This is a genomic window from Legionella cherrii, assembly GCF_900635815.1.
Taxonomy (GTDB): domain Bacteria; phylum Pseudomonadota; class Gammaproteobacteria; order Legionellales; family Legionellaceae; genus Legionella; species Legionella cherrii.
The window spans coordinates 1-230686 of record NZ_LR134173.1; the positions used below are offsets into that span (position 1 = coordinate 1).

A 230686-nucleotide genomic window follows, 5' to 3' on the forward strand; every position below is an offset into this window, starting at 1 on the left:
GCCAATTAACAACAGGACATTAAGAATTAAGCTCCAATTTGCCTGCATCATTTACTCCATAGCCAAAGCTTGTGTTACATCAACCGCAACCAAGCGAGACACTCCAGGTTCACGCATAGTTACCCCCAATCAAATGATCTGCTAATTCCATTGTAACTTTATTATGTGTAATAAAGAGAAACTGTACGAATTGTGACATTTCTTTCACCAAAGCGCAAAAAACGCCCCACATTTACATCATCTAAAGGTGCATCCACTTCATCTAGCATACAAAATGGAGAAGGGTTTAACTGAAAAATAGCAAAAAACTAATGCTACTGCAGTCATTGCCTTCTCTCCTCCGGATAACAAATGGATGGTACTATTTCGTTTTCCCGGGGTTGTGCCATTACTACAATACCAGCTTCCAACAGATTATCACAAGTCAATTCGAGCTGCGCTCTTCCACCACCGAACAAACGTGGGAAAAGTGCCTTAAATGAAGAATTGACTTCGTTAAAAGTATTTTCCAGACGTGAACGAGTTTCTTTATCCATTTTTTCAATGGCCGTTTCTAGAGTGGCCAATGCTTGAGTTAAATCATCATACTGCTCATCCAAATATACTTTACGTTGCTGTTCCGTAGTAAATTCTTCAATTGCAGCAAGGTTAATAGCTCCCAAACGTTTAATTTTGTCAGAAAGAGCAATTAATTCATCTTCACGCATCGCCTGAGTCACACCTGTAGGTATTTGCTCAAGTAATGCTTGTGCCTGCAAGCCCGACTCATCAAGGGACTCTTGTACTGAACTGGCGCGTACCGCCAAAGCCTGTTCTTCCATGCGGGTATTGCTTATTTGCTCTTGGATACGTTTTACCTCAAAATCACAGTTTAAAATATTTTTCTCGCACTCTTCAAGCGCTATCCTCAGCTGTGATAATTGTTCTCTACTCAAAGTGAGCTGCAATTCTATTTCACCCTGTTTTTGCAATTGTTGGGCCAGTTGCTCTTTGAGTTCCTCCCCGGGACCTTCTGTTTGCAAGCAAAGCATTGCGATATGTTCCAAACGCTCTTGCAAAACATTTAAACGTTCTTGTTCTCGCTGAATACGATCATTGAGTTGCTGTATTTTATTTTTTTCTCTATCGTATTCCAGTTCCGCATGATGCAGTACAACTCGAGACTCTTCCAACTGCTTATTTTTTGATGCCAATGTTTGCACCCTGTTTTGCTTTTCTTGCAGGCAGTGTTCCTGTTGCTGCTCATATACTTGGCATTGCTCTTCTAAATAATGTAATTTTTTTTTATAGTACATTGTTCTGCTGCTGTTTCTTCCAAAGTAAGTTTCAATTCATCACATTCGAACGCTAAAGATGTTGCTTGTTTTTCAGCCTGCAGAATCGTTTGCTCGTTGGCACTCAATGCCACACTATTAGTTCTTAATGCGTCATTACTGGCATTGACGTTCAACTGATGTAATTCAATGTCTTTTAAACTTTTTTGTAACTGCTGATGGGTATCATCACGTTCAGTCCTTATGACCTCAATTTTCTCTTGTAACTCCTGAACAACTGCAGCGAGTTCAGTAATTTTTTGTTGACGTGCCAACAAACCCAACTCATCCTGAGTCTCTGGAGTAACGAATTTCACCCATCCTTGGCCTAACCAAAAGCCATCGGGCGTTATAATCGATTCATGCACCGCCAACGCAGGCAACCAACTTAATGCTTCATCAAAATGTTCCGCAGCATAGATATGTTCCAATGGATAAGCATTTGCTGGAATGGTTCCTTTAATTTTATCAATAAGACGAGGGTAAGAACTGGCTTTAAGATTGATGTTTCGGAGGGTAACAATATTTTCGCCTTGTCGTTCACAAATGGCGCGTTGCGGCCATAACTCTTCAAAAGATTCCAGAACATACGCATGTAATGCTTCATTGAGTACCCGTTCACAAGCAGATTGCCATTTCGTTTCCACTTGTAAAATATCCATCAATCGAGGTTTTTCTGACCATTCTTTAATTACATTTTTGCTGCGTTGCATTCCTTGGCGCGCTGCCCGTTGCGCCGCCATTAATGCGGCATATTCGCTGTTTGCATGATGGAAATCATCCTGCAACACATGCAGCTGCTGCTCGATGTTCTGCAATTTGCCACGTAATTGTTCTGTGTTTTCCTGGCTTTGTTTGAGTTGCAAAGCATCAAACTCGTGATCGGCAATTAATTTAATGCGCTGTTCTTCTAAGTGATTTCGAGTCTGTTGTAAATCCGTTACTGAAATAGTTTCTTGCTCTAATTGAAGCTTTTCTAATCTTAAAAGTGTTTGTTGATATTTTTCTTCCAAATGGCGCGCGTTAACCTCAGTCACCTGGAACTCTCTTTTCAAATTGCTTGTTTGAGTTTGGACTTCCTGCCAATGCAGATCCCATTCTGCCTGTTGCGTTTGGGTATCTTGCCAATCCACTTCCAGTTCTTTAAATTGATCCCTTAATTGTTCAAGTCGCTTTTCGAGATCGTACGAATTCTGCTGACAATGAAGCAACGCCTCTTTATCGCTTTTGAGTTGTTGTTCAGCAATCTGCCAATCATCTTGCATTTGCTGTTGATCCTGCTCCAAACGTTTCTTTTCACGCGTTTGCTGCTGTATGGTTTCTTCCAAACGAGCGATTTCAGTGCCTAATTGATAGAAACTGGCCTGAATTTGCTGCGTTTGTTCCTCAACATCATGAAGGGTTTCATTCAATTCAACTCGTTCTTTATTGGCCTTGACAAGCGCGCTTTGTTGCTGTTCGTAACTCACTGCTAATTCTTGTATTTGACGTTGCTTTACTTCTTGCTGAACAATAAAATCATGCCATTTAAGTGCTAAAATTTCTGCTCGGCACAATTGTTCTTCGTCTTTGAGAATGAGATAACGTTCAGCCGCTTTGGCTTGCCGTTCCAAACGTTGCAATTGTTTGTCCAATTCCTCTCGAATGTCAGCAACCCGAGTCAAATTTTCGCGTGTGTGATCAATGCGTTGCAAGGTCTCACGCCGACGTTCTTTGTATTTGGAAACACCTGCTGCTTCCTCAAGATATACCCTTAAATCTTCGGGCCTGGCCTCAATGAGCTGCGAAATAGTGCCCTGACCAATAATTGAATAACCACGGGCTCCAGCACCAGTACCTAGAAAAATATCAGTGATGTCTTTACGTCGACAACGGCTGCCATTCAAATAATAAGAAGAATCACCATCCCGAGTCACTACACGTTTTACAGCGATTTCACCATAGCTCGCAAAAGGACCCGTGAGACGCCCAAGGCTGTTATCAAATACGAGTTCAACAGAAGCCTGACCTACTGATTTACGATTAGAAGAGCCATTAAAAATGACATCGGTCATGGATTCACCACGCAAATTTCTTGCAGAGCTTTCCCCCATGACCCAACGTACCGCATCGATAATGTTTGATTTGCCACAACCATTAGGTCCAACAACTGCAACCAACTGGCTGGGAAAATGAACGACCGTCGGATCAACAAAAGACTTAAAACCGGCTAATTTTAATTGCTTCAAATGCATAGTATGGCAGTTTTAAACAAAAATAAGCTGGCATTATAACTGAGGATGGACAGGCTATCCACAGCACCGCTGATTACAGAGTGCTTGCATAGAAATAAGATGGAGTTGAGGATTAATTTGACAAACAAATGAACAACGATATAATTCCCCATTTAATAGAAAATGGATGGATAATGAAGCACTTATTCAATAAATCGCTTAGCATAGTCACACTAGTATCGCGTTTCTTTTCCAAATCCTATTTTTTCAACGCCACCGAACCTGACTTTAGTAAAAAACGAACTTAAAAATTATCATGACTCAGGACTTTATCAAAAGAGTTAACCCAAGTTATTCAAAAAGCACAAAAGTATATTGATCAGCAAGCTGAAATTAATCAAAAACAAAACCACATAAAAAACTGGCGCTTGTTTTAGACATCGATGAAACCAGCCTCTCTAATTATAACTCCATGATTGAACGTGATTTTGGTGGAAATCGTAAACTATTTCACCAAGACATAATGGCTGCCAATGCTCCAGTAATTAAGCCCATGCTTCACTTATATCGTGATGCACGCAATCATGGCATCAAAGTGTTTTTTGTGACGGGAAGAAATGAATCGGACGTAAAGCGACAGAGCTTAATTTGCATAAAGCAGGGTATGATGGATGGTCTGGTCTCTACTTGCGTCCTATGAATTACTCCTCTAAATCGATTATTCCATTTAAATCTCATACACGAAAAATAATCACCGAAAAAGGCTATACCATGTCGCATCGATAGGCGATCAATACAGTGACCTTAAAGGTGGATATGCCCAAAAAGTATTTAAATGCCCAATCCTTTTTATTACCTACCCTAGGCTTTTTTAGGATCATCAGGAACCTTTTAAATAACCGTTCAGGGGGATGAAGTCTTACCCATTTGATGGGTATCCTGATGGACTAGATCGTTCAAAACAATGGACATCAACATTCAATTTGTTGTTCATACATTTTGCGATCATATCCTCCTTCTAATCCCCAATAAACTTTTTCGATATGGTCTTTTTTTCTCGATATAGCTTAAAATACTCTCATAAAAATAGGTTAAGTCGGTTGTATTAAGGCGAGTTTTCCGTGCCTCAGTAGCGCCATTAAATACCCATCAACATATTTCCCGCAATAAGCGGTTTCTTCTTCATGGGAATCCCAACCCGTGGGTAAAAATAGAGCCACTTTCTGATGATTTATTTTGGCTTGTTCGATTTGCTCTTCCATTTTCTCGATTGCAAACACCAAAGCAGGATGTACTAAACCTGGTTTACGCGTTGTACGACTTAAATTAACGACAAAATAGTCTAAGCCTCCTCGTTGCCATGATTGAATGTTCTGTCCTTCATCTTTTCCACACTTGTTAAATAGTTCGGTTATATAATCTTCATCTTGGTAGGGATAAACTCTTGAATCAAAAACATCAATATGACATATATCCATATCTGCAGCAGAATTCATTAAAATATCACATAAACCATTGTCTCGATTTACATCAGTCCCAACAATATATGTTTGAGCGGTTTCGTGTTTCGCTGCATGTGCTTCAGTAATACTGCTGATTTATTTAAAATACAAAAACCACTACCTTCATCAGCGAACGCATGGTGAGTAGGTAATCCAAACGAAAAATGCACTTTTTTAGAATGGAATAAAGTCATCGAAATATCTTTGATCAGCACTTCAAACGTACCTGGAGTAATAAGAATATCCGAGTTTAATTGCTTCCATCCTTTGGCCTGTGCTTGAATGCAATCACGAATAATTTGCTGCAGATATTCTGATGTATGCACCGCCAATAACGCTTGGAGAATCTGGTCTTCTTCAGGAAATTCAGCAAAAAGTGTTAAAGCAACGTTCTCATCTCCTTTTTCATAGCAGCAAATAATTGATTCCAGTGCTCGGGTAACTCCACACGATCGGTAGTAACAACAGGTAAGGAAGGATCTTTAGATTGTGTTGTCGCGATCACCTGGGTCATGTGCTTTAGACGCTCGAATTGGTCTTCATCAGCGCCAGCCGGCATCCCATGCATTTGCTGTATATCTTTGGCTGAGGGAATTTGAATCAAACATTCTTGATTTTTTTCCTTATTGCGACTCGGGAGATACCTTCTCTTTAAAGAAATATTTGTGCCTCATCTTCATTTCATCCTTGAAAGTAAAAGAGGAAAGGAGTTCTTTTCAAATCAAAAACTCCTGCCATTATCTATTAGAGTATAAGGTATGACACGTGATGCAATGAAGAAAATGGATGTTAATTGAATACAGCACCACAATTTGATGATGGCTCATCGCCCTGCTCAATCCCTTGGTTAATCTTAATAAGTTCCTGAGAAAAATCTGTTCCTGATTTAATTGCGTCAGGACCTGCAAAAATGTAAGTCCAATGCCAGTAATGGCCGTTAAAGAAGAAGCTAGTCCTAAAACAAACTCTGTTTCCAATAAACTCAGTCCTAACGAAAAACCCCAGGCACTTAAGATGGAGCTTGAACCAAAAGTTGTGATGAAACCAGCAATACTGGCACCAATAAGCAATGCCCCGAAGACTACTAGAAGACTTCCTAATACGTGTTTACCAACAGAATTATTTCTTGAGGCATATTCAGCAATTGCTCCTAATCGATTTACAGTTTTGTGATCTGCACGTCCATCGAAAACATCATTCAAAATCAAAATAACCCGCGCATAAAAATGATAATCAATTTCCTCTTTTTTTTTGTTTTTTTATTTTAACTTCTGCTTCAATTAAATTGACCGCCCTAATGATATGCTTTTGGATTGATGTAGGCCGAGCAGGTGGATTCTTCCTAATAAAAAAAAGTCCATTATTAAAAATTTCTTCTTCTACATGGGGTAAATCCTTTCTTGAATCGCAAAATACTCAGGCTTCTCATGTTTATTGACTGCAAACCAGGACTCCGCGCTTGAACAAGTTGAAATTGGGTAAGGTAAATCGTCATGCAGAGTAACATGCGTACTTTCCAATAAGAGATGCTAAGATTTTTTCAAACGCAGATCTTTGTCTTCTTGTTTTATCTTGAAATACCATATCCCATAGGAAACCACACAAGCGAAGATAGTTATTGCGTTGGATTACTTTTGTATAATGATCATCAAATCCCTCGATTTCGGAGACTAATATATTCAGCCCATACCGAGCCGCAATTAAGCTAATTCGAACTTGTGGTGAAAGACCTGTCATATGAGTGTCTTCGTAATCAATGAATGCCTGCCAAATTTTATCGACTAAGGCCTGTACCGACGCCTGAGGATTTTCTTGTAACATTTTTAAAATAATTGGGCAGCAGGAATATGTTCTTTTAGCCATGCTTGTCGAGAAGATAAATCTCGCAGGGCAAGTTGAGCCTTACTCATTTCCTCCTCATAGGGTTTCATTTGTCCTTCGAGCACATCACTTTCACTTTGCAAAAGTTCTAACTCTGAACGAAAACGAAGTGTTTCAGGACTATCATGATCTGTCTGATACATAAAGTTAAGGATAGGCCCCTTACTCTGCATAATCTGGTACTTTTCCAAGAAATACGTGCATTTAGCGCCCTTAATTCTTCTTGGTATGGTTTAAGTAGATGTCTTTGCTTCTCAATGAGTTGTACAGTTTCTGATATTTGCAGCTCAATGGAAGGTAATTCTTTTTGCCAAGCTTGGAGGTTAATTTGACTGTAAACAACTGGATTAACTGAAGTCATCACGGTCCTGCAAAGTCTGTTACAGAATGCGGCATATTATACATATTGCAATCTTTTTATTCAATTATTATATTTTATTTTCAACACATTCCCAATCCAGCACGCCAACTAGACTAAGAGATACAATAACCACAGCTCCTAAAAATTTTTAAGGGACACGGGGCAATGAGTCTTAGTCTTTAAAGATAATATTTAAGCTTCATTCCCCTAAGAAAATAAAGAGAAAAAAGGGGGAGCAGTTTAACGCTCCCCCTGTTACATTCTACTAGATCATAGGTTAAGGACTCATGATGCAATAAAGGCTGGATCCAATTAATTAATATACCACAGCACTATAGGACGGCGGGGCATTGTAGTGTTCCAACTCTTCTTTAATATCCTTTAGTTCCTGAGTGAAGCCCTTACGTGCTCCCGATTCAATTGCTTTCGGTCCGGCAAAAAAGGTTAAGCCAATACCCGTAACAGCCGCTAAAGAAGATGCAACCCCGAAAACAAGCTCTGTTTCAAGCAAACCAAGTCCCAATGCAATACCCCACGCACTTAGTAGGGAACTCGAGCCAAAAGTAGTAAAAAAACCAGCAACACTGGCACAAATCAGCAAGCAACCAGCCGCAATCAGAAGGCCGCCTAAAACTTTTTTTCCAACCGAGTTGCTTCCTGATGCATATTCAGCAATTTCTCCTAAACATTTCGCAGCGTGCTGATCCGCAGGATTTACGAAAGCCGAGTTTAAAAGAGACACCACTCGTCCATAAAAGTGATAGTCAATTTTTTCTTTTCTTTGCTTTTTCATTTTAACTTCGGCGTCGATTAAATTGACTGTACTGAGGATGTGCTTTTGCAGTGGTGTCAGCTGAGTGATTCTATTTTGTGTAATAAAAATCAATTCATTTTTAAAAATTTGCTCTTCTAGATTGGGTAAATCCTGTTCTTTGATTGCAAATAAACCTGGCATATTTTGTTTATTGCTTTCAAACCAAGCTTGCGCGCTATACCCCGTTTGCATATGGTCGGGTAAATCACCCTGCTGAACCATATGGGTACTTTCAACAAGATGTCCTAAAAGCTTTTCAAACTCAGGATCTTTCTTTTCTTGTTTTACCTTGGAGTACATATCCCATAAGAAACCACACAAGCGCAGATAATTAGTCCGATGGAGTGAGTTTGTGTAAGCAGGGTCATATCCCTCAACATAGGAGGTCAATGTATTTAGACCATATCGAGCAGCAAACAAGCTAATCCGTACTTGTGGAGCAAGATTGATTAGATGAGTATTTTCGTAATGAGTGAATGTTTTCCAAATTTCATTTATCAAAGACTGCACAGACTCTAAAGGTCTTTCGTGCAACGTCTGTAAAAATAGCTGGGCAGCGGGAATATGCTCTTGTAACCACTGTTGGCGAGAAAGCAATTGAGCCATACTCGCCTGAGTTTTATTAATTGCTTCTTCATAAGGTTTCATGCGTTTTTTGAGCGCTTCCCGTTGCTCTTGCAAACGATTTGACCTCCGTTCCGACGGAAAAGTTTCTACGGTATAGTTTCGATAATGACGAGGTCTTGAATCCATCATATCTTGGAAAGAAGCCATATTCACATCAAGCTGATAGCCTAGTGAATTTTGAGAAACCAACTCATTTTGTAGTGACCCGAGGCGTAGCCTCTGGTCCTCAATGAATTGCAAATACTCTGTTATTTGCAGCTCAATAGCAGCTAATTCTGCTTGCCAAGATAGGAGATTCTTTTGATTATAAACAACAGGATTAACTGAGGGCATAATGATCCTTATCAGTGGATTACCTTAGAAATGATCTCGATTATACATGGTGGAAACTATTGGTTCAATTATTGTATTTTATACCCAGAAATAAATATAAGTATCTGAATTAAAATATAAATTAGAGTCCCCTCATTTTGCCCAAGTCTAGCGAATTATCAAGGCACAGCAATACATAGATATAGCGCATCACCTAATCAAAGAGATACAATAGGCCACAGTTTCTAAAATTTTTTAAGGACAAGAGCCAATGACTACCAAGAAAGCCTTTTGGATCCTATTTTTTTTCCAATTACTTTAATTGCAGCCATTCTGCTAGGTGGTCTGACGGGCTCCTTTTGGGGATCAATAACCCCATACTTAAGCCCTTTGGTGAGATTTTTCTCAACCTGATTTTTACCGCAATTGTGCCTTTGATTTTTTTTAGTATCACCTCGGCAATTGCTCGGGTTGGTTCTATGGGTAAACTGGGGTAAAATCGCTTTTTATATGACCCTTGTTTTTTCTATTTACTGGTATACGTCGCAGCAGTGTACTCACTCTTCGTAGTCAGCCTTTTCCCTCCAGCCCAGGGTGTTATTTTACCGCTTAATGCTCCAGAAAAAACTTCAGCTATGAATATTTTTAATCAAATTGCGGAAATCTTTACGGTCCCTGAATTTAGCAAGCTGCTGTCGCCATCAAACATATTCTGGCACTCATTCTCTTTTCAATTCTAGTTGGAGTATCCGCATCAAAAGCCAATGAAAAAGGAAAAATTTTTCATTGATTTTTTACAGGCCGGAGAAGAAATTTTCATGCGTGTTTTTTCTTTGATTATGTATTATGCCCCCATTGGTTTTTTTGCCTACTTCGCTGTTTTAGTTCATGATCTAGGCCCTCAATTAATGGCTAACTATCTGCGAGTCGGGGTTCTTTATTATACTTTTGGCGTCATTTATTTTATTATGGTCTTACACGGCTATTTGCCTATTTGGCTGGGAAAACCGAAGGTATAAAACGATTTTGGAGCAGTATTTTTCTCCCTGTAGTTACCTCGCTGGCCACATGCCAGCAGTGCTGCCAGTATTCCCGCCAATTTAATGGCAGCAAAAAAAATGCAAGTCGCTCCTGAAATTTATGAAACAGTAATTCCTTTAGGTACCATCATTCATAAAGATGGTTCTGTAATAGGTGGCATGTTCAAGATTGCTTTTTTATTTGGAATCTTTCACTTAAATTTTTCCAGCCCCGGTGTACTGCTTACTGCTTTAGGAATTTCTTTACTCGTTGGTACCGTAATGGGGGCAATCCCAAGTGGAGGAATGCTGGGTGAATTACTCATACTCAGCGCCTATGGATTTCCTCCTTCAGTCCTAATAATCATAGCCGCAATTAGTATTATCATTGATCCATTGGCGACTATGCTTAATGTGACATGCAACAGTGTAAGCAGTATGATGGTTGCCCGTCTTGTGGAAGGGAAAAAATGGTTAACACGCGCGTAATCTGTTGCTTAGAAGCAGCAATACGCTTTAAATTAAACAGGTAAATTATGAATAAACCTTATAAAAAATTATGGCGTTCCCGTAAAGATCGAAAAATCGCAGGAATATGTGGTGGTTTAGGCGTTTATTTTGGCGTAGATCCGGTATGGGTCAGAATCATTTTTGTTGTCTTTTTCCTCCTTGGAGGCGCAGCATTTATAGCCTACATCTTGTTATGGCTGCTTATCCCTTTGGAGCCTGAAGGCTGGCAAGATGCTTAAATGCATGGCATGCTCCGCTTAAAGCAGAAAGAAGTTGCGAGGAGTATATGTTTTCTGATTTGAAAATTGTAAATGAGCGAACATAGCCTAAAACGCCACCTACGAGTGATTTTGAAATGAAGCATTGAATAGCCTGCCGGGGCAAGTCGTGCCCCAGACTATCTACTGCTTTTACGGTTCATTCTGTGATAGAACAAAAGACAATGCATTTAAAATTGCTGCTATTCTAAGCACTGATTGCACCGCGACTTTATTGACTTCATGTTCCAGCAATTGCCTTACATGGGAATGGATGCACATACCACAACCATTAATTGCAGACACCGCCAACGCGAATAACTCAAAGTCGACCTTAGGTACTCCAGGATTTAACATACCATTCATGCGTAAATTTGCCGGCATTGACGCAAGTTCTTTATTTTCTGACAAATGAATTGCCCGATAATACACATTATTCATTGCCATCAAAGCAGCCGCTGTTTTTACAGCATCATCCAATTCAGCAGAAAGGTAGAGCCCGCCTTCTGTTTTAATCGCATCAATAATGAGCTTATTTTTCAAGGTGTACGCTACAGCCAAAGCAGCCCCGTAAAATTGTGTTTCTGTTAACCCTGATTGTGGAATATTACCAAATAAGCTACTGACATTAAGGCGAATATCCTTAGCAAAATCAGGTATCGCTTGTTTCAATTGTTCTATAGACATAGGATTCTCCTTTTCAGAAGCCCCATAAATACAGGAGCTTCTGTATTTTGCTCTAACTATAACGTTTCGCCACCAATAGGACGATTACATGGACATAATTCGTCAGTTTGCAAGGCATCCAAAATACGTAATATTTCTTGAGGATTACGACCCACATTTAAAGAATTGACACTGACATGTTGAATTACATTGTTTGGGTCAATAACAAAAGTTGCCCTTAGCGCACAACCACTTTCCTCTTCTCTAATGCCAAATCCATCAGTTAACTTCCCGCGAACATCTGCAAAACTGTATTGATTTAACTTATCTAAGTCTTTGTGTTCTCTTCGCCATGCTAGTTTGACAAATTCATTATCAGTACTTCCACCCAATACCACTGCGTCCCTATCGTTAAATTCACCATTTAATTTTGCAAATTCAACAATTTCTGTTGGGCATACAAACGTAAAATCTTTAGGATAGAAAAAAAGTACTTTCCATTTTCCAGGAAAACTTTTTTCAGTAACTACTTCAAAAGCGCTCTCACCATGCTCTTCATGATGATTAAAACCTGGTTTTACTGCAACAACAGAAAATTCCGGAATTTTTTGACCAACAGTTAACATAAAATTCTCCTCAGTTCGTTTTTTTCAATTAAATTATAGTTATGGTGTATAATTATTTAAAATGAATAAAACAGATAACTTTAATCGGAAAAAACGATGAGCAGATTAGTAAGCATGAAGCAGCTGCATTATTTGATTACACTCTACGATCATCAACATTTCGGGCGTGCTGCTGCGGCATGTTTTATTAGTCAATCAACCTTAAGTGCAGCTATTACAAACCTTGAAGAAACACTAGGGGCTCAACTCCTTGAACGAGATCATAAAACATTTTTATTTACTCCCTTAGGAGAAGAAATTGTTCGACGTAGCCGATTAATTATTGAACAGAGCAACGACTTAGTGGATTACGCAAGAAATCAAGGAAAAGTAATGCAAGGGAAGTTTTATCTGGGCGTGATCCCTACTATTGCACCTTTTATAATCAGTGAATTACAAACTCTCTGTCAGAAGACTTATCCGAATCTTGCTTTATTTATTCGAGAGGACACCACAGACAATGTATTGCGTTATTTGGGAGAAGGTAAACTTGATTTGGTTATTTTGGCGCTTCCTTATCCAACCCAAGATTTTCACACACAAATATTATGCAAAGATTATTTTAAACTGGTCCTACCTAAGACGTGGTTACATCAAGGTTATGACAAAGAAATCAGTCAATTGCCTGAAAGCAGTATTTTTCTGCTTGAAAAAGAACACTGCTTGACGGGGCATGCATTACAGGCCTGTCAATTAAAAGAAAGCAAAAAAATCAATCACTTTTTTGCAACCAGTTTACATACTTTGATTCAAATGGTCAGTCATCAGCCTGGTATTACCTTCTTACCTAATCTTGCAATTAACAGCGGTATTCTTACAGGTACTGATTTAGTCTCAGTTCCTTTAAAAACAGATCATGCTTATCGAGAAATTGGTGTGGCCTGGCGGACTACGTCTCATAAAACTCAGAACTATGTTTTATTCACTGAATTGATTCAGCAGATTGTTGTTGCGAAATGTGCCTAACTTTTTTTGAACAATAGAGGTGCTAAAAAGAAAGAGCAAATTTTTTATTTTACTTTGCCTGTATTCATCTTCTCCGATGTATTATAGTTCTCCCAAAAATTTACGGAGAAAACTATGAGGAAAAGCATTACTTCAATCTTAGGTACTATTCTATTTTTATCATCAATCAATTCTTATGCAGATGCCCAAAAAACCGTTCGTATTCCCCAACTATCAAATGAAAGAGTATCGGTCTGGACAACAGTAATTTATCCTAATAAAGAACACAGTTTAACAATGCATCGACATGAACAAGACAGAGTTGTTGTTGCTCTGGACAGTGGCTTACTCAAAGTGGTCAACAATAACGGAAAAGAACATTTTTTAAAATTAGAAAAAGATAAAGCATATTATCTTAAAAAAGATGTTCCCGGTGAACTCCACACCGATGAAAACATGGGCCAACATCCAATCCGGGTTGTCGTTATTGAATTGAAAAAATAAACGGTTTCGCAAAAAGTGCGAAACCGTTCATAAGGCATTATTTTATGATTTTTTTGCAAGATTTTTATTTTGAACACGACAATGGTGACTGTGGTGCACAGGCAATAAAACACCCAATTTTTGATAAGTTTGGAACTGGGTTTGGGTCCACAAAGTATTAATCTTCGCGTTCACCGCATTTCTTTTTTCCACCAAACGGGATACATCACTCCATTTTACATTAGGAGTGGCTAACTTACCTCTTATTTGCAGACTGAGCGCACGCTTTTCTTTAATTAAAGGAGCCATTTGCGCACGGAGGTTTTTCCTGATTTTTGCCAGTTCAGAACGCTGTTCTGGAGTGAGTAACTTGCCCACATGCTGTCGATACTGTCCTGGTTGATTGATAGAGGCTACTGTAGCGGTTGCTGTAGCTTGGGCTGTTGCAATAGAAGTACCTAAAACACCCAAAGCCAAGCTATTAATTAATAAAAATCGTTTGATATTCATTTTATTTCTCCTATGAAGTTACATTGGTAAGTGTAATGAGGCAATGTAATAGGAATATGACAAACGAACTGTTTATTGTAACAACACTGTTACAATGCTCAACATAGGACAGTTTATTGATATAATGCAGGAAGCATATCCACTGACGTCCCACCGAGCACAGCGAGGGATGACACGGTTGGACGCCAGCCACATTACTCTTATCAGGTGATTCATGAATACAAGAAAAAGTCACATATTGATTATTGATGATGACCAAGAAATTACGCACTTGATTAATGACTATTTAATCAAAAACGGTTTTCGAACCACTTGGACCTTGAATGGCTTGAACATCAAACAATTATTAAGAGAAAATAATTTTGATTTAATTATTTTAGATATCATGCTCCCAGGGATAGATGGTCTCAATTTATGTCAAACAATTCGTCAATCCCACAGCATGCCTATTATTATGTTGAGCGCAGCGAACAGTATTGCTGATCGCGTGGCAGGATTAGAGCTGGGGGCAGATGATTATATTTCCAAACCTTTTAGTTCTCGTGAATTGCTCGCACGCATCAAGGCACAACTAAGACGCACTCAAGGCGAGTTAGAGCATGATCGTAAAAATCTCGCTCCTTTACAGCAAATTCATTTTGATGGTTGGATTCTCGATCGCAACACCCATTCTTTAATTGATAAAGAATCGGTTGCTATCCCTCTAAGTCAACGAGAATATGAATTGTTAGTTGTTTTTTTAGAGCACCCTGGACGCATTTTGAGCCGTGACCAATTAATGGATTTATTATATGACAAAGATTGCGACTCACAAGACAGAACCATTGACGTCCTTATTGGTCGTTTACGTAAAAAAATAGAGCTGGACCCACGTAATCCACGATTATTGTTGACGATTCGCGGCGGTGGCTATCAGTTCAAAACCAAGGTTGACTTAGTATGAGTCAATTAACCAAAACCGCCAAAAAGACCTTAGTTGGATTAGTACTTGGTAATTTATTAATCATTTTTTCACTCATGCAATTAGGGAAATATTATTATGAGAACATTCGCTCACCACTTCCACCTAAAGCCGCACGCTCATTGACCCATCTAGTGACCTTGTTACAAAAAAACCCTCAATCCATATGGCCTCTAATCCTGAGGAATCAAAGTATTTCCTGGGCGGAAATAACCCTATCACCCCAGCCTGTATACGATAAAAACGCACTGCTTACTTTAAAAGCTCCCGTGCTCTTTAATCTAATAAAACAGAATAAAAAATTGGAATTTTCAGTTTTTATAAAAGAAAATAATTGGTTGAATATCAAAGTCATTTCCTTCTTTCCAAGACAAGCAAACTCCATTGTTAGCCTGTTTCTTATCTTAATTGGCGCGTTGCTTTTTATTAATTATTGGGCAGTCAGAATGCTGAATCAACCCATACACACCTTAATTCAGAGCCTTCATTACAGTGAACATCAAGAAAATTGGTTACCCATCCCGCTCACTGGGAATCAGGATCAAAAAGCTATTTTTAAAAAAAATTAATGATCTGCAAGAAAAAGTAAATAAGCTTTTAGCCAATCGAACCCGAGTGGTCACAGCAATTTCACACGACTTACGCACCCCTTTAACTCGTTTAAAATTACGTGCCGAATATTTAGTAGATGATCCCAATTACAATAAAATAATGGCCGACATCAACGAAATGGAACTGATGATCCGTGAGACCTTGGATTACTTCCGGGATGTGAATGTTGAAGAAAAACCGCAGCTCTTCGATTTAGTCGCTTTGCTTTCATCATTGAAGGATGATGCAGTCGAAATGAACTATGATGTTCGTTTTATCAGTGAATGCTCAAAACTGGTTTATTATGGTACAGTCAATTTACTCAAACGGGCCTTTAATAATTTGATTAATAATGCAGTCCATTATGGCTATAAAGCAGTCATTCACCTTAATTGTTTGCAAAATAAGCTAGAAATTACAATTACCGATCAAGGCCCGGGATTACCGGAGGCCGATCTGGAACATGTTTTTTTACCTTTTTACCGAGGAGAAAATTCTCGTTCACGCAGTACAGGTGGCACGGGGCTTGGATTAACCATCGCTAGAGAAATTATTCAAATGCATCAAGGTGATATCACATTGACTAATAATTTGCAGGGGGGATTAAAAGTAATCATTACTTTACCCCTGAGACCGGCTTGATTTAAGCAACAATGCTATAAGGCCAAAATTATAAAAGTGGCCTGCAAAAAGTTGAAGCTGGATTCTATTTATAAAATTTGATGCAGCAACTGTCTTCAAAATAAAAATTCAAGACAGTTGCTAAAATAGCTCTCTTAGTCATACAACAAATCGCGACTTTTAAAAACAGGAACATTTTTTATGCCCTGTAGGTTCAGCCCACCTAAGTTTTTGCTGCAGCTCTGTAAGTTCTTCTGTTCTTACTTTATCAAGATACTCTAAGGCTTCCAAATCAAGGTCTATGCAATCTGCTACGCGTGAAGGATAAATCCAATTAGGAGCGAAGCATTCGTTCTCGCTCATTCTTATCAAAAAAAACCTATTTGAGTTTTCATCAATCAATGGAAACCAATAATTTGATGTACCTCTTCTAAAAGTACGAACATCTAATATTCGTGGCAATGTCTCATCTTTAAATGTAGGAGTAGGTTAAAATGAACGATCTTTACGGCAATATTCATTCGCCACATGGACTGGTACATCACATTGTGCACGAATGACTTGAAGTTCATTTGTTGTTAACGTATTAAAATCAAACTCCTTTTTAAGATAATCCCTGAAATTTTTTAATGCATTTAGAAGTGGCGTCATGTCATAATGCTTTGAGCCTTTAACCTCGACTCCATGTTGTTCATAGGCCAATCCATTTTCTTCTATTGCTTCACAACGTTTGAGCATTGCCAATTTGGTCTCTCTATCCATATGTCGTTCCAGCATTCGACACATATGGGTGTCCTTTGCCCAATAGGCGTACTCATACGCCGTAATGTTTTTAAAGGTTCTACCCGAATAGTCTGTTATTGTTCCGGGCTTAAGCTGCAACTCAGGATGCATTTCGACTAGCTTTTCTGCTTTATCTTGTTGCCCAGTTACCGTATTCCACAGCAACTGCGTGGTTAAATCGCCAAGTCGTGTGGGTTGAAATAAGGTATGCATCCTTTTATGCGTCGCGACCAAGGCGCTTATCGCTTTTTCGTCTTTAGCTCCATCCTTCTTGAGACGAGTGATAATTTCCGTCACAAGCTCCTCGGGAAGCTTATTAAAATAAGGAGTGCGACACATCATATCAGTAATTAAATTATAGAAATCCCAAAGCTGTCTTTTAATTGTATTGGATAGGGGGAAAGTGGCATTATTGTTATTAATCTGTGCAGCAGCAGTTTTAGAATGGGTATTAAGTGGTGCGCTTTCTATTTTTGATTCTGCCATGTCTCATAGATTACAGTGATTTAATTGATGCGGATTATACTATTTTTGCCTCAAATGAACAACAATCAATCACTCAACCAATGAGTTAAGCCGTGCTATTCTTGGTCCTAGGACAGGTACATAAGCCTGTTTAATACAAAATCAGGGTTATCTATTTCTTTATACCTTATTAACTCAGATTGGTCCCTGGCCATAGCAGTCAAGCGAGAATTGTCTTATCCAGTCTGAATTCGCTTTTTATCTGTACCCTACGCCCTGCCGCTGGTGCGCAAGATGCCGTCTGATACTTCGGGGTGCCGCGAAAACATCGCGGCACTTCGTTATTCTAAGCTTTAAATTAAATTAATCGAGCTTTCCAAACGAGTCTTAAGCAAGAAAAGAATCGCTTTTTTCTTCTCAGAGGCAAGAGTATTTTCCTGAACCAGATTCAAACAATATTCAACAAATGCATTAAGCCTTTCTTGATTAGTTTGTGCCGTTTCATCATGAGCATGCAATTGTTGATAATTATTTTCCAATTCCTTAGCAACCCCATCCATCATTTTAGGATCGGGATTTTTGATATTCTCTAACCCCTCTTGTTTGCTCATCGCAGTAATTTTTTCTAAAAGCTCATTCACTTGTTGTGCTGTCACGTCATTCGATGGAGCGGATTTTTTCGCAATCGCTTTAAAGTTATTTTGATTATTATTTTCCCAATACTCCCTATCTCCTTGGAAGGCAATAACCGTCATCAGCACGCGAGAATCAATGTCTTTTTGCTTGAATAACGCTTTATTTGTAATATTAAAAGTCCAATCGTTTTTTAGTCTAAAAAAGGGCCGATATAAAGTTGCCATTTCTTTATCAGTGACTGGATCATAAATGGTAAAAGTTGTTCCCCAGAAATTCATACTTGCCTTTGCCAATTTCGTGTAGCCATCTTGACCATAGATATCGAAGGTTGGGAAAAAGGCGAATAGTTTTTCATCTGCCGCCCCTATGAAATTTTCAAAATTATCATAAACATCAAAATGAGCAGTTAGAGAAAAGAATTTTGAACGAGCATATGCCAATTTATTATCAAAGGGATCAAAAAATTCATAGGTCAGCAACAGGCTGAAAAATTTTCTATATAAAGTTCCTAATTTTCGAGTTTTGGTTTCTATATCATAACTGGTGGTTAAACTGATCCAGTGTTCTTTGATGTACATCTCATCAGGGATTTCCGTATTTGAAAGGGCGAAACTGGAATTGATGCTTATAAATAATGAACATAAAATGGCAATTGCATTTCTCATAAAGACCTCATTCTTATTAAAAATATTTCCTTAAATTAGGGGTCTGCTTACGCTGATATTTGCCGTGGGATTAGCAAATAAAACAGGCCCTTGTCTTTTCAGCATGAATTGGAATGCACCGAAACTCATTCATGATCAAGAACAATGGCGATTATATTGATGTACTCTTAAGGGAGTATTAAGATAAGCTCGAAATAAGAAAATAGGATTATTTTCTTATTTCGAGTTAGGTAATTAGAATGGAGCCCGTATGAAATGCTTTACTCTGTTACGGATAACATCCATTTAATGACTTTACGTTAATTTAGCGGGTAAGCTTTTAACATCAGGGTTTTTTGAATAAGCATCGAGAATTTCGTTAATTAGTTGTTCCACAATACTTTCTTTCAATTCATCCTCAATCAAACCCACTTTTTCTTTCATATTATTCAATCGAGTTTCTAATTCTTTGGCCACTGAACCATTGGGAAATAATGCTGCCAAAAGACGTCTTGCTTCTGCTGGGCCTAGATGGCGATACAAGTGGTTTCTCACTGTAGCATCCTCAGCTGTAGTACTAAAAGCCCATAATTCAACTGGACCTAAAGTCAAGGTAAGCAACTGTACGTTCACCCCACTCTTAGTAGCATACTGCGCCAGAAAAGTTCCTCCACCTTGCCGTGGACCATGTACTCGGGTACGCAAAGCTGCTTTCGCGGTATCAGATAGCCCAAATATGGCAGTGGTTTTTTCTATTGCCTGCGAGGGCCCTGCATCCATAATGTAAATCGCGGTAGCAAAATCGATCATTACCGGATCAAAGTCATCAACTGACTGTGACAACAAGGCAATTTGTACTTTCCATTTACGCCCTTCGCGCATATCAATAATCACTTGCTCACGGACCGCTGTAGATTTTGAGGTGCGGTGAAACTCATCATATACGATACGTTTATGATCTTCTCTAATTTCTTGCACTCTTTCTTTATGATATTCCTTGTATTGCTCTGGAATATTATTGAGGCTTTCTTCAGTTAGATAATAGTGTCTTGCCAATACATAACGTGCCAACATATACATGACTGCAGTCTGTCTGTCTGCGGCATCCCCTCCGCTTTTGGCTACCTCATCAAGGTCGAGTGATACAACTCGCGCATCACCAATATCAAAACTGGTCACGCGTGATAAAATCGGGTATTCGCGAACTGCTGCAGAAATCATGCGTGAAAAAGCGTTAATTAATGATTCTCCAGTTGGTGCTGTAATTCGTTCATAGAGATCTTCAATAGACGGAGTACGACAAATCGATGCAGCATCAGCCAATAAAGGCATTGCATAACGTTGAGCCAACATCGCTTCATGCACAAAGCCTGCGGAATAAAGTGAATCGGTCACTTCCCACCAGGTTGATTTTGAATCACGAACAAACCCAATTTCTTCCAAAATGCTGTCAATGAATTCCTCTACTCCAGGGGAATAGGGCGCAGGATTAAATTCATCAGCCAAACTTTTATACAGTTCATCAACCACCATACCTGCAAGATCTGGCATTCCATCGTAGGGTTTTTCTGCTCCAAGAGGAGTCGTTAACAAAGTAATAAAGTTAACTAAAAAGGCGCGCTCTAATGCAGTCGGATAACGACATCCCAATTGGGTATCAAAGGGATTAATTGAGTACTCGGGAGTCATTCTTAAACGATGATAAGCAACGAGATGACGTTTTGATGCCGGAAGTGCTTCTTTCAGCAAAGAGATCAATCCGCTACTTGAAGGTCCGATATCAATAATTGCAATACGGGGTAAACGTAACAAACCACCAGAGAGACATAAAGCAAGGTTAATCGCATTCGATAAAACGGATTTACCCGAACCTGGTCGCGCATAAACGAGATCAATCCACGTAGTTTGCTCTGTAGAGCCTGGCTGGAAGGGCCAAGGCTTACCATCGGGCGTTCTAAACAGTAATGCGCCTTTTAGCCAAGGTGATGCCGGACGGGTAATAGGCAGTATAGAAACCACCGAACTTAGTGGGGCAACTGTCGGCACTGCGGTACTGTTCAGCGTAGCAGCTAACATACCGGAAACAAAACCACCAAATGGATCACCACAAATCTCTGAAACGTCGGTTGAGCCCCAGCCCTCAATTGCTTTGACTAACTCAGAACTACGTTGCCGCAATAATGCCAATCGGTCTTCAGGTGCCCAAGTCGTTGCTACAACCCGCAAACGGACAATCGACTCATCGGTATTGAGTTGTATGTATTTCAATAAATTGACCGAATCACTGATCAAACGATTTTGTGCTGAACTAAATGTTAAAATCGCAGCCAATAGACCTTTAAGTTTAATCGTGGCGAGCCCCTCACTTTCGATCAAAAAGGAAATTCTCCAAGGAATATGTGCTGGCAATATCCGTGTAAATAACTGAATAAAGGGTCTAATGTCTTTAGGGAATAAATCAATGTAGGTTGAAGAGTAAATCTTGTCCCCGACCCTAACTGTACGCAAATCTAATACTTCCGCATCACGAGGAAATACTTGTTTTGCTAATGAAGGCCATAATAAATCGGAAGGATCGCCTTCGAAAGAATTCACTTCCCGGACTGTGACCTTATCTCCAGGTAAACTTGCCCGCCAATCATCAGCAGTATAATCTGGATCAGAAGTCATACGAATCGCATGTATTGCATCATGAACTTCGAGTAATTTAGCGAAAATATGAAGCGAATCGAAATCATTCATTACGGCACGAACATACGCATCATGAGTATCACGTAATTCAGGAATGGCAGCATAGATAGTCTGGCTGTTTTTAAAAGGAGGAGCCTTCGTATCCTTGATCATCTTAAATTTAGCTTTGGATGCTGCCTTTAATTGCTCCGAGGGTAAATTGAATGGTCGGGTTATCAGTACAAAATAGACACGCTCTTCTGCACAATACTGAGCCATATAGTTGACTCGTTCTTCAAACAAGTCGGTTAAATTCAGTTCCAGTCGTTTTGCCGTAGCTGTGGCCGGTTCATAGGTGTCCTGAATCAATTTCCTTATATTTTGTTTATCATGACTAAAATAAACCTGTAAGGCATGTCCTGGACGCCCCATTGCCCCTTGAAACGAGTTAGTGATACCGGCAATCAAATTTTCAAATTCTGCCGCACCTACAAGGGCAGATACCCCTTCAACTTTCAAAATTGATATTAAAGAACCATCATGATTGACCAACACAGTTGGACTATCTGCAGTTTCCAATTCGATATAAGATTCTGTTGTTTGCTTGAGCGATGTACTTAGCCAGGCAAAGAAGGTATCTATTCCTTCAAAAAAAGATTCTGACCAATGCGCCATTCCCTAACCTCACATTTAACTTGAAATTTCTTCTAGTGCACTCGCCGCCCATTTTTCAATTTGTTTACGGAATTTAGCTCTTGAAGGCAATAGAAGTATATTTTTAAATAATTGAGCTCTTCTCTCTTCGTCACTTACACCTGCATCAATCATTAACTGACCAAATATTGCAGGATCACTCGTTCCTTCGCCAAATTTTTCCTCTACAATTTGTGAGCGAAATTTGAATGCTCGATAAATATTCTGTGCACTCGATTTATAACCCGTATCATTTGTAATCGCACAAAACAACACATGGCATATGCTATTTAATTCAGCTTGAGTCAGTTCGGGAAGATAAATTAACGTACCCCCACCGTAACCACCAACACCGACTGATTCAACAAAAAAACACTGCGCGCAGAAACAACAAGAAGTCACCAAATTTTCTAACTTGTTGTTCGCATAATTATTATCAAGATTAACCACCTCTTGAAATAAACGTGCCTGGAATCCACAAAATCTACAAGTATATCTATCTCTTTGAAATACTTTTTGCTCAAACGCCTTAAATCGTTCGTCAACCTTTCTGGCAGAATACAAACGCCATGATCCCGGCGTAGCCATCAATTTTAATTTGTTTTGTTCTTGATTAACTGCCATATCCTCGGCTCACATTGAATAGAATAAACTTTATTGGCAATTATCCGTTTTAATACCCATTAAAAGATCCTCTTCCCCTAACGGGGAGAGGATCAAAAATGAATCTTATCCTTATTATAAAAGCTACTGCTAAGTTATTAGCCGGCACTTAATTAGTATACTGTTCCAGTAGGTCCAGCAGTTGTACCACCGCTACCTCCGAACATTGTTGCTCCAGTTACCCCTAATATTGAAGGTAGGAACAATAAGGCCGCAGCGATAAAAACTAATGCAATTGGAGTACCTATTGGAATTTGGGTTGGGTTATCTTTGTGCTGTTTAAATTTCATAATAGCACCGATTGAAAATCCCAATCCAGCCAGATAAGAACCTGCAGTGATCAATTTGGTCAAGTTTGTAAATGACCCAGTAATGTTTGATGCCATCTGCCCTACGGATATACCCGTCCCGGCTGCAGCTGCTGCATCTTGACTCACTAAAGCCAGTAAACTTAAGCAAATGAAACTGCTTAACCAATATTTGTAATTAGATTTGCTAATGAGTTTGCTCTTCACCTTTTTCTCCTCAAATTTAAAATTACTAAAACTAATTAAATCAAAAAAAATCGTACCTTCGGTCTGTTACGATGCCCCATATAAAGTGTTGTTGATCATTTCTAGTGTACCTACGATGTTGATTGCTAATATTCCTCCAAACACATGAATTAAACCTTTTCCTGTCCCGCCTGGTGGTTGCCCTTGCGAAGCGGAGCGTGCAATCAATACCCATCCTCTCACGAAAGCGACTAGACCAATAACCTGGATAATAATCGTTAAAGGTCTTCCAACGACACTTCCAGTACCGAACAAAGTATCAAGTGTCGGATTATTACTACTCACCGGTGCATAAGAAAGAACATTTTGATAACCAAAAGTCGTTACCATCATTGATGAAAAAGCCGTTGGAAAATAAATAAATATCGCACCAACTAATAAATACATCACTGGTTCTTTGATGCTTGTATTATTCGACATCATCGTACGAGCCTCGCCATACACCTTTAAACTATAGATGGCTTTAAACAAAAAGGCACATCCAATCAGATATGCACCTCCTGTAATCAAGCGCTCTACAGGAATCAACGAATTTGCGATGTTAGTTAATATATTTACCTGACCCGATATCCAGCACGCTACCGATCCGCCTGTACATGTATCAGCCATACAAACCTCAACTATCTTCTTGACTAAACCTAATTACTCGCCCGGAACTTGTTAAAACCCGACCTTGCATCGAATCGATTAGTTTTACAGTTCCATATCCTGCGATTTTTGTTCCTTCTCTTACTGTAAGTGTAGAACCATTTGTGCCAATTAGCCAAGCCCGACCAGGAATTACTGCATTAATATAGTAAATTATTTGTGGGGTTAAGGTACGAACACGAGTAACGCGCTTAACAGGCTTAGGTTTTGTTCGCTCTATTAACACATTAATTACTTCGGATTGTTTCACTACTTGATTATTTAAATCTGTAATCATTTGATTCAGTTTTGTAATTTGAGCATTTAACGCATTGACATTATTATTGACATTCCCAACCTGCTGACTCATTGAGCTGACTTCAGATTGAACCGTTTGCTGACTTGCTTCAATAGAGGCAACCTTTTGTTGTAACGCTGAATTATTTTCTTGCGTAGCCTGAGGTTGTGGTTGAACCGCTGGTTTTGGCTCAACAGGTTGTGGTGGAATTTCAGTTTGGGTAACCTGAGGTTGCGGTTGTGGTTGTGGTGAGGGAGTAATTTCCGCCATAGGAGCAGGATTTAAATTCTCCTTAGGGGTAGTCGGAGTAGTTTTAGAGAACATCCCTCCGATAAATTTATACATCAACATAATAAAAACAATAATACCCACTGTAATTAGAGCATTACGCTTAATATTCTTTCCAGGCTCCACTCCTCCTGGTCTTGCAGGAGTAGAACTTTTGGTATCAAACTCTGAGGTCTCCAGAGGTTCATTCTCAAGAGAGTCTAACTCAGCGAACTTATACTCATCATTTTGATCATTTTCTGCCATTTTTACCTGCCATCAAATTAAAAAGATTTCACATCCTGAGTAAATAAAACTCCTACTGGGGTTCCTGAATAGACCTCAACAGTTGTAGGTGTATTAAATAATACTTGTGCTTGCTGCCCCCAAGTCTTACCAACAGTTGCTAAACCAATTACAGCATTTTCCAGAGTAGAACGGCCGACACCATTAGATACGGTTACGTTATTGCCGCCCCCTGTTCCACCAATGGTGACTGTTGTATTGGCAGACTGGAATGCATTACCAAAACCCTCTAAAAAGGAAGAAGCAAATAATGAACCGTATCTCAACAAGTAATGATGATTGGTTTTACTGGAAAGAGCGGTTCTTGCCGTATTGGGATCAATTGCGTATGCAGAAATTGGAATTGTTTTGGGTGCACCTGGAATTGACATGGTATTAAATGTAATAACCATTTTGTTTGCGTTCGAAGGTAAATTAAAGCTGCCAATTAATTTGGCTCCTTTAAGTCTTCCTGAAACAATGCTTGCAAGAATAGGGCCTGGCTCATCACTATTCACTGATGTATCGATCACAGCGAAAAGCACATCTCCTGTTTTAATCATATTGACTTGAGTCACCGATGTTGAGGTGGTTTCAGTCACTGTGGCTCCGCCAGGACCAACCCCAGACGCTGCTGCTACAGCTGCTGCAGCGGGTTCTTTTTCGGCATCGCCAGCGGTATAGTTCTGTGTTGGCACATTTTTCCATTCAGCAATTAATTGGTTTGCAGCCGCCAACATATCAGAACTTTTTTGTTGAATTTTTTGCTGATATTTTTGTTCTGCTTGCTGCTGATTTTGCCTATTTATAATCGCCTGCAACTGTTGGTTACTGGCAGCAGAGCCTGGCATAACGGCAGCTCCTGCTGGCCCTTGGCCTAGAGTCGGCACTCCTCCAATATTAAATGCACCGGGTTGCAAATTGGGAGCCCCCAAACCTGCTACCTGGGCCCCTTCGGGAGCAACGGCTAAGTTTTGTAATTCAGCAGGACTAAATCCAGCATTCTTTAAATCAGCCGCATTATACCCGGCATCAGCCAAATCTTTGGCACTAAAACCTGCTGCTTTCATTTCTGCTGCCGTAAATCCCGCATCCTTCAAATCTTTAGCACTAAAACCCGCATCTTTTAATTCTTTAGCATTAAAACCTGCATCTTTTAGGTCTTTAGCACTAAAGCCCGCATCTTTTAATTCCTTAGCACTAAAGCCCGCATTTTTTAGGTCTTTAGCACTAAAGCCGGCATCTTTTAGATCTTTAGCACTAAAGCCCGCATCTTTTAATTCCTTAGCACTAAAGCCCGCGTCTTTTAGATCTTTAGCGCTAAAGCCTGCATCTTTTAAATCTTTAGCACTAAAGCCTGCATCTTTTAAATCTTTAGCACTAAAGCCTGCATCTTTTAATTCTTTAGCAGTAAACCCCGCGTCTTTTAAATCCTTAGCGCTAAAGCCCGCTGCTTTTAATTCGGCAGCTGTAAACCCCGCGTCTTTAAGCTCTTTTGCTGTATAACCAGCATCTTTTAATGCCTTTGCAGAACACCCTAGTGTTCTCTTGATAGTCAAAGCACTAACCCCTGCAGCTCTCGCTTTCTTCAATGATTCAACACTACAATCAGCGACCCGTCCGCTTGCAATAACATCTGCTGGAGTCAATCCTGCATTTTGCAAATCCTTGGGGGTAAATCCTGCAGCAAGAAGCTGTGCGGGGGTATATCCTGCATCAAGTAATGATTTAGCATCATAACCCGCATTTTTTAATGCTTCAGCGCTACATCCATTTAATTCTTTAATTCGTTTGGCAGAAACACCTGCTGCAAAAAGTTTTTTCAGATTATCGGGATTACAGCCCGCAGCTTTGATTTGTTCATCTGTCAAAGGGGTTGCCGCGCTAATTTGCGCTGGAGTGAAACCGGCATTAGCGAGTTCTGCATCAGTAAAGCCAGCAGCTTTTAATGCTTGTGCACTACATCCAGCATATTTTTTAATCAGAGTTGCGCTAACTCCCGCTGCTCGTTCCCTTTTTAACGCGTCAACATCACAGCCGGCCTTTTTTACATCATCCGGAGTAATACCTGGCGGAAGTTCAGCCTCTGCTGCTTTTATATCGGCCGCAGAATAGCCTGCTTTGGCAAGATCCTCGGGTGTAAACCCAGCATTTAGTAGTTCCCTTGCACTAAATCCTGCCGCTTTTAATTCCTCTGGAGTAAAACCGGCTCGTTTTAAATCAGCGGCGCTAAATCCTGCATCACGTAATTCTTTAGCAGTAAATCCGGCCGCTTTTAGTTGCTCTGCAGAGCATCCGCTAATTCTTCGAATTGCTGAAGCTGTAACTCCAGCTTTACGTAACTTAGTCAATGCTTCGACATTACATCCCGCTTTTAATACATCTGCGGCTGTTATTCCTGCCGGTAAACCGCTGGCTCTCGCTATCTCCTCTGGGGTATATCCTGCGCCCTTCAATTCGTCATCAGAAAAACCGGCGTCTTTAAGTTCTTGAGCAGTAAAACCCGCATTACGTAATTCACATGCATTAAAACCACAATCCCTTAACCTTGAAGCAGTATATCCCGCATCTTTAAGTTGTCGCGCATTATATCCAGCCGCTCTTAATTCTTTACAGGGACATACTGGGCTTAACTCTTTTAAAGAATAACCGTTATCTCTTAACTGAGCACAGCTGCATGCTTCCTTTAGATCAGCTAACTGAGCTCCTTGACCTACAACTTGTTGGACAACAGTTTTTGAACAACCACCGTTTTGTAATGTTTGCAACCAAAGAGTTTTTTGAGCTCCTTCTTCATTTTCACGTGCAAGTGTCGCAAATCCTACACCACTTTGCCCACCTTGAGATCCGATCACTCCCACCCCCTCTCCTAGGGCTTGAGTTCGGATAATTGTGGGAATAGCACTCCCCCCAGTTTGCTCTGCTTTTTGTGCTTGGTTAATATTTTGCTCTTCCTGCAATTTGGCATATTGAGCTGTTGGGTTAAGAACACCAGGAATAGACTGTATGGCTCCGGGAGCATGTCCAAGTGTCGCTTCCGCCGCAGGTCCGGTACCTATTGATCTTAATTTTATATACCCTATCACTACAGCTATCACTAATAATGCTAGTGTAAAAATGATAATAACTCGGGTACGAGTGTTTGAAAAAAGTGATTTAATATTTTCTTTTCTACCAGCCATTTATAACCCTTCTACCTTGAGCTGCATGACCTTCCCATGCCAGGAAACCAATAACACCGGAGATTTGTGCATTTCATAAGCATGCGTCCCATCTGCGCTGGTCATACTTGCCAACCAGCCCGGTGACAATATCGTAAGATTTGTTCTAACGTACATTCTGTCATTAACTAACCAAGCACGCGCATCTCCTCCAGTAATACCCAGTCGCTTACTTCCAGGAGGGGGCACACCATCTAAAACATGAAGAAGTAATTCACTGGCTGAAGGCGGAATCCCAGTTTCTAGTGGCATAGCTTTAGCATTAGGCCCCAATCCTTGCACACGCAAATCAACCCGATAATCAACAGCTTTTTGCCCTGGTATCAGTGTGAGCATTACGGGGGTATTTAGACCTCTCAGACGCACAGCCAAATTACCATAATTGTATAACTTCAATGCTTGAATCATTATCGTGTTGCTTGTTTTATCCCATTGAATATTAAATGAATTAGGGTCTCCCAAATCATAAGCGGCAATAGGCCATGGAGCTCCAGATGAATCAAGAAAAACCAATGAAGAAACAAACCCTTGTGCCAAACGAATAACAGGTGGAGTTGATCCCGGAGACAAATTCACAAATTGAGAAGTCGCCGTAGGTTTTGGAGGTGTGCCTACAGGCGAAGCCTTAGCATACTCCATGGTTTCACTTAGTTGTTTTAAATGAACAACTTGCTCTGTATTCATTGGATAGAGGCTTTTTGTCATATCTTTAAAGGCCTTATTCTCAATGACTTCTTCATCACTTTGGCTTACGATCTGCGGCGCATTAGGATTAGCTGCATTTGCAGCAGGATTTTCAGGTCTTTGGGGTGCACTATAAATATTCCCGGCAAGAGGAATAGGAATATTTGGCCCTTGTTGTGCTGCGGGCGGATTTTGTGCCGGAGTTGGATTGTTTCCTGCTTGAGCTGGCGCCGCAGGGGGAATTTGTCCTGGTGGTTGATTTTGTGCTGCTGGCTGATTTTGTGATAAGCGCTGTTGCAATATACGTAACTGCTGTAAGGCTTGCTGAGCACTATCTGTTGACTGATCCTGCGCGTACGCAGGATCAGGCACTGAATAGACAATGCCATACAACAAACAAAACTTTAAAAACCAGTTCAGCTTTTTCATTAAGACACTCCACCTGTGGCAGGTCCTACAACAAATTGCGATATACCTATTCCTCTAGGCGAATTTAAAGTAGAAACACGAGTAATTAACATAGTAACCACATTATTTTGTTGAGTAAACTCACTGGCACTCTGATAGGTTACTAATATAGGCATTTGTACTCGCCATGAAAAGTATCCATTCAAAACGCCCTTTTGCAAAATAATGGGGGCTCGTGTTGCCACTGCTGAAACAATCAATTTTTTGGCCTTTACTGCATCCAGGTTGTTTGATTGTTGTAAAGCGCTTAAAAATTGGTCCCAACCTTCAGGAGTAAAGAATCCAGACGAAGCCTGTAATTCGTCCCGATAGTTAACAAAATTGTAAGTAAATGCCGCAATAGCAGCCTGATTCGCCCATTGCAATACAGCAGAATCCGATTGGTTCGGTTCATTTAAGGGGAACAGCGGTGTAATGCGACCATTAATGCTGGTTGCAAAATATTTAGGGGCTGGCGGATGTGTAATCATGTACACTAAGAGCGCAGCTAAAACAATATTGATAATGAGAGCAATTAACAACGCAAGCATTACCTTACGTTGGCTGTCTTTATAAAATTTGTTTCTTAGTGCGACTACTGTCAAGGAATCTTCAGCCATAATGTCCTCTATTTATTGCTTATTGTGGTATCAGTTTATCCTCATTCTCCGCAGGCGGATCAGGAGGAAGTAACGCGTTCGATGAATAATTTGGAGCCAAAAGAGGCTGCAATTGAATGGGAGGCGCTACACCACTCGTTGCATAATAATCCCGTTCAGGCTCTGTTAAATGAATATAAGCGATTAAAACGCAAAAAATGCAATTCAACATCAGAGAAATAATCAACGCAATTAACCCGCGTCTGTAAGAGTTAACGTAGAAATTCTTACTTTTTTTTATCAAATACCATGTTTCACGACTCATTATTTCCCCTACGCCACAGCTCGCCTGAAAGTAATTTCTACCCTAGCGTTAACTGAATTATCACCGCCTTGAGTGAATGAAATAATAGGCTTATCACTACCTAGTCCCTGTGTAAAGATAAAACGACTATCTACTCCCTGGGACCAAAGGTAATCACTAATAACTCTCGATCTGGCTAGAGTTAATGCATGCTCTCTTTGTGGCGATACATATTTGTTGCTGTAACTGGCTATATTAATAGCAATTTTGCGAAATTGTTTTAGGAACACAACTATTTCATTTAACAAAGGATAGGACTTCCATTTCAGACGTGGTGTTTCTGGTTCAAATAAATAACTGGCTGGAATACTAATCATATAATCCTGGCCTATTGTTATTACTTTTACTCCCTTCTTATTTAATTTTTTAGCCAGCTTCATAATGGTGGCATCACAGGCACCAAGAACTTTACATGGGTATTTGGGTTCCTCTTTTTCCAAGGCCCAATAGTCACCCTTGCAGGCATTTAACATTAACAAGGCAATTAAACCCACAGCCCGAATTAGATTAATACGCACCGATCTCACTCACTATCCTCATAGTTTAAAATATTTATTTTAAAATGATTCTGACTGTAGTCCTTTTGTGTGTTCCATCTTCAAAGAAAAACATACAAATCATTACGTTACAATGAATTCGATAAAATAGCTATTTTTTTAAAAATTTATTTATTTTTTTACACTTGCTTGAGTAAAAACATGGCGCTCAGAGTTATTTTTTTGCAACAATGGAAAAGAAAATTGACTTCATTCGAAACCTTTCTGTAGTGTGAAAAATGGAGATGGCGTGCAGAACCAGTAGGGATACGCAAGCACATGGGGATCTGAACCGATAACAGTTCAACGAGGTCTAATAAATAAAGGCTTAGGTATAAAACATAGGGTAGTGTCCAATACTTTACAGTGAACAACATAAGGCAAGACCCCACGGGATTAATTTTGAGTCATGAATCACCATGTGCCCTAGCTTAGCTACATTAACTCACTATTCTTCAGCTTTTTTATTTGCATTTTCACGTTCGGTAGCAATTTTCGCTGATAAAGTTCTTACTATGTCAGTTAACTCATCTGGAGCAATAAAATCTCGTTCTTCCGGAGGATAGCTCGTTGCCAATTGGAAATCTTTAATCAGTTCATTCGCAACCGTACCCGCATACTTATCTTTCGCACCAGACAAGCGTTCAATATTCATCATTTGATTGCGTGTTTCATTAATGGGCAGTAAAGGCTCAGAGAATGTAGCCTTATCACTCACTAAGATTGGAGGAGCACCTGGATTTTCTCGTAAAGCACTGAATATTGTTAATGCACCCTCGACCTCTTCCTCAATCAAATCCTCAACGGGTTCTGGTTCATTGTGACCATGAAACGCAATTAAAGCCGAGACGCCTCTCTCAATGGGCTCTTCGATAGGCGATTCCCGTAACAACTTGGAAATCAGGGTAATTTCCTCATTTTCCACGGTCTTATTAATTGACAAATCGCCGCTGTCTAAGATGGCTTGGAAGGAGACTAATTGCTTTTGTAATCTCATTAAATAATCGTCTGGAGGAGCTTCTACCTTTAAAAATTGATTTAATTTTAACTGCTTAACAGGTTTAGGATTCGCATAAAACATTCGAGCACGGACAATTTTTGACTTGAAGAATATATGTGCCTCACCTTCTGTTTGCTCTTTTAAATCCAACAGATCAACACGAGCTCGCTTTTCAAACGAAGAACTTTTACTGTCCATATAAGTATTTGCAATGCTGGAGTCTTTGGCTTGAAATGAATCCACTTTAGTTACATAAGCTTCGCCAGCTGTTTTAGTGAAGAAATCCCAGGTTTCAGTTGGGTCTTCCAATTTCATACATATTTTAATGTTTGTGTTTGCACCGATAGATGCAGCCTCTTCTTTAGATGCCTTTTGGAATGCTGGTAAATCTTGTCCTGCAAAAATTGCAGAGAATCCCAAAGAACGCGCTTGTGCAGGCACCACTGCAAACCCTTGAACAGCATAATATCCATACTCATCAAGGATACACATATAAGGAGTCGGCGCATTAGTTGGTTTTCTCAAGATTACGTCTCGATAATCCCCTTCAACGTCTTCTCCCAAACCTGCAGCCATCATCGCTTTTAAAGAAGAAACAATAATCTTCCCTAAGTTGGATAACTCGTCCGGAGATTTTTCCAAAGCGGGCAAGAGTACAACGAGAATTCTTCGGTTCAATACCACGTCCTTGAAATCTACCTCTGCAAGATTGGTACGAACAATATGTCCATAAGTATCGGCCAAAGAAGAAAACGCTCTTACCAACTGCATGGTAATAAAACCATGTTGCTCCAAGACCTGTGATACTTGCTTGCCTTTTTTCTCTTTATTATAACCTGGCAAAGTACCTAAGTAGTTACGTAATGGGTCGGTAACTAATTTTGGAATTTGTTCGATATTAACACTTTCCTGATTATCTCTGGGGAAGATTTTATCAACGACTATAGTTTCTAATCGGGTTAAATCAAAGTAGTTACGGATGGTATCAGCATCCAAAAGTATCGCACCCTCATCACGCATATATACCAAAAGTCGCATTAAGGCTTCGACGAAGGCAATCGCACGGCCTTTCCACATATCACCATCTCCGCCTCCTTTTGAGTCACCCATCAAACTGACAACAAGTTGGGTTAACATACTGGAAGACCCTTGAGAGAAAGGGTTAAACGTATTCGACAGTCTTTTTTCTTGTGGACCAATAATATCTCGTGCACCTGTCATGAAGTTAATCAGCAGTAAATCATCCTCGCGCCCCATGCTTCGGACCATGGAAAAAACTTTAGCATAGAGTGAGTTATCCCCTTTTCCGTCCACATAAATGAAACCACTGCCTTGTACTAAAGCATTAAAAGCCAGTGAGACCAAACATTCTGTTTTACCGCTACCGGTGGAGCCGAAAATTAACGCGTGAGTACGCATGTCATCATTAGCAAACCATAATTCATGTCCCGTCTTACGATCGTTACCAAAAAATGCAATCCCTCGGGCTATATTGGGTTTATTCACACCCGGCTTCATATCATTATAATCTTTGACTCGAGAAATTTGAGGGAGACGGAAAGGCAGTTTTTGTTTTCGTGTATAGCTGTAAAGAAAGCAGGCAGCGCCTACTAGCATGAGTAAGGTTGCTGCTTCCGAGAAATAATACGCCATGGCTGACAAAGTAAACAGAACAATCGAAATGTTCGTAGGATCTGAAAAGAAATCCCCCACCCGTTGGCCAAAAGTACGGGTATCCCTAAGTAGGAGGGTGGGATCTAACTCATGACGTGATTCAATACCGCGCATCATGGCTCTAACTCCTGCATTTGTCGGGGGGTTAACTTAACTTCTTTTATGGCAATTTCCAAGGCTTTAATTGCTTCATCAACCATGGGCACTAAAGAACGACGACCCATTTCCTTCTCCGCTTTCCAATGAGAGAAAGGACCCGCAACCTCGGTAAAGGGAGTTTGTCTACCAACACAATTGAGCATATACCATAAACGCCTATCAACAGGTCTTAACCATAAAAACTCAGAACTCGGAACAACCCCATCATCCCGAGACTTCTCAAGTAATGATGCCATTACAGTTAAAGTATAGGCATGTTTTGAAACAACTTCCTGGATAATTTCTGTATTTTTATATTTTTCTATTGTGGGTCTAGCAACTGAATAATCGGGCTTACCTGCAACATAAGTTCTATCTAACACCGCTAAGATATTGTTTGCAGCATCTCTATCGCGATTTATACGGGCAATAAAAACAGCAGCTAATGCATAAGCTTGTGGCGAGCAATGCTCAAATCCATCCCAATAAGGGCCTAATTGCAAAGTAAAAACTCGTTTTGCATCGCCTCTTCGTATTCCTGCCGTCATCTCCTGACCTGGTACAGGATTGTCTAACAAAACATCTTCTTTTTTTAATAGATTGTATTTACGTGCAAACTCCATTGGAGTCAAAGCCATAGCCCAAGGACCTTTATTTATATCTTGAGCGACTAAATCTTCTTTGACTATAGGCATGATTGCGGGCCAGTTAAATTGCTCTTGCTCCCGTAATTTTTTCATATCGTAAATTTTGCGGAATTTTAATGTGATGTTTGATTGATACAGAAACACAGCTAAAACAAGGAGGACAAGAACTACAGGATAGCGCATGAAATCGCCAACAGCTCGCGTCGTTTCTACCAGTTGATCCCAGTTTACGGCATTCGGATCTATTGTTTGCATGATCTGAATTAAGCTTGCTAACTGATCATTATGAACAAAAAGGTTAACGAGTTTTGCTTGCCAAATATTAATTTGAAAAACAACCATCACGATATACTGATGCCCCATTTTCCAAATAAGAAACACTGTAATAAACACGAGTACCATGACCCATATTGGACCCATGCCACTATCTTGACCTTGTTGTTGCGGTTGTTGTGCCATTAGTGATTACTTCATAGTTTATTTCTTTATAAGTATATACCGCTCCAGGATAATTTTGCGAGCGATTCATAAGCATATCGGTTCTTTAGATAACCCCCAAGGAAACATATTAAATCTCACGATTCTTTAGTCAAGCGACCCCGTGCATATTTATAAATACCGCTGATATGAACAAACTGCGTAATATTCTCTAAGTCTAAAGATCTATCTTTTAATGTTAATATAGGGCTTCCTAACCTATCGTATAAAATTTTATCTGGAGCAAGAGGAATGATATCCGTTTTATTGATATAGATACCTACATAAGCCTCATTCTGTTTGTTCTCTTTTGATTTGATTAGTGCTTTAACCTGGTCTTCCTTTTCATAGATGGGACGAGAAATCATTTGACGTGGTAAATTAAAAATTATTCTTTCCCAAGATTGTAGATTAGAACCATCCGAAGTATATAAAGAAATAAAAACTTCTTGCTGATTACCTCTCAGAGCAAGTCGATTGGCTAGATTAGTATCCGATTGAATTTGAGCTTGACTGCGCGCATTAATTTTTTTGGAAAAATTATCGCGAATTCCGACTAAACGATTACCAATTGACCGTAGAAAATTCGATTTATCCCAGGGCCCATTCTGAATTGCATAATCCAATGCTTTAAGAATCGCATCATTATGCTCTTTAGTGAACTTTTCTTTTGTCATAAAACCAGATGTATGTTTAAAAGAGAAATCAATGCAGTATTATGGAGTATAACAGTAATTTCGATTATATAAACAAGATAAAATCCACAAAGGGGAATGAAATCCTTTGTGGACAAGCAAAAAATTATTAAATTTTACTGAATATTTCTAAACTCAACTTCATGAACCCAAACCAAGGCTACGCTCTTGAATAACCTTCTCCTCTTGAGTACTCTCTTCAGACTTCTGCTTAAGTGCTTGAAGTTGTTCCTTAGCGCCTGGGGTTTGTTGTTGCGCTTCTTGATTGTTCAAAGCCTCTTTTGGCAATGCATCAGGTCCATTGGTTATTACTTGAGTTATAATATCCAATATCTTAGTTCCCTCTTGAAGAGGGCCTATGTCGCGACCGCTTCCAGCCATTACTGCAGCCATTTTGTTTATAGGCTCTTTTAAATTGTCAATCTGGGTCTTCAGCTCACCATCACCACTCTCATGCTTAAAAAATCCCATAACATTACCCCTAATACATAAAAATCTTTAATAACCTAGTCTATCAAAATCAATTATAAATGCATCCAAAATTAGCAAATCTTACGATTTATTTACAATATATTTTAATAAAACACACCTAGTCGTACATTAACTCGTCTAAAGGGGTATAGTCACGACTTGGTCCGCCTTGAATCAACTCATTTAGCACATCAGTCATACACAATAAACGTAACACATTAGGTGTTACCTCATCAAAAACAACCCTAAGTCCAAGCAAAGCACCTTCTGCCTCATCAAATGTAGCCCCTAATCCATATCCAAGGCATAGGGAACACAATTGATCTGCTCGTTTAGCAATTGCAGGTAACAAACCTGTATCGGCAAAAACCTCCTCGTAACTTACAAATCTATCATTAAGATAGAATTTTGCGTTTAAACTTGCAGCAATAACTGACATGCTTTTGCTAATATCTCTCTCCATATATCATCGCCACCATGGTTTTGAAGACTTAAGTGATCCCGCTAAAGTACTTCTTATCCACCTTAAAAAAACCGGCACAGTAAAACCATAATGCTCAATGATCCCAAAAAAAACTGCTGAGATTAAAACCAGTATGCCTGTCCATATTCTAATGTGCATTAGAAATAAAAATATAGGAAATGCAGCTCGAGCATCAACTATAAAAAACCGAGCGCTACGAGCAGAATCTCTCCAATGTGCTGTTTCAGCAAACCCTGCCATATTTTTACCTCAGATAAAAAATAAACCTGTTAAAAAAAGTATATACCTAAATAAAAGCTTTGGCACCTTTGTCGCAGAATATTAGTAATATTTTTACAACAACTCGTGCTTTAAATGAATATTCTCGGGTGAAAATTTATGATTTTAATGGCCAAAAAAAACCTCTCTGGTTAGGAGAGGGTTTTGTAGTTACGGATGATTGCTTTTTTTATACGGATAACTGTTACAAAACAAATTATTTTTTATCCATCGGGGAATAACCTTTTGAAAATGAGGGCCCCAGGATATTATTTAGGACCTTTTTCATTTCTAATTCCTCAGATGGTTTTGCAGAGGGCGTTAATTGAGGTGTAGCAAATTCTTCTCCAATTTTTTCATCCTGCAGACCTTTTTCAAACCGGGGTTTGTTTTGTCCAGCAGCCAGTTTCCCTAACATTTTAGAAGTACTGAATTGACTCATCTAAACTCCTGCTATTACACCCATACTAATAACTTAGCATAAACAACTTAAGGAATTATTAAGAATAAATTATTTTTTTATAAAAAATACTATTGAGTAGTGAGTCTGTTTTACGTTATGTTAAAACAACCTATTAGAAAAATAGGTTCAATTGTCATTTATGGATGAATGCAATTGCTCAATTGACAGAAAGAGTCAGGGCAATTGGGAACCAATAGAGTCTCAGAAAAAGACTCTAGAAAAGGAGGAAATATGGCTAAGGGTGAAGTGAAATGGTTTAATAATGCCAAAGGTTGGGGTTTTATTATTCCAGAAAATGGTGGGGATGATATTTTTGTTCATTTCTCGTCAATTCATGGCACAGGGTATAAAACATTAGTTCCAGGACAAGTAGTCAACTACGATGTAGAAACCGGTGAAAAAGGTCTACACGCAGCTAATGTGATTGTGCTCAATGAGAATGCTGATGCTGAAATGGCTTGATTAAGTTAGCGCAGTATCATACTGGTGCTGCGTCCATAAGCCAAAAAGATTAAATTTGAGCAAAATACTGAATTACAAACCGTCTTCCTGTATCATGACCTTATTCTATTCAAGGTCAATGAATTGCACATGAAGCGTGGTTTGTTACTTATCAATCTTGGCACCCCTAACAGTCCAGAAATCTCGTCTGTCAGGAGTTATTTACGCGAATTTCTTACCGACAAACGGGTTATTGATCTGCCTGCTTTGCTTCGCTATATATTGGTATATGCGTTCATTTTACCGTTCCGAACAAAACGTTCTGCTCATGCCTATCAATCCATATGGACTGAGCAAGGTTCTCCATTACTATTCCATAGCCAGAATTTAGTGGACCAAATACAAAAAGAAGTGGGACCAGAAAATAAAGCGGTTCTTGGCATGCGCTACGGAAAACCATCCATTGAAACCGCTTTAGATCAGTTAAAATCTTGTGAGTCGATTACTATTTTGCCCTTATACCCACAATACTCATCAGCAGCTAATGGATCATCTATAGAAGAAGCCCTACGCATCATCGGCACCTGGGATCTCATCCCATCAATCAGCATTATAAGTGATTTTTTTCAACATCCAGCGTATCTGAAAGCACAAGCTCAAATCATTAACCCTTTCCTTCAGGAACAAACCCATGTTCTCTTTAGCTATCATGGGATCCCCGAACGACAAATCACTAAAAGCAGTTGTAAATCAATTTGTACCCAATCTTGCCCTGCCTTAACAGACGATATCCACAGATGTTACAGAGCCCAATGTTATGAAACGAGCCGTTTATTGGCTAATGAACTGGGTTTATCTGCAGATAACTACAGTACTGCTTTTCAATCAAGACTGGGAAAAACACCCTGGGTAAAACCTTATACCGATGAGGTTCTTGCTGAATTGATTGCGAAGGGAATTAAAAAATTAATTATTTGTTGTCCCTCATTTGTTGCTGACTGTTTAGAAACTCTTGAAGAAATAGGAATTCGTCTCCAAGAACAATGGACAGCACTAGGAGGTCAAGAATTAATTGTCATTCCGAGTATGAATACGGACCCTTCCTGGATCAAAGCCATAATCACAATGACAAATATACAATCAGATTCTCAATTTAGTAACATCTTGTGATCTCGAAATGAATAAAAATACCGGCGAAAAAACAATCCAAATTTATTTGACACTCTAAAAGCCCTGGCCTTAGTTTAGCTCAGGATAAAACATTTTGGTCATACGCGCACAATAACCTAGAAAGCGTGGATGTGATTGAGCATACTCTTGTAATGGAGAAGGGATAGGCGGCTGGATGATACTTTGCAGAAATGCGTATACACAAGCATCGATACTCGTAGGCTCATTCCCCATAAAAAACTCACCTTCTTCCAATAGAATGCTGACAGCATCCAGATCAGCGATACCTAATTGATAAACTTCTGTAGTTGTATGTCGACCTAAGCCCTGTCGATAAAGATCCTGGCGAATTTTTCTTTGAATTAATTTAGGGACAATGTAAGAAAGTGGTTGTTTAAGATGACCAAAAAAAGCCTCTTTAGTGGTTGGCCAATATCGATCATCAATCCAGCGTGAATAAACAATCACCCAATATAAATGTTCTTCAAGCATACGCCTTACTGCCACTGCTTCTGCTTTTTGAGCCGAAGTTAAATGACGGTCCAAAGGATCACCATATTTTTGTTGCAAATAATCGATAATAAAACCACTATCGGCGATTTTTCTTCCATCATCACTAATGACTGGTAATTTCTTCTTTGGCGCTCTTCGCGGATCAATAACGGATACCGTTTCAAAAGGAAGTTTCGCCATTCGCAAATAAGTTTCTAATTTCATGCAAAATGGGCTGGGATTAGGAAGCGACCACGCAGAGGGAAATTGATAGAGTTTTATCATGTGTTATTCCTATCGATTTTAGGGGGATCATTGATTATGACGCCCATTTGGGAAGTAAGCAAAATGAGACCAACAAAAAACCGACGATAAACCAGAAAATTGTTTGCAAGAACTCTTTTTTTCTTTATTAAATCACGCCATTATTGTTCTTAAAATAACACCTAAAAAAGACATAAGGATATAAAAAATGCCAAATATTCTGGTTATTGGTGGTGGAACAGGGCTAACAACAGCTTATATGTTAGAAAATGTAATGGGGTTTAACGTCACTTTAGCAGAAAAAAGTGAACGTTATGGCGGTCATATTAACAGTCTGGATTTTGGTGACCACGGCATAGCAGAAGGTGGCGCTGAGTTCATAGGTGCGCCAGAAAGCTATCCTAATGTTCATAAATTATTTTCTATGTTAGGTGTTAAGCTAAAACGCTTTGAGCTTAATGCGGACCTGCATAAAGTCAGTATTGAGCATGGCAAAGAGGATCACCTCGTTTTACCTCCTGTGTACCATTCTGCAGAAAAAAATAAGCATTCCTTTTCTGAGTTTTTTAGTTGTTTTTCCCCTGATGATGAATCACAAAAAGAAATACGCATTGATTTTGGCACTTTATTAAATAAATTTTCTGACCTGTTGAAATTGGAATGGGAAATTCTGCGTGCAGAACATGAAAGAGAGCCTGATGATATTCATGAGGTTCAAACACTTGAAGAGTTTATGGAAGGATTTAAGAAAAAAAACATGGGCTTTAAAGAAGAGGAGATTGATGATTTTAGCAATCGAATACTGTATCCCATAGTAGGAGCAGCTTGGGGTATTCCTATCTCCGAAGCCAAGAAATTTTGCGCATTTTATGCAATGAATTATTTAGCCTTAAGTAAAGACTGGTATGACGCACCAAGGGGTCTAAGTAGTTATATGGAGGCCATGAAAACCCAATGTAACAATCTAGATATGCGTCTCAACACAGAGGTTACCAAGCTAATCGCCATTACTGACTCAAAAAGTATTAAATATCAAGCCATGCTTCGTGATGGCACGCTAATGAAGACCAAGAAAGGCGAGCCGATGTTATTTGATGATGTGGTCATTTCTACTCCTGCGTACGCAACAGCAGCGATATTACCTGATGATATAGATGCTCAAGACATGCAAGACCTTAAAAAGGCTCTTAAAAACGTTCGCTATTACGATACAACGCTGGCTTTTCATCTAGATTCTCTTTACGCCCCTCCGCGCGGTACTGTGGTTCATACACGCGTTGAAGGAGACTTGGCAGCCAATACAGCGCAAAAAGACTGGAAAGCAAAAAATGGAGCGACTCCAGTGAAAAAAACATGGGTATTACCTGGACAACCAATGCCCAATAATATTCTTAAAACAGAACACTATAAACATCCTTTTATGGATAAAAATTATTTTATAGCACAGCAAAAACTCCATACGATGCAAAAAAAATATGGACTCTACTTTGGAGGAATTTTAGGCTGGAAAGGTGATTCCCATGAAGATGCAACCATTGCAGCACTTCAAGCAGCACGCTCCATACACCTAAAACATGATCGAGCCCCAGCTGCGAATTGGCGTTTACAAAATTTCCTTGATGAAAACAGTTATGTTATTGAGCGAAATAACCAACTCAGTGTCGATGAAGTCAATAAGAGAACGTGTACGCTGTTCTAACAACAAATTAGTAATCCAAAAGCATTGAGTGATTAAAAAATGATGCTCTTCCACCCTATGATGAAATAATGTTCTGCAACAAAGCGGAAGCCGAAAAATAAAATTCCTCGGATTCCGCTGTGTTATCCCACTGCCATTTATCTTGTTGAATCACCCTATACTCTGCACAGTTATTTTAATGTACTATGAAATCGTTCATTTTTTATAGGAGATTATGTTGAAAAGGATCTTTTTTTTATTAATTTGTTTTGTTTCTCAAGCAATGAGTTCTGTATTTAGTACAGAGGATATCCAAAAGCTGAGACAGAATTTTTTTGCAAATATTCAATCTAATGGAGCAATAATCGCCGCCCCCTCAAAACAAAATCCAAACTACTATTATGATTGGGTTCGTGATTCGGCAATTGCTATGAATTTAATTGAAACATGGTATGAATCCTCACATGCCTTCGGTTATAAAGAGCGCTTATATAACTATGTTTCCTGGACCCAAAGACTTCAACATCAGGATGATCCATTACCAGGACAAGATATATTGGGAGAACCTAAGTTTTATATTGATGGCTATCCCTTTGATGGCCCCTGGGGCAGACCACAAAATGACGGACCGGCTTTAAGAGCTTCGGTTTTAATTCATTTTGCCGAGGAGCTGTTAGATGATAATGAAATAGAATATGTAAAAACCAATCTTTATAATAATAACTTGGACCCCTATTCTATGGGCGTCATTAAAATGGATTTGGAATACACCGCTCATCACTGGGCTGACAAAAATTTTGATCTTTGGGAAGAAGTGCTAGGAGATCATTTTTTTACGGCTATGGTACAACAAAAAGCACTCCGTGAAGGAGCGGTTCTTGCTCGCCGTCTCAATGATGATAACGCGGCCGTTTACTATGAACAGCAAGCGGAGATGATAAATGCCCGTCTGATGCAGCATTTAGATCGGGATCATAAAACCATTCAAGCAACGCTCTTACCCCATCCAGGACCACAAAAAACTTTAGAACTTGATTCATCTGTAATTTTGGGCATTTTATTTAACTCACATGAAGGAGATGCTTTATCTCCCAGTAGCATTTATGTACAAAACACCGTTCATGCTTTATATGAGCAGTTTGATTCAATGTTTCCTATTAATAAGAATCATTCAGGTGAAATTTTATTCGGTCGTTATCCTGGTGATACCTACGATGGATATCAAACTAATGGTATAGGAAATCCATGGTTTATATTAACAGCGACTATGGCTGAATATTATTATACGCTTGCCGATAGCTTGCCCTTAAATAAAAAAAATGAATCACAAATAGCGAAACACATTCAGGTTGGCGATAATTATCTGAAACTTATAAAAAAATATGCCCCCAAGATGAAGTTAAGTGAACAAATTAATTTAAATACTGGGATCCAACAAGGAGCTCCTTCACTTACCTGGAGCTATGTGGCCGTTTTACGTGCTATTGAGTTAAGAGATAAACTCACAAGCAAAATTAAAATAACTTCTTAACAGACCTACTTTGCTAGCCAGGATGTCTTATAAATCTTCTGGCTAGCTGTTTGATTTGTTCCCTGGGTAAAATCCACCTTAATCTTATTCACGACCATTCTTTTCTCAGCCAATCCCTCCCTATTCATAAAGCGATTACCCTCATTCTGGGCGTTTACGTCCAAGGAGCTCTGATTTTAGCATCATGCTCATACGTCCTCCTAGCGATCGCTCAGCACGTTCAGGATGACGTATCACAGAGAATGATTATAATTTACCGCACCCCCTTTAAGCAGATGCTGCATAAGAGGGTTCTTTTTTACCGACATCTTCAGTAGAAACTGACTCTTTACGACCTAATAAACGTAATGGCTTACCTGAAATAATGTAATTCTCAATTTGTTCCAAGCTCATATTTTTTGTCTCAGGCATATAAAAGTATGTATAGATAAGCCCCAAAAGACAAATCACCGCATACAAAGCAAAGGTATATTCAATACCCATCATTTTTTCCAAAATAGGGAAACTAAAAATGACAACTGTATTAAAAGTCCAGTTGCTCATCGCTGAGAAACCCATTCCAGCACCTCGTACGTGCAAGGGAAAGATTTCAGCCATCGCAATATGTGGTATTGGCCCTACACTCACTGCAAAAGAAAAAATATAGAGAATGAGACACGCAACGGACAAATAAGAAAGCCAAGCGACTTGATTTAAAGAAAATACACATAAAGCCAGCAGACTGATGAACATGCCGGAAAAACCAAACAACAGAAGTTTACGACGACCGATTTTATCGACACTAAGCATCGCAATGATTGTCACCAATAAATTAACCAAACCAATCCCTATGGTCGCCAATATTTGTCCGGTAGTACTGTTCATACCTAAATTTTTAAAAATCTCAGGTGCAAAATAAATCACCACATTGATCCCACTTAATTGTTGCAAACAAAACAACATGGTACCCAGCATCAAAACAGGTAATAGAGGATTTTGAAATAGCAGCAACCAATTTCCTTTTTTCGGTTCATTAGCTAAGGTCATTTCAATATCGGTTAACTCCTGCTCGATAGAATGACTGTTACGTAATTTTTTTAAGGCCTTAGATGCTGCATCACGTCGCCCAACACTACACAGCCATCTTGGAGATTCGGGCATAAGTAAAATGCCAATACTTAAAACCAGAGCGGGGAAAGCACTTGAAGCAAACATAGCGCGCCAATCATGATTTTCCAACAGCAGGTAATTGACTGAATAAGAGCAAACAATTCCCACGGTCATTGCTAATTGATAAATAGCAACTACTGCACCTCTTGTTTCATAGGTTGCAGTTTCAGCCAGATACAAGGGTGCCATTACCGAGGCCATCCCAATTGCCAAACCCAGCACCAGTCGAGAGATAATGAGCACTGTAATGGAGTCAGCGAATCCAGCACCTAATGCTCCTAAAAAGAACAACATGCCTGCAAAAGATAACAACGTGCGGCGCCCAAAACGTTTTACTCCTTTTGATGCAGTAATTGCACCAATCAGCATAGAGCCAAATAAAGCACCAAAGGGTAAAGCCGAGGCCATTATGCCAATATGCGTTGCATTTAATTCAAAATGATTTTTGACTAACTCTAAAGAGCCCGCAATGATTCCTTCATCGTAACCGAACAAAAAACCTGCGACCGAACCAATAATTGCAACAACCCATGTCATGTTTCACTCCTTGAATTGATAATTCGAAAATTCGGCTAGGGTCTGTTTACAATTCAATCATCCCAAGCGCAGCGAAGGATCTCCTATCATAATGTGGGACTACAGGATCGAGCTTCCTCACTGTCCTTGGGATAAACGGTTTACAAACAAACTCTAAAAAGGACGTTCTTCAAAATAGCTAATCCCATCCTCTAACACTTTGACGGGCAGCTAAGGCTAACTCAGTAATTGATGACCAGTTGCCTTTTTTAATTGCTTCTTCAGGTACTAACCAAGAGCCTCCAACACAAGAAACATTGGATAGAGCTAAGAAGTCGACAAAATTAACTTCATTAATGCCGCCAGTTGGGCAAAATTTTGCTTGTGGAAATGGACCTTGCATCGCACGCAACATATTGACTCCTCCAGCAGCTGTCGCAGGGAAAAATTTAAAATGCGTATATCCCATAACAAGGCCTTCCATCAATTCGGAAACACTGGATATACCTGGAATGAAAGGAATAGTAGAATGACATCCAGCAGCTAATAGTTCTTGGGTTTTTCCAGGACTTAGTGCAAATTTTGCACCTAAATTCGCTACTTGTTCTAATTGTTCTGGAGTAGTTACAGTACCGGCACCAATTAAAGCATCTGGGAAAGTTTCGGTGAGTACCTTAATCGCATCCAAGGCGATCGGTGTTCTTAGTGTCACCTCAAGAACCTGAATACCGCCAGAAAATAACGCTGTGGCCAAAGGCACCGCATGTTCTATTTCTTTAATTACAACAACTGGGATTACAGGTGATGCACAGAATACAATTTCCGGTTGCACCATCCAATTTGGAAACGACATGAACCCTCTCCTTGCAGTCAGAAAGCCTAGATAAAATAACAGGGTAACTCGGGATCATTCCGGTTACTCTCATTGTCACTCACCATTAAGGTAATAGACCCCCCCCCTCTCCACCTGTGTTAGCGGCTGGGGTGAGGGTACCCCAATCACCCCCCTCATCGTCCTTATGGACACCTCCCCCTTATTGAGAGAAGGGAAAATCATTAGTTTAAAGACCGTTTCATTCTATCGAGCCAACGATTGTTTTAAATAAACTGCTGCGCCTAAAATTCCTGGCTGCTCGGCAGTAATTACATAGGTCGGAATTTTCGCATTAAACTCACTAAAACGCCCTTTTTCTTCAAAACGCGCTCTGAAATCACTGCCAGACAACAGGGAAATTAAACGTGGCACAATACCACCAGCAATATAAATACCACCAAAAGCGGCAACAATTAGCGCTAAGTCCCCCGCATAAGCACCGAGAATTGCGAAAAACTGTGCGACAGCTGCTTCTGCAATAGTACATTGTTGTGTTAAAGCCAAAGTAATAATCTCAGATGCAGGAATAGGAGGTTTCTCTTTTTGGTGCAATGCCGTCAATGCTTGATATAAATTTTCCAAACCTTGACCTGACAATAAGCGCTCATAAGAGACATGATCGTACTTTTTTTTCAGATGACAATAAATAAACCACTCCTGTTCCGTTTTGGCTCCCCAGCTGATGTGTCCACCTTCTCCCGCATGAGCTAAATATCCCTCTCGACCAGGAACAAGGAAAGCGACTCCGAGTCCTGTTCCAGGGCCTAATACCGCCCTTGCTCCATTGGGGTTTGCACTGCCTCTTCCTATCTGTATGATTTGCTGATCCGATAAAACAGGCAAGCTCATTGCAATCGCATTAAAATCATTCAAAACGTTCAGTTCTTTCAGATTTAACTTGTGTTTTAATTCGCTGATTGAAAAAGTCCAATGTGTATTGGTCATACAGAGCACATCATCAAGTACCGGACAAGCAATAGCAAGAACAACTTGATTAATTTCTTCCAATTGATGCTGTTCTTTATAGGCCAATAATACCGATTCAAGACTGGTGAACGCAGCGCATGAATAAATTTCAATTTTATCCATGACCAAGTTTTCTAAATTGACACGGCTAAAACGTGCAAAAGTTCCTCCAATATCGGCAACAATCGCATAAGACTTTAAATCATCAACTCTCATAACAAGACTCTTTTCCCTGAAACAAACTGCAAGCGCCCTGCTCAGCTCCGGTAAATTGTGACCTTAAACTGGTGAATAATTCTCGACCTGTGCCAAAGTGGAATGCTGGTTCATGCAAAACAGCTTTGGTTCTTTGTCCTAAGACCTGCTCAGAAACTAATAATTGTAATATACCTTGGTCTGCATCAATTAAAATCATATCCCCTGTTTCAACTCGAGAAAGCACCTCATTATCTAGCGCTTCTGGCGTAACATGAATTGCAGCGGGAACTTTACCTGAAGCACCTGACATACGCCCGTCAGTGACTAAAGCAACTTGATATCCTTTATCCATAAGCACACCGAGCTTGGGTGTTAATTGATGCAATTCTGGCATCCCACAGGCTTTAGGTCCTTGAAAGCGAACTACAACCACACAATCCTGATTTAACATCCCTTTTTGAAACATCTCCGCAAACTCTTCCTGACTGGAACAAACTACGGCGGGTGCTTCAATCTTACTTTTTCCTGGGGCGAGTCCGGAGGTTTTGATTACAGCACGTCCTATATTGCCACTTAAAACTTGTACCCCCCCTTGGGGCTTAAAAGGAGTTTTAGCTGAAATTAATACACGCTCATCACTCGAACTAGAAGGGCCAGAAACCCAGAGTAATTGTTCATTGTCCAATATGGGCTGTGCCGTATATCTTTGCAAACCATGTCCCATCACCGTATCAACATCTTCATGTAATAGCTCCGCTTCCAAAAGGGTATGGATAAAATAGGCCATACCACCAGCTCTTTGAAAATGATTAATGTCTGCATATCCATTAGGATAAATTTTGGCAATTAGGGGAGTAACCGCAGATAATTGAGCAAAATCATCCCAATTGATCGAGTAACCTGCCATACTCGCTATAGCAATCAAATGCATCGTATGATTGGTTGAACCACCAGATGCCAACAAAGCGACTATCCCATTAACAATGTTTTTGACATCGAAGATCTTGCCTATGGGCAGATAGTGCTCATCCAAATCGGTTAAAGAAAGAATCCGTTGCGCTGCATGCCGAGTTAACGCATCGCGCAATGGAGTATTCGGATTGATAAATGATGAACCCGGAAGTTGCAACCCCATCGTTTCTATAATCAGTTGGTTGGAATTTGCCGTGCCATAAAAAGTACATGTACCTGCAGAATGATACGAGGCGGCTTCTGCCTCAAGCAGTGCTTTTTTATCTGTTTTTCCTTCCGCATATAATTGACGGATACGTGCTTTTTCCTCATTTGATATTCCTGAAGGCATAGGACCTGCTGGAATAAAAATAAACGGTAAATGGCCAAAACTCAATGCGGCCATTAATAAACCAGGCACAATTTTATCGCAAATACCCAGCATGAGTCCGCCATCAAACATATTATGTGACAGCCCTACAGCTGCTGACATGGCAATCACATCCCGGCTTAATAAGCTTAACTCCATTCCTGACTGGCCTTGGGTTATCCCATCACACATTGCAGGAACACCCCCTGCAAATTGTGCGACACCTCCTGCTTCAGAAATAGCCTCTTTAATTAAAGAGGGGTAATTCAGGTAAGGTTGATGTGCAGAAAGCATGTCGTTATAAGCAGAAACAATAGCAATATTGGCTTTGGTCATACCGCTCAGGTTGGCTTTATCCTGCTTCACACAGGCAGCAAAACCATGCGCTAAATTGCCACAATGCAGTATGCTGCGTTGAGGCCCTTTTATACGCGATTTTTCAATATGCTTCAGATATAAATCTCTGGTATGAGTACTGCGTTTACGAATGCGATCAGTAACTTCAGCTACAACCGGGTGCATTTTTTTTCCTTAAGGTGCATACAACACCTGAACATTGGCATCTGCATTATTTAAAAAAGCACTAACTGGCATAACTCTGGGATCGTGCTCTGCCATTGCTTGATGCAACACAGCCAGTTTTTTGTGGCCTAATAAATGAAAAAAAATCACGCGACTATTTAACAATCTTTTTTTAGATAAGCTTATTCGTTGATGAGATGCTTTTTGGGGAGTAACACGAAGTACTGCTGCCGCATTATCATCTAACCCTTTATCAAGCTCATCCGAGCAAGGAAATAAAGATGCGGTATGTCCATCTTCCCCCATCCCTAAAACTACTGCATCAAAAGTCGGTAAAGAGGCAATGAGGTGCTCAATTTGTTCTAGCGAGTGCCCTTCGTTATATAAACTCAGGAAATGAGCTTTGGATGCGTGATTCTGAAGTAAAAACTGTCGAACCAAATGTTCATTTCGCTCGGAATCATGAGCAGGAACACAACGTTCGTCAGCCAGAGTTATTGTAACTTTATTCCAGGGAATATCTGTTTTTGCCAAGGCCTTAAATAAATCGATAGGAGTTTTTCCACCTGAAACTACTAGATAAGCATGACCTCGCAGATTGACCGCATCACCGAGAATCTGCTTTAGCCGGTTAGCTAAGTCTTCTGTTAATAAAGGCGCTTCACTAAAACTATGTAACTGCATTTTGTTCACCCCATACATGTGCTTTGCCATTGTATAAACGAATTACTTCCAAAGGCCCCCAAGTTCCTGATGGATAAGTATAGAGAGGGGTATCTTGTCTTTCCCATGCTTGCTTGATTTCATCAATCCATTGCCAGGCTTGCTCAACTTCTTCACGACTAACAAACAGATATTGATGGCCTAACATTACTTCCAACAACAACCGTTCATAAGCATCTGCAATTCTTTGTGAATTAAAAAGGTGATTGAAATTTAAATCCAACTTACTGTCCCTTAATTGCATGCTTTCACTAAGGCCAGGGACTTTATTCATCATTCGTAGCTCCACCCCCTCATCAGGTTGTAGACGAATAATGAGCTGATTCGGAGACAAGTCCTGTTTTAATTGTTTGAAAATGTTATATGGTTGTGGTTTAAAATAAATCACTACTTCACTTTGTTTTTTTGATAATCTTTTACCCGTCAATAAATAAAAAGGAACACCTGACCAGCGCCAATTATCAATATAGGCTTTAATCGCAACAAAAGTCTCCGTGGTTGACTTTTTGTAAGCCCCCTCTTCCTCCAAATATCCAAGTGTCTGTTGACCTCTAATTACGTTTCCCACATATTGAGCTCGCACGGTATGATCATGCACATGCGTATCTGAAATAGGCCGTAATGATTTTAATACTTTTAATTTTTCACTACGAATACAATCGGCATCAAGACTCATTGGCGGCTCCATGGCCAAAAGCGATAGGATTTGTAGTAAATGATTTTGCAACATGTCTCTTACTTGGCCTGATTTATCATAATAGGCCCATCGTCCTTCTACACCAACTTCTTCAGCCACGCTAATTTCGACTTTATCAATCGCTTGGTGGTCCCAATTTGAGGAAAAAATTGCATTTGCAAAGCGGAGTACTAAAAGGTTCAGTACCGTTTCTTTACCTAAATAATGATCAATTCGATAAATTTGACTTTCAGCAAAAAAATGGGCCACTTCGTTATTAATGGCAATCGATGAAGGCAAGTCATGGCCAATCGGTTTTTCTAAAACCACCCGCGATGGTTGATTGGTTAAGCCTATACTGGAGAGGCCTTGGCATGTTTGAGCATAGAGTGATGGAGGAATTGCAAAATAGGAAATGGGTATTCGCTCTTCAGGATTCACATAATCGATTATTTTTGCAAAATCTTCAGATTGGGTTAAGTCAATCTGGCAATAAGTTATGCGCTCCACAAGGCGTGACCAAACTCGTTCATCCAGTCCCTCACTTATAAAAGTCTGCATTTTAGATTTCATTAACTCGGTGAACTCAGTTAATGTTAACGAATCACGTGCACAACTAATTATACGTGTATGGGCATGAAGCAAATCAGCACATTCCAGCTGATACAAAGCAGGAAATAATTTACGACAAGACAGATCCCCCAAGGCACCGAATATAATTAAATCACAAGGATATTGTGCAGCGACTTCTTCGATCATGTTTATCCTAAATCAATCGTCTTTTAGAGGTTCAATACTAAATTGAAAGATAGTCCAGATCAACCCAAATCAAGATTATCTTCAAGGTCTGCACATGAAACCATTTTTGCTATCTAAGTTCTGCGTATAAACCGGGGAACCTAGACAAATGTAATTTTTTCATACGTCGCCGCTATGATCTTGAAAAAGAAGTTGCAATTTATACGAAACAGTTTAATGTGCTGCATTTTCAGGATCATTTCCAAGAAATTTGGGTATATTATTGCAAAACCTCATTTTTATGCTATATGAAGTAAATAAGGTAGCAGTTCGCTTCTGCCGGATATCCTATGGCTTAGCTTTGGAGCGATGACTTAGATGAGTAGTTGTTGCAGTACTGACCTTAACCTAAATCATTATTAGGAGAAGCAGATGCTTAATAAGAGATTTTCAGAAAGACTAAATAAAGAACTTGATAATATTGGAGCTCCCGAATCTAGTGCAGAACGTATTGAAGTATTATCAAAGCTCGTTAAGATTCCAAAATTTAAAGCAGAAGCATTACTGAATGGTGCTACAAATCCTGATGAAAAACTACTCAATGCGTTAGCACAAGAATTTGAAGTGAGTGCTGATTGGTTAGTTGGCAAAAGTGATTCATCTCATTAATATTATCTTCAGCTTGTACTCGTATAATACATATATTGGCTATAATTAAATCAAAACACTTATAATTGTGGGATATATGTATTATGCAAACACCTATAGATGCATCAATTGTGCGTTCCTTGCAACAACAACTTGATCAATACGACAATCGTGGTCCATTTTGCATAAGCCCTGATGGAGAAGCACAGTTATACGAAGGTATAGAAAAATATGAAGGAACTCGCTATGCATCAGCTAAATCTTATATAGAAAGATATCATCTAAATATAGACCCTAATGCTTCCTCTGATCCCCAGTTTTTTAGAAAAAAATTCATAGATTACATTCAGAATCATCCTTTCCCTCAATATAACGATGACCCTGCAATACGTAAGACCCGTCCTGAAGAAGCTACTACTACTATGGAACAATTTTTTGGTAAACAAGGTGCTGAATTATACCAACTCGCCTTAGAAGAAGAGATGCATAGCAAAGATTACAGGAATGCAGTAGTCATCAAGTCAACCTCTCATTTTGATGGCCCAAAATGGTTAGAACGTCCTGTGGTAGTCGTTGGTGGCCCCTCAGCCTCTGGAAAATCTTTTGCAGCACAAGCAGCAGTGGAAAAAGCAAAAGAGTTTTTAGCAGCTGATTATAGTGATATGAGTGGAAATCATGTGATAGCGGCTGATGGAGGAATTGTCCGTGAAGTATCGCAAATGCGTAAACTAGTCATCCAACTAGCCAATAATCAAGGATATACAGGTGTTGAAGATTTATATAAAAAATCTAAAAAATATATGGAAAGTGTAAAAGACTGTGTCCGTGAAGCAGCATTTTTAAGCCCTGAATTAGGTGTTGTGATTCCTGAAACATTTACAGACCCGTTAAAAGGAAAAAAACTGCTGAAACAAATTGAAAAGCTAGATAATACAAAACATATTTTTACACGTGTGGTAGGTCACAATGACACTGTATTTAAAAAAGTTGTTGCTTTTATGGGCTCAAGAAGAGCATGGAAAACCGATAATTTTAACCAAGAAGCATTAGATTTAAATAAATCCGGTTTAGCAGAATCCAAGGCATATGGCAAAGGCGGGTTTAAATGGGGTAAATTTTTCTCTAAAGAAGCTGAGGACTGGTTTAGACATAAGAGTAAAGATAAATTATATATGCACATCACGAATGATCTCATTCTTTTGAAACCCGATCCCAATCAACCAGGAAATTGGATTGATGCAAACCAAAACGATGACGGGGCACGCCTATTCTCTGAAAAGGCCTATAAAGAATGGAAAGCCTTGACTTCTGGACCTGATCCTGATGCTGCTCTTTCTCCTAAACCCAGCCTTATCGACTATTGCAAGGCACATTCAAAATCTCAAATTACAACATCGCCACAAATCGACTTTCTCGTCGCCCAAAAAAAAGTGGAACAAAAAATAGCTTTAGGCCATCAAAAAATTAATAAGTTAATGACTCAAACACCTGTTAACGAAGAAAAAATTAGGTGCCTAAAAACGAGAGAAGCCTTGTTAGAAGGCATTATGAACTTTTCATTAAAAAATTTGGATCGTTTGGAAGATATCGGACAAATGAAAGCTCAGGTTGAAGAGCAGCTGTTTACTCTAAGAATAGACCATAACGCGAAAAAAATTCTTAGCAAAAGAACAATGAATACAGTCAATGAATTTATAGAAACACTGGATAAGGCAACTAAAGAATTCGAAAATAATCCAAACTTCTATGAAAAGAGCAACAATACGGTCTTCTTTAAACGGAAATATAATGAAGTTTTAAAACAACTTGAAAATATCGATCAGCAAGAAGAGCAAACTACCCCGAACGGTCCGTTTTAATCATTCCGGATTGCTTACCAATCCTGAGCCTTTGGCCCAGGAACGGCCTTTTTCATTCAATCGTGTTGAAAATCGACCGTTCACAAGTTCGCTTCCTATCTGACCTATAACTCCTGAAGTGCATTCAATAAATTATCTATATCTTTTTCATTATTATAGTAATGCAAGGAAACTCTAATACCGCCATCGCGTTGAGTTACCCAGACATTATGGCTTTCCAGGAGTTTCATGATTTTATCTAACTCTTGGAAAGGCCCTAACTGTACGATACCTGAGCGACATTGCTTCTCAGTATTTGAAAGTACAGGAATATTGAATTGACGTAATCGTTCTATTAAATAATCAGTAAGAGATGTAATACGCGCTGCGATATTTGAAATACCAATTTCTTCAATCAGATCAAGTGCCGCATTAAAACCGGAAAAAATAGTCATATTATCCCAGCCCAATTCAAAAACTCGAGCAGATTGATAAAATTGACAGCTTCCATCAAAGTTCATCGCAGACTGTACACTTCTCCATCCGATTAAAGCGGGAGTCAATTTTTTAAAGAAGTCTGGATGAATATAGATAAATGCTATTCCTTCACCACAGCACATCCACTTATAACAAGAACAAACTAATGCATCAATTCCTTGCTTTTTAACATCGATAGGGAATGCACCAATTCCTTGAGTTCCATTCACAATAAAATGCGCGTCTTTTTTTAAGTGCTTAATTTGTTCCAAATTAAGTTTATAACCATTAGCATAATGGACGTAACTGGCAACAATTGAAGAAATTCTTTCATCTTCTTGTTGAGCAGAATCTAACCGTGCAGCAAGATCCGCAGCTGAATCAGTCCATTTTACTGAATGTCCAGCATTTTCCCAAGGTAAAATCGATGAAGAAAAATCATTTTTTACAAGCAAAACAGAATCTTCACGGGGGAGCGAATGAGCTAATGCGTTCATACCGAATGAAACACTAGGAATAAAAGCAATATGCTCTTTTTCTGCATTAATCAATTGAGCAATTTTTTCTCGACATGTTTCCATCAGCTGAATGTTGTCACCAAAAATTCTTCCCCCATTCAATGCCAGTGATTGGTATCGGTCAGTCACTGCCTGAAGTGCTTGCTTTGATAAAGCCCCCCCTCCAGCTGTCATAAAATAGGTTTGTTGATTTACAACAGGAAACAGTTCTCGGTATTTTTCCCAATTTATCATTATCTTATAACCCTTCTTCGCAACAATAATTTAACTCCAGCCGTTCTTTAGCCTCTTCTTCACTCATACCGTCTAAAACGTAAAGAGTTCCTGCCTTAGTTTTTGCAATCCCTAATTTATTGGCGAGTTGACCGGGCATAAAAACATGGATATGTTCAACAGCAATAGACAATTGATGCAAAATATCTGTTTTTAGTTGTTGAATTAATGCTGAAATTTGTGCTGAATCTAAATTGTTTAATAATTCAATTCTCAATTCAACGGCACCACCTCGTGTAATAATTTGGTAATCACAGGCAATTTGATCATATTGAAATAGAATATTTTCAATTTCTATAGGAAAAGCTGAATTTCCAGTGGTTTTACACTGAATTAAATCTGCAGCTCGCCCCATCGCATTGATCACTGGAGTAGAATACTCACAACCACAGTCATTTTGTAATTTACCAAAATCACCCGTTTTATAACGTAACAGTGGCATATGATTTTTATGGGTATTGGTTAAAACGATATTGCCTAATTCTCCCTCATTCTTTATTGGTGTATTAAAATCATCTTCTAATAATTCAATAATCAAATAAGGTTTTGAAGGTAAATGATACTGATGTTTACTGCATGATACTAAACCACCACTATCAAGTTCCGTTAATCCATAAACTCCATGAACAGTTGCTCCTCCATATAGCTTACTGATACGAGCAAATTTAGCTTGGGAGATAATTTCCCCTGTTAAAATAATTTTTTTAATTGAAGATGTTGCCGGATCAATACCTTGTGCACGCATTGCCTCCGCGTAACGCAGGGTTTCTAATGGGCGAGCAATAAGTAGCTCAGGCTTCATACGAGCAAAAATTTCCAACATTTTTCTAGGTGAGCACAGATGAGTCTTTACTCCAGTGGGAATAGCCATAATCCCTAATTGGTTTAACGCAGCAAAATATTTTAAGCCAATAGGATTCATTTCAAAAGGTAATGCAATCACAGCACTTTTAACTTCGGTTTTATCTAAAGCGAGCCATTCGTATATAAAATTTGCAAATTCTCGACTGCGTTCTGGACCTAAATCAGGAATAACAGGAAATGGATTGCCTGAAGTACCGCTTGTTTCAAAATAAGCAGGAGGTCTTTTGGCAAGTGCTTCATCAACAAGGACAGAAATTCCAGGATATTTTTTATCAAGGGTTGGGAAATGCCGAAGATCACTTAAATCATTAATTGAATCTGGAACGTTCTTGTAGGTGTTTTTATAAAATGCAAAATTCTCTTTTACATATTGAATCAAATCGTTAAAGCGATTACACAATACTTCTTGATCACTTTTGCTTAAAAATATACTCGACATAGTAACCCCAAAAAATTGAATAAATTACTTCCATGTTTCATTGAAGCGTTCAATATGTTGATGCTATGCATCCGCTAATGCTTCTTTGTCCTTGGCACCTATGCTGTAATTATTTTTGATCTGCATCATTAAGAAATCAGCATATTCCATTGGTTCAAATATTGGCTTTTTCTCAGTATTAACCGGTGCTATTACCGCATGAGGATCCGGTTCAAAAAATAGTGGAATAGAATATCTTTCTTTCCCAGAAACATTAATTACGCGATGTGGTGTTGAAATATATTCGCCGTTACTGAGGCGATGCATCATATCTCCAGTATTTAAAATAAAGGCTCCGTCTAGAGGAGGTACATCCAACCAGGTACCATCACATTGTTTCACTTGTAACCCACCCACTGAATCTTGAGCTAACAAAGTCAATGCCCCCCAATCAGTATGAGGTGCAATTCCATATTGATGCTCAGGAATTACTTCAGGTTGTGCTGGATAATATTGCAAGCGTAAGAAAGTGGTTGGCTTGATAAAAAATTTATCTAATTCATAATAATTCTGATTTAATGATAGGGAAAAAACACGAATTAAGTTACGCAATAGGAGTAAAACATTTTCACGATAATGTAGTAATACATTCTTAAAATCAGGCAATAAATGTTCTGAAGGCCACTGATTAGGTCCAGCAAGATTAATACCTAATTTATAATCTTCATCTGTATCGGGCACATCATGACCCAATATAAATGCGGCGCTTTGATTAGGTATCATCGTTTCACCTAAAGTTGATAACTTAAAACGAGATCCTTGAATGGCCATATACCCGCGGAAAAATTGGTTTTGCTTTATTTTTAACTTTTCTTCTTCAGGCAAATGGTGAAATAATCTTGATTGTTCAAAAATCGTATCAAACATATGTTGAGAAATCCCATGATTAATAACATATGCGAAACCAATATTGGTATATACTTCTTTAAACTGCTGGGCTAAAGCGTGTAAATCATGTATTGAACGAGCAGTAAAAAGGGCTGAAACATCAATTATTGGGATTTGGCTCACTTTTATCATAAAAATTCCTTAAAAACCGCCTATAACAAAACAATATTTGGTAAAAATGCCCTCCCTAACATTTTGGCATCCTAAAAAAGGATGCCTCCTGATGACTGATGTTCGTTATTTCTTTTTAAAACGCAGATAAATCCACTGACATTTATCACTGTATTCATCAGTAACAAATAGTTCTCGCGTTTTCGCCATGCCAGGTGTTAAAGGTTTAGGATAAATAATGTAGTCATAACCCATTTTTGCCCAAAGTGGCATTACAATAGGACATTCCTCTATGAGATAGTTCAATCCATGAGTAAATAGAGTACTTGTATCTGTAGAAGGATTAATCAGGGTTAAGCGCTCAATATAAGTCAAAACATTCGTATGAAGAGCAGCCTTATATTCTTCATTGTCACGATAGGCAGCATCTACACGCTCTTTGAGTGCTGCATAGTCTTCATGTAATAGAAAATCATCCCAACGAATAATGCTATGGGGTACATTCAATTTACTCAGTGCAAAAGCACTTCGTTCGAGCCAAAGATCACCTGCCTCTTTGGCAAAGATGTATGCCTTTTCTTCACCCAATCTACCGTAATGATTATGCTTTTGCAGCGTATCAGCGAGTACAATGTCACAGCGTCCAAATGGATATTTATTAACTAGTTCAATTGTTGCTAAAAACTTCCCTTTTTCATGATAAGCCTGTCCAACACTAATAAATAACAGAGCCTTCTTTCCTTCAAAATTCATTTTCTTATTTTCACTCTCGATATCCAGATCAGAATATCTGAATGAAGCCTTATGCGTATTTAATTCCTCCGTGTTTACTGGGCTCCATTGTTCCTCAATTTGATGTTCGACAGAAAACATTTATAGCTTCCTTTTGAAAATTGTTATTTTTTAGCACTCCAAATTGCTAACTATTTAATTTTAAAGTGAAAAATATTTACAATTTGAGAGTTGGGCGTGATTATATCAATTATCCGTACTATTTCACTATTTTTTTTTCATTAAACATTAAAAATATTCACTTTGCTATTTACTAATTCAATAAATTTGTTTTTAATGAGGTCAAAATTAACGACTAACTTAAGTAGTAGGCATATAGGATCCAAGATGGCTCAGCAGATGAAGAATCCGTTAAAATGGTATAGTAAGGAGATTAAGGACGGCCCTGCAAATTCGAGAGAACTCTCGTTACATGAAAAAAAAGTAGTCACTCAAGTTCTAGATCTTTTGGAAAACAAAGATTCTGCATGGGATAACAGTGCGGTCAAAAATACATTGCAGCACGAACTTCGCCCATTATTCGACGAAATCATGCATTCTTTAATCCAAGTTCGCGGATTTATAACCATAACTGGATTTCCCTCCGCCAATGATAAATACAGTGCTGAGATAATTAAAAAATTTCTTTTAGCGTTTTGCTCACACTTGGGTTCTCCTCTAATCCAAAACAAAAACAATGATCTGATATTTGATGTTAAAAGTATCGAGGGAATGACTCTTAATACCAAAGATTCGCGTGGTCCTTATGTGAAAGATGCTCTGCCAATGCATACCGATGCAGGAGCTATTCTGGGGATGTATTGTCTTGCATCCGCTGATGTTGGTGGTCATACGATACTTGCCAGTTCCCGGACTGTTCATGATGAAATACAAAAAATAAGACCTGATCTTCTTGAGGTATTATATCAACCTGTGTATGCGGATCGGCGTGGAAATGAACCAGCAGGCGAACTACCGTATGATTTAAGTCCGGTCTTTGCTATGTATGAGAATGAATTGCGTTGTCAATATCATCAACCATTTTATAACGATGCGCAAAAAAAATTCCCTGAGCTACCGCGTTTTTCATCGCAACAAATTGAAGCCATGGAATTATTCGATGAAATTTCACTACGAGAAGATATTGCATTTGAAACAAAAGTAAAGCCAGGTAGCATAATTTTTATCAATAATGAAGAAATCCTCCATGGAAGAACAACTTTTGATCACCCTGAAAATCAAACCGTGCGTCACCTATTAAGGATTTGGTTAAATACCCCGATAATTAAACATACCTTTCCTAGCTTTTTAGGGTACCCAGGATAAAATAAATACAACACGGATGTTGCCACGTTCCTCTATTGAAAATTTTATTTGTTTTAAAATAGATATTAATTTACAATTTTCCCGCATACCATGGCTAAAAATTATCTTTTGTAGCCCTTTTTTAAACATACTCTTAGGATGAAACGTGTCTACAACCACCAAAGTCGATAATTATCAACATAAATGGTATGCATTTATGGGAATTGCCCTACTGTCTTTTGGATGTTATCTCGATTATACCGTAGTAAATGTCGCATTACCCACCATCCAACATGAATTACAAGCCAACCTAGTATCCATGCAATGGGTCATGAATATTTACTTTCTGGCATTATGTGTTTTAGCTACGGTAATGGGTGGATTTGGTGATTTATATGGACGCCGACGTTGTTTATATCTAGGAGGAGCGATTTTTGTCATTGCATCGATCATCGCCGGTCTCTCTTCTCATATTCATTGGTTGATTTTTGGTCGTTTATTGCAGGGTGTCGGTGCTGCAATTATATTTCCTTTAGGGCTCTCACTACTCCCCCAATTTTTCCCTGAACAAGAGCGAGGTAAAGCCGTAGCTTGGTTTGGCAGCATAGGCGGCATTGCATTAGCCTTGGGCCCCCTTTTAGGCGGTCTTATCGTTACTTATCTGGGGTGGAGATGGATTTTCTTCATCAATATTCCTATCTGCTTATTAGGATATATTTTTTGTTTCAAATCTGTTTCAGAATCGCAAACTAATTCCCAACTGATTGCTTTAGATATAAAAGGGATGCTTTTACTTGCATTCACTATGGGCAGCATCGTATTAGGTTTAATTTATAGCCAAAGCTATGGTTGGAGCGCACCAATCACGTTAACCTGTTTTGCAGTGACTCTGATCATGGGCAGTTTATTAGTCAAAGCTGAAAATAATCATCCTAATCCTCTTATTGACTTTAAAGATTATTCCAATTTACTCTTTTCAGCCGGAGCTATTCTTGTCTTTTTAGCCGGTATATTAAGCGCCGTTACTTTATTTTTCGATCCCCTTTATTTACAAATTATCAAAGAGCAATCGGCACAATTATCTGGCTTTGTTTTATTTGCCATACCTGTCTCAGTGTTTTTAATTGCTTTTTTTGTAGGAAAACTAATTCATAATCTGGGATTGTTGCATACTATTTTACTTGGGTTGTTCTTAGGGTGTTTGGCAACCCTATTACAAGTGTTTTTTACCAGTAATGCCTCATTATTCTACATTATTTTTGCATTTATTGGTCTTGGAAGCATGTGGGCAATGGGTAATACTGTCTCAATCATTGCAGCCCAAACCGCAGTAGGCCCTGAACGTGCAAGTGTTGCAACAGGATCTATGGTTACTTTATTTAATATCGGTGGCTCTATAGGCTTATCTCTTGCAATTGTTATTTATAATTTTGTAACCAATCATTCTCTATCTTCGCTATCTAAAGACCACTTAAATGGGCTAAGTGAAACACAAATTTCCAGTTTACAAGAGTTCATAGCCAATCCAACTCATTCATTACAACTTTCAGAAAATGATTTAACCCATCAATTGTTTAATAAAATATTCATGAATGGTTTTACTGGCGTGATGGCGTTTCTATTTATCGCTTCTCTTATTGCCCTCTCAGTTATTTGGCGGGGCAAAAAAGTTGAAAGCAAAGTGAAGGTCAATAAAATTACCCGTGTTAAGAATAATGGTTCTGTAGCTTAATCAGTAGCCTGGTGCTTGCTACCAGGCTCAAATTAAAATTCCCTTCCTGTTTGCAACCAAACCTCTTAGAAAAAATAAAGACTCTGGGGACAATGTGGCGGCAATTAACCGTGAAATCGATCATTAGCAGTGATCGGTTTTGCATGTTTTTCAATATATTCAATAATTTTTCCAGCAATATTAATGCCTGTTGCTTTTTCTACACCTTCAAGACCAGGTGAAGAGTTAATCTCCAAAACCAGAGGTCCATGATTCGAGCGAATCAAATCAACACCAGCAACTTTTAAACCCATTGTTTTAGCAGCACTGGCTGCAATTGCACGCTCTTGCGGTGATAATTTTACCTTGACTGCTTTTCCGCCTTGATGCACATTCGCACGAAACTCGCCATCTTTTGCTTGCCGTTTCACAGCAGCAACTACCTTCTCTCCCACAACAAAGCAACGAATATCAACCCCACGTGATTCCTCAATGAATTCTTGCACCAAAATATTGGCATGCATTTCTTTAAACGCATTAATGATGCTTACGGCAGATTGATGACTATCCGCTAGGATTACTCCTTTACCTTGCGTTCCCTCTAATAATTTAATAACTAAAGGTGCACCGCCAACCATGCGTACTAAATCCTCAGTATCATCAGGTGATTGAGCAAAGCTCGTTAATGGCATAGGAATACCTTTTCGCGCTAATAACTGTAACGAGCGGAATTTATCTCGAGAGCGTGCAATAGCTATAGATTCGTTTAAGGTATACATGCCCATCGTTTCCATATGACGTAAGACTGCTGTTCCGTAATAAGTATTCGATGCGCCAATTCTGGGAATCACCGCATCAAAATGAGGCAAGGGAGAGCCACCTCTATAATGAACCTTAGGACAAGAAGCGGCGACATTCATGTAACAATAGAGTGGATTTATTATTTTAATTTCATGACCAGCAGCCTCACCCTCCTCCTTCAAACGCTTGTGAGAGTACAAATGTGGATTAGTGGCTAATATTGCAATTTTCATGAAAAACGCTTTCCTCAACTATTTATTTTTATTATTAAAGTTCCATGTTAAAAATTTATTTATGACAGACTCATCTAAATAAAGCCTAGTCTAAAAATGTAAAAATCACATTGGAAATAAAAAAAATATATTTATAAAAAATTCCCCAATTTAGGAAACCAATAACAGGTAATCTTTTGCTAATAAATCAGCATGATGTGGCGTAGTAAAAAATGCATTAAGTTCTCCTTGCGGATTAAATAGCATTAAAGCGCCGCTATGCTGAATATCATAATTTGTTGCATCATCAACTCCCTTTTCAACCACCTTCGCATAAGCGATACCCATTTCTCGAGTCATTGATTTAATAGACTCTTCATCGCCACGTGCTCCATAAAAATTTGGATGGAATGACGTCACATAACCACGTAGTTTCTCTGGGCTATCACGTTCTGGATCGATAGAGATCATCACGATACGAGGTAAATTCTTCACGCCCTTGTATTCAAGGATATGATACATTTTAGTCAATTCCGCCATTGTAGTTGGACAAACATAACCGCAGTTTGTAAAACCAAAAAACATTAAAGTCCATTTTCCTTTTAAGCTTTTATTATCGAATGATTTTTCATCAATTCCTGTCAATTGAAACCGATTCACAGGTCTTGGATTTTCAAGGTATGTACCATGGAATGTGGTCACATCGATTTTTTTCTTAAAATGGAAATGTTGGCCTACAAAAATTCCTGAGAATAATCCTGCAAGAGCCAGCAAAACAACTACGGTAAAGGTAACACTCTTAGCCTTTAAACTCATTTTACCCCCTTATAGGAACATACAGGAAATAAGTCTCACTACACGTCACTCAAATGACTATGCATTTGCATTGTGGCATGGGACTTATTTCATACACATTCCTTATAAATAATGATCGATCAATAAAAAAACAAACAACAACATCAAATAAACTATTGAAAATCTAAAGGTTTGCATCGCAACAACGGGCTTATCAGTACGATATAACTTGTGAGACCAAAACAAAAATCGTCCACCAAGCACTAAGGACCCTATTAAATAAAACAAACCACTCATCCCGACAACAAAAGGCAGCATACTTACAACCAATAATAAAATGGTATATAAATAAACACTTAGTTTTGTAAACTCGATACCATGTGTCACTGGTAACATCGGAATTTGCGCATGTTGGTACTCTTCATAGCGATAAATCGCTAAAGCCCAAAAATGGGGCGGCGTCCAAATAAAAATAATTAATACCAACAATAAAGCTTGAGGATCCAATTGATTGGTCACCGCTGTCCAACCGAGTAACGGTGGAGCAGCTCCGGCTAATCCGCCAATGACTATGTTTTGAGAGGTAGCTCTTTTTAAATAGCCAGTATAAACACCGGCATAGCCAATCAATGTAATAAAAGTGAGTAAGGCAGTTAATTGATTTACAAAAACAACCAAAACGGTCAAACCGAGAGTTCCCATAATTACAGCAAACCCTAAGGCTTGACGTACTGAGACTTGGCCACTGGCCACAGGTCTTTTTTTTAGTTCGAGCCATAATGGCATCGATTCGCTTATCCACTAAATGATTAATTGCAGCGGCACTGCCTGCACACAATCCAATACCAAGTAATGAAGAAATAATAAGGATAAACTAACCCAACCCGGTGCTGCCAAGTACATGCCTACAACTACAGTCAACAGCATAAGTAATACAACTCGAGGTTTACATAACTCAAGATAATCACGCCAAGCAGCTGACGAGGGTTGAACTACATGATCAACGTGCATCATTTTGCCCCTTACGCGTCAAATGAAGAGTACTAAATACCGTTGCCAATAAAAGCGCCGCAACGCCATTATGAGCTACCGCCACACTGATTGGGAGGAGATAGATTACATTCAAGATACCTAAAGTAAATTGAACGAATATGAGTAGGAGCATGAACACCGCTGCTGTTTTGAGATAATTGAAACTGCTTCGCCGCAGGATCAATAAAGAAAGCACTAGGATATAAGCAGCAGTGATTAGGGCCCCTAATCGATGAATCCATTGAATCGTTACCCGCACATCATGATCTAATAAACCTCCTTGATAATTAGCTCCTACTGGTGAAAATAAATTAAAACCTTGGGCAAAATGCAAATCAGGCACCCACACTCCATTACACTGTGGGAATCCAATACATGAGATCCCAGCATAGTTTGAACTCACCCAACCACCTAAAGCGATTTGAAGAAAAACGATGACCACCCCAAGACGTAACCAAGGACGCCATTGTGGTAAATCCTGCCCGCTTAATGAACTGATTTGCAATCGAAAGCGACTTAAGCAAGTAACAATCAAGATCCCGCCTAAAAGATGTCCCATGACCACCACGGGCAGTAACTTTAAAGTTACGGTCCACATTCCCAAAGCAGCTTGAAAAAAAACCAGTATGAGCAACGCAGTGGGCAAATGCCAAGGCATCAAATGATTACCTTGTAAGCGTTTGCGTAGTGCTGAAAAACCAATAAAAAAAATCAATAAAGCTAAAGACCCTGCGACATAACGATGCACCATTTCAGTCCATGCTTTTCTAGACTCGATAGGAATTTGCGGATATTGAGTCTGTGCTGCCTGTAATTTTTCCTTAGCACTCGGAAGAACCATCTGTCCATAGCAACCCGGCCAATCGGGGCAGCCTAAGCCAGCGTCCGTTAAGCGTGTATAAGCACCCAACATCACGACGAACAAAGATAAAAGCACAGCAAATGATACTACATATCGTAATAATTTATTCTGCATCAGATTAATCACTCTTGTTTTCTGTGGTATTCAACAACAACTTCAAATCTTTATATACATCCTCAGGATTCACCTGAGGGGCATAACGAAGAATCAAATAATTACCTGGATCAGCTACAAATACTTTTGCATTTGAAAATAAAGTGTCTTTTGCAATAAGCTCAGTCGCAGATAATGTCGCTACTTTAAAATCTATATCCTTTAAATAGGTTTGTTGTTCTTGCGATAAAGGAGGTGCTTTATCACTGAGAAGAAGCCATTGATCGACTTGATATAACTTACGTCCTAATGCCAGACGAATACGCGCCAGAACATCCAATTGCTTCATACATGCCTGCTCACAAGCCTGAGGACTCCAAAAAATGATCCGCCATTTAGACTTTCCTTCCAAAGTATCCAAAAGCACTGGTGGATTCAGTAAAATCCCCTTGTTGACCCGTGGAGCTCCCAACCAAGAAGGATGCTGGAAAAACAAATAAGCAGCTATTCCAGGAGCGGCAAATAGTACAACTAACAACAATAAAATATAATATTTACTGACTTGTTTTCTCATTTTTTATCTTCAGATTTAATGCTACAAATATAATTAGTACCACTAATGCCATAACAAACCACTGCAAAGCATAAGCTAAATGCCGCTGCGGAGGCATAGATACCGTCTCCCATTCACGCACAAATCCATTTGCATCTTGCTTGTCGAGGCGAATAATAAACGGAGAGACCGATTTTTGCAAAATTTGACTTATCAATTGATCATCTACACGTTCCAAAATGATTATTTTATTCCCTTTCTCTTCCAAAGCAGGACCTAAAACCCATTGTTTTTTACTTGGAAAATATGCCGAACCCTGTAATTCTATTACTCCTTTAGGAATTTGAATATTTGGAAGAACCCGGCGGGTTAACTCACCAGGAACCCATCCTCGATCAATTATTACGAGGGTGCCATCAGATAACTCCATGGGACTTAGTACATCGTAACCAAATTGATGGTTATGATGCTGATTATCCAATAAGAATATTTGTGACAAATATTTCCCTTTCAATACAATGCGCTCATATTGCAAAGGTAATTTTTTCTTTGCGGACCAGAGAACTGGTTTTTGCCTTTCTTGTGTCTTTTGTGCAAGAATCATTTTGGTTTTTTCATCGGCGCGATGAATTTGCCAAAAGCCAAGGCGAAGAAACAAAGAAAAAAATACGACAGCAAGAAGCAACATTGGCCAGCTTGGGGTGAAACGAAATTTAAAACAGGTTAAACTAGGCATCATTATTTAATTGTTCAAATGTTAGTCATAATCAGACGGCAATTCAGGAGTATAACAAATGATCACCAAAATTATCATCATCTTTGCCATGATTATCATCGCCGCCTCTCTAGCAAGTGGTCTTATTTTTCTTATTCGTGATTCAGGTAACTCCAAACGCACCATAAAAGCCTTAACCATAAGAATAACTATTTCGGTGAGCTTATTTATATTTTTATTAATTGCTTTTAAACTGGGTTTAATTAAGCCTCATGGCATTTAATTGGTTACTGCTCGGTGGGGCATGCTTAAATCATAATAGAAGTCGGATTGAACGCTCAGGTTGAACGAAAAAGAGGATATAATATGCGTATCTTATTAATCAGTTTTCTATTTCTTTGTCATTGCATACATGCTGACACGATAAAGAACTACATGAATATTGCTGATAATATCCCTCAGATGGAAATTAAAGCAGATCCTCAAGCACAAGCCTGGGCGCGGTCCGCCCGTCATGTTTTGACAATAACCTGCGAAAGCATTGCTGAAACCATGATTCAGGCAAATGAAATCGCAAAAAATCAGGGTAGTCCTATTTTTTGCTTGCCACCAAGCGTACAACTGAATGCACCTACCCTTTGTGAACTGATTCAACAAACCTACAAAGAAATCTCAAGTCAGCAAAGTGATAAAGACTCGATGACCGTTTCACAAGTAGCCTGGTTAGGTGCGAGTAAACACTACCCATGTCAACAAAATACTGCGGCCAAAAATGAAATGCTTCATGTTTCTGCCGCGTTAGGGCAACCCTCAGCAGCACAAACACCAACAGAACAGCATTAGATGGAGCTCGGGCCTTGGCCCGACAAAAAAACTCTTTGGCAATCATTTTAATCAAAATGAATTTTTTATGTCGGGTCAAGACCAGGCTTAAGTTTGATTAATTCTTTTAATGGCTATTTACTGAACTCTTCAAACGCTTCTAAAGCTTCTGCAGCATACATTAGAGATGGACCACCGCCCATGTATACAGCCATACCTAAAGTTTCTAAAAATTCTTCGCGTGTTGCTTGTAACTTAATTAAAGCTTGCGCATGAAATCCGATGCAACCATCACATTGCTTTGCAACAGCAAGGGCCATAGCAATTAATTCTTTAGTTTTTTTATCGAGTACACCGTCTTTAGTGGCTGCTTGCGCAAGAGCTGAAAATCCAGACATGACTTCCGGCATTTCCTTACGCATTTTAGCTAATTGAGTACTGATGTCTTTGGTGATGTGAGAAAATTTATCTGACATTTAGAAAGCTCCTATTGTAACTACTCACTCTTGCTTACCTTCTTGCTTTTGGTTGATGAAGCAGTAAGTAAAGATTTAATAGAGTAATTGTATTAATAATTATGCCAAGCAGGCACTCTAATTTATCATGGGTGTAGGATATAAACTGTCTTTTATATCAAACTCACGTTAATTTACCGCATTACTTTGTTTAGAAAAAGGTTTTTGTAGGATGCATGGTCAGGTGACTCAACCTGATTAAGGATAGCTTGCCTCTCTCGAGCACATTGTTGCGCCAAGACCGGACTTAGGCTTGCTCCACTTTGCTGTTAATTCTTTTAATCATTGGTTCCTTAATTCACCTATTAGTTTAAAGTTATAATGATTTTTTAAATTTACCGCTTCTTTTTTATAGCCATGCCTAGAAATGAGGTCTATAGGGAAAAATGGAGTAAAAGGAGGCTCCTTGGATTTTTTGTTATCGCCTGATTAAAATCCAATCCGTCAACCATGCCGGACGAGTAACTTTGGAAGCTTTATAAAAAAATAATCGCTGTTTTAGAAGATATCAAAAGGCCTACTGTATTAAGGCGGAGCTAAGCTATTCGCCTGGTAACGGAGCAACTCCCAAAGTTACTTTACTGGCTGAAAAGAATTTTACATATCAGCATCCGCTAAATTTCCTTTAATCAATCTGACTTGCCCATGTATTTTGAGCAATTGCTGTTCTTTAAATTGAAAATAAGCAATCACTTCCGCTTCAATGGCTAAATGATTCAGATTGACTCCTTTAGGATAATAGAGGGCAAATACTTCATTGCCTGCTTCCATAAGGTGTTTATATTCCATGTCATTAATTTTCAAATTCTGCTTTTGCTCGATGACATGAGCAATATATTCATTACGGTTCATTATTACCCCATTAATGCATTGCTCATATTCAGGATGAAAAAAATGTTTTACGGTTGAAGCGACATCCAAATTGGGATCGTAAACAGACTCCCAAATACGTTTTAATAGATCAGAATAAGACATATTGGACTACCTTATTAAATGACTTTAATTATGAATAATAATTTTGTTATGTTGACATCATAAACTGGAATCGATGTTAAGAAAAATTTATGAATGCCCATTCCCAACGCAGAATACCTAACGACCAGACCACTCAAAATGGCATCACGGGAAAGCCTCTCGACAGCACTTGTTTTATTTGGGTTAATCGTATTTTAAGGAAAATCCTATAAAATAGGATGACCAATTGCAGCAAATGGCACAGATGATTGTGGGTTAGTGCTAGACGCAGCGAAGGTTGCTCATTCAATTATAAGGTATGAAACAATGAGAAAACTGGCTTTTATTGTAATTTATTTTGTAGCCTTTAATGCAAAAGTTTTTGCGACCCCTGCTGTCTATGCTACCCAGACCTTCTATAAAATACTTGGGACTACCGAACATGATTTGCGCAATCAGCTGAATAAGTTAGGGCCTTTTTTCTCAGATAAACGCTATGATGCAAAAACAACTTGGCAAATTAATTGGAACTATAAATGGCATTATGATAATCCCACCAAAAATCCTTGCTACCTTACAGAAGTAAAGGTAACGGCTAATATTGTGACTATCTTACCTGAATGGGAAGATAAAGATCACGGTAGTGCTGAGGCCCAATTAAAATGGGAGAATTACCTTGCTCATTTGAGCCAACATGAAGAGGGACACGCAAATAATGGTAAGGAAGTGGCCGCTGAAATAGAAAACGCCTTATTAGCCATCCCTCCAATGCTTTCTTGCGAGCTGCTGCAATCCACTATTGAAAATACAGCTCAAGTTATCGTGAAGCGACATAATATCTGGGATATAAATTATGATGCGACAACCCAACATGGCAAAACACAGGGAGCTTCCTTTCCCTAGAGTTTTAGCAAAATTAAATTCATCACTCTCTTGAAAAAAACATTTCAATATAAAACATAGCAATTTATATCAAAATGCTATACTCTCCCTTTTTTTGTGGAGAGCAATATGGGTATAGTCAAAATTTCTGATGAATTACATGAAGCAACGAAACTGATGGCAAGAGCCATGAGCCGCTCAATTAACTCTCAAGCAGAATATTGGATTCGAATAGGAAAGCTGGCAGAAGAAAATCCATCCATTACTTACTCTGAAATTCTCAAAATTTTAATCAATCAAGCATCATCAGGTGAGATACGCGATGTTAGTGAAGACGCCTAAAGAAATAGAAAAAATGCGGGTTGCCAGTAATCTAGCAGCCTCTGTCCTCCAAATGATAGAAACTTATGTGGTTGCAGGGATCAGTACGAGTAAACTTGAGGAAATTTGCCGTCAATACATCATTAATGATTTAGGAGCAATTCCCTCAACATTAAACCACTATGGATTTCCTGCGTGCATTTGCACCTCCATAAATCATGTGGTGTGTCATGGCATCCCTTCTGATAAGATACTTAAAAATGGCGATATTATTAATATTGACGTTACAGTTCAAAAAGACGGTTATATCGGTGATACCAGCAAAATGTTTCTCGTGGGTACTGTAAAACCTTTTGCTAAAAAATTAGTAGCGGTTGCCCAGGAGTGTCTCTATAAAGCGATTTCAATAGTCCGTCCAGGAACTCAGCTGGGTGATATAGGCAATATAATCCAAACGCATGCAGAACAACATGGATATTCAGTGGTGCGTGAGTATGGTGGCCATGGAATTGGTCGTTCCATGTGGGAAGAACCAGATGTCATGCATTTTGGCAAACCTAATACCGGATTACGATTACACGCAGGAATGACGTTTACCATTGAACCAATGCTCAATTTAGGTCGTAAGGAAGTCAAAACGTTAGGCGATGGTTGGACTGTGGTCACCAAAGATCACAAATTATCCGCACAATGGGAACATACCATTTTAGTCACTGATCATGGATATGAGGTACTTACCTTAAGACCAGAAGAGCATTTGATTTAATAAATTTTAAATGTTTTAAATGAACGTAGGCCGTCGTTCAAGGCACTTAATCGTTCCCTCTCCACCTTTGGCGGAGAGGGCTAGGGTGAGGGGGAATGCAACCTAATATCTTCCTTAATCTTGACGGCTATGACCGATATCCGACAAATACTTACTAATCTGCAGCTTTTTTAACACATCGATTTCCGCAAGCAGTCGCGATACAGCTTTGACCGACACCACAATCATCGTCTTTAGTGCATTGTTCCCAGCATGATGTACAATTCTTAGGGCAATTAGCTGCCAATTTAGATGATTTAATAAGCATTGTATCTTCTGAAGACGAATAACCATTCATGTTAAGTCCAATAACCAGGAACAATAAAGCACTTAACGGTACACTTTTCATTTTAAGTCTCTTTTAGTTTACTGAGATAAGCAACTGTCTCGAGTATTACTACAGCCTTGGATGCAGGGTTGGTACTGCTCCTTGCAGTAGGACTCATCATTATTCTTAGTACACTGGTTATATTGGGTTTCACATGAGCTCATACAGTAATCGTATTTGGTATTGCACGATTGATCATCTGCATAGCTTACATTCAGCCAACCGAAAAACATGACGCTGATTAGTAAGACATGAAATTTTTTCATTTACTCATCTCCTTTCTATTGAGGATTGAAAAAATTGATCATGAATATTTACATGAATCAAAGTACAAAAAACAATCCACCTGTCCATTTAACTAAGTTTAGCAGGAAATAAAAGTAAGCAGTAAACAGGCACTCAGCGTGTTACAATTGATTTCTAATCATCGGCAACTGCAATGCTTTGGTGATTAACTGACTTCGACTGTAGCAGTTGAGTTTATTTTTAGCTGCATTAAGATGGTCCTCAACAGTTCTCGGGGATAGATTTAATTGTTGACCAATTTGTTTTATTGTCATTCCTTGGACCAAATAATACAAACATTTAATTTGCTTCGTTGTGAGCTGATTGTTGGAGTGTTGAGTCGACGAATGAGATGGATTATCGTGACCTATAATGCTTGGCTCCTGTATCGCCGTAAACAATGAGGTGTCAGAATCAATCAAAAATGAGATCCCCACAATGCCAATGACCTTTCCTTGTCGTGTATACAAGGGTGCCTTTCGACTGATGTAGTGTCGTAAAGGGCCATTATCGAACTGAACAGCTTCAATAAAGGTTTTCACTTGATTCTCTTGGATAATCGTTGCATCATTTTTCATGAGGATGGGAGCTTGTTCCTTCCATAACAAATCAACGTCCATTTTTCCCTTTATATCTTCTGCTTGCATCTTGTTAACGCATAACATGGTATGGTTGCAGTCTAAATAGCGCCCTTTTTTATCTTTCACATAGACGTTCGCCAAAGTAGTATCCAAAATATTGTCCGTACCGGCTGTTAGAGTAGATTCAGTACACATAAAGTGGGCTAGTTCACGCGTTATCATAATATATCGATAATAAAGTCTTCGATTTATTATACAATAATGTTCAACTTATGTACAGAAATTCCTTTTTCCCCAAACAGGTAAATCATTTCGTTAAACTAAACCATCAAGGCAACCGTCTCAAATAATGAATCCTGGAGCTCATAAACAATGAGCTTAGCCTTCTGAATCTGAACAATGAACAATGATGTACAGGGTGTGCCCCATACCCCACATACAAACAAGACAAGTAAATAGAAATAGCATATGCACTAATGACGTATTACTAAAATAAAAGACCTGGAAAAAAATAGAAAAACACATTAAGAGTAATCCAGACAATACACCATATAAAGATCTTAAACTCTCAACTGGCTTTCCGGCAAAAAAAGCGAGTAAAAAGACATATATTGAAATTGCAAATAAGATAGGATCCGATTTCTCTTTGACATCATACAAATATATATGCTCAAAAAGTAAAATAGCTATGCCTAATAACACTGCTAATGAGAGAAATCTCACTAGCGCTTTACTCTGTTTTTTTATAGAAAAAAATTGCATCAATACATTCATTTGGTCAGTGTTTAATTTTTTATTTTTATGTCTTATTATTTTGCTGGTAATTTAAGAATTTTAACACCGTATTGATCACGGTGTTTGCAGATTAATTCACACCAAAACCATAGCCAGCAAATGTAGAGGAGCTCTCCTCTCCCTCAAAATAACTGTTGAAAAAATTGGATGTCATTTCCGCAGGCAAAAGCTCTCCATCGCTTGGGCTTTATCCACCTTGTGAATCGATTCCTGCCTTTCTTAGGAAGGACATGAATTCAGAGCATAATATACCTTTAATTAATATCGATATTGATTATTAAAAATTCCTATACATCAAAAAGTTGACGCTCCTTTAGAAACAAACTCATGCTTGCAAGATAAATGCTCCTGTTGAACTAATAAAAGCTATGTTATATTGCTTTTCATTTAACAGTTGTATCGTGACTCATAAATCCCCTTCCGAACCCTCTTATTTCAAAAGAAGCGTCCGATTTTTATTTGATTATTTTAAAAATTCAAAAAATAAGCGCAGGGCTTATTGGTTACTTTCTGGCAGTGTACTTAGTGTTTTAACCTTATCTGCTCTTGGTTTTATCCTGGGATGGTGGTGCTTCCCCTATATTTTTGCGGCATTTATTGCCAAGGATTTAACTCTTTTCGCAATAGGGATAGGGGCCGGACTTTTGATTGCAGGGGGTATGGCCGGATTTAATTATTTGGCAAACCTACTTAAAAATATGTTGTATGTTGATTGGCGCTCTTGGCTAACAAAAAAGATAATCAATCAGTACTTAAAAAATAAAACGAATTATCTGGAAATTTCCAGAGTTTACAAAAATCTTGATAACCCGGAACAACGCATTCAAGAAGATATCGATAAAATTGTTGACTCATCCCTGGAACTAACCTTGGGATTTATCGATAATTTTTCTAATCTTGCAATTTACATCACACTCTTAGGCATAGCTGGAAGCTCCATATCGTTCATGTTCTTAGGTCCTGGCTACTTAATCTTAACGGCACTATTGATAGGAAGTATTTCCTCACTGATTGGTTACTATATAAGCAATCACTTGAATAAATTGACCAACGAGGAGACTAAAGCACAGTCCAATTTGCGAGGAACGCTACACGAAGTTAAGAATTCCTCTGAAGAAATTGCCATTGAACAGGCAGAGAAATACTACCAAAATCGTCTTGAACATGAAGTGGATTCCTTAAATACAACAACCACAAACCGATTATCTATCGAAAATAGAGTCAAAACATTTAATCTATTTAATGGTATTTTTCAAGCAATTGTTCCATTCATGATTGCAATTCCTTTATACATCACCGACCTGATTAGTTTGGATGTTTTTTATTCTGTTGGCTACTACTTTTCCATGGTGGCTCGCTCACTCAACTGGTTTATTCAATCCTTTGAAGTAATTAATAAATTTAGAACAAGCCTGAATCGTATTGATGAGTTACAAACCATTTTAAATACAGTGCATGAAGGCGAGTCAACACACAAAATTATTCATAAAATAGATAGGGATAATCAAAATCTCGAGGTAAAAAACTTGGAGCTTAAATTGCATGGCCGTCATGAATTACTTATAAAGGGGCTTAATTTAAAATTCACTCCAGGGATACATACTCTCATTCAAGCCCCTTCAGGAACAGGAAAAAGCAGTTTATTTAAAGCCATTGCTGGTACCTGGCTATCGGGGGAAGGTGAAATCTTTATTCCTAAAAGTCGGGAGTCTATTTATTTTTTACCTCAAAAACCGACTCTTCCTGATGATACTCTAAGGAACGTACTCGCTTATCCAGATGCGTATTGTCCTTATTCTGATGAAGAATTAATTAATGTCCTCAAAGCCGTGAACCTGGAAGCACTCACCAATAAATTAAATGAAAAAATCGGCTTTAAATCTTTGGGTGAACAACAACGAATCGCCTTTGCACGTGTCTTATTAAGAAAGCCAGAATGGCTGTTTTTGGATGAAGCGACCGCTTCTTTAGATGAAGACATAGAGGAACAAGTCTATCAACTCATTAAATCACATCTGCCAAAAACAACCATCATTAGTATTGCTCATCGCTCAACAGTAAAGCGTCATCATGATAATATTTTATTTTTTAGCACCAATGAACAAAAAGAGGTGCAGGTAAAAGAAAGTAGGATTTTAGATGGGTACGCAAAGAATGTAGGCGCCCAGTTCGGCAAGTAGCAACTGTCTTGAATTAACAAATCACTTCAAGACAGTCACTGTGCTAGTTTTTCATTAAGTTAGAGCGTGTTATTTAATTTCATTACAGCTGGCTCTTGTTGAGCTCGTTTCGGGGCTCTGAAAAACCCAAAATTTAAAAGATTTGTTTGCACATAGGCTGCAGGTCGACTACCTTCTGCTTTCTGTGCCTCTCCAGACACTAGTGGGTGATCAACGATTAGATTGTCGGGTTTATCAAGATCAGGTTCCTTTCCGGATGAGAGTAAGGAATCCAAGCTCATAAGCTTATCCAAAATAGGAAGCTCTTCATTTTCCGCTCCATACAATCGATTCGAGTCCAGATTATCCTGCTCCCCCTGTTTGAACTCCGCCCAAAATTCTTCACTAGAGAAAGAATCAGGATGCTCCCCACTTTGAGTCACCTCATAAAGCGCCAACTCATCTAAGCACTCTCCTGAACTTGCTTGTCCTTCTGTACTCAAAAGCGCACTGTCTTCATCATCTGAATCTTCAAATACAAGCGGCTCCACAATTTTATCTAAAGCCTCCCCTTTTGAAAAACCGACAATGGAAATACGGTGCCAACTGGAATTGGTTACTCCATTGGTAGGAACTAATTTCGTGTTGCAATGAACATACTTATCGAAGTCCCATAACAATAAATCGCCTTCGTTCAAATCAAAATAGATGCCTTCGAAATAGGATTGACGGTCGCTTGAGGAAAAACCGCATACACCTGGAAAGAATGTGTATGAGCCCTCATAAGTTCGCTGAGTATTATCCTGACTCTTAGATGGATAGATAACAAATAAAGGACTTAATCCATAGAGGGGAAACTTATTGTGGTCGACATGCGCCGTGGTTTGTTTATCATAATTTGCCTCAGCAGCCAAAAGATACTTTGAACCATTGATCGTAAAGCTGGATGCATACCCCATTACCAGGCAACGTCTTGCGTATTCAAGAGGTGCACAATCCGCATAGATTGTTTCAGCCGTAGCAATAAGTGGTGCAAGCCCTTCTTCGATTGCAAATTTTTTCTCTGAAAATTGGGTAGGTCTTATCCGATGCAGTTTTATTCCAAGTATCCCAAATGGAGCTGAACGGATATTTCGACTAGCTCCATTCTTTGGTTTTGCTTCCTCTGCAGATACAGCCCCCATTCTATTTAACTGGCTTGAGGTTACCGATGCTAACTCATGACGCAATCGATCAGAGATCATATCGGGTTTAATTGCACCAATACGGTATATACCAATCAGCTTGCCTTTGGCATCATAAAAGTTAGTATCCTGAACAATTTTTAGCGAGGTAGAAAAAGGTTCATCAAAAACATCACTCATTTTAATTTTTTTATTCAGGTTCTCAAACAGAGTTATTTTGGGAATCATATTCTCATCGGACATATTATCTTGAGGAGCCTCAACAGGCGTTTCAACCTGAGCCATAGGGGCTCGCATGACTATATTCTTAAACGGTTTTTTTCGTTTAATGAGATCGTAACTGACGTTAATCGCTGATTTTAATTTTTTTATTTCTTTTGTGCTTAAATCAAAATTGAGTTTAGCCAGGTGATCAATGAGTATTTGACCCAGTTGATCTCCAGACTTGCGTTGTAGGTAAATGCTATACATCAAATGATGTTGGAATAAATAAATTAGATTCTGAGCAGCTAAAGAAGGATTTATCTTTATATTGGGGATAATTTGATCGGCAACGTATTGACGTCTTTTTGTTTCATCCTGATATAACGCTGATCGTGGCAGACTATTATTACTTTTTTTTACCGTGAACGGGAATGTAATATGATGGGAATAGATAAATTTCGTTCTAAGTGGCTCTGGAAACCCTCCTTTGATTTCATCGCTAAGGACATCACGTTGTCCTATCGAGGATATGTGCTGCATAGAAAGCCGACGATTATACTCTTCATTTTTTCGTAGCATTTCCCACTGCATCTGTTGGTATGCTTGCGGATCACCTTTAGCCTGTTGCTCAATAAATTTATTTAAATCAGGTGAAATTAATTTTCTTGTAATTTTACCTTTTTTTGAGGGAGCTTTGGTTGGAGTACTTGCCTCCTTTTCTTTACCTTTTGCAAGAGGAGATGTCTCTAAAGAAGAATCCGATTTCAATTTCTTTGCTGGAGGAGGAGTCGCTTGTTGAGCAGAAGCGGTTTGCTGCGGAGAAGACACATAGGTTCTTTTTCTAGTCAGAGCAGTAATACTACTTTGGGCTTGATCGAATTTTTGTTCCATAGGAAAAACCTCATTTTATTTTTATTATTAAAAGAAAAGAATGAAATTCTAATCAGGCACAGTATCGCGAATATGATTAAAAATGTCGAACATATTTTGCGCTATCCGCCATAAAATATGCACAGATGGTTAACTATAACCAGTTGTTCACGCCTTCTTACTTACACTATTGTGACTCTGAATACCAAGGAGACTGGGATTGGAGCAAACCAACTACCCTGGGTGTAGTTGGTTTTTTGCTTGTTTGGGTGAATCGGTTTAGACTTTATTTAGATTGGTCTTGCTGCTTCACTTAACCTAAAGAATATTACAAGAGCTCCTACTGTGCTCCAGTTCTTGTAGTCTAATTTCCTCTTTAGCATTCTCAACTAATAAAAGACGAGCTGCCTTATTAATATGCATTTGTGCTTTTGTAAAAAAGTCATGCACGTTTCTTAAGGCCTCTATCGTATGATGATTTTTCAAGTAGGCAATCTTATCCGGTAACTCTTTGCAAATATCTTGTGTTTTTTTACGGTCACTTCGTTTAATGTATCTAAAGTCATTATATTAGTAATCATTTGATTTAAAAAAACTTTAATTCGCTTCCCTGCACAAAAATTATTTGAGCAAGTTATGGATTTTGGTCATAAATTAACAGTACATAAGGAGGCAATCGACAAGTTAACTGGAACTTTAAAAAAGCCTATGGATAATATCGTAGTTCGATTTTATTGTGTTCTGGATCCAAAATATAAAGTGAAATGCCTTGTCCATGTGCCCCCCAACGTGCCACGGGACCTTCCTCAATCGCGATACCATGAGATTTGATTCTTTGATACAGCTTGTCCCAGTCATGTTTATCAAAGGAAAGACAAAAATGATTTAAATGATTAGCACGCTCATCCTGCTCAGAGGTCGTCACTTCTCTGGGGAAAAGATCAATAATCGTATCTGCGTTAATACGGACTGATGGAAATGAAATTTTGCCTGCACGAAACTCCTCTACTCGCTCTGGATGTAATCCCAAAATCTCCTCGTAAAAGACGAGCATTGTGTCAATATTTCTTACATTAAGTACAAAATGATCCATTCCAACTTGAGACATAGTTCCCTCAATATTTAAAAATTATTTCCTTTTATTATAGAGTCTAGTTAATTTTTTATTAATGAGATTATTGAGGCTAAATATTGGCAAGGAATTCATGAGCTCGCCATACTTTAAAAAAGAGAACTACTTCGGTGTGTAGTTTTGTTGCGGTTGTAATGCGGACATCAGATTTTCCTGATAAGCACTAATAAGACTTGATAGACGTTGCTTCTCTTCCTGCGCACTCTTTGGCAATATAGAACCTTCTTTCAATTGGCGCTCTACCAACTCACTTTGCGCATTTAAATTTTGAATGACTTTCTGTAAATCTTGAGCGGGAATATCCGGATATTGTTGTTTAATAAACATCTTAGTCTCTTATTTTGGCACAATGCTCACATGCGTACCTTCTGCCCTTTCCAAGATCAATTGATATTTAACAAAGTGAGTTTCAAAATCCCTCATCCGTCCTAACCAGCACCCTCCCCCCTAAAAGACAAGGAAAACGGGTAGATGTGGCTTATTCCTTCCTCCGAAGTCGATGCATCAGCTGTATGAATTCGATAGATCCGAAGGAGTATAATTTTTAGAAAGTGCTTCTTGCAGTTGCTTTTTGTAATGATGTGTTGGAGTCTCTCCGGTTGATGTTGTGGCACTGATTTTAGGCCGGCAAATTGCGAGTTCTTCATGGAGCATTATTTTTTTATCCTGCATGTTTTTTCGATCGATAATCGCGGTTTTTGAATTAAGTACTCGTTTGGCTTCATCCTCATCTTCCGGCAAAATAACGGGAAATTGACTCACAGCATCCAGATAATTCTTAAGTGCTTTAGGTGGTTGTCCGTGATTCATGAACTCATCAGCGATTAAAGCATATGCCCAAAAATCTCTGAGACTAAAATTGAGTTGATGTTTATTTTCTTGGAGTAGTTCATCCACCTTTGCAAAATCACCGTGGCGTGCGTATGCAAGCATGCGTTCAGGAACTGATAATGCTTGGGATATTTTAAATAAATCGTCAGCATCAATCATGACATCATGCACAACAGGATCTAAACCAAGTTTCAGCGCACAGGCATTAACGGCCCTGATATTTGCCGGTGAAAAATACGCATGGGTAAAATTATAAAAATCATTTTTGACTTCCTTTCCAGCATGAAATGCATCAAACAATTCGTTCGTGTATTTTCCCGTATCATGCTTGATCGCGCTTCCTATTTTAAATTGCCAATCACCCGATTCGTCTTGATAAAATAGAATGTTTTCATAACCCATGGCATCCAGGATGATATTGGTTTTTTGATAAAAATCGCGATAGTGATTGATAAATTCTATCATTATCTCTCTGAGCTTGGGATCACTATCCAAGCGTTGCAAAATGGCACCGATTCGTGGATCCATGATCGTATATTCTTTAAGGTCTATAGGGGATTGAGAACCCTCTTTATGAATCAGTACTTTATTTAATTGATGAAACAATGCCTTATTATGCTCCATTAAGTAAGGGTCGAGCTCAGCAGGTTCTATTTTAAAATCAAACTTTACTTTTGATTTGAAGCATTTTTCGTAGGGAACAATCGATAAAGCTGCGTCTTGAGGCTCTTTACCAGGAAGTTTCACTTGCCGGGTAGTATGTTGCTCCCGAATGCATCGATGTTTCCCATCTTTATCAAAGGTATCGTATAAAACAGCATATTTTTTCTCTAATTCTTCAAGCTCCTCAGGATTGGGTTTTTGTTTCATTAACTTAATCACAAAAGGAGCGTCTGGAAAACGATAAAGCACATGAGTTCCCCCTTCAGCAATACGCGCGGCTTGACTTAAATCAATCGCACCCGATTGCGTTTTGGGTGTGGAATCAATAAATTTGACTACTTCGTTTTCTCGAGTTACAGGTATTTCAATCGATTCTTGCATCTTCATTCTTATTTAATTTTGGGTAAGCTCTATTATATTGATCAAAATATGAGCTTTGGGGGTTGTTCAATAAATTTACACATTATTTGCAGTTGATGTCTTTATTCCCCATCAACCAGAGCAGCGAGGAAGCTCCTTGCGGCAGTATCGGGTTAATGGGAGATCTCTCGCATTGCTAGGAATAACAGAACGCTTTAAAGCTTAATGCTTAATACGTCCGTTGGATTTTCCATATATTGCCCTTCACAAATAACCTTTGCTCCGAGTTTTATGTACATATTATTTAGTTTAGGATTTAAAGTATCCAGGTAAATTAAATCAGCACCGGATTCAATAGCCAAAGCTTTTGCCTGATTTAAAAGTTGTCGCGCAAAACCTAAACCTCTGAATTTCTCTTCGACAAAAATATAATCAAAATAAATGGCTTTTAAACCGGTATCCTGGGAAATTGGGTCATCCCCTACATCATCTTGAAATGGAAATAATCTTTTTTCAAATAAACCAAACATGGCAACAGGTAATCCATTAAACGTTGCAACATAAATCTGCTCCTGTTTTTTATGAATATCTCGTTGATAAAATTTCTTATCACTTTGATGCAAATATCCCCATGCTTTCTTGGCCCATGATGCCGTAAGCTTTATGTGAGCCTCTTTATCTTCCTTGAATTGGGATAGTTGTTTAAATTCAAGCGTGTGTGTTTTCCCTGCTGCGGTAAAAAATATCATTTTAACTCCTTTAAACTTATTAAATTTTTATTTTGTTAGGTGTAGTATGCAATTCGCTCGTCCAGACAAAATGGCGTAGTTTAAGCACCGAAACGCCACGTACAATCCACTCGTCATCTAGAACGTGACAAGGAGTGGCTTATGCGTATTGGCGTGCAAAATTACACTGCAAGATAGTACGATTTGTAAACAGACCCTATTTTTTCAAAGTATTTTCAGGGGGATTTGAGGACCAATGACTCAAATGTTGTTGAGTCCAATCAAAAAGTTTTTGCCCCACAGCCATTCCAACTGCAACTCGTGCTGTTCCCCAACCAATTCTGAATTTTTGTTGAAAAAAACTCAACTGACTTAAAAGCGGTTTCTCTAGTTTTTTTGATTCATTCCATAACTGAGTTAACACTTCATGTGCTGAGGGTGATTTGCGGGTCGGTGAGGTGGCATATTGCATATTTCGAACGTAATTAAATGGGCTAGATGCAATAGTAGCCAACCCGGCAGCACTCGCATTACCAAGAAATTCACGATAAGCTTGCCTTGCGCGAGGTTCTTGATTCTCTGTTTTTGTGGCATTACTTTTCATCAAACTTCGTAGCATTTCGTACGTACTGCCAAAAACCATATCGCGTGTCACTGTCGCCGTGGTTCCTTTTATAAAAGGTTTATAGCCCCCTTGTGCCCACATCTCTTGAATACTGGAGCGAAAAGAGGCGTCCTCTTTTCCCCATGTATGATATTTAATCGCAGAAATACTATTGGTTAACACCCCACCAATACTTCCTGCAGCCATACCGACATAAAACTGGGAGACTGCTTGACTAAATCCTAAATGATGATGAAGGTATGGGAACAGATAAGAATTAAGTTCGCCCTGAGCAATATAGTAAATACCGCCAAGAAATGTGCGTTGTACTAATGCTTGCGAGAATCCTTGATACGGAGATTTAAAGTGCTCAACGGAAAGAAAAGGACGATTGTGTTTCACAGATAAATATAAAGCGCGATCCCATGGATTAAAAACCCCGGAGGTGGATACCCCAACAATTAGTCCACTAGCGACATCAATATTAAACTTTTGTTTATAATTTAGCTTTGGATCACGCTCATCTGTTTGTTCTTTCAAACTTTTACCTACCATAGCGAATGCCCCATAATTGAATGATCCAAAACATTATTGCCCCTTATCATATGAATTGGTTTGAAATTTTAAGAGTACGACTTATTCAAAATAGAAGTGATTCTATGAGAACAACTGCACGAGTGCATTGAAATTTACAAGAATTTTTCCCTGAAGAAAAAAAAGCAACAGGTCATAGCTTCTATTGAGGTGGGTAGTGAATAATATCATGGATGCGGGATAGTTCATTGGTTGGATTCCGGTAGCCATGCGATTGATTGGCATTAAAACGAAGTCCTTCTCCTTTGGAGAGTGTTTTCCAGCATCCGTCTAACAAAATCTCAATAGTTCCATCCACAACAATGACATGTTCAATAACTCCATGTTTATGAGGAGGTGAAAGATGTTCACATCCGGGCAATAACTCAATAACAAACAATTCAAAATGTAGCTGCTCATCAAAAGGAAACAGGGGTAGTACTCGTATTTTTTGGTCATCTGGATGCAAGATTTCGGCATCCCCAGTTCTATAAACTGGATTGGTTGAATGATTGAGGCTATCTTCAATAAACGAGGAAAAGGAGGTTTGCAGCCCACTCGCAATTTTCCATAAGGTAGAAATCGTTGGGCTTGATTCTTCTCGCTCAATTTGCCCAAGCATCGCTTTAGAAACACCGGTTTCAATCGCAGTCTTATCTAAACTCCAACCTCGCTCGTGTCTTAATGATTTTAATGTTTTTGCAATACGTTTTGAAATTTCTTGCATTATGTCCCTTATTAAAAAAGCTTGTGCGTTTTAGCGCACGAGTATATACTGAATTATTATGCGTTATAACGCACGAATTGTGAAGTAGATTGAGGAGGACTCTATGGTTGTACAACCTTTTAAAAACAAACTGGTTGCAGTGCTTAATAAGCGTATTGAGCCAGGAAAAGTAATGAATGCACTTGCTCATATGTGTATTGGTTTAGGGGCTGTGATTGGTGAAAATGAACTGCGTTTAACTGATTATCGAGATGCAGATGGAGGCTCTCACCCGTATATTTCAGAAATACCTTTTATCATTCTATGTGAGAACTCCAATAAAATTAGAACATTACGCCAGAATGCTTTAGAAAAAAATGTTCTTTTTAATGATTTTACCGATACGATGACTGTTGGCACCTATCAGGAGCAAATTGAAAGGACCGCACAGGTTAAAGATAACGATCTGATTTACTACGGCATTGTTTTGTTTGGCGATTGGGACGTGGTGACAGAACTCACTAGAAAGTGTTCTTTGTGGCGATGACGGGTTGGTAATCATGATGAATCAAGATAAAAACTTAAGTAAAAGCGCGCAAATCATACACGATTTTTTATCTCTAAAGGGAATATCGTGTGAGGTTATGGAACTTGACTCGCGCACACGCACTGCAAAAGATGCCGCGGATACTTTAGGATGTGGTGTTGAAGCAGTTAACCAATGGGATAGTGGTTAAGGTTAGAGAATAAATCATGCAAAAAATATTTTGGGATAATCCCTATCAACGCAAATTAATGACTAAAGTGGTATCAGTAAATAAGAATCGACTACTTTTTGCAGAGACTATTGGCTTTTCGTTTTCTGGTGGTCAGGAAAGCGATAAGGTGAGCGTGAATGGTTTGCTCGTCACTCATTCTGAAATAGAAGATGACTTGATTTATTATACATTACCTTCGGGGCATGGGCTTTCTGAAGGGGATGTTGTCCTTATGGAAATTGACTTTGTTCGCCGCTACAAATTAATGCGCCTTCATTTTGCTGCTGAATTAATCTTGGAACTGGTCCAAAGAATGCTTCCCATTGAAAAAATAGGTGCTCATATTGCTGAACATAAGGCGAGAATCGATTTTAACTGTAAGCACAATATCTCGGATATCTTTGACACTCTTCTGCTTGAATACAATCAAATTATTGCAAAAGATATGCCTATACGCACTGGGTTTTCTGATGAGAAAAGTCAAAGACGCTATTGGGAAATCGAAGGATTTGCCAGGGTTTCTTGTGGTGGAACGCATGTAAAATCAACCGCTGAAGTGGGTTATATCAGGCTAAAAAGAGCAAATGTGGGTAAAGGCAAAGAGCGAATCGAAATTTATCTGGTGCAATAAGTCAGCCTATATATAACCTTTATGAAGGTTGGCTTTGACTCTTTAGATTTCTTTGCATGCTTCATTCGTGACACAGACTAAGCAATACCCATCCTAAGTTAGGCATTAATAATACATTAATATTATTCTGTTATAATACAATATGATTACTACAAAAGTGTTTTAAAGTAATTGGCTTGAGCGAAAACAAAGGAGTCGTCAGAAAATGAAGTTCTATAATAACCTAGAATCCTTTATTTTTGCCTATCAGACGGGTTCCTTCGCTAAAGCAGCGAAAAAACTGAATATCACGCAAGCAGCAGTTTCAATTCACATAAAAAACTTAGAACTTTATCTTGGTGAAACCCTCTTTGAACGAAATGCCAAATGCATTTTACCCACTCAAGCGGCTAAAAGGCTTTTTTCTTTAATTTCAGAACCTTTTGATAAAATTAGAGACGTGGCCGAAAATTTCTCAAAATATACCAATTTCATGAGTGGCGAAATCTATATAAGTTGTGTCAATGAGTTCGCCCAAAATTTAATAATGAAATCAATCGGGATATGCCTTGAACATGAAATTAAATTAAGAATTAATTACATACCTAAAGATTCGGAAATTATTAATGAATTACAAAATAATACAATCGATTTTGGAATTACATCGATTAAATACGACAATCCTAATTTTGAATTTGTTAAACTATTTGATGATGAGCTGGTACTTGTTGGCACCGAGCGATGGGAAAAATATATCGATATAACCACAGAATCTACGTTTCATGAAAGTCTTAAACACTTACGGTGGCTTAGTTATGGAAATGAGATACCTTTTATTCAAAGGTATTTTGAGCTTGCGCTAAATATAGCTCCTAATTTCATTGAACCCTCTCTTACATTTACGGATCTCAATGGATTAGTTCAGTCGGTAATCAATGGTTATGGAGTCGCGTGTCTGCCTAAATCTTATTTATTACCTCATTTGGAAAATAAATTAATCGTGCAGCTTTATTTTCCAAAGCCCCCTCCTCGATATGCGTTATATTTGGTTTATAGAGCTAAAAGTTTATTACATAAGCGCATGAAATTTTTTAAGGATCTTGCTGCTAAATCAGCTCTTGATTAACTCAGTTTATTCACTTCGTGATCTTTTTTTTCTACTTTCATCTGGCACTTTGTAAATTTAACTCGCCTTAAGCGATTTTGTTCTAAGCAATACCCAATTATTATGACTTTAATCCTGAACAGTGGGTTAGGACCAAAATACCAAGCTATCCGCTGCTATTTCGCTAATTCAGGATAGAGCAATGAATCCTGATAGTTCGTTTCATTCCATATTTCATCTTCAGATAAGGATGTTTCTATAAACTCAATTACCGCACCGTGTTCCTCAATCATCGCAACTCTAAAATTTTTTAAAGGAAAATAAGGCTCAAGAAGAACATGTTTTCCTTTGATCGCTTCATCAATACTCTCCACTTTATAGGCGATATGCGGTTGCGTTTGAATTAACGGATGTAGCGGGCAATTAGGACCAAATCGATGATATTGAATTCGGCCAGGTAATTCCCCACCGGAGGTATACATATCCATAAAGGAGCTATAACGCTCGCCCGGACGGGGTTCTGTTATCGGAATTCCAACATGATGATATTGATACTTCATAATCAACCACTCAATGCTTAAACTCAGTTATTGTACCGAATTATTGTTCTGATGTTAAGGACCAACACGGGTACACGTTTTTTCGAGAAATAAAATAAGAATAGGAATTATTTTATATCAAAAATTTACTTAAGACCGTTTCTGGATTTTGATTAAAGGATTTACCAGAAATGCTGACCGCCCTGCAATTTTGGTAATAATATGTTAATATTAACCAAAATATGATCATTATTCATAGGGTTCATCTTTTTTATGTTATCTAAACTATTTAACACCCACTATAAAAAAGAGCCTATTTCTATGAGGGGCTCAATTAAAAAAATCACGTCGTCTCCCATTGTAGTCCCGCCTGAGAAGATACTGGAATTATTGCAAGCCCCAGAATGTGCACAAGATAAAATCGGCGGGAAAACTTATAAAATTCTTCGCTTTTTAATAAGAACCAACGGGGAGCTTGTTTTTGCCCACGAGGGATATCCTGGTGGTCCTATCCCAGCCCATTGGCAGATGACTGGAGAAAGCTTGGCCTCAAAAGCATATTGTCTCACAGCAGGCAATGTTTTTTTTGATAAAAAAAATAATTTATTAGCACGCATCAACAATAAAAGTGGTGATTTTAGACCTCCCTTTGACTCACTACAATTGGTTTTCCCTAGGTTAATTCAGGCTCAAATTCCACTGGGTAATACACTGAAGATTCAAAAATTTGACAGCTCAGGCTGTCCAGAAGAAATTTTTCACGTGAGCAAAAAAGAAATACTGACCCATTTTAGTGCTGCTGAGCATATCCCAACCCCAGTTGTACGCAATAAACATCTCGATGAAGATCTAAAAAGATTAGAACAATTCTGCAAAGAAAAATTAGCACTGAATAAAAAGAATCAGTTTGGTATTGAGTACAGTAAGTCTATTAAACGTTTCTATAACAAGGCGGTCGACATTCGTAAATCCAATTTGCCGATTAAAGAGATATCGCAACAGTTGAAAAACCTGGCACATCAGGAATTTCATCATCGGCACAGCACGAGACGCTTTATTGCAGATATCATACTGATCATAAGTTGTTTCGGTGGTATAGGGCTACTCGTAGGGTTTGGTCGCATGCGATGGGGAACTTCATTTTTGTTTTGTGATGCAAAAACAGCCCGCGAAAAGGAGCTTATCCATCATTGGATGAATAACAAGGCTGAATCCAAATCAACAAAAAGCGCAAGTATTTAATAGTTACTCGCTTGGAGAATGGTGTTTTTAGAGCCACCTGAATATTATACCTATCCTCATCCTTGTTTCTCCTCAGAAGAGAAAGAGTAAAATGACCCGCCGCAGAACAACTCAATCAACTTGGGTGCTAAAAATATTTTTTACTCCTTGAATCTTTTTTTCCAAAGAACTCGAAATGGTTTGATGTTCTGAATGTAACGCAATTTGCCGTAAATCAAGTCGAGAAATAATTTTCATCATGGTCGTATTATTGATTTTTCTTGCTTTCCTCAACGTACGCAACTCCTGATGGGCGCCCTCTAAAGCCGCATAGCGTAATTGTCGTTCGAATGTTAGGGCTAATATACTTTCCAATTTTTCATTTTCAGTTCCATGGTTTGATACAATAAATTGATTGAACGAATCCATTAACTTGTTTGCAACCTCAATGCACAAAGCCCTCTCACGTTCATTGGCCTCTTCACATAAGCGCTCCATTTTTATCTTGATTGCTTCAACGGCTGCTTTAGATAAGGCAAGCACCGCTTCATTTTCTTCATCTTGGGTATGTTTATGGAGCAAGTTTTTCAACCCTGGAGTAATCAAAGGCAACAGCAAACTACTAATAATCAAAGAACACAGCACCACACCAATCACAAGAATAATTAAAAGCTTACGCTCAGGAAAGGGTCCTCCATCGACCATATGCGGTAACGATAAAATCGCAGCCAAAGCAATTGCTCCACGGACGCCACCGAGTGAAAAAGTACTGATTATTTTTAAATTAGGAAAACGCCAGGAACTCTTATTACGTCTGGATATTAATCCTTCAAAAGGTAATGTTAAATAAATCCATAGCGTACGCAGAAGAATTAAGGTCACGGTAATGAGAACAACAATCATTGCGTATTCGGACAAACTATATCCAGTTGCTTTGAGGAACTTGATTGAATGGGGCAAATATAAACCCAAAAGGATAAAGATAATTCCATTTAAAGTAATATCAAGAACCTCCCAAACAAAATGACCTTCCAGACGCATTTTGGCCATGGTTCTATCTAAAAATCCAGCCCGATCTACTGTAAAACCTGCGGCAACAGTAGCCAATATCCCTGAAAAACCTAATTTTTCAGCAACAAGATATACGGTAAAAGGCAACAACAGCAATAATAAATTTTCAGTAGTGGTTTCATGAACGTTATGTTTGGTTAACTTGCCCAATAGCGAAATAAAAATATAAGTAAGAATTACCCCAACCCCAATCCCGCCAAGACTAATGAATAAGAGGCTCCAGATTGCTCCCGTCAGCGAAAACACTCCCGTTAACATCGCAGCAACCGCCAATTTAAACGAAACTAAGCCCGAAGCATCATTTAACAATGCCTCGCCTTGTAAGATATGCATGATGCGATCGGGTATGCGCGCTCCAGCGGTCATTGACCTAAGCGATACCGCATCGGTCGGTGATAGTGCTGCCGCTAATGCAAATGCAGCAGGCAAAGGAATGAGCGGAATTAACCAATGGACCAAATAACCAATGCCCGCCACTGTAAAAAATACCAAACCAATCGATAACATAATGATAGGCCGGGTGTAGAGCAGAAACTCACGTTTTGGAAAATGCCAGCTGTCATTGAATAATAAAGGAGGAACAAACAACAACATAAAAAGTTCTGGATTAAATCCCACATCAAAGAAAGCGGGAAATAAATCGGCCAGAAGTGTCCCTATGGCAATTTGTATTAATGGTGTTGGCAGGAAGGAAACAAAGCGTGTAATTACACCAGAAATCACCATTAAAAAAAGAAGAATCAAACAAATGACCACGCCTTCCATTGTTTTTATTACTCCTAAGATTCATTGAGATTGATCAATTAATGCCTATTTCCCTGCTTGACCTTACCTTAAAACCCAAATCAAATTTATGCATCAGCATTAATCCTCATTGAGTACTCACTTCTGTTGATTGTAATTCACTTCCATGGACGCGAATAGAGCTAATTAAGTGCTGAAAAACGTTTTTCATGCTCATTAAGCTTCTTGTAAGAAATTTTAATTATAATAAATATACAAAGAGAGTGTTTTTTTATCTAAATGTATGCCTGATAATTATGGTTTAAGTGAAATTAGCACTATTGAGGATGCCACTGCTGCGTGGCAATCTTTCTTTGGCCGTTTTTTCTCGCCGGAAATTCCACCAGGTGTTGATGTCACTTTTGATCCAAAATTACGTGTGTTTGCTCCTAGAGAAAATAAAAATGCCAAATACAAACATCCTGGGTTCATAGACCCCAAAACAAAACAGTATCCTGTAGATCCACAAAGAACCCTGCATTCTGATGATTTTGATGACTTTTTAAATGGCAATAAAATTACTATTCCGGCACAAATCACTCTTAATGCAAAAGGTTTGGAACAGGTTGCACAAGCACTTGCGCGCGGGGATTTTGAAGATGAAGCCTTAAAAAAAGAAGATCATACTTTTTACGCCTTGTGGCTCTTTAAACAAAACAAAATCACCCGTCAACAAATGTCCACGATACTCGCTCGAGAGCAATTTACAGACCCTCTAAAAACGTTTCCTATCCTCGATGAGGCGGGTGAATTTACCAAAGAGGCACAGGAATTGTGGCTTCCAACGATGAGGAAAAAAGCCTATGGAGAGAATCTCACTGATTGGCACTTAGAGCGATTACGCTTATTGATTAAAGCATTACCCAAATCAGAACAAATTTTTTATCTTTCAGAATATAATCCATATATCATTGCACCAATATTCTACGTGTCTACATTGGGCAACGCTTTGCAGAGACTTGGTGCTTGGTACAGTATTCCCTACAATCAACAGCATTATGATCTACACATGTCTTTTGGTGTGATCGAAGCACTGCAAATTGCACAGCATGGAATAAACCATGCTGCCGCGAGTCGGGCAAAAATAGGAACGATAGGAATTGATGCAGTCAAAGAAGGAGTTGAATCCTACTATAGACCTACAGCGATTAGTATGCGCAATAGCGGAGTGGAGGCAACGACAAAAGGGATTCATGAATATCGTGAGACGCCAATGCCTACAGTCACCGCACACGATTCGTATCATGCCAAACTCCATAGTTCAATCAACCCTGAATTTCATATGATGCTCAATCATATGCATCAGATCATTTTCAAACACACCAAACAAAAATGGTCAAAAACAACGTGGGAGCTGGTGGATCGTGAATTCCATGCCTTTAGAACCCGCAAAGTAATCTTGGACTCCCCAAAAGATGGCGCAAAATTTTTTCAAGAATTACTTCACCGCGATAATAGTGATAAAGCACGTTTATTCAGGAACTACAATCCTCCAAGACTAAGTGATGATGGATTTGCCATCGTTTGGAATATGGTCACTCAAAGCGATGTTTGGAAAAATCTTTATAAAATTGATATCGATAGTTTAGAACATCCTTATCGTAAAGAAATTCAAAAAATAAGGACTTTTATCCAAATGGCGGGCAGTGATCATAAGTATCCTGAGATACTTACACTAAAGTATCGTCTTTTTAGTGCCACCTCTAATGCTGAATTTAAGAAAATTTGTAAATTACTCGATTCGCTTGAGGAACAATTAATCGTTAAGGAAGGTCAAAAAGTTACTGATCAAGAGCAAAAATTAGTATTTGGAAAACATACTCAAAATAACATTAAAAACTTAACTATCCTTAAATTCAAAAATTTTGGCCAAAGTATATCAATTGATGAAAGCTCAGCAAGGCAATTAATTCCTATGCTTGTCAATATGCAGCTTCTTTCTAAATTTGGTGAGAAGAATACAGAAAAAGTTCAAACAGAACTTGACAAAATCTCTGCGGGATTCAAGGAAAAAAAGCAGCACCATTTCTTTTCAAAAGCACAACTGAATGCGTCGCTTGCCACTTTTGCGTCAATGACCGAAAAATTAGATTTCCTTGAAGCATGTTATGAAAAAATCATTGAATCTACAAAACATACTCAACGACACGCAACAATAGGCAAGGCATTGAATTTTTTTAAAAACCCATTATCGACCACTCAACGAAAGCACATTATTTTATTAAAAGAAAAACTCGATGAACTCGTTACTGCGTATAAGCAAGGTTTAAACAACGAGGAAGAGCGCAAAGAACTGCAATGGTATATGAAAAACAGGGGCTCTAATCTGGCTCTTTGTCATACGGAACGATTTTATATGCATCTGGACGCAACCGTTCCTGCATTTAAAAAATAAAAACCCAAATTCTAGGCATCAAAAAAACTTAAAACAGAATCATGTGCTGCCATCGTATCGTCAAAACCGAGTTTTATTAATTCTCGGGCGAATTTTTTTTCAAACAATAGAAAACTGAGTAAATCACCGGAATGACGTTTTGCACCAAGAAAATTCAGCAAGATCCGTAATAGCATGGGTATATTGTTATAATGAGACTGAGCCACTGCTGCTATATCCACACTGGGGCGTAAATGTAAGGTTTGAATAGGCCGCCAGGGAGCATGCTCTTTTTTCTCAGGAGGTAACATATGCGCCATAGAGTTCATGTGGCTCACCATCTCCAGATCACGTTCGAGGTTATCTAAAAATAATCCGTTGACCATGCTGCCTAAAACACGTGTGAAATCAATATCGCTGCCCAGTAATTTTTCTGGCTTTTGTAACGCAGGTAGTTTCCGAGTGCCAATAATTAAAATTTTATCGACTTGGCAACGGATAGCGCCACGTAAGGGAGCTGCTAATCCCACATGGCCATCTCCGTAATGAAATCCATCTATTTTTGCAGGAGGGAAAAACAAGGGTAATGAGGTGGACGCCAGGAAATACTCCATTTGCAGATTCACTCTTTGACTACTGTGAAGCGGATCATTCCAATCCTCAAAATCCTCTGCGTGATGCTGATAAAACGAGATGGTTCTTTGCGTTTCATAACAGCTGCTGATGATCTCCATCATGTCCAAGTGCTTATTCTTAATGGCACGCTCTAAACTCTCAAAATGAATAATGTTCTTAATAAAATCCTGTAATGGCGATGTATCAAGGATATGGCCTAATAGACGTTGCTTCATCAGCATACTACTCATATTGCGCATAGCCGCTTTGCTTAGTGCATAATTACTGGACTTAAAAATATGCTCACAGGTAATATCACGCCATAATTCCTCTAACTTGTTCGCACCAGCAGAAAAATCAAGCACATTGCCACCTAATACCCCTGCATTAATACTGCCAACACTGGCTCCAGTGAGCATGTTGAAGGGAATTTTCTTTGAGCCAAGAATGGTGCTGATCGCCTTGATCACTCCAGCCTGATAAGCTCCGCGGGCTCCACCACCCGCCAAATAAAGCGCTATTTTGGTCATTGCTGATTTTTTTAGGAAGACAAGTAAAAAATATAGCTTTGTTATCCGCTAGTGGCAAGTGCTGCAGGTCCTATTGCGCTGACGCGAATATAGGGCTACTCACCTTAACGTGAATTGCTCATAAAATGTGTTATTTGGTTGACATTTATACCAAAAAAGGATACCATGAAATAGGCTTATTTTTTATACTCATCATGCAAGAACCTTTAGAAATCAAACATCCTTTTCTGAGGCGCGTTAAAGAAAGCGATTATCAACGAGTTTGGGAAATATGGATGCAAGATCATATAATCCAATGGATGTCTTTTACTAAAAAAGATTTAGAATCCTTTAAAGCAACCTTCGACCGTCTCAATAAACAAAGCGATGTCTACGTGATGGTCGATTTAATCGATGACAAAGAAACAATTGTTGGTGTTCGTCGTATAAAATATCTCTCTGGACCTTATGAACATGTTGCGGAATTTTGTTCCATGGGAGTTGATAGCCAGTACCTCAATAAAGGCTATGGCAAAGTTTTTTGGAAAGAATTTGAAGAAATTGTAAAACAAAATCCTAAAGTTAAATGCATTCGTTTCACTCAAAGCGGCGGAAACAACAAAGCGTTCCATCTCTCTGATTCTATAGGTTATAAAACAGAAGCCGTATTTCCAGATTGGTTACAGCGTTCTGGAGAGGATGAAAAAAGTCATTATTACCTTATTGAACGCTTTAGTTATAAGATCATTGATGAAGCATTACTTGAACAATCAAAATCTTTTGCATCAAAAAAATATGAACCCAAACTGCCGCCTCTCTTGGATGAAACATCAAGTCATTTAACCGTGCAACGTGTAAACAACAAAATTCAAGTCTTACACGATAAGACCCTAATCCTTGATTTTGATTATTATCCTGATGAAAGCGTGATTCAACATATTGCCTTTCTCGAAGATCTTAAGATGTATCAAAATGATAAAAAACTTTGTACTGCAGCATTAAGATTGGCTTTAAATGCTCTATTGACAGAGAACCGGGTAAAAAAACTAGAACTGTTCACTCACGACGACAAAGCAATAGGACTATGCGCAGAATTAGGTTTTTGGATTCGTGGTGAACGGCCTGCTTCTTACTGCCAGGAAGATAAGTATTTAAATGAATTAGGTGTTGAGTACAGTTTTTTTGATATCAAAGATGCGCACTCTTTATTTAACAGCTTTAAACACAATGAAGGCATAACGGCAAAATTGAATGAGTTGCAGCAGATCATTAATTCCCTTGAAGACAAAGGAGTTTGTGATTCATTCGGTAAAAATTATTTGGCAAATATAGTCTATCAGATTGTTCGTGATGAGCTTTTAGAACAAAAATTATATGTATCTTTAGAGGACAAACCCTGGGAAAAAGTGTTAACCCAATGTCCTGAAGTATTTGCACAAGCCGCAAAACAATTACAGTCTGCTTTAATTATTTTACGCCAACCCCAAAAGGAAGAGGCTAAACCCAGCCAAATAGGAATATTCAGCGGATTTAAGCCCCCCTCTTCCGAGCAGGCCACTGATACCAAAACATTAAGCACCAATCCAATGGATTACCTGTAAACAGATTATTTCGAACCAGTGAGGAATCTCCTGAATGTGGCATAGACGATTTTTTGGAAAAAGGTGCCACAATGAGGAGAGTCTTCCTCGTAAAACGCCTCAGGATGACGGAATTCCTAACTCCTCAAGATAATGAAGTGATAATTTAGTGAATAAAAAATTTTTTATTTATTAATAAGTTATACAGTCCAATGAATTCAATGTGACTTGGAAGTATTGACAGAATCATCAATAAAGCTGTATATTAATAATACAAATATTTTTTACAGAATTTTTATGTCCCTTTCTACTGTACACCACAAGTTAAATCAAGAAGCAGCTTTGGCACAAGCCTTTGCTTGCTTTTTTTATTTTAGCTTTTTTAGCCCGGAGCTGGGTGGTCGGTAGAATTAACTAACACTCCAACCCCCAGCTTAGTCTGGGGGTTTTGGTACCCGAATTCCCAGACAAGAAAGAGCATGGGAGTTGGATAGAACCCAAAGAGGAGTGTCCATCATGCACCATCAATCGCGAACACATCGTTCCCAGACGTTATCCAAAGTACTTACTGTCTGTAGGAGGGGATGATGAGCTATTCAGTCTTAAAGAAACTACCTCCTGTAGAAGAAATTATTCAAGAAATTCCATTGTCTCCTTTGGCCCACCAACAAATTGCTCGTGACCGGGAAGAGGTAAAAGCCATTTTAGAAGGTCGTGATCATCGTCTTTTAATGATAGTCGGGCCTTGTTCTGCTTGGCCGAAAAAAGCAGTACTGGAATATGCTCGCCGTTTAGTGCAATTAAACAAGAAAGTGAAACACGAATTAAAACTCATTATGCGAGTTTATATTCAAAAACCGCGAACAACTAAGGGATGGACCGGTCCGGTAAACCAACCTGATTTATTTTCTGCCCCAGATATTGCATCTGGCATAAAATACACCCGAGATATGATGGTTAAGGTCATTGAAATGGGATTGCCTATTGCTGATGAAGCGTTGTTTACCCATAATGCTAAAGGATTTCTGGAGCTTCTGTCTTGGGTTGCAATTGGGGCCCGCAGTTCTGAAGATCAGGAACATCGAATTTTTGCCTCCTCCTTAGACTGCGCAGTAGGATTAAAAAACCCCACTCACGGTTCCTTGGCTATCGGCGTAAATAGTATAGTTGCCTCCCAACATGATCATGTTGCGGTATTCGATGGCTACGAAGTACAAACCCATGGAAACCCGCACGCGCATATGGTTTTACGCGGCTCCAATCATGCCCCTAATTATTCCATCGCCCATCTTAAAGAAGTAAAACATCATATGGACATGCATCAGATCATCAACCCGTCCATTATTGTCGATGTCAGCCATGATAATTGCTTAGTAGACGGCAAAAAAAATCACCAATTACAACCTTCTATTGCTTTAAACGTTTTAGAAAGCATTCAAAGCCACCCGGATTTAAAAAAGTTGGTTAAAGGTTTCATGGTGGAAAGTTTTATCAAAGAAGGAAATCAAAAAGTTGATGCGATGAATCCGGACGACCTTGATTTAAGCGGGCTATCGATTACGGATCCATGCCTCAGTTGGGAACAGACCGAAACGTTTTTACTGGAACTCGCTAAGATGCGCTCTTTAGAAAACAAGGAGTTGGCAATGGAGGTGCAGGGATGAATACTTTATTTGGTATTTCAGGAGATGCAGGTTCGTTTTCTGAAGAAGCGGCCTTGGTGTATGCAAAACAAAAAGGGCTAACTCCAACTCTTGTTCACCTACTGGATATGGAAGGTGTTCTGCATGCAATCGAAAATGAACGTATCGATCTGGGTATAGTGCCTGTCGTCAATCTTATAGGTGGACTAGTCAAGCCAGCATTCCAAGCCATGGGAAGACATTTATTTACTCCTATTGATGAACTATGGCATGAAATCAATCAATGTCTCCTAGTACGACCGGGCATTCAATCCCATCAAATTACACACATCGTCTCACATCCTCAAGGATTTGCCCAATGCCGTCAGTTTCTCCAAAAACAATTCAAAAACACAGAACACATAGAGTGGATTGACACAGCAAAAGCAGCCAAGGACTTAGCGGAAGGAATATTGCCGCCTCATTCGGCAATCATTGCCTCAGCACGTTGTGCAGAACTGTATGGTTTAGAAATAAAAGCGGCAAAAATCCAAGACAGCCATCCCAATCGAACTGCTTTTATCTTGGTAAAAAACGCACGACTTCTCAAGTAAGGAGGATATCATGCCTACACTCGAAGAATTGAGAAAACAAATTGAACAGGCTGATGCTTGCATCATTGAAATATTGGCAAAGCGTCAAGAACTTTCGAAACAAATTGGTGCTTTAAAATCGCAAGAAGGAAAAAAAGTACTGGATCGCTCGCGTGAAAAACAATTGTTTGAGTATTATGATCATTTATCCAAGCAGTACCACTTGCAAGAGGAATTTATTAATCGCTTGTTCAAAATAATCATATCCAACTCTAGAAAGGTACAAAAATAATGAATCATTTTATAAAAAAGAGTTTACCTGAAGATTCTGCAACCGTTGCGATTAATTCATTAGCCCAGCAAAAAATAAAGGAAGGCATTAAAATTTATAACCTCAGCGCCGGTGAGCCCAAACTGCCCCCCCATCCCGCAATTGTTACTGCGACCACATACGCCCTGGAACAAGGACAAACCCTTTATCCTCCAGTAGCAGGTATTTCGGAACTACGGGATCTAGCCAGTGTATGGATGAATAAAACATATGGCTGTTCGTTTAAAAAAGAAAACTGTCTTGTCGTTAATGGCGGAAAATTTGGAATCTATTTGCTGATGCAATTACTAGTGCAACAAAACGATGAAGTCATTATCCCCGCCCCCTATTGGGTTTCTTATCCAGCGATGACTCAGTTATTTGGCGGAAATCCAGTCATCGTTGACACCAAAGAAACAGATGGATGGAAGTTGACAGCCCAGTCACTTAAAAAAGCATGTACGCCGCAAAGTAAACTTCTTATTCTGAATAACGCCACTAATCCAACCGGCGCATTATATACTGAAGACGAGCTTCTTGAACTGCTGCACGTTGCGCAGGAACACGATCTACTCGTTATCGCGGATGAAGTATACAGTGCCCTCACCTACGATGGGCATTCCTATATATCGTGTGGTTCTTTTCCCCAATATCAGGACCGGGTTATTGTAATTCAAAGTTGCTCAAAAAATTTTGCCATGACCGGCTGGCGAATTGGTTTTGTTTTCGCGCCCCAATCCATCATTCAACCCTTAACTGCATTGGTTAGTCAAAGCACCAGCGGCGTAACCACTTTAAGTCAATCGGCAGCTATGGCGGCTTTAACTGAAATAAATTATGTAAGTATTTGGGTACAACAATGCATGCAAAAAAGAAGAGATACGCTTATTAATGCTTTAAATGATGCTTTTGGCTTAACCCTAACTTCCCCAGCTTCATCGCTTTATATATTCCTTTCTTTAAAAAGCCTGGGTTTTAATAAGGAAAACTCGGAAGAATTTTGTAAACACGCTTTGGAAGAAGCTCATGTTGCCCTTGTTCCAGGTATTGCATTCGGCAAAGAAGGTTATGTGCGGATGTCGTTTGGAGGAAATGAAGAGAATTTAAATGCAGGAATCCACGCATTAGCTCAATGGCTACATTCACATAATAGTCGATATTAGCGCAGCGTAATACGGGAGCGCAATACGAGTTCCCAGGCGGCCGGAATCGCAAGATAACTTACTGCTTCACCATGCAGATTACGTGTTTTATGACCTTTTCCGGTTAAATCTTCAGCCAGCAGCATCCCTCCGGGATTAAAATTTTTAATGTCACCATTACTTGCTTCAATCTGCACCATTCCAGATAAAACAATAATAAATAGTTTTTGAGCTGGTTTATGCCAATTTTATTCCTTATGAGACCCTTCACCAAAAACCATGATAGACCGGTATCATCCGGCTCGTCAAACCGATTTTCTCTGGGTTTAATTCTTCTGCTGCTGCCTTAAAGTAAGAATTACCCTCTTTGTCTGTAAGTAATATAGTATAAGGGATCGCTTTAGCCGCTTGGATCTAAAAATATTTAAAAAATCATCCTGTAAAATGACTTCATCGTGCATTTAAGATGTGTTTAAATTGGCAGCGAGAATAGCAAAAATTTAATAGACGAAACAATTACAGGATGGACCACTTACTCACTTCCAGAGAGAAAAATGATACGGTTAATAATCTTTTTTATGCTTTTCCCTATTGTGGTTTTGGCAAATAACCAAACTGTTTACTATGAACCAAAAACTGTTGAATTAATTGGGGTTCTTAAAACACTTAAATTTCCTGGACCGCCCAATTATACCAACATAAAAAATGGTGACAAAGCCGAAACTGGGAGCTATCTCCTCTTAGATAAACCGGTTGATGTCGAAGTTTCCCCTGCAGCAAAAAACAGTACTGATAATCCACCAGAAAGAAATGTTTCATTGATACAACTTGTTGTCACAGAAAAAAATTTCTGGAGGCAAATTAAGGAAGGTAATAAAATTCGAATCACAGGAACATTATTTCATGCACTCACAGGGCATCATCATGCAAGGGTATTAATTAATGTTAAGAAGATCGATGTACTTTCGCATCAGTCAGGACAAGATAATAAGCAGCAATTAACTCCCGAAGATAGGCAATTTTTAAAACAACAACACGTAGAAAATGATTAGGATAGCTATTATTGGAGCTGGCGCATCAGGTCTTACCTCTGCTACCGCAGCGCTTGCAGAAGGAATGATTCCCTGCATTTTTGAAATGTCAAACCGAATTGGTGGCGTCTGGGGCCCCGATCTTCGCGCCCCTTCGGATCAAGGTTCTGCTTGGCCAGGAATGAAAGTAAATATCTCACGCCATACTGGAACTTTTTCTAACTTCAACTGGCCACAAAACACACCAGACTTTCCAACAACACAACAGGTATATGATTATTTACATGACTATGCGGAGTATTTTGAACTATTCCCGTATATCCGATTTGGGTGTCGCGTTATTGAAGTCTTGGAATGTGATGGAAAATGGCTCATTCGATGGCAAGAAGACAAAACAACACTTAAAGAGGAATTGTTTGATTCTATTATTATCGCAACGAGTAAATTCACAAATCCTTATACCCCTAATTTTAATGGATTGGAACAATTCAAGGGTAAGAAGCTTCATAGTGCACAATATAAATCTGCCGAAGAATTCATTAACAAAAGAGTCTTAATCGTAGGTGGCTCATTAAGTGGTACATCAATTGCCGAAGAGGTCGCCAAAAAGACGGATGTCATCCATTTATTTAGAAAAGAACGTTGGGTAATAAAAAGATATCGGTCTTCAGATCCCCAAAATCATGGCCCTTTTTTGCCAAGAGACTTATTAAAAACTTATGAAAGTGTGCAAGTCTCTCTTTCTAAAGAAGAGCAATATCAATTGATGCTGCAACACTGTTCTGAGCAAAACGAATTTCCTGAATGGTACATGTCCCCTTCTTCACCTGTAGGCTTTGTTGTTGCCGATGAGTACTTCCAAGAAGTTCGCAGTGGTAAATTAAAACTGATTCGCGGGGAAATTGATCATTTTCTCAACTCCAGCGTTGTTTTAGAAGATGGCCGTTCTATTAATGATTTTGATGTAGTGATATTTTGTACTGGTTATGAAAGAGATTTATCATTTCTTCCCGAACAATTACGTTTAAAGCCAACCACTACTCTTTATGAAGATACGTTTCCAATAGATGCCAAGAACTTAGCCTATATTGGTATGTATCCTGGAGCACGTGGCGCGGTATTTCCTCTTGTTGAATTGCAAGCACGATATGCTTGTGGGGTGTTCAGTGGCAGACTAAAGCTTCCTTCCATAGAAACAATGAAAGAGGAAATCGCAAATACACCAAAAGACCGCGATGAAATAAAATTCTCCACCTCTCTGGCCCAAAAATTAGAGGTGATACCCCAGTTAAATTCATATCATTGGAGCATACGCCGCATGCTATTAGGCGCATACACGCCAGCGCGATTCCGACTTGAAGGATTCCATAGTGATTCAAAAGCCGCATTAAAATCAATCGAAGAAACGGAATGCTATAGACGTAGGTTACTTAGGGCACATGACAAAATCCCTACTCTGGCTTCTATGTGTTTGTTTAAGGTTCATCAATATAAAAAGCAACAAGAGGAATCTCTTGAAAAGGGAGATACATGTTCATGTATCTGCCATAATCCAAATTAGATTAATTTTTTCATCACGGTAAGAAACAGTTCCGAGTTCAAAAAGAATTGTAACCATGCATGCAAATATTGATATCCACTTTGTTCGAACCATTGTGGATCAACCATATAAAACTGTCTGATAAAGGGAAATAAAGCAACATCAGCTATACTGATCCGCTGCGCTAAAAGAAAGCGTTGTTTCATTAACAAATAATTTAATTGATGAAGATAATCGCTCGCTTCCTCTCTGTAATATAGCGGATCTTTTTTCTCTGTGCGTTGGGGATATTTATAGTTATCCAGAATAGGTTTGAATTTTGTATCATTCAAGTGAATTAATTCATTACATTGATCTTTGAGTTTGTTACATAGCCACCCTTCGGGGTCAGATTGTGTTAATGCCCAAATCATAATATCAATGCTTTCATCAATGACGCGACCCTCTTCTAAAATTAACACTGGCACTGTGCCCTTGGGTGATGCCAAAAGCATTTCCTGAGGTTTGTTTTTAAGCTCAACCTCGCGTTGTTCCACTTTAATTTTGGAGTAGGCAAGTGCCATTCTTGCTCTAATCGCAAAAGGACAGCGCCTAAAAGTATAAAGTATCGGATAATCCACTGAATTTAGACCATTTGTTTGTTCGTAAGAAAGCATGTAATTCGTGACTGAATTCAATCAGATCATAAACGAAAGGGCTAGTAATAAACAACTCATGATGCTACTGCCTTGTTCGCAGACAAATTTGTTTAGCCTGATTATTAAGCGACCTAAAATTCAAATTTTGGCCAAAATGCACGTTATGTTTACATAAAATACAACCAATGTGTATAATTAAAAATCACAAACCAAAAAGGTAACATCATGGTCAAGATCGTTGTGAACAAAGATAACCATGAGCTAGTTCTGCTGGATACAGAAAACATCAGGTTAAGTGAAGCATCAGAATATTATAAAAAACTTTCATCCTTCGACAAAGTGGATGAGGCGTTGGAAGTCATGTCGAGTTTTGATATGGGCGACAAAGACAATTGGAGAGTCGCAATACTGTTCAAGAGTCTAAAGAAAAAACAAGAAGATTCTAAAGAATCAGAAATCAGCTCACTCTTACAACAGTGCAAGAATTTTTCATCAATGCATATACCTAATTCGGAACAGCTTGCAAGCATGAAGAAATTACGCTGTTATCGAGTAGGAGCAGATGCTGGAGCAGGATTTAAAGACGGTGATTTAGACATTCTAGGGACCGAAGGGTTTTTACACTGTACCGGTGTTTTGGTCGCCACAACAGATGCAAAAGGCACGCCTTGTTATTATGTCGCCCATATATTTGGTGATCGAACAACAACGAGTGCCGTTCAAGAAGAATTGGATCGAATTCTTTCTGACCTACAAAAGCTTACCGACAGAAAACTCAGTTGGTCAGACTTAGAAGATCAAGTGACCTTAGTAGGTCCTGGAAGCGAATATGAAGAACCTAGCCCATGTTATAAACAAACATTTAAATTATTAACGCAAGCAAAAGCAAATCCTACACCTATATTTGGTGACAGCGTTGCTTTCAACATCACGGGAGACGGCGAATTAATCATCTTAGATCCTATAGCTCAATTAAACGAGGGGATTCAATCCCAACTACCGAGAGTAGGACATGGCATATATTCTCCTGTTGATAATAAAGACGCTGATGAATCAATAACAACGATTGAACAACAAATTGCCGATGCAATTTCAGCGGATGAGTTTCCATATAAAGATCATTCTGTTGTGAGCAAATTATAAAATGGAGTTTTTTTCCGACTACTATGGTCTATGATGCACTTCTTAATAAACCAGGATGTATGTTGTCAATGGATCCCTGTCTGCGCAGGAATGATAACGGGATAAAGTACATACGACCGTAATGCTTCCTCTAATAAGAGCAATAATTCATTTCAACGGGATACCACTTCTTTTCCCAAGATGTTATAAAGTATGTTTTTTCAATCCAGGATTTGTTTCACATGGAATACCGGCCGGATATTGATGGCTTAAGAGCGATTGCTATTCTCTTTGTTTTATTTTTTCATGCAGGCTTCAAATTCGTTCCTTCCGGCTTTATTGGTGTTGATGTATTTTTTGTTATTTCTGGGTTTTTGATCACGAGCATCATTCATAATTCGTTACAAAAGAATCTTTTTTCTTTTATTGATTTTTATAATCGAAGGCTCTGGCGTTTGCAACCCGTACTTATTTGTTTAATCGTTACCACTCTTCTTTTAACTTTAATTTTTTATTTACCTGAAGATTTGATTCTATACTCCAAGAGTGCCCGTAAAACCTCTCTTTTTATTTCAAATGTCTTTTTTGAAACAGCAACAAAAGGTTATTTTTCACCAAACATTAACCAATTGCCTTTATTGCATACCTGGTCATTATCTATAGAGTGGCAATGCTATCTTATCTTGCCTATAGTAATTTACCTTCTTTATCGAGTGGTGAGCAAACAGCATATTGCCAAAGTCATCTACTTACTTACGCTACTATTTTTTGTTTTAGCTTTATTCTTTTCAGTTAAGGAACCAACAAAAACCTATTACCAATTATTAAGTCGTATTTTCGAATTTTTAATTGGTTCCTGTATCGTCTTTAGTTCTCATCGTTTTTCATTCAATAAATATTTTTTAGAATTGATCAATATTATTGCTTTCCTGTGTTTATTTTACATAGCAACTCATGAGCAAGTTAATGCAGGATTCCCTAACTGGTATGCCCTTATTTTATGTTTTGCAACAGGTATATTAATTGCCTCAGGAGGACTTCACCCTCAACCGCTGTTTAGTCGCTTGCTTTCTGTCAAACCTTTGGTCTTTATAGGGTTGCTTTCCTATTCATTGTTCGTTTGGCACTGGCCCGTATTTGTACTGATTCGTTATTTAGGATTCGAAGAAACCACCCCGGTTCTATTATTCGCCTTGGGGCTCGTTTTTGTCATAGCTTATTTTTCTTGGCGATTTATTGAAAAACCAGCACGTCAATTTCATAAACTTCACTTCGGTTACAGCCTTACTTGTTTATTTATAGTACCTGCCCTCTTCATGCACATAAGTGATCATGAAATTAAGAAGCATGAGGGATACCCCCGGCGTTTTGAGGAAATGGCTCGAATTAACACCCAATTAAAACACTATACTAATCCACAAAGAGCCTTGTGTCTGCAGGAAAAAAACATGGAAGTAAATACTCAATGCACCCTTGGAGCAACACATGCAGGCAGTAAAAAGGGATTCATGTTTGGGGATTCGCACGCGAATCATTTGTGGGGATTTATGGACACGCTTGCTCGAGAAGCGAATATATCGATTCTTGCTCATTCCACTGTTGCATGTCTTTCTTTACCTGGAATCGAGCAGTATGACTGGAATAAAGTAGTTTATACTGCATGTCATGAACAAATAACGCGTTATTATCAGATGATCAAAACAAATCATTATGATTTTGTGATCTTGGGACAAAACTGGGACGGTTATTTGGGGAATAAACTGATTGCCAAGGAACCGGTCGAACTGGTTAAAAGACGAATTGAAAAAGCATTAGATGAGGCATTACAAATCATTATTGCTTCGGGTTCCAAGCCTATATTGCTCAAAAGCATTGCCGTGCATGACTCCTACACTTGTTTTTTTAATCACATCAAACAAAGAAGCACATACGATCCCAAACAATGTGATTTTGATCTGTCTACACATTGGCAGTCATGGCAGGATGATTTATTTTCACGAATGAAAAACAAATACGCGCAATTAATCATTATTGACCCGAAAAAGGTCCAATGTCCCAAAGGTAGATGCCAAGCGGAGATTAATGGCATTCCTGTGTTTCGTGATTCTGGGCATATTACGGATTATGCTTCGTATCACTTGGCAACTCGTTATTTACACCGATATAAGAATCCTTTGATAGAAAAGAGGACAACCTAAGATCTTCATTTCATTCAGTTAGTTGACGACGACAGTCCGTATAACCCTCGTATATGAGATGCCATGTAAGATTATGTTGAACGCTTAATAAATTGTAAAAAAATCGCAATAAATTGGGGTTTAATCGGTGATTCAAATCATTATTGGGTTATATTATTACAAGTTGAATTTTTTTTGTTTTTATAAAAAGATTATTGTGGAGATACATTATGTCGACGTCTGAAGAAGAAATGAGAAACAGATTATTGGCCGAAAAAACTGAAGAAGAGCGAGAAAAAAAGAAACATCAGCTGCAAGAATTAGAACTTGAAGAGCAAAATAGAAAAAAAACCATAATCAAACCGGAACAAATGAATAAGGATTGGCCCAAAATAGTTGAAGAGTTCAAAAAACAATATGGCAAAGAGCCTGACAAAAATGGTGCGCTGGTTTTTGATTCACCCGAAGAAGTAACCAAATTTTTCCTAGCGCAAGCCACTGCAACACCCCCCCGAGAATTTCATGGAGTCCAATTAGGTCAAGATGGCAAGCCAATAGATAACCACGTATATTCCTGCGGCAGTGGTCATCTTTTTCAAGGCAGCTTAAAGGAAATTCAAACTCAGATAAAAAAAGCGTTAGAAAATGATCCTGAAAATCAAAAACTTAAAAATGGACAAGCGTATATTGAAAATTTAATAAACCCCCAAAAAACTATTGAGATGCGACGCAACATAAGTGACTTGAGAGATTCGAAAGAAGAAACCTTACACGAGTCACACAAAAATTCCATGAGCAGCACTCTTTAATCACCACATGTAGCCTGTTTAGGCTACTTTTCCTGTTTGGATGTCCGCTTATTCCTTTATTTTATAGTTTTTTTACATAGTCCTATACGTAATGCATTTTAGCTGGAGTCTAGACTTTTCCATAAAAAGGGCTTAACTCGAGCTCAGTGCATTGAAGTGATTTAAGACAACCCCTATAATTTGATTTAATTAAAAATCACAGGATAGAGCATGAAAATAGACGAAACCCCTCAATCAGTTGAAGCCTTAACCAATGAAGACTATTCCAAGGCAATGAACTTTATCGGGCAAAATTTATTGTCCTCTTTAGTACAATCCGTGGAAAAATTACCGCCACATTTTCGTAATAGTAATGTAATATCCCAGGCGCTCTCTGCATTTGTGGCGAATATTATTTACAAACAATCGCCAGAAAATGCTGAGTCCCGCCAAAAAATGCTTGAGGCAATGACCAACCTTGTGCGAATGCAACTGAACAACATCCCAAATCCATCAAAATAAAAATTGGAGTGATTCCGTATTAACTCATACGGAATCAAAGATAAGCTGCATTAAATTCAGCTTCACTCATAAACAATCTTTTTTCCTTGAAGTTGCCTTGATGAATGTTTTTTTCACGGTATTTGTTAAAAAATTCCGTTGGCTTGTAAATTATTTTGGGTGGTTGGTAGGTATTATTTGCCCGATATTCATTATAATTCGGGTTTATTTTACGAAGATTATCATCTAATAATTGAATCGAAGTGTCTAAATTGGCTATTGGCGTCGATAAAATAAAAAAGAGCCGATTACCCGATCTGCAATCAAGATAAACCGCAAAATCATGAATAGGTTGATTGAGTGCATGAGCAAGACATTCCACTACCTGTTTTATTTCAGAAACCAGGATTTTTTCAGAAATTAGGGAAATTTGTTCTTTTGCACGCGCAAAAAATTTGAAGGTAAGTGGTTTCACAGAGGTGATTTCAATAATATCTTCCATTTCATAATTGATTAAGCCGGCAAGGGTTGTAACATAAATAAGATAACGCCCCCCCTCTTTTAGCTCATGCAATTGCAAGAACTCGGAATCATCTCGATTGTGTTTAAATTGATAAAAGACATCAAAGGGATTAAAAACAAGGCCAGGCCAATCGCTATGTAAGGTATGCCCAAAAAAACCTTCTGCGGCGGAATAATGCTCTAAAAATAGGAGCTTTTTCTCTGTGCTTACATCACCTATCCAACTTTTTTTAAGGTAATCGATTTGCGAAAGAGATAAAAAATTTCCTCCATAGACACATACAGATAAATTTGTCCATAACTGCTGTAGATAGCTCACATTAAAATAGGATAATGCTTTTGCAGTAACTAATTGGATAATCGCAGGAAAACCTAAAATGATGCGAATATCTTGATCTTTAATTTCCTCAAAAATACGTGTCATTCTTACTTGTGCATCTGGGATAGACAATGTTTTTGTTGATGGGTATAGCAAGTCCTTATAAAGCCAATGCCGCTTTGAATTCATATAGCCCGATATGAAGCCTACAGGCAAAGCAGTAGGAGAATCATAGATATAGGGTTGCGCACTCAAATACAGCGCCTTGCCATCAAATAACTCCTCATGATTATTTAATTCATTGGAAAACCCTGCATATAAACTAAAACCAATGCGTACCAAGTTGTTGATTAAACTTGGGGTTATTGGAATGTATTTGGGACCACCAGTAGTTCCTGAGGTTAAAGAAATGGCTTTAATAGGCTCCCAACTGAAGAATCCCTGTTTCCCTTCTTGATAGATTTTTTCAAACTCAGGGCGTAACATTTCATAATTAAAAGCAGGTAGTGTTCGTGCATTATCCATAGTTTTTAATTGAGATAATCCACAGTGGATGCCAAGCTCTGTTTTTCTACATGTATTGATAATTTTTTTAAGTGCTGCATTCTGATAAGGATAGGGATCATAAGCGCTTTTTTCGATTTTTTTGGCGTAATGACGAATAATCGGTATGCCACAATTTTTTAGAATCGAATGGCGGAACATGCTTCTGGCCTATAGTTTATAAAAACAAAATGTCTCATTACATTAAGTTTAGATTATGGGCAATTAGTTTGTCTTACCCGGAGATTTTAATTCAATGATAAAACAACTCGCCTGAGTCTCATTCACCAAACAAGAAATCATGAATAGACGGAACACCTTGTAGCCCTTATTATTTCTAAACTGGTTGATTTATAAAATCCAATCCTTCCCCTATAATTTATGATAAGCCCCATGTATCTTTGAACTATAAAATTTTTTTAAATCAATTAAAATTAGGAACCAAGGTTTTAATTGCTCAACGGACTTGAACATGATTATTTCCTCTATTACTGACTATCGTGAAGCGGCTCGACGGAAACTTCCTCGATTTTTGTTTGATTATATCGATGGCGGTGCTTTTGCCGAACAAACACTCAAGGCCAATACTGAAGATCTTGCCAAGGTACTATTACGGCAAAGGATTTTAAAAAATGTAGGGCATCTCAATTTTGAAACTGAACTTTTAGGACAAAAGCTGGCAATGCCAGTCATCTTAAGCCCCGTAGGTCTTACCGGCATGTACGCCCGACGAGGGGAGGTCCAAGTAGCCAAAGCAGCTGCAGAAAAAGGAATACCTTTTGCCTTATCTACAGTTTCTGTATGCTCTTTGGAAGAAGTATCCGCTCATAGTTCCCAGCCTGTCTGGTTTCAACTGTACGTACTCAAAGATCGCGGCTTTAATGCAGAGTATGCTGGAACGGGCTCAAACTTGTGGTGTGACTCATCTGGTATTCACAGTAGATATGTCCACTCCAAGTGCTCGCTATCGAGATGCACGCTCAGGAATGTCTGGTCCATTTGCCCGTGAACGTCGATTCTTGCAAGCCCTGATGAAACCCTCCTGGGCTTATCAGGTGGGCATTATGGGGCGTCCACATGATCTAGGAAATATTTCGACCTATTTAAAAAAATCGATAGGACTAAAAAATTATATTGGGTGGTTAAATAACAATTTTGATCCCTCAATCAGTTGGCGCGATCTGGAGTGGATACGTCATTTTTGGAAAGGACCCTTACTCATCAAAGGAATACTTGATCCAGAAGATGCAAAAGATGCAGTAACTTTTGGTGCAGATGGAATTATCGTCTCTAATCATGGCGGACGGCAACTGGACGGCGTATTATCTACCGCAAAAGCGCTGCCTATGATTGCAGATAAGGTCAATTCAGACCTCACAATCCTTGTTGATTCAGGGGTACGCTCAGGACTCGATGTGGTACGAATGCTGGCTCTTGGGGCCCAAGCAGTGCTTCTGGGTAGACCGACAGCATATGCTTTAGCGGCAAGAGGACAAGCGGGAGTGGAACATATGCTTGAGTTGATACGAAACGAAATGGGTATTGCCATGACCTTGATGGGCGTAGGTAGGTCTACAGAAATTAACCGAACTCATCTTTGTACTGGTTCATGAACTCGAAATCATCCCCTGGAACATTTTGCTCTACTTCTGAGCATCCTTAACTCCTTTCAGACTTGGTCCATATCCTTAGGTAGGTGTTCTTAATATCTGTTGCTTTATCCAGGATGGATTCGTATTAATCTGGTAACATAAAAATAACATTTATTGCAAAATAAGCTATACCTATGTTTGGTCTATCATGAAATACATCATGCATGCACATGCTATGCGACGTGAAAACGCTTTAAGAATTGGTGCAGACCGTGAGATGAGTTGTAACACTATAAATAACTTAATAATTTTTTAGGACCCAATATATGGAAAATAAATTGGAACTTATTGAAAATGAATCGTCACCTCAGCAGCTACCCGTCAAAGAATGTGAAGCGAGCCCTAATCCACAAGGCACCTATTTGTTCTTTACGGTTCAGCACAAGAAAAATTTCGCTCCCCTGTATCCCAAAAGACTATCCATTTCTCATGTTGCCCAAGGAGCCATGAGTGGCGATTGTTATCTTCTCTCGGTTATCAATGCAATCCTTGCTTTACCGAATGGCGAACAATACATTCGTGAAGCCATGATTGATAAAAAAAATAAAATCTATGTCCGCTTTTTTAAGGATGATAAGCCGCAATGGCTGATTATTGAAAAATCATTACCTACCTCTTGGGGCATTTTAAGTTCGGGCAAAATCTGGGTCCGTTTTCTTGAAAAAGCCTATGTTACTTTTATGGGCGGCAATTATAATAAAACGCTAACCAGCGGCGATAGTCGAACCGCGTTAAAAGCATTTCTTGGGGGGTTTACTGAATCAATCGCTATCCCGCAACAAGCCCAATGCTCTCTTGCTCAATTATATAAAAAAGTGATTTATGGCTGTAATGGTAAAGACATTTATTCTTTAATTTTTCTTCTGCGCCCTCATGATAAATTAGCAAGTATCACCAATATGCTCCAATATATTTTTGCGGATCAGCAAACGCTATTGCATGAGTGGTGGAACTGGATCCATTTGAATCAAAAATACATTGAGCAATTGCTTGAAGAAAATCTCTTTTTAACCAAAGAGGCGTTCATTTGCTTTTTACAACAACGAATGCATCACAGCATGGCGCCCCCAGTTACAGCGATTGCAGCCGTGACACGCTGGTTGCATCAGTATGCCATTTTGCCTGGAGAAAACGAGTACAGTTATGATGAAATTGATTTGTTCCTTTCATTAAAAAAAGCTCATTCAGAACAAAAACCCATCGTCTGTAGTCCTAAAGAAGATCCTCCTGAAGGAATTACCATGCAGCATACCTATGCGTTGATTGACACTAAAGAAAGTAAGCTAACTCATCGGAAATTTGTCATTCTTCGCAATCCACATCATGAAAACCGTCATTGGTTCTCTCATTACCTCTTCTATGGCGGACGATATTCAATCGAACAAGAAGAAAATGGACAAATTGAATTGATTACTTTACCAGTAAGGCGCTCTACTTTTACTATGGAACTCAGAGATTTTGCTCATGCATTTGCGTATGTTGATTGCGGCCGCTCTTTGTTGGATAAACAACTTCAACAAGAACTTCAAAACAGCGCTAATTTAAAAACTATGGATAATTTAAACTATTGATAAAGATGCCAATAAGGTTACATCCATTTCATTTTTTTAAAAAGGAAATAAAGGAATAAGGCACAGAAAATAATTAAACCTAATGCGCCAAAATATCCGTATTTCCAGTGTAACTCGGGCATCCATTCAAAATTCATTCCGTAGATTCCAGTAATTAAATTGAGTGGCAAAAAAATGGAGGCAAAGGCAGTGAGTACGGCCATTGTCTTACTCATTTTTTGCATTAATTCATTATCAATTTGTCCTAATAAGCCATTTAATAACTCACGAATTGAATCCACTTCATGAATGATGAGATGGCTATGATTCGATAAATTATACAAGGAAGAACGGCATTTTTCTGAGACAACAGAAATATTGCGAGTCGTAATCCGCATTAAAATTTCTCTTATTGCCATCATGTAGCGTTTGATTTGTAAGGTCTGGTGCTTTACCTCCGCAACATCCTTATAGATATTCTCATTCGTGGTTTGTAATACAGAATCGAACTCCTCCGCTATTTCCTCATAATTAAAAAGTACCTTGGCATAGTCATTAATAATCCCTTCAAGAAATAAAAATAATATGAAACATGAGGTTTTTGCATAACGAAGAGAGTTTGAACAATTGTTAAGAAAATCAAATAATACAGGCAGCGGTTTTTCCGATGCAGTAAAGCAGTAATTCGCAGTAAGATGAAGCACTAAGTTATCGAGATTTATTTCATTATTCTCATTGAGCTCAAGCGAAGCCAAACATTTAATTTGCAATGTGAGCTCCTTATCATTATCAATAAGATTCGTTAAATTATTTTCTGCACATAATTTAATGACTTCCTCAGGTAATTTGAGTGTGTTGGCGAGTTGATTAAAAACATCGACTTGCTTGAGGCTACTATGGATCCAATACACTTTGCTTTTATCTTGGGTATTGATCTTCAATTCCTCAAGAGCAACCTGTTTCATGCTGTGATGGGTTAAATCAAATTCAATTGCTATGGTATCAAAAGTATTCATTTTAACGTACATCCCTGTGATGCCTTTAATTAATTATGACTTGTTTTTTCTGATAATCAATTTCAATACAACTGCTGTCAATTGGAGAGTATTCTCTAAGGAATCCCGTCATCCTGAATTGTGCGGAATGACATGCTCGGGCTAATGAACTACTTTACCTGAGGGTCAATCACATAATCCCAAAGATTATTAAATATTTGCACGATCTGAAATGGGCTAAGGACCACCGAAACATTCGCTAATGCAACTGATAAGTCACTGCTGTCACCCACCAAGATATTGGCTACAATGGGGGCGATTGCCCCACTATTTTTAATGTAATCAATAATTCGTTTATCCAGATCTTCAATACTATTTAGATAGGGAATTAAGATCAGTGGATGTACGTTTGGATTCATTAAAATTTTCAAAAACTGTTCCCAAGAAGCAATGATTGAATCAGGGGCTATCATTTTACTGGCAAATTCTTTCCATATTTCCAGCCTCAGCCTTTTAGCAAACGTATCTTTAAAAACACTTGATTTATCATCATCAAAAATGACAATCGATGTTTCGCTATCATGGGTAAAGGAGCGTTGGTTCACGTTCGCAGAACCTATAATAACGATTTCATCATCCGCAATGATTATTTTAGAATGCATGGCAGGATGATAATTTTCTTTTGCGGCATTGACCCGATCGATTAGAACAAGCGCTACTTTATCTTTAACCTGCTGATTCACTCCACTGAGTAAAGCATCCCAAAATTCCCCTCTTTTTCTGTCGGGAATAAGTATGTCCGTGGTTTCTTGTGAATCCTGAATGGCTAAAATTAAACAAACAAAATTGGACTCTTGAATTTTTTTATTGAGTTGCTTTGCAACATCAACATTAACTAAATATTGATCTTCAATGTAAATATACTTTTGCGCGTTAGCGATGATTGCAAAATAGGCGTCCTTCAAACTCCGATCTTTATCATTGCTGTTAGGATCATTATACGTACCGACAACTTTTCCGTAGTAGAAGTTACCCATGGTCATTTCACTTGGTTTTGTTTCATTTTCTCCTTTGAGTTGTATATTCTTGGTACTGGGATGGTTATGCCATCTTTTTTTAAATTTTTGCAGGATTTGATACGCAGCAGGTCCTTGTACTTTGCAATGGACGTCATGAACATTGGAATAATCTTTATGATAGGAATCAAACCGGTTCTTATTGATATCCATCCCCCCGCAAAAGGAAATGAGCCCTTCTTCTCCTTTAATAACAAGTACCTTTTCATGATGACTGCCTACATTCTTACTTAAGCAGTATCTAAGGATCGCATAAAAAGGATCTAACTCTTTGAAAATCGATTGGTATTGACTAAATTTCTGCATAATAAAGGGGACGAATTGAGCAACGAACTGTCTCGAGTCCGAGGTGGAATAAGTATTATCATCCAAGAGCGCAACTGTATTTGATAAACCATTTAACTTGGGAATGTTATTCAGGTTCATTTTTTGTAATTCAACACTCGGATTATTCCAAACTAATATCCGTATTTCGACTCCTTTTGTAGATGCCGTATTTAATAAATTAAATAAAGTCGATTTTTGATCCGTCTCTATGAGAGGGAAATCAATGTCCAGCATCCATCCAAGAATATAAATATAGTGATCTGGAGTCTTTGCTGTTTGAAGTGCTTTCACAATTTCAGCAAAAGCATTTGCTCCATCGACCATATATTCAATTTGATTCCGTGTTGCATCCGGAAATATTTTTAACCATTTACTGGCCATGGCTAGATCTGCCTACCCGTTTTGGGATCGTATTTTACCTCTACGGGAACGATCTGATCGGTTGGCAGAATTTCTATCCATTGATCAAAAATTTCATAGTTTTTACCCACGTTTGCTCGAAAACCACCCTGTAAGGGGAAAAATCCATGTTCGTAAACGCGATCAATGGGGGTTGCCGTTACCGTGTTGGTGTCATCAACCAATGCAGGATCAGATACTTCACTGGGTTTAGGATATTTTCCAGTTTGGATTCCTTCTTGATATTTCTGTTGTATTTTTTTAGCTAAATCCATGATGACATCAATCATTTTTTGGCCATCTAAAGGATGGCCATTAATGTCTTTTTCATCCGGATTATTGGTGTGATAAATGACGTCATCGGTAATCCCATTCAGGCCTTCAACACCTTTTAACCAGTTAATGGCAGCTTCTTCTTTCCCAGGCCGAATAGGAATGACCGCTTTTACCCAAGGGGCATTTAAAAACGCGTTGCGCATGTTGTCGCCATCCAATTGCAACAACCAGCCTAGACTGCTCCCTAACTTGGCGGGATCTGAATCTTCGGTAATATAATAATTATCTCGTTGTTGTTCATTGATGCCTCCCCAACCCACGGTACTCGAACTTAAGAGATTATTTTCAGAATTTAAATCGGCAATGCTTATTTTATTCATCAAGCCCTTCTGTAAGACTCTATTGACCCCACTCAATACCGGTCCTGATGGATTAAAAATGGGAGTTGGTGTTTCTTGCAACTGTTGTTTGCTACGATGTAATCTGGGCCTCCACCATTCAGGAGACACAAAATAAAGCATTTTATCAATATCAAAAATAGAGTTTATGAGCTCGGCGACCACATGTCGGGTGCGATCATCTGGCAGGGGAACATTGTTTAAAAGCATGCTCTGCACCAGCTGACGGTAGACGACAATCCGTTCTTCTTCTCTTAAGTCATCACTATCACGTGTTTTAATTTTACTTGCCAGTGTCACCCTATCTTTAACAGTCTCTACGTAAGCTTTTTCATATTCTGCTTTTTCTTTCGCTTTAAAATTCGCGAGATTTGCATTGTTTTGTTGAATGATCGCATCATTGGCACCTGCTTTGGGAGCCCAATGCAGAATAAGGGCTACATCCAGACTATTTTCTCCTTGAAAATCAGCATAATCCAAATGTAAGGTGAAGGTTGCCTTATCCGATAAATTTTGAATCGAATCTTTTCTTGATACTTTTACGGGTTTACCCTGAGGATCAAATTCCACATCAGTCAAATCATAATTCGCTTTGGAACATACAAATTCCTGCGCAAAATCTGCTTGAATTTTTTCCACGTCATCAAACACAACCCATTCCGTACCCGAATAAACCCCGTTTACATAGACCTTTTTATTGTCTGCGTCCGTACCATCTATGGAAACAAAAGGAATGGTAATGTTTTTTTCTTCTTGAAAAGGCTGGAAGGTAGGAATTTCCTCCGGATGCGGGATACTATCCAAATCAGCGGGGACGGCAATATGAACCAATTCTGCTATCCCTAATTCTTTGCCTGGATCATCCACATAGGTTTGCCAACACAAATAAGATCCTACATCCTGAACCTGCACCCCAACTTGCCGCATTTTTCGGCGTAATTCATAGTTTATGAGTTCTTCAGTAGTATTTGTTAAAGTATGTTTTATGCTCGAAATATCTGTTGTTTCGGTCACCGTTTTAAACGTCGATTTATAATTTTTCCTTATTTCAGAGGATAACTGTTCTGTTTGCTGGCGCATTTGTTTGTGTGTTGCCTCGCGTGCCGTTTGCTGTGATGTCTTATCATCAAAGCTGGAGGTTGCCTCGACTGATGCATAAGAAGCTTTAACACTCGCCCCGAAATTGACATCTTGTTGATTGTCCTGTTTAACTGCATCGGAAAGCTCATCTTGCGTTGTGGTCGTTGTGGAAGACTTTGTGATGAGATCCAGTGTGGTTTCCAATGTACGCTCAATCGTTGTGCTGCGCGTATGGACTTCGATGAGTTCCACAGTAGAGCCCGGGCTTAGCCAAACATGATCAACCGGGGTGCCAAGAAAAGTATCTAATTCAAAGAAATATTGTCGAAATAAATGAACAATACTGATTGGTGATAAAGCCACACAATCAAGATAGTCTTTATTGGTTGGATCCAGATCATTAATATTGAGAAAAGCATCACTACTGTTATCGGCAGAAAGCATCTTGGCAAGTCGCATCGCTTCCTCGGTATTATTCACCGTACTGTAAAAAATCTGGGTTAGAAGATCGTAGGCTCGTTGCTTCACGAGAAATAATAAGTTTCCCGCCACTGAGGACTCATATTCTAATTGGTGTTCCAATACCCCAACATCTATTCTTCGAGTGTTAATCGATGACCCAGTCACATTGCCCGCACGTGAAAGAATGCCTGTACTGGGATTTAAATTACTTCGGTTATTAATTTGCGAATAGGCATCCGTATATATTTTTACAATATTTTTGTTGAGGATTGCATTCACATTGTCATTGGTAATGATCGTATCCCATATACTCGGTTGATAATTTTGATAGGGCGGCAGCTGTAAGGAAATTTGTTGTAATACCACGCTATCAAAAGTGCGGATTTTTCCCGCCTCCAGTGCACCTGCTTTAATTTGGATATTAATTTGGCCATCCTGGGTATAATTAATATCAATCAAACCCGCAAATTGATTTTTCAATTTCTCTAAAATTGACGCTTTGTCATTTTGAAACCCCGTCTGAAAACGTTCTTGAATTCGCTTGGATTTCCATCCAAGCAAAGGTTGGTATATGCCAAACAATTCACTATCATAAGGAAGCACAGTAGTATAATTCGAAAGATCGGTTATCCGTTTCACTATCGTCATTTTCACAATCTCCTTGATTCATCCATGAATTCCTTGAGCTTGTTTTTGATAGTCAATTATTTTTATGAATAAGGAATCCAACAACCTTGTTAATCCCCAATTGTATAAATTTAGCACAAAAATTAATAAAGTTTCTTAATATTTCCTTAATAATTCATCTATAAAATGCCGTCATTGTTAAAAACTATTCATGCAGATATAGATTATCAATTCTGGATGAGCGGAGGACTGATACAACTTAGGCAATCTTAATCAATAAGCTCGATTTTGTTGAAATAGATTTTTTAAGTTATATCAGTGATGTTTAACAAATAAAACCCAATCCATAAGAAAAATAAGGGTTAGTACCATTCCATATTTTTGTTTGCACCCTACCTTAAAACATCTACTCACCCACTATCTAAAATAAATTGACATGATTTCCTAGGACTAAAAATTAATTCGCATAGATCTATTATTTTTCATTTTAAAAAACGAATTAACTTTATAAGGTTCAAAAATGACAATACGCTATTTATCTTTTGATTTTGATGGATGTTTATTCAACAGGGCTTATATTCAATTACCCCATAACAATTTTAGTAAGGATAAAACTAATGCCGTCCTGGTTAAAAATAGGAAGTTCCTGGACAAAATAAAAAGTGAAAATTCCAAGTTTTCAGCAGCTTACGGTTTCATTGGTTCCACGCGCCAAGATTACTTCATCGACATGATAAACGGCGGTATTTATACCCCAGGACAATTTAGGGGCTCTTGTTGCCCGGCAATGGCCACCATTTGTGAGGATCTGGGTATTACTTTTGATCCACTCCTGCTCGCAGACATTGACGGCGAATTGGCTATCGGCACTTCATACCAGCGTATAATGGATGAGATTAACAACGGTACATGGAGTGATAACAATAAAAATATTCATCAACATGCAAGCTGCGCCAGTATGGATGAATATAAAAGAACCATTCTTTTTGCGCAAATGCAAAAAGCAGCGGATGATCATCCAGAAGAAGAAATCATATTTGATTTTTTTGATGATCGACTCGACATCTTAGGGACTCTAAAACAATATTTTAGCGAACATAACCATATGATTCCTAAGAATGTACAATTACGTTTACACAGTTATGCTGGAGAAAAAGACAAGTTAATTGCGTCTATACAAGGTATAGGAAACCCGATATCCAACTATCAATTCTGCTTACGCAAGATGCATGAAAACGTTAAGTATTTACATGAAGTTGCAGAGGCGCTAAAAGAAGTAGCTTTACAACCCCATCCTGGAGAGAAAATATTTTCTATTATGAAGGAACTTGTTAAAAAGGGACTCTTCATCAACAGCGTTGCGGAAGTAGACGCTTTCTTTGCTAAAAACCCTGATGCAGACTTCGTTGTACATCCCAGCTCACAAAAATCGGGTGATCTCCTCCTGTTCAATGCTACTTATCGAACGTCTAAAAATATTGTTTCCACAAGATATGGTTTTGATTTAGATGGCAATTTATTCCTATTTGATAAGGATGAGCGATTTGCGATTAAAATGGAGCCTCAAGGATTAATTGCCACGCTGGCAATACATGTTGCAAAAGCTCGAATTTTTATAGAAAACAATGACAATTGGAACAATCCAGTCCCCCAACCTGCTCAAGAACAACCTCAGGCAATGTCAAAAGGTCAAAGCCTCTACCTGGAGCTTACAAATAGCCCTTATTTTGTTGCCGATGCATCTCAGGCGACACAAGTGTTAACCGATAATCCTGCATTTCCCTTTGTGCTCCGTAAAAGCAGCACTCCACATGAGGGAATGATCACTTTCACTGCCCTCTTTGATACAGCGAAAGGGATTAAGGCCTCACGTTTTGGACTCACTCCAGAGGGTGAACTGTTTTCTCTAGATAACGTTGCAGCATATAAGATAAAGGAGGGGGCATCTGAGGATTTATTGGGCTTTTTGAAAGAACGTATTCTTGTTGAAACAGAACGGGTCAATCAAGCCGAAGATCTTGAGAAGATCACCTTTAGGGGAATCAAACCCCAGCGGGAACAATGGGAGAAGCTGCGCAAACCAATAGAGCAGTGGCTTCACAAAAAGGATTATTTGCCCACAAAGCCGTCGCAAAACCTGCAGCAGAGGCTGTTCTTGGGCATGACATGCAACCTTAAATAATCTGTAGCAAGCATAAGCCGGGTTTATGCTTGTTTTTTTTCATAAGGTTATCAAAATGACAATACGCTATATATCTTTAGATTTTGATGGATGCTTATTCAATAAGAGGTTCATGGAATTATGGGGTAATCAATATAAAGGCAGGCAAGCAAATGCCCTTCTCCTTGCGAATCAAGATCTTCTATTCCAACTGAAAAGAGAAAATAATGAATTTTCAGAAACCTATGCATTCATTGGCTCGACCAGACAGGACCTGAGTATTGACGAAGTGAATGGGAAAGGATCATGTTGCCCAGCCATGCTCACTATTTGTAATGCTCTGGGTATGGTACATGACCCCTTACTGCTGGCCGATATAGAGGGCGATTTGGAAAACGGCACTTCCTTCAATTTAATCATGAGCGAAATCACTAAGAACACCTGGGGTATGTTCCATGAGAATACTCATCATCATGCTGATTGCAAACAAATTGATGAATATAAAAGGCCGCTGCTTTTTGCACAAATGCAAAAAGCAGCAGCGGATCATCCAGGAGAAGAAATCGTTTTTGATTTTTTTGATGATCGAATGGATATATTGAATATGCTGAATCGCTATTTTAGCCAATATCCCTACCTGATTCCTCAAAATGTGACCCTACGTTTACATCGTTACGCCGGAGAAAAAGAGCAATTAATAGAGTCTCTTCAAGGTCAAGGAAAAGCCATATCAAACTATCCATTCTGGGTACGTGCGATGCATCAAAATATTCATGATCTGGATAAAGTTGCAGAGACGCTGATGGATAGTGTCATGAGTCGCAAAGAGAAAATATTCTATATTATGGATGATGTGTTTCAATATGGCTTATTTATCAAAAGCCTTGATGACGTTAAAGAGCACTTCGCTAAAGATCCTAAGGCTACTTATGTTGTGCATCCCAGCAGGCAACCTGGTGCTCAAGGTGCACTGTTCTCTATTTCTTTTAAAACGGCTAAAGGTATCGTTTCATTTCCCTTTGACTTTGATTTTAATAGCAAAAAAATCTTTTTAGTTAATGAGGATGAGCGATTCGAGGTAGAAATGCATCCGCGAGGAATAACGACCACACTGTTTTTGCTTACTGAACAAGCAAAGTTCATTATAAACTACGATGACCAATGGAAACCTGGCACTCATAAGGCTCAATCAAACCTTAAGAAAATATCAAAAGGCGAAATTCTTTATCAGGAGCTTACAGAAAGTTCTTATTTTGTTGCCGATGCCCAACGAGGTAAAACCATTCTGGCAGAGAATCCCAACCTCCCTTTTGTAATACGCAAAAGCAGCTTCACAAGGAAAGGGATGATCACTTTTGCTACTGACTTTAATACCTCTAAGGGAATTTTTTCTAAACGTTATGGCCTGAATGCTGAAGGAGATCTTTTTGTTCTGGATAACAAAGGCGCATGTAAGCTCAAAAACGTTTCCAAAAACTTATTGGACATTTTGAACGAGCAAACTCTTGTTGCGGAAATACTTGTAAATGGAACCAAAAACCTTGGGGACATCACCTTTACTCAGGATCAAAATGAAGCGGGTTCTAAGGATCAAACAACTGGGGTTGTGGCCTCACAAAAAGGATTCTTTGCCCACAAAGCCCCAATGCCGGCTGGTGTGCATGTTCTTCCTCATAATATGCAACTGAAATAATACTAAGTAGCAAACATAGGTTGAGCTTGTGTTTGCTATTAACGAGTAATGGCATTAGAACATTATTTTTTTCAAATCCTCTTGAACCTTTGGTGTAGATAAGTTAACTATCAAGATGGGCCCTAAATATTCAAATAGATTATTGGAATGCAAAAGGATTGAGACATGAAGACAAAAATACCTACCTTCTCAAAATCGCAAAGCAAAAATCCTAAAGACAGCCGGGCCTTGCCCCTTCAATTGGTACAACAGGCCGAACCCGATCGCACATACTACCTAAAAAGTACCGCAGCAGAAATAAACAATTTTTTTTCCTTGCGCGTCAAAGAACTGTATCACACTCTGGCATGGACCTTTTCTTTAGATTCTGTGGATTGGAGTACATTTAAAAAATACATCTGGCCTACCATTTCTTCAGGTGCGGCCTTGGTTCTTGGTCATTATCTAACACCATACCTCAGTGAGTACTTCATGGGGAATCCAGAATATGATTTTGTTGTCAAATTTCTTTTTAGTGCGAGCCTATTAGGATATTGCGCCTTAAACCGGATTACTGATAAAAAACTGGAGTCCGGGGTAGCACTCTCAGCTGCGGTAGCCAGTGAAGTTTTGGCAATAACCTATATGTACAGCTCCGTTTTTAAGGCCACTACTTCTTTACTTCCTATTGCTGATGAGTATTCATTAATTGCCGGACTGGGCGCGAGTGCATTGGTTGTTCCCAGCGGCATTTCGTATCTCACGCAAAAAGCACAAGAATTACTCGTCCGCTTCCAATACAATCGAGGCGCACAACGCTCAGATACAGCAGTGATTTCCAGCGGGTTAACGCCAGTATCCAATATATGGCTCCAAATCAATCACTTTATCGCCAGTGAGCTCATGGTCAGTTCGCGTGCCTTTCAATTGGGACTTATTTCTCACAATATTCGCTATGCGGACCGAATCGTACAAAAATTTCGTAACTTACCGGCATTACTCGCTGATTTAGCACCATCGACTATAAAAAAAATGCGTGTGCAACAAGAAAAATTGAACCATGATTACGAATACAATCATAAGGTACATCGGGTTTTAAAATTTACCGCGAAAGGCCCAGAATTCGTTAACGTTCCCAGATACCAGCTCCGTACAGGAGATTTGGTTCTTTGTGATGAGAGCATCCATTTGGATTGTGTGCCCATATCGGGAGAGCTTGTTGCCCTACAACGTAATGTAGAAGGCAAATGGACCCCAACGCTGGAGCGAAAAAAATTTAGTGTGAATCTTAAAGCGCAAAATGGAGAAGATGTTTGGATAGAACATCACACCAAAGCTAATTTGACATCAGATTACAAAAAAGTGGACTTATATGCAGTTCGGGATGGCAAACAAGCAGGAGTACTGGTAGGCGATAAATTAAACCTATACGGGAATGACAATATTTTTATTCAAATTAAGCCTGAGAAGGAACTTATATTGAGTAGTAACTATGAGAAGAAAGCCGTTATTAATGAGATTATTGCCGAACGCAAGCAAAGAAGTGTTTTATATTCTATTTTAGGCTCCATCATTATGGCTGCTTTTCTGCAAAGAGACATTACCCTAATGCCTGCAGAAACGCTAAGACTCATGTTCACCCTCTTTCAAACGATGATTCCCTTTTCTGAGGCTTTTTTACGGGAAACTGTAAATAGCCGTTTAATGAAAAGCCTAAATAGCAATTTGGGGGATCAACCTTTTGAAACGATTGATGCGCTTCGTCTGGTCGATTTATGTAATGCTTTAGGTGGATATTATCGTGATAAATTTCCCCATGGGGTTGCGATTATTTCAGATAAAACGGGCACTCTGACTACCACTCAAATGGATGTATTAGGATTGTGGACTACCGATATGCAATCTGAAGTACAGCACCTAATCAAAGAAAACAAAGGAAATCTACTTCTACCCGAAGAATCACAATGGCGTAAATCCTTTGAGGTATTTTGTTATGCCTTTACTAACAATATAAAGGAATTAGAACCTGAGGAACATGCCATTTTGGGGTTATTCAAATCTTTATTGGATAATTCTCAGTGTTTGGAAGTAACCACCTTGGGAAACAATCACTTTAAAAAAGTAATTGCTTCTAAAAAAGAAGTTGAGACATTTCATCTGGGTTTATATCGTACCTTTGGCGGCCGTTTCACCCTCGTGCAGGATGGTGAAGAATCCTCTCTTGTCTTTTGTGGAGTGCCTAAAGCGGATGCATTTCAAGAAACGCCTTTGTTGCAGGCATATACTTCGATGCAAAGTCGTACCGCAGTTTTATCCCGCGATTGGTGTATCGCCCACACGCCACTTAATGAATTTGAGTTTACAACCTTAAAAGAATTATTTGATAAAGATGATAAAAAAGCGATTGAAGAATTTATTTTAAAAAATCCATCATTACTCAAAAAATTGGGCTATTACGGCACTTTTATTATTGATAACCCAGTAAAAAAAGGAGCTGAAAAATTTATCGCTCAATGCCGAGAAATATCCGTTCCGGTATTTGTAGCAACAGGGGATACCACTAAAGCAGCGGTAAATATTGCCAAAGTATTATGTCCGGAAAATGCGAAAAACATCATTACCATTCGCGCCAATCAGGCTGAAGACCAAGCTGTTGACAGTTTAAGTGAAAAAAATTGTCCACCCGATGCCACCGTCATATTTGCCGGCGTTAATGAAACCGTATTGGCACAGTTGCAAAAGTTGATGGATAGAGATAAAACAAAACGCCCAGTCATTATTTTTGCCGAAATGAGTACCGAGGGAAAAGGTATTCTTGCCCGTTATCTCAAAGATCATCATTATTTTATCGTCGCAAATGGTGATGGGACCAATGATGTCATGATGATGAAAAACTCCAATGTGGTTATCGCCCATCATTCCGATGATGGTACGTTTGCCCCTGGAGTAGGTGCTTTAGCAAATATCAGTGAAGAGCAACTAAGAAGATTATTTGGTTCTGATAAAACCTTTTACGAGCTTTTTGATATTAACCTTCCGAAAAGCTTGTTTGTCCAGCAATTCGCTCCTTTAGCGAACTCACAAGAAAAACCGACGATGGCCTTAGCACTTAAAAGCGGGAAAATGACCTTTGATATAGCAAAAGCGGTCGGCGCAAATGTCACGGAAATGAATCAGCAACATTGGTATAGCGTTGCATTTGACCTATTATGGTTGTGGATTGCATTTTATGAAATTAATCAAAGCGCTGATTTACCCATGGATAACCGCAATATCAATGCTTCAAGGTTGATTTCAAATACTATGGGCATTGCGCTACTCATTGCAGTTTTTCAATCTTTAGCGAATTATGCGCTGTTTAATGAATCAACCAACTTAGGCAGCATGCTGATGATGTTAACCCTGCTCCCTTTCGTTCTAAAAAGTGTTTTTTCAGGCTTTCAAATGGTTCAAGAGAGTTTGTACCCAGCACCTGAAATTATTGAAGTTGAAGAGGAAAAGGAGACGAATACCAATCGCTCCATCCTAAGTTATGTGGGTTCTTTTTTTTCACGTAAACCTGCAAAGCAATCGGAGAAAATATCTGCTCTTCCTAAACTGCAATAGGTATAAAAATCTTGAAGAAAAGTCAGATTGGACCACCCAATGTGACTTTTCTCAATTATTTTTTAGTAAGAGGAGTGCTGAAACGAGCAGTAACACGCCTCCGATAACAATCAAACCGGCACTGGAGATAAGGGATAATAAATTGGAGCCAAATCCCGTAACCATCCAGGCAAAGGCCATCACAGCACCGGATATGCCCATTACCCATCCTTGCGATTGGGCATCAACTGCATTGGAGAATAACGTTAATAAACAAGCAAATGCCATAATATCAAAAGTTGCGATAACCACCGCTAAGGGCCATTGCAACAAAGAATTGGGAATCACATAAACCAGTAATTGCCCCAAGCCGGTAAGTACAAGGCTATATAAAGCGATGTGCTGTACCTTATATCGTTTAACACACAAGGGCATACCAATAAGGATGCCAATAGCAAAACCTAAACCAATCATGCCTTGAACTGCACCCAATTGCCAATTGGTGTAATGGTAAGCCGTTTTCATGTGTACAATGATGAATTGAAAATAAAGGCTAAATCCCATTTGCATCAATAAAAAAACCAATGCCAGAATGCGAACGGATTGATGTTCAAATGCTTCTATGAAAATTTGTACTGGCCGAAAAAAGGATATTTTTTTATGAGACAAAGCTAAAACAGTATCTTGATAGCCAAGTTCGATCCAAACCCAAGCGATAAACGCAAGGAATGCTGCCATCAAAAAAGGGGTGGTAAAAGTAAACCAAGGCAGTAATTGTTGATCCGACATCACTCCACCAAGTAAGGGCCCCAGAACAGAGCCAAAACTAAAACTCATGGAAATTAGACTCATGTTTAAGGCTTTAGTTTCAGGTGTACTAAAATCAGCAATAGAAGCTTGTGCTATGGGTTGGCTACCCGCCATTAAACCCGAAAGAGCCCTGCCAATAAGTAATAAACTCAAACAAGAAAAAGCAACTCCAGCCCCCATGAGTAGAAAACTAATGGTTATTCCCAACATGCACAACAACAATACTTTTTTCCGTCCCCAAACATCGGATAAATCCCCCATAAAGGAAGTTCCAAAAAACATGCATAAGGGATAAAGCATATAACTTAATCCCAAATAAAAATGTTTTACTGCCATACTCGCATCGGCACTTAAAACAGGACTATGTTCCGCTGTAAATATAGCGGTCATTACCGGATAAACAAGTCCAAAACCTAACGCATCAATGACAACGGCAAAAAAGCAAGGAGCGGTTTTTCGAAACATAAAACACCTTTGGATTAAAAATATAATCTAATATACTGATATTTCTAAGAGATTGTCTAATAAAGAGAGTGAGTAATCCCACTCATTCCCCATTGCCAAGAGCTTTGATTGAATACATGTTTGGAAGGATATGATAATTACCAAACTACCTTCAGGCCATTTCTGCAAAGACGGGAATGACATATGATTTTTTCAATAAAGTCTTTGTGAGAAAAAAAACAATACTACTTTCCTTTTACTGCTCCAGTGGCAATTTATTTTGTTCGATAAGTTTTAAGGCGGCATCGACAACGTGTTCATCATATTGAATCCCTCTTCCACGTTTAATTTCTGCAACAGCTGCATTCACACCTAAAGCGGGCCTATAGGGTCTATGGGATGATATTGCTTCCAATACATCAGCTACGGCGATCACCAAGGCTTCAGGCAAGATCTCTTGTCCTTTCAGTCCTCGCGGATAGCCACTGCCATCAAGACGCTCGTGATGTTGCAAGATAACTTCAGCTACAGGTTCTTTAAGTGGAACATCTTTTAAAATATCATAGCCCGCTTGTGGATGCCCCCTGATGAGCTCCATTTCAACATCGGTTAATCGAGTTGGCTTGGAAAGAATTTCCGCGGGTATTGAGATTTTCCCTATATCATGGACTAACCCCATAAGTTCAAGTGATGCACAACGTTCAGTAGACCACCCGAGCTCTTTGCCAATTTCCTTTGCGATTAATCCCACCCGACGCTCATGGCCTGCGGTATAGGGATCACGAAGTTCAACCATCGACGAAACAGCGAGAAAAGTTCCCTTTATAGCCGCTTCTAATTGAGCGACATATTGATCTATTTGTTCCCTTGCATGCTGAATTTCAGTCACGTCATCGGCTATAGTCAAGAACTCAGAATTACCTTTCCAGGATATGACCGTCGTATCAATTCTTAAAATTAAGGAAGCACCGTCACTTTTTCTTGTTAAAGGTAAGTTATAAGCAACACTCGATTGAGCGTGATCTAATTGCTCCCACTGTTCAAGAACTAACTTTTTCGTTGATTCATCCTCGATCAAATCCAGCAAGCCAATGGATAACAAATCTTTTTCATTTCGACCAACTAGTTGACAAAAACGTGGGTTTACATAGAGAAATCGCTTTTTATTACGTATGTAGACACCAACATGTGCTTGTTCAATAAATGCCAGGAAACGTTTTTCACTTTCTTTAAATCGCTGTTCTGCCTCGGTTGCTTTTTGTTCCGAGTGAACTCGTGTAAGCGCAGTCTGTAATAGAATCGCTACTGAATCTACAAGGGCAACTTCCTCGGGTAAAAAAATGGTTTCTGATGGAGGGGGAACACAATAATATACGTTTATTTTTATTGCAGCCCCGCTATTAAGTCTAAATGCCTTTTCCAATTGATAAGGTAATTTTTCCGCATCAGGATTTGAACTAAACTCACCCCAACTACTTTCTATTTTTGCAACCATATGTTCAGGGTATTGAAAAGCGGAGGGTAACTCATTAACTGTTTTTGTAAAGAGTTCTTCAATATCTAAACTGCTGAGTGCAATTAAATTTGAAATGTTATAAAGACATTTAAGTTCTTTAATCCGTTCGCCCAAGTTGTAGGTCAATTTTTTTCGCTCGTCTTCAAGCGCTTTACGAAAGGTGATATTTCTTACTATTTGTACCCAAGAATTAGGGAATAAATCAGATTCGATAGGTGACAAGCTGCATTCCACCCATCCCCCTGTTCCAGTCTTAATTTCGACAATAAATTTATTTCTTGTGATCGGCAGTTGCGAACATACGGCACATTGCTCGATCGCTTCAGACTGATTATGAAACAGGTTATGGGAAGATAGGCCTACTAATTCCTCGGGTTTAATCTGGGTATATTTTCCTGCCTCAGCGTTCGCTTGGCTGATGGTGCCTTCAGCTTGAACAATAAAGGTAGGATCAGGAATATTATCGTAAGTTGTTGCAGCACGTGCCAATATATCAAAGGGTCGACGTAAGGTTTGTACCACTAAAGCGATGTAGATAAACCAAAATGAGTATATTTTCAAAATATGGCCGACTATGTTCTGTATGCCAAATAAATTTTTATAATCTGAAAATGCTAACTCGGAAAGGATCATCGAGATTAAACTGAGGCTCATATATAAAAGAAGCTCTTTTGATATCATGGCTTGCTCATACCAAAGTAATATGAGGGTCATAGTCAAAATAAGAATTACCCCCCATTCGCAATAAAGCTTGAACCAAGTGACCCCATAATTATCAATATAGGTGGTTGGAAAATGACCTGAAAAAATGGCAGCAAAAATAGCTAAGACTATTAAAAAAAAACTCAAATTAACCACCCAAATCTTCATGGAATGCTTAAAAAAATAAATCGCAAAAAGAAAAGATAAAGCCTGAAGAAGACGAGCAGAAACCCAAAGTTGAGTACTTAAATTACCTCCCCCTTGAGGTAATAAAACCATTCCCTTATACGAGAGAATATGGGCGATATCGAGGAGTGTAACCCAACCTAAAGCAAAAGAAATAAAAACCACAAACTGATTTCTGGTGAATTGTGTCGTTGTGGCGGCTACAGTCATTGCAGTTAATCCAATAAACACTGAAATTAACTCAGTCAGAGTGTGAAACACCAGAAAGTTGGTTTTATACTCGATTAAAATACAGATTAGGGATAAAGCTGTGGGTGGTATCAATACTCTCCACAACGGGGAGTGCACTGGGACATAAGGAGTATAGGCTTCCCTATCAATACTCATAAATGTTCTCCCGATGATATTCTTTGTTCATCCGTATGCATCCCGTAAATGGAGTTGACTCATATTTTGCTTTTCTAAGTATAGTTGAATTCAACGTTTAGGTCTGATTTTAATGGAGTAGTTGCATAATTAACGGCATATCTTTGATTCACTCAAATACTCACAAAAGACTCAGCTCATATTTCCTTAATTATTTATTGTTAAAATTGGTTTATTTTTAGTTAATAGTAATGAGGTTTTTCATGCAAAAAAAATACGAATCCACGACAATGGGAGCAACCAAAAAGGAGAAAAAAACTGTTTCCTGGAATGACAATAAGACAGAAGGAAAAATAGATGAGGAACATCTTCAGATTGGGGAAGCAGCGTCTCCAACCAAACAAATATTAGAAGACCATATTAAAGAATTACAACAAACTGGTTATACAGAACTTGAAGCAACTGCGATAGTAGGAAAAGCGCAAACACCCAGTGGAACAGTGATTATAACAGAACCGATATTTTATGATTCTAAAGAAAAAATCGCCGAGCGCAAATTTTTAGCGGCACAAACCAATTCTCATATAGGTAAAGAAGAATCTCCAGACAGTGAAGTGAATGTGTCTTCTTCGCGAGATAAAGAGCGATGGGTGGAAGCCGTAACTACTCCTAAAGAAAAATCGCCAAGTTCAGGAAGTGAAGCGCAGGGCGCAAAACTTGCGTTACCTACACAAGAGAATAAGCAAGAAAAAGAGAATGCAGTAAATCCTCATAGCTTTTTCTCTCCAACCACTATTGGAGTAGGAGTAATTTTAGGCGTCGCTGCAACACTAGGATTCGCTGCATTAAGGAAATAAAAAAAGAGTTATAAAATCTCAATTTGAGCCTGGGTGAAAGCAACGCTGTAGCCCGGGTTTTTGAATAAAATCACACGAATACCCTAAGCTCCCTGAACTGCACCCAAGACTACAGAACGCCTAACTGTCAGTGGTTAAAATAACCATTTTTTAAATCCGTTTCAAAATCAGCAGGCCAATTACTTCAGTATAGACCATATTGTTTTTTTTATGGAATTCTTTTCAATCGTTATCCACACTTGCGTACTGACTATTTGGTTGGGATCATAACTTGAACCGTTCTTTATTGTTATGTTGAATTCATGAGTAGAAAATCCATTCCTAAATAAAATGTTTTGAATATCTTCTTTAATTACATCCCTCTCCATTATGCATTGTTTATTCCTTAAACGGGTACTTGAGATAATTATAGTATCGGTATGCTATTTCTCTTTAAATTTCAGTGATCCAAAATTTTTGTGATGAATTGATATTTTTAGGTACAGGCGCTACGACTATGGTTTGAACCAGGGGTGGATTAAATAGCCCGTCAGCAGTTGCCCATTGATAAGTGATTTCAAATTTCCAAGAATTTTTACCTTGCGCCATTTTTTTAATCTTATAGGAAGTAATCCATGGGCTAGAAACTCCGGAAACCCAATAAGGCCATTGATCTTTAAATTTCTTTTTTAATTGATCCGAAAATAACATGTATTGGACGGCGCCGTTACGTTGTTTATTTGCTTTTGCAAATAAGTTCGCTACTCCATCCAGCTTCTGAGGTGCCAGTGCTTTCTCCAACATGGAGATTCGCGCTGTATCTGAATCAGATGGTGACACATTTTCAGTCATACTCTGTGCGCTAACGGAAAATAAAATCATCAACCCGCTGAGCATGAAATTCATTTTTGTAATGTTCATAAAGTTCTCTTTATGAAGGGTGGCTTTAATCTATTTTATAGGCCAATTTATACCTCATGTCACTAGGGTTAACTTCCAATTCAACTGTCTTGGCTAACATGCCATGATTTTAAAACAACCAACCTAGCTACAGCTTATTGTAGTTGGACGAGTATTTTTTAAAGAGCCCAATTAAATGTTTTGCTGATGGCCCCATTTCTTGGGGTTGGTGGTGCACTAAATAAACTGGATAGGTTCTGATGTTATTTTCCTCCATAACCAGAGGGAGGATCGGTAAATTCCTCTCTTCAACCATTTGCTGTGGGAGCCAGGCAAAACCTATTCCATGCGCCACACATTGAACTTTCATTTCCAAGGTACTTACCTTCCAATGAAATTCAGAACCTAACCAACCTTCATTTCGTTTATTATTGGCTCCAGAATCCTGAGCGATGAGATAACGTTCCTCATAGAGATCTTCGAGAGTAACCTGTTTTTGATGCAAGGGGCTGTCTTTGTGAGCGTATGGACGAAAATGCACGTCCATTAATTTATTCCCTGTATAACCTTCTGGAATTTTTGAAATAATAGCAAGCTCTACATCCCCCTGAACTAATTGATCACTAGGACCTGATAATAAACCTTGATGGATAATAAGCTTAGTCAATTGGTTTTCCTGAGCGAATTGGTGCAGTACGGCCATTAATACAGATGCTGGGAAAATCTCATCAATGGCGAGGCGTAATGATTTTTCATGGGTTGATTTTAAATTAAGCGCCGCAAGTTCAACATTTTTTGCCGCCCGGGTAATTTGTCGCGATAACTTGAGAATTTCCACTCCTTGTTCAGTCAACACAGCCCTACGTCCTTCAAGCTGCATTAATTGCAACCCTAACATGTCCTGAAGTTTTGCAATGGTATAGCTGATATTGGATTGGCTTTTATGCAATTTTATTGCTGCTTTAGCAAAGCTGCCCTCGTCGATCACGGTTTGTAATACCCGCCATTGTTCCAAAGTGACCTTAGTCATTATTCACCACTCCAATCTATCTAAAAATTAGATATATTTGACCAAAATTATGCGCTTTTTTAATTTAAATAGCTATTTATAATCAATTTGTTAGATTAAAAAGGAGCAATAATGAAAAAAATACTGTTGTCATTAATAACTGGCGGTTTATTGATTCACTCAATTTCTGGAGTCGCAGGATCTCTTCAGGAGACGAATAAACACATAGTAAGCCAATTTTATCAAAAAGCATTGAATGAAAAAGACTTTGATGCGGCACAAAATTACTTAGGCGCATGGTATATTCAACATAATCCTATGGCTCAAGATGGGATAGAAGGCTTAAAAAATTACATTAATTACCTCAAAAATACGTACCCTCAATCACACAGTGAGATCAAACGTATTCTTGCCGATGGAGATTATGTGATTGTCCATGTTCATTCTGTTCTAGAGCCGGGGACTAAAGGACGAGCTATAGTGGATATTTTTCGTCTGGAAAACAATAAAATTTATGAGCATTGGGATGTCATTCAACCCATACCGGCTGAGTCAGCAAATAGTAATGGGATGTTTTAGGAATCACTACCCGCCCTATGGGCACCTTCTCCCCTTAGGGGAGAAGGGATTCAATAAGTTCCCCTCTACCGCTGGAGAAAATAATATAATTTGACCGCTTACAAAATCATTATGTACACTTAATAGTGTAAACTTGTGGATTTCCCATTATGTCAAAACCATTCATTTCTCAAATAAATCCACCTACCTCATTTGTTGAACCAGCATTTTGGTTTATCTTTCATGGTGAAAATATTCTTTTACAAAACCATACCATTCCTCAATTTTTTGGGATCAATACACTCAATCTCTCTGTTGATCGCCAAATTTATTTAGGGACATATGGGAATACACCGTGTTTTGCAGTGCAGATTAGTAAACAACCACAAGCATTACCCGAATACATGGCTTTTCAGCACATTCGCCAAGCTCATGAACTTATAGGCGATGAGGATTTGTTTTTACTTGTTTCCAAAGCGAAGCAACTATTGTACTGGGACAGCAGCACTCAATTTTGTGGCTATTGTGGCCATAAAACCCAGTACAGTAATAAAGAACGTGCTAAAGTATGTTCCAACTGTAACTCATTAATTTTTCCGCAAATTGCCCCGGTTATGTTGGTACTCATCTGGCGAGATAATGAAATCTTACTAGCGCGTTCTCCTCATTTTCTACCTGGGATTTACAGTCTCTTGGCGGGTTTTGTGGAGCCAGGAGAAATGCTTGAACAAACGGTTGTACGTGAAGTAAAAGAAGAAGTAGGCTTAACAATAAAAAATTTGCATTATTTTTCCTCTCAACCCTGGCCATTTCAAAGTAATTTAATGTTAGGATTTATTGCTGAATATGAAAGCGGTGCGATTCAAATCGATGCAACCGAGATCGAAGACGCCCAATGGTTCTCAATAAAAAAACTACCCCAATTACCCAAACCCATTAGCCTTTCACGCCAAATGATTGATAAATATTTGGCCATGCGCTCTAAATAAATAATAAATATACATGCCCTAAGCTTGCACAAATCATTTCTACCCACTTCAAAAAATGAATACAAAATCATCAAAAAGGTATATAATTACACGCTTTATCAATTAAAAAAACTAATGCATCAGGAATTAAATGAAGTCACAAAATGAAATTCTAGATAATTTAGGCTTACTCTACGAGAAAAATCAATTACCTACCATTGAATCTTCCGTTGAACCGAATGGTGGGGTTTTGAATCTTGATAAAGCGCTAGCTGATAATCCAGAATGCTGGGATACCATCACGACAGGTTCCGTTCAACTCGAAAAAAAAGCCATCATTATCAAATGCAATTTAAATGAATCGTCACCACATCTTTATCTAAAACAACGAATTATAAAAAAATTAATTGATGATAATTTTTCCATATACGTTCCTACTCGGGAAGGTTTAAAAAAAATAGACGATGAGGAGCAAGTTGATCAAATCCATAAACAATATTATGAACTGGATCCAAGTCAAGAAACTGCTCAGTTAAAAAAATTAAATCTCATTCGCGATCGTGTTGATTTTTTAGATGTATCTGGATTTAATGATCTTTGTACCAAAATTTTAAACTCTCCAGATGCATTTTTTCATTTTATCAATTTCTTAATCATCGACTTGGTTCCCCTATACAAAGAACTGTATTATTCTGAAAGGTACGATAGAGGTTTGCTCAGCGTCATCGAATGGTCTTTTGACTCTCCTCTTAATCTGGAAAAAGATTGGCTTAAAAAATATTGCAATTTAAACAAAGAAATTTCAGATAACCGCACCCAAATACCATTTCCGCCATTTCTGCAATCATTAATAGATGAAAAGAATTTTAATGATCCTGGCATTCTTCTTCTTCCCTATTTGGAGCAAAATTATCCAGACTTACTCAAAAAACCAACTCATCTTACTTTGACCAACAGCAAGCTCTCTTTATTTTCTTTTCTCAATCAAAGAAAAAGCCTTTTTTCACTGGTCTTGGATAATTGTGAGTTTGAGGGAGAGTACCATGAGGAAGAACCAGTTAATGAACCCCTTTTGACTACCGCATTAAGGTTTTTTCAAGCAGAAGAAATAGGGTTTTCTTCAGAACAATTCTCAACCTTTCTGAATAACTCACCGAATTTGACCTCTCTTTACCTCAATAGCGGAACCATTAAAAATTCCAAGCCACAAAAATTTCAATTGAAAAAGATGGCAAATTTAAAAACCATTTCATTTTCAAATTTGCAAACCTCGTTAGCTCAAATAGGAGAGTTAATCAATGCGACACCTAATTTAACTGAACTCTCTCTAAGGAATCTTTTTGTCACTGTTTCGGATGGTTCACTAAAAATTAAGGCGCCACTTCCCCACTTAAAAGTACTGACTATCAGCTCCAGTCTCATTTTTGAAGACATCTACACACTCGTTAATTCTGCCCCCAATCTCGAATCATTAAATATTTCCTGGTTCGACTGGACAGAATTCGAAGAATCTCTAATCCAATTAGATAATCCGCTCAAAGCCCTAAAAAAAGTGACTCTCTATCAAGGGTATATGTCCTCAGGGCAACTCCATAGCCTCCTGATAGGAGCCCCCAATTTAACTCATCTTAATCTTGGTTGTCGCTTTATTGGTTCTGACTTCATTAATTTTGCACCCAATTCACTGCCCAATTTAAAAGAATTCATTGTTCCAAGAAATAAGCTACTCCCCGAACAATTACTGAACCTTTTAGCCGCTGCACCGAATTTAAATGAGATTAAAATTAATAATCCCAACAATCTTCTTGATCTGCTGAATCGTTTGGCACCTGGTGCACTTCCTTTATTAACTCACGTTACTTTTACTTCAGATGCCTTGTCCTTCGCAGAATTAAATCAATTAATTAAAATAGCACCTAATTTAAAATCAATATCCTATCCTAATCCCCAAAATAGTGTGGATGTACTTGGATCACAATGGCTTCAATACAGTTATCCGCACATTGAAATCACGTTTTTGGGAGGCAGCTCAGAGAGTACTCAAAAATTCGTTGCACCAAATGATGGTTCTCTGTCGCTTGATGGAAATATAGGCAAACCCGAGCACATACCTACTTTACCTGCACGAACAATTTTCAAAGCAAAAGAAGGCCCAAATCCTCCTGTTTCCAGTTACCATCTTGACACATTTTTTTGGTCTCCCCTCAATAAATGCTTTAAACCCTACATCCCTGGAGAAGAAAATTTAGAGCCTGTTTCTGAATCTTTAAAATGTTCTATACAACAATTAGAGGAACAATTTGACCATCCACATACATCCCCAAAATCGGTGTATGGTCAATTTATTTTTGAGGATCCCCAAGTCGGTAAATGGCTTCAATTACCCGCTTTAAGTACCAACGATAAACTCATTAATTATGCTGTAGAACAGCCGGATTTTGAAATAAAAAGGTGTCCCGCTTCTGGTTATTACTTCATCAAGTTTAAGACAAAAGTAGAGTCTTGCCTTGTGAATTATATCCTTGACCCAGGGAATAATGTTGATTTCACCCTTGATCAAAATGCCCCCAAAGAACATCTCGAATGGATATCCAAATTATCCTTTGACGCAAAAGGAAAATTAGTTAACTGCGAAGAATATCAAAGGTTGTTAAAACTCGATGCCATACAACGCATTCAAGCGTTAGCCGAATATTGTCGTTTTGAAAACGAATCAGCGGAATCTGATATCCATGGTAATGTCATTGACGTTTTGAATGCCTTAATCCAACAACGAGCGGGGGTTTGCAGGCATAGAGCGCAACTCTTTTCAGCTCTGGCGGATGCGTTGAACATCGATGCCAGCCTGGTTAGTAACGACACTCATCAATTCGCACTTGTAAAAGACAACAACAAACCTTTTACTCTGAATTTAGGTGGAGGGGCTGCGAATATTATTGATCTTCCAATGCCTCCCCTGATAAAAAAACACGATGCCAAGGCCAAAGAATCAGTAGAGGAAACAAAAAACACCGTTCCCCCCTTAAAAGCAAATAATCGATTTCAAACCTGGAATAGCTTCCCTATTCAAGCCCAAAATGCGGATGAGCTGGCACAGATACTTACTTCTAAAGATTCGCCCTCAAGGCAATGGCTTATTTTTAAAAACAATCAAGGTATAGAAGCGTTACATCAAGCATCCTTATTATGCAAAAACACGTTGTTTTCACGTGACCTCGATTCGCTGGTACTTCGTAACACGCGGGTCGAACACAATAAAGACCAACAGGTAGATAGTCCAGTAAGTCAATTTTTAAAGAATGCCACGTTAAATCCGAATGAATCCTTTACTTGGTTCATTAACTGGTCTGCTCCCAAAGCACGTCATGTCAGCTTAAATAGTGTTATTGATAATGAAGACCGTAAGCTCGGAGATCTCCCAATCCCACCCAATGTGCATATCGTCGTAGGAATGGACGAACGTTCTGCATTCAAAATGGGTGATGATTTTTATTCACGCTTTGATGCAATCAGCCAAGCACCTGAGATCCCCTCCGTAATCTTGCCAGAAATAAAACCGAACCAACCTATAAGCGACAATGATGTTCTTTTTCCTTCGCTGCTCAATTGGGAGTCCATTTTTCTAGGACGACATACTTTTGATGAGGGAACTTTAGACATTGCACCAGGTGCCCTCCTAAAAGCATCTAAAAATAAAACCACCAAATTAGTTTTGCATAATGCGCCGTTTGAAGATCCTAAGTTCCGTTTCTTGATCAAAGAATTGTTAGCAAAGAAGCGCTTTTTCTTTAATGGTGAATGGCATGAGCTACACAAGGATTTTCATCTGGAGTTTGCCCAACCTGATTTAAGTACCTACCCCGAGGTTTTGACGCCTAAAGAAACCCCTGCGAAAAAACGAATTGTCAACCAAACGACATTGCCATTATTTTCCGGTCAATACAAAATCACCAAAAATCATACACTTAAGCCGCTGCCTGGATTTTTTGCTGCCGATGCCGCTCTTGAATTAATCGTCACCGATAATTTAACTGAAATCCAGTGGTATAGCCTCTTACGGGAAGCCCAAAAAGCATCCTGCGCCCTAACGATTAAAGCAACGCCCAAGGTATTCATTCCTGAGCCATTAAAAAAATGGGTAATTCCTATAGAACCATTAGGACAAAAGAGTCGACTCATTATTTCCAATGATTTAGATGATGCGGAGGAAAAATACAAAGCAGAAGGCGCCATCACCATCAATGTTGACCCCAAAACCAATTTTAACAGTTTGTTCTTTCATGTATCATTAAAAGACAAACAATTTAAAGGTCAAGACACTGAATTACTAGAAGCCATTAAAGGGGGCCAACCGGTAATTCTCAAAGGACAATTCTCAACAACTTTTGCCCAACAAGTACAGACCCTCTTCGTTGATCCCCCCACACTTTGGGTCAATGGCGAACCCGTTTCAGCGCCAAACATCACCTTAATTACTGACCATGCAGCTCCTTTTAAAGCCGTCCATAAGACAACCCATGAGTACAAACCTGAAGAAGATTTCGCCCGCTTAACGCCTGGTTTAGCAGAACAGTTACAGAAAACCTACCAAAGGCTCCAACTGACAGCATGTCATAGCCATTTTATTGATTTGCCTAAGGACCCAACTCAGCATTCAAAATGGCTGAATCATTTAATCCAGCGACTAGAGCACCGAGCAGGAATTCTTCCTGACCATGCTGAGCCAACTACTCCTGAAATGGTGATGAACTATCTGGACGATCATTCATTTGTGTTTCTAACGAGTAAAACTGGGGCTGGAAAGAGCTATTTTGTCCAGAAAATCCTGCCTAAGTACGGTAAGCAACATCTCAAACCCATCAAAATCTATCATGGATTGGCTGGAGTAAAAAACTGGCTTGAGCATCAGGATGCAAGACAACCCATATTATTTCTTGATGAAGCCAATATCAGTCAGAATCATTATGCGTTGTTCGAAGCACTGGCACGAGGTGATAAAGAGTTTTGGTATGAAGGAACCTGTTACCCATTAAAAAAACATAAAATTATCTTTGCAGGAAATCCGACTCATTATGAGGGACGTTTTGAGCCTGATTTATTTAGACGCTTCCCCCATTATTTGTCCTTTGAAGGGCAACGCTTGGATAACATTTTAAGTCCTTTACTTAAGCACTACGATGATGCAAAAAGCTTGTTGAATCTCATTCAAACTTACTATATCAAAGCACAAGCTGCCGGACTGAATATTACCTCCCGCAATGCGCAAATGATGTGTTTGCGCTTTTCCATCTTAAAAGAGTTGTCGCAAACTAAATTGCTATCCCATGATTTTCTAATGCGATATGCCATTTTAAGCGAAATCAAAACTTTAAATCTCGATAAAAAACTGAGCCAATCCATTCGTCTTGAGATCAAGCAGGAAAAAAACTGGAAACAAGAAAAAAAGCCACTCAAAGAAGTCTTGCAACAATTACAGCCGCAAACGATTGATAAAAAATTCATCTGGACTGACTCACGCAAGAAAATAGCATTAAGCATCGAAATGTTGTTACTTATTCGAGAAAAAAAGATAAAAGGTCTTTGGGATCAGGAATTGGGTATCAATGGAATCATTCTCGAAGCAGAACCGGGTCTAGGTAAAAGTCAATTAGTCTATGCATTGCTGAAAGCAAAAGGGGTTGAATACCACACCATTGCCCCAACCAATCCTAAAGAAGTACAAGCGAAACTCTTAGATGCGTTTCATAAAGGACAAGTCGTTTTTATTGAAGAATTCAATACCCAAGTGCATGAAGAATTACTTAATGCATTACTTTCGGGCTATGACCTTGAAGGAAATCCGCCAAAAAAACCCGGGTTTTGCCTCATTGGGACCCAAAACCCAACCACCTTTCACGGCAGACAACCTTTATCCAAAGCATTAGATAATCGTCTTATGTTGGCCGAATTAAGCCATTATAACTTCAGCGAATTCATCCAAATACTGACAGAAAAATTCCAATTGCTTGTAGAGAAGGCAAAAACGATCACTGAAGAGTATTTTTCAGCACGCACCTATGCGCAAAGTCAAAGCTTATTCCCACCCCCAAACCCACGAAATGTCATGAAAGTGGCGGAGGAAGAACAAAGACATGAAGTATTGGTGTTTTAACACTCGATGGCCATTACAAAAGCTGCATTTGTAGTAGGGTGAGCCTTGGCCCACATCGTTAATTACCCGCAAAGTTTTTTTGTTCGGTCAAGGTTTAACCTACTTCAACACGGGTTTCGTTACCGCATCCAGGCTACAACACTCACAAAATTCCTATTGGGCTACACTTGAGTTATAAGAGGAATAACAGGAGTGCTCAAATGGACACATCGAAGTTTTTAAGTAAAGTCCTTGGGATTTATCTCATTGTGGTCAGCTTAGCCATTCTAATCAATCTGCATCAATTTACCCTCTATGTCCAAGAGTTGTTAAAGGATGGTCCATTAATGCTCGTCCTGGGGTTTTGGACCTTTACTGTGGGTTTACTGATGGTTGTAGCTCATAATATTTGGCAATGGAGCTGGCGACTTTTAATCACGATTATTGCCTGGATTATCTTATTAAAAGGTGCAAATATGATTTTTTATCCGCACTATATCGATAGAGCGACCCTTTTATTTGTGCAAAATAATAGTATTGCCTACAGCGCTGCCGGATTTGATCTGATCATTGGCATCATCCTCTGCTATTTGGGTTTTAAACGTTAAACGTGCAGCCAATCGAGCAGGCTCTCTGATCTCTCGTTACGCTCAGGAGACGTAGAGAACACAGAAAGTCAGTCATTTTGGCCAAGAGAATAGAAATATAAATAGGTCCTAGTCAATTTATAGAGGATTAGGTAAAGTATTAAGACCGATTATTTTTTCAATTAAGGGAATGGTAATGAAAATTTTGGCAAAATCGCTTTTTTGTACGGTCTTTTTAGCTAATATTGCTTTTGCTGATGACATATCACAATTTAATACTCAAATTCAAAGCCAGTTAAAACAATTGCAAACCGATCAACAACATCAAACCCAGCAGATGAACTCCCAGCTGCAGGAGCAAATTAAAAAAGTACAAGCTGATTTGCAACAACAAATTCAATCGGTAAATACTCAATTGCAAAATCAGATAAAAACAGTACAAAGTCAGCTACAGACGCAAATTCAAACTGTAAATACTCAAGTGCAACAATTAGCAAGCAAACAAGCATCTCAACCCATATCCGTTCCCGCTCCAGCTGCTCCGGGAAAAAAATAAAGTAATTAAATCACCTTTCCCGCGCGAGCGGGAACTCTTTATTCCACACCTTCTTAATACTTCCTCATTCTTGTTTTCATCTATTTTGGTCTTTTCACAAGCCTTAAGCGAAAGAAATCTTGGAAGATGACAAAAGAATTTCTCAGCTGATGTATCTTTAAGCAAAAAATGCATTAACAGTATATACTTTAAGATAAAACTGGATCAGAGCAACAGATACACCAATTTGTACGTAGTTGAGGGGATGAGTGAGGGAACATGACCAGACGTCAAATAGACTATCAAAAAGTGGCTAGCGCCGCAGAGAGAGTTAAAAAACAAGGCCGAGAACCATCGCTTACGAATGTATGCGAAGAATTAGGAATGATTACACCAACTCCTAATTTATCCACGCTACTTGAAAAATGGTATCACACACAACCTGAGTTTCAGCGCTCTATTAAAGCCCCACTGTCAGAAAATATTAATGTGAAGACCCATAATATTCTTGAAAAAAATATAGAACTGGAAAAATCTTTATCCTTATTGCGCGCTACTCTTGAATCCACTGCTGATGGCATCATGATGGTTAATGGTAAAGGACAGGTGGTGGATTGGAATCAAAAGTTCGTGGAAATGTGGCGAATCCCTTCTCATATGTTGGAATCTGGCACCGAAAGTATTGGCTTTGAATACATTTTACAACAGCTAAGTAACCCCGAAGCAGTCATTGCTGATGTGAAGTATCTTTATGAAAATCCAGAATGGCAAGGAGAATTACCTGTTTTACATTTTAAAGACGGACGAATTTTTGAGCGCTTTACTCAACCCCAACGAATAGGTTCTGAAATTGTTGGCAGAGTATACAGTTTCAGGGATATAACCCAAAAGCTCATGGAAGAAGATGAACTTCGCATCCGAGAGCGTGCCATTGAAGCAAGTACGCATGGTGTAGTTATCCTTGACATTTCCAAACCCAATTTGCCGATTATTTATGTTAATAAAGCCTTCGAGCGCATCACTGGATACAGTGAACGACAAATATTAGGACAAAATCTTACCTTTTTGCATGGCAGCAAAATGGAACATGTAAATCAAAAGCGAATTAACCTGGCAATTAAGGAACTACGTGAAGAGACCGTGGAGTTAGAAAGCTACCGACGCAACGGCGAAGTGTTCTGGGCGGAGGTGAGTGTCGCTCCCGTTAGGGATTCATTTGATAACGTCAAACATTATGTCTGTATTCTTAACGACATTACCCAACGACGTGAGATGGAGCAACAATTAATTCAACAAGCAACTCATGATTCGCTCACTGAATTGCCCAACCGAGTATTATTAATTGACCGTGTGGATCAAGCCATTTTACAAGCGAAGAAAAAAGGTTCTATGTTAGGCTTTTTATTTCTTGATCTGGATCATTTCAAGATGACTAATGATACTTTGGGACATAGCATTGGCGACCGGCTGTTACAAGCAGTGTCCAACCGCTTACTTATTGCTACTGATGATTTTGATACCGTTTGCCGCTTAGGCGGTGATGAGTTTGTCATTTTATTACAAGATGTGGCAACTGAAATGCAAGCGCAACAAAAGGCAGAAGAAATTCTCACGTCAATCGCAAGACCCATTCAAATTGATCAGCACAATTTAAAAATTACTGGCAGCATCGGTATTAGCTATTTTCCTAAAGATGGTGATGATTATGAATCTTTAATGAAAAGTGCGGATCTATCGATGTATCATGCCAAAGACAGCGGCCGCAATACCTATCGCACTTATGACAAAGAGATGAACATGCGCATCATTAACCGCATGCAACTCGATAATGCGTTACGTGATTCACTTAAGAGAAATGAATTCCATCTGGTATATCAACCCTTTATTAATTTGGCTACAAACAAAATTATTGGCTTTGAAGCCTTATTACGCTGGCACAGCCATATTCTAGGCGATGTTCCACCCAATGATTTTATTGGCATGGCTGAAGAAAATGGTTTAATTCTTGATATTGGTCTGTGGGTTTTGCGCGAAGCATGCAGCCAACTGGTACGTTGGCATGCACAAGGTTATGATCAGTTAACAGTTGCTGTAAATATTTCGGGACGGCAATTCCGTCAAGCACATTTATCTGATGTCATTGAAAATATCCTTCTTGAAACAGGCTTACCGGCCAAATTCCTGGAATTGGAGCTTACGGAAAGCTTACTTGTGGATAATGTAAAACATGCTGTGGAAACCATGTATGAATTAAAAGACATGGGGGCAAAATTAGTCATCGATGATTTTGGCACTGGCTACTCCAGTTTATCTTATCTCAAGCAATTTCCTGTAGATAAATTGAAAATTGATCGTTCATTCATTAGTGAGTTAGTCAATCGGGAAAATGATGCCGCCATTACACGAGCCATCATCAACTTAGGGCATAGCTTAAATTTAGAGGTACTCGCTGAAGGAGTAGAAACCGATTTACAACGTGAATTTATTATGCAACATGGTTGTGATTATGCTCAGGGATATTATTTTGCCATGCCTCAAAAACCAGAAGAATTAAGCGAATTTATTCTTCGTCATCTTTAGAATCGCTACAACTGCACATCACCCCAAGCTGTCTCTAAGGCATCTCTCCTGTATATTCGAACTACACTTAATCCCAAGCGTAGCGAGGGATAACGTAGGGGAATGCCTTGGAGAATCGGGATGACTTAGGTGGCTCGGTATGATGTTCCATTTATATTTCCTATGATTCTTTCAAATCGGTATGATTTTTGCTGGTAAAAATTAGGCTGAGAAGTATTAAGAGAGTTTTTTATGTCGCATTGATTGATTAATTGAAACAAGCAATCGCAGTACTTTGTTACCTGATATGAGTTGGTACAGGTTTACTGCATTTAAGGAAATAGCGAAACAGGGGCAGAGGTCACTGACATTACCTTAAGAATCCCCTCTCCCACTTGTGGAAAGGGGTAGGGGTGAGGGTTCATTCGTTGTAATACCCTCATCCGCCCTAGTGGACACCCGCTCCCTTCAAGAGCGAAGGGATATTTCCCAAAAATGGCAGTATTGAAACCTAGCCTCAATTACGGCTGCGATTGTTTTAAGGAGAATGGAATGAAAGAGGTAACCATTATTGGATCGGGTTTGGCAGGAACTTTACTCGCACTCTATTTGGCCAAAAGAGATTATCAACTTGAGGTTGTTGATGCACGGCCTGATCTAAGATTTATGAGTACAGATGATGGACGCTCCATTAACCTGGCCTTGTCATGTCGTGGCATTACTGGCATGGAAGGGGTCGGTATCATGCCCCAGGTGAAAAAGCTCATGGTTCCTATGCGCGCCCGTGCGATTCATGAACTTCAGGGACAAATTAAATTCCAATCCTTTGGACGGCATCATGATGAATACATCAATGCCATTCAACGCAATGAACTCAATATGTTATTGCTTAATGAATTAGAAAAATTTCCTAAGGTTAAACTTAGTTTTAACAGGAAACTCATTGATTTGGATGTTGACAAAAAAAGGGTTACTTTTGAATTATCCGATGGTTCCTTCATAAACCAAAAATATGAGCTTTTAATTGGTGCGGATGGAGCAGGTTCATGCGTTCGTGAGCAATTAAGGGCAAAACATTTGCTTCATGCCTCACGCACGTTCCTACCTTATGGATACAAAGAGCTTTCCATTGGTGAGCCTGCGCAAAATCATCTCATTCACGAACATTTACACCTGTGGCCAAGAGATGCTTTTTTATTGCTAGGCAATCCCAATCTTAACCAGTCAATTACAGGCTCCTTGTTCTTGCCCACTGAAGGAAAAAACAGCTTCGCTGAACTGGAAAATGAATTGAAAATCAATGCCTTTTTTAAAGAGTCCTTCCCAGATGCTTATGCGCAAATGCCTAATTTATTGGAAGAATTTACCCAACACCCTATGGGTAATATGAGTACTATAAAATGCGACCCCTGGTATTACCAGGATCAATGCTTATTAATCGGAGATGCCGCTCATGGTGTAGTCCCCTTTTTTGGTCAGGGAATGAATAGTGCTTTTGAAGACTGTCGTATTTTAAATGACCTTCTGGATAAATATCATGATGACTGGAAGCAAGTCATGCCGGCATTTTATCAATCGAGGAAGGTAAATACGGATGCGGTGGCTCAAATGTCTCTGGATAACTTCCATGAAATTCAAATTGATATTAGAGACAAGCAATTTAACTTAAAGAAACAGCTGGAACATGAATTAATGCATCGATATCCGGAACATTATGTTTCAAAACACGTTTTGGTAATGTTTACCAATACCCCATATGCTGAGGCACAAGCACATGGTGAGTTACAAGCACAATTTTTAAATAAAATATGCGACAAAGTGGAGCGAATTGAAGAGATTGATTGGAATAAAGTAGAGAACGAACTTAAACAATATGACAAAAAATTGGCATAATTAAACTGAATTTTAAAATATGTCAAAAAATTCAAGGGATTCATTTGTCAAAAATTTGGCAATTAGGCTAATTTTTGCTCATTTTTATTGACAGAGCACTCTGCCTTTTGATGAAAATAAGGGCCAAAATCCCCCTTTTTATCATATTCGAGCAAAAAAGAGAAAAAAAAGTTGGTATGCGTCATGCATTGTTAAAATTGTCCAACAAATTTATTCTCATGGAGATGGCTATGAAAATCATACAAGATTATATTGATTCCAAACAACAAGAATTCATGAATCATCCTTTTTTTGAAATACTCGAACAATTGAAAAGTTTAAAAGAATTGAGTTACTTTGTTCCTGAACTAACCTTTTGGGCAATGACGTTCCAAGATATTTTAAGAATAAATGAAGAACGAGTGAACGACCCCTACTTAAGAAAAGTTGCCCGTCATCACAGGCTCGAAGACGCAGGCCATGAAAAATGGTTTCTGCATGATAAAAAATATATGGGAGCAGTTAATATCGATCCAACAAACGATACAAATGATGTAAGTTGGCTTTACAGCAAAGAAACTCAATTAACTCGTGATGCCGCCTATGCTATTTTAGCTGAGGTTTATAAAGCGAGTGATGAAATTCTCAATATTGTTCTCCTTTTAACAATTGAATCATCAGGCCACGTTTTCTTTGAAAAAGTTTCAAAACAAGTGAAAAAAACAGGGGAAGATAAAAACCTCAAATATTTCTCTACATCACACTTGGAAGTAGAAATGGCTCATGCCTTGTTTGAAGAAGAAATGGAGCGCTCACTGTTTTCGAGAAAAGTACCCATTCACACTCGACGTGAAGCATTAAAATTGGTAGACCGATGCTATGATGCGTTTAACAAGATGTTTGATGGATTGATTATTGCTTGTAATCGAAGACTCGAATTAGCAAAACAAAGGAATCATCAAGATGCTGCAAACAAAGAACCAGTGGAACTCATTTCACATAAAGCAGTGTAAAAAAGAGTTTGGACAAGCGGTGCTCAGCGATGAGCACTCGCTTTTTTTATTTCATGAAGATTTTGGTAAACTCATTCACTCTAATCCTGTAGCCGTCTTCGAGCCTAAGACTATTGAAGACGTGCAATCATTTATCCAATATGCCCATACCCATCAATTGCCTATCACAGTTCGTGGTAATGGAATGAGCCAAAGCGGGCAATCACTTGCAGTTCCAGGTGGATTAATCCTGAGTATGAGGCACTTCACCAATACATCGGAAGCGGATGCAGGTTCGATTTGGGTTGACGCCAACGCCACTTGGGCATCTTTATTAGAGAGCTCGTTAAAACAGTCTATGGTTCCTTATGTAGTTCCCCATAATTGTAATTTATCGGTTGGCGGTGTGCTCTCTGCTGGAGGGGTAGGTGCTGCATCATCCAAATACGGTAGCGTTGTGGCTCATGTAAAAGCCTTAGAAGTGGTGCAAGCAAATGGAAAAGTGGTCCATCTAGAGCAACATTCACCTTTAATGTCTGCTTGTTTGGGCGGGCAAGGACGCTTTGGTCTGATCACCAAAGCGTGCATTGCCTTAAGACCCTGTTTAAAAAAGGTGAGAACATTTTTTTTGCTTTATGCAGATAAGAACGAATGGCTGCATGACCTGCTTTTGTGCCAAACCAATGCAGATTATGTGGAATCATTTTGCACCCCAGCCTTACAAGGTGCGAAATTATCGGAAAAAGGTCGCCTCCCTTTTGCACAATGGTTTTATGCGCTGCATGTCGCTTTGGAGTATGATAATGATCCTCCTGCTTTCAGTGACTTAGGCTTAAAACCTTGGCGGCTTTTACATACCCAAGATGAATTAATCCATTCTTATTTGCATCGTCATGATTCACGCTTTAATGCGATGAAAATGACAGGGCAATGGGAGCTACAACATCCATGGTACGAGTGCTTTATATCGGGTGCACAATTGGAAAACCTGGAAGAGTTATTAGCTACTTTGCCGTTACACTATGCTACTGTAGTACATGTTGCACGAATTGCTTCCCACTCCCCGACAGGATTTTTACAACTTCCTAAAGGTAAAGATATTTTTGCTCTGATGATCCTGAATCCCGGTTTACCAAAAGCGTTAATTCCAAGTTGTTTGGAAGCCATCAAATACTTAGATGCACTCTTTCTACCGCAAGGAGGTAAACGCTATCTTTCTGGATATTTAGGTGATGCTCCGGATAAACACTTTTGGCAACATCATTTCGAAGAACGCTATGATGATTGGGTTCAATTGAAAGAGCAGTATGATCCACAAAATATTTTTTGCTCTGTGTTGCATCCTGAATAATTGTAACCTGGGGTAAATCCAGGTATTTCCCTTCTCCCCTAGGGGGAGAAGGGGCCCGTCAGGGTGGATGAGGTCGTTAGGCACTACCCTCACCCCTGCCCCTTCCATAAATGGGAGGGGGATTCTTATGAACTTCCAAAATTGTGCTGCGCTCCTCAAACTATTTGGGTTTAAATTCCATTAAAGTAAATAAACTATTCGTAGGATAACTGTTTTTAAAAGTAAACCCCGTGGGTTCAATTGATTTTTGCCATTCGGATAAGGTACGTTGCCGTCCTCCTAATAAGACCATCATCACCAGATCCATCGTTTTATTTGGGTGTGGCTTAGTGTCATCGGGCATGACTTGCTCTGCAATAAACAAGGTTGCATTTTTCGGCATTTGTTGTGCGCAGTTCTTTAAGATTTTGTGCATCAATTCATCATTAAAATCATGCAAAACCCCCTTAAACACATAAGCATCTGCTTGGGGTATTGTCGCAAAAAAATCCCCTTCTTGAAGGGTAACTTGTTTGGAAAAGCTCTTGCGATCCAATTGACCAATCACGGCCGGCGTATCAAAAAGAATCGCTGTTAACTCAGGATATTGGCTGGTGATTGCTTTCAAAAGTCCTCCTCGGCCTCCCCCCATATCGACAATGCTGGAAAAAATCGAAAAATTAAATGCTCGGCTGATAGCTGTTTCATCATAAGAAGATAATTTCGCCATCCCTCGATCAAAATTTTGCTGTTTCTCTGGGTGTTGGCTAAGAAAACTAAAAAAATCATCTCCATGTTGCAGTTCAAACGCAGGTGTCCCTGTCTTAAGGCTGGCATCTAACTGAGAAAAAGCTTGCCACCAAACATCATCAACCATACACAATACATCACGCATTGAGTGAGGGTCATCATCCCGAAGCGGTTTAGATAATTCAGTTAACGAATAAAAGCCATTATCGTATTTAAATAAATCATAACTTGTTAAAAATTTTAAAACCCTATCCAGCAATTCGGGCTTGCTTTCCGTGAGTTTGGCCAACTCATCAATCTTTTTAGGTCCCAATGCAAGATGATTCGCGATACCTAATTTGGCGATGGCATGTAATGCCCGTGAAACCACATACCACCGAGACATAATCGCTAATTGAATATGAGGGTTGTCCATTTGAGATTGCATTTATAATTCCTTTTAATACGATTTATTTATTATTGGTTAATTAGATAAAAAAGTTAAGTATTAATCGTGTAATTTCTCAATCAGTGCGGGCTGATTATCTATGTTCCCCTCAGCTGCTGCTTGCCCTTAGCAGGTAGGCTTTGTATTTGCCAACCTTATTAAGAGGGTACTTTATCCCCAAAAAAACGTACGCATGGATATCGAACTGTTCTCAATACCCTCATAAATGAAAACCAATTCATCTTCATTTCGTGTTGCACCTAAAATATAGAGCAATGGATAATAATGATCCGTTGTAGGGACACTCAATTGACCTGCCTCGGTCTTATCATAATGATTGATCAAAGCGTTAAAATCCCGAGTGATTAGCTTTTCCTTGAGCCATTCATCATACTCTACTGCCCAATCATAGGGCCTTGATTTGCATTCCCAACTAATCTTAGAAAGGTTATGTACCAGGTTGCCACTACTGACTATAAGAATGCCTTGTTCACGTAACCCTTGTAATTGCTGACCGATTTGATAATGAAATTCCCCGGGTTGCTCTATGGCGATACTCAGTTGCACGATAGGAATATTCGCACGAGGATATACATGTCGCATCACCGACCAGGTTCCATGATCCAATCCCCATTGCCCGTCATCTAAATGAATTGCTGTCCTTGTCACAATGGTTTGAATCAGTTCTCCCGTCTCAGGGGAACCAGGGGCTGGATATGAAATATTGAACAGTTTTTTAGGAAACCCATAAAAATCATGTATCGTTTTGGGATTTGGCATATGGGTAACCCAAGAACCTTCGGTGAGCCAGTGAGCTGAAATGCATACGATTGCCTTTGGTTGAGGGATTTTATTACCTAATGCATGTAAACTCGAGGTAAATTTATTGTTTTGAATTGCATGCATAGGACAGCCATGGCCTATAAAAAGCAAAGGCATCCGCGTGTTGCTGCCCCAATTATCCCTAATGTCCATAATCAAGCACCGTAAGTCAGTACTCACTTAGTATCAATATTAGTTCAAAAAAATCGCACAGGTTTGATTTCAGCCCCAAATTGAAAAAAAAGTGTCATGATCTATGACTGTATATTGGGGAGCAAAAAACGCTTTGATGGTAATTCAAAAAATCTATTGTATTCTTTTTAATGCCTTCCTGTAAAAAAAGAGTCTCTATTGTAAAACATGCTATCATAGTTTTCATCGTCAACTCAGAGAACAGTGTAATGCAAACCTCTTTCGGCACTCTTTCAATATGGGAAGAGAATCCAGAAAAGCCGGTATCTTTGTTGTTTCTTCATGGTCACTGCACCAATAAAAAATTTTTCGCCCAACAAATGAATGCGGATATTTTTAAATCCTATCATCGAATTGCTCTCGATTTGCCGGGTTATGGTGAAAGTGAACCGCCGGTTGATCCTACAAGAACCTATAGTTTTCCTGGTTTTGCAGAAGTGGTTGTCGAGGTAGTTCAACAATTAGCACTGAAGCAATTGATTGTCATTGGTTGGTCACTTGGAGGGCATGTTGCTTTGGAAATGACATCCAAGGTACCCCAATTGGCTGGAATATTCATAACGGGAACACCACCTTTTGAGATATCACTTCAAGGGATCCAAAAAGGGTTTAAAGAACTTGAGCCTGAAATTATGGCCTGTTTTGGTAAAAAGGACCTGAGCCGAGATGAAGCAAAGTTACTTGCAAAAGTATCGGGTTATGACGGCAGTAGAGCAAAAGAGTTTTTGGTTGATGCAATACTTGCTACAGATGAAGGAGCACGGTTTCTTTATCCTCAATCGATTATCAACGGAGTGGGGCAAAATCAGTGTCAGATTATTGCTGAATGGGACAAACCAATTGCAGTAGTAGCCGGAGAAAAAGATATCGCGATTAATTATGATTACGTGCGGAATGAGCTGCAATTTAAAAATCTTTGGCGCAACCAAATACATACCCTTTTTAATGCAGGACATGCAACAATGCTGGATCAAGCGGATCTATTTAATCAATTACTTAAAGAATTTATCGAAGACGTAACTCAGGATAAGAACTCATGAATAAAGAACAGTATAAAATTGTGAGTCTTACTGCACTTGGTGGTGCATTAGAATTTTATGATTTTACGATTTATGCACTCTTTGCTTCCTACATTAGCCAGAATTTTTTCAACAACACTGATACGCTAATTCGCTTGATTAATACTTTTGCGGTCTTTGCCCTGGGCTATTTAGCACGCCCCATTGGCGGTATGGTATTTGGACATTTAGGTGATAAATATGGTCGAAAATCTGCTTTTTCGTTAGCTGTTTTTATGATGGCAACGGCAACACTGCTGATGGGATGTTTACCTAATTATCAATCCATTGGTATGGCCGCCCCCATTATCCTCATTTTTTTACGGTTGGTTCAAGGATTCTCTGTGGGGGGTGAAATTCCTGGAGCGGCAGTATTTACGCTGGAACACGTTCCACGGGATCAACGTGGATTAGCTATTGGTCTTGTATTTATGTGCATTACCCTTGGTAATAGTCTGGGCGCATTAGTGGGATTTATTCTGACATCACTATTAAACCAAGAACAAATGATCTCATGGGGCTGGCGCATTCCTTTTGTCATCGGATTTGGCTTAGGGATTATCAGCTATATCATTCGCAAACGCTCAATTGAAACCCCTGTTTTTCTTGCCATGGCAAAAGAAAAACAATTACATCTTCAGCCATTTCGGGGCCTCTGGACTTTATCTTGGGAAAAATTATTCCATGCATTTTTACTCACTGCCGTCGCTTCCAGCATTATTTCACTTTTTTTGTATTTGCCGGCCTATCTTAGGTCTATAGTCAAACTCGCAATAACGCACACCTACTTGATTAATTTAGTCAGCTTTTTAAGTTTTGCCGTTCTCACTGCGGTCTTTGGAGGTTTATCCGATCGCTTCAATCGTAAAAAATTACTGAAGCTCGGAGCCGTACTTTTGATTTTATCGTCTTATCCACTTTTTTATGGGTTAAGTCATTGGGGGGAATCCTTTGTTTGGATTTTCACTTTTTGTTTTGCTTTATTTGGAGCGATGATCAATGGCAGCTATGTAGTTCTGATTAGCGAATCATTCCCAGCTCATTTACGTTACTCTGGAGTTGGATTTAGTTATAGTCTCGGTATTGCATTATTTGGAGGTATTGCACCTCTTGCTTTTACGCAACTGATTTATATCTTCAGAGCACCGGAAGCACCGGCCATCTACCTAATGGTTTGTGCCTGCCTCACGCTCATTGCGATTTTGCGTTCAGAGCATCAGGAAAAAAGCCCGTCGCTTTTGCGAAGCAAGGAGCAGACAAATCTTTTGTAGTCCGGGCACAAATCCCATACTTTAGCGCAAGCTTAGGAACAATTATTTCCGTCCACCTTGTGAAAAGGCTTAAGGTTACTGGCATTAACTTAAGAAGCCCCTCTGCCATTCGGATAGGGGGTAGAGGGCTCGGGCACCTCTTCTTCATGCGGGGAGAAGGGGGGTCTTAACTTAATGGCGAGAGGGAGTCCATTTCAGCACTCTAGCCTATAGACTATATTCTGTTGTTGGTGTTGCTTGTTGTTGGTGTTCTGATTCAGATTTTTGCTGGGGAATTTTAAAACCTCCTTGTTCAAGGCAAGAGGAATCTACAGGAATGATTTTGCCCCAATGACTCAGATGAATATTTTGTGCTGAATGGGATTTACTAAGTAATATATTAACTACATCATTTTCAAAGCCTACCGGGCCACAAACAAAGATGGATGTTTCAGGATCAATATCTTTTGTCTTTAAATGTTCTGAAATACGTCCTGATTTAAACTGATTTCCTTGTTCCGCTGTAAATGAAATATAGTGTCGTTCATCTTGATTGAGCTTCAAAATTAACTTTGGAAATGGAAGATCTTCAAGCTGTTTTGCAGAATAAATAATTGAAACCTCTTTCCCTTCGGATGTTAAATTTTTATACATGTTTCTCATGACAGATTCTGCAGAACCAGCACAAATCAATAATACTTTTTGCCCTGTTGGCTTAAATTCATTGCCACAGGGTGCATCAACTTCAAGATCTGAATCGACTAGACTTTCAGAAAGACAATTTTTAGCCCCTTGTTTCAACACTTGGCTAATCTTGATGTACGAATCATTTTTAGCTGACGCAATTGCTAAATAAATGGGTTTGCTGGATCCATGAATAACCATATATTGTCCATTTCCACAATCTTTTGGAGAAAGGCCATTTACCTCTAAACTATAGACTTCGCTTTCTCCGTGTGTTTTCTTTTCTTTGATTGTAGCTTTTTGATGTACCATGAGATGACCTCTAATAAACTTTAATTGAACAAATAATGCGCCATATCGGGAAAGACTCAGGGAGTTCCGAACATCGAAATCAACTCGAATATCCAAAGTCCAGCATATTGTGCTGATCATAAATCGCAACCGCAGGAATTTGCTTTCTTTTAATCCTTGAAGCGCATTTATTATACAAATCTTTCCTTAACAAATTATTATGTCCATTGTCCTAGAGGGTAATGAATTGTCTCAATTGATTGGTGGCTGAAAGAAAGAAATAGAATGATACCAGTTAATATGAATTATATCTGGGGCCTTTATAGTATGGGCAAAGAGCCCATACTGTGAGATAGAGTATCTACTCAGCTAATGCTACCGGCAACATTGCTGCTTGACTCAAACTGGCGACTCTTACTCCAAAAGCAACGAGTAATCCTCCCATGATTTTAACAATATAAAATTGCAAACGATTCAGGTTGGTTTTGACATACTGGTGGGTCAACATATAAGAAAGGCAGGAAAACCACATCATGTGAATTAAAGCGATTTCTACCCCATAACCTAACTCAGCGGCAATGGAATGCCCAGGCTTTACAACTAAGGTAAAAAATGCCAGTAAAAACATAATTGCTTTGGGATTTAAAAGATTACACAACAAACCTTGATTAAAGGCTTGTAAACCCTTAATCGAATGCGTGGCATGATGGGCTTCCAGCTTCATCATTTCGCGTTTGGCCAACAAGCTTTTGATGCCAATATAAATCAGGTACGCTGCACCCAAATATTTGATAATACTAAATGCGAGCAATGATTTTGAAATAACCAGTGCCAATCCTAAAATACAGTAACTTGCATGAATCAAGAGACTTACTGAAACCCCCAGGGCCGTATAAATTCCTGCTCTTCTGGAATAAAGTAAAGAATTCTTAGTCACCAGGGCAAAATCAGGTCCAGGAGAAATCGCAGCTAACATAATCAGCATGCTGATCGATAAAAACTCTTGCACAATAATCCTCCATATAATCATAAAAATATCATGATAACATGAAATATGTTTACAGAAATGAGAATAAGTGCATCATAATTTGCTTTATTGGTTCTTGCTTTGTAATGATGTTTACCTGTTGCTTACATACTTTAAAATCTAAAGACAAAAATGAAAATCGTTCATTGATACTTCGCTCAATGACATCGTTTTTTAGAAGATAAGTGATGCATTCAATAAATTCGTGTTCATTAAGGGTCAAATCAAGATAGCGGCGATATAAATTATCGATAAAATCGCAAAAACGGCGCACCGCTGCACTGACACTCTGAGCATCTCGTGTATTTGTTTTACCTGACCTGGATAGAAACATATCGGTTTCGGTTCGCAGTAATTTCAATTGTGCATGAACCGTACTGGTTCCAAAACGCTTCAGCTGTCTTTTCTTTTTTTCAGCTTCAGCTAAAGGCTCATACCATTCATGATCCTTGTTATCTCGGTAATAGGTAATGAAATTTTTATCAGCACTCATTGATTGTTGCGTATAGGCTTCCTGAGATAGAACACACTGAGAATCAAAAATATCACCCAAATGTTCCGCTGCATAATGTGAGACACTTTTTCCACCATGGCCATCGTAAATTCCGATTAAAAAGGGTGAAGACTGAGACAGTGTTTGTACGGCAATTGACACATTATCGCTTGAGCCCAATGCAAGCGCTTCATTAACGAGCATTTTTGCCAGTTGATGCTCCTGCTGCTGACTGGCGAACGGTACCTTGCTTAAACAATTAAAAAGCCAATGTTCATGCTCTTTCTGGGTCTGTGAAGCTAAAGGTTCTGTAAAACCATCACACGTCATAATGATTTGCACCTTCCCTACCTTTGCTTTCAGAATTTCCAGTTGTTCATAAATTTTATCAAGTGGGTTAATGTCGATACTCGCATCAGCACAAACGACCTGAGCATTAAAATTAAAATCTCCTAGCGCTCGTGATACTGCCAATTGGCCGTTGATGCGATCAAAAAAAACGACGCCACCAGCTCTTTGAATACGCTCTAACTCAACGTTAGGATGGTGAATGATACTATTTAAACGGATCACTCCTGCCAATTTTTTCTGTATGTCATAAACCACGGCAAAAGAAAGAGAATCCGCTAAAGTTGCGGTGATTAAAGTTCTTTGACCATCGTACACAGTTGTCGATGCCGTGCTACCACCATCAGGTAAAGAGTAACCTAAATGGTTAACCAGGTGATAACTGGTCCACAAACGACGACCAATATCTTGGGGAGTAAGCAAATTAAAATGATCTGGGGTGTACCAACTTGCAAAGGCTGCATCCTCTTGGCTTGGACGAGCCCCCATCGTCTCGTATAAACCAAAACCATGGGCTTTTACTCGTTCACAGACAATCTCTTGATCATGAGGCAGTGATGTCATTTGATGAATGCGCGTCATGCTTTTTCCTCATCAATAGCTCCCTGTAGAACTATAGCATAAAGAAGCCCCCCATTTGGCCCAAGTCCAGCCCCCTGCACCAGTTTATATCGCGGAGGTCGCGCGCTGATAGGGATAGCCCCTATTCTGCAAAGACTTCTTCTCTTAAGTGGGTTAAGTAACCGCAATCAATCAAATAATCCAGGTATTTATTAAATAGAGTTGCATCTATTTTTTCGCAGTGAATCCCATGACTGGCTAACTGATTTTTAGTATAGGTACAATCAATTTTCGCTCTATTGTTGTGCAGATATAAATCGAATAATGAACGGTCTTTCTGGACCAATTTTTCGGTGAAAAAGGGGCGAAGAGGAGAAAATGAATGATTAAGATGGCTACTATTGTTTTGAATCATTTGTTCCCAAGCAGGATAGGCAACCTCCTTAATCTTAAAACCTTTCGCTTGAATACATCCAAATAATTGCGCTACTTCGACTTCGTGCGAATTTATTAAGTGATACGTATCAGCCTGATAGGGTTTTTCCATGGTGAAATGAGTTATTGCCTTGGCAACATAATCGACAGGGACAAAATTGAAGCCCACATCAAGAGTCGGCCTCGCTCCCAATTCGATACAACCTTTGAGTATACGACATACTACATCTTCATGGTTCCAGTATCCCGTTTGGCTTGCCCCAGTGATCAGGCTCGGTCGGTACACTATCGTTGGAATATTGTAGCTTCGAGCATGAACTACCAACCGCTCTGCCAACCATTTTGTTTGATTATAACCGCCATAAATTCCGTCTTCTGGTGTAAGTTCCGTTTGTTCGCCTATCACCACATCCTCTGCCAAATCCGCGGACATAAAATAACCTACAGTGGAAATATAATGCAATGCCTTCAACCTTTTATAAGCCGCTAATTTGATGAGTTGTTTCGTGCCAAGGACATTACTCGCCATCAATTTTTGATAAGGATAGATAAAGTTAAGTACTGCCGCCCCATGAATAATAAGATCGACCGTATCGGCCAAATATTCCCAATCTTGTCTGAAAAGGCCTAAGTTGTTTTTTTCCAAATTACCTAATACCACTTTAATTCGCTCATGAAAAACTGAATCCCATAAACCATAATCCTCCATGTTTTTCATCACGCGACTCATTCCTGCAGCCAGTGAATGCGCTTGAACAAGGCAAGTAATACGCCAGTTGGTATGGGTTAATAACTCACGCAGTAAATAAGCTCCTAAAAAGCCTGTCACCCCGGTTATTAATACATGTTGGGGCATGGGTTTGGGCGAACACGTGATGTGCGGGACGAGGTGTTTGTATTGATGAAACTCAGCGGCCAGATCAACTGAAGTCAGATCAAGCCTTTTTTCTGTTTTTCCTGTATCCAATAAGTCTAAAATGTCGCCCAGACAAGGATCCGCAAGTAAAAATTCAATGGATATGTCTTTACCCGATTGGGTTGAAAGGGCCTCATGCAACTGGGCCAGCTTCACAGAATTCAATCCTAATTCACTTAATTTTTTTTCTTTATCTAAGACCCTAAGATCACGATTAAAGATCGAGTTGAGCCGCTGGGTAATCTCTGAACTTGTAAGCTTCTTGACCTGTTCCTCTGCTTCATGCGAAACAATCTTATCAATACAGAGAAAATCTAAATCCTCGTCCAAATATTTTTTCTTACATAACAAACGTTGCGTTTTTCCACTGGTTGTTTTAGGAACTGAATTACGACCAACAAGCGCGACAACATCGGCATCAATCCCATGTTTTTCCAGTAGGGTGCTGCGTAGAGTTCTGATGATTTCTTCTAAGTTCGGTGCCTGAACGTTCTTTTTTATCTCTTGGACAATCACCAATAATTCACGATCATGCTCTTCTATCGAAAAAATAGCACAACAATGCTCACGCAAATGAGGGTGGCATGTATGAACGGTATCTTCTAAATCATGGGGGTAATAATTACATCCGCGAATAATAATCAGGTCGTTCAGACGTCCTGTGACATACAGCGACCCCTCATCCAGATAACCCAAGTCTCCTGTGCGTAAAAAAGAAAGCGCCCTATTCGCAATACGCGCATTAAAAGAACGGCTTGTTTCCGCAGGTGCTTGCCAGTAACCTTGGGCAACACTCGCCCCTGCCACCCAGATTTCACCAACCACTTTTTCGGGACATTCTTGTAATGTCTCTGGATTAACAATGGCTAGAGTACAACGATCAATGGTCTGCCCACAGTTTATCAAACTACGCGCATCAGGATGTGTTTCATCACAATGAATTACTTTGCCTTGATTTAATGCATTCTTATCGACCCATTGACTACTTATTCCTTGCTTGCGTCTTCCTCCTGTAACCATCAATGTCGATTCGGCCAGTCCGTAACACGGATAAAAAAACTCAGGCGAAAATCCACACGATGCAAAACGTTGAATAAAACGCTCAATCGTTGCCTTGCGAATTGGCTCTGCTCCGCTCATGACAAATTGCAAGCTGCTTAAATCCAATCGACTTTTTTCTTCTTCAGTGATTTCGCTGGCACATAAATCATAAGCAAAATTGGGGGCTACCGTTGCCGTAGCCCGATAATGCGATATGGTTTCTAACCAAATTGCCGGACGTTGTAAAAAAGTCAATGGCGACATAAGCTTGGCAGGAATTGTACTGAAAACAGGTTGTAATATTCCCCCAATAAGTCCCATATCATGAAAATGGGGTAACCAAGAAACACTAATATCTTCTTCAGTCAGCTCAGTTGCTTTTTTGATTACAAACAAATTATGCAGCAAATTACCATGACTGATCATGACTCCTTTAGGTTTTGCAGTAGATCCTGAAGTGTATTGTAAAAAAGCGAGGTGGTTTTCTGTGAGTGCAGGAGAATGCCATGTATCCGTTGCATTCATCCAATCTTCTACGGTGATAAACCGTATCGCTGCATAATTACCATATTGACCCTTTAGTTTCTTGATTTGCTGCACAAACTCTTTAGTGGTTAAAACAACATCTGCCCCTGAGTTTTTGATAATATGTTGGAGTTTTTCCGCCCAATCTTTGGTAGTCGGAGAATAAGAAGGTACAGCAATGGTCCCGGCATACAAACAACCAAAAAAAGCGGCCACAAAATCCAAACCCGGTGGATAAATAATTAATACACGATCACCAAGTTTTGCTACTTCAAACAAAATACTTGCTATTTTTCTTGCTTGCTCTGCCAACTCACGATACGTCAGACTCTTGTTTTCCTGTATTTTTCTGTCTATGAACGTATAGAGTGGGAAATCTGGTTTGTTTTCTGCTTTTTTTTCCAGTAAATCAACCAAACTTGTATAACCTTCCCCCATACCCAACCCCTAAGAACTGCATGTAAAATTTTTTGGAAGTGCCGTCTAAGTACCTAAAAACTTTTTTAGGCAATTTATTATGGAATATCTATTTGAAAAGTACAGCGATCTCAGACAAACTAAAAAAATTTAAACGACGTAGTAGGATTAATTGAATGTTTCATTTCCTAGTTAAAGCCATTTTGAAAATAAAAGAAGCCAGCATTTATTCTTTTGCGGGCTTAAAAGCAGCCTTTCAAGACGAGTTTGCTTTCCGCCTTGAAGTGTACGTTGGCATTATTGCCATACCTACAGCGTTTTTTATAGGAAAAACATCGGTTGAACGAGCTTTATTAATTAGTACCTTACTCATAGTTTGGGTAGCTGAATTATTGAATTCAGCGGTAGAAACTACATTAAATCGAATTGATCGCGCCTGGAACCCTTTAACTAAAAAAGCCAAAGATCTGGGCTCAGCAGCGGTTTTTATTACGATTGTTAACGCACTTGTGGTGTGGGTCTTCATTATAATCTCTCGTTTTTAAAGCGAACTCATTAGTGAGAGAATGTAGCAACTGTCTTGAATTAAAAATTTAAGACAGTTGCTACAGGGCTACAACGCCTACTTGCTTAATGCGTAAAGGTTGTTGTGCTTTGAATAAATTGAGCGATTTCATCCAATTGCTCTTTTGCAAAATATTCAGTTTGCTCTTTTTCCGGATCAATTTGTGCCAGTTTTCGATAAAATTTCTCTATATTCTGATGCCTTCCCTTACCAAAAATCCTGGAATGGCTGAAAAAGTAAAAAAATCCTGGTTCAATCTTTGTCTGACCAATTTTTTTCAATTGTTCCAATTGCTCTAAAGGGGATAATTGAGAACACAAAATGCTGGCAATTTTTCTCATCCCCGTGCTGTTTGTATTAATAAATTTCTTTGCTAGCTGTTTGCCCTCTACAATGCTCCAAACGCAGTCATTAAAACTATCCATGGCTCTTTTAAATTTCAAATTTTCCTTCTGTAACATGTAAATCACTTTTTCCACATTAGGATACGGATTATCTTGATCTTCAAAATCAGCCCTTCGATTTTCTTTAATTAATCTTTTCGCCAATTCATAATGGGATTGAGGTAAAGCAAATCTTGAAATTTCTTTATAAATAACCGCCCTTTTTTCGAGCATCGCTCGATTAAATGTATGACTCAGTGCGTTATGTTCATAAAGTGGGTTCACTCCGAATGGGACTAATTCATGTTGTGATACTAACAAGTTCATTTTCTGATGATAGCCTTCAAATTCCTTAAAGTATTCAACCATCTTTGCCCAATTATCACTAAAATTTTTATAGGCATCCATCCTAGCGGGGAGAGTAATAAGGAATTTATTGACTTCATCAATCAATGGGCGGTCTGTGGGTTTTCTGCTTTGTAAACGATAGAGTAATGTTTTTATGTCTTCTAAAAGATAAGGATCAATTTCGGATACATCATAACCAGTAAAAAGACCGTCTAGACAATACGTTGCTGAGGCTAACTCGGACACCGTTGCAGCCGACTCTTTATTTTTTAAAATATTTTTAGCCCCAAAAATCTCGCCCAATATCGCAGCGAGAGCATACATATCGGATTGATAAGTGCTGCCCTCGCCAAGAAGTACTTCCGGGGCCATATAAGCAGGAGTTCCTGAGCGTTTTAGGTTATTCTTTGAATCAATCTCTTCGGCCAAACCAAAATCAATAAAAATGATCTGAAATTGTCCATTAGACAATTTCTTATAACAAATGTTAGCGGGCTTAAGATCGCGGTGCACCACGTCTTTTTGTTGTAATAAAAGCATTTCACTGGCTATCCTGGCAGCGACTTCCAAGCGAAACTGAAACGAATAGTTGTGGCTGGGTCTAAAGGGCAATAGCTTATCCAGGCTAGTCCCACAGTCTTCAAGGATGGTAATGACCCTGTCTTTTGCCCCAACAACACCAATAACATTGACCCCATGCTTTTTTTGTCTTAATGCTTCTTTTTCGGTCCTCTTCAATAGCTCTGCGTAGGAGGTTTCCTTCGATGGCCTTTGTATTTTGACCACATCGTTAACAGGGATGAGTTGCGCCTGATATTGCTTCTTTTTAGGGCCATGCGTCACCACGATTTTATATTTTGATTCATTAACCGAACCAAAACCGCCCTTCCCTTTGTGGGCGTTAGCAATAATATGCCATTGATTTTTACCGGAGAGAACTAGGCTGTGGCTGAAAGAAAATTGGGGCTCACTCTCAAAGAGACTTAATTTTGATTTTGATTTTGATTTTATTGGCACAAGACTATCTAGCGGTGAAGGAAAAAAGTTGATGTCCTCTTTTTGCTTAAATAAAAATTTAGCAACTTTTTCATCCAGAAAAATAGGTTGCTTCGCAGTATCCCATATTTCGTCAAAATCAATGTACTTCATAAGTCCATAACGCTATAACAAATAGGATGCCCATAGTATCAGCTTATTTCTTATTAACAAAAAAAATTTAAATGCACTTACGAGAATTTTCAATTCGGGTTAATATAAGCGTTTATTAAAGCAGCCGTTTACCAATTAAACCCAACATGTCCAAACCAATAAATCATACAAAACGCGTCTCCTATGTTGTTCCAGTTTACAATGAAGAAGCAGGGATAGCCGAATTTATTACGGCATTAACTGATACCCTAAAAAAACTGGGTTACGCTTATGAAATACTTATTGTGGATGATGGCAGCCACGACAATACGCCAGTAATAATTCAGCAATTAAGAACACAATTTCCGCTCCGCTGCATTCGTTTTAGTAGAAATTTTGGCAAAGAAAATGCCATTAGCGCCGGGCTTGACTATGCTCAAGGCGATGCCGTGATTCTAATGGATGCTGACTTCCAACATCCGCTGGAACTTCTAAGCCAATTTCTAGCCAAATGGGAAGAAGGCTATGACATGGTCTACGCTGTACGTCAAAACCGTGCTAATGAATCTTGGCTAAAAAGAACCTGTGCCAAAGCCTTCTATCAACTGACATCACGAATCAATCGGATTAATATCCCTGCAAATGCCGGTGATTTCAGACTTTTGGATCGCAAGATCGTGAAAGCACTACAAAAATTACCCGAGCGAAATCGTTTTATGAAGGGCTTATACAGTTGGGTTGGATTTAAACAAGTTGCTATTCCTTTTGAAGTACAACCTCGAAAGACAGGTACTTCTCAATGGAATTTTTACTCTCTTTTGGACTTGGCAATTACAGGAATTACTTCATTTACTGCATTTCCATTACGAATGATTGCTATTGGTGGAATTAGCGTTGCAACCCTTGCAATATTTTATGGGATTTGGATTATTATCAGTACCCTGATATTCGGTATAGAAACTCCTGGTTGGGCAACCATAGTCACAACTATTACCTTTTTTGGTGGCTTACAACTCTTTGCCTTGGGCGTAGTAGGGGAATACATAGGACGTGTTTTTGATGAGGTCAAACATAGACCCCATTACATTATTGATGAGGAATCCAGCTTTGATGACAGCTCAACTTAAATTAAGGCATCGACTGATTTATTTTGCAGGAATAGGTGGCTCTGCGGCTTTAATCCACCTCTTTGTTGTATTCAATTTAGTGAATTTCATGCAAATCCAAGCGCTCACCGCCAATGTTTTTGCCTTTTTAATTGCCTTTAATGTCAGTTTCTTAGGACATAAATACCTTACTTTTTCTCGACTGCATAATGAAAAAATTTTAAGTTTACCCCATTTTTTTTTGGTAGCCGCTTCTGCGGGAATCATTAATGAAATGCTGTACTTCTTGCTTCTACGTTATACGACTTTAAATTACATGTTTGCTTTATTTCTGGTTTTGGGATTGGTTTCAGTATATAGCTTTACGATATCTCGATTTTGGGCTTGCCGTTAGATTCATGACCACCCCTTACTCCCGACATCCCGAATGCAACCAGTACTCGCCTATCCTAACTCGGCGCTACAGCATGGAAATCGCTCGCTATCCTCGGGATGACGCCCCTCCCACAAGTGGGGAGAGGAGCTTTCTCACTTAGGATTTAAATGTCCACCTCACTTTGCTCAAGTAGAACTTCATTTTCTCCCCGAATGCATTGAATTTTCCTTTTTTTTACATCAAAGACATATTGTAATCTGCAAAATTCCCTTGGATTAGAAAGTACATTCGGATTAAAAACCACGAGATTCACTCCTTGTGGCTGTCTCGCTGAGGGAACAATTAACAAGGGATGTCCCTCTTGAGCAACTCTTCTCCCTATTTCTTGGCATTGTGTGTAATTGTCTGGATCAATTAACCAGGGGAATTCTTCTTTTTTTGCAGTAAGGTCAAGCCCTAAACCCTGACAATATATTTTCGCCACTCTCCTATCAATGATGACGGTCTCTTGGTTTTGAAAAATATCCCAGGAATCTTTAATTTCCTGAACAAAATGATATCGTGTTTCATAAATCGTGGTATTTAATGTTTCCGAACCATACCAGCAAGCCATTGAACCATCGCTATAACGAGAGCTTGTTATGTTTTCAAATGGATAATCAATAAAATCATTTTTACTGTAATCAAATGCACGTTGAATTAAAGATTGGTGGGTCAGTACGGGATGAGTATGACTTTCTATTGTATTTGCTGCGTCCCAATTTAGGGGATCATCACTGAGATCATCAAATAAATCTTGAGATACTTTGATTCCTCTTATATTTCTAAAAATATCTTGTGAATATTCCCTGACAGTATCAAATAAAGACACGTTTACTGGCCTCGCAGAAAATCAGTGAGTCGTCTTATTTGAGCAATGCCAATATAACCTTGCTCCAGCATCACATCCAAAGGGCGTAGATTATGCAGCTTTTGATTTCTTCCTTTTATCCATTGATAGACTAATTCTCGATTGTATGGATAGAGTATTCTCAAATTTTTATGAATCCCTAAAAGATTGCCCACTCGCTCCATTGTATCCCTACCCGATATATGAGCCGTTCCCTTCTTAAATTTAGCAAGTTGTGCAGGGCTTATGCCGCCTAACAATTCACACTCTTCTTCATTTTTTAATTGCCAATGCTTAAAAAGGGCAATGACGTTCTGAGTATTACGTTTCAAAACGTCTTCACTTAAATCTTGTGATGTATTAAACGGTGCTAAATGTAAATGATTCATGCTATTACCTCTATTTATAGATAATAATAGTATATAAATAGATTTTTTACAATAAATCGAGTAAAGAAGGATAAATACACTCAAATGAATGCCCTGCTTTAAAAGAGACTCAGCATCCAATTTAATCGATTGATAGGCTTTTTTTACGGGCGATTAAGAAACAGGATAAAAGCCATTCACGACTTCTACAGGCTCACGAATAATGAGACGTTTCCCAACCATTTCTTTCACTTGAGGTAATACCGCATCCACATTTTCCGGTGTATCAACGAATTGCACTACTAAAGGAAGATTGCTACCTATATCAACCAATGAGGTTGATACAACAGGGCTTTTTAAGGTAAATCCGGCAATTGCGCGCAACACAGTTCCTCCAGCAATTCCCTGTTTATCCAGCATACTTAAAAGTTCAAGATGTAGGGGACGATGTTGCCATTTATCTCCTTCGTTAATATAAATAGAAACTTTTACATGATTCATATTAGATTGTCCGAGCGAGCACTACGCCCGCAATAGCTGCTGCTAGTGATAAAACATTATTACAAATAATATTTAGTGCAGCAAGGGCGTAATCACTTTGTTCCAACAACACATAGCTTTCATAACTGAAACTTGAAAATGTTGTATAACCGCCACAAAATCCAACTGCAATAAACAAGCGCCATCTTGGATCAACCTCTACCCGCTCTAAAGTCCAGGTCATAAAAAAACCAAGGATAAAACTTCCAGTAAGATTAACAATAAATGTTCCAAAAGGAATACCTGCAGATAAATATTTGACGGAAAAACGGTTCACTAAATAACGCAAATTCGCACCAATGATCGCGCCACAAGAGATCCAAAAAAAATTATTCAAGGTATTCTTCCTTTTTTTAAACGACTTCCAATGGTCTAAAAGCGATAATACATAAAAAAAAAAGACGAGTAAATTTAACCTGCAGCCTGTTTACTATCCCTGTCATCCACGAATGATGAGAGAATCCCTGCGCCGCAGCCCCGACTTGCGAGGAAAGATCCCTCGCTACGCCTGAGATGATGGGAAAAATGCATGTTCATCTTGGGCTAAATGAACCTGAAATTCATCACAATCTTTTAAAAATTCTTCGCTTAAAAAATAATTAAATTCATTTAAACGTGCAGGGGATATAGGATCAACAGGGCTCACTTTATCTGCTGGATGACACATAATCAGTGTGTTTTCCTTAACTAAACTCATCCACTTTCTGAACAACTCTCGATAATTTGCATCAGGTGCAAAATCATAAATGCCCGAGAAGTAACGATTATGTGGAATGCCCAAATCTATCAGTTGCTTCAGTAATGCCTTACCTCCTGTAAACGCCAATACTTTTGCTTTAAATCGACTTTGCGGCAAATTAATGGACGGCCAAGTAGCGCGAACAAAAGTTCCATAATTTTTCAATCTTTGTTCATAAAGATCCAAAATGACTTTCCGTATCCCTGGAAATTGATGCACATGCTGGTGGCCATCAATAAAATCAGGCGGTTGTTGCATGATATCTATGAACTGCTCCAATTGAGCTAAAAATTCTTTTGCAATAAAAGATAATTTCAGCGCGTGCAGATGCGACTTAATCAACAATTCATGTAATGTAAAAGATGATTGTTGTGGGTTGGATGCTAAATAACCTTCCGTTAGATTAAAATGCAAACCAATCTGGATGTGCTTACATTTTTTTAAAGAGAGCAGCTCTTTGGCATGAGGAATAAAACTCGGCATATTCACCATGCAACTTACAGCAGACAGACGCCCTATATGTACTAATTTTAAAATACCTTCCGAAATCCCGGAATCCAAACCAAAGTCATCTGCACATAGAACAATAGTTTTCGAATCAATCACAATCAAGCGCCAATACTTTGTAACAAAAGCATATGATATATCATTTTAACGGTAATATTGTAGCCTGAGTGCAGAGAAGAATCCGAAACGTGTGTATGCTAGAAAAATGCTCACCAACAGGGCACACACGTTTCACGTAAAATGAAGGTCGTTACATTTTTTACCTTAAAGCTGCTTCTGTCTGTGTTTTTACAGGAAAAAAGCGAGCCCCCAAAATATTGATGAACAAGCCACCAATCACTAATAATCCTGCAGCGAGCTTCCACAGTTGGAACGGTTCATCCAATACGAAAACCGAACTAATCATTGCCACAATGGGAACCAACAAAGTAAAGGGCGCGACCATTCCCACAGGATAACGAGCAATGAGCCAGTTCCAAACCCCATAACCTATCCAGGTCGAAGCGAAAACAATATAAAACAATGATAATGTACCCCGCCAACTTATATGTTCGTAGGTATAAACAAAACTCGATGCGCCCTCAAATATCAAAGAAAAAAGAAACATCGGGATGCAGGCAACAAAACTCCCCCACACAATAATTGCCATCATGTTGTTGTTACTGCCTTTAATTTTCTTGGTGATCAGATTTCCTAAGCCCCATGTTGCGGCAGCAGCAAGAATAAAAATAAAACCAAGCAAAGAGATATCACTGTCAAAATGCATCGCAACTAAACCAATCCCCGCAAAAGCAACCAGGGCACCTATAATCTGGCCTAGATTGGGCTGCTCACCCAAAAAAATTACTGCGAAAAACATACTAAAAAATACTTGGGTCTGCATGAGTAAAGACGCCATTCCAGCTGGCATACCAACATTCATGCCGATAAATAGGAAGGCAAATTGCAATGCAAACATGACAAAGCCATATAAGACAATCTCCTTAAATGACGCATGAGGTATTTTGACAAAAAATACAGCCGGCACACTGGCAAATAAAAAACGTAGCGCACACAGTAGCAGAGGTGAAATTTCTTCCAGTCCAAAGGAAACAAAAAGAAAATTTACCCCCCAAATCAAAACGACTAAAAGAGCCAATAAAAGATGTGTAATAGGCATCATCAGTGCTCCAATAAAAAACTTATTTTAGCCTAAAGTCTGTTATAAAGCTATTTAAACCGTTTACTTTTTGCTCAGCTTAGTGGTTAAAATTAAGAAAAGATTTGATTGCAATTTAGTGTTGGATACAGGAATCAGGATAAATTTAATTTCTATTTTGTAATCACCACGTTAAACTGCACTATTCTTTTTAAAATAGGTTTAAAGAGGCCTGTTGAGAAGCACTATAATCCCCTTCACCCGGAGTACAATGCAAAATGCTGGGTTGCCCGCGGCGCTTCGTCCAGGCTATATTCCACTACTTTTTATGGCTTAAATTATGAAAGAAATTATTCTCGCTACCAGCAATTCCGGTAAAATTAAAGAATTACGCGATTTATTAGCACCAATAGAATGTATCCCACAAAGCGATTTAGGTGTCACTGATGCCATAGAAAATGGCTTAAGCTTTATTGAAAATGCACTAATTAAAGCACGTCATGCCAGTCTACATACAGGTAAACCTGCTTTAGCGGATGATTCGGGCTTAGTAGTACCGGCCTTAAATGGCGAACCGGGTATTTATTCTGCTCGCTATGCCGGCGATAATGCAACCGATGTGGAAAACATCCATTTACTCTTGGAAAAAATGACTCATATTCCCTCACAACAGAGGGAAGCATGGTTTTATTGTGCCATAGCATTAGTACAGCATGCCAATGATCCTACGCCAATCATCGCCACAGGACTATGCAAAGGGATGATCCACACTCACGCTGTTGGCGACAGTGGATTTGGTTATGATCCCATTTTTTATATTCCTGACTTTCAATGCACAGTAGCTCAATTACCTGCTAAAATTAAAAATAATATCAGTCACCGCGCACAAGCATTAAAGCAACTGCGTACTCTAATTAAGAATTGATGATGGACACTGATGCACTCTTTGCGCAAGCATATAAGTTCCAATATGAAGGACATTTGCCCCAAGCCATTAGCCTTTATGAACAAATCCTGTTACAAGAACCTAAGCATCTTAATACCTTGCATTTTTTAGGGCTTACTTATGCTCAGTTAGGGGATATGGATAATGCCATTCTCTATCTCTTACAAGCACTCTCGTTAAATCCAGAGAATGCAAGTTTGCTTAATAACATAGCGAATGCGTACAAAAAACTGCACCGCCTGGATAAGGCAATTGAATACTATCAACAGGCCATCAAACTGAAACCGGATTATGCTCAAGCTCATAATAACTTGGCCACGGTGTATGCATTACAACATAATTATCCCCAAGCGCTATTACATTATACCCGAGCAGTTCATGCTGAACCTGATTTTAGTGCAGCACATTTTAATTTAGGCTTATTATTGCTGCAAAATAATCAATTGGATGCAGCCAAAACCCAATTTAATAATGTAGTCTCCTTAAATCCTTTTCATACTGAAGCCTTGTTTTATCTCGGTGTTTTACATCTGGAAAAAAATGCGCTGGCCGAAGCAGAAGAAGCATTTCAAAACGTGTTAGAGCAAGACAGTAAGCAAATAGAAGCGCTTTCCAACTTAGGAGTGATCGCTTTAAAAAGGCAGCAAAACCAATTGGCAATTGATTATTTTAGTAAGGCATTAGCCTTGGACAATGAGAACATCGAGGCACGCAATAACTTAGCTGCGACCTTTATGCATCATGATCGTTTCGAGAATGCACTCATGCATTATGACGTATTACTGCAAAAAGAACCGGATAATATTGAATATTTATACAATTCCGGCGTAGCCCAAATGGCTTTAGGCCATTTAAATGAAGCCATTATTCTTTTTGATCACATACTCGAGTTAGAGAGCACTCATACCTCCTCTCTCAACAATCTGGCCGCGATTTATCTTAAATTGGAACAAAAAGTTAAAGCCAAAGAATATTTAGAACGTGCTCTGGAGATTAATCCAGAAGATACAATAAGCGCCCACATGCTCTCCGCTCTTACCAGAAATAAACAAGCAACAACGACTCCTGAGTATGCCCATAATTTATTTAATAACTACGCGCTTTATTATGATCAACACATGAAAGGCACGTTAAACTATTCCATCCCACAACACATAGCACGTGTAATTCACCAATTAGAATTACCTGCAAACACCCATACCTTGGATTTAGGCTGTGGAACGGGTTTAACTGGGATTGTTCTTCGTGAAGTCAGTAAACACTTAACCGGGGTTGATATTTCTGAAAAAATGCTGGCCCAGGCTAAGTCAAAGGTAATCTATGATAATTTGGTGGAAGCGGAACTCAATCAATTTCTGGAGCAAAACAAGGCAACGTATAATTTGATTATTGCCGCCGATGTCCTACCCTATTTTGGTGAGCTCGATGCGCTATTTCATACAATTCATCAACATCTGAAATCCAAAGGGTATTTTATTTTTACTACAGAAATCAGCTTGGAGAATCCCTGGTCGCTTGAAACAACTGCTCGTTTCAGCCATCATCCGGACTACATCAAAAAATTAGTAGAACAAAATCAGTTCCAACTCGTTAAACAGGAAAAAATTCCTGCACGCATACAAGAACAACGCGTTTTGGAGGCCATGCTTTATATCTTAACAATTTGAATAATTTTAAGCAATTAAGCAAAAAAATAGATATACTATATTATATAAGGAATGGGAAAGTGACTCTACCACTTTTATAGAGAGCAAGGAGCTTATATGTCGAGGCCCATCAATGCACATAAATTTGTCGAGGCACCACAACTAACTTCCGATGAACAACATGAAATCAATCGGAAAATTGATTATGAAACCGCAAAATCATTTCACAGCATGGTTAAACTTGGCGCTTTCGCCAATATCTGCGGTGCCTTCCTTTATGTTCTTGCTATCTATAATACAACCCAACCTGTATTAATCATTTCTTGGTATAGTCTTTTGGTGATTGCCAACTTACTCAATGTATTATGGGCCCTACGCTTTGAATACAAACATATAAGCCGTAAAGAAATTCTTAAGTGTCGAAGAGGTTTTCTCTACATCGTCATTTTAATATGTCTGATATGGAGCAGCATTGGCATTGTGTTTATGGATGATGGAATGCATCAACAGATGACCACCATTATCTTTTTATCTGCGGTTTTGATTTGTTTTTCGTTCTCGACAGCAATTGATTTAACCATGGGAATTGCCAGCATTGTTTGTTTGCTTACCCCTACTATTTTATATCATTCTTATATAACCATCAGTGCATTTCATTCTCAAGCGGGCAATATCAGTATGTCAATTACTGGTTCATTTGTGATACTTGGAATCTTTATGCTCATTGCCTGCTTTGTAGCCAATAGAATCATTTTAAAATTATTTCGTTTGGGTTATGAAAATGCTTTACTGAGCCATAAACTGGAAAACTTGAATGCTCTTTTGGAACAACGGGTCAAAGAACGCACTGAAGCGTTAGAAAAATCATTAAAATTAGTCACCTACCAGGCGACGCATGATTTATTAACCGATTTACCTAATGAACGTTTTCTTTATGAACACATAAATAATGTAGCCGAAAGAGCCGTTAAAGATCATCACAAATTTGCCATTGCCTGCTTTTCATTAAACAATATGATGAAAATTAATGACAGTATCGGTCATCACGCATCCGCCACCATTATTCATCGTATTGCCCAACGGTTTAGTCAACTTGCAGAAAAGAACTCCAAATATTTCTTTTCATTATTACGTAAAGATGTATTTGTTATTCTAATTGATCCCATCATCGACATTCTGGAAATAGAAGAATGTACTCAGGATTTATTTATTGTATTAGATAATCCTGTCTATGTAGCACAACAAGAATTGAATTTAACCGCAAGTATTGGTATCAGTGTATTTCCCGATGATGGCCGGGATGTAGACACACTGATTACACATGCAGAAGCGGCACGCACCCTTGCCACAGAGCGCGGAGGCAATAGTGTTCGTGTTTATAATACGATAATAACCGCCGATGCTACGAGACAATTAAACATTGAAAATCAACTCTATCGGGCGATTGAAAACAATGAATTAATCCTAAATTACCAGCCATTCATTGACTTACGAACCGGGACTATTTGTGGTGCAGAAGCCTTAGTGCGCTGGAATAATCCCGTGTTAGGATTGCTTTCCCCAATGGAGTTTATCCCCTTAGCAGAAACAAACGGCATGATTCTTCCCATTGGTGAATGGGTATTAAGCACTGCTTGCCAACAATTGAAAAAATGGCATAACAGTGGATTTAAATTGATTATGTCCGTTAATTTGTCAGCGAAACAGTTAGTACAACATGATCTGGTCGAGCATATTGCACAAATTTTAGCTGATCTGAAACTTTCTCCCAAGTACCTTGAGTTAGAACTCACGGAGTCGAATGCATTTCAAAATGAAGCCATTCCAATTATTAATAAATTTACGGAAATGGGTATTTCCCTGGCCATTGATGACTTTGGTACAGGTTACTCAGAGTTTGGTAATCTTAAGCTCTTTAAAGTCAATAAAATAAAAATTGATAAAACATTTATTCAAGATATTGACGTGAGTATTGATAGTAGAAACATCGTAAGCAATACCATTGCCTTGGCACATAGGATGAATATTGATTGCTTGGCAGAAGGAGTAGAAACCCTAGAGCAAATTAAATTCTTAAAAGAAAATGGATGTTACATCATGCAAGGTTATTACTTCAGTCAACCGCTGGATGTCAAAGAGTTTTCCGAGTTTTTAAAAACGCACTCCAAAAATAACTACGAGGCACTAACGAATTGGTGAAGCCAGTGCATCCCATCACTTCTGAAAAATCTCGTAGCCTGACTGCAGCAGGTTGGGCCTCAGCCCAACACTTTCTCTAAACGCAAATCTATTTTCGAGTTTTGTTGGGCCAGAGCCCAAACTTCAGATACTACACCCAGGTTACAACATCATCCCTCAATATAAAGATGACATTAACTAAGAGTATTGATAGCATGATGCAAGTTCAGATAATCGATTTAGCAAAATGGAAGTTGCATATGCAAAATATTATTAATCGAGTACAGAAGCGAGCTCAAAAACATCCTCAATCTGAAGCAGTTCTCTATTTAGAAGATGGAAAACATCCGACTGCAAGTCTCACTTTTGGCGCGTTGGATCATCAAGCCAGAATGATTGCCGCCCATTTACAAACCCAACAGATGAAGGGCAATCGTGTAGTCCTTCTTTACCCTACAGGGATTGAATTTATAGTCAGTTTGATAGGATGTTGGTATGCAGGTGTCATTGCTGTGCCAGTACCCTGCCCTAAAATCGATGAATTTGCCAAATACGAAGATTTTCTGAACAGCATAGCTGACGATGCGGATATTGCTGCCGTTTTAAGCCTCGATCAATTTCGTTCCAGTATTAAGACGACTCTAAAGAAAAAAGTACCTGTATTTGCCACGGATAGGCTAAAAAACAAACCGGCTAACGATTATCAAGCCCTTCATATCACTGAGGATACCATCGCCTATTTACAATATACCTCAGGGTCAACCTCTACTCCTAAAGCAGCAATAATCACCCATGGTAATTTACAACATAGTTTGCAAGAAACCCTTAAAGTTTGGCATTACACCAAGAAAAGTATCACCTTAACCTGGGCTCCCCATACCCATGTTTACGGATTGGTATGTGGGATTCTAGTACCTCTATATCATGGCACACTGGCCATTATTATGCCGCCTTCAGCCTTTATTAATAAGCCGCTTACTTGGTTATCTGCCATTTCAACCTACCGTGTCACCCATAGCGGTTGTCCCAATTTTGGTTATGATATTTGCGTGCGCGACATTCAGGATGAAGAGCTTGCCTCGCTTAATTTAAAACATTGGAACGTAGCAATTAATGGTGGCGATATGGTTCAATATCAAACCCTTACTCGTTTCGCCGCAAAATTCAAAGTATGTGGTTTTGAGTTAAAACAATTCTGTTCAGCCTACGGGATGTCCGAATTATCGGGAGCAATTGCCGTAACGTCTTTTGGCTGTGAACCCCGCTCGTTACCACTGCAAGAGCATGCACAACGACAATTGGTCAGTAGCGGCAAATTATTACCAGGACTGCAGGCCATTGTTGTTCACCCTCAAACGAAACAGCCTGTCGCTCACGGAGAAACCGGTGAAATCTGGTTATCAGGCAAATCGCTGGCTGAAGGCTATTGGCGACGTCCTGAGGAAACACAAGAGGTATTTCATGCGACCGTATCTGGCGGTGATTTACCCTATTTCAAAACCGGAGATTTGGGATTTATCTTTGACGATGAAATTTATTTAACTGGACGGTTAAAAGAAGTCATCGTCGTTTATGGCAAAAAATATTATCCTCTTGACTTGGAAGCTACCGTCGCCAATGCACTAACCCCATTCCAGATCAAACTCCCCCAAGTGGTCTTTTCTACAGAAATTAAAGGTAAAGAAAAAATTATCGTAGTTCAGGAATTGTCGGAAGAGACAGATAAGTCGCTCTATCCTGAGATCAAAAACACAATTCGTCATGCGATCACCAAACATCACGGGCTGGATGTTCATGAAGTCCTGTTAAGCCCAAAGGGGGCAATTCCCAAAACCGGAAGTGGCAAATTACAACGAAAGAAAGCCGAATTACTCTTTAATGAACAAAGTATTGCGGTATTAATACAAAATGAGCCCATAAAGGCCATAACCAAGCAAAATGAAGCGCATAGTAAAAACCTATTCATCACGCTGATCGCTAAAGTATTAAACAAAGAGGCGCAAGAAATCGACTTGCATGCACCATTAAGCCATTATTCCTTTGACTCGATTAATATCATTCAGCTCACCAGTGTTCTTAATGAAACCTATCAACTCGCCATTTCTCCTGCAGCTTTGTATGAATACGCCACTTTAGCAGAGTTTTATACCGAATTATTGGAAGCAAAAACGGTTTTAGCCGATCCTGAAGAGGAACAGCAACCCTCCACTAGAGATCTTAGTCAAAAGGACATCGCCATCATAGGAATGAGCGGTATTTTTCCACAAGCACCTGATGTGGATACCTTTTGGGATAATTTATGTCAAGGGAAAGATTGCATCAGTGAGGTCCCTTTATCTCGCTGGAACTGGCATGATTTAACCGTGAGGTGGGGTGGTTTTATTGAACAGGTCGATCAATTTGATGCGGCATTTTTTAATATTTCAGCTCACGAAGCAGAACTTATTGATCCGCAACAACGATTATTTTTGCAGATCGCCTGGAAAACAATTGAAGACGCTGGATATACTCCTTCATCCCTTGCGGTATTGAAAACAGGATTATTTGTAGGGGTATTTAATCATGATTATGCTGAGTTATTGCAAAAAAATGAGGTTATGGATGCCTATCTGACTACCGGTACGATGCACAGTATGATTGCAAATCGTATTTCCTACATTTTAAATTTGCGCGGACCCAGTGAGGCAATTGATACCGCATGTTCGAGCTCCTTAGTGGCCATTCACCAAGCAGTGCACGCTATTTTGCAAGGCGATTGTGAGCTGGCAATTGCAGGAGGAGTGAATACGTTAATTACCCCTACCTCTTTTATTGCAGCTCAGCAGGCAGGGATGCTCAGTGACGATGGACGTTGCAAAACGTTTGATAAAAACGCCAATGGTTATGTTCGTGGCGAAGGGGCAGGTGCCATTTTATTAAAAAAATTATCGCAGGCATTGCAAGATGGGGATCATATCTATGGAGTAATTAAAGGCACAGCGGTGAATCACGGAGGACATGTGAATACCCTCACTGCACCTAATCCCAATGCCCAAGCAGAAGTCATTATTTCAGCATGCCAGCGGGCGCAAGTACCCATTGACAGCATTCAATACATTGAAACCCATGGCACCGGTACACCACTAGGTGATCCCATTGAAATTAACGGCTTAAAAAAAGCATTTCAATACTTGGCCTTAGAGCAAAACATTGACTCTTTGCCACAACACTACTGTGGATTAGGAGCAGTGAAAACTCATATTGGTCATTTGGAATCTGCAGCCGGAATCGCGGGGATTATAAAAACTTTATTAGCCATGCAGCATGAAAAGCTACCGGCTAATTTACATTTAAATGAATTAAATCCTTACATCGAACTTGAGAACAGTCCATTTTATCTCGTTGATAGACCCACTCAATGGTCAAAAGTCCCGGGTAAAACCAGAAGGGCGGGAGTGAGCTCCTTTGGTTTTGGGGGAGCGAACGCGCATATTATTCTTGAGGAACCTCCCGAACGAACACCCGTTTCACCTCCTAAGCATCCTGTACACCTTATTTGCTTATCAGCAATGACTCTCAATGGATTGCAGCAACGGATAATTGATCTGCTCAATTGGTTGGAGAACCCAAAGAATTTACCCACTCTGCCAGCACTCAGTTATACTTTAAATGCCGGGAGACAACATTTTAGCAAACGTTTTTGCGTGATGGTGAAAACCATTGCGGAATTAAAGAAACAATTAAGGTCTATTTTATCCAGCCAGGACATCCAAGCGCACTTACTTGATTATGAATTATCCAATACCAATCATCAACCTGCTGATTTAACGCAACTATGCCACGACTACCTCAAAGGCAAATCCATTGATTGGCGCGCCCTCTACGGTGAGTATCAGGAAAAAATATCGCTTCCCAGCTATCCTTTCGCCAAAGAATCGCATTGGGTCGATATCAAAAATAATGCACATCACCCGCATACCTTGATTGATGAGAATATTTCTACCTTCTCCTCGTCTGCTTTTAGTAAACGATTTACTGGAAATGAATTTTATTTGCGCGATCACTTGATTAACAAAGAATCAGTCTTGCCCGGTGCGGTGTGTTTGGAAATGGTTCGCATTGCCGCCAATATGGCGGCGAAAAATCAGCAAGTGACGACTCTAAGCCAAATCATTTGGGAAAGGCCAATAAAAAATCCGGATTTGGCCACCCCACTGCATGTCGTTTTATTTCCGGAAACGGATACTGTCTCATTTTCCATTACTGACCAAGACGAAGCAGTTTCTTATGTGCGTGGAATGATTCATTATACGGATAATTCTTCCGATGCCCCGCCCTACTCAATTGAGCTACACGAATTAAAATCGACATTGCCTTATACTCAAGATCCCAAAGTCATTTACAACTATTTTAATCATGCAGGGATAACCTACGGCCCCAGTTTTCAAGTCATTCAAAGCATACATTTTGATGAGCATCATCTTTTAGCTGAAATTGCTTTGCCTGCAAACCTGGCGACTCAACATCATGAGTTAGTACTACATCCCTGTTTATTGGATGGAATCTTACAAACTACCCAGGTACTGCTTAAAAATCATGAAGTGCTTTATCTACCCTTTTCTATTGAGCAAGTAGATATTTATAAGCCGCTGCCAAATCGCTGTTATGTACATGCGAACCAGATTTCGACGGCAGACCGTCAGCATATGCCGACATTTAATATTCAAGTCACAGATGCTGAAGGAGCTCTCTTATTAGTCATTACTGGATTTAGCTTATATCCAGTGCATGAACCTGCAGCCACGGTAGCTTATTATACCCCTCAATGGATTCCCCAGCCTGCGCAAGGAGCAACCCGAAAACATCCAGACTCCATTCTGATTTTAGGCCATAACGAACAATCAGTGCTCGCAATAAGGGCCCAATTCACCGATCGCACTGTCTCGTACCAACTCCTAAAAGAACCTTCTCATTTAAATATCAACATTGATGTACTGAGCGAGTGTATTATTATTGATCTGGAAGAACTCCATAGTGAGTCTCTTTCAACGACAGAAATTCAAGAAAAAATTGAGCAAACCTATTATCTGGTCCATGCTGTAGTAAACCAAATCAGTAAATTAAAACCCAAACAGCCCATACAATTAGTGGGTATCGTTAAAAATCCCTCCATTTTTTCGCGGGCATTGGATGGATTTGCAAAGTGCCTGCATCAAGAACAATCCAACATCTCGTGTCGCTTAATTGAATTACATGATCTTAGCCTACTGACCAATGAATTAACTCAAAATGAGATTTATGTCCGCTATGAGAAACAGAATCAGCGATATATCAGAGATTATGTCCCGCTCCCTTCACTAAAAGAAACACCGCCAAAACTCAAGAAATCCGGTGTTTATTTAATTACTGGCGGCATGGGCGGGCTGGGCTATTTATTTGCTACGTATTTGGCCAAACATTATCAAGCCAAAATGGTATTAACAGGTCGTTCCCCGCTGTCTGAACTACATCAAAAAAGAATCGCAGAACTGGAACAGAACGGCGCCTCGGTAGCTTATATATCAGCAGATGTATCGTCCTACGAAGAAGTGCACACACTGATTCAAATCATTAAAGAACGCTTTGGTGCAATAAATGGCATTATTCATGCTGCAGGACTGACTCAAGACGGATTGATTGTCAATAAAACACTACCTGAAATAGAAAAGGTTGTCGCCCCCAAAATTTTTGGTGCCTGCAATTTGCATACGGCAACATGTACAGAACCTTTAGATTTTTTCATTCTCTTTTCATCCGCCGCAGCAGTGTTTGGAAATTTAGGACAAAGTGACTATGCCTATGCCAATTGTTTTCTTGATGAATTTGCCTACACACGGGAGCAACAAAGAGCTCAGGGGCACTGTAATGGACATACTCTTTCAATTAATTGGCCGCTTTGGGAAGAAGGAGGTTTACAGATTGCTCCCGAATATCAACGGGAGCTTGAGCATGCTTTAGGTGTTCTGAGTTTATCCACTGAGCAAGGATTGAGTGCTTTCGTGCACGCGTTACAGCACTCTGGTGCAAATTTTATTGTTCTTCCAGGCTATCAGCAAAAACTCAGGCATGCACTGCAAAAAAATTCCATGGTGAGGCAATCCATCACTTCTTCCAAAGGCGTAATGCCCAATTTACGTGAACAAGCTGAAGCGTTTTTAAAGAATATACTCGCTGAGACCTTAAAGTGTTCACCAGAACGTATTGATGGAGATACGCCTTTCGAACAGTACGGCATCGACTCCTTAATGATTATTCAACTTAATCAACGCTTGGCCAAAGAGTTCACTGCATTACCCAAAACCTTATTTTTTGAATGCCAGACCATGGCCGACTTAACTGAATACTTCATGGAGCATTACCCCCATGAATTGATTCAACATTTATCTCATGCGCCATTGTTCTCCCCGTACGGAGAGGGAATTGCCCCCGATCAAGCACCAATATCAACTCAGAAATGGTCGGAAATGACTGAGTCCCCTCACTCAACCACAGCGCCCCAAAGCTTAATGACCGCACCAAGACGACTTAATTCGAGGAAAAATATCTCAAAATCACAGGATATCGCGATTATTGGGATCAGTGGACGCTATCCTGGGGCGCAGGATTTAACAGAATTTTGGCACAATCTGTATGCAGGAAAAGACTGTATTACCGAAATTCCTCAGGACCGCTGGGCTTTAGCAGATTATTTTGATGCCAATCCGGACCGCCCAGGTAAAATGTACAGTAAATGGGGTGGTTTTTTAAAGGATGTGGATCAATTTGACCCCCTCTTTTTTAATATTTCCCCACGTGAAGCGGCCCTCATGGATCCACAGGAACGTTTATTTTTAGAAACCGCATGGAAAACCATAGAAGATGCCGGCTATGCTCGGGAAGCCTTAGTTAGGAAAAAAATTGGGGTCTATGTTGGTGTGATGTATGGCCAATATCAGTTGTTTGCCCATGATTCATCATCCTCCGGTCAGTTTGTCCCGACAAATTCGGTGTTTGCTTCTATTGCTAATCGGGTTTCTTATTTTTTTGATTTTCATGGTCCGAGTATTGCGCTGGATACCATGTGCTCTTCTTCGCTTACTGCCATCCATTTAGCTTGTCAAAGCATTCATGAGGACGAATGCGAGATGGCACTTGCTGGTGGGGTGAATCTATCACTGCATCCCAATAAATACCTTTTGCTAAGTCATGGAAAGTTTTTAGCAAGTGACGGACATTGCCGCAGCTTTGGTGAAGGCGGCGATGGTTATGTTCCTGGCGAAGCCGTAGGGGCAGTCTTGCTCAAACCCCTAGATAAAGCACTCGAAGATGGCGACCTTATTTACGCGGTAATTAAGGGAAGTCATCTTAATCATGGTGGCAAAACCAACGGTTACACAGTACCCAACCCCAATGTTCAAGCCGAGTTACTTGCAGAAACCTACCGACAAGCCAAGGTTGACCCAGCACATGTCAGTTATATCGAAGCACATGGCACAGGAACTTCGCTGGGCGACCCTATTGAAATTGCCGGATTAAATAAAGTATTCGGTCAATCCATGCAACACCAATGTGCTCTTGGTTCAGTCAAATCGAATATCGGACATTGTGAGTCTGCCGCAGGGATTGCTGCAGTCACCAAAGTAGTCTTGCAACTACAACACCGTACTTTAGTCCCTTCGCTTTTCTCAACCAACTTGAATGCCAACATCGACTGGTCGCTCACCCCATTTAGGGTGCAGCAAACCGTCAGTGAGTGGAAACAACCCATACCCACTATGCCGCGAATTGCGGGGATCAGCTCTTTTGGTGCTGGAGGTTCTAATGCCCATTTGATTTTGTCTGAAGCACCAGAGGTATTTTCTTCTTCGACAAGGAACAAATCACATTATTTGCTCACGCTATCGGCCAAAACCGAATTCGCCTTAAATCAACGTCTCGATGATTTATTGGCATGGCTTGAGCAAAATCCATCAGCACAGCTAGAACAGGTTAGTTACACCTTAAATGCAGGCAGAAGTCATTTTGAGTATCGTTGCGCCATGGTCGCAAGCTCGCTTGATGAGGTAATCAGTTTAATTCAACAATTTAAAGCAGGACAAAATCCGACTCACTTGTTGATCCAGCAACATGCAGGCAATACCTTTGAAAACCGCCTTATCAACACAACGCTTTTGCCTTTAGTAATGCAGCAATTGTCACAAGCCGCTCAATATCAAGAGGCTTTGCTGGCACTGGCAAAATTTTATGTAGAAGGCCAAAATCTGGATTGGCAGCAAATCCATACAGGTGAATCCAGGAAAAAACTATCCTTACCCACCTATCCTTTTGCCAAAGAACGTTATTGGTATTCTGATGAGGAGCAACATACTTCTGCTCAAGAAAAGCCAATCAACGGGACATTCACCCCAAATGGGCTTTCGGATAAAGTAAATTCTTTTCTGATACGAGAAGTAACTCAAATATTGAAATTGACCCAACACCGAATTGCCATAGAAAAAAATCTTGGTGATTACGGCATGGATTCAGTGCATTTTATTGAATTGGCCAAAAAGATTACGGAGCACTACGCGATAGAATTCACCCCTGCGGTTTTCTTTACTCACAGCAGCATCTCATCAATCAGCCAATATCTTATCAATCAATTTCCAGAGGCAGTGGCACCAACACACCATGAGGTGACCCAACTGCGCGTCAATACTCATCCAGTAAAATCGAGACGGATAGTAACCGATGAGGCGGATTCGATTGCGATTATAGGGATGCAAGGAATTTTCCCTCAAGCAGATGACCTAAGCTCATTTTGGCAGCATTTGGTAGATGGGCATGATTTAGTGACGGAGATCCCTGCAGAACGCTGGGACTGGCGTGATCATTACGGCATTGAAGCCAATCAAAGTAACTCCAAATGGGGTGCTTTTATCAACAATTTCGATCAATTCGACGCAGGCTTCTTTAATATTTCAGCCCGTGAAGCAAATCTTATGGATCCACAACAACGACTTTTTTTGGAAATCGCATGGAAAGTCATTGAAGACGCAGGCTATGATCCCTTTGCATTATCCTCACAGAACATTGGGGTTTTTGCCGGAGTAGAGTTTAGTGAATATCAAACGTTAATTGCCAAACAACAAAAAGAACATCATGGATTTATCGCTACAGGCAACTCGCATAGCATGATCGCCAATCGTGTTTCCTACTTTTTTAATTTCCAAGGTCCAAGTGAGTCCATTGATACGGCCTGTTCCAGTGCGCTGGTTGCGATACATCGCGCGGTACAAGCCATTCGCCATGGTGAATGCGATATGGCAATTGCCGGCGGCGTAAGCCTTATATTAAGCCCAGATACCCTAGTAGTTACCAGCCAATTAGGTGCCTTATCTGCAGATGGACGTTGCAAGACTTTTGATAAGGCGGCCAATGGCTATGTCAAAGGGGAAGGCGTAGCCGGGCTTTTACTAAAGCCTTTAAAGCAAGCGCAACAAGATGGGGATCATATCTATGGGGTCATTAAAGCCTCCGCAGTCAACCATGGCGGCAAAGCGCAATCTCTGACAGCACCGAATGCTGCCGCACAAAGTGAGTTATTGATTCGTGCTTACACACAAGCCAATTTTAATCCAGACACGGTGACCTACATTGAAACTCATGGTACAGGAACCGCTTTAGGTGATCCGGTAGAGATCGAAGGATTGAAACGTGCGTTTACCACCCTACTTACATCTGAAATCAAACCGAACTCAATTGCTTTAGGTTCTGTAAAAACCAATATCGGCCATTTAGAACCCGCCTCAGGAATAGCGGGAGTCATCAAGTTGATTATGGCCATGACCCATGAAACTCTACCCGGAATTTTGCATTTAAATGAATTAAATCCTTACATCAATTTAGCCAATACCCCCTTCTACATTGCTAAAGAGACACAAACCTGGCGCCGCATCAAAAATAAAACAGGAGATGATATTCCATTGCGTGCAGGGGTTAGCTCTTTTGGATTTGGTGGCACCAATGCACATATTGTTCTTGAAGAAGGTCGCCCCCACCAGACCATCGTTGAGCTCCATCCAACAAAACCCTATTATTTAATTGCACTTTCAGCCAAACACCAAGAGAGTTTGCAACAAAAAATAGAGGATCTCTACCAATGGCTCGAGCAAAATAAAGAAACGGTTTTCTTACCATCCCTGAGTTACACACTAAACGCTGGTCGTGCTCATTTTGTGTACCGTTGTGCTCTGGTAGTAGACTCTATTGATGCATTACTCCACGCGTTGACCTTGTTAATCCAACATGAAACTCCAGAATATTGCATGTTAAATGAAGGTCAAACTTTGACAATTCAGGGACCAGTATTCGATGAAGTATATCGAGCAGCAATTAAGGCGTTGCACCATCCAGACAATGCAGAGCAGTATCGCCACAAATTATTTATCCTGGCTGATCTCTATACGAAACATTATGTCATTGACTGGCAACAAGTCTATTTTGGAGAAAAAATATCGCGATTAGGTACTTTACCTCCTTACCCATTCATCAAGCAACGCTATTGGTATGACCAGGAATTAAATGCCACACCAACACCCGCAATCGTCACACCGGTAGTCAAACAAGCCATCCCAGCAGAAATGGATCTTTCCAGCCAGGTATTAACCTATTTACAGCACGTCTTTGCAGAAAAATTACGTACCGTACCTGAATGCATTCAAGTGGATGAAACCTATGAGGTTTATGGCGTTGACTCAATAATTGGCTTGGAAATTACCAATCGCTTGGAGAAAGACTTTGGCACCTTACCCAAAACATTACTCTATGAACGCAATCGATTAAATGATTTAGCCAAATTTTTCATAAAAAATCATAAAGAAAAATTGTCTGGTCTCGTGTCTGCACTCCATGCGGTACCCACAGCAATCCCAGAGGAAATAGAAACCGCGCACCCCATCACTATAACTCGTGAATGCCCAAGCCAATCATCGCGGGATATTGCAATTATTGGCTTAAACGGAACCTTTCCAATGGCCAACTCCATGGATGAGTTTTGGCATAATTTAAGCACAGGACGTGATTGTGTGGGCGAGGTGCCGGCTGAGCGCTGGAATTATAAAGAGTACCCTGTAGTGATCGGAGGTGAGGAACATTATTTCCCGCATGGAGGCTTCATACCTGATGTCGATAAATTTGATCCCTTATTTTTTAATATCTCCCCACGCGATGCTGGACTTATGGATCCACAAGAGCGTTTATTCATGCAGTCTGTGTGGTCTACTTTAGAAGATGCAGGTTATACGCGTGACAAATTAAAGCGTAAAGCAAACAATTCGGTCGGTGTCTTTGCTGGCGTGACGTATAATTTTTACCCACTGTTTATTGCAGAGGAGTGGCAAAAAGGAAATCGTGTGCCACTGGATATCCAATCGTTCTCCGTAGCCAACCGGATTTCCTACTTTCTTGATGTAAACGGTCCAAGCTTTGTGGTCGATACAGCCTGTTCATCCTCCTTGGCTGCAATCCATTTAGCGTGCGAGAGCCTGTTACGAGGTGATTGCAGAATGGCGATTGCCGGTGGCGTTAATTTATCTTTACATCCCAGTAAATACCACTTCCTAGGCAGTTTTAATTTTATGTCGGAACAAGGACGTTGTGCGAGCTTTGCTGAAGGAGGAACCGGATATGTACCCGCCGAAGGTGTTGGCTCGGTACTGCTGAAACCTTTGGCTGATGCAATTGCTGATAAAGATATGATTTATGGGATCATTAAAGGAAGCAGTATGAACCATGGGGGTAAAACCAGCGGTTATACTGTTCCTAATCCCAATGCGCAAGCAACGGTGATTCTCCAAGCCTTAAAAAAGGCACAAGTAGATGCTCGAACGGTATCCTATATCGAAGCACATGGTACAGGAACGGCCTTAGGAGACCCTATAGAAATTCGTGGTCTTCAAGATGCCTTTGAACATTTTACGGAAGACAAGCAATTTTGTGCGATAGGTTCAGTCAAATCGAATATTGGACATTTGGAGTCAGCCGCAGGTATATCTCAATTGGCCAAGGTCCTTTTACAAATGCGTCACCAAAAATTAGTACCTACGCTGCATAGTGCCCAATTGAACCCCTTTATCGATTTTCAAAACTCACCTTTTTACGTACAACAAGAGCTTAGCGATTGGCAGCCTGACCATAATCTACCGCGTCGTGCCGGAGTCAGTTCTTTTGGTGCGGGTGGCGCGAATATACATATGATCATTGAAGAATACCGACCACCAAGAAAACAGCAGAATACCGTAAATGGTCCGTATGTCTTCATACTATCTGCATTAAATGAGGAGCGATTGGCAGCAAAAATACAGCAAATGCACCACTATTTGTTACAACACTGCCCTACAGAAAATAAAGAATGGCTTCGAGATGCATGCTTTACGCTACAAACCGGACGAGAGCATATGACCGCACGATTCGCAGTGCTCGTCACCAGCAAAGACGAGTTGCTTACAGCCTTGGCGAATTATCCTCAGGGTAATGGTTCTAAGTTCTGGATAAATCCTAATGCACAAAGTAATCCCCAACCCGCAGCTCATTTAGCCGAATTAATCAGTAACGCCCACTATGAAGAATTAGCTCAACATTGGGTTAACGGAGCAAAAATAAATTGGGACCAATTATACACACACCAATCACCCAACATTATCTCCTTACCTACCTATCCCTTTACGAAACGACGCTGCTGGATACCCACTAAGGAAGTGGAAACACAACCCGTAGCATTAGCTCGCGTGCAACCAAGCATCCCTTCTGGAGTCTGCAATAGCGCAGAGATTGACGCCCAAGATTGGCTTTATAGGACCCAATGGGAGAAAAATCCTCAAGTCACTCAGACCGGATTGTCAAAAAATGAGGGAAAATGGTTGATTTTTTGTGATCAAGAATCAATTCCTGCATTGAGGCAGCAGTTTGCAGGCGGTATTTATTGTTTTGCAAGCACCCCAGGTGCAGCAACTCATCAGGATGAATACGCAATTAATGGTTTGCAAAAAGCAGATTATGAGCAATTATTTGCTACGATCCATGCATTGCACCAAGAACATTTACAGGGAGTTATTTACGTATGTTCTGCAGTAGCTCCTACTGAAACCTATACTAGAGGGGATACGACTCAAACATTGTTATACCTGCTCCAAGCCATGATTAAGCATTCTTGGCAGCATCAACTGACGTTTTGTCTTGCCTCACAATCAGCCCAACACGTGAATCCCCATGACTCCGTCAATATATGGCAACATCATCTTTGGTCCATGACCCGAATTTTTGCCGCCGAACAGGCAAAATACCAAGCGTTGCTGCTTGATTTGGAGAGGGATGCAGGGATGGAACAAAATGCCAAGATCCTGGCTCAAGAATTGTCTCATTACCAAGTGCAACAAAATCACGTTGCCTATCGAGCTGGGCAACGCTATACCATTCGTTTCATGCCTTATAAGATGCCACAAAATCATGAACAAGCACTCTCTTACACAACTCCTGTTGCTGCATTAATTACTGGCGGTTTAGGTGCGTTAGGTTATGAAATAGCAGAATCTATCCTAGCCCAAGGGACACGCTTTATCTTGCTTACTGGAACAACCGAATTGTCTGCTCAAACTGCAGAAAAAAATACCTGGCTCAAGCAACTAGAAGCTCGAGGGGCACAGGTTCGCTACGCGGCTGTCGATGTGGCTGACAAAGAACAAATGCAACAGGTGATTATGGATGCTGAAAAAACATGGCAGCAGCCCATTGATGGCGTTTTTCATTTGGCTGGAATCACTACGGATAATGTCACGATTGCGGATATGGATGAAGCCTTATGGAACAATGTATTACGCGTCAAAATACAAGGCTCATTGGTGTTGCATGAACTCTTTTTGCAAGCCCGATTGTCGTGCTTCGTGTTGTTTTCTTCCATTGCAGCAGTGCCTCATTTTGGTATGGCTGGGCTTAGTGCCTATGCCGTAGCCAATGAATTTATGAGTGGCCTTGCTTTATATCGTCGCAGTATGCAATTACCTGCATCCAGTATTAACTGGGTCGCCTGGTCGGAAAAAGGAATGAGTCACCGACATAATCATGATGCATTTTTAGATGCTGTAGGCATGGCGTCGCTAAGTATTAAGAATGGAGTTGCCCTATTTCATACCCTGCTCAGGCTTAATCTTGCTGAAATTACGGTGTGTCACATTCAATGGAAGAAATTCTTACACGTGAATCCCACAGCCAAACAACTGGATTTCTTTAACTATTTTGTTGCTGAGTATGCTGCAAACCCATCCATAGCGGTCGTTTCTACTTTAAACCCCGAGGAAATTACGGCATTAGTTCTGAATCTCTTTGCTAGCGTATTGGGATTGGACGTGGCTGAAATTGATCGGGAAACCCCTTTCCAGCAATACGGGATGGACTCCATTACCGGCATCGATTATACCGAGGCACTGGGTAAACATTTTCCCGATGTGGTCGCACCGATGGATTTATACCGCTACCCCACCCTAAATCAATTGACGAATTACATCATGCAACGAGTGCAAGTGAACTCCGAGTCCAATCCTGCTCCACTTTTTAGCGCTGCAGGAACCATTGATTTGGATCACTTAAACGCTGCACAACTCAATGAACTACTGGAATTGGAATTAAAAGAGCTAGAGCTGGCCTATGAATGATACCACTACTTTAAAAAAATCATTGTTAATGATTCAAAAGCTAAAAAAGCTTTTGCAGGAACAAAATGAAAAATCATTAGATCCCGTTGCAATTATAGGGATGAGCTGTCGTTTACCCGCAGCAAATACCCCTCAAGAATTTTGGGAATTATTATGCCAAGGTAAAAATGTCATTTCCCCAATCCCTAATGAACGTTGGGAGCTGCTAAAAGGAACTCGAGAACCTGAACAACGTGATGCCAATTTACCTTATTGGGGTGGTTACTTACAGCAGATTGAGGCGTTTGATGCATATTTTTTTGGCATTAGCCCCCGCGAAGCAATGCGCATGGACCCCCAACAACGTATTTTAATGGAGGTCGCTTATGAATCCCTTGAAGACGCTGGTTTAACTGTTGAAACCTTAGCTGGCTCCAATATGGGGGTTTTTTCCAGCTTATACGCAAGCCAGTTCAGTCATCTACAAAAGCTGGACTCAGATATGGATGCTTTGTTTATTCCTACTGGAAGTGCCATTAGTATGGCAGCCAATCGCTTATCGTATTTATTCGATTTGCGGGGGCCTAGCCTGGTATTAGATACTGCGTGCTCTTCTTCACTGATTGCTATTCAATTAGCATGCCTCAACTTACACGCAAAATTATGTGATACCGCCCTAGTCAGTGCAGTGAATATCAATTTATTACCCTCCATTCACTCGGTTTTAGCCAAAGCAACAATGCTCTCGCCTACTGGACAGTGCCATACTTTTGATGCAAAAGCAGATGGTTATGTGCAAGGAGAAGGAGCAGGATCCATTGTGCTCAAACCACTTTCTAAAGCATTAAAGGATAAAGACAAAATCTATGCCGTGATCACCGGGGGGGCAATAAACCAAGATGGCAAAACAAATGGTTTAACCGCTCCCAACGGTTTGCAACAAGAACAATTATTGCGTTCCGCATATCAAGCCGCCAAAACAGACCCTGCGCACATTGCCTATATCGAATGCCATGGAACAGGAACCTTTTTAGGCGATCCTATTGAAGTGCAGGCTTTGGGCGAAGTGATTGGCAAAAATCGTGATCCTGAAAAACCCTGCTGGATTAGCTCAGTCAAAACCAACGTAGGCCATCTGGAGCCTGCAGCAGGTGTTATCAGTGTGATTAAGGTGGCTTTAGCTTTAAAAAAAGGGTTGCTTCCCCCCCACCTTAATTTTGCAGAGGCAAACCCGCATATCCCTTTTGATCGTTATTCTTTGCGTATCCCGCATCAAACAGAACCATTACCTCGCTATGGTGATAAGTGCATTGCGGGAGTGAGTGGCTTTGGTTTTGGTGGCGCCAATGCCCATCTTGTACTCCAAGAACATTCTGTAAATGAGCAACCTGAATGCACGCAGGCCCTCACTCGTGATAAAGAATTATTTACCATTTCGGCAAAAGAACCCGCTGCATTATCTGCTTTGATTGAGCTTTGGTGTGATTTTTTAAAAAACAATCCAGAAACGAACCTGGCGCAACTCTGCTATAACCTCCATATCAAACGCTCTCATTACGTACATCGTCTCGCCATAATCAGCACTTCAATTGCGGATCTTCATCAAAAATTGGAAATTTTGCGTGCCGATCCTCACACGAAAAATAAACAGATATTTATCAATCATGAACTAAAAAAAACCAACAGCCCGCTGCAAATTGCCGAGTTTACAACTATAGACTTAGCGCTTTTAGCCAAAAACTATGTAAACCATGCGCAGGTTGATTGGAAAAAATTTGAAGCAGAACGAACTTATATGCCTTTGGATATGCCTTTTTACCCATGGCAGCGCAAAACTCATTGGCCAACTTTCGAGCAAACATCAACCAGCGAACATGGCAGTACCAGCCATCCAATGCGGGGAAAAGTCCTTTCTTCGCCCTTATCCGCAAGACAATTTGAGTTTGTCTTTGATACCAAAACAATGCCCGAGATTCAGGATACTTTTTATGTTTTGCATGCAGGCTATTATCTGGAAATGTTAGCGTATGCCTCCGCGCAACTCCAAACAACAGGATCCTTTAGCATACATCAACTTAATTATTTATCCCCTATATTAGTTCTGGATGGAAAAACAGTCTTGGTCCACTTAATCATCGAAAAGGATGAAAAAAATGCATTATCTTTTCGTTTTTTCAGCAGTGAAGGCAAAGAACATTGGATAGAACATGCAACTGGAACTTTAGCTCTGCATGCTCCCTCTCGCAACGAATTCGAAAAAGCCAAGCTCGAGCTAATGCAAGGACTTCCTGCCTCAGGAACTATGGAAACTTTTTACAACCGCATCACAGGGATGGGGATGCCCGCCGGTGATACCATTCGTTGGGCCCATCAATATTGGGCAAATAGCAATGAATTGTTTTGTGAATTACGCGAACCTAAAGCTGCAGAGCGGGGAAAACAATTTGTAACCCAAATGCATCCAGGAATCATCGATGCCTGCATTCAAACACTCTTTTTATTATTACCAGAACAATTGTCTAAACCCTATATTGCATCACATATGGGCACTATAGAATTGTATGGCTCAGCAGAAGACCAACGATACATTTACACTGTATTAAAAGAACTCCATCCAGAAGGGAAGCATATCATTGCGGACTGGTACTTGTTGGATAAAAACTATTGTGTGATTGCTCAATGCCATGATCTACGCATGACCCTACTCAACGATACCCTACAAATTAATCAAATTATGGAGATTCAGTCTCAATTCCAACTCGATTTATCTTTGCCTTATGAAACATGTAAACATCAATTGATTCATTACTTGACTGAACAATTCGCGATAATTTTTTCGATGCCACAACATGACATTAGCCCGTTCCAATCCTTGCATGAATTAGGGATGGATTCGCTAATGGCCTTAGCGGTAATCCGAATCATAGAAACCAATTTGAACGTTACTTATTCTGTACCACTGATGATGCAAGGGCCATCCATTAATGAGATTGCTGAGTATGTGTTATCAAGCCAATGGCTAGGTGCGACACTAGAGCCTACGCCACAAAACCGTTCAGAAAATCTGTGGATTACCAATCGAAAAATACAAGAAAATGCTCAAGTTCGCTTGTTTTGTTTTCCCTATGGCGGTGGTGGCGCCTCCATTTATCGTGAATGGCAGCAGGAGTTCCCCGATTTTATTGAAGTATGCCCGGTACAGTTGCCAGGTAGAGAAAATCGGATGGAAGAGCAACCCCTGGATAATCTGGATAACCTGATTTCTTTGTTGGCCCATCAACTGAATCCCCAATTTGATTTACCGTTTGCCTTTTTCGGCCATAGTTTTGGTTCACTGATTGGATTTGAGCTCACTCGGTATTTGCGTCGTCATCATCTCGCCACCCCGGTCCATCTTTTTGCATCAGCGTATCCTGATCCCCGGGTCCCATCCAAAAGTTTGAATAACCTGCTGGCAAAACTACAACACTTGAATATCAATTTATTTGCGTTAGATTCAGAACGAATAGGTGAATTAGACGAACAACAATTAACGACTTTATCCAGCGTGTTTCAAGAAAATGGTATTGTTGATTACAGTGATGAGCGAATGAACAAAAGCATTATTAAAGTATTATTACCCATTTTTATCGGTGATATGAACATGGTAAAAAGTTATGCTTATCGCGATGAATTACCTTTAAAATTGGATTCCACTATATTTTTAGGGACACACGATGCCTGGGTCGCTCCCGAAGATCATTTTGGATGGAGCAATCACTTCTTGAAACCCTGTGAATTTCAACAATTTGATAGCGGGCATCTGTTTATAAGAGAAAAAGAAATAAGATCGAAAGTCATTCAAAAAATTACCGAAAAGCTCTCGTGTTTTAATACGGCAGAATGTGAGATCTAATGGCCTGAGTTGCTTTGTAACCCGGATTAGCGCCGCGTCATCTGGGTAAATTACGTCAACCAATAATGGTTCTTCTCAAAGCAATAGGTCGGTAAGCTGACTTTTGATAATCCATGAATATAGGGGGCATAATTCGCGGCCCAATCAACGTGTTTGCCATTTAAATAAGCACTTTTTAGATCGCCACCAATAACGATTTCTTCAGTCAACGTACTTTCTACGGCTATGGTTTGACTTAATTTCTCAATCAACTCCTCCTTGCTATGAGCATAAATGGCTATCCGCCATTCGAAATGACTACGGCCTGTGGCTGCCGTGTAGCATATATCGGCTAATGAATCCTTAGTGGTTTTCAAATAATCCTTATATGCACCTATCAAAGACTGCAACGAGTTCTCCGTTTTTGCGGATAAAACAAAAAGTGGTGTTGCAGGTAACTCAATCGGTTCTTTTTTATTGTCTTGAGCTGACTCTTCAATGATCACATGAGCATTAGTCCCATTAAAGCCAAAAGAGCTGATAGCAGCCCGACGAGAATTTTGGCCTCGTACCCACGGCTTCTTCACGGCCATAACTTCTGCAGGAAAGTTTAAACGAATATGCGGGTTAAGCATCTTAAAATGAAGATTCGCTGGAATTTGCTCATGCTGTAAGGCCAAAATAGTTTTGATAAGGCCGGCGATACCCGCCGCAGCTTCCAAGTGACCAATGTTGGTCTTTACCGCTCCCAAATACAAGGGATGATTCAATTCCCTATGTTGACCATAGACCTGGCCTATTGCGCCGATCTCGATAGGATCCCCTAAAGAAGTTCCTGTTCCATGGCACTCGATATAATCAATGTCATTCGATTTTAATCCCGATTTAATCAAAACAGACTGTAATAATGATTTTTGCGCAGCACCATTAGGTACTGTTAAACCACTACTCGCACCATCCTGATTAATCCCGGATGCTTTGATAACCGCTAAAACTCGATCATTATCCCTTTGCGCTGCAGATAAAGGTTTTAATATGACCACGCCACATCCTTCACCGCGAACATAACCATTTGCATTTGCATCAAACGTCTTACATGCCCCATCAGGTGATAACATCCCCGCTTTTCTTAAATTGAGGGTGAGATCGAGAGACAAGAGCGCATTCACTCCACCAACGATGGCGAGCCCACATTCTTGATTACGTAAGGACAAACACGCCTGATGAAGAGCAACCAATGACGAGGAGCACGCTGTATCTATGGCCATACTTGGGCCCTGAAGCCCTAAGGTATAAGACAGTCGTCCTGAAGCGGAACTTGCGGCATTACCCGTTGCGACGTGAGGGTGAATAATTAATTCTTTATGGCTAAAAATGATATGTTCATAATCGTGACTCGAAATTCCAATAAACACCCCAGTACTACTACCACGCAATTGGTGCGGATCGCATGCGGCATTCTCTAACGCTCGCCATGCGTTGGTTAATAACAGGCGTTGTTGGGGATCTAAGAGCAAGGCCTCACGAGGTGAAATGGAGAAAAAACCCGCATCAAACTCAGTTATCCCATCAATACAGCCTCCTTTTAGTGGAGGTAAGGAATTCAACGCCTCAGGGGATCGATTGCTGTAATATTCAGAGAACCAACGCTCTTTGGGAATCTCTCGTACCCCATCTTTTCCATCCGCCAAAAGTTGCCAAAATTCATCGATGTCCTTAGCCCCTGGAAACTGGCAGCTCATGCCAATAACAGCTATCTCTTCCTGCAATGGCGGTCTAAGGTTTTTTGAATGCTCCAGCGTTGATCGTTGAGGCTCTTCTTTTTTAGAGCTCAACTCCTCGTACATATAATCAATTACTGCCTGAATGTTGGGGAAATTAAATAATAACGAACTCTCCAAGATTAACGCATTGCCTAATTTTGTCTGTAACAAATTAATTAATTCTACGGCATTAATTGAATCAAGACCTAAGTCAAAAAATCCTTTACTCAAGTCAATGGGGGTGTCTTCTATATGGATGTAATGAGCAACTGATGTTAATACCATATCTTTTATTGCCAATCGCTGCTCATCCTTAGTCAACTGGTTAAATCCCTCGAACCACTGACTTGGATTTTTAACTGCATTCACCTCATCCTCACCAACTTCCAACCTATCTTGCATTTCAGAGGCAATAAAACGATAAAGAGGCTGCAAATGATGTTCTTGGATTAATTGTTTACAACGTCTACGTTGTAACTTACCACTGCTTGTTTTAGGAATCGATTTAGCAGGTACTAAATGGATGGCCTTAGCCGTAATATGACTGTCTTGGCTCAGTCTTTGATTGATATGTTCAATGATCTCAGGATAGGTTTGTGGCGAGGTTTTAGGCTTTAACTCGGCAACCACTACTAAAATTTCTTCATCTTCGACTTGATCAGCATAGGCAATGACACATCCTTTTCGTATGGCAGGATCTGCATGAAAAACGGATAACTCGATGTCTTGAGGATAATAATTTTGACCACGAATAATGATCATATCTTTTATTCTTCCGCAAACGAAAAGCTCACCTTGGTATAAAAATCCGAGATCACCACTTCGCAAGTAGTTTTCATTCGAGGGATCATTATCTAAATGCGCATGAAAGGTTTTCGCTGTTTCTTCTGGATTATTATAATAACCTTTGGCAACCGATTTACCTTGAATCCAAATCTCGCCAATCTCTAATTCACCACATTCGGTCAATAATTCTGGATTCACGATTTTTAATGGCATCAGAGGGGTTCCACTACTTTCAAGGCAAGTAGAAGGACCATCACTCGGGTTAATGTCAACCCTATTCTGTTTTAATTGCTCCGAGTTGACAGAAAGTCTGATTTCCTCTGAAAGCGCGAATTTACTTGATGTCATTACAGTGGATTCGGCCAGGCCATAACAAGGTAATAAAACGTTCTTTTTCAGACCAGCTGAAGCAAAAGTGGAATAGAAAAAATCCATCGTTTTAGGATTAATGGGCTCTGCTCCATTGGCAGCTACTTGCAGACAACTTAAGTCCAATGTTGCAATATGTTCCTTAGTTACTTTTGAGGCGCATAATTCATAAGCAAAGTTAGGGCCACCAGTTAGCGTGCACCGATATTTTGAGATCCCCTCCATCCATCGGGATGGTTTTGCTATAAAATCTAAAGTGGGTAATAGTACAGAAGTCCCGCCCACGTAAATTGGCTGAATAACACCCGCAATTAAACCCATATCATGATAAGGAGGTAACCAGGAATAGCAAATAGTATTGTCGCTCGTCTGGCAGGCATACTTAATAATTTCCGAGTTATCCACCAGATTACCATGACTGACTAAAACACCTTTTGGTTCAGCAGTAGAGCCCGAGGTATATTGGATAAAGGCTACATCATCACAAAGAACTGAATAGGGTTTGATCTTCGTTATATCAATTTTTATATCATGAGCAATAATCAACATGTTAATTTCCATGGTTCTCAATGTCTTAAACAACTGCTCATGCTTATCTGATAAGCCAACAAAAGATTTTAATCTATTGGGAATAAAACGATTTATTTTTTGCGCGATGTTGAGACCTCTAGAAGTCATTACATCAAAAAGAATTAATTGGGGCTGAACATTCTCGATAATATGTAAAAATCGATTGGCCATCATTTTATTAAACGGTGGTACTAAAGGCACCGCGATTGTCCCAGTAGCCAAACAAGCAAAAAATCCTACGATAAAATCTATTCCGGGCTGGGCACATAAAATGATTCGATCTTTGGGATTTGCGTTTTGTTGAATTTGGTATGCTAAATGAAAGACTCTAGCGATCAGTTCTTCATAGGTTATGACGTTGAGCTCTTTATCCTTGCTTAACAACCGATAGGCTGGTTTTTGCGGAGTGTTTTGATAATTTAGCAACAGTTTGGAAATAATTGTATCGGTTGGGCTATTACCAGCAGAATCTTGCGACATATACCACCACTCTCAATCATTGAATTTGGGATAATCATGAATTCCCTATAATTATAGATGGCTTTTTTTGAACTTGTGGAAAAAAAAAGAGCTTTGCTAAGCGCGCCCTTTTGACCACAAATGCTACGGTTTTTGCTAAAACCAACAGTGATCGACAGAAACGTCATGCAAAACTCCAGGTAATTTGTCCACCAATTACAGTTGTTTGCGTGTTGTTATGTCCTTTAAGGGAGGTCACCGGAGTAATGAGATTCACCGGAATTTGGTTAAAAAATGAATGACCAACACCCACATCATAGCCTAAATTCTCAGTAGGTTGAAAATGGGCTCCCACAGCCAGGATAGTTGCACTTCCTACCGGATCTGCAATGCCTCGATCGTGATCATTTGAAGGAGTACTCATAAATTGAATCCCGCCTCGTAATAACAATTTTTCGGTTGTTTTAAACGTGGCACCGACTGCATAATCAAAACAATTGTGGTAATTGAAGGGAATGGTTACTGGAAGTGTTACTCCAAAAGGAGTTTCGGTATGCTCCATTGTTATTTGATTAAATGTTCTCCAATTGGTGTAAAATACTGTGGCCATTCCCGTCCATCGTTGGGTAAAATCATGTTGCACACTCAGTTGGGCTCGAGCAGGCAAAGCGGCTTTGGTTTCTTGTTGATTTGTTCTGAAGACGCCTCCGAAAGGTACATGAACAGTACTGTGTCCATTAGTCGTAATGGAGATTTTTGAGTAGTAACTTAACCCAATCCGGGTTGCCGATGACAAGTCAAATAACAAACCACCATGCCCACCGTATCCCCAGCCACTTAAATGATTCTCAAGTCGTGAATCGAAAGGAAAAGAAATAGGTGGACCATACATATTATTGAGTGTAAATGCCAAATGAAGTGCATCAAATCCCGCGCCTAGAGAAAAACGATCTGTTAGCTTCACACCCACACTTGGACCTACATCAATCCCCACCACCTGGGAACGCGTGGATGCATAACGGGCAATGGAGGAGCGTGAAGAGCCATAATTCGTACCTAAGGCGAATGGTGTCGTAAAGTTAAAACCCAATGTAATGCGCTGATTAACAGGAGCAGCATAATAAAATGAAGGCATGAACGCTTTAATTTGACTGCGCGCTACCCCAGATTGAACTATCGGAAATGGAAATGGAGATGGGGAGGGAGGAGTAACTGAAGTCCCTGTAAAACGTGCTGTCCCTGTGATACCTAATAAATTACCCACTATTTGTTGATGACGCAGCTTCACCAGTCCTGCCGGATTCGTATAAGCCGTACTTGCATCACTATCAGCAGTTGCCCAATCTGCATAAGCGACCCCCAAGCCCGCGGTATTAACAAAAGGCAAACTAAAATCGGAATGTGCCGAAACGGGTGAAGAAAGACAGAAAACAGAAATCGCTAGGGAAAATTGGGACAATTGGCGCACGTTTTGCTCCTTTATATGTAAGTGCTCAGCGCCTATCAAAGAACGGCTCAATTACCCATATTGAGAGAATCCAACCGTCCGAGTAACTATCAATAAAGAGCTCTGAGCTATTACCTTTATATTTTGCCATCCTTTAATAAATTAATCATTAGCTCAATCTCTTCCGACATGGGTCTGCAATGCTCTATTTTTGGTGAATAATGACGAACCTTGTGGTAAATGGATTGAGCTTTTTTACTTGCCTTTTCGATACCCCGCAATTCAAGTGCCTGGGTTGCCGCAAGCAGCAAAATAGCGGTTAGACGCTCCAAATTGGCAACTGACTCTTGCAAATCAAAAGCGGCATGTGTTCCCAAGCTGTTCACATCCTGATTATCACCCTCTGTCGGTAAAGTATATGCCTGATGTGACTGGGCCAATTTGCGATTCTGTACTGCAAGCGCCGCAGACAGCAGCTGCATGGAACGGAACCCGTTGTGTTTTTCTGGATTAGGTACTAAATTCACCGGTAAATCATGATTTTTACGCGGATGGACTAAATTGGCGAGCAATGCATGCATCCACGTCGAGGCTTGAGCGATATTCATTTTCAAAATATCACAGGCATCAGTAACATAATAACCCATAAAATTAGCACTATGATGAATATTATTCGCAGCAACATCAATAACCGGATTATCATTAACGGAATTCATTTCACTTTCTACCCACTGAATGGCACGTTCCAAATTCTCTTGAAAAGGACCAAATCCTTGAGGAACTGAGCGAATAGAATAATAATCTTGTACGGGTTTATAGGTATAATCATTGGTCCGTAACTCATCTAAATCCGTCAATAATTGACTGCCTTCCCAGAAATCGATGAAAAATTGATTGATTTCAATTTCTCCCTTCTGCTTTTTCAGTTGGTGTACCATTGGATGATACGCGCTACTAATTACGAGTAAAGACTCTAAGGTCATCGCAACAGCTGCTAACATGTATTTAAATAAATGATGCAAATCATAAACTGCCAAACTGGCAATTGCCGTCATAAATGATGTGCCATTAATCAAAGCAAGCCCATCACGCATCACCGGTTTATACGCTTTGAGACCAGCTAATTGAATGGCCTCAGGGGCTAACATCACTTTATCCTGATAAGTGACTGCGACAGGCTCTCCAATCAACGCTGCTGCAATCATAGAAAGAGGAATGAGATCGCCACTAGCACCAATAGATCCATAACAACGGACAACGGGAGTAATACCCGCATTGAGAAAATCTAAAAGTGAATTGATCAATTCAGGATGAACACCTGAATACCCTTGCGCCAAGCAATGAGCCCGCAACATCATCGTGACACGCACAATGTGAGGTGAAACTACAGTACCTAAACCGCAAGAAAGTGAACGAATAATGTTTTCTTGTCGTTCATTAATGGATTCATAATAATCTAATGTGTCCGTATCTTTGAGTGCAGCATCGATATAACGAACCTGATCACCAAAGTTTGTATTCACACCATAAATAGGAACTCTCGAATCAACATGTACTTTTAAATATTGATATGAAGCCTCTATTGCCTCCATCGCCTGTGGTGGTAAGGCCACCGCTGATGAATAATGCGCTAATGTTTGAGAGGAGGCAATGGTCAATTGACAACCAAGTCCGATAGTTACAACGGACCTACCTGTTCGATTCACATCTACACCATCAGACGTTTGGGGAGTATTGAAAGACTTTAGATGTTCCAACCGTAAACTCCATTTATCATAGTAAAAAAATCATCATGACACTCGCTTTTTTAGTGTGTTCTTTTTTGTAAAACTTTTCAATAAAAAATTAAGTGTTTTATTGAGGACGATAAGTTCTTTAAACCCGGGCATATAAGCTCCCGGATTACGCAATGCCAATCCGGACGATACTACACCCAGGCGACAGTACGCATTAAAATGGCAACTCCAGCTTATCATTCAATAAATGCATTTGTTTCTTAAATAATTGTTGAATGTGCTCCAAATTATCTTCATCTTCTGCTTCAAAGCGAGCAACGAGACAAGGAGTTGTGTTGGAAGCACGCAATAGGCCCCAACCTTTATCGAACTCAACACGTAAACCATCAATTGCAATAACTCGTGCCTTAGGAAACTCTGCCATTTCATTAAAGCGTTTCATAAATTGAAACTTCTCATCGTCTGCTATAGCGATTTTCAGTTCAGGAGTATTAATACTATTAGGAATCGATTCAAATTGTTCACTTACCGTTAGATCCGCAGCACTAATGATTTCGAGCAAACGACAAGCACTGTAGAGTGCGTCATCAAATCCATACCAACGATCTTTGAAAAATAAATGCCCACTCATTTCACCTGCCAGAGCAGCACCTTCTTCTTTCATCACGTGTTTTACGATGGAATGGCCTGTGGGACACATTTTGGGTAGTCCACCAGCCTCTTTGATTACCGATTCTAAATGGCTTGAACATTTCACATCAAAAACTATAGTCGCTCCGGGAAGACGGCTTAATAATTCACGTACATAGAGCATCATCAACCGATCAGGCCAAATCATCTCACCTTTATTGGTAATTAATCCCAATCGATCTGCATCCCCATCAAAAGCTAAACCTATATCCGCTTGATGCGCTGCCACTGCGGCTTTTAAATCAGCTAAATTAGACTCTATTGTTGGATCAGGATGATGATTGGGAAAGTGACCATCGACATCACAATAAAGAGCTACCACCTCACAACCTAATTGACTGAGCACTTCGGGAATAATAGGGCCAGCAATACCATTACCGCAATCGACCACCACTTTTAATGGACGTTTAATTTTTATATCACTTAAAATACGCTGCTTGTATTTAGGCAACACATCAAATGCCACATCTTGACCTTGACCGACAATTCGCTTCCGTTCAAGAACCAAGTGATACAAGATATCAATGTCTTTTTGCATCAAGGTCTTACCTAATAAGACCATTTTAATTCCATTGTAATTTGCTGGATTATGGCTTCCTGTTACCATCAAACCACAATCAATTTCTTGAGTATGAATTGCAAAATACATCACTGGTGTTGGTACCGCACCTAAATCAAATACATCAATCCCACTATCCAATAGTCCTTGCTTTAAAGCGGAAGCCATTGCCAAACTGGTAAGACGACCATCACGTGCCAAAAAAATTTGTTGCCGTTTTAAGTCATGCAAATGACAAGCCAGGGCAAGTCCAATACTATAAAAAGCATTCTCATCCAATTCTTGTCCGATGATGCCGCGAATATCATAGGCACGAAACACAGAACGAGAAACTTGTTTTTGCTGATATTTCATTTAATGTCTCCCTGAACTGCCAAATCCACCTTCACCTCTGGAGGTTTCAGTAAACGAGTCCACTATTTCAAAAGCGGCTTGCACAACCGGAATAAAAACTAATTGAGCGATACGCTCTCCTGGATTTACGGTGAAATGCTCAATGCCTCTATTCCAACAAGAAATCTTAAGCTCACCTTGATAGTCCGAATCAATTAACCCTACTAAATTACCTAAAACAATACCATTTTTATGTCCCAAGCCTGAACGAGGTAAAATCACTGCGGCTAATTTAGGATCAGCAATATAAATTGATAATCCTGTAGGCAATAATACGGTTTCTTGCGGGGCAATTTGAATGGGTTCATTAATACAAACTCGCAAGTCTAATCCAGCTGCACCATGGGTCGCATAGGTAGGTAATGGGATGGTATCGCCGATTCGTGCATCCAGAATTTTTAGTTGAATTGCTTGGGTCATAATTTTTCCTATTAATCTTAATGCGCATCATTTTGCAGAGTTGCAGCAATGATTGCAATAATTTGTCCTGCTAACCGTGTTTTATGGGTTAAGGGCAATTCGATTTGCTTGTTTTTTGTAATGATAATGACTTGATTCACTTCACTATCAAATCCAAGTCCTTTTCCTACTGAGTTAGCCACAATCATATCCAATTTTTTACGTTGTAGCTTTTCCGTGGCGTAATGCACGACATCCGTGGTTTCAGCAGCAAATCCAACCACGCAAGAAGCCCGGGCTGAATCGGCAACACGACTGAGAATATCGGGATTTTTTATCAATTTAAGCGTCATTTCCTCATGGCTTTTTTTCTTCATTTTTTCTGATGCAGGCGACTCAACCCGATAATCTGCAACAGCAGCTGTTCCTATAAATATACCATCTGTAGGCATTTCTTGCATTACGGCATCAAGCATCTCTTGTGCGGATTCAACCTGAATTCGCTTAATTCCAGCCGAAGCCTGTAAAGAAGTTGGTCCACTAATTAAAGTAACTTGTGCGCCGGCCATAGCAGCGGCCTCTGCCATAGCGTACCCCATCTTTCCGGAGCTGTAATTGCTGATATAGCGCACTGGATCCAGCGGTTCACGAGTAGGTCCAGCGGTGACAAGTACTTTTTTTCCCGCCAGTAACTGGTGCACCTCAGACAAACGTAATGCACTCATGATGTGTTCCACTTCACTCACACGTCCAAAACCTTGCTCGCCACACGCTTGCGAACCTTCTTCAGGACCAACAAAAATTGCCCCTCTTTCCCGCAAAATCGTGCAATTGGCTTGGGTTGCTGGATGAGCCCACATACTATGATTCATCGCCGGACAAACAATGACAGGGACTTCTGCTACGAGGTACAAAGTAGAAAGTAAATCATCCGCAATACCCTGAGCCATTTTGGCAAGAATATTTGCAGAAGCAGGCACAATAACTAAATAATCTGCCCAACGCGCTAGCTCAATGTGTCCCATAGCGCGTTCTGCCTCGGCATCAAATAATTCTGTACGTGCGCTATTGCCTGATAAAGCTTGCATTAACAAAGGGCTAACAAACTCCTGAGCTGATTGGGTCATCACTACCTGTACTTCAGCGCCGGCTCGAGTTAACTCTCGAATCAGGTAGGCTGATTTATAGGCAGCTACCCCACCACATACTCCAAGAAGAATTTTTTTGCCAATAAAATCTTGCATGACTGGTCTTTTTTGATAAGAATAGCTCCGATCAAAGCATAAACTTCGCAATAAAGGAATAGAAAAATGACGGTTGTCCAATCAACACGGCAGTTGAACTTGCGTGAAAAACTGCTCACCCATGGTGTACAAAGTCTTTCAGATACTGAATTACTCGCTGTCTTTATCAGCTCTGGCAATAGTAAAAAATCCTGTGTACAACTCGCTTTTGAGCTCCTCAAGCACATGGGCGATTTACGAGCGATTCTTAACGCCGATAAACAATCTTTCCAGCAAATACCTGGTTTAGGAGAGGTTCGCTATGCCCAATTGCAAGCAGTCAAGGAAATATGTCGGCGCAGTGACTTCATTCAATTACAAAAAGATACACCCATCACGAACAGCAAACAAACCTACGCCTATTTAAAAAAACGTTTGCGCGATTATAAATATGAAACTTTTGCCGCTTTGTTTCTCGATAATCAACATCGCATCATTGCCTATGAGGAACTTTTTTCTGGGACCATCAATACGGCAACAATTCATCCAAGACCCATCATAGAACGTGTTCTTCAACTCAATGCAGCGGCACTGATTCTTGCCCACAACCACCCCTCAGGCTTATCTGATCCCAGTCATCAGGATATCGTTGTAACGGAACGTATCCGTGAAGCCTTGGAATTAGTTGATGCGCGTTTACTTGATCATCTCGTCATCGGCGACAATGAAGTCTATTCCATCCTGGCCGAAAGCAAGTCGATATGTCGCGAATAATCCACCACCCGACGCGTTGCGTCGGGTGGGGGTTTCGAAACAAATAACTATCTAACAAACAAAATTCTCCAATATAATTAAAATATCCTTACTCAAAACCCTCTTATCCCTCATGACTAAATTTATTTTATCGTTCCTTTCTTCTCTTGCGTTTAGTACTGTTTTCGCTGAAACAGATTATTGCCAACAGGCATTGGAAAATTTATACACAAAAAAAAGTGATTTAATCTCCGTAATCAAAATCAATACCAATAAAACATCACTTTATTCATCGACCGTCGAAACAAGTAAAGATTGTCAAAATTACCTCCCTTTGTTTTCAGTTAAAAACCCTGATGCGGTAAAAACTAAAGGAGGTTTATGTGCTGTCTTGCCTGCCGATGAAATAAAATCGGGTTTATGCTCCTTGCGCGTGACGCTTTGCATCTCAGAGAAAGAGTGTCACGGTTTAACGATAAAATTAACCACAGAAAATAATCATTATACACAAGCAGATCCTGCTTATTATGAAATGGACTTCAATGATTGATAAAAACCATTTCTACAGAAACAATTCGATCCTATTCGTGTTTTGGTTCTAAATTGTCCTTGCTTTTAGCAGTTGAACGCTTCACTAGGTTGCAATACTTTTTGTTTCTCTGCAAACGCTTGAATTTGCTCTTTTGAAAGCGTTACTCGATAGACTTCATCCGTCGCATAATTCGTCTGAAAGAAAATAGCAAACTTCTTATTTTCTCCTATTGGCTTTTCTTGCTCACACGGTATTATTTTTTCGATAAGGTGATAGGCTTCGCTCAGAGTTTTATCTTTATTTTGCGAAGCAAAGCCTACTTGCTGCCCCAGTTCCAATATCTCCAAATTGGCTAAATATTTTAATGCCCGTTCAAGCTCCTCATCTGTAAGCGGATGACATATGTCAGATAACCTCTCTTTCAGCATGCTATTTTTTGCTTGCACATTACTTGCGCCTGAAAAAAAATGCTGTTGATGTATGGATTGCAGGTGTTTAAATAATTGTTCATTATGAGAAGGCTTATGAGTAATATTTCTTTTTATAAAGCTGCCACTGCGTTCGCTACTGACTAAATCATGATACTTCTTTTGAACCATCACGTAATGAATGGTGTCAATATGGGCTAGTCTTTTACCTTCATAGGCACGCATCGTATCAACTATCTTACCCATCGTCAGCATTTCGCCTGGTTGCCACTTAGCATAATAAGCTGCTATTTCAGTAGCTATATTGAATGCATCGGCTTTATCTTTTTTTAGCGTTTTTTGATGCTCTGCCAGTGCTTTAATAAACTGTTGATTGTATTGTTCGACCTTTTTTTGGTGTGGACCATCCAATTCTAAATTGAGCCTATAATCGAGTGCATTATAAAGATTCGCCTCTTCTTGAAACTTAGTGAGCACCGTTTCCACTTCTGAGCGGCGTACTCGTAATTCTTTCCCAGCATCAGCCCATTGATCAATAGATGTATGATGTCCCCAAGTATTATTAAAAACACCTCCCATAACATTATGATTATAATAGGTTTTTGCGATTTGTCCTATTATTGAAAGCTGACAATACCATTCCTCTGGAATTGGAACAGCACCTAGCGAATGGGCTTCGGTTAGGGATTGATCGCCAGCCACTCCACATAAATCAGAGAGGCGCATCAAATCTAAGGTTGTATCATGGATAAATCGATCTCTTTGGAATGCTCTAAATTCCCTACCATTAGGATTTGTCTCATCTAAAATAATCTCTTTATGTGGATTTTCAGAGTCTCCGGTGAAGAAAACAAGCTTGCCATATCCCAATTTTTTTAACTTATCTAGGAAGTCCGGTTCTTCAAGCATGGAGAAGACCATCTTATCCTTCCCATTCTTGCTTGAGGCACTTATAAAATAATTCGCATGTTTCCCTTGTTCATTGCTCGCTGCAAATACCGTCGCAGCTCTTTTATAAGATTTGGGAAAATTATAGTAAGAAAAGGCAAAATTATTTTTACTAAGAAAAGATGAATCTTCAGGCGACTTACCAAACACTTGTTTTTTTAGGGGTGGATCGAGTTCGCTGAGGATTTTACTTCGTGCCTCACGTTTCTTAGTGGGATCTAAATGCGAGAATTTTTTTAAATCGTCTTCAATTAAAATCCCAGGATAACCATCACCTACTCCGACATTTCCACTTAAACAAATTATTGGTGATTCATATTCTGTCTGCTTATAAAGACCGTATTCTCCCACAAAAATTTTGGGGCAATTGTTATTTTTATAATAATGCTTCAATGAATTATCAAAAATCGCAGTTTCTACTGCAAGTTTTGCGTTGTGACATACCTGGTCTACTTTGTGTTGATTAGACGAGTCAACCATTTGAATTTGAGGACATTGCTCAAGAAGATTCGGTTCAATCTGGTGTACTTTTTGAATCGATTCTTTTTTACCCAAAACGTAAATAGGGGCATCAGGGTACTTATTCATGAGAAATTTAGCAATTTTCATTGCCAGAGAAACATCACCATAGCCTTCCTGATCAATCATATGCAAAACTATAGGGCCTTTAAAATCAGATTTAAAAACATCCTCGGTTCGTATCATGATCTACTACCAAAAACAACGCTATATGGTTAATATTAGACCATTGTTTGAGTTATATAGACTGAGCAATACTTTTTATTGATTTTGAAACATCAAGATGTTTTATAAATGAGGAAGAAAAACTGGAAGGAGCCGACTAACACTAGGCTCTAGTGAAATCAAAAGAAATAATTTTAGCAATCTCCGGTTGTTTTAGGGCTAAAGCCACTAACCGGTCAACACCTAAAGCCACGCCGCTGCATGAAGGCAATCCATGTTTTAAAGCCTGCAAAAGATAGTGATCTGCGGCTACGGAGGGAAGACCTTTTTCACTTCTTAGCTTTTGGTCTTCAACAAAGCGTTTTGCCTGAGCATCAGCATCAGTCAACTCATGAAAGCCATTCGCTAATTCCACTCCTTGGTAATAGACCTCAAAACGTTCTGCAACTCCATCATTAATTTTTGCTAAAGCAGCTTGTGATGCTGGAAAATTATACACAGCAACTGGCGCATTTTCTTTTCCTAAACAGGGCTCTACAACATGACTCATCAGTAAAAACAGATATTGATCTCTATCCTCTTCCTGAGCAGGTAATACATTATCCAAATCAAAGCGCACCAATGTTTGACGAAGTTGTGGGATTGTTGCGGTAAATGGATCCACATCGCACGCTTCAAGAAAAGCGTGTTGATAGGTTTTTCTGATCATGGATTTAGAATGCATCACCATTTGCAGAAACAGATCCATTTCATCCATCAATGCATGATGATCAATACCTAGTTGGTACCATTCTAACAAAGTAAATTCTGGATTATGCCAGCGGCCTAATTCATCGTCGCGAAATACCCGCGCTATTTGAAAAATAGAACCACTTCCTGCCGCAAGCAAACGTTTCATATGGTATTCAGGGGAAGTTTGTAAGCAATAGGTTTCATCACGAAACCTTGCTTTGATATTACTGAGATAGACATCCGTTGTGCCATAACGGGCCATAATTGGCGTCTCAACTTCCCAATAACCGCGTTCAGTAAAGAAATGCCGTATTTTTGTTAATAGTTCTGCCCGTTGGCGCAAATACTCAATGGATGCTGAAGGTTGCCACATTTAATAAAAAATTCCCAATTCAAGACGTGCTGCTTCAGTCATTCTCTCCTGGGTCCAAGGCGGCTCCCAGACTAACTCCACAGTACAATCACGAACCCCGTCAACTTTATTGACTGCTTGTTCTACTGTTCCCGGAAAAGTTTGAGCAACAGGACAACCAGGAGTGGTTAAAGTCATTTGAATGGTAACATGGGCTTCGTCGTCAATGGATATATCATAAATTAAACCCAAATCATAAATATTAACAGGAATTTCAGGGTCATAAATTTCCCTAAGCGCATTAGTAATGGCCTCTTTCAGCAATTCTGAATCTTGTTTTTTCTTAAAACCAAACATAAAGTACCTGCTTATATTTTGGATAACCCAAGGCCAGTTTCTATTTTGCCAGTTCCCACATCACCTCGAGCGCCGCGAGGGATGATGCGATAAAAACCAACCCTATTCCGTTTTCACTACATTACTGTCTTTATTCAATGCCGCTTCTAATGTATGCCAAGCCAAAGTAGCGCATTTTACCCGGGCTGGATAAGCCTTCACTCCTGCAAGAACCATTAACTTGTCCATCTGAAGCAACTGTCCCTCTTCATTTTGTGTCAACATATGATGAAAACGATGAAACAGTTCATGCGCCTCTTCTATGGTTTTCCCTTTTAAAGAATCGGTCATCAAGGAAGCCGAGGCTTGGGATATAGCGCAACCACATCCTAAGAAACTTAACTCAGTGATCAAATCTTCTTCGATTTTGGCATAAACCGTTAATTTATCACCGCATAAAGGATTAAAACCATTCGCCTGCACCGTTGCATCTTTCATCTCATAATGATGACGTGGATTGCGATTGTGATCGATAATGATTTCCTGATAAAGCTCACGCAGTTCAGCACTCATGCAAATACCTCTTTAACTCGATGCAATACTTTGATGCATCGATCAATTTCCTCTCTAGTGTTATAAAAGGACAAGGAAATTCGTGACGTAGCAGCAACATTGTAAAAATCCATTAATGGCATAGCACAATGATGGCCGCTGCGTACTGCAATTCCTTCGCTATCTAAAATAGTACCCACATCATGAGCATGGATTGTTCCATGCACAAAAGAAACAACCGGTACTTTTTGCTGAGCAGTTCCAATTATATTAAATCCGCCCACAGACCGAACCCCAGCAGTTGCATAGTCTAGTAACTGTGTCTCATAAGCGATAATTGCTTCCATATCCAAAGATTCTAAATAATCTATAGCGGCGCCTAACCCAATGACACCCGCAATATTCGGCGTGCCTGCTTCAAATTTATGCGGAATAGCCGCATATTCTGTTGCATCAAAGGTCACGTAATTAATCATCTCGCCTCCTCCCTGATAAGGAGACATGGCATTCAAGAGCTCTTCTTTACCCCATAAAACACCAATACCCGTAGGACCATATAATTTATGCCCTGAGAATGCATAAAAATCACATCCCAAATCTTGCACATCTACAGGCAAATGAGGAATAGCTTGCGCACCATCTAGTAATACTTCAGCACCATAGTCATGGGCCATCTTAATCATTTCTTTTACTGGATTAACAGTACCCAAGGCATTAGAAGCATGAGCAATCGCAACAAACTTAGTATTTTTATTTAATTTTTTGGCAAACTCTTCTAATAAAATTTCACCATCCAGAGAAATAGGCACAACTTGCAGTTTTGCCCCTGTTTTTTTGCACACCATCTGCCAAGGAACAATATTGGAATGATGTTCCATATGGGTAATTAAAATTTCTTCATCCGGTAGAATACGCGGTGCAACCAAACTTTGCGCAACCAAGTTAATTGCTTCGGTTGTGCCGCGAACAAAGATACATTCATTTGGGGAGTTGGCATTGATAAAGCGCTTTACTTTGGAACGAGCGGCTTCATAATGCTCTGTGGCTCTGGCACTTAAGGTATGAACACCGCGGTGGATATTCGAATTATCGTGCTCATAATAACGAGAAATAGCCTCAATCACTGCCTTAGGCTTTTGAGTCGTTGCCGCATTATCAAAATAAACTAAATCAAAATCATTTATTTTTTGGTTGAGTACAGGGAAATCGTTACGAATTGCATGAATATCCAAAGCGTCCATTGAGTTTACCCCAACTGTTGTGTTAATAAATGCCCCATGTAGTCCGCCAATTGACGATGGGGAATAAGCCGCAGATTATCACTGGCAAACGCATGGATTAAATAGTGTGATGCTTCAAGTCGATCAATTCCGCGGGTTGCCAAATAAAATAATGCTTCCTCATCCAATTGTCCAACCGTTGCACCATGAGAACACAATACATCATCAGCAAAAATTTCTAATTGCGGTTTGGTATCCACTTCTGCATTAGCTGAAAGTAAAAGATTTTTATTTTGCTGTTTGGCATCCGTATGCTGTGCTTCTTGAGCAACAATTACTTTACCATTAAATACCGCACGCGAACGTCCCATAAGAATCCCTTTATAATCCTGTTCACTGCTGCAATAAGGCACCAAATGCTCCACTGTTGTATGATGGTCCACATGTTGCCCTTCTGCAGGAGCATATATTCCGTTCATTAAGGAATGCGCTTTTTCTTCTTGCAAATACAAACTAATGTCGGACCGTACCCATTGGCCGCCGAGGCTTAGAGAATGATTCGCAAACTCACTACCTGCTAATTGTTTGACGGATAAATGACCCACGTGAAAAGCAGATTTACTCTCTCTTTGAATGGTGCAATGGTTTAGTTTTGCACCAGAACCTACGACAACCTCAGTGACCTTATTGGTCAAATAGCAACAATCTGCCAAACCTTGATAATCTTCAATAATCGTAGCCTGGCTGTTTGCCTCAGCAATAATCAAATGTCGCAGATATACCGCTTGATCCATACGATTTTGTATATGCGTTAAAGCAATCGGCTCTTCAATAACGACTCCTGCGGGAATGTAAATCACCACCCCACAATGAATCATGGCGGTATTTAAAAAATGAAAACCATGTTCTTGCTTTAAAATCGTCCCCAAATAAGGCTTCAACAGCTCCGGATGCTGGGTTAACGCTACGGTTAAAGGAAGTACCAATACTCCTTTCGGTAACGCTTGCGCAAGCTGCTGTTCACCAGAAATAAGTCCGTTAAGGATCAATAAATTCTGCTTTATTGGTAAATCAGAAGACCGTGCTTTATCGTATGCACTATCCACTGAATCTTTAGAAGGCTCAGCAGCATCAGAACGCATAAAGGCTTGATTTAACAAGGCATCCACAGAAGTATATTTCCAATTTTCATCATGGCGCGTTGGAAAGCCCTGCTGACTCAAATCACTTAATGCTTGAGTTTGCAATTGGGCAAGCCAAGGCAAAGTAGAAAAACTGACCTTTGCTCGTTGTTGGTAAAAATCCAAGATCTCGCTCATCACTACACCGTTTCCTCAAGCCAACTGTACCCTTTTTTCTCTAATTCAAGTGCTAATGTTTTATCACCGGACATAATAATACGACCATTGACCAGCACATGAATAAAATCTGGCTCAATATAATCCAGCAAACGCTGATAATGCGTTACTAAAATAATGGAGCGCTCTGGTGAACGCATGGCGTTAACACCATGGGAAATAATCCGCAATGCATCGATATCCAACCCTGAGTCGGTCTCATCCAAAATAGCAAGCTTTGGTTCTAAGGCAGCCATCTGTAAAATTTCATTGCGCTTTTTTTCGCCACCAGAAAACCCTTCATTAATGCTGCGGTATAAAAAACTTTCATCCATTTCCAATAACTGACATTTCTCTCGAATGAAGGTCAGAAACTCAATAGCATCTAATGTGTTTTTTCCCTGGCCTTTACGTACTGCATTAACGGAAGCCTTGAGAAAATTGACGTTCGTTACGCCAGGTATTTCTACAGGGTACTGAAAAGATAGAAATATACCGGCACGCGCTCTTTCCTCGGGAGATAAAGGAGCTAAATCCTGGCCTAAATAGCTTATTTCTCCACCAGTCATATGATAAGAAGGATGGCCGGCCAATACCTTAGACAGAGTACTTTTTCCTGAACCATTAGGTCCCATAATGGCATGAACTTCACCCGCCTTTACCTGAAGATTAATGCCTTTTAAAATAGCTTGATCATTTATTTCAACACTTAAGTCTTTAATTTCTAACATATTAACCTACTGCCCCTTCTAAACTCAGACCTAGCAATTTCGTTGCTTCCACCGCAAATTCCATAGGTAATTCTTTCAATACCTGCTTACAAAAACCATTTACAATCATTGAAACAGCATCTTCGGTGTCGATTCCACGTTGCTGACAATAAAATAATTGTTCTTCACTGATCTTCGAAGTCGTTGCCTCATGCTCTACTTGTGCCGTAGGGTTTTTGACCTCTATATAGGGAAAAGTATGTGCGGAACATTCAGAGCCCATAAGCATGGAATCACATTGAGTATAATTGCGCGCATTGGTCGCTGTGGGTGCAATACGAACCAAACCACGATAAGCATTATGCGCATGTCCGGCACTGATTCCTTTGGCAATAATGGTTGAACGCGTGTTTTTACCAATATGAATCATTTTAGTGCCGGTATCCGCTTGTTGATAGTTATTGGTTAAAGCAACTGAATAAAATTCACCAACAGAATCATCACCTTGTAAAATCACACTGGGATATTTCCAGGTAATTGCTGAGCCGGTTTCAATTTGCGTCCAGGAAATTTTAGAGCGCTTGCCGCGACAGGCGCCACGTTTGGTCACAAAGTTATAAATGCCGCCTTTTCCTTCCTTATCCCCTGGATACCAATTCTGGACTGTGGAATATTTAATTTGTGCTCCATCCAAAGCCACTAACTCCACCACCGCAGCGTGTAATTGATTCTCATCACGCATAGGCGCAGTACAGCCTTCAAGATAAGAGACGTAACTGTCTGCATCGGCAATGATTAGAGTACGCTCAAATTGTCCTGTAGAGGCTGCATTAATGCGAAAATAAGTAGATAATTCCATTGGACAACGCACCCCTTTGGGGACATAAACAAAAGAACCATCACTAAAAACAGCCGAATTCAAAGCAGCATAAAAATTATCGCGATAAGGCACTACTGAACCCAAATATTGCATGAGCAATTCTGGATATTTGTGTACTGCTTCAGAGATTGGGCAAAAAATGACACCTTTTTCAGCTAATTTTTCTTTAAACGTAGTTGCTACAGAAACGCTATCAAAGACAGCATCTACCGCAACACCGGCCAGCATTTCTTGTTCCCTTAAAGGGATACCTAATTTCTCATAGGTTCTCAGTAGCTCAGGATCGACCTCATCCAAACTTTTAGGAGCATCTTTTTTTCTGTTTAGGTGCTGAATAATAGGAAATAGCCTGGTAATCCACGGGTGGGTAATGCACACTGGACCATGTAGGATGTGACATGGTTAACCAATGCCTGTAGGCCTTTAAACGCCATTCAAGCAAAAATTCTGGCTCGCCTTTAATTGCTGATAAACGTCGAATGACGTCTTCATCCAAGCCTGGCTCAAAAGTATCTACTTCAATGTCGGTGGTAAACCCATGCTGGTATTCTCTATCGAGCAGAGAATTAATTTGCTCACTGCTTTTAGCCACGATTAACTCCACTTGCCAATTGTCGAACTCGCTCCACATCGTGTGCTTGCAAAGTAGGTTTCGCCAAACTAGCCAAACTCACACTATCCAGGGCTGTTTCAATTGCTTGGCTAATTAATCGCCAATTACCCTGAATCGTACACACACCTTGTAACGAACAATCATTAGGTTGCAAACTGCATTCTGTGAAACCACGATGCTCTTCAAATGCAAAAATTATTTGCGACACAGAAATTTCAGTTGCAGGCCGTCGCAATCGGTATCCTCCAGTCACTCCGCGTACTGAAGTTAACAAACCTGCACTGGTTAAACGTTTTAAAATTTTACTTACCGTAGGTACAGTTAAATGAGTATGTAATGCGATATCACGAGCATTACACAATTCTTGCCCGTGCCTTGCGAGATAAACCATCACTACTGTTCCATAATCGGCCAACTTGCTGATGCGCAGCATAACACCTCAAAATCGAATAATCTAGTACTGAATAAGTCTTAATTAGAGACGAAAATTCGGTTCAATTAACTTTTTACCTATATATTATAAATATAGTACCAAAATAGTTCTATATTTGGCAAACAAGGATAGTACCCTATTGTTATGCAACGACGCAATATGCTCTGCAAATATATTCAAAATTAAGCTTGGCCTGATGAACAAGATAAGCGTAATGATATTAGAGGAAATCTTTTGAGAAAAGAGCATATTGTGCAAATGTCGCCTATCCTGTACTATCGGCCATCCTTTTCTTTTGACAAAGATTCAGGACTCATAATTTCCCCTATTACCTCGTATTACACTAAAGATTGGATATAAGATGCTTAGTAAATTTCATAAATATGTAGAATCTTCGAATACTCAATCCCCAGAAGAATCATTGGATGAGTTAGAACAACTTTTGATTGAAGATCAAAAAAAGAGCCCTAACCAACGTGAAATTAATTCGACAAAATGTTCCGACTATAGTTTTTTTAATCGACAAAAAATAACCCCGTTGCAATTTGCGCTGATGAGAACTGCATTTAACAATACTCCTCGATTAAAAAAAATTATTGAACTCTATATTAAATATTCAGATCTTACTGTTGAAGGCGACTATGGCACTGCTTTGCATTACGCCTGCTGCTATACAGGGTGTGGTAAACAAGTGATTAAAGCCCTTGTAGATAAAAATCCGGAATTAATTGCAAAAGAATGTATTACGAATTGTGGTGGAAGCTATCCTATTATAGGACTCGCAAATTATGATCGAGATGGGGAGTGTTTGCAGGCACTGATTGATGCCGGTGCTGATGTAAATATAAAGGCAACAAAAACTGGATGGACCGCTTTGCATCAAGCCGCTTATGTTAATAATGAAACGGCTGTATCAATTTTGTTGACTCATGGTGCTAATAAAAACGCACGCAATAAGGAAGGATGTTTACCAACGCAAGAGGCATGTTATTGGCAAACCGATAAAGAACAATTGTGCCGCCATGCTGAAATTATAGCATTGATTCGCAACTTTAAGCAGGATAAATCACCTGCAATCCAAACTAATTCGGGTCTCAATCCATAAAACCTACAATTCAAAATTTTGATACAAAGAGAGGCATCGCCCTAACAGTATGGTTGTTGACTTTATTTACCGCTTGTCAGGGAAGGCAAGGCACTGTCAAGAATACCGAAAATTCCTTTTCACAAAAATTTGAGCCTTTTTTTCTGACCACCACAGGAGGGTTAAGGGCTTACTACTATTCTTTTAAGAAAAAAAATTGTTTGTAGCTATACTTTTAATTAGGTCAATTTAAAAAAGCAAGTGTAAACCCTCATGCATTCCTATAAATTAGATGTAGTGAACGATCTTGATAGCGCAATAACTGCACTTCGTTCACGGCTTGATGCTTTACTCACGCAAGTAAAAGAATCTGATGCACACCTGTCTCAATATTTTGACGTAGCCAAAATAACTGCTGCGCTCAGTTCAATTGCAGATAAAAATTTTGGACTACACACATTAAACGCGCTTGAAAAGCTTGCTGCCGATTTAATACAAGTCAAAGAAATTACTGATTTAAGCCGGGAGAAAGCAGAACATATAGCTGAGACAATGAAAGCGGATCCCTCCCTAATTTATGCGGTACATTTGATGAGTGAGTTATCTGAAGCCATTAAGGAAACAGAGCGCCTACTCAATATAGAGCTTGTTGTTAATTCAACCAAAGAAGATGATCAGGGAGCAATTTTAGCATTTAACGATCAGAGCATTAAATATTCATTAAAAAATCACGCATTCGAGCGATTCAGTGAATTTCAAGCTACCGATCCGCAAGAGCAGCCATCAGAGAAAATACAATGGAAAAGTGATATGGCTCAGTTCGATGGCGATCCCGAACAGCACTCAAGATTAATTGCCAAACAGATTACTAATTGTCATAGTGTGATTATGCTCGATAAGACCACGCAAACGGTATGGATGATGCATGTTTTGCCAAGAAGTCAATTTTACCTCAAGCCCCTCTATGTTGATTTGCTCCATGAACAGAGCGGGCTTAATGATAAGTCCGATATGGAAGTGGTTTTTTTCTCTCGTTATTATGATAAAGATCACTGTGACCTCAATACATTTACAGCGACATTGCCTAAAGAAGCCAAAAAAAATATTCTCTTAACTGAATCTACAAGTTACATTTCTAAAGAAGCGTACTTCGTATTATTTGATCCTCAGCGTAATAAAATTATCCTGGCCACTCATTCTTTGTCAGAATGCCGCGTCTATGAGGATGTTTTTCCGAGCATTGAACCTTCTCCATTAAAAAAACAATTGTTCGATTTGCAACCTGCATTTACGATTGCCCAAAAAGAGATGAATGAATTAAAAAACAAAGGGATAATGATTAAAGATTTATTACCTGGCAGTACGATTCATCCCGAACATTTCCAGAACCACCCAGATATCAGGCAAACGGTGAAAGAATTAATTGAGCGATTAAGAAGGGAAAATAAGAGTGGCGATCCCAAGGTTGTTCAAGCTTTTTTTCAAAAATGTGATTTCCTGGTACCTTGCTCTATCAAAGAAGTGGAGCATCTCATCAACAAGAAAAAGCTACTGACTTCAGGCCAAAGAGATGACTCGAAAACCCATGACATAGAAAAAATAATTTTTGATATCTCGCTGGAAAAAGAGTTTGGTACAGTAGATGCAGTCAAAGAGATCAGACATATTTCCGGTCTTCTGCATGTGCCTAATAAACCATTGTTTATTTCTTCATTTAGTCAATACTCGCAGGCATTCAAGGAGTGCGGCATCATTTTAAAGCTGAATCAGGATATTCAAGACCGGTCAACCTGGTTAGCATTTGAAACGAATGGTATTGGGCGTGAGACAGACATCCATCGTCCAGGTTATTTTTATCCTTTTGACACATGCCCCACATCTGAGTCTTTAAAACAAGCAACAAATATTAACTTTCAAGTTTTTGGTGGTGTAGGTATTCAGGATATTTCTGAAATATGGGTACCAAAAACGATTGATAAAACGTTATTAGCTGAACTTAAAACCTTGCAAATACCTATTTATCAATATTCGTTACAAAAAAAATCAAACGATGATTCTTTCTTTAAAGAGGCATCCTTTGTACCTGACTTTAAAAAAAGGCATTTGGTTTATGAATCTACCCCATCGAGCAAGCCGAATGATGGAATGTGCACTATCTCCTAATAGCAATAACCAATAAGTGATCAGTAAGGAGGCCACCTTACTTTGAAAAGCAACCATTCAAAAAACCATTTTGCACAAAACAAGGAAATTAAGACTTGCTTTTGAGCAGATTAACTATAAAATAGCCGACCCTATTAAATAGCAAAACAAGGAGTCAAATATGGGTTACGGTAGTATATTCAGTGCAGATACAGGCTACAGTTTGTTTTCAAGTGGCTATAACTTTCTTACACATAGAAGAACATCACAAATCGTAAACACGCTCTCTTTTATAGGTGCAGCCTATAGTCTTTTGGCAAACTATAATAAATTTAATGAAGTAGTTGGAACATATGCCTTAGATGCTCTAGTTCATGGGTTAAACCTTCTTTTGATGGATTCACAAAATCCTAATGTGATTAAAGCACTAAAATATTTAAACGATGCTCAAATTGCCACTAACTTGGGAGCCATCGGTGGTATTTTTAGCAAGGGCGCTCTTTCTAGCGATTTGATACTTAAAGGACAACTAACAGGAGATGCGTTCACTCATCTTGTTAACCATCTAGCCTTATTAAAAAATGATGCTGAAGCTGGAAATGAGGAGAGTAAAGCACATAAACTTTAATAGTAGCCAGCGGTTTTGGACATTCAAAAGTTGAGGCTGCATTCATGATGTGGCCTTATGCCATTTGAGAAAGATATAAATCCTTCACTGAAAGACTATGACCTCCTGACTCCAACTGCATTAAACCAAAATCCAAAATCATAAAGCTTGACTCACTTGAACTATGCGCGTTATATAACGTATCATCTTCTTTTTAATTTGAGTGTTGCACTACGATTTCATGCTTGAATCAAGACCCATTAGGAGCACGACCATGACAGTTGCGCATTATCCAGCCTCTCTGGTCAGCAGTCAGCTTGTTAATTCGGGATCTATCCTAGTCCCGCAAGGTTACTATCGCTCAAAATTATTTATTGCTCCTTTTTCTACTAATGCTTTAGTTGCAGCAGCCGGTCCTCTACTATCCCTATTGGAACGACTTTGCCTTAGCCCATCGCTTCCTCCTATTGAAAATATTAGAGACAACATTGAGCATGAATTACTGGCCTTTCAAAGCAAGATGGATGCCTCCAAATACCCAGCAGACTTTGCTGCTATTGCCTATTATTTAATGTCCGCTACCATAGACGAAATAATTGGTAAAAATTACATGCGCGTCTATCAGATTACGGCTGAATTTAAAGCGTTTACGCCACTGACGAGTGATGAAGCGCTACCACAACATCGTTTTTTTGAAATTCTTAACTACATTAAAGAGCGACCGAATCAATACCTTGATCTTATTGAATTGGTTTATTTTTTCCTGATTGTTGGTTTTGAAGGCCATTACCATCTCAAGCCTGATGGACGACAGACTTTAGATAATTACATTGAAGATCTTTATCAAATAATTCAACAAAATCGGTTCAATCAACCACGCCGCTTATTTAATGAAAACCCTATCCCCAAAATAGTTAAAAAAAATTATAAAGCGGCGATAATAACGTTAATTTCTGCGGTTGCTGTGGTAGCACTTGCTTTTTTTACCAGCCAATATTTATTGGAAAATAAGGCAAAAACCGTTTTATTTGGACATACCCAACTTGCTCTTCTGGATAGCTAATGGACAATTCGTTACGCGCACTATGTGATGCTATAAAAAAAATACTTTCACAATTAAAGCCACAAAGCAATCCGCTATCTTTTATAGTGATTACCGGTAGAAATGCTCAAGGAAAATCGGCCATATTAAAGCAAAGTAATATGGAAGAAATACCTGTTTTTAGCGAACAACATGCTAAAATTTATTTCAATCAGAAAGGCATCATCATTGAGCTGGGTGAAAATTGGCTGAATAACAGCAAGACCTTATTACAAGCCACGCTAAAGCAATTAAATCGATGCAGCTCACATCTAAAAATTACTGGTCTTGTTTTATGCATTGATGTCAATGAACTACTTATTGCTGAGCCGGGACAATTTGCAGAACATAAAAAAGCACATGTGCAATTGTTGGAGCGGTTTGGGGCCAATCTAAATTACTCGGTCAATCTTGCACTTATCTTTACCAAAATGGATACCCTAGCAGGTTTTACCGAATTTTATCAAGCCGATCACGCAACTGATTTATCGAAACCGCTAGGATTTTCGCTTGATTGTAGAAATGAACTTAAGAAAAAAATAGAGGCTTATTCATTACAATTCAATCAGCTTACCGAACAAATTGGTCAACAAGTAATTAATAAAATGCATCCTGCACGTTCAACAATGAGGCGCAGTCTAATACGGGAGTTTCCATTACAGGTTGCAAGTTTGCGTGCCCCTATCCAAGCACTCATCCAAGGAATTTCACCGAAGCTTTTTAATTTACACTCCATTTACTTTACTAGTGCAGAGCAAGGTGGTGTAAGTATTGATCGGTTAAATAAGAAAATTCAGCATGAATACGCATTGGTAGTACAAGATACATTCCCGCAAGCTACAAATTTCAGGGCTTATTTTGTTGAGGGCGCATTAAAAACCATTCAAGAGCATTGTAGTCAAGTACCACAAGCAAGAAAATTTTCACAAAAACCCATTATTGCAGCGACTGCAAGTATCGCCGGGATCAGTTTACTCCTCTTAAGTTACAACCACTACAAAACAGCTCACCTATTGGATGAAGCAAGTAAAGAATTACTCGCTTACGATGTACTCAATAGTCAAGAAAATAAGGAAAAACAGGCTCTTTACCATTTGTCTAATGCCGCAAAAACGATGAGTCATATTCCAAGTAACTCCTTATCACTACCCACAGTACATCAATTAAAAACTAATTTACACCAAAATGCTCAAAATCGTCTCCATGGTGAATTTTTACCCTCTTTAACTCATGAGCTAGAAGAGGTAATCAACAATCCAGGTAATACTCCGATTGTTCGCTATAATGCGCTGAAAATTTACTTGATGCTTAGCCAACCAGAACATTTTTCAGCGATGCAAGTACATGATTGGTTTGCTAACCGATGGAACAAACAACCTGAAAGTGCTTTAAAGAAACAAATGGCGCTGCTCAAACTTCTATTAAGCAAACCACCAAAAAATATAACCGTGAAACAACAGGTAATTACTGACGCGAGAAATTATTTAAATGCGTTGCCCTCCAGTTATCTTTATTATTCAATCGCTAAAGAGTTATTCCCTACTGCAAAACAAAAAATTGCAATTAACGGTTTTGTATTGGCAACCAGCGAACTTCCGGTTTACTTTACCCGGTCTGGTTTTAATGAGGTGATGCAAAAAATTCCTGATATTAGCCATAATTTACAGAAAGAAAATTGGGTACTTGCACGCAATGATTCGCTCCAATTACAGGAAATGATAACACAAGCCTATTGTTTTGATTACGTCACCTGGTGGCAAACGTTCATGCGTAAGTCACAACCTTTACATTACCAAGATTATCAAGCAGGGCGACAGGTTGTTAAAAGCTTGGAACAATCTCATGCACTGAGTAAAATAATTGGCTTAATTCAACAAGAAACTAAAGCAGATCTAACCGATAATTCATCCCCTTTTAATCATTCTATTGCCAATCAGTTTACCGATTTGAACTTAATGAGCCATTCCAGCACTAAAGAACTTGGCTTAAAGATCGTTGATTTGGAGCGATTTATTTCCACCTTATCCATGATAAATGATGGCGGCAAAACAGCGTTTAATATTATTAGAACACGTTTTGCCAGTGATAGTGCCTCCGATCCAGTAAGCCTGCTTTACAATCAAGCGCGGCAATTACCCGAGCCTTTAAGTACCTGGACCAAACAATTAGCAAGTGATACATGGGGCATTTTAATAAAAGACAGTCGTCAGTATATCAATCAACAATGGCAACAAACGGTTTATAGAGAATTCCAAATGACTATTGCCAGACGCTATCCTTTTGATGCGTCACAGAAAGAAGAAATAGCAATAAATGATTTTAATCATTTCTTTTCTACTCATGGCGCATTAAACACATTTACTGAAAGTTTCGTGAAACCTTTCTTGGACGTTTCCAGTGCCGAGTGGAAACCTAAAGCGGTCAATGATTCGGTACTACCCATAGCGTCAGAAACATTGGATGCGCTCATCCGAGCCAATATTATTACCAATATGTTCTTCCCTGATCATGGTGAAGAAAGCAAAATTGATTTTAGTTTACAAAAAATCAGTCTTGATCCTGTAGTTGCTAATCTAGAACTTGAGATTGGCGGAACCAAATTAACTGATAATCAAGGCAGTGATTCAGTAATTCGTTTTTCCTGGCCGCAACCCAATGCAAAACTTGCACTGGACTCCATTGAAGGCAATCATTATGAACTGGCAGAACAAGGTACCTGGGCCTTATTTAAACTGCTCGAAAAAGTAAATGTTCTGGTTGATGAGCAAGACAGTTCCAGCTTGCAAATTCTCTTTGAAATTAACAGTAATTCAGGGCGTTACTTATTAAAAACAAACAATCAAGTTAATCCCTTCACACCAGGAATTTTAAATGGATTTACCTTGCGTGACTCTATAGTCTAGTTCTGAACCTTGTTAACCACTGCACCTCTTGCCAAACCCGTTGTGAAAGCAAAGTGTGAAAAGACATAGGCGGAAAACCGCGAGTATTTGAGGAGAGAAGCACCTATTCAAGAAACAATCGACTTTCATTGCAGAATTAGAGAAAGGCCTACTTTCCTAAGCTCATTGACGAAGGTTGTTGACCATTTTTAAAAGCGATTGCTTCATTAATCAGTACCTTTGTACTGGAGGCTTCAAAAGATTTATCCCATTTAGGATAGATCCTCATGTATTCTTCTAAAAGATTAAACTCTATATTGCCATACAGATAATTCCTGGTCGCATTTAATACGGATATTTGATCAGAATAGTTTTGAAACCGTGGGTGTTTTTCCTTTTGCTGCTTGCAATAGGTTATTTCATCTTCAATACGATTCACTAAACTCTGAAATTGTGACTCAACGGTATTTTTTGGCGGTGCTTTTAACGAAGCAAAAAGGCCCATACCACCCTTATCTTCTTTTTGATGCTCGGACATAATTATCTCCCTATAATTCAGATACAGTAGCTAATTCAAATCATTATTGCATCGTGTTCAATCCTACTTGAATGAGGCCAAATTTTTAAAATCCATTCAACTTTTTATGGTAATTATAGTTAAAATTTTAACAACAGAGAGGCAGATTCCTTGGATTTCATATATACTCTTTATCTCTATTGAAAAAAGAAAGGTCTATTTTATGCGTACGTTTATTTCCTATTTGCTTATTGCATTATTCAGTTTTGGCCTGCTCGTTAACGAAGCCTCTGCCAAGCGTTTTGGCGCAGGTAGAAGTTTTGGAATACAGCGTTCACAAAACGCCCTGTTTTCCCAAAATAAAGTACAGAAATCAAGTGTTATGGGACAAAGCACCAAAAGTCCAAGCAGATGGGGCGGTTTACTCAGCGGTTTATTAATTGGTGGCTTACTGACCAGCTTATTTATGGGACATGGTCTTACCAGTGGGATCTTGTCATGGATCATTGTAGGTGCGATTATTTTCTTCATTGTCGGTTTTTTCCGCAAAAGAATGCAACCTGGTTTTCAGTCTGGACAAAGCCAAACCAGCTCCTTTAACCAAAATCCCTTCAGTAATTTTACGCAATCGTTCAATAGCAGCAGTGCAGGGGGTTATGGCGATAATGGCGTTGCTGAATATCCTGCAGGTTTTGTACCTGAGGCCTTTTTACGTGAAGCAAAGGTGACATTTAATCGATTACAAGCAGCTTACGATCAAAAGAATCTTCAAGATATGAGTGAGTTCACCGCACCCGAGGTATTTGCAGAAATTAAAATGCAATTGGATGAGCGGGGAGATGCGCCTAATAAAACAGAAGTCATCAGTTTAGACGCTGAATTACTTGATGTTTCAAGACAATCTAATTCTCTAATCGCGAGTGTTCGCTTTACTGGCTCTATTAAAGAAAATGATGAACCAAGCCAGCTTGATGAAATTTGGCACTTTCGTCAATTCCCTAACAGTCCTCAATGGGTTGTGGGTGGGATTCAACAAGACGTATTTCAGCCCTAATAGAAGATGAACCTGGGTATTCTACAAAACCCAGGTCATCCCTCTTCATCCTAGGGTCATTTCCATTGGGTTAAGAGAATTTCCCTTCTCCCTCGAGCCCGTCCTGCGGTATGCTACAAGATATTTCTCTCCTTGAGCACTTGCTAAAACGAGAAGTTACCTCGCTAAGTTCAGGATGACGAAGACAAAGAAGAAAAGGTCTCTCAGGGTGGCTGACGCATTGATTACAGCGACTAGACCTGCACCCGCTGCCCCAGCCAATTGTCACTGAATAGCAAATTCAGGCTAGTAATTTCAATTGGCTCAGGACACTAATTCACAATAAGTGTTTCATCAAATACAACTACTTGATTCCGCCCCCTTTCCTTGGCTTTATATAAAGCCTTATCTGCCTGGATTACAATGCTGTTGATATCATGATTGTTATTAAAAGATGAAATGCCAACACTAATCGTCACATGAACTTTTTGCTCATTCACAGTAAAATAATTTCTGGAAAATTGAAGCCGTAAATCATTACAAATTTTTAGACTGCTTTCCAGATCGGCACCGGGCAATATGATTGCAAACTCTTCCCCGCCATATCGTCCAATAATGTCTCGATTACGTAAACTAACCATGAATAATGAGGCCAGCTTTTTAATTACCAGATCACCAAAGGGATGACCATAGGTATCATTAATCAATTTAAAATGATCAATATCGATCATGATAAAAGACAAAGGTGAGTTCTGTTGTTTCGCTCTAGCCACTTCAATATTTAAACGATTTAAAATACTTGAATGGTTTAATAAACCCGTCAGACTATCTGTAGTCATGTAATAATTTAAAATGCTTGCACGGTTTGATCGTGAGCGTACCGCTGAAACCAAATCATGTGGTGAAACAGGTTTGGTAAGAAAGTCATCTCCGCCCAAACTAATCGCTGCTAATTTTTTATTTTTGTCATCCTCTGTAGAGAGGAAGATAATTGGCATTTTAGTATATCTTCTATCCTTGCGCAGTAACGCAGCAAGCTCCAAACCCGAACACCCTGGCATATAAATATCCATCAACAATAGATCGGGCTGAAATGTTTCAAGCTCTTTTAATAAATTTAATGGATTGGTAATGGCGCGTGTAATCATATCCGCTTGTTTTAAAATCAGCGAATAATATTCAGCAAGTGACTTAGAATCATCCAGAATTAAAATGCGGTATGCTTCATTAACCGTTGAACTGCAATTTATGTTTAATTCTTGTACTAAATACGTTACATCGAGGGGCTTTTGAAAATAAGCCACACACCCGGCACGTATTGCAGTAAGTCGCGGTTCTAAATCAGCATTTGGAACGATACAAAATAATTGAATGGGTGTTTTTTGCTTTTTTTGTATCGCAATCAGTTGATCCAGCGCAGATTTTTTCAAATAATTGGTATCAACAATTATTGCAACAGGTTGTTTCTCTTGAACGGAAATCAATAAAGACCCTATATCATCTATAGGTTGTGCATGGTAGCCAGCGTGTTTAAGATTTTCACTCAGTTCATGAACTAAATCAGTTTCCTGTTCTAAGATGTACACTAATTTATTGTCGGTAAGCTCCGTTACGTCCGTAAAAATGAGTGGTTTTTTTGGAGCCTCTTTAGCCAATGCACTTTTTAACTGGGCAAAAAAAGAATTAATTAGTTCTTGATCCTCATGAGTTAATAGTCCATTAACCAAAATTTCCTTTAATAATATTTCCATCTGGCGTGCTGTCTTACTTAATTCAGTATAACCATAGGTTCCCGCTGAGCCGCACAAACTGTGGACATCGCGATGAAAGGTTTGAAAACCTGCTAAATCCCACTTTTTGAGTAGCGCATGCCATTGGGTCTCTATATTATGAATTTTTTCTGGTAAATTCTTGCTATAGAGAACAAAAAGATCATGTAATTTTTTCTGTATTTTTTCATCCATTATATTTAAACCATGCATTTTTTATTGACGTCGCAAGCGTCAAAGGATCAAAAGGTTTTTTAATGACATCAATTGCTCCAATCGACTTATAATCTTCTATCTCATTATTTTGTATTTTAGCCGTCATAAATATAGCGGGTATTTTTATAAAATTTGGATTCTTACGTAATTCTCGTAAGGTAGTAGGTCCATCCATTTCCGGCATCATGACATCCAACAAAAGCAAATCAGGGATGTATTCCATTGCTTCTTCGAGAATTTTTTTTCCATTAGAACAATACCTCACCGTGAACCCACCAATATCTTCCAAAGCAATTTGGGCAATAGCTCTTATATCCTCTTCGTCTTCAGCATATAAAATCTTTTTAAGTTCTTTATCAGCCATCTTCCTTTCCTTTAATCAATCCCTTAGAGAAGGTTTTTAATCGTATTTAATAAAATTTCATTTGAGGAACTCGATTTAAGCAATGCTTGACTCACATACTTAGAATAATCTTCATTTAATTTGGTATCAGAAAATACAAGAACCGGCGCATGATATTTCGATATCAAAGGAAGAATGTCGGCACCATTTCCATCGGGCAACAATAAATCTAAAATCACTAAATTATATTTCTCATTTTCAAGCCTTTTTTTTGCTTCGTGTAAATTATTCGCAGTTGTAACGTTCGCATGTTTTTCCAGCAGCACTTCTAAAATTTTTTGGGTATCTTTATTATCTTCAACATGCAATATATGAGGTTTGCTTTGGAGGTTATTTTTTTGTATCTTGCTGATTGTGAACAGTAGCTTATTAAAATCTATTGGTTTATCCAACCAATCAACTATTGAAACAGCATCTCCATTGGATAATTCCCTTCCTGTTTCAGCAATGACAGAAAGCACGATAATTGGTAAATTTTTTGTTTTTTTATTGGAGCGCAGTTCTCTAATAAACGAAACTCCATCTTGATCCGGTAATATGAGATCCAACAAGAGCGCATGGTATTCCTGTTTTTCTAACATTTCTCGCGCCTCTTTCGCAGTATTAGCCACCTCCACAAGAAAACCCGCCGATTCTAACAGTAATTTGATGTAATTTGATTGATCACTATCGTCTTCACAAATAAGTAGTCTCTTTCTAGACTCTGGAGCAGCTATTTGATTTTTTTCCTGGCTAATAGGCAATTGGTGTGCTATTGGTAAATCGAAATAAAAGGTAGTAAGATCATTAGGCTTACTCTCAAAACTTAAGCATCCTCCCATTTTTTCAATAATGGTCTTGCTGATGTTTAATCCTAAACCGGTCCCCCCCTTTCCTCGGGTCGTTGAAGAGTCGCCTTGAGAAAATTTTTGAAAAATTCGAGATTGGAATTCAGGTGATATTCCCGTACCCTTATTGGTAATAGAGACACGCACCGATGAATCAATTTGTTGGATCCTTAAGGTAATCTTCTCCTTTTCATAAGAAAATTTACAGGCATTAGAAACCAAATTGGCCAAAACTTGCATTAAACGACCTGGATCAACGGTAACTAAATATTCTTTTTCAGGCGGAATTAATTCAATTTTTACCCCGAACTTATCTGCATACATTTTATTAACATCGATTGATTCCTCAACTATTTCATTTAAGTTGCTTACTTTTAATTCAAAATCCATTTGCCCGGCTTCAACTTTTTCAATATCCAAAATATCATTAATTAACAACAATAGACGCTCACAGTTATTATTTGCTATTTCAAGCAATTTCATTATTTTTTCGGGAAATTTACCCATAACCCCACTTACTAAAAGTCCCAGAGACCCCCGAATAGAAGTAAGTGGTGTACGTAACTCGTGACTCACTATAGAAACAAATTCATTTTTTAGTCTTTCAGTCTGTTTCAAATCAGTAACATCATGGATTACAATCACTGCACCTAAGTTCTTTCCCTCTGAATTGATTATTTTTTGTCCATCAATGACTACATTGCGAATCCCATTATTTTTAATGTGCATCAGGAGCTCAACAGCGCGCACGCGTTCACCATTTAAAGCGCGTTTAAGAGGAAAATCTTCGCGGTCAATGAGATTATTATTGGTAGTGTAAAGACTAAAATAATCCAAGATATTATTGATGTTTTTATTTGACTTGTCTGTGTTGATGTATTTTTGAATCGTATGATTCAAGACAGTAATTCGCCCCTCAGCATTACATGCGATAATCCCATCTTCTAAGTTATCCAGCATTGCATTGAGAAACTCCTTCTCATTTGAGATCGCCGTGACCATTTTTTTGTAATAATTTGATACAGTCAGTGCAAGAGCACAAATCAATCCACTAACTCCTGCTATGAAGAAGGCTAAATAACTAGGTTGTATCGCTGCATTTTCGTTTACCATCACATGGGATAAATTAGGGGTAAATACTGCGGCTGACATCCCTGTATAATGCATTCCACAGATAGCGAGTCCCATGAGCAAGGAACTGATTATTTTTAAATTAAATTGTCTTTTAATTGAACCATAATTGCTTTCTAACGCTAACCAAATAGCAGCTTCTGCGGCAGCAATTCCAATAAGAATAGAAAGAAAAAATAAAGTTGGTAAATAATGAATCGTTACATGAACCTTCATTGCCTCCATGCCCATATAGTGCATACTGGATATAGCAAGACCAACGATTAAGCCACCCAAAGCAAAATGCAATATGGAGTAATCTTTTTTCTGTAGAATAAACAAAGCTAAAGCGGAGGCAAGTATGGCAACAATTAGGGAGGCTGCCGTCCAACTTAAATCATACTCCATGGGCATAGGCATAATAAATGCCAACATGCCAACAAAATGCATGGACCATATTCCTGCCCCCATGGCAAAAGCACCGCCTGCAAGCCAGTAAGTTCGCGCTTGCTTATTTTTTGTAGCACGAAGCCTGCCTACTAGATTTAAAGCCACATAAGAAGCAAAAACTGCGATTATATAGGATAAGATCACCAACTTTACATCATAGTGACCCGTTATTACATCAACCGGAATTGGAGTTGTTTGAAACCATTCAGAAAAAGTGTCCATTATTACTTCCTGTAATAGTAACACAGAGATTAATTATATTTTTTATTTTTGCGGTGAATCACTTAAGGCATTTATTTAAAATGCCCTACTTGATTATAGACCTTTTTGACACTTTTTACGTACAGAAAACTTATTATTGCGTATTCATTTACCTAACAACGTGCCCGCGCGCGGGCACGTTTAAGGATTATAGGTACTGCACATCAATAATTTCGTATTCCACCATACCGCCTGGCGTGTTCACAATGACTGAGTCATCCAACTCTTTACCAATTAAGGCACGACCCATAGGAGAGCTATAAGAGATTTTATTCTGTTTAATATCGGCTTCATCTTCACCAACAATTTTGTAAGTAACTTGCGCATCTGTTGCTATATGACTGACGGTCACTGTTGAACCAAAAACTACTTTGCCATTGTTAGGTAATTTACTGATATCAATAATTTGTGCATGTGATAATTTTGCTTCTAACTCCTGAATACGCCCCTCATTAAAACTTTGCTGTTCCCGAGCAGCATGATATTCGGCGTTTTCTTTCAAATCACCATGAGCTCGTGCTGTAGCAATCGCTTCAACGATGCGAGGTCTATCAACAAATTTTAAACGTTGTAATTCTTCTTTCAGTGCTTCCGCACCTTCTACTGTCATGGGGTGTTTACTCATATCAACCTCAAAAAAATAATTCCCTGGTAATTCTGCTTTTTCTCCAATACAACCAGAGAAAGAGCTTTGCGCAATAAGTTAAGACCTTCACCCAATGATGTCAATTAAGCTTTATACCTAGACCGTATCAGCACGCAGCATAAAACGGGGATGTATCCTTACGATGACAACTTTGCCTAATCCATATTGCATCATTTAGTTGACATTATTGCGCCTTAACCCAGGCTACAATTTTTATGTTCCCTAATGTAAATCCTGTAAGCGGGTTACAGTCTCTCTATCCTCATATTTCATAGCCAAACAAGCCGCTTCAGCGCCTGATAAAGTCGTAGTATAGCTGACCTTGTGTTGTAATGCATTGCGCCTGATTGCAAAAGAATCGGCGATTGCTTGCTTGCCCTCGGTTGTATTTACAATAAAATCAATTTCATTATTTTTTATAAAATCCAAAACGTGAGGTCTACCTTCATTTACCTTAAATACTCTGCGACAATCCACTCCAGCCGCCTGCAAAGCCAACGCCGTACCGCGCGTTGCAATGATTTCAAAACCCAATTCAATCAATCGCTTTGCAATTTCACCGACTCGTGTTTTATCCGCATCGCGCACTGAGACAAACGCACGTCGTCTCTTAGGTATATTAGAACCAGCACCTAATTGTGCCTTAGCGTAAGCTTGTCCAAAACGTCTGGCAATACCCATTACTTCACCGGTTGATTTCATTTCAGGGCCAAGAATAGAATCTACTCCAGAAAATTTGATAAAAGGAAAAACGGGAAGTTTAATTGAATAAAACGAGGGCATATGATGATTTTGACTTAAGCCTTGTTCTTTTAAACTAATTCCCAACTTGCAAAGCGCTGCAATTTTAGCCAAAGGCAACCCTGTAGCTTTGGAAACAAAAGGAACAGTTCTTGAAGCCCTTGGATTGACTTCTAGAACATAAATGTCATCGGCTTGAATCGCAAATTGAGCATTAATTAAACCCACTACGCCTAAACTCAATGCCATTTGACGCATTTGCTCCATTAAATCTTGTTGTACCACCACACTGAGGCTGAAGGGAGGCAACGTACACGCCGAATCTCCTGAATGAATGCCAGCCTGTTCTATGTGCTCCATTACGGCACCAATCAATACCTCCTTCCCATCACAAACGGCATCAATATCTACTTCAATAGCGTCATTTAAAAATTTATCCAACAATACGGGGGAATCATTAGATACAGCCACTGCATGCGAGAGATAATGACGTAAATCCTCCTCTTGATAGACAACCTCCATTGCTCGGCCTCCAAGCACATAGGAAGGGCGAACCACCAATGGATAACCAATCTTATTGGCTAAAGTAATCGCTTCTGCCTCACTACGTACCGTACCATTATCGGGCTGATGTAATTTCAACTCAGTCACCAATTTTTGAAACCGATCTCTATCCTCAGCTCTATCGATGGCATCAGGAGAAGTTCCAATAATTTTAACCCCATTTGCTTCTAAAGCACGGGCTAATTTTAAGGGAGTTTGGCCACCGTAATGAACAATAACTCCATCGGGTTTTTCTACATCGACAATACCTAATACATCCTCTAGAGTCACAGGCTCAAAATATAAGCGATCTGAGGTATCAAAATCAGTAGATACTGTTTCAGGGTTGCAATTGACCATGATGGTCTGACAACCTGCATCTCTAAGCGCCATAGCAGCATGTACGCAGCAATAATCAAACTCAATACCCTGACCAATACGATTAGGTCCCCCACCGAGAATCATAATTTTTTTCTTATGTTTATCGGGGCGAGCTTCACATCGGGTTTCATAACAAGAGTACATATAAGCCGTATCACTGGGGAACTCACCAGCACAAGAATCAATACGTTTATAAACAGGCACAATGCCTAGTTCTTTACGTCGCGTGCGTACTTGCTCCTCGGTGCACGACCAAATTTTAGCCAAATAAGCATCAGCAAAACCACGTCGCTTCAGTAAGCGCAAAGTCACAACATCCACATCGGAGAGTTTTTTACCTGCTATTGACCGTTCCAAGGCAATCAATTCTTCGATTTGCGCCAAAAACCAGGGGTCAACACGACTTTCCTGGTGAATTTCCTCAAGCGACATATTGCTTCTAAATGCATCGGCAATGTACCAGAGTCGATCTGGCGTCGGTTCTCGTAAATGTCCTCTGAGACGTGCTAAATCACCTTTTTGGAATAAAGGATGCAAACCACAACGACCGATTTCTAACCCACGAATTGCTTTTTGTAATGACTCTTGGAAATTGGAGCCGATAGCCATCACTTCCCCTACGGACTTCATTTGCGTCGTTAAGGTATTGGAAGTTTGTGGGAATTTATCGAAATTAAACCGAGGCACTTTAGTCACTACATAATCGATACTTGGTTCAAATGAAGCAGGAGTTTTGCCCCCAGTAATTTCATTTTTTAATTCATCAAGAGTGTAGCCTACAGCCAATTTTGCAGCGACTTTCGCGATCGGGAAACCAGTTGCCTTGGAAGCCAAAGCGGAACTTCGAGAAACTCTGGGGTTCATTTCTACAACCAGCATACGTCCATCTTCAGGATTGACGGCAAATTGTACGTTCGATCCGCCTGTATCAACGCCTACCGCTCTCAACACCTTAATCGCAGCGTCACGCATGCGTTGGTATTCTTTATCGGTGAGTGTCTGCGCGGGAGCCACAGTAATCGAATCACCGGTATGGACCCCCATGGGATCAAAGTTCTCAATGGTACAGACAATAATGCAATTATCATTTTTGTCGCGCACAACCTCCATTTCATACTCTTTCCAACCCAACACAGACTCATCGATTAATAATTCATGGGTTGGTGACAACTCTAAACCGCGCATGCAAATTTCTTCAAATTCTTCTCGGTTATAAGCAATACCGCCCCCACTGCCACCCATAGTAAATGAAGGACGAATAATGGCTGGGTAACCTAATTGTGCTTGCACCTGGATTGCTTCTTCCATACTATGGGCAATTGCCGAGCGTGGCATATCCAAACCAATTTTAATCATCAATTGACGAAATTTTTCTCTATCTTCAGCGCGATCAATTGCTTCACGTGTTGCACCAATCATTTCCACTTGATACTTTGTCAATATCCCTTCACGCACCAGATCCAGCGCACAATTCAGCGCTGTTTGTCCACCCATAGTTGGTAGAAGAGCATCTGGACGCTCAATTTCAATGATCCGTGCTACTTCTTTCCAAGAAACAGGCTCAACGTAAGTTGCATCAGCAAGTTCTGGATCGGTCATAATGGTTGCTGGATTAGAATTTACTAAAATTACCCGATACCCTTCTTCCCTGAGGGCGCGTACAGCTTGGGTACCAGAATAATCAAATTCACAAGCTTGCCCAATTACAATAGGACCTGCTCCGAGGATAAGGATGGATTTAATATCAGTTCGTTTTGGCATATTGACAACAAAAAAGAATAAAATTGACGTATTTTACCTACTTTTGCTTAAAGTTTATACCCTTGAGGAACAATTAACTGTATCGATTGGCTAAAATAATTTGTAATCCCGCTTCAGTTAAGGATAAATATTTATAATGTGGGTCCGCTGTGGTTCGTTCGAGCCATTCATTGGCAATGCATATGTCTGCTAATTTTTGCACCTCTTCTACAGAGACAGGTCTTTGTATTTTTTGAGAAAGCATCGCCGCCGCATCCTCTTCCATACTCAAAAATACTTGATCTCGAGTTGTTCCACGATTTTTCATCTCGTCATAAAATAATCGCAAAATATCAAGTTCATTCATGATCTTGGTCCCTTAAAAGAATCATTTTACCTATCTACAGTATAAGCTTAAATTGTCCTTTTGAGTGATGAATCAAACAAGAAAAAAAGCAATACCCTTTATTTTAGTAATAAGCGGTGGTCCTCTTTGGGCTATAGTTCACCCTATTAACCTGAGCCAAAATTCATTGATTGATGGTTACCTAGAGGAAGTTCAGAATTATCCTGAACTACGGGAGCAAAAAATGCTTGTGACGATAAACCTAGCCCTAAATCTAGTTTTTGCTTTTCTGTTAATCTAATGGACAATGCATTGACTAAAAAGCGAATTTGTACAGCAGCCTCATCTAGCTCTTGGGAGGAGCAATTATCTTTTGTCAGCAGATACCAAATATATCTTGTTTTTTTGCCATTATAATCCCCGGGTTCTTTCAAAAGATCCTTGTTTAGAGGATGAACCGGACTATGTTGCAACCAATTTAACAAATTATCTTTATCGGTAACATAACTGGTTGCAGGGATGTTAAGCCATTTTTGGCCATCCTGATATTGTTTGACCAGCAAAATAGGTGTGTCCACTTCCATATCGACAATCAGCTCATCCTTGATTTGGCTTTTATCATCTTGTTCTAAAGCAACTCGAACTTTTTCCAGCTTGAGTGATAGATCTTGATATTGGGTATGTAACTTTTGTAACAATTCAAATTGCTGTTTCGCCAGGGGAGGCAAAGGATCTTTAAGCTTGGGTAATTCATCAATGAGTCTCTGGATTTGTTTTAATTGATTTTCAGTTAACAATTGAGTGGACGCCTGCCCTTCTTTGCTTTCTAGATCGGGAACATCCAATGGCTTACGGGCTACAGGAACATCCTGCAAGTCCTCAATATTAACGTGTTGAAATCCATTAAAATCGATCTCATTAATTGCGTGCTCTGAGTCTACTCCAGTCCGCAAAGCGCTCTCAGAGGGGATGAGGTTGAAAAGTCGTTGTGACGCTAATGCATCCTCAAAACCGTCCATGCCATAGAGTAGGCCATTTTTAAAACCAACCCAGAATGACTCTAGCATATTAACTACAGTATTGAAGGTTAGATAAACTGCTATCCCTGCCAGGGCAACTACAGTCATTGCAGTGAGTAGCGGAAAAAAAATCAAACCCGTGATTAGTAAATTCGCCCTGTTCGATACTCCCTTATCTTTAAGGGTATACGCCAAATCCATGGGGAGTACGATGAGAGCGGCCACTCCCAAAAAGAGCGCTGCTATTGCATAAAAGGCATTATTCACCAGAACACGTAAAGGTAAAACAGTTGTACCCAACAAGATTGCCAGAAGATGCTTCAGAAGTAACATAAAACGCTTTGATAAGAGTGAGTTAACCAATCGTATAAAATAATCTCACTACGATCAAGGCTCACCCTTTGCATTACCGATGATGCATGTTACCCTTGCAGCCGTTTATTTTATACAAGTCAAATCCGATGGAAGTAGTAGATGTCGTCATTGTAGGTGCCGGTGCCGCCGGTTTGATGTGTGCCATTGAAGCAGGCAAACGCCACCGTAAGGTTTTGGTACTTGATCATGCCAATAAAGTTGGCAAAAAGATCTTAATGTCAGGTGGTGGTCGTTGTAACTTTACTAATTACTACATTGAACCTGAAAAATATAACTCCCATAACCCCCATTTTTTTAAGTCTGCCTTAACTCGTTATACCCAATGGGATTTTATTGAACTTGTAAAAAAATATAAGATTCCCTTTCATGAAAAAACCTTAGGGCAACTATTTTGTGATAATAAATCAAAAGATATTGTCGATATGTTGCTTAAAGAATGTGATGCAGCAGGGGTTACAATCCAATTAAATACCAGCATAGAAGACATTCAAAAATCACAACATTTTAAAATAAAAACCAATAAAGGAATTGTTCCTTGTCAGTCATTAGTTATTGCCAGTGGTGGTTTATCCATACCCACGATGGGAGCCACCCCCTTTGCTTATAAAGTTGCAGAGCAATTTGGTATCAAAGTATGGCCTACTCGGGCCGGATTAGTTCCTTTTACTTTGGATGTTGTCGAGAAAGAAAAAATAGCCCCGCTTTCAGGGATTAGTGTTGACAGTTTAGTAAAAAATACACGCATTGAATTTCGTGAAAATACGCTATTCACTCATCGCGGTTTGAGTGGCCCTGCCATTTTGCAATTGTCTTCTTATTGGCATCCAGGCGAGAGCATTTGTATTAATTTATTACCTGAAATTAATCTTCTGGACTATTTAAAAACTGCACGAGCAGATAAACCACAAAAACAGTTAAATTCAATCTTGTCCATGAACTTACCGAAACGAGTTATTGAACTCTTCATTGCACCTGAGATTATCGACAAGAAACTTGCTGAGCTCTCAAATCGTGATTTGGAGTCTGTGGCGAAACAACTCAACTCTTGGCTGGTTAAACCTAATGGTACAGAAGGGTACCGTACTGCTGAAGTAACCATTGGCGGCGTAGATTGTCATGCGATTTCATCAAAAACTATGGAGGCTCAAGAGGTCCCTGGACTTTATTTTATCGGCGAAGCCTTAGACGTCACCGGTTGGTTAGGAGGCTACAATTTTCAATGGGCATGGTCCTCAGGATGGGCCGCGGGGCAAGTAGTATAAATCCTTTACCTGGCATTTTCTCATCGATGACTATTGCAGGCATAGCTTGATTCTTGGTTGAACTTTCTTTTAATAAAAACGTGTTATGGAACTTTTGTCCGGCCAAGGCTTAGCCTACGTCGATTCTATTGTTACTAGAAGCTGCGGTTATCTTAAAAAGAAGTAAACAATAATTGTTAAAATGATGGATAAAACAAGGTATAAAAATTTACCAAGATGCATCTCACTTAAAAGATTTTTCGCTTTTTCCCAATAGTCGATTAGATCAATAATAAACGCGCCGCAAAACCATAAATAGATGGGGCGTTGCCAAAATGGTTTATCTAAAAAACCTCCTAAAACAAATAATTGTTTTTTGCATAAACTGCAATAATAAACAGCTTGGTCCGTCGTGATTAATCTTTTTTCCCAACACACCGTGGGTTCCATACGCTGTCGGCAAAACTTACACTGGATTTTCATATTATTAGGATTTTAATACGATATGGACAATATTTTACCATAAAAAAAGAGGCAGAACATTAAATAAGTAGCGTGGCTGCAAGAGGCTAACAGAGTGGAAAACATTCATTATTGTTAAATAACCTGATTACCTAACTCTTTTCATTAAGTACAAACCCAATAAAGCAAAAATAAAAGTAGGCCCTAAAGCAGCTAATTCAGGCGGTAATTGAAATACGGTACTCAGCGGACCAAAAAAACGGCTCAAAATATGGAAGCTGAATCCTACTGCCGCGCCAACCAACAGTTTTGAGCCCATAGTCGTTGAACGCAAAGGACCAAAAATGAATGGGATGGAAAGGATCATCATCACCATAGTCGTAAATGGTTGAATAATCCGTTGTAGAAAAGCAAACTGATAATTATGGACATTTTGATGATTTCGCTTTTGCTCTCTTATATAACGATTCAATTCTTGTAAGGTCATTTCATCCGGTTCAATACTGCTGATTGTCAAAATTTTTGGTTTTACCGATACATCCCAGGGAAGAGAGGCAACTGTCTGTGTTTTGGTTTTATCTGCTTCAAAATCGGTTTGCTGTACATTATATGCAATCCAACCTGCAGGGGTATAGCGGGCTTCGGCAATAAAACGAGACATTTTTAAATGATGATGATTATCAAAACGAAATTGATAAATATTATTTAAAATATTATTAGGAAGGATTAAACCTACTGAAATAAAATCATTGCCATACCGTAACCAAGATCCCTTTGAAGTTCTTAATGTTTGTCCGCCACTGACTGCAGCAGTCTTGTAATCATTGGCATAATGCGATAAGTAGGGAATTACAGTTTCTCCTAATGCAGTAACCAACACAATCAGTACAATGGAGGCTTTTAAAACCGCAAGAGTAATCTGCCCTATAGACATTCCTGATGCCCGCATGACCACCAACTCACTATGATTAGCCAAAATTCCAAGGCCAATCAAGCAGCCCAGGAGGCTTGCCATAGGAAAAAATAAATAGACTTGGTAGGGCATTTGCAATAAAACAAAAAAAGCAGCTTGGGTAATCCCATAATCCACTCGACCTAAATCATTTAATTGGTCGACAAATAAAATGAAAATTTGTAGCCCGACGAGCATGAGCGTCACTAACCCAATTGAGCCAAGAACAGTTTTTGCAATATAGCGATCT

Annotated in this window: 181 protein-coding genes and 5 pseudogenes (1 of these 186 cut by a window edge); 75 read left to right on the forward strand and 111 right to left on the reverse strand. The window is 39.3% G+C overall.

Annotated features, from left to right (window positions below; genetic code table 11):
• Positions 1–51 precede the first annotated feature (51 nt).
• Positions 52–3547, reverse strand: a pseudogene (gene smc / locus EL022_RS00005) (chromosome segregation protein SMC).
• Positions 3548–3720: 173 nt separating this feature from the next.
• Here smc and EL022_RS16730 point away from each other — a divergent pair.
• Positions 3721–4391: pseudogene (locus EL022_RS16730) on the forward strand (HAD family acid phosphatase).
• Positions 4392–4617: 226 nt separating this feature from the next.
• Here the strand turns inward: EL022_RS16730 and EL022_RS16190 are convergent.
• The 7 genes from EL022_RS16190 to EL022_RS00035 form a co-directional block, all read right to left on the reverse strand.
• Complete coding sequence (locus tag EL022_RS16190) at positions 4618–5022, reverse strand: hypothetical protein (protein WP_241972212.1); 405 nt, start codon at positions 5020–5022, stop codon at positions 4618–4620.
• Between the two features lie 29 nt (positions 5023–5051).
• The gene (locus EL022_RS16195) at positions 5052–5354 is read right to left on the reverse strand and encodes a hypothetical protein (RefSeq protein ID WP_241972213.1); all 303 of its coding nucleotides are present in this window, start codon (positions 5352–5354) and stop codon (positions 5052–5054) included.
• Positions 5355–5407: 53 nt separating this feature from the next.
• Entirely contained in the window at positions 5408–5596 is a 189-nt protein-coding gene (locus EL022_RS16200; RefSeq protein ID WP_241972214.1) for a hypothetical protein, read from the reverse strand.
• A gap of 169 nt (positions 5597–5765) precedes the next feature.
• Entirely contained in the window at positions 5766–6230 is a 465-nt protein-coding gene (locus tag EL022_RS00020) for a hypothetical protein (RefSeq protein WP_126325030.1), read from the reverse strand.
• 289 nt (positions 6231–6519) lie between these two features.
• Entirely contained in the window at positions 6520–6849 is a 330-nt protein-coding gene (locus EL022_RS00025) for a hypothetical protein (protein ID WP_126325032.1), read from the reverse strand.
• A 2-nt stretch (positions 6850–6851) separates the two neighbouring features.
• Positions 6852–7052: a hypothetical protein gene (locus tag EL022_RS00030; protein WP_126325034.1), complete on the reverse strand. Its 201-nt coding sequence runs from the start codon at positions 7050–7052 to the stop codon at positions 6852–6854.
• Between the two features lie 534 nt (positions 7053–7586).
• On the reverse strand, positions 7587–9044 hold the full coding sequence (locus EL022_RS00035; RefSeq protein ID WP_028380946.1) for a hypothetical protein: 1458 nt from the start codon (positions 9042–9044) through the stop codon (positions 7587–7589).
• A 407-nt stretch (positions 9045–9451) separates the two neighbouring features.
• Here EL022_RS00035 and EL022_RS16205 point away from each other — a divergent pair, with 407 nt between their 5' ends.
• The 3 genes and pseudogenes from EL022_RS16205 to EL022_RS00045 all read left to right on the forward strand — a co-directional run bounded on the left by EL022_RS16205 (position 9452) and on the right by EL022_RS00045 (position 10791).
• The gene (locus tag EL022_RS16205) at positions 9452–9520 is read left to right on the forward strand and encodes a hypothetical protein (RefSeq protein WP_241972281.1); all 69 of its coding nucleotides are present in this window, start codon (positions 9452–9454) and stop codon (positions 9518–9520) included.
• Between the two features lie 321 nt (positions 9521–9841).
• A pseudogene (locus EL022_RS16210) lies at positions 9842–10531 on the forward strand (dicarboxylate/amino acid:cation symporter).
• A gap of 47 nt (positions 10532–10578) precedes the next feature.
• Positions 10579–10791, forward strand: coding sequence for a PspC domain-containing protein (locus tag EL022_RS00045; RefSeq protein WP_028380944.1), 213 nt, complete (start codon positions 10579–10581; stop codon positions 10789–10791).
• A gap of 171 nt (positions 10792–10962) precedes the next feature.
• On the opposite strand, the gene EL022_RS00050 is transcribed toward EL022_RS00045, so the two are convergent.
• Together EL022_RS00050 and EL022_RS00055 are read right to left on the reverse strand one after the other, a co-directional pair.
• Positions 10963–11496 (reverse strand): carboxymuconolactone decarboxylase family protein, encoded by a 534-nt coding sequence (locus EL022_RS00050; RefSeq protein WP_028380943.1) that lies wholly within the window; start codon positions 11494–11496, stop codon positions 10963–10965.
• A 56-nt stretch (positions 11497–11552) separates the two neighbouring features.
• Complete coding sequence (locus tag EL022_RS00055; protein ID WP_028380942.1) at positions 11553–12101, reverse strand: peroxiredoxin; 549 nt, start codon at positions 12099–12101, stop codon at positions 11553–11555.
• 96 nt (positions 12102–12197) lie between these two features.
• Here EL022_RS00055 and EL022_RS00060 point away from each other — a divergent pair, with 96 nt between their 5' ends.
• Entirely contained in the window at positions 12198–13106 is a 909-nt protein-coding gene (locus EL022_RS00060) for a hydrogen peroxide-inducible genes activator (RefSeq protein ID WP_028380941.1), read from the forward strand.
• A 114-nt stretch (positions 13107–13220) separates the two neighbouring features.
• Positions 13221–13589 carry a cupin domain-containing protein gene (locus tag EL022_RS00065; RefSeq protein ID WP_028380940.1) on the forward strand — a complete coding sequence of 123 codons (369 nt, stop codon included), beginning with the start codon at positions 13221–13223 and terminating at the stop codon, positions 13587–13589.
• Positions 13590–13631: 42 nt separating this feature from the next.
• Here EL022_RS00065 and EL022_RS00070 read toward each other — a convergent pair whose 3' ends face one another.
• Positions 13632–14078: a hypothetical protein gene (locus EL022_RS00070; RefSeq protein ID WP_028380939.1), complete on the reverse strand. Its 447-nt coding sequence runs from the start codon at positions 14076–14078 to the stop codon at positions 13632–13634.
• Positions 14079–14292: 214 nt separating this feature from the next.
• On the opposite strand from EL022_RS00070, the gene EL022_RS00075 reads away from it, so the two are divergent.
• Genes EL022_RS00075 through EL022_RS16220 form a run of 3 tightly spaced genes read left to right on the forward strand, consistent with a single transcriptional unit; the run spans position 14293 to position 16272 of the window.
• Positions 14293–15021 (forward strand): response regulator transcription factor, encoded by a 729-nt coding sequence (locus EL022_RS00075; protein WP_028380938.1) that lies wholly within the window; start codon positions 14293–14295, stop codon positions 15019–15021.
• The gene (locus tag EL022_RS16215) at positions 15018–15608 is read left to right on the forward strand and encodes a hypothetical protein (protein ID WP_241972215.1); all 591 of its coding nucleotides are present in this window, start codon (positions 15018–15020) and stop codon (positions 15606–15608) included. Before EL022_RS00075 ends, EL022_RS16215 begins: the two co-directional genes overlap by 4 nt.
• Entirely contained in the window at positions 15532–16272 is a 741-nt protein-coding gene (locus EL022_RS16220; RefSeq protein WP_241972216.1) for a sensor histidine kinase, read from the forward strand. The genes EL022_RS16215 and EL022_RS16220 overlap by 77 nt, the downstream gene beginning before the upstream one ends.
• Positions 16273–16431: 159 nt before the next feature.
• On the opposite strand, the gene EL022_RS00085 is transcribed toward EL022_RS16220, so the two are convergent.
• The 20 genes from EL022_RS00085 to EL022_RS00180 form a co-directional block, all read right to left on the reverse strand.
• Complete coding sequence (locus tag EL022_RS00085) at positions 16432–16614, reverse strand: hypothetical protein (RefSeq protein WP_028380936.1); 183 nt, start codon at positions 16612–16614, stop codon at positions 16432–16434.
• Between the two features lie 126 nt (positions 16615–16740).
• Positions 16741–17520 carry a hypothetical protein gene (locus EL022_RS00090; RefSeq protein ID WP_028380935.1) on the reverse strand — a complete coding sequence of 260 codons (780 nt, stop codon included), beginning with the start codon at positions 17518–17520 and terminating at the stop codon, positions 16741–16743.
• Positions 17521–17852: 332 nt separating this feature from the next.
• Complete coding sequence (locus EL022_RS00095; RefSeq protein ID WP_028380934.1) at positions 17853–18800, reverse strand: LURP-one-related/scramblase family protein; 948 nt, start codon at positions 18798–18800, stop codon at positions 17853–17855.
• A 294-nt stretch (positions 18801–19094) separates the two neighbouring features.
• On the reverse strand, positions 19095–22124 hold the full coding sequence (locus EL022_RS00100) for a type IV secretion protein IcmB (RefSeq protein ID WP_028380933.1): 3030 nt from the start codon (positions 22122–22124) through the stop codon (positions 19095–19097).
• 15 nt (positions 22125–22139) lie between these two features.
• Positions 22140–22766: a type IVB secretion system protein IcmJDotN gene (gene icmJ / locus EL022_RS00105; protein ID WP_028380932.1), complete on the reverse strand. Its 627-nt coding sequence runs from the start codon at positions 22764–22766 to the stop codon at positions 22140–22142.
• A 152-nt stretch (positions 22767–22918) separates the two neighbouring features.
• Positions 22919–23320 (reverse strand): hypothetical protein, encoded by a 402-nt coding sequence (locus tag EL022_RS00110; RefSeq protein WP_028380931.1) that lies wholly within the window; start codon positions 23318–23320, stop codon positions 22919–22921.
• A gap of 66 nt (positions 23321–23386) precedes the next feature.
• Entirely contained in the window at positions 23387–23968 is a 582-nt protein-coding gene (locus EL022_RS00115; RefSeq protein WP_028380930.1) for a hypothetical protein, read from the reverse strand.
• Between the two features lie 7 nt (positions 23969–23975).
• A complete protein-coding gene (gene icmG, locus EL022_RS00120) occupies positions 23976–24818 on the reverse strand; it encodes a type IVB secretion system protein IcmG/DotF (protein WP_028380929.1) in 843 nt (280 codons plus the stop codon).
• A 17-nt stretch (positions 24819–24835) separates the two neighbouring features.
• Positions 24836–28018 carry a type IVB secretion system protein DotG/IcmE gene (dotG, locus tag EL022_RS00125; RefSeq protein WP_028380928.1) on the reverse strand — a complete coding sequence of 1061 codons (3183 nt, stop codon included), beginning with the start codon at positions 28016–28018 and terminating at the stop codon, positions 24836–24838.
• Positions 28019–29170, reverse strand: coding sequence for a DotH/IcmK family type IV secretion protein (locus EL022_RS00130; RefSeq protein ID WP_028380927.1), 1152 nt, complete (start codon positions 29168–29170; stop codon positions 28019–28021).
• A complete protein-coding gene (locus EL022_RS00135) occupies positions 29170–29808 on the reverse strand; it encodes a type IVB secretion system apparatus protein IcmL/DotI (RefSeq protein ID WP_028380926.1) in 639 nt (212 codons plus the stop codon). The genes EL022_RS00130 and EL022_RS00135 overlap by 1 nt, the downstream gene beginning before the upstream one ends.
• A 19-nt stretch (positions 29809–29827) precedes the next feature.
• Positions 29828–30112 carry a type IVB secretion system protein IcmM/DotJ gene (gene icmM, locus EL022_RS00140; RefSeq protein WP_028380925.1) on the reverse strand — a complete coding sequence of 95 codons (285 nt, stop codon included), beginning with the start codon at positions 30110–30112 and terminating at the stop codon, positions 29828–29830.
• 8 nt (positions 30113–30120) lie between these two features.
• The gene (gene icmN, locus EL022_RS00145) at positions 30121–30678 is read right to left on the reverse strand and encodes a type IVB secretion system protein IcmN/DotK (protein WP_028380924.1); all 558 of its coding nucleotides are present in this window, start codon (positions 30676–30678) and stop codon (positions 30121–30123) included.
• 457 nt (positions 30679–31135) lie between these two features.
• The gene (locus EL022_RS00150; RefSeq protein WP_028380923.1) at positions 31136–33478 is read right to left on the reverse strand and encodes a TraM recognition domain-containing protein; all 2343 of its coding nucleotides are present in this window, start codon (positions 33476–33478) and stop codon (positions 31136–31138) included.
• Positions 33475–34605, reverse strand: coding sequence for a type IVB secretion system coupling complex protein DotM/IcmP (gene icmP / locus EL022_RS00155; protein ID WP_028380922.1), 1131 nt, complete (start codon positions 34603–34605; stop codon positions 33475–33477). Before icmP ends, EL022_RS00150 begins: the two co-directional genes overlap by 4 nt.
• Positions 34606–34721: 116 nt before the next feature.
• The gene (icmQ, locus tag EL022_RS00160; RefSeq protein ID WP_028380921.1) at positions 34722–35300 is read right to left on the reverse strand and encodes a Dot/Icm secretion system protein IcmQ; all 579 of its coding nucleotides are present in this window, start codon (positions 35298–35300) and stop codon (positions 34722–34724) included.
• Between the two features lie 159 nt (positions 35301–35459).
• Complete coding sequence (locus EL022_RS00165) at positions 35460–35789, reverse strand: hypothetical protein (protein ID WP_028380920.1); 330 nt, start codon at positions 35787–35789, stop codon at positions 35460–35462.
• 118 nt (positions 35790–35907) lie between these two features.
• Positions 35908–36252, reverse strand: a complete 345-nt coding sequence (locus EL022_RS00170; RefSeq protein WP_028380919.1) for a type IV secretion IcmS family protein — start codon at positions 36250–36252, stop codon at positions 35908–35910.
• Between the two features lie 3 nt (positions 36253–36255).
• Complete coding sequence (gene icmT / locus EL022_RS16165; protein ID WP_081776875.1) at positions 36256–36513, reverse strand: IcmT/TraK family protein; 258 nt, start codon at positions 36511–36513, stop codon at positions 36256–36258.
• A gap of 235 nt (positions 36514–36748) precedes the next feature.
• Positions 36749–36973, reverse strand: coding sequence for a hypothetical protein (locus tag EL022_RS00180; RefSeq protein ID WP_028380917.1), 225 nt, complete (start codon positions 36971–36973; stop codon positions 36749–36751).
• 252 nt (positions 36974–37225) lie between these two features.
• Between EL022_RS00180 and EL022_RS00185 the strand changes: the two genes are divergently transcribed.
• On the forward strand, positions 37226–37456 hold the full coding sequence (locus EL022_RS00185) for a cold-shock protein (protein WP_028380916.1): 231 nt from the start codon (positions 37226–37228) through the stop codon (positions 37454–37456).
• A gap of 129 nt (positions 37457–37585) precedes the next feature.
• Positions 37586–38605 (forward strand): ferrochelatase, encoded by a 1020-nt coding sequence (gene hemH, locus EL022_RS00190; protein WP_028380915.1) that lies wholly within the window; start codon positions 37586–37588, stop codon positions 38603–38605.
• Positions 38606–38674: 69 nt separating this feature from the next.
• On the opposite strand, the gene EL022_RS00195 is transcribed toward hemH, so the two are convergent.
• Complete coding sequence (locus tag EL022_RS00195) at positions 38675–39382, reverse strand: glutathione S-transferase family protein (protein WP_028380914.1); 708 nt, start codon at positions 39380–39382, stop codon at positions 38675–38677.
• A 187-nt stretch (positions 39383–39569) separates the two neighbouring features.
• On the opposite strand from EL022_RS00195, the gene EL022_RS00200 reads away from it, so the two are divergent.
• Together EL022_RS00200 and EL022_RS00205 are read left to right on the forward strand one after the other, a co-directional pair.
• Positions 39570–41060, forward strand: a complete 1491-nt coding sequence (locus tag EL022_RS00200) for an FAD-dependent oxidoreductase (protein WP_035900753.1) — start codon at positions 39570–39572, stop codon at positions 41058–41060.
• 214 nt (positions 41061–41274) lie between these two features.
• Complete coding sequence (locus EL022_RS00205; RefSeq protein WP_028380913.1) at positions 41275–42570, forward strand: glycoside hydrolase family 15 protein; 1296 nt, start codon at positions 41275–41277, stop codon at positions 42568–42570.
• A 267-nt stretch (positions 42571–42837) separates the two neighbouring features.
• Here the strand turns inward: EL022_RS00205 and EL022_RS00210 are convergent, their stop codons facing one another.
• From EL022_RS00210 to zwf, 6 genes are all read right to left on the reverse strand, one after another.
• Positions 42838–44256: a sugar porter family MFS transporter gene (locus tag EL022_RS00210; RefSeq protein WP_028380912.1), complete on the reverse strand. Its 1419-nt coding sequence runs from the start codon at positions 44254–44256 to the stop codon at positions 42838–42840.
• A gap of 178 nt (positions 44257–44434) precedes the next feature.
• Positions 44435–45088: a bifunctional 4-hydroxy-2-oxoglutarate aldolase/2-dehydro-3-deoxy-phosphogluconate aldolase gene (locus tag EL022_RS00215; RefSeq protein WP_028380911.1), complete on the reverse strand. Its 654-nt coding sequence runs from the start codon at positions 45086–45088 to the stop codon at positions 44435–44437.
• A 225-nt stretch (positions 45089–45313) separates the two neighbouring features.
• On the reverse strand, positions 45314–46291 hold the full coding sequence (glk, locus tag EL022_RS00220) for a glucokinase (protein WP_028380910.1): 978 nt from the start codon (positions 46289–46291) through the stop codon (positions 45314–45316).
• Positions 46281–48116: a phosphogluconate dehydratase gene (gene edd, locus EL022_RS00225; RefSeq protein ID WP_028380909.1), complete on the reverse strand. Its 1836-nt coding sequence runs from the start codon at positions 48114–48116 to the stop codon at positions 46281–46283. Before edd ends, glk begins: the two co-directional genes overlap by 11 nt.
• 9 nt (positions 48117–48125) lie before the next feature.
• A complete protein-coding gene (gene pgl / locus EL022_RS00230) occupies positions 48126–48800 on the reverse strand; it encodes a 6-phosphogluconolactonase (RefSeq protein WP_028380908.1) in 675 nt (224 codons plus the stop codon).
• On the reverse strand, positions 48787–50274 hold the full coding sequence (gene zwf / locus EL022_RS00235) for a glucose-6-phosphate dehydrogenase (RefSeq protein ID WP_028380907.1): 1488 nt from the start codon (positions 50272–50274) through the stop codon (positions 48787–48789). The genes pgl and zwf overlap by 14 nt, the downstream gene beginning before the upstream one ends.
• Positions 50275–50685: 411 nt before the next feature.
• Between zwf and EL022_RS00240 the strand changes: the two genes are divergently transcribed.
• On the forward strand, positions 50686–50922 hold the full coding sequence (locus EL022_RS00240) for a hypothetical protein (RefSeq protein ID WP_028380906.1): 237 nt from the start codon (positions 50686–50688) through the stop codon (positions 50920–50922).
• A gap of 83 nt (positions 50923–51005) precedes the next feature.
• Positions 51006–52760, forward strand: a complete 1755-nt coding sequence (locus EL022_RS00245) for a hypothetical protein (protein ID WP_028380905.1) — start codon at positions 51006–51008, stop codon at positions 52758–52760.
• 104 nt (positions 52761–52864) lie between these two features.
• Here the strand turns inward: EL022_RS00245 and EL022_RS00250 are convergent, their stop codons facing one another.
• The 4 genes from EL022_RS00250 to EL022_RS00265 all read right to left on the reverse strand — a co-directional run bounded on the left by EL022_RS00250 (position 52865) and on the right by EL022_RS00265 (position 57221).
• Positions 52865–53968, reverse strand: a complete 1104-nt coding sequence (locus EL022_RS00250) for an aminotransferase class V-fold PLP-dependent enzyme (RefSeq protein WP_028380904.1) — start codon at positions 53966–53968, stop codon at positions 52865–52867.
• Between the two features lie 4 nt (positions 53969–53972).
• Positions 53973–55310 (reverse strand): phenylacetate--CoA ligase family protein, encoded by a 1338-nt coding sequence (locus EL022_RS00255; protein ID WP_028380903.1) that lies wholly within the window; start codon positions 55308–55310, stop codon positions 53973–53975.
• Positions 55311–55373: 63 nt separating this feature from the next.
• On the reverse strand, positions 55374–56369 hold the full coding sequence (locus EL022_RS00260) for an isopenicillin N synthase family dioxygenase (protein ID WP_028380902.1): 996 nt from the start codon (positions 56367–56369) through the stop codon (positions 55374–55376).
• 105 nt (positions 56370–56474) lie between these two features.
• The gene (locus tag EL022_RS00265) at positions 56475–57221 is read right to left on the reverse strand and encodes a hypothetical protein (RefSeq protein ID WP_081776874.1); all 747 of its coding nucleotides are present in this window, start codon (positions 57219–57221) and stop codon (positions 56475–56477) included.
• 246 nt (positions 57222–57467) lie between these two features.
• On the opposite strand from EL022_RS00265, the gene EL022_RS00270 reads away from it, so the two are divergent.
• The gene (locus EL022_RS00270) at positions 57468–58445 is read left to right on the forward strand and encodes a TauD/TfdA family dioxygenase (protein ID WP_051544442.1); all 978 of its coding nucleotides are present in this window, start codon (positions 57468–57470) and stop codon (positions 58443–58445) included.
• Positions 58446–58590: 145 nt separating this feature from the next.
• Positions 58591–60156 carry an MFS transporter gene (locus EL022_RS00275; protein ID WP_028380900.1) on the forward strand — a complete coding sequence of 522 codons (1566 nt, stop codon included), beginning with the start codon at positions 58591–58593 and terminating at the stop codon, positions 60154–60156.
• Positions 60157–60260: 104 nt separating this feature from the next.
• On the opposite strand, the gene rimK is transcribed toward EL022_RS00275, so the two are convergent.
• From rimK to EL022_RS00305, 6 genes and pseudogenes are all read right to left on the reverse strand, one after another.
• Positions 60261–61169: a 30S ribosomal protein S6--L-glutamate ligase gene (gene rimK, locus EL022_RS00280; RefSeq protein WP_028380899.1), complete on the reverse strand. Its 909-nt coding sequence runs from the start codon at positions 61167–61169 to the stop codon at positions 60261–60263.
• 150 nt (positions 61170–61319) lie between these two features.
• Positions 61320–61964, reverse strand: coding sequence for an SCO family protein (locus tag EL022_RS00285; protein WP_028380898.1), 645 nt, complete (start codon positions 61962–61964; stop codon positions 61320–61322).
• A gap of 102 nt (positions 61965–62066) precedes the next feature.
• Positions 62067–62954 (reverse strand): annotated as a pseudogene (cyoE, locus tag EL022_RS00290) (heme o synthase).
• Entirely contained in the window at positions 62944–63951 is a 1008-nt protein-coding gene (locus EL022_RS00295) for a COX15/CtaA family protein (RefSeq protein WP_028380896.1), read from the reverse strand. Before EL022_RS00295 ends, cyoE begins: the two are co-directional and overlap by 11 nt.
• A 4-nt stretch (positions 63952–63955) precedes the next feature.
• A complete protein-coding gene (locus tag EL022_RS00300; protein WP_028380895.1) occupies positions 63956–64504 on the reverse strand; it encodes a hypothetical protein in 549 nt (182 codons plus the stop codon).
• A complete protein-coding gene (locus EL022_RS00305; protein WP_028380894.1) occupies positions 64485–65219 on the reverse strand; it encodes an SURF1 family protein in 735 nt (244 codons plus the stop codon). The genes EL022_RS00300 and EL022_RS00305 overlap by 20 nt, the downstream gene beginning before the upstream one ends.
• 58 nt (positions 65220–65277) lie before the next feature.
• On the opposite strand from EL022_RS00305, the gene EL022_RS00310 reads away from it, so the two are divergent.
• Together EL022_RS00310 and EL022_RS00315 are read left to right on the forward strand one after the other, a co-directional pair.
• The gene (locus tag EL022_RS00310) at positions 65278–65481 is read left to right on the forward strand and encodes a twin transmembrane helix small protein (RefSeq protein WP_028380893.1); all 204 of its coding nucleotides are present in this window, start codon (positions 65278–65280) and stop codon (positions 65479–65481) included.
• An 83-nt stretch (positions 65482–65564) separates the two neighbouring features.
• Positions 65565–66041 carry a hypothetical protein gene (locus EL022_RS00315; RefSeq protein ID WP_051544441.1) on the forward strand — a complete coding sequence of 159 codons (477 nt, stop codon included), beginning with the start codon at positions 65565–65567 and terminating at the stop codon, positions 66039–66041.
• Positions 66042–66154: 113 nt separating this feature from the next.
• Here the strand turns inward: EL022_RS00315 and EL022_RS00320 are convergent, their stop codons facing one another.
• The gene (locus EL022_RS00320; protein WP_028380892.1) at positions 66155–66496 is read right to left on the reverse strand and encodes a carboxymuconolactone decarboxylase family protein; all 342 of its coding nucleotides are present in this window, start codon (positions 66494–66496) and stop codon (positions 66155–66157) included.
• Positions 66497–67132: 636 nt separating this feature from the next.
• Entirely contained in the window at positions 67133–67510 is a 378-nt protein-coding gene (locus tag EL022_RS00325) for a hypothetical protein (protein WP_028380891.1), read from the reverse strand.
• A gap of 306 nt (positions 67511–67816) precedes the next feature.
• On the opposite strand from EL022_RS00325, the gene EL022_RS00330 reads away from it, so the two are divergent.
• From EL022_RS00330 to map, 3 genes are all read left to right on the forward strand, one after another.
• Complete coding sequence (locus tag EL022_RS00330) at positions 67817–68392, forward strand: DUF922 domain-containing Zn-dependent protease (protein ID WP_035900739.1); 576 nt, start codon at positions 67817–67819, stop codon at positions 68390–68392.
• 108 nt (positions 68393–68500) lie between these two features.
• Complete coding sequence (locus EL022_RS00335) at positions 68501–68713, forward strand: ParD-like family protein (protein WP_028380889.1); 213 nt, start codon at positions 68501–68503, stop codon at positions 68711–68713.
• Positions 68694–69458: a type I methionyl aminopeptidase gene (map, locus tag EL022_RS00340; RefSeq protein ID WP_028380888.1), complete on the forward strand. Its 765-nt coding sequence runs from the start codon at positions 68694–68696 to the stop codon at positions 69456–69458. Before EL022_RS00335 ends, map begins: the two co-directional genes overlap by 20 nt.
• 154 nt (positions 69459–69612) lie before the next feature.
• Here map and EL022_RS00345 read toward each other — a convergent pair whose 3' ends face one another.
• From EL022_RS00345 to EL022_RS00355, 3 genes are all read right to left on the reverse strand, one after another.
• Positions 69613–69846 carry a hypothetical protein gene (locus tag EL022_RS00345; protein ID WP_028380887.1) on the reverse strand — a complete coding sequence of 78 codons (234 nt, stop codon included), beginning with the start codon at positions 69844–69846 and terminating at the stop codon, positions 69613–69615.
• Positions 69847–69863: 17 nt separating this feature from the next.
• The gene (locus tag EL022_RS00350) at positions 69864–70091 is read right to left on the reverse strand and encodes a hypothetical protein (RefSeq protein ID WP_081776872.1); all 228 of its coding nucleotides are present in this window, start codon (positions 70089–70091) and stop codon (positions 69864–69866) included.
• Positions 70092–70232: 141 nt separating this feature from the next.
• Positions 70233–70913 carry a helix-turn-helix transcriptional regulator gene (locus tag EL022_RS00355; protein WP_028380886.1) on the reverse strand — a complete coding sequence of 227 codons (681 nt, stop codon included), beginning with the start codon at positions 70911–70913 and terminating at the stop codon, positions 70233–70235.
• Between the two features lie 974 nt (positions 70914–71887).
• Here EL022_RS00355 and EL022_RS00360 point away from each other — a divergent pair.
• Entirely contained in the window at positions 71888–73666 is a 1779-nt protein-coding gene (locus EL022_RS00360; RefSeq protein ID WP_028380885.1) for an ABC transporter ATP-binding protein/permease, read from the forward strand.
• Positions 73667–73725: 59 nt separating this feature from the next.
• On the opposite strand, the gene EL022_RS00365 is transcribed toward EL022_RS00360, so the two are convergent.
• The 7 genes from EL022_RS00365 to EL022_RS00395 form a co-directional block, all read right to left on the reverse strand.
• A complete protein-coding gene (locus EL022_RS00365; RefSeq protein ID WP_028380884.1) occupies positions 73726–75924 on the reverse strand; it encodes a hypothetical protein in 2199 nt (732 codons plus the stop codon).
• Between the two features lie 685 nt (positions 75925–76609).
• Complete coding sequence (locus EL022_RS00370; protein ID WP_028380883.1) at positions 76610–77011, reverse strand: VOC family protein; 402 nt, start codon at positions 77009–77011, stop codon at positions 76610–76612.
• A gap of 126 nt (positions 77012–77137) precedes the next feature.
• Positions 77138–77362, reverse strand: coding sequence for a hypothetical protein (locus EL022_RS00375; protein ID WP_028380882.1), 225 nt, complete (start codon positions 77360–77362; stop codon positions 77138–77140).
• A 177-nt stretch (positions 77363–77539) separates the two neighbouring features.
• Positions 77540–78910 (reverse strand): hypothetical protein, encoded by a 1371-nt coding sequence (locus tag EL022_RS00380; protein ID WP_051544439.1) that lies wholly within the window; start codon positions 78908–78910, stop codon positions 77540–77542.
• 194 nt (positions 78911–79104) lie between these two features.
• A complete protein-coding gene (locus EL022_RS00385; protein WP_028380881.1) occupies positions 79105–79638 on the reverse strand; it encodes a GNAT family N-acetyltransferase in 534 nt (177 codons plus the stop codon).
• A gap of 196 nt (positions 79639–79834) precedes the next feature.
• Positions 79835–80776: a hypothetical protein gene (locus EL022_RS00390; RefSeq protein ID WP_028380880.1), complete on the reverse strand. Its 942-nt coding sequence runs from the start codon at positions 80774–80776 to the stop codon at positions 79835–79837.
• Positions 80777–80957: 181 nt separating this feature from the next.
• The gene (locus EL022_RS00395) at positions 80958–81521 is read right to left on the reverse strand and encodes a helix-turn-helix domain-containing protein (protein ID WP_028380879.1); all 564 of its coding nucleotides are present in this window, start codon (positions 81519–81521) and stop codon (positions 80958–80960) included.
• 103 nt (positions 81522–81624) lie between these two features.
• On the opposite strand from EL022_RS00395, the gene EL022_RS00400 reads away from it, so the two are divergent.
• The 4 genes from EL022_RS00400 to EL022_RS00415 all read left to right on the forward strand — a co-directional run bounded on the left by EL022_RS00400 (position 81625) and on the right by EL022_RS00415 (position 83994).
• Entirely contained in the window at positions 81625–82047 is a 423-nt protein-coding gene (locus tag EL022_RS00400; RefSeq protein ID WP_028380878.1) for a DUF2000 domain-containing protein, read from the forward strand.
• A 13-nt stretch (positions 82048–82060) separates the two neighbouring features.
• Positions 82061–82237 carry a YbaK/EbsC family protein gene (locus tag EL022_RS00405; RefSeq protein WP_241972217.1) on the forward strand — a complete coding sequence of 59 codons (177 nt, stop codon included), beginning with the start codon at positions 82061–82063 and terminating at the stop codon, positions 82235–82237.
• A 16-nt stretch (positions 82238–82253) separates the two neighbouring features.
• Positions 82254–82889, forward strand: a complete 636-nt coding sequence (locus tag EL022_RS00410; protein WP_028380877.1) for an alanyl-tRNA editing protein — start codon at positions 82254–82256, stop codon at positions 82887–82889.
• A gap of 205 nt (positions 82890–83094) precedes the next feature.
• The gene (locus EL022_RS00415; RefSeq protein ID WP_028380876.1) at positions 83095–83994 is read left to right on the forward strand and encodes a LysR family transcriptional regulator; all 900 of its coding nucleotides are present in this window, start codon (positions 83095–83097) and stop codon (positions 83992–83994) included.
• Positions 83995–84149: 155 nt separating this feature from the next.
• On the opposite strand, the gene EL022_RS00420 is transcribed toward EL022_RS00415, so the two are convergent.
• The gene (locus EL022_RS00420; RefSeq protein ID WP_028380875.1) at positions 84150–84533 is read right to left on the reverse strand and encodes a hypothetical protein; all 384 of its coding nucleotides are present in this window, start codon (positions 84531–84533) and stop codon (positions 84150–84152) included.
• Between the two features lie 252 nt (positions 84534–84785).
• On the opposite strand from EL022_RS00420, the gene EL022_RS00425 reads away from it, so the two are divergent.
• Positions 84786–85754 (forward strand): hypothetical protein, encoded by a 969-nt coding sequence (locus tag EL022_RS00425; protein ID WP_126325040.1) that lies wholly within the window; start codon positions 84786–84788, stop codon positions 85752–85754.
• Positions 85755–85865: 111 nt separating this feature from the next.
• On the opposite strand, the gene EL022_RS00430 is transcribed toward EL022_RS00425, so the two are convergent.
• Complete coding sequence (locus tag EL022_RS00430; protein WP_028380874.1) at positions 85866–87569, reverse strand: Na+/H+ antiporter; 1704 nt, start codon at positions 87567–87569, stop codon at positions 85866–85868.
• Positions 87570–87831: 262 nt separating this feature from the next.
• On the opposite strand from EL022_RS00430, the gene EL022_RS00435 reads away from it, so the two are divergent.
• Entirely contained in the window at positions 87832–89982 is a 2151-nt protein-coding gene (locus EL022_RS00435) for a hypothetical protein (RefSeq protein ID WP_028380873.1), read from the forward strand.
• Positions 89983–89993: 11 nt separating this feature from the next.
• Here the strand turns inward: EL022_RS00435 and EL022_RS00440 are convergent, their stop codons facing one another.
• Positions 89994–91106: a patatin-like phospholipase family protein gene (locus EL022_RS00440; protein ID WP_028380872.1), complete on the reverse strand. Its 1113-nt coding sequence runs from the start codon at positions 91104–91106 to the stop codon at positions 89994–89996.
• Positions 91107–91231: 125 nt separating this feature from the next.
• Here EL022_RS00440 and EL022_RS00445 point away from each other — a divergent pair, with 125 nt between their 5' ends.
• The 5 genes from EL022_RS00445 (at position 91232) to EL022_RS00465 (ending at position 96353) form a co-directional block, all read left to right on the forward strand.
• Complete coding sequence (locus tag EL022_RS00445; protein WP_028380871.1) at positions 91232–92686, forward strand: GNAT family N-acetyltransferase; 1455 nt, start codon at positions 91232–91234, stop codon at positions 92684–92686.
• Between the two features lie 566 nt (positions 92687–93252).
• Positions 93253–94329, forward strand: a complete 1077-nt coding sequence (locus EL022_RS00450; protein WP_028380870.1) for a 3-deoxy-7-phosphoheptulonate synthase — start codon at positions 93253–93255, stop codon at positions 94327–94329.
• Positions 94326–94901, forward strand: coding sequence for a prephenate dehydratase (locus tag EL022_RS00455; RefSeq protein WP_028380869.1), 576 nt, complete (start codon positions 94326–94328; stop codon positions 94899–94901). The genes EL022_RS00450 and EL022_RS00455 overlap by 4 nt, the downstream gene beginning before the upstream one ends.
• A gap of 10 nt (positions 94902–94911) precedes the next feature.
• Complete coding sequence (locus EL022_RS00460; protein ID WP_028380868.1) at positions 94912–95172, forward strand: chorismate mutase; 261 nt, start codon at positions 94912–94914, stop codon at positions 95170–95172.
• Positions 95172–96353 (forward strand): pyridoxal phosphate-dependent aminotransferase, encoded by a 1182-nt coding sequence (locus EL022_RS00465; RefSeq protein ID WP_028380867.1) that lies wholly within the window; start codon positions 95172–95174, stop codon positions 96351–96353. The genes EL022_RS00460 and EL022_RS00465 overlap by 1 nt, the downstream gene beginning before the upstream one ends.
• Here the strand turns inward: EL022_RS00465 and EL022_RS00470 are convergent.
• On the reverse strand, positions 96350–96532 hold the full coding sequence (locus EL022_RS00470; RefSeq protein WP_028380866.1) for a cupin domain-containing protein: 183 nt from the start codon (positions 96530–96532) through the stop codon (positions 96350–96352). The two genes, EL022_RS00465 and EL022_RS00470, sit on opposite strands and share 4 nt — an antisense overlap.
• A gap of 354 nt (positions 96533–96886) precedes the next feature.
• Between EL022_RS00470 and EL022_RS00475 the strand changes: the two genes are divergently transcribed.
• Together EL022_RS00475 and EL022_RS00480 are read left to right on the forward strand one after the other, a co-directional pair.
• Positions 96887–97384, forward strand: a complete 498-nt coding sequence (locus EL022_RS00475; protein WP_081776871.1) for a DUF4431 domain-containing protein — start codon at positions 96887–96889, stop codon at positions 97382–97384.
• Complete coding sequence (locus EL022_RS00480; RefSeq protein ID WP_028380864.1) at positions 97377–98924, forward strand: flavin-containing monooxygenase; 1548 nt, start codon at positions 97377–97379, stop codon at positions 98922–98924. The genes EL022_RS00475 and EL022_RS00480 overlap by 8 nt, the downstream gene beginning before the upstream one ends.
• On the opposite strand, the gene EL022_RS00485 is transcribed toward EL022_RS00480, so the two are convergent.
• On the reverse strand, positions 98921–99559 hold the full coding sequence (locus EL022_RS00485; protein ID WP_081776870.1) for a glutathione S-transferase: 639 nt from the start codon (positions 99557–99559) through the stop codon (positions 98921–98923). The two genes, EL022_RS00480 and EL022_RS00485, sit on opposite strands and share 4 nt — an antisense overlap.
• Before the next feature lie 207 nt (positions 99560–99766).
• Between EL022_RS00485 and EL022_RS00490 the strand changes: the two genes are divergently transcribed.
• The 4 genes from EL022_RS00490 (at position 99767) to EL022_RS00505 (ending at position 104150) form a co-directional block, all read left to right on the forward strand.
• Positions 99767–100684, forward strand: coding sequence for a hypothetical protein (locus tag EL022_RS00490; protein ID WP_028380862.1), 918 nt, complete (start codon positions 99767–99769; stop codon positions 100682–100684).
• 221 nt (positions 100685–100905) lie between these two features.
• Positions 100906–102861 carry an acyltransferase family protein gene (locus tag EL022_RS00495; protein ID WP_028380861.1) on the forward strand — a complete coding sequence of 652 codons (1956 nt, stop codon included), beginning with the start codon at positions 100906–100908 and terminating at the stop codon, positions 102859–102861.
• Between the two features lie 209 nt (positions 102862–103070).
• Complete coding sequence (locus EL022_RS00500; protein ID WP_028380860.1) at positions 103071–103649, forward strand: hypothetical protein; 579 nt, start codon at positions 103071–103073, stop codon at positions 103647–103649.
• A 210-nt stretch (positions 103650–103859) separates the two neighbouring features.
• Positions 103860–104150 (forward strand): hypothetical protein, encoded by a 291-nt coding sequence (locus EL022_RS00505; protein WP_028380859.1) that lies wholly within the window; start codon positions 103860–103862, stop codon positions 104148–104150.
• Positions 104151–104184: 34 nt separating this feature from the next.
• Here EL022_RS00505 and EL022_RS00510 read toward each other — a convergent pair whose 3' ends face one another.
• A complete protein-coding gene (locus EL022_RS00510) occupies positions 104185–105675 on the reverse strand; it encodes a GH3 family acyl-acid amido synthetase (protein WP_028380858.1) in 1491 nt (496 codons plus the stop codon).
• Positions 105676–105985: 310 nt separating this feature from the next.
• Here EL022_RS00510 and EL022_RS16735 point away from each other — a divergent pair, with 310 nt between their 5' ends.
• The 3 genes from EL022_RS16735 (at position 105986) to EL022_RS00520 (ending at position 108736) form a co-directional block, all read left to right on the forward strand.
• Entirely contained in the window at positions 105986–106522 is a 537-nt protein-coding gene (locus EL022_RS16735) for an alpha-hydroxy-acid oxidizing protein (RefSeq protein ID WP_277873301.1), read from the forward strand.
• Positions 106404–107126: an L-lactate dehydrogenase gene (locus EL022_RS16740; RefSeq protein WP_277873337.1), complete on the forward strand. Its 723-nt coding sequence runs from the start codon at positions 106404–106406 to the stop codon at positions 107124–107126. The genes EL022_RS16735 and EL022_RS16740 overlap by 119 nt, the downstream gene beginning before the upstream one ends.
• Before the next feature lie 305 nt (positions 107127–107431).
• Entirely contained in the window at positions 107432–108736 is a 1305-nt protein-coding gene (locus EL022_RS00520; RefSeq protein ID WP_028380856.1) for a C2 family cysteine protease, read from the forward strand.
• A gap of 17 nt (positions 108737–108753) precedes the next feature.
• On the opposite strand, the gene EL022_RS00525 is transcribed toward EL022_RS00520, so the two are convergent.
• The 3 genes from EL022_RS00525 to EL022_RS00535 all read right to left on the reverse strand — a co-directional run bounded on the left by EL022_RS00525 (position 108754) and on the right by EL022_RS00535 (position 114376).
• Positions 108754–109731 carry a magnesium transporter CorA family protein gene (locus EL022_RS00525; protein ID WP_028380855.1) on the reverse strand — a complete coding sequence of 326 codons (978 nt, stop codon included), beginning with the start codon at positions 109729–109731 and terminating at the stop codon, positions 108754–108756.
• Positions 109732–109880: 149 nt separating this feature from the next.
• Complete coding sequence (locus EL022_RS00530) at positions 109881–111494, reverse strand: phospholipase D-like domain-containing protein (RefSeq protein ID WP_028380854.1); 1614 nt, start codon at positions 111492–111494, stop codon at positions 109881–109883.
• Between the two features lie 2 nt (positions 111495–111496).
• Positions 111497–114376 carry a hypothetical protein gene (locus EL022_RS00535; protein WP_051544437.1) on the reverse strand — a complete coding sequence of 960 codons (2880 nt, stop codon included), beginning with the start codon at positions 114374–114376 and terminating at the stop codon, positions 111497–111499.
• 499 nt (positions 114377–114875) lie between these two features.
• Here EL022_RS00535 and EL022_RS00540 point away from each other — a divergent pair, with 499 nt between their 5' ends.
• The 3 genes from EL022_RS00540 (at position 114876) to EL022_RS00550 (ending at position 121794) form a co-directional block, all read left to right on the forward strand.
• Positions 114876–116537, forward strand: coding sequence for a hypothetical protein (locus tag EL022_RS00540; protein ID WP_164715631.1), 1662 nt, complete (start codon positions 114876–114878; stop codon positions 116535–116537).
• A gap of 112 nt (positions 116538–116649) precedes the next feature.
• Positions 116650–118209: a hypothetical protein gene (locus EL022_RS00545; RefSeq protein WP_241972219.1), complete on the forward strand. Its 1560-nt coding sequence runs from the start codon at positions 116650–116652 to the stop codon at positions 118207–118209.
• 165 nt (positions 118210–118374) lie between these two features.
• On the forward strand, positions 118375–121794 hold the full coding sequence (locus EL022_RS00550) for an HAD family hydrolase (RefSeq protein ID WP_028380851.1): 3420 nt from the start codon (positions 118375–118377) through the stop codon (positions 121792–121794).
• Between the two features lie 51 nt (positions 121795–121845).
• Here the strand turns inward: EL022_RS00550 and EL022_RS00555 are convergent, their stop codons facing one another.
• Entirely contained in the window at positions 121846–123048 is a 1203-nt protein-coding gene (locus EL022_RS00555) for an MFS transporter (protein ID WP_028380850.1), read from the reverse strand.
• A 235-nt stretch (positions 123049–123283) separates the two neighbouring features.
• Positions 123284–125818, reverse strand: coding sequence for an MASE3 domain-containing protein (locus EL022_RS00560; RefSeq protein ID WP_028380849.1), 2535 nt, complete (start codon positions 125816–125818; stop codon positions 123284–123286).
• Between the two features lie 242 nt (positions 125819–126060).
• Here EL022_RS00560 and EL022_RS00565 point away from each other — a divergent pair, with 242 nt between their 5' ends.
• Positions 126061–126654, forward strand: coding sequence for a hypothetical protein (locus EL022_RS00565; protein WP_028380848.1), 594 nt, complete (start codon positions 126061–126063; stop codon positions 126652–126654).
• Between the two features lie 432 nt (positions 126655–127086).
• Here EL022_RS00565 and EL022_RS00575 read toward each other — a convergent pair whose 3' ends face one another.
• Positions 127087–127554 (reverse strand): hypothetical protein, encoded by a 468-nt coding sequence (locus EL022_RS00575; RefSeq protein WP_126325044.1) that lies wholly within the window; start codon positions 127552–127554, stop codon positions 127087–127089.
• 127 nt (positions 127555–127681) lie between these two features.
• Complete coding sequence (locus EL022_RS00580; protein ID WP_028380846.1) at positions 127682–128563, reverse strand: LysR family transcriptional regulator; 882 nt, start codon at positions 128561–128563, stop codon at positions 127682–127684.
• A gap of 111 nt (positions 128564–128674) precedes the next feature.
• Here EL022_RS00580 and EL022_RS00585 point away from each other — a divergent pair, with 111 nt between their 5' ends.
• The 9 genes from EL022_RS00585 (at position 128675) to EL022_RS00625 (ending at position 144094) form a co-directional block, all read left to right on the forward strand.
• The gene (locus EL022_RS00585) at positions 128675–129121 is read left to right on the forward strand and encodes a nuclear transport factor 2 family protein (RefSeq protein WP_028380845.1); all 447 of its coding nucleotides are present in this window, start codon (positions 128675–128677) and stop codon (positions 129119–129121) included.
• 149 nt (positions 129122–129270) lie between these two features.
• The gene (nudC, locus tag EL022_RS00590; RefSeq protein ID WP_028380844.1) at positions 129271–130089 is read left to right on the forward strand and encodes an NAD(+) diphosphatase; all 819 of its coding nucleotides are present in this window, start codon (positions 129271–129273) and stop codon (positions 130087–130089) included.
• A gap of 130 nt (positions 130090–130219) precedes the next feature.
• Entirely contained in the window at positions 130220–136219 is a 6000-nt protein-coding gene (locus tag EL022_RS00595) for a MoxR family ATPase (protein ID WP_028380843.1), read from the forward strand.
• Positions 136220–136419: 200 nt separating this feature from the next.
• Complete coding sequence (locus EL022_RS00600; protein ID WP_028380842.1) at positions 136420–136806, forward strand: hypothetical protein; 387 nt, start codon at positions 136420–136422, stop codon at positions 136804–136806.
• Between the two features lie 175 nt (positions 136807–136981).
• Entirely contained in the window at positions 136982–137341 is a 360-nt protein-coding gene (locus tag EL022_RS00605) for a hypothetical protein (protein ID WP_028380841.1), read from the forward strand.
• 258 nt (positions 137342–137599) lie between these two features.
• Complete coding sequence (locus EL022_RS00610) at positions 137600–139900, forward strand: bifunctional diguanylate cyclase/phosphodiesterase (protein ID WP_028380840.1); 2301 nt, start codon at positions 137600–137602, stop codon at positions 139898–139900.
• A 531-nt stretch (positions 139901–140431) separates the two neighbouring features.
• On the forward strand, positions 140432–141772 hold the full coding sequence (locus EL022_RS00615; RefSeq protein ID WP_028380839.1) for an FAD-dependent oxidoreductase: 1341 nt from the start codon (positions 140432–140434) through the stop codon (positions 141770–141772).
• A gap of 230 nt (positions 141773–142002) precedes the next feature.
• Entirely contained in the window at positions 142003–142764 is a 762-nt protein-coding gene (locus tag EL022_RS00620; RefSeq protein ID WP_028380838.1) for a hypothetical protein, read from the forward strand.
• On the forward strand, positions 142715–144094 hold the full coding sequence (locus EL022_RS00625) for an FAD-binding protein (RefSeq protein ID WP_028380837.1): 1380 nt from the start codon (positions 142715–142717) through the stop codon (positions 144092–144094). The genes EL022_RS00620 and EL022_RS00625 overlap by 50 nt, the downstream gene beginning before the upstream one ends.
• A gap of 160 nt (positions 144095–144254) precedes the next feature.
• On the opposite strand, the gene EL022_RS00630 is transcribed toward EL022_RS00625, so the two are convergent.
• Positions 144255–145250 carry a methyltransferase gene (locus tag EL022_RS00630; protein WP_028380836.1) on the reverse strand — a complete coding sequence of 332 codons (996 nt, stop codon included), beginning with the start codon at positions 145248–145250 and terminating at the stop codon, positions 144255–144257.
• Between the two features lie 171 nt (positions 145251–145421).
• A complete protein-coding gene (gene ygiD / locus EL022_RS00635; protein ID WP_035900724.1) occupies positions 145422–146225 on the reverse strand; it encodes a 4,5-DOPA-extradiol-dioxygenase in 804 nt (267 codons plus the stop codon).
• 248 nt (positions 146226–146473) lie between these two features.
• Between ygiD and EL022_RS00640 the strand changes: the two genes are divergently transcribed.
• Positions 146474–147304, forward strand: coding sequence for an alpha/beta fold hydrolase (locus EL022_RS00640; protein ID WP_028380834.1), 831 nt, complete (start codon positions 146474–146476; stop codon positions 147302–147304).
• The gene (locus EL022_RS00645) at positions 147301–148593 is read left to right on the forward strand and encodes an MFS transporter (RefSeq protein WP_051544434.1); all 1293 of its coding nucleotides are present in this window, start codon (positions 147301–147303) and stop codon (positions 148591–148593) included. The genes EL022_RS00640 and EL022_RS00645 overlap by 4 nt, the downstream gene beginning before the upstream one ends.
• 207 nt (positions 148594–148800) lie before the next feature.
• On the opposite strand, the gene EL022_RS00650 is transcribed toward EL022_RS00645, so the two are convergent.
• From EL022_RS00650 to EL022_RS00665, 4 genes are all read right to left on the reverse strand, one after another.
• Positions 148801–149688 (reverse strand): ferredoxin reductase domain-containing protein, encoded by an 888-nt coding sequence (locus tag EL022_RS00650; protein ID WP_028380833.1) that lies wholly within the window; start codon positions 149686–149688, stop codon positions 148801–148803.
• A 220-nt stretch (positions 149689–149908) separates the two neighbouring features.
• A complete protein-coding gene (locus EL022_RS00655; RefSeq protein ID WP_028380832.1) occupies positions 149909–150556 on the reverse strand; it encodes a LysE family transporter in 648 nt (215 codons plus the stop codon).
• Between the two features lie 49 nt (positions 150557–150605).
• The gene (locus EL022_RS00660) at positions 150606–151997 is read right to left on the reverse strand and encodes a PP2C family serine/threonine-protein phosphatase (protein WP_028380831.1); all 1392 of its coding nucleotides are present in this window, start codon (positions 151995–151997) and stop codon (positions 150606–150608) included.
• Between the two features lie 121 nt (positions 151998–152118).
• Positions 152119–155331 (reverse strand): thioester reductase domain-containing protein, encoded by a 3213-nt coding sequence (locus EL022_RS00665; protein WP_028380830.1) that lies wholly within the window; start codon positions 155329–155331, stop codon positions 152119–152121.
• A 155-nt stretch (positions 155332–155486) separates the two neighbouring features.
• On the opposite strand from EL022_RS00665, the gene EL022_RS00670 reads away from it, so the two are divergent.
• Entirely contained in the window at positions 155487–155855 is a 369-nt protein-coding gene (locus EL022_RS00670; RefSeq protein ID WP_028380829.1) for a diacylglycerol kinase, read from the forward strand.
• Between the two features lie 85 nt (positions 155856–155940).
• On the opposite strand, the gene EL022_RS00675 is transcribed toward EL022_RS00670, so the two are convergent.
• Positions 155941–157755: a protein kinase domain-containing protein gene (locus EL022_RS00675; RefSeq protein WP_028380828.1), complete on the reverse strand. Its 1815-nt coding sequence runs from the start codon at positions 157753–157755 to the stop codon at positions 155941–155943.
• Positions 157756–157901: 146 nt separating this feature from the next.
• On the opposite strand from EL022_RS00675, the gene EL022_RS00680 reads away from it, so the two are divergent.
• Together EL022_RS00680 and EL022_RS00685 are read left to right on the forward strand one after the other, a co-directional pair.
• Positions 157902–158861 carry a glycosyltransferase family 2 protein gene (locus tag EL022_RS00680; RefSeq protein ID WP_028380827.1) on the forward strand — a complete coding sequence of 320 codons (960 nt, stop codon included), beginning with the start codon at positions 157902–157904 and terminating at the stop codon, positions 158859–158861.
• On the forward strand, positions 158845–159234 hold the full coding sequence (locus EL022_RS00685) for a GtrA family protein (RefSeq protein WP_028380826.1): 390 nt from the start codon (positions 158845–158847) through the stop codon (positions 159232–159234). The genes EL022_RS00680 and EL022_RS00685 overlap by 17 nt, the downstream gene beginning before the upstream one ends.
• Before the next feature lie 145 nt (positions 159235–159379).
• Here the strand turns inward: EL022_RS00685 and EL022_RS00690 are convergent, their stop codons facing one another.
• The 6 genes from EL022_RS00690 to EL022_RS00715 all read right to left on the reverse strand — a co-directional run bounded on the left by EL022_RS00690 (position 159380) and on the right by EL022_RS00715 (position 163418).
• Positions 159380–160087 carry an RES family NAD+ phosphorylase gene (locus EL022_RS00690; protein WP_028380825.1) on the reverse strand — a complete coding sequence of 236 codons (708 nt, stop codon included), beginning with the start codon at positions 160085–160087 and terminating at the stop codon, positions 159380–159382.
• A 2-nt stretch (positions 160088–160089) separates the two neighbouring features.
• On the reverse strand, positions 160090–160494 hold the full coding sequence (locus tag EL022_RS00695; protein WP_028380824.1) for a hypothetical protein: 405 nt from the start codon (positions 160492–160494) through the stop codon (positions 160090–160092).
• A gap of 153 nt (positions 160495–160647) precedes the next feature.
• Positions 160648–160974: a DUF190 domain-containing protein gene (locus EL022_RS00700; protein WP_028380823.1), complete on the reverse strand. Its 327-nt coding sequence runs from the start codon at positions 160972–160974 to the stop codon at positions 160648–160650.
• Position 160975: 1 nt separating this feature from the next.
• Positions 160976–161350, reverse strand: a complete 375-nt coding sequence (crcB, locus tag EL022_RS00705) for a fluoride efflux transporter CrcB (protein ID WP_028380822.1) — start codon at positions 161348–161350, stop codon at positions 160976–160978.
• A 165-nt stretch (positions 161351–161515) separates the two neighbouring features.
• Positions 161516–162358: a ChbG/HpnK family deacetylase gene (locus tag EL022_RS00710; RefSeq protein ID WP_028380821.1), complete on the reverse strand. Its 843-nt coding sequence runs from the start codon at positions 162356–162358 to the stop codon at positions 161516–161518.
• 160 nt (positions 162359–162518) lie between these two features.
• Positions 162519–163418: an EamA family transporter gene (locus EL022_RS00715; protein WP_028380820.1), complete on the reverse strand. Its 900-nt coding sequence runs from the start codon at positions 163416–163418 to the stop codon at positions 162519–162521.
• Positions 163419–163737: 319 nt separating this feature from the next.
• Between EL022_RS00715 and rdgB the strand changes: the two genes are divergently transcribed.
• The 5 genes from rdgB (at position 163738) to EL022_RS00740 (ending at position 186725) form a co-directional block, all read left to right on the forward strand.
• Entirely contained in the window at positions 163738–164322 is a 585-nt protein-coding gene (rdgB, locus tag EL022_RS00720; protein ID WP_028380819.1) for an RdgB/HAM1 family non-canonical purine NTP pyrophosphatase, read from the forward strand.
• Positions 164323–164324: 2 nt separating this feature from the next.
• The gene (locus tag EL022_RS00725) at positions 164325–166010 is read left to right on the forward strand and encodes a tetratricopeptide repeat protein (protein ID WP_028380818.1); all 1686 of its coding nucleotides are present in this window, start codon (positions 164325–164327) and stop codon (positions 166008–166010) included.
• Positions 166011–166106: 96 nt separating this feature from the next.
• Complete coding sequence (locus EL022_RS00730; RefSeq protein WP_028380817.1) at positions 166107–168188, forward strand: putative bifunctional diguanylate cyclase/phosphodiesterase; 2082 nt, start codon at positions 166107–166109, stop codon at positions 168186–168188.
• A 194-nt stretch (positions 168189–168382) separates the two neighbouring features.
• Positions 168383–182851 carry an SDR family NAD(P)-dependent oxidoreductase gene (locus EL022_RS00735; RefSeq protein WP_241972220.1) on the forward strand — a complete coding sequence of 4823 codons (14469 nt, stop codon included), beginning with the start codon at positions 168383–168385 and terminating at the stop codon, positions 182849–182851.
• Complete coding sequence (locus EL022_RS00740; protein WP_028380815.1) at positions 182844–186725, forward strand: beta-ketoacyl synthase N-terminal-like domain-containing protein; 3882 nt, start codon at positions 182844–182846, stop codon at positions 186723–186725. Before EL022_RS00735 ends, EL022_RS00740 begins: the two co-directional genes overlap by 8 nt.
• Before the next feature lie 50 nt (positions 186726–186775).
• Here the strand turns inward: EL022_RS00740 and EL022_RS00745 are convergent, their stop codons facing one another.
• The 6 genes from EL022_RS00745 to coaBC form a co-directional block, all read right to left on the reverse strand.
• Complete coding sequence (locus EL022_RS00745) at positions 186776–190672, reverse strand: beta-ketoacyl synthase N-terminal-like domain-containing protein (protein WP_051544433.1); 3897 nt, start codon at positions 190670–190672, stop codon at positions 186776–186778.
• Positions 190673–190835: 163 nt separating this feature from the next.
• Positions 190836–192119, reverse strand: coding sequence for an OmpP1/FadL family transporter (locus EL022_RS00750; RefSeq protein ID WP_028380814.1), 1284 nt, complete (start codon positions 192117–192119; stop codon positions 190836–190838).
• Between the two features lie 116 nt (positions 192120–192235).
• Positions 192236–193855, reverse strand: coding sequence for an HAL/PAL/TAL family ammonia-lyase (locus EL022_RS00755; protein ID WP_028380813.1), 1620 nt, complete (start codon positions 193853–193855; stop codon positions 192236–192238).
• A gap of 193 nt (positions 193856–194048) precedes the next feature.
• The gene (locus EL022_RS00760; protein WP_028380812.1) at positions 194049–195437 is read right to left on the reverse strand and encodes a phosphomannomutase/phosphoglucomutase; all 1389 of its coding nucleotides are present in this window, start codon (positions 195435–195437) and stop codon (positions 194049–194051) included.
• Positions 195438–195896: a dUTP diphosphatase gene (gene dut / locus EL022_RS00765; protein WP_028380811.1), complete on the reverse strand. Its 459-nt coding sequence runs from the start codon at positions 195894–195896 to the stop codon at positions 195438–195440. It lies immediately after the preceding gene.
• Positions 195897–195913: 17 nt separating this feature from the next.
• Positions 195914–197119: a bifunctional phosphopantothenoylcysteine decarboxylase/phosphopantothenate--cysteine ligase CoaBC gene (gene coaBC / locus EL022_RS00770; protein ID WP_028380810.1), complete on the reverse strand. Its 1206-nt coding sequence runs from the start codon at positions 197117–197119 to the stop codon at positions 195914–195916.
• A gap of 66 nt (positions 197120–197185) precedes the next feature.
• Here coaBC and radC point away from each other — a divergent pair, with 66 nt between their 5' ends.
• Both radC and EL022_RS00780 read left to right on the forward strand, forming a co-directional pair.
• Positions 197186–197872, forward strand: coding sequence for a RadC family protein (gene radC / locus EL022_RS00775; RefSeq protein WP_028380809.1), 687 nt, complete (start codon positions 197186–197188; stop codon positions 197870–197872).
• Between the two features lie 112 nt (positions 197873–197984).
• Positions 197985–198401 (forward strand): hypothetical protein, encoded by a 417-nt coding sequence (locus EL022_RS00780; protein ID WP_028380808.1) that lies wholly within the window; start codon positions 197985–197987, stop codon positions 198399–198401.
• Between the two features lie 65 nt (positions 198402–198466).
• On the opposite strand, the gene EL022_RS00785 is transcribed toward EL022_RS00780, so the two are convergent.
• The 9 genes and pseudogenes from EL022_RS00785 to EL022_RS00825 all read right to left on the reverse strand — a co-directional run bounded on the left by EL022_RS00785 (position 198467) and on the right by EL022_RS00825 (position 207608).
• The gene (locus EL022_RS00785) at positions 198467–200464 is read right to left on the reverse strand and encodes a hypothetical protein (protein ID WP_028380807.1); all 1998 of its coding nucleotides are present in this window, start codon (positions 200462–200464) and stop codon (positions 198467–198469) included.
• A 142-nt stretch (positions 200465–200606) separates the two neighbouring features.
• Positions 200607–201548, reverse strand: a complete 942-nt coding sequence (gene epmA / locus EL022_RS00790) for an elongation factor P--(R)-beta-lysine ligase (protein ID WP_028380806.1) — start codon at positions 201546–201548, stop codon at positions 200607–200609.
• Complete coding sequence (locus EL022_RS00795) at positions 201549–201884, reverse strand: SUF system Fe-S cluster assembly protein (RefSeq protein ID WP_028380805.1); 336 nt, start codon at positions 201882–201884, stop codon at positions 201549–201551. It abuts the gene before it with no gap.
• Between the two features lie 102 nt (positions 201885–201986).
• The gene (sufU, locus tag EL022_RS00800) at positions 201987–202436 is read right to left on the reverse strand and encodes a Fe-S cluster assembly sulfur transfer protein SufU (RefSeq protein WP_028380804.1); all 450 of its coding nucleotides are present in this window, start codon (positions 202434–202436) and stop codon (positions 201987–201989) included.
• The gene (locus tag EL022_RS00805) at positions 202433–203656 is read right to left on the reverse strand and encodes a cysteine desulfurase (protein ID WP_028380803.1); all 1224 of its coding nucleotides are present in this window, start codon (positions 203654–203656) and stop codon (positions 202433–202435) included. Before EL022_RS00805 ends, sufU begins: the two co-directional genes overlap by 4 nt.
• 5 nt (positions 203657–203661) lie before the next feature.
• Positions 203662–204954 carry a Fe-S cluster assembly protein SufD gene (sufD, locus tag EL022_RS00810; RefSeq protein WP_028380802.1) on the reverse strand — a complete coding sequence of 431 codons (1293 nt, stop codon included), beginning with the start codon at positions 204952–204954 and terminating at the stop codon, positions 203662–203664.
• Between the two features lie 2 nt (positions 204955–204956).
• On the reverse strand, positions 204957–205703 hold the full coding sequence (gene sufC, locus EL022_RS00815) for a Fe-S cluster assembly ATPase SufC (protein ID WP_028380801.1): 747 nt from the start codon (positions 205701–205703) through the stop codon (positions 204957–204959).
• 1 nt (position 205704) lies between these two features.
• Positions 205705–207154: pseudogene (gene sufB, locus EL022_RS00820) on the reverse strand (Fe-S cluster assembly protein SufB).
• On the reverse strand, positions 207147–207608 hold the full coding sequence (locus EL022_RS00825) for an SUF system Fe-S cluster assembly regulator (protein ID WP_028380799.1): 462 nt from the start codon (positions 207606–207608) through the stop codon (positions 207147–207149). The pseudogene sufB and the gene EL022_RS00825 overlap by 8 nt, the downstream one beginning before the upstream one ends.
• 361 nt (positions 207609–207969) lie before the next feature.
• Between EL022_RS00825 and EL022_RS00830 the strand changes: the two genes are divergently transcribed.
• The 5 genes from EL022_RS00830 to icmF all read left to right on the forward strand — a co-directional run bounded on the left by EL022_RS00830 (position 207970) and on the right by icmF (position 215425).
• On the forward strand, positions 207970–208713 hold the full coding sequence (locus EL022_RS00830; protein WP_028380798.1) for an ankyrin repeat domain-containing protein: 744 nt from the start codon (positions 207970–207972) through the stop codon (positions 208711–208713).
• Positions 208714–208965: 252 nt separating this feature from the next.
• Positions 208966–210855, forward strand: a complete 1890-nt coding sequence (locus tag EL022_RS00835; protein ID WP_028380797.1) for a hypothetical protein — start codon at positions 208966–208968, stop codon at positions 210853–210855.
• A 160-nt stretch (positions 210856–211015) separates the two neighbouring features.
• Positions 211016–211462 carry a hypothetical protein gene (locus EL022_RS00840; RefSeq protein WP_028380796.1) on the forward strand — a complete coding sequence of 149 codons (447 nt, stop codon included), beginning with the start codon at positions 211016–211018 and terminating at the stop codon, positions 211460–211462.
• 253 nt (positions 211463–211715) lie between these two features.
• Complete coding sequence (gene icmH, locus EL022_RS00845; RefSeq protein WP_028380795.1) at positions 211716–212504, forward strand: type IVB secretion system protein IcmH/DotU; 789 nt, start codon at positions 211716–211718, stop codon at positions 212502–212504.
• Positions 212504–215425, forward strand: coding sequence for a type IVB secretion system protein IcmF (gene icmF, locus EL022_RS00850; RefSeq protein WP_028380794.1), 2922 nt, complete (start codon positions 212504–212506; stop codon positions 215423–215425). Before icmH ends, icmF begins: the two co-directional genes overlap by 1 nt.
• A 148-nt stretch (positions 215426–215573) precedes the next feature.
• Here icmF and EL022_RS00855 read toward each other — a convergent pair whose 3' ends face one another.
• Positions 215574–215942 (reverse strand): hypothetical protein, encoded by a 369-nt coding sequence (locus tag EL022_RS00855; protein ID WP_028380793.1) that lies wholly within the window; start codon positions 215940–215942, stop codon positions 215574–215576.
• A gap of 202 nt (positions 215943–216144) precedes the next feature.
• Here EL022_RS00855 and EL022_RS00860 point away from each other — a divergent pair, with 202 nt between their 5' ends.
• Entirely contained in the window at positions 216145–216975 is an 831-nt protein-coding gene (locus EL022_RS00860) for a Tim44 domain-containing protein (RefSeq protein WP_028380792.1), read from the forward strand.
• 311 nt (positions 216976–217286) lie between these two features.
• Here EL022_RS00860 and EL022_RS00865 read toward each other — a convergent pair whose 3' ends face one another.
• The 7 genes from EL022_RS00865 to EL022_RS00895 form a co-directional block, all read right to left on the reverse strand.
• The gene (locus EL022_RS00865) at positions 217287–218918 is read right to left on the reverse strand and encodes a diguanylate cyclase (RefSeq protein ID WP_028380791.1); all 1632 of its coding nucleotides are present in this window, start codon (positions 218916–218918) and stop codon (positions 217287–217289) included.
• The gene (locus tag EL022_RS00870) at positions 218911–219303 is read right to left on the reverse strand and encodes a response regulator (protein ID WP_028380790.1); all 393 of its coding nucleotides are present in this window, start codon (positions 219301–219303) and stop codon (positions 218911–218913) included. The genes EL022_RS00865 and EL022_RS00870 overlap by 8 nt, the downstream gene beginning before the upstream one ends.
• A gap of 23 nt (positions 219304–219326) precedes the next feature.
• A complete protein-coding gene (locus EL022_RS00875) occupies positions 219327–221951 on the reverse strand; it encodes a hybrid sensor histidine kinase/response regulator (RefSeq protein ID WP_028380789.1) in 2625 nt (874 codons plus the stop codon).
• A 187-nt stretch (positions 221952–222138) separates the two neighbouring features.
• Positions 222139–222615, reverse strand: a complete 477-nt coding sequence (gene greA / locus EL022_RS00880) for a transcription elongation factor GreA (RefSeq protein WP_028380788.1) — start codon at positions 222613–222615, stop codon at positions 222139–222141.
• A 243-nt stretch (positions 222616–222858) separates the two neighbouring features.
• A complete protein-coding gene (gene carB, locus EL022_RS00885; RefSeq protein ID WP_028380787.1) occupies positions 222859–226062 on the reverse strand; it encodes a carbamoyl-phosphate synthase large subunit in 3204 nt (1067 codons plus the stop codon).
• A 73-nt stretch (positions 226063–226135) separates the two neighbouring features.
• The gene (locus EL022_RS00890) at positions 226136–226408 is read right to left on the reverse strand and encodes a hypothetical protein (protein WP_028380786.1); all 273 of its coding nucleotides are present in this window, start codon (positions 226406–226408) and stop codon (positions 226136–226138) included.
• Positions 226409–226554: 146 nt separating this feature from the next.
• Positions 226555–227739, reverse strand: a complete 1185-nt coding sequence (locus EL022_RS00895) for a hypothetical protein (RefSeq protein WP_051544432.1) — start codon at positions 227737–227739, stop codon at positions 226555–226557.
• A 128-nt stretch (positions 227740–227867) separates the two neighbouring features.
• Between EL022_RS00895 and EL022_RS00900 the strand changes: the two genes are divergently transcribed.
• Positions 227868–229043, forward strand: coding sequence for a BaiN/RdsA family NAD(P)/FAD-dependent oxidoreductase (locus tag EL022_RS00900; protein ID WP_028380785.1), 1176 nt, complete (start codon positions 227868–227870; stop codon positions 229041–229043).
• Positions 229044–229190: 147 nt separating this feature from the next.
• Here the strand turns inward: EL022_RS00900 and EL022_RS00905 are convergent, their stop codons facing one another.
• Both EL022_RS00905 and lptG read right to left on the reverse strand, forming a co-directional pair.
• On the reverse strand, positions 229191–229460 hold the full coding sequence (locus EL022_RS00905; protein ID WP_237761209.1) for a hypothetical protein: 270 nt from the start codon (positions 229458–229460) through the stop codon (positions 229191–229193).
• A gap of 172 nt (positions 229461–229632) precedes the next feature.
• Positions 229633–230686, reverse strand: the 3' portion of a protein-coding gene (gene lptG, locus EL022_RS00910) for an LPS export ABC transporter permease LptG (RefSeq protein WP_028380783.1). The gene runs 11 nt beyond the window's last position; 1054 of the gene's 1065 nt are visible here — the last part of the coding sequence; the start codon falls outside the window, past its right edge — the gene reads right to left on this strand; its stop codon occupies positions 229633–229635.

Bases quoted from the DNA above. Each gene is read 5' to 3' on its own strand.
- EL022_RS00305 (WP_028380894.1), bottom strand. From the start codon at position 65,219: ATGCCTAGTTTAACCTGTTTTAAATTTCGTTTCACCCCAAGCTGGCCA.
- EL022_RS00185 (WP_028380916.1), top strand. From the start codon at position 37,226: ATGGCTAAGGGTGAAGTGAAATGGTTTAATAATGCCAAAGGTTGGGGT.
- EL022_RS00025 (WP_126325032.1), bottom strand. From the start codon at position 6,849: ATGTTACAAGAAAATCCTCAGGCGTCGGTACAGGCCTTAGTCGATAAA.
- EL022_RS00840 (WP_028380796.1), top strand. From the start codon at position 211,016: ATGGGTTACGGTAGTATATTCAGTGCAGATACAGGCTACAGTTTGTTT.
- EL022_RS00580 (WP_028380846.1), bottom strand. From the start codon at position 128,563: ATGACTAAGGTCACTTTGGAACAATGGCGGGTATTACAAACCGTGATC.
- EL022_RS00675 (WP_028380828.1), bottom strand. From the start codon at position 157,755: ATGAAGTACATTGATTTTGACGAAATATGGGATACTGCGAAGCAACCT.
- EL022_RS00370 (WP_028380883.1), bottom strand. From the start codon at position 77,011: ATGTCTCAAGTTGGAATGGATCATTTTGTACTTAATGTAAGAAATATT.
- EL022_RS00630 (WP_028380836.1), bottom strand. From the start codon at position 145,250: ATGCAATCTCAAATGGACAACCCTCATATTCAATTAGCGATTATGTCT.
- EL022_RS00670 (WP_028380829.1), top strand. From the start codon at position 155,487: ATGTTTCATTTCCTAGTTAAAGCCATTTTGAAAATAAAAGAAGCCAGC.
- EL022_RS00205 (WP_028380913.1), top strand. From the start codon at position 41,275: ATGTTGAAAAGGATCTTTTTTTTATTAATTTGTTTTGTTTCTCAAGCA.
- EL022_RS00050 (WP_028380943.1), bottom strand. From the start codon at position 11,496: ATGTCTATAGAACAATTGAAACAAGCGATACCTGATTTTGCTAAGGAT.
- EL022_RS00895 (WP_051544432.1), bottom strand. From the start codon at position 227,739: ATGTTACTTCTGAAGCATCTTCTGGCAATCTTGTTGGGTACAACTGTT.
- EL022_RS00385 (WP_028380881.1), bottom strand. From the start codon at position 79,638: ATGATATTTTTTACCGCAGCAGGGAAAACACACACGCTTGAATTTAAA.
- EL022_RS00545 (WP_241972219.1), top strand. From the start codon at position 116,650: ATGGAATTATGGGGTAATCAATATAAAGGCAGGCAAGCAAATGCCCTT.
- EL022_RS00780 (WP_028380808.1), top strand. From the start codon at position 197,985: ATGACTAAATTTATTTTATCGTTCCTTTCTTCTCTTGCGTTTAGTACT.
- EL022_RS00320 (WP_028380892.1), bottom strand. From the start codon at position 66,496: ATGTCAGATAAATTTTCTCACATCACCAAAGACATCAGTACTCAATTA.
- EL022_RS00785 (WP_028380807.1), bottom strand. From the start codon at position 200,464: ATGATACGAACCGAGGATGTTTTTAAATCTGATTTTAAAGGCCCTATA.
- EL022_RS00240 (WP_028380906.1), top strand. From the start codon at position 50,686: ATGCTTAATAAGAGATTTTCAGAAAGACTAAATAAAGAACTTGATAAT.
- EL022_RS00335 (WP_028380889.1), top strand. From the start codon at position 68,501: ATGGGTATAGTCAAAATTTCTGATGAATTACATGAAGCAACGAAACTG.
- EL022_RS16200 (WP_241972214.1), bottom strand. From the start codon at position 5,596: ATGCATGGGATGCCGGCTGGCGCTGATGAAGACCAATTCGAGCGTCTA.
- EL022_RS00430 (WP_028380874.1), bottom strand. From the start codon at position 87,569: ATGGAAGGCGTGGTCATTTGTTTGATTCTTCTTTTTTTAATGGTGATT.
- EL022_RS00640 (WP_028380834.1), top strand. From the start codon at position 146,474: ATGCAAACCTCTTTCGGCACTCTTTCAATATGGGAAGAGAATCCAGAA.
- EL022_RS00685 (WP_028380826.1), top strand. From the start codon at position 158,845: ATGACAGCTCAACTTAAATTAAGGCATCGACTGATTTATTTTGCAGGA.
- EL022_RS00805 (WP_028380803.1), bottom strand. From the start codon at position 203,656: ATGGACGCTTTGGATATTCATGCAATTCGTAACGATTTCCCTGTACTC.
- EL022_RS00130 (WP_028380927.1), bottom strand. From the start codon at position 29,170: ATGAAAAAGCTGAACTGGTTTTTAAAGTTTTGTTTGTTGTATGGCATT.
- rdgB (WP_028380819.1), top strand. From the start codon at position 163,738: ATGAAAGAAATTATTCTCGCTACCAGCAATTCCGGTAAAATTAAAGAA.
- EL022_RS00825 (WP_028380799.1), bottom strand. From the start codon at position 207,608: ATGCTGCGCATCAGCAAGTTGGCCGATTATGGAACAGTAGTGATGGTT.
- radC (WP_028380809.1), top strand. From the start codon at position 197,186: ATGACGGTTGTCCAATCAACACGGCAGTTGAACTTGCGTGAAAAACTG.
- EL022_RS00875 (WP_028380789.1), bottom strand. From the start codon at position 221,951: ATGGACACTTTTTCTGAATGGTTTCAAACAACTCCAATTCCGGTTGAT.
- EL022_RS00440 (WP_028380872.1), bottom strand. From the start codon at position 91,106: ATGACCAAAATAGCGCTTTATTTGGCGGGTGGTGGAGCCCGCGGAGCT.
- EL022_RS16190 (WP_241972212.1), bottom strand. From the start codon at position 5,022: ATGAATTCTGCTGCAGATATGGATATATGTCATATTGATGTTTTTGAT.
- EL022_RS00325 (WP_028380891.1), bottom strand. From the start codon at position 67,510: ATGTCTTATTCTGATCTATTAAAACGTATTTGGGAGTCTGTTTACGAT.
- EL022_RS00490 (WP_028380862.1), top strand. From the start codon at position 99,767: ATGGTCAAGATCGTTGTGAACAAAGATAACCATGAGCTAGTTCTGCTG.
- EL022_RS00200 (WP_035900753.1), top strand. From the start codon at position 39,570: ATGCCAAATATTCTGGTTATTGGTGGTGGAACAGGGCTAACAACAGCT.
- EL022_RS00830 (WP_028380798.1), top strand. From the start codon at position 207,970: ATGCTTAGTAAATTTCATAAATATGTAGAATCTTCGAATACTCAATCC.
- EL022_RS00870 (WP_028380790.1), bottom strand. From the start codon at position 219,303: ATGGCTGATAAAGAACTTAAAAAGATTTTATATGCTGAAGACGAAGAG.
- EL022_RS00715 (WP_028380820.1), bottom strand. From the start codon at position 163,418: ATGCCTATTACACATCTTTTATTGGCTCTTTTAGTCGTTTTGATTTGG.
- EL022_RS00510 (WP_028380858.1), bottom strand. From the start codon at position 105,675: ATGTTCCGCCATTCGATTCTAAAAAATTGTGGCATACCGATTATTCGT.
- EL022_RS00565 (WP_028380848.1), top strand. From the start codon at position 126,061: ATGCAAAAAAAATACGAATCCACGACAATGGGAGCAACCAAAAAGGAG.
- EL022_RS00215 (WP_028380911.1), bottom strand. From the start codon at position 45,088: ATGTCGTTTCCAAATTGGATGGTGCAACCGGAAATTGTATTCTGTGCA.
- icmG (WP_028380929.1), bottom strand. From the start codon at position 24,818: ATGGCAGAAAATGATCAAAATGATGAGTATAAGTTCGCTGAGTTAGAC.
- EL022_RS00740 (WP_028380815.1), top strand. From the start codon at position 182,844: ATGAATGATACCACTACTTTAAAAAAATCATTGTTAATGATTCAAAAG.
- EL022_RS00855 (WP_028380793.1), bottom strand. From the start codon at position 215,942: ATGTCCGAGCATCAAAAAGAAGATAAGGGTGGTATGGGCCTTTTTGCT.
- dotG (WP_028380928.1), bottom strand. From the start codon at position 28,018: ATGGCTGGTAGAAAAGAAAATATTAAATCACTTTTTTCAAACACTCGT.
- EL022_RS00330 (WP_035900739.1), top strand. From the start codon at position 67,817: ATGAGAAAACTGGCTTTTATTGTAATTTATTTTGTAGCCTTTAATGCA.
- EL022_RS00055 (WP_028380942.1), bottom strand. From the start codon at position 12,101: ATGTTAACTGTTGGTCAAAAAATTCCGGAATTTTCTGTTGTTGCAGTA.
- EL022_RS00070 (WP_028380939.1), bottom strand. From the start codon at position 14,078: ATGAATATCAAACGATTTTTATTAATTAATAGCTTGGCTTTGGGTGTT.
- EL022_RS00600 (WP_028380842.1), top strand. From the start codon at position 136,420: ATGGACACATCGAAGTTTTTAAGTAAAGTCCTTGGGATTTATCTCATT.
- EL022_RS00135 (WP_028380926.1), bottom strand. From the start codon at position 29,808: ATGGCTGAAGATTCCTTGACAGTAGTCGCACTAAGAAACAAATTTTAT.
- EL022_RS00890 (WP_028380786.1), bottom strand. From the start codon at position 226,408: ATGAATGAACTTGATATTTTGCGATTATTTTATGACGAGATGAAAAAT.
- EL022_RS00445 (WP_028380871.1), top strand. From the start codon at position 91,232: ATGTGTTATTTGGTTGACATTTATACCAAAAAAGGATACCATGAAATA.
- EL022_RS00860 (WP_028380792.1), top strand. From the start codon at position 216,145: ATGCGTACGTTTATTTCCTATTTGCTTATTGCATTATTCAGTTTTGGC.
- EL022_RS00085 (WP_028380936.1), bottom strand. From the start codon at position 16,614: ATGAGCGAGAACGAATGCTTCGCTCCTAATTGGATTTATCCTTCACGC.
- EL022_RS00795 (WP_028380805.1), bottom strand. From the start codon at position 201,884: ATGTTTGGTTTTAAGAAAAAACAAGATTCAGAATTGCTGAAAGAGGCC.
- EL022_RS00170 (WP_028380919.1), bottom strand. From the start codon at position 36,252: ATGGAGAGAGATATTAGCAAAAGCATGTCAGTTATTGCTGCAAGTTTA.
- EL022_RS00425 (WP_126325040.1), top strand. From the start codon at position 84,786: ATGTTATCTAAACTATTTAACACCCACTATAAAAAAGAGCCTATTTCT.
- icmF (WP_028380794.1), top strand. From the start codon at position 212,504: ATGGACAATTCGTTACGCGCACTATGTGATGCTATAAAAAAAATACTT.
- EL022_RS16735 (WP_277873301.1), top strand. From the start codon at position 105,986: ATGATTATTTCCTCTATTACTGACTATCGTGAAGCGGCTCGACGGAAA.
- EL022_RS00610 (WP_028380840.1), top strand. From the start codon at position 137,600: ATGACCAGACGTCAAATAGACTATCAAAAAGTGGCTAGCGCCGCAGAG.
- EL022_RS00665 (WP_028380830.1), bottom strand. From the start codon at position 155,331: ATGGGGGAAGGTTATACAAGTTTGGTTGATTTACTGGAAAAAAAAGCA.
- EL022_RS00285 (WP_028380898.1), bottom strand. From the start codon at position 61,964: ATGAGTTTAAAGGCTAAGAGTGTTACCTTTACCGTAGTTGTTTTGCTG.
- EL022_RS00525 (WP_028380855.1), bottom strand. From the start codon at position 109,731: ATGAATACTTTTGATACCATAGCAATTGAATTTGATTTAACCCATCAC.
- EL022_RS00380 (WP_051544439.1), bottom strand. From the start codon at position 78,910: ATGCAAGAATCGATTGAAATACCTGTAACTCGAGAAAACGAAGTAGTC.
- EL022_RS00265 (WP_081776874.1), bottom strand. From the start codon at position 57,221: ATGTTTTCTGTCGAACATCAAATTGAGGAACAATGGAGCCCAGTAAAC.
- EL022_RS00560 (WP_028380849.1), bottom strand. From the start codon at position 125,818: ATGAGTATTGATAGGGAAGCCTATACTCCTTATGTCCCAGTGCACTCC.
- EL022_RS00090 (WP_028380935.1), bottom strand. From the start codon at position 17,520: ATGGCAGAATCAAAAATAGAAAGCGCACCACTTAATACCCATTCTAAA.
- EL022_RS00465 (WP_028380867.1), top strand. From the start codon at position 95,172: ATGAATCATTTTATAAAAAAGAGTTTACCTGAAGATTCTGCAACCGTT.
- EL022_RS00115 (WP_028380930.1), bottom strand. From the start codon at position 23,968: ATGGCTGATACATGTACAGGCGGATCGGTAGCGTGCTGGATATCGGGT.
- EL022_RS00455 (WP_028380869.1), top strand. From the start codon at position 94,326: ATGAATACTTTATTTGGTATTTCAGGAGATGCAGGTTCGTTTTCTGAA.
- EL022_RS00745 (WP_051544433.1), bottom strand. From the start codon at position 190,672: ATGTCGCAAGATTCTGCTGGTAATAGCCCAACCGATACAATTATTTCC.
- EL022_RS00165 (WP_028380920.1), bottom strand. From the start codon at position 35,789: ATGGGATTTTTTAAGCATGAGAGTGGTGATGGTGAGCTGAAGACCCAG.
- EL022_RS00450 (WP_028380870.1), top strand. From the start codon at position 93,253: ATGAGCTATTCAGTCTTAAAGAAACTACCTCCTGTAGAAGAAATTATT.
- icmJ (WP_028380932.1), bottom strand. From the start codon at position 22,766: ATGGCAGTTAATCAAGAACAAAACAAATTAAAATTGATGGCTACGCCG.
- EL022_RS00210 (WP_028380912.1), bottom strand. From the start codon at position 44,256: ATGACATGGGTTGTTGCAATTATTGGTTCGGTCGCAGGTTTTTTGTTC.
- EL022_RS00045 (WP_028380944.1), top strand. From the start codon at position 10,579: ATGAATAAACCTTATAAAAAATTATGGCGTTCCCGTAAAGATCGAAAA.
- epmA (WP_028380806.1), bottom strand. From the start codon at position 201,548: ATGTGGCAACCTTCAGCATCCATTGAGTATTTGCGCCAACGGGCAGAA.
- pgl (WP_028380908.1), bottom strand. From the start codon at position 48,800: ATGCAGTTACATAGTTTTAGTGAAGCGCCTTTATTAACAGAAGACTTA.
- EL022_RS00255 (WP_028380903.1), bottom strand. From the start codon at position 55,310: ATGTCGAGTATATTTTTAAGCAAAAGTGATCAAGAAGTATTGTGTAAT.
- EL022_RS00535 (WP_051544437.1), bottom strand. From the start codon at position 114,376: ATGACGATAGTGAAACGGATAACCGATCTTTCGAATTATACTACTGTG.
- EL022_RS00100 (WP_028380933.1), bottom strand. From the start codon at position 22,124: ATGGCGCATTGGTCAGAATCTTTTTTTGAAGGAATAGATACCTTCTTT.
- icmT (WP_081776875.1), bottom strand. From the start codon at position 36,513: ATGGCAGGGTTTGCTGAAACAGCACATTGGAGAGATTCTGCTCGTAGC.
- EL022_RS16215 (WP_241972215.1), top strand. From the start codon at position 15,018: ATGAGTCAATTAACCAAAACCGCCAAAAAGACCTTAGTTGGATTAGTA.
- EL022_RS00760 (WP_028380812.1), bottom strand. From the start codon at position 195,437: ATGAAATATCAGCAAAAACAAGTTTCTCGTTCTGTGTTTCGTGCCTAT.
- EL022_RS00065 (WP_028380940.1), top strand. From the start codon at position 13,221: ATGAGGAAAAGCATTACTTCAATCTTAGGTACTATTCTATTTTTATCA.
- EL022_RS00645 (WP_051544434.1), top strand. From the start codon at position 147,301: ATGAATAAAGAACAGTATAAAATTGTGAGTCTTACTGCACTTGGTGGT.
- EL022_RS00620 (WP_028380838.1), top strand. From the start codon at position 142,003: ATGAAAATCATACAAGATTATATTGATTCCAAACAACAAGAATTCATG.
- EL022_RS00475 (WP_081776871.1), top strand. From the start codon at position 96,887: ATGATACGGTTAATAATCTTTTTTATGCTTTTCCCTATTGTGGTTTTG.
- EL022_RS00415 (WP_028380876.1), top strand. From the start codon at position 83,095: ATGAAGTTCTATAATAACCTAGAATCCTTTATTTTTGCCTATCAGACG.
- EL022_RS00595 (WP_028380843.1), top strand. From the start codon at position 130,220: ATGAAGTCACAAAATGAAATTCTAGATAATTTAGGCTTACTCTACGAG.
- EL022_RS00060 (WP_028380941.1), top strand. From the start codon at position 12,198: ATGAGCAGATTAGTAAGCATGAAGCAGCTGCATTATTTGATTACACTC.
- EL022_RS00350 (WP_081776872.1), bottom strand. From the start codon at position 70,091: ATGAAAAAATTTCATGTCTTACTAATCAGCGTCATGTTTTTCGGTTGG.
- EL022_RS00520 (WP_028380856.1), top strand. From the start codon at position 107,432: ATGGAAAATAAATTGGAACTTATTGAAAATGAATCGTCACCTCAGCAG.
- EL022_RS00680 (WP_028380827.1), top strand. From the start codon at position 157,902: ATGTCCAAACCAATAAATCATACAAAACGCGTCTCCTATGTTGTTCCA.
- EL022_RS00405 (WP_241972217.1), top strand. From the start codon at position 82,061: ATGATGAATCAAGATAAAAACTTAAGTAAAAGCGCGCAAATCATACAC.
- EL022_RS00260 (WP_028380902.1), bottom strand. From the start codon at position 56,369: ATGATAAAAGTGAGCCAAATCCCAATAATTGATGTTTCAGCCCTTTTT.
- EL022_RS00470 (WP_028380866.1), bottom strand. From the start codon at position 96,532: ATGGTGCAGATTGAAGCAAGTAATGGTGACATTAAAAATTTTAATCCC.
- hemH (WP_028380915.1), top strand. From the start codon at position 37,586: ATGAAGCGTGGTTTGTTACTTATCAATCTTGGCACCCCTAACAGTCCA.
- dut (WP_028380811.1), bottom strand. From the start codon at position 195,896: ATGACCCAAGCAATTCAACTAAAAATTCTGGATGCACGAATCGGCGAT.
- EL022_RS00300 (WP_028380895.1), bottom strand. From the start codon at position 64,504: ATGAGAAAACAAGTCAGTAAATATTATATTTTATTGTTGTTAGTTGTA.
- EL022_RS00095 (WP_028380934.1), bottom strand. From the start codon at position 18,800: ATGAGAAATGCAATTGCCATTTTATGTTCATTATTTATAAGCATCAAT.
- EL022_RS00410 (WP_028380877.1), top strand. From the start codon at position 82,254: ATGCAAAAAATATTTTGGGATAATCCCTATCAACGCAAATTAATGACT.
- EL022_RS00365 (WP_028380884.1), bottom strand. From the start codon at position 75,924: ATGGAACAAAAATTCGATCAAGCCCAAAGTAGTATTACTGCTCTGACT.
- EL022_RS00835 (WP_028380797.1), top strand. From the start codon at position 208,966: ATGCATTCCTATAAATTAGATGTAGTGAACGATCTTGATAGCGCAATA.
- EL022_RS00245 (WP_028380905.1), top strand. From the start codon at position 51,006: ATGCAAACACCTATAGATGCATCAATTGTGCGTTCCTTGCAACAACAA.
- EL022_RS00700 (WP_028380823.1), bottom strand. From the start codon at position 160,974: ATGAATCATGTAAAAGTTTCTATTTATATTAACGAAGGAGATAAATGG.
- EL022_RS00390 (WP_028380880.1), bottom strand. From the start codon at position 80,776: ATGGTAGGTAAAAGTTTGAAAGAACAAACAGATGAGCGTGATCCAAAG.
- EL022_RS00530 (WP_028380854.1), bottom strand. From the start codon at position 111,494: ATGGCCAGTAAATGGTTAAAAATATTTCCGGATGCAACACGGAATCAA.
- EL022_RS00505 (WP_028380859.1), top strand. From the start codon at position 103,860: ATGAAAATAGACGAAACCCCTCAATCAGTTGAAGCCTTAACCAATGAA.
- EL022_RS16740 (WP_277873337.1), top strand. From the start codon at position 106,404: ATGCTGGAACGGGCTCAAACTTGTGGTGTGACTCATCTGGTATTCACA.
- EL022_RS00345 (WP_028380887.1), bottom strand. From the start codon at position 69,846: ATGAAAAGTGTACCGTTAAGTGCTTTATTGTTCCTGGTTATTGGACTT.
- icmM (WP_028380925.1), bottom strand. From the start codon at position 30,112: ATGAGTCGTGAAACATGGTATTTGATAAAAAAAAGTAAGAATTTCTAC.
- icmQ (WP_028380921.1), bottom strand. From the start codon at position 35,300: ATGACAAAAGAAAAGTTCACTAAAGAGCATAATGATGCGATTCTTAAA.
- EL022_RS00480 (WP_028380864.1), top strand. From the start codon at position 97,377: ATGATTAGGATAGCTATTATTGGAGCTGGCGCATCAGGTCTTACCTCT.
- carB (WP_028380787.1), bottom strand. From the start codon at position 226,062: ATGCCAAAACGAACTGATATTAAATCCATCCTTATCCTCGGAGCAGGT.
- EL022_RS00605 (WP_028380841.1), top strand. From the start codon at position 136,982: ATGAAAATTTTGGCAAAATCGCTTTTTTGTACGGTCTTTTTAGCTAAT.
- glk (WP_028380910.1), bottom strand. From the start codon at position 46,291: ATGAGAGTTGATGATTTAAAGTCTTATGCGATTGTTGCCGATATTGGA.
- EL022_RS00585 (WP_028380845.1), top strand. From the start codon at position 128,675: ATGAAAAAAATACTGTTGTCATTAATAACTGGCGGTTTATTGATTCAC.
- map (WP_028380888.1), top strand. From the start codon at position 68,694: ATGTTAGTGAAGACGCCTAAAGAAATAGAAAAAATGCGGGTTGCCAGT.
- EL022_RS00495 (WP_028380861.1), top strand. From the start codon at position 100,906: ATGGAATACCGGCCGGATATTGATGGCTTAAGAGCGATTGCTATTCTC.
- EL022_RS00250 (WP_028380904.1), bottom strand. From the start codon at position 53,968: ATGATAAATTGGGAAAAATACCGAGAACTGTTTCCTGTTGTAAATCAA.
- EL022_RS00150 (WP_028380923.1), bottom strand. From the start codon at position 33,478: ATGATGCGCGGTATTGAATCACGTCATGAGTTAGATCCCACCCTCCTA.
- EL022_RS00725 (WP_028380818.1), top strand. From the start codon at position 164,325: ATGGACACTGATGCACTCTTTGCGCAAGCATATAAGTTCCAATATGAA.
- EL022_RS00485 (WP_081776870.1), bottom strand. From the start codon at position 99,559: ATGCTTTCTTACGAACAAACAAATGGTCTAAATTCAGTGGATTATCCG.
- EL022_RS00660 (WP_028380831.1), bottom strand. From the start codon at position 151,997: ATGACGCGCATTCATCAAATGACATCACTGCCTCATGATCAAGAGATT.
- EL022_RS00195 (WP_028380914.1), bottom strand. From the start codon at position 39,382: ATGATAAAACTCTATCAATTTCCCTCTGCGTGGTCGCTTCCTAATCCC.
- nudC (WP_028380844.1), top strand. From the start codon at position 129,271: ATGTCAAAACCATTCATTTCTCAAATAAATCCACCTACCTCATTTGTT.
- greA (WP_028380788.1), bottom strand. From the start codon at position 222,615: ATGAGTAAACACCCCATGACAGTAGAAGGTGCGGAAGCACTGAAAGAA.
- EL022_RS00395 (WP_028380879.1), bottom strand. From the start codon at position 81,521: ATGCAAGAAATTTCAAAACGTATTGCAAAAACATTAAAATCATTAAGA.
- EL022_RS00035 (WP_028380946.1), bottom strand. From the start codon at position 9,044: ATGCCCTCAGTTAATCCTGTTGTTTATAATCAAAAGAATCTCCTATCT.
- EL022_RS00730 (WP_028380817.1), top strand. From the start codon at position 166,107: ATGTCGAGGCCCATCAATGCACATAAATTTGTCGAGGCACCACAACTA.
- edd (WP_028380909.1), bottom strand. From the start codon at position 48,116: ATGCACCCGGTTGTAGCTGAAGTTACTGATCGCATTCGTAAACGCAGT.
- EL022_RS00030 (WP_126325034.1), bottom strand. From the start codon at position 7,052: ATGTATCAGACAGATCATGATAGTCCTGAAACACTTCGTTTTCGTTCA.
- EL022_RS00900 (WP_028380785.1), top strand. From the start codon at position 227,868: ATGGAAGTAGTAGATGTCGTCATTGTAGGTGCCGGTGCCGCCGGTTTG.
- EL022_RS00615 (WP_028380839.1), top strand. From the start codon at position 140,432: ATGAAAGAGGTAACCATTATTGGATCGGGTTTGGCAGGAACTTTACTC.
- zwf (WP_028380907.1), bottom strand. From the start codon at position 50,274: ATGATCGAAGAAGTCGCTGCACAATATCCTTGTGATTTAATTATATTC.
- EL022_RS00435 (WP_028380873.1), top strand. From the start codon at position 87,832: ATGCCTGATAATTATGGTTTAAGTGAAATTAGCACTATTGAGGATGCC.
- EL022_RS00555 (WP_028380850.1), bottom strand. From the start codon at position 123,048: ATGTTTCGAAAAACCGCTCCTTGCTTTTTTGCCGTTGTCATTGATGCG.
- sufD (WP_028380802.1), bottom strand. From the start codon at position 204,954: ATGAGCGAGATCTTGGATTTTTACCAACAACGAGCAAAGGTCAGTTTT.
- icmH (WP_028380795.1), top strand. From the start codon at position 211,716: ATGACAGTTGCGCATTATCCAGCCTCTCTGGTCAGCAGTCAGCTTGTT.
- EL022_RS00650 (WP_028380833.1), bottom strand. From the start codon at position 149,688: ATGATCAGCACAATATGCTGGACTTTGGATATTCGAGTTGATTTCGAT.
- EL022_RS00550 (WP_028380851.1), top strand. From the start codon at position 118,375: ATGAAGACAAAAATACCTACCTTCTCAAAATCGCAAAGCAAAAATCCT.
- EL022_RS00375 (WP_028380882.1), bottom strand. From the start codon at position 77,362: ATGTTTATTAAACAACAATATCCGGATATTCCCGCTCAAGATTTACAG.
- EL022_RS00180 (WP_028380917.1), bottom strand. From the start codon at position 36,973: ATGAGTCAATTCAGTACTTCTAAAATGTTAGGGAAACTGGCTGCTGGA.
- coaBC (WP_028380810.1), bottom strand. From the start codon at position 197,119: ATGCAAGATTTTATTGGCAAAAAAATTCTTCTTGGAGTATGTGGTGGG.
- EL022_RS00310 (WP_028380893.1), top strand. From the start codon at position 65,278: ATGATCACCAAAATTATCATCATCTTTGCCATGATTATCATCGCCGCC.
- EL022_RS00075 (WP_028380938.1), top strand. From the start codon at position 14,293: ATGAATACAAGAAAAAGTCACATATTGATTATTGATGATGACCAAGAA.
- EL022_RS00460 (WP_028380868.1), top strand. From the start codon at position 94,912: ATGCCTACACTCGAAGAATTGAGAAAACAAATTGAACAGGCTGATGCT.
- EL022_RS00270 (WP_051544442.1), top strand. From the start codon at position 57,468: ATGGCTCAGCAGATGAAGAATCCGTTAAAATGGTATAGTAAGGAGATT.
- EL022_RS00695 (WP_028380824.1), bottom strand. From the start codon at position 160,494: ATGAATCATTTACATTTAGCACCGTTTAATACATCACAAGATTTAAGT.
- ygiD (WP_035900724.1), bottom strand. From the start codon at position 146,225: ATGGACATTAGGGATAATTGGGGCAGCAACACGCGGATGCCTTTGCTT.
- sufC (WP_028380801.1), bottom strand. From the start codon at position 205,703: ATGTTAGAAATTAAAGACTTAAGTGTTGAAATAAATGATCAAGCTATT.
- EL022_RS00295 (WP_028380896.1), bottom strand. From the start codon at position 63,951: ATGCAGAATAAATTATTACGATATGTAGTATCATTTGCTGTGCTTTTA.
- EL022_RS00625 (WP_028380837.1), top strand. From the start codon at position 142,715: ATGCTGCAAACAAAGAACCAGTGGAACTCATTTCACATAAAGCAGTGT.
- EL022_RS00540 (WP_164715631.1), top strand. From the start codon at position 114,876: ATGACAATACGCTATTTATCTTTTGATTTTGATGGATGTTTATTCAAC.
- sufU (WP_028380804.1), bottom strand. From the start codon at position 202,436: ATGAGTGCTGAACTGCGTGAGCTTTATCAGGAAATCATTATCGATCAC.
- icmP (WP_028380922.1), bottom strand. From the start codon at position 34,605: ATGGCACAACAACCGCAACAACAAGGTCAAGATAGTGGCATGGGTCCA.
- rimK (WP_028380899.1), bottom strand. From the start codon at position 61,169: ATGAAAATTGCAATATTAGCCACTAATCCACATTTGTACTCTCACAAG.
- EL022_RS00735 (WP_241972220.1), top strand. From the start codon at position 168,383: ATGATGCAAGTTCAGATAATCGATTTAGCAAAATGGAAGTTGCATATG.
- EL022_RS00420 (WP_028380875.1), bottom strand. From the start codon at position 84,533: ATGAAGTATCAATATCATCATGTTGGAATTCCGATAACAGAACCCCGT.
- EL022_RS00400 (WP_028380878.1), top strand. From the start codon at position 81,625: ATGGTTGTACAACCTTTTAAAAACAAACTGGTTGCAGTGCTTAATAAG.
- EL022_RS00355 (WP_028380886.1), bottom strand. From the start codon at position 70,913: ATGATAACGCGTGAACTAGCCCACTTTATGTGTACTGAATCTACTCTA.
- EL022_RS00315 (WP_051544441.1), top strand. From the start codon at position 65,565: ATGCGTATCTTATTAATCAGTTTTCTATTTCTTTGTCATTGCATACAT.
- EL022_RS00500 (WP_028380860.1), top strand. From the start codon at position 103,071: ATGTCGACGTCTGAAGAAGAAATGAGAAACAGATTATTGGCCGAAAAA.
- EL022_RS00575 (WP_126325044.1), bottom strand. From the start codon at position 127,554: ATGAACATTACAAAAATGAATTTCATGCTCAGCGGGTTGATGATTTTA.
- EL022_RS00865 (WP_028380791.1), bottom strand. From the start codon at position 218,918: ATGGATGAAAAAATACAGAAAAAATTACATGATCTTTTTGTTCTCTAT.